Annotated in this window: 237 protein-coding genes, 1 tRNA gene and 1 other RNA gene (1 of these 239 running past the window's edge); 123 read left to right on the plus strand and 116 right to left on the minus strand. The window is 62.2% G+C overall.

Going from position 1 to position 221678, the window contains the following annotated elements; genetic code table 11:
• The first annotated feature begins 329 nt into the window (after window positions 1-329).
• Window positions 330-920 (plus strand): hypothetical protein, encoded by a 591-nt coding sequence (locus CCE89_RS00880; RefSeq protein ID WP_086436165.1) that lies wholly within the window; start codon window positions 330-332, stop codon window positions 918-920.
• A 106-nt stretch (window positions 921-1026) separates the two neighbouring features.
• Here the strand turns inward: CCE89_RS00880 and CCE89_RS00885 are convergent, their stop codons facing one another.
• Genes CCE89_RS00885 through CCE89_RS00895 form a run of 3 tightly spaced genes read right to left on the minus strand, consistent with a single transcriptional unit; the run spans window position 1027 to window position 3832 of the window.
• Window positions 1027-1677, minus strand: a complete 651-nt coding sequence (locus CCE89_RS00885) for a TadE/TadG family type IV pilus assembly protein (RefSeq protein ID WP_086436166.1) — start codon at window positions 1675-1677, stop codon at window positions 1027-1029.
• Window positions 1674-2303, minus strand: a complete 630-nt coding sequence (locus tag CCE89_RS00890) for a TadE/TadG family type IV pilus assembly protein (protein WP_086436167.1) — start codon at window positions 2301-2303, stop codon at window positions 1674-1676. The genes CCE89_RS00885 and CCE89_RS00890 overlap by 4 nt, the downstream gene beginning before the upstream one ends.
• A complete protein-coding gene (locus CCE89_RS00895) occupies window positions 2300-3832 on the minus strand; it encodes a TadE/TadG family type IV pilus assembly protein (RefSeq protein ID WP_086436168.1) in 1533 nt (510 codons plus the stop codon). The genes CCE89_RS00890 and CCE89_RS00895 overlap by 4 nt, the downstream gene beginning before the upstream one ends.
• Before the next feature lie 534 nt (window positions 3833-4366).
• On the opposite strand from CCE89_RS00895, the gene CCE89_RS00900 reads away from it, so the two are divergent.
• Entirely contained in the window at window positions 4367-5353 is a 987-nt protein-coding gene (locus CCE89_RS00900) for a transglutaminase-like cysteine peptidase (RefSeq protein WP_086436169.1), read from the plus strand.
• A gap of 104 nt (window positions 5354-5457) precedes the next feature.
• Here the strand turns inward: CCE89_RS00900 and CCE89_RS00905 are convergent, their stop codons facing one another.
• Both CCE89_RS00905 and CCE89_RS00910 read right to left on the minus strand, forming a co-directional pair.
• A complete protein-coding gene (locus tag CCE89_RS00905; RefSeq protein ID WP_086436170.1) occupies window positions 5458-6735 on the minus strand; it encodes an HlyD family type I secretion periplasmic adaptor subunit in 1278 nt (425 codons plus the stop codon).
• The gene (locus CCE89_RS00910) at window positions 6732-12836 is read right to left on the minus strand and encodes a VCBS domain-containing protein (RefSeq protein WP_086436171.1); all 6105 of its coding nucleotides are present in this window, start codon (window positions 12834-12836) and stop codon (window positions 6732-6734) included. Before CCE89_RS00910 ends, CCE89_RS00905 begins: the two co-directional genes overlap by 4 nt.
• 886 nt (window positions 12837-13722) lie before the next feature.
• Between CCE89_RS00910 and CCE89_RS00915 the strand changes: the two genes are divergently transcribed.
• From CCE89_RS00915 to CCE89_RS00980, 14 genes are all read left to right on the plus strand, one after another.
• Entirely contained in the window at window positions 13723-13941 is a 219-nt protein-coding gene (locus CCE89_RS00915; RefSeq protein ID WP_234989872.1) for a Flp family type IVb pilin, read from the plus strand.
• Between the two features lie 100 nt (window positions 13942-14041).
• Complete coding sequence (gene cpaB, locus CCE89_RS00920) at window positions 14042-14959, plus strand: Flp pilus assembly protein CpaB (protein WP_086436172.1); 918 nt, start codon at window positions 14042-14044, stop codon at window positions 14957-14959.
• Between the two features lies 1 nt (window position 14960).
• Entirely contained in the window at window positions 14961-16418 is a 1458-nt protein-coding gene (locus CCE89_RS00925) for a type II and III secretion system protein family protein (protein WP_086436173.1), read from the plus strand.
• Window positions 16408-16698 carry a hypothetical protein gene (locus tag CCE89_RS00930; protein ID WP_143255926.1) on the plus strand — a complete coding sequence of 97 codons (291 nt, stop codon included), beginning with the start codon at window positions 16408-16410 and terminating at the stop codon, window positions 16696-16698. Before CCE89_RS00925 ends, CCE89_RS00930 begins: the two co-directional genes overlap by 11 nt.
• 23 nt (window positions 16699-16721) lie before the next feature.
• Window positions 16722-18353, plus strand: a complete 1632-nt coding sequence (locus CCE89_RS00935; RefSeq protein ID WP_086436175.1) for a TadE/TadG family type IV pilus assembly protein — start codon at window positions 16722-16724, stop codon at window positions 18351-18353.
• Complete coding sequence (locus tag CCE89_RS00940; protein ID WP_086436176.1) at window positions 18350-18853, plus strand: TadE/TadG family type IV pilus assembly protein; 504 nt, start codon at window positions 18350-18352, stop codon at window positions 18851-18853. Before CCE89_RS00935 ends, CCE89_RS00940 begins: the two co-directional genes overlap by 4 nt.
• 2 nt (window positions 18854-18855) lie before the next feature.
• A complete protein-coding gene (locus CCE89_RS00945) occupies window positions 18856-19479 on the plus strand; it encodes a TadE/TadG family type IV pilus assembly protein (RefSeq protein WP_086436177.1) in 624 nt (207 codons plus the stop codon).
• A 9-nt stretch (window positions 19480-19488) separates the two neighbouring features.
• Complete coding sequence (locus CCE89_RS00950; protein WP_086436178.1) at window positions 19489-20667, plus strand: AAA family ATPase; 1179 nt, start codon at window positions 19489-19491, stop codon at window positions 20665-20667.
• A 148-nt stretch (window positions 20668-20815) separates the two neighbouring features.
• On the plus strand, window positions 20816-22066 hold the full coding sequence (locus CCE89_RS00955; RefSeq protein WP_407640388.1) for a CpaF family protein: 1251 nt from the start codon (window positions 20816-20818) through the stop codon (window positions 22064-22066).
• 3 nt (window positions 22067-22069) lie between these two features.
• Window positions 22070-23071, plus strand: a complete 1002-nt coding sequence (locus CCE89_RS00960) for a type II secretion system F family protein (RefSeq protein ID WP_086436180.1) — start codon at window positions 22070-22072, stop codon at window positions 23069-23071.
• A gap of 1 nt (window position 23072) precedes the next feature.
• Complete coding sequence (locus CCE89_RS00965; RefSeq protein WP_086436181.1) at window positions 23073-24047, plus strand: type II secretion system F family protein; 975 nt, start codon at window positions 23073-23075, stop codon at window positions 24045-24047.
• Between the two features lies 1 nt (window position 24048).
• Entirely contained in the window at window positions 24049-24924 is an 876-nt protein-coding gene (locus CCE89_RS00970) for a tetratricopeptide repeat protein (protein WP_086436182.1), read from the plus strand.
• 3 nt (window positions 24925-24927) lie between these two features.
• Entirely contained in the window at window positions 24928-25413 is a 486-nt protein-coding gene (locus CCE89_RS00975) for an A24 family peptidase (protein ID WP_086436183.1), read from the plus strand.
• A gap of 45 nt (window positions 25414-25458) precedes the next feature.
• On the plus strand, window positions 25459-26208 hold the full coding sequence (locus CCE89_RS00980) for a hypothetical protein (RefSeq protein WP_143255927.1): 750 nt from the start codon (window positions 25459-25461) through the stop codon (window positions 26206-26208).
• A gap of 28 nt (window positions 26209-26236) precedes the next feature.
• Here CCE89_RS00980 and CCE89_RS00985 read toward each other — a convergent pair whose 3' ends face one another.
• The 3 genes from CCE89_RS00985 to apaG form a co-directional block, all read right to left on the minus strand.
• Window positions 26237-26788, minus strand: a complete 552-nt coding sequence (locus tag CCE89_RS00985; protein ID WP_086436185.1) for a GNAT family N-acetyltransferase — start codon at window positions 26786-26788, stop codon at window positions 26237-26239.
• Window positions 26785-27576, minus strand: a complete 792-nt coding sequence (locus tag CCE89_RS00990; protein WP_086436186.1) for a LysR family transcriptional regulator — start codon at window positions 27574-27576, stop codon at window positions 26785-26787. Before CCE89_RS00990 ends, CCE89_RS00985 begins: the two co-directional genes overlap by 4 nt.
• 91 nt (window positions 27577-27667) lie before the next feature.
• Entirely contained in the window at window positions 27668-28075 is a 408-nt protein-coding gene (gene apaG, locus CCE89_RS00995; RefSeq protein ID WP_086436187.1) for a Co2+/Mg2+ efflux protein ApaG, read from the minus strand.
• 212 nt (window positions 28076-28287) lie between these two features.
• On the opposite strand from apaG, the gene CCE89_RS01000 reads away from it, so the two are divergent.
• Window positions 28288-30081, plus strand: coding sequence for a tetratricopeptide repeat protein (locus CCE89_RS01000; protein ID WP_086436923.1), 1794 nt, complete (start codon window positions 28288-28290; stop codon window positions 30079-30081).
• Between the two features lie 34 nt (window positions 30082-30115).
• Here the strand turns inward: CCE89_RS01000 and CCE89_RS01005 are convergent, their stop codons facing one another.
• On the minus strand, window positions 30116-30721 hold the full coding sequence (locus tag CCE89_RS01005; protein ID WP_086436924.1) for a 2-hydroxychromene-2-carboxylate isomerase: 606 nt from the start codon (window positions 30719-30721) through the stop codon (window positions 30116-30118).
• Between the two features lie 173 nt (window positions 30722-30894).
• On the opposite strand from CCE89_RS01005, the gene CCE89_RS01010 reads away from it, so the two are divergent.
• From CCE89_RS01010 to CCE89_RS01020, 3 genes are read left to right on the plus strand one after another with little or no spacing between them, the layout of a single operon-like run.
• Window positions 30895-32154, plus strand: a complete 1260-nt coding sequence (locus CCE89_RS01010) for a pilus assembly protein TadG-related protein (protein WP_086436188.1) — start codon at window positions 30895-30897, stop codon at window positions 32152-32154.
• A 14-nt stretch (window positions 32155-32168) separates the two neighbouring features.
• Entirely contained in the window at window positions 32169-32639 is a 471-nt protein-coding gene (locus tag CCE89_RS01015; protein WP_086436189.1) for a TadE/TadG family type IV pilus assembly protein, read from the plus strand.
• A 2-nt stretch (window positions 32640-32641) separates the two neighbouring features.
• Window positions 32642-33034 (plus strand): TadE/TadG family type IV pilus assembly protein, encoded by a 393-nt coding sequence (locus CCE89_RS01020; protein ID WP_234989873.1) that lies wholly within the window; start codon window positions 32642-32644, stop codon window positions 33032-33034.
• Between the two features lie 13 nt (window positions 33035-33047).
• Here CCE89_RS01020 and CCE89_RS01025 read toward each other — a convergent pair whose 3' ends face one another.
• Together CCE89_RS01025 and CCE89_RS01030 are read right to left on the minus strand one after the other, a co-directional pair.
• The gene (locus CCE89_RS01025) at window positions 33048-34253 is read right to left on the minus strand and encodes a trans-sulfuration enzyme family protein (RefSeq protein ID WP_086436191.1); all 1206 of its coding nucleotides are present in this window, start codon (window positions 34251-34253) and stop codon (window positions 33048-33050) included.
• 11 nt (window positions 34254-34264) lie between these two features.
• The gene (locus tag CCE89_RS01030; RefSeq protein ID WP_234989874.1) at window positions 34265-34774 is read right to left on the minus strand and encodes a TetR/AcrR family transcriptional regulator; all 510 of its coding nucleotides are present in this window, start codon (window positions 34772-34774) and stop codon (window positions 34265-34267) included.
• A gap of 126 nt (window positions 34775-34900) precedes the next feature.
• On the opposite strand from CCE89_RS01030, the gene CCE89_RS01035 reads away from it, so the two are divergent.
• Window positions 34901-35290, plus strand: a complete 390-nt coding sequence (locus CCE89_RS01035; protein ID WP_086436193.1) for a hypothetical protein — start codon at window positions 34901-34903, stop codon at window positions 35288-35290.
• Window positions 35291-35360: 70 nt separating this feature from the next.
• Here the strand turns inward: CCE89_RS01035 and CCE89_RS01040 are convergent, their stop codons facing one another.
• Window positions 35361-35585, minus strand: a complete 225-nt coding sequence (locus tag CCE89_RS01040; protein ID WP_086436194.1) for a hypothetical protein — start codon at window positions 35583-35585, stop codon at window positions 35361-35363.
• A gap of 310 nt (window positions 35586-35895) precedes the next feature.
• On the opposite strand from CCE89_RS01040, the gene CCE89_RS01045 reads away from it, so the two are divergent.
• Window positions 35896-37170, plus strand: a complete 1275-nt coding sequence (locus tag CCE89_RS01045) for a phospholipid carrier-dependent glycosyltransferase (RefSeq protein ID WP_086436195.1) — start codon at window positions 35896-35898, stop codon at window positions 37168-37170.
• Window positions 37171-37180: 10 nt separating this feature from the next.
• Here CCE89_RS01045 and CCE89_RS01050 read toward each other — a convergent pair whose 3' ends face one another.
• The 6 genes from CCE89_RS01050 to CCE89_RS01075 form a co-directional block, all read right to left on the minus strand.
• Entirely contained in the window at window positions 37181-38284 is a 1104-nt protein-coding gene (locus tag CCE89_RS01050; protein ID WP_086436196.1) for a glycosyltransferase, read from the minus strand.
• Between the two features lie 2 nt (window positions 38285-38286).
• Complete coding sequence (leuB, locus tag CCE89_RS01055) at window positions 38287-39345, minus strand: 3-isopropylmalate dehydrogenase (RefSeq protein WP_086436197.1); 1059 nt, start codon at window positions 39343-39345, stop codon at window positions 38287-38289.
• A gap of 11 nt (window positions 39346-39356) precedes the next feature.
• Window positions 39357-39959, minus strand: coding sequence for a DNA repair protein RecO (gene recO / locus CCE89_RS01060; RefSeq protein WP_086436198.1), 603 nt, complete (start codon window positions 39957-39959; stop codon window positions 39357-39359).
• A 12-nt stretch (window positions 39960-39971) separates the two neighbouring features.
• Entirely contained in the window at window positions 39972-40223 is a 252-nt protein-coding gene (locus CCE89_RS01065; RefSeq protein ID WP_086436925.1) for an accessory factor UbiK family protein, read from the minus strand.
• A gap of 202 nt (window positions 40224-40425) precedes the next feature.
• Window positions 40426-40974: a TspO/MBR family protein gene (locus tag CCE89_RS01070; RefSeq protein ID WP_086436199.1), complete on the minus strand. Its 549-nt coding sequence runs from the start codon at window positions 40972-40974 to the stop codon at window positions 40426-40428.
• A gap of 121 nt (window positions 40975-41095) precedes the next feature.
• Window positions 41096-41833 carry a TlyA family RNA methyltransferase gene (locus CCE89_RS01075; protein ID WP_086436200.1) on the minus strand — a complete coding sequence of 246 codons (738 nt, stop codon included), beginning with the start codon at window positions 41831-41833 and terminating at the stop codon, window positions 41096-41098.
• Window positions 41834-41867: 34 nt separating this feature from the next.
• On the opposite strand from CCE89_RS01075, the gene CCE89_RS01080 reads away from it, so the two are divergent.
• The 4 genes from CCE89_RS01080 (at window position 41868) to CCE89_RS01100 (ending at window position 46062) form a co-directional block, all read left to right on the plus strand.
• A complete protein-coding gene (locus CCE89_RS01080) occupies window positions 41868-42431 on the plus strand; it encodes a hypothetical protein (RefSeq protein WP_086436201.1) in 564 nt (187 codons plus the stop codon).
• A gap of 621 nt (window positions 42432-43052) precedes the next feature.
• A complete protein-coding gene (locus tag CCE89_RS01090; protein WP_086436203.1) occupies window positions 43053-44132 on the plus strand; it encodes a branched-chain amino acid aminotransferase in 1080 nt (359 codons plus the stop codon).
• Between the two features lie 346 nt (window positions 44133-44478).
• Entirely contained in the window at window positions 44479-45420 is a 942-nt protein-coding gene (trhO, locus tag CCE89_RS01095) for an oxygen-dependent tRNA uridine(34) hydroxylase TrhO (protein ID WP_086436926.1), read from the plus strand.
• Window positions 45421-45423: 3 nt separating this feature from the next.
• Complete coding sequence (locus tag CCE89_RS01100; protein ID WP_086436204.1) at window positions 45424-46062, plus strand: glutathione S-transferase; 639 nt, start codon at window positions 45424-45426, stop codon at window positions 46060-46062.
• Here CCE89_RS01100 and CCE89_RS01105 read toward each other — a convergent pair.
• Window positions 46059-46988 carry a LysR family transcriptional regulator gene (locus tag CCE89_RS01105; protein ID WP_086436205.1) on the minus strand — a complete coding sequence of 310 codons (930 nt, stop codon included), beginning with the start codon at window positions 46986-46988 and terminating at the stop codon, window positions 46059-46061. The two genes, CCE89_RS01100 and CCE89_RS01105, sit on opposite strands and share 4 nt — an antisense overlap.
• 105 nt (window positions 46989-47093) lie before the next feature.
• On the opposite strand from CCE89_RS01105, the gene CCE89_RS01110 reads away from it, so the two are divergent.
• Together CCE89_RS01110 and CCE89_RS01115 are read left to right on the plus strand one after the other, a co-directional pair.
• Complete coding sequence (locus tag CCE89_RS01110) at window positions 47094-47807, plus strand: pirin family protein (protein ID WP_086436927.1); 714 nt, start codon at window positions 47094-47096, stop codon at window positions 47805-47807.
• Window positions 47808-47892: 85 nt separating this feature from the next.
• Window positions 47893-48486: an FMN-dependent NADH-azoreductase gene (locus CCE89_RS01115; protein WP_086436206.1), complete on the plus strand. Its 594-nt coding sequence runs from the start codon at window positions 47893-47895 to the stop codon at window positions 48484-48486.
• A gap of 54 nt (window positions 48487-48540) precedes the next feature.
• Here CCE89_RS01115 and CCE89_RS01120 read toward each other — a convergent pair whose 3' ends face one another.
• From CCE89_RS01120 to CCE89_RS01135, 4 genes are all read right to left on the minus strand, one after another.
• Window positions 48541-49872 (minus strand): MFS transporter, encoded by a 1332-nt coding sequence (locus CCE89_RS01120; RefSeq protein WP_159456558.1) that lies wholly within the window; start codon window positions 49870-49872, stop codon window positions 48541-48543.
• A 124-nt stretch (window positions 49873-49996) separates the two neighbouring features.
• Complete coding sequence (locus CCE89_RS01125) at window positions 49997-52060, minus strand: NAD(+) synthase (RefSeq protein WP_086436928.1); 2064 nt, start codon at window positions 52058-52060, stop codon at window positions 49997-49999.
• Between the two features lie 299 nt (window positions 52061-52359).
• Window positions 52360-53361, minus strand: coding sequence for a sensor histidine kinase (locus CCE89_RS01130; RefSeq protein WP_086436208.1), 1002 nt, complete (start codon window positions 53359-53361; stop codon window positions 52360-52362).
• 127 nt (window positions 53362-53488) lie between these two features.
• On the minus strand, window positions 53489-54490 hold the full coding sequence (locus tag CCE89_RS01135) for a DNA topoisomerase IB (RefSeq protein WP_086436209.1): 1002 nt from the start codon (window positions 54488-54490) through the stop codon (window positions 53489-53491).
• Between the two features lie 107 nt (window positions 54491-54597).
• On the opposite strand from CCE89_RS01135, the gene yghU reads away from it, so the two are divergent.
• From yghU to CCE89_RS01150, 3 genes are all read left to right on the plus strand, one after another.
• A complete protein-coding gene (gene yghU, locus CCE89_RS01140; RefSeq protein ID WP_086436210.1) occupies window positions 54598-55449 on the plus strand; it encodes a glutathione-dependent disulfide-bond oxidoreductase in 852 nt (283 codons plus the stop codon).
• A gap of 65 nt (window positions 55450-55514) precedes the next feature.
• A complete protein-coding gene (locus CCE89_RS01145; RefSeq protein WP_086436211.1) occupies window positions 55515-56894 on the plus strand; it encodes an MFS transporter in 1380 nt (459 codons plus the stop codon).
• A 48-nt stretch (window positions 56895-56942) separates the two neighbouring features.
• Window positions 56943-57017 (plus strand) — tRNA-Gln (locus CCE89_RS01150).
• A 169-nt stretch (window positions 57018-57186) separates the two neighbouring features.
• On the opposite strand, the gene CCE89_RS01155 is transcribed toward CCE89_RS01150, so the two are convergent.
• From CCE89_RS01155 to CCE89_RS01190, 8 genes are all read right to left on the minus strand, one after another.
• Entirely contained in the window at window positions 57187-57951 is a 765-nt protein-coding gene (locus CCE89_RS01155) for an SDR family NAD(P)-dependent oxidoreductase (protein WP_086436212.1), read from the minus strand.
• A gap of 82 nt (window positions 57952-58033) precedes the next feature.
• Window positions 58034-58705, minus strand: coding sequence for a retropepsin-like aspartic protease family protein (locus CCE89_RS01160; protein WP_086436929.1), 672 nt, complete (start codon window positions 58703-58705; stop codon window positions 58034-58036).
• A gap of 50 nt (window positions 58706-58755) precedes the next feature.
• The gene (locus tag CCE89_RS01165; protein WP_143255928.1) at window positions 58756-59706 is read right to left on the minus strand and encodes an NAD(P)/FAD-dependent oxidoreductase; all 951 of its coding nucleotides are present in this window, start codon (window positions 59704-59706) and stop codon (window positions 58756-58758) included.
• 15 nt (window positions 59707-59721) lie between these two features.
• Window positions 59722-60708, minus strand: a complete 987-nt coding sequence (gene egtD, locus CCE89_RS01170; protein ID WP_086436214.1) for an L-histidine N(alpha)-methyltransferase — start codon at window positions 60706-60708, stop codon at window positions 59722-59724.
• A gap of 4 nt (window positions 60709-60712) precedes the next feature.
• The gene (gene egtB, locus CCE89_RS01175; protein ID WP_086436215.1) at window positions 60713-61984 is read right to left on the minus strand and encodes an ergothioneine biosynthesis protein EgtB; all 1272 of its coding nucleotides are present in this window, start codon (window positions 61982-61984) and stop codon (window positions 60713-60715) included.
• 93 nt (window positions 61985-62077) lie between these two features.
• On the minus strand, window positions 62078-63148 hold the full coding sequence (locus CCE89_RS01180) for a GGDEF domain-containing protein (protein ID WP_086436216.1): 1071 nt from the start codon (window positions 63146-63148) through the stop codon (window positions 62078-62080).
• Window positions 63149-63280: 132 nt separating this feature from the next.
• Window positions 63281-64654, minus strand: coding sequence for a class II 3-deoxy-7-phosphoheptulonate synthase (locus tag CCE89_RS01185; RefSeq protein WP_086436217.1), 1374 nt, complete (start codon window positions 64652-64654; stop codon window positions 63281-63283).
• Window positions 64655-64772: 118 nt separating this feature from the next.
• Window positions 64773-67745: a M16 family metallopeptidase gene (locus CCE89_RS01190; RefSeq protein WP_086436218.1), complete on the minus strand. Its 2973-nt coding sequence runs from the start codon at window positions 67743-67745 to the stop codon at window positions 64773-64775.
• Between the two features lie 98 nt (window positions 67746-67843).
• On the opposite strand from CCE89_RS01190, the gene CCE89_RS01195 reads away from it, so the two are divergent.
• The 7 genes from CCE89_RS01195 (at window position 67844) to CCE89_RS01225 (ending at window position 72131) form a co-directional block, all read left to right on the plus strand.
• Window positions 67844-68425: a NifU family protein gene (locus CCE89_RS01195; protein ID WP_086436219.1), complete on the plus strand. Its 582-nt coding sequence runs from the start codon at window positions 67844-67846 to the stop codon at window positions 68423-68425.
• A 23-nt stretch (window positions 68426-68448) separates the two neighbouring features.
• Window positions 68449-69057: a malonic semialdehyde reductase gene (locus CCE89_RS01200; RefSeq protein ID WP_086436220.1), complete on the plus strand. Its 609-nt coding sequence runs from the start codon at window positions 68449-68451 to the stop codon at window positions 69055-69057.
• A 37-nt stretch (window positions 69058-69094) separates the two neighbouring features.
• Window positions 69095-69709, plus strand: a complete 615-nt coding sequence (gene tsaB / locus CCE89_RS01205) for a tRNA (adenosine(37)-N6)-threonylcarbamoyltransferase complex dimerization subunit type 1 TsaB (RefSeq protein ID WP_086436221.1) — start codon at window positions 69095-69097, stop codon at window positions 69707-69709.
• The gene (locus CCE89_RS01210; RefSeq protein ID WP_234989876.1) at window positions 69706-70170 is read left to right on the plus strand and encodes a GNAT family N-acetyltransferase; all 465 of its coding nucleotides are present in this window, start codon (window positions 69706-69708) and stop codon (window positions 70168-70170) included. The genes tsaB and CCE89_RS01210 overlap by 4 nt, the downstream gene beginning before the upstream one ends.
• A gap of 115 nt (window positions 70171-70285) precedes the next feature.
• Window positions 70286-70726 carry a MucR family transcriptional regulator gene (locus CCE89_RS01215; RefSeq protein ID WP_086436222.1) on the plus strand — a complete coding sequence of 147 codons (441 nt, stop codon included), beginning with the start codon at window positions 70286-70288 and terminating at the stop codon, window positions 70724-70726.
• Between the two features lie 90 nt (window positions 70727-70816).
• Window positions 70817-71242, plus strand: a complete 426-nt coding sequence (locus tag CCE89_RS01220; RefSeq protein ID WP_086436223.1) for a Fur family transcriptional regulator — start codon at window positions 70817-70819, stop codon at window positions 71240-71242.
• Complete coding sequence (locus CCE89_RS01225) at window positions 71211-72131, plus strand: lysophospholipid acyltransferase family protein (protein ID WP_086436224.1); 921 nt, start codon at window positions 71211-71213, stop codon at window positions 72129-72131. The genes CCE89_RS01220 and CCE89_RS01225 overlap by 32 nt, the downstream gene beginning before the upstream one ends.
• Before the next feature lie 10 nt (window positions 72132-72141).
• On the opposite strand, the gene CCE89_RS01230 is transcribed toward CCE89_RS01225, so the two are convergent.
• From CCE89_RS01230 to ybeY, 3 genes are all read right to left on the minus strand, one after another.
• Entirely contained in the window at window positions 72142-73026 is an 885-nt protein-coding gene (locus CCE89_RS01230) for a LysR substrate-binding domain-containing protein (RefSeq protein WP_086436225.1), read from the minus strand.
• 75 nt (window positions 73027-73101) lie between these two features.
• Window positions 73102-74037 (minus strand): hemolysin family protein, encoded by a 936-nt coding sequence (locus CCE89_RS01235; RefSeq protein WP_086436226.1) that lies wholly within the window; start codon window positions 74035-74037, stop codon window positions 73102-73104.
• A gap of 18 nt (window positions 74038-74055) precedes the next feature.
• Window positions 74056-74544: an rRNA maturation RNase YbeY gene (gene ybeY, locus CCE89_RS01240; protein ID WP_200810267.1), complete on the minus strand. Its 489-nt coding sequence runs from the start codon at window positions 74542-74544 to the stop codon at window positions 74056-74058.
• 368 nt (window positions 74545-74912) lie between these two features.
• Between ybeY and CCE89_RS01245 the strand changes: the two genes are divergently transcribed.
• Together CCE89_RS01245 and CCE89_RS01250 are read left to right on the plus strand one after the other, a co-directional pair.
• Window positions 74913-75422 carry an energy transducer TonB gene (locus CCE89_RS01245; protein ID WP_086436228.1) on the plus strand — a complete coding sequence of 170 codons (510 nt, stop codon included), beginning with the start codon at window positions 74913-74915 and terminating at the stop codon, window positions 75420-75422.
• A 242-nt stretch (window positions 75423-75664) separates the two neighbouring features.
• Window positions 75665-76672 carry an amidohydrolase family protein gene (locus tag CCE89_RS01250; RefSeq protein ID WP_086436229.1) on the plus strand — a complete coding sequence of 336 codons (1008 nt, stop codon included), beginning with the start codon at window positions 75665-75667 and terminating at the stop codon, window positions 76670-76672.
• 504 nt (window positions 76673-77176) lie between these two features.
• Here CCE89_RS01250 and CCE89_RS01255 read toward each other — a convergent pair.
• Window positions 77177-78232, minus strand: a complete 1056-nt coding sequence (locus CCE89_RS01255) for a PhoH family protein (protein ID WP_200810268.1) — start codon at window positions 78230-78232, stop codon at window positions 77177-77179.
• Window positions 78233-78427: 195 nt separating this feature from the next.
• Between CCE89_RS01255 and CCE89_RS01260 the strand changes: the two genes are divergently transcribed.
• Complete coding sequence (locus CCE89_RS01260) at window positions 78428-79330, plus strand: hypothetical protein (protein ID WP_143255929.1); 903 nt, start codon at window positions 78428-78430, stop codon at window positions 79328-79330.
• Here the strand turns inward: CCE89_RS01260 and miaB are convergent.
• The 5 genes from miaB to CCE89_RS01285 all read right to left on the minus strand — a co-directional run bounded on the left by miaB (window position 79327) and on the right by CCE89_RS01285 (window position 83009).
• Entirely contained in the window at window positions 79327-80667 is a 1341-nt protein-coding gene (miaB, locus tag CCE89_RS01265) for a tRNA (N6-isopentenyl adenosine(37)-C2)-methylthiotransferase MiaB (RefSeq protein ID WP_086436231.1), read from the minus strand. The genes CCE89_RS01260 and miaB overlap by 4 nt on opposite strands.
• A gap of 55 nt (window positions 80668-80722) precedes the next feature.
• Window positions 80723-81310: a DUF1989 domain-containing protein gene (locus tag CCE89_RS01270; RefSeq protein ID WP_086436232.1), complete on the minus strand. Its 588-nt coding sequence runs from the start codon at window positions 81308-81310 to the stop codon at window positions 80723-80725.
• A complete protein-coding gene (gene gntA, locus CCE89_RS01275) occupies window positions 81307-81987 on the minus strand; it encodes a guanitoxin biosynthesis heme-dependent pre-guanitoxin N-hydroxylase GntA (protein ID WP_086436233.1) in 681 nt (226 codons plus the stop codon). The genes CCE89_RS01270 and gntA overlap by 4 nt, the downstream gene beginning before the upstream one ends.
• A 214-nt stretch (window positions 81988-82201) precedes the next feature.
• Entirely contained in the window at window positions 82202-82570 is a 369-nt protein-coding gene (locus CCE89_RS01280; protein ID WP_143255930.1) for a hypothetical protein, read from the minus strand.
• Window positions 82563-83009 (minus strand): peptidylprolyl isomerase, encoded by a 447-nt coding sequence (locus tag CCE89_RS01285; RefSeq protein WP_086436235.1) that lies wholly within the window; start codon window positions 83007-83009, stop codon window positions 82563-82565. Before CCE89_RS01285 ends, CCE89_RS01280 begins: the two co-directional genes overlap by 8 nt.
• 101 nt (window positions 83010-83110) lie before the next feature.
• On the opposite strand from CCE89_RS01285, the gene mgtE reads away from it, so the two are divergent.
• The 3 genes from mgtE (at window position 83111) to CCE89_RS01300 (ending at window position 85313) form a co-directional block, all read left to right on the plus strand.
• Window positions 83111-84562 (plus strand): magnesium transporter, encoded by a 1452-nt coding sequence (mgtE, locus tag CCE89_RS01290; RefSeq protein WP_086436236.1) that lies wholly within the window; start codon window positions 83111-83113, stop codon window positions 84560-84562.
• Between the two features lie 63 nt (window positions 84563-84625).
• Window positions 84626-85015, plus strand: a complete 390-nt coding sequence (locus CCE89_RS01295) for a DUF1489 family protein (protein ID WP_086436237.1) — start codon at window positions 84626-84628, stop codon at window positions 85013-85015.
• 52 nt (window positions 85016-85067) lie between these two features.
• Window positions 85068-85313 carry a hypothetical protein gene (locus CCE89_RS01300; protein WP_086436238.1) on the plus strand — a complete coding sequence of 82 codons (246 nt, stop codon included), beginning with the start codon at window positions 85068-85070 and terminating at the stop codon, window positions 85311-85313.
• Here CCE89_RS01300 and CCE89_RS01305 read toward each other — a convergent pair.
• From CCE89_RS01305 to CCE89_RS01320, 4 genes are all read right to left on the minus strand, one after another.
• Entirely contained in the window at window positions 85310-86116 is an 807-nt protein-coding gene (locus CCE89_RS01305) for an SDR family NAD(P)-dependent oxidoreductase (protein ID WP_086436239.1), read from the minus strand. The genes CCE89_RS01300 and CCE89_RS01305 overlap by 4 nt on opposite strands.
• Window positions 86113-86796 carry a DsbA family oxidoreductase gene (locus CCE89_RS01310; RefSeq protein ID WP_086436240.1) on the minus strand — a complete coding sequence of 228 codons (684 nt, stop codon included), beginning with the start codon at window positions 86794-86796 and terminating at the stop codon, window positions 86113-86115. The genes CCE89_RS01305 and CCE89_RS01310 overlap by 4 nt, the downstream gene beginning before the upstream one ends.
• Window positions 86793-87593, minus strand: coding sequence for an NAD(+) diphosphatase (gene nudC / locus CCE89_RS01315; RefSeq protein WP_234989947.1), 801 nt, complete (start codon window positions 87591-87593; stop codon window positions 86793-86795). The genes CCE89_RS01310 and nudC overlap by 4 nt, the downstream gene beginning before the upstream one ends.
• Window positions 87594-87684: 91 nt before the next feature.
• A complete protein-coding gene (locus tag CCE89_RS01320) occupies window positions 87685-89001 on the minus strand; it encodes a serine hydrolase domain-containing protein (protein ID WP_086436242.1) in 1317 nt (438 codons plus the stop codon).
• A gap of 105 nt (window positions 89002-89106) precedes the next feature.
• Here CCE89_RS01320 and CCE89_RS01325 point away from each other — a divergent pair, with 105 nt between their 5' ends.
• Complete coding sequence (locus CCE89_RS01325) at window positions 89107-89328, plus strand: hypothetical protein (RefSeq protein ID WP_086436243.1); 222 nt, start codon at window positions 89107-89109, stop codon at window positions 89326-89328.
• Here CCE89_RS01325 and mutY read toward each other — a convergent pair.
• Window positions 89325-90374, minus strand: a complete 1050-nt coding sequence (gene mutY, locus CCE89_RS01330) for an A/G-specific adenine glycosylase (RefSeq protein WP_234989877.1) — start codon at window positions 90372-90374, stop codon at window positions 89325-89327. The genes CCE89_RS01325 and mutY overlap by 4 nt on opposite strands.
• A 29-nt stretch (window positions 90375-90403) precedes the next feature.
• Here mutY and CCE89_RS01335 point away from each other — a divergent pair, with 29 nt between their 5' ends.
• From CCE89_RS01335 to CCE89_RS01350, 4 genes are all read left to right on the plus strand, one after another.
• Window positions 90404-90952, plus strand: coding sequence for a DUF721 domain-containing protein (locus CCE89_RS01335; protein ID WP_086436245.1), 549 nt, complete (start codon window positions 90404-90406; stop codon window positions 90950-90952).
• 3 nt (window positions 90953-90955) lie between these two features.
• Window positions 90956-91663, plus strand: coding sequence for a DsbA family protein (locus CCE89_RS01340; protein WP_086436246.1), 708 nt, complete (start codon window positions 90956-90958; stop codon window positions 91661-91663).
• 110 nt (window positions 91664-91773) lie between these two features.
• Window positions 91774-92523 carry a thioredoxin domain-containing protein gene (locus CCE89_RS01345; RefSeq protein WP_086436247.1) on the plus strand — a complete coding sequence of 250 codons (750 nt, stop codon included), beginning with the start codon at window positions 91774-91776 and terminating at the stop codon, window positions 92521-92523.
• Window positions 92524-92550: 27 nt separating this feature from the next.
• A complete protein-coding gene (locus tag CCE89_RS01350) occupies window positions 92551-95973 on the plus strand; it encodes a chromosome segregation SMC family protein (RefSeq protein WP_086436248.1) in 3423 nt (1140 codons plus the stop codon).
• Window positions 95974-96044: 71 nt separating this feature from the next.
• On the opposite strand, the gene CCE89_RS01355 is transcribed toward CCE89_RS01350, so the two are convergent.
• The 5 genes from CCE89_RS01355 to rpmF all read right to left on the minus strand — a co-directional run bounded on the left by CCE89_RS01355 (window position 96045) and on the right by rpmF (window position 99110).
• Window positions 96045-96458, minus strand: a complete 414-nt coding sequence (locus tag CCE89_RS01355) for a MerR family transcriptional regulator (protein ID WP_086436249.1) — start codon at window positions 96456-96458, stop codon at window positions 96045-96047.
• Window positions 96459-96462: 4 nt separating this feature from the next.
• Window positions 96463-96765, minus strand: a complete 303-nt coding sequence (locus CCE89_RS01360; protein WP_200810269.1) for an integration host factor subunit alpha — start codon at window positions 96763-96765, stop codon at window positions 96463-96465.
• Window positions 96766-96870: 105 nt separating this feature from the next.
• Window positions 96871-97836 (minus strand): beta-ketoacyl-ACP synthase III, encoded by a 966-nt coding sequence (locus CCE89_RS01365; protein WP_086436250.1) that lies wholly within the window; start codon window positions 97834-97836, stop codon window positions 96871-96873.
• Window positions 97833-98900: a phosphate acyltransferase PlsX gene (plsX, locus tag CCE89_RS01370; protein ID WP_086436251.1), complete on the minus strand. Its 1068-nt coding sequence runs from the start codon at window positions 98898-98900 to the stop codon at window positions 97833-97835. Before plsX ends, CCE89_RS01365 begins: the two co-directional genes overlap by 4 nt.
• Before the next feature lie 30 nt (window positions 98901-98930).
• Window positions 98931-99110: a 50S ribosomal protein L32 gene (gene rpmF / locus CCE89_RS01375; protein ID WP_086436252.1), complete on the minus strand. Its 180-nt coding sequence runs from the start codon at window positions 99108-99110 to the stop codon at window positions 98931-98933.
• 197 nt (window positions 99111-99307) lie between these two features.
• Between rpmF and CCE89_RS01380 the strand changes: the two genes are divergently transcribed.
• The gene (locus CCE89_RS01380) at window positions 99308-99706 is read left to right on the plus strand and encodes an MAPEG family protein (RefSeq protein WP_200810270.1); all 399 of its coding nucleotides are present in this window, start codon (window positions 99308-99310) and stop codon (window positions 99704-99706) included.
• Between the two features lie 54 nt (window positions 99707-99760).
• On the opposite strand, the gene CCE89_RS01385 is transcribed toward CCE89_RS01380, so the two are convergent.
• The 3 genes from CCE89_RS01385 to CCE89_RS01395 form a co-directional block, all read right to left on the minus strand.
• Window positions 99761-100402 carry an MBL fold metallo-hydrolase gene (locus CCE89_RS01385; RefSeq protein ID WP_086436253.1) on the minus strand — a complete coding sequence of 214 codons (642 nt, stop codon included), beginning with the start codon at window positions 100400-100402 and terminating at the stop codon, window positions 99761-99763.
• A gap of 78 nt (window positions 100403-100480) precedes the next feature.
• Window positions 100481-100759 carry a hypothetical protein gene (locus CCE89_RS01390; protein ID WP_143255931.1) on the minus strand — a complete coding sequence of 93 codons (279 nt, stop codon included), beginning with the start codon at window positions 100757-100759 and terminating at the stop codon, window positions 100481-100483.
• A gap of 34 nt (window positions 100760-100793) precedes the next feature.
• The gene (locus CCE89_RS01395) at window positions 100794-101465 is read right to left on the minus strand and encodes a S24 family peptidase (RefSeq protein WP_086436255.1); all 672 of its coding nucleotides are present in this window, start codon (window positions 101463-101465) and stop codon (window positions 100794-100796) included.
• Window positions 101466-101596: 131 nt separating this feature from the next.
• Here CCE89_RS01395 and CCE89_RS01400 point away from each other — a divergent pair, with 131 nt between their 5' ends.
• Complete coding sequence (locus CCE89_RS01400; protein ID WP_086436256.1) at window positions 101597-101842, plus strand: hypothetical protein; 246 nt, start codon at window positions 101597-101599, stop codon at window positions 101840-101842.
• Window positions 101832-102191 carry a hypothetical protein gene (locus CCE89_RS01405; protein ID WP_234989878.1) on the plus strand — a complete coding sequence of 120 codons (360 nt, stop codon included), beginning with the start codon at window positions 101832-101834 and terminating at the stop codon, window positions 102189-102191. The genes CCE89_RS01400 and CCE89_RS01405 overlap by 11 nt, the downstream gene beginning before the upstream one ends.
• 3 nt (window positions 102192-102194) lie before the next feature.
• Here the strand turns inward: CCE89_RS01405 and CCE89_RS01410 are convergent, their stop codons facing one another.
• The 9 genes from CCE89_RS01410 to CCE89_RS01445 all read right to left on the minus strand — a co-directional run bounded on the left by CCE89_RS01410 (window position 102195) and on the right by CCE89_RS01445 (window position 110990).
• The gene (locus CCE89_RS01410; protein ID WP_086436257.1) at window positions 102195-103640 is read right to left on the minus strand and encodes an aldehyde dehydrogenase family protein; all 1446 of its coding nucleotides are present in this window, start codon (window positions 103638-103640) and stop codon (window positions 102195-102197) included.
• A 51-nt stretch (window positions 103641-103691) separates the two neighbouring features.
• Window positions 103692-104630: a D-2-hydroxyacid dehydrogenase gene (locus CCE89_RS01415; RefSeq protein ID WP_086436258.1), complete on the minus strand. Its 939-nt coding sequence runs from the start codon at window positions 104628-104630 to the stop codon at window positions 103692-103694.
• A 9-nt stretch (window positions 104631-104639) separates the two neighbouring features.
• Complete coding sequence (locus CCE89_RS01420) at window positions 104640-104996, minus strand: hypothetical protein (RefSeq protein ID WP_086436259.1); 357 nt, start codon at window positions 104994-104996, stop codon at window positions 104640-104642.
• Window positions 104997-105032: 36 nt separating this feature from the next.
• Window positions 105033-106496 (minus strand): cysteine--tRNA ligase, encoded by a 1464-nt coding sequence (cysS, locus tag CCE89_RS01425; RefSeq protein ID WP_086436260.1) that lies wholly within the window; start codon window positions 106494-106496, stop codon window positions 105033-105035.
• Window positions 106497-106530: 34 nt separating this feature from the next.
• Window positions 106531-107205 carry a nitroreductase gene (locus tag CCE89_RS01430; RefSeq protein WP_086436261.1) on the minus strand — a complete coding sequence of 225 codons (675 nt, stop codon included), beginning with the start codon at window positions 107203-107205 and terminating at the stop codon, window positions 106531-106533.
• Entirely contained in the window at window positions 107206-107637 is a 432-nt protein-coding gene (locus tag CCE89_RS15055) for a hypothetical protein (protein WP_143255932.1), read from the minus strand. It abuts the gene before it with no gap.
• Between the two features lie 35 nt (window positions 107638-107672).
• Window positions 107673-109511: a cobaltochelatase subunit CobT gene (gene cobT, locus CCE89_RS01435; protein WP_086436262.1), complete on the minus strand. Its 1839-nt coding sequence runs from the start codon at window positions 109509-109511 to the stop codon at window positions 107673-107675.
• Window positions 109512-109531: 20 nt separating this feature from the next.
• Window positions 109532-110185 carry a fructose-6-phosphate aldolase gene (fsa, locus tag CCE89_RS01440; RefSeq protein ID WP_086436263.1) on the minus strand — a complete coding sequence of 218 codons (654 nt, stop codon included), beginning with the start codon at window positions 110183-110185 and terminating at the stop codon, window positions 109532-109534.
• Window positions 110186-110288: 103 nt separating this feature from the next.
• A complete protein-coding gene (locus CCE89_RS01445; protein ID WP_327078631.1) occupies window positions 110289-110990 on the minus strand; it encodes a DUF4197 domain-containing protein in 702 nt (233 codons plus the stop codon).
• 50 nt (window positions 110991-111040) lie between these two features.
• On the opposite strand from CCE89_RS01445, the gene CCE89_RS01450 reads away from it, so the two are divergent.
• From CCE89_RS01450 to CCE89_RS01470, 5 genes are all read left to right on the plus strand, one after another.
• Window positions 111041-113206 (plus strand): primosomal protein N', encoded by a 2166-nt coding sequence (locus tag CCE89_RS01450; protein ID WP_086436264.1) that lies wholly within the window; start codon window positions 111041-111043, stop codon window positions 113204-113206.
• 79 nt (window positions 113207-113285) lie between these two features.
• The gene (locus tag CCE89_RS01455) at window positions 113286-114842 is read left to right on the plus strand and encodes a tetratricopeptide repeat protein (RefSeq protein ID WP_086436265.1); all 1557 of its coding nucleotides are present in this window, start codon (window positions 113286-113288) and stop codon (window positions 114840-114842) included.
• Window positions 114843-114888: 46 nt separating this feature from the next.
• On the plus strand, window positions 114889-116463 hold the full coding sequence (locus CCE89_RS01460) for a cryptochrome/photolyase family protein (protein ID WP_086436266.1): 1575 nt from the start codon (window positions 114889-114891) through the stop codon (window positions 116461-116463).
• Window positions 116464-116478: 15 nt separating this feature from the next.
• Complete coding sequence (locus tag CCE89_RS01465) at window positions 116479-117114, plus strand: glutathione S-transferase family protein (RefSeq protein ID WP_086436267.1); 636 nt, start codon at window positions 116479-116481, stop codon at window positions 117112-117114.
• A 336-nt stretch (window positions 117115-117450) separates the two neighbouring features.
• Entirely contained in the window at window positions 117451-118353 is a 903-nt protein-coding gene (locus tag CCE89_RS01470) for an OmpA family protein (RefSeq protein WP_086436268.1), read from the plus strand.
• Between the two features lie 117 nt (window positions 118354-118470).
• On the opposite strand, the gene CCE89_RS01475 is transcribed toward CCE89_RS01470, so the two are convergent.
• The gene (locus CCE89_RS01475; RefSeq protein ID WP_086436269.1) at window positions 118471-119508 is read right to left on the minus strand and encodes a bifunctional transcriptional activator/DNA repair enzyme AdaA; all 1038 of its coding nucleotides are present in this window, start codon (window positions 119506-119508) and stop codon (window positions 118471-118473) included.
• Window positions 119509-119587: 79 nt separating this feature from the next.
• Here CCE89_RS01475 and CCE89_RS01480 point away from each other — a divergent pair, with 79 nt between their 5' ends.
• A complete protein-coding gene (locus tag CCE89_RS01480) occupies window positions 119588-121171 on the plus strand; it encodes a S1 family peptidase (RefSeq protein ID WP_086436936.1) in 1584 nt (527 codons plus the stop codon).
• Between the two features lie 6 nt (window positions 121172-121177).
• On the opposite strand, the gene CCE89_RS01485 is transcribed toward CCE89_RS01480, so the two are convergent.
• Complete coding sequence (locus CCE89_RS01485; protein WP_234989879.1) at window positions 121178-122005, minus strand: TauD/TfdA dioxygenase family protein; 828 nt, start codon at window positions 122003-122005, stop codon at window positions 121178-121180.
• 203 nt (window positions 122006-122208) lie between these two features.
• Here CCE89_RS01485 and CCE89_RS01490 point away from each other — a divergent pair, with 203 nt between their 5' ends.
• From CCE89_RS01490 to CCE89_RS01530, 9 genes are all read left to right on the plus strand, one after another.
• Entirely contained in the window at window positions 122209-122763 is a 555-nt protein-coding gene (locus CCE89_RS01490) for a F0F1 ATP synthase subunit delta (RefSeq protein ID WP_086436270.1), read from the plus strand.
• Window positions 122764-122800: 37 nt separating this feature from the next.
• The gene (gene atpA / locus CCE89_RS01495; RefSeq protein ID WP_086436938.1) at window positions 122801-124330 is read left to right on the plus strand and encodes a F0F1 ATP synthase subunit alpha; all 1530 of its coding nucleotides are present in this window, start codon (window positions 122801-122803) and stop codon (window positions 124328-124330) included.
• 29 nt (window positions 124331-124359) lie between these two features.
• Window positions 124360-125232, plus strand: a complete 873-nt coding sequence (locus CCE89_RS01500; RefSeq protein ID WP_086436271.1) for a F0F1 ATP synthase subunit gamma — start codon at window positions 124360-124362, stop codon at window positions 125230-125232.
• On the plus strand, window positions 125232-125459 hold the full coding sequence (locus CCE89_RS01505) for a hypothetical protein (protein WP_086436272.1): 228 nt from the start codon (window positions 125232-125234) through the stop codon (window positions 125457-125459). The genes CCE89_RS01500 and CCE89_RS01505 overlap by 1 nt, the downstream gene beginning before the upstream one ends.
• Window positions 125459-125806 (plus strand): hypothetical protein, encoded by a 348-nt coding sequence (locus CCE89_RS01510; RefSeq protein ID WP_234989880.1) that lies wholly within the window; start codon window positions 125459-125461, stop codon window positions 125804-125806. Before CCE89_RS01505 ends, CCE89_RS01510 begins: the two co-directional genes overlap by 1 nt.
• 26 nt (window positions 125807-125832) lie before the next feature.
• Entirely contained in the window at window positions 125833-127290 is a 1458-nt protein-coding gene (gene atpD / locus CCE89_RS01515) for a F0F1 ATP synthase subunit beta (RefSeq protein WP_086436274.1), read from the plus strand.
• Window positions 127291-127295: 5 nt separating this feature from the next.
• Entirely contained in the window at window positions 127296-127553 is a 258-nt protein-coding gene (locus CCE89_RS01520) for an ATP synthase F1 subunit epsilon (RefSeq protein ID WP_086436275.1), read from the plus strand.
• Between the two features lie 183 nt (window positions 127554-127736).
• Entirely contained in the window at window positions 127737-129851 is a 2115-nt protein-coding gene (locus CCE89_RS01525; protein WP_086436939.1) for a prolyl oligopeptidase family serine peptidase, read from the plus strand.
• Window positions 129852-130150: 299 nt separating this feature from the next.
• Complete coding sequence (locus CCE89_RS01530; RefSeq protein ID WP_086436276.1) at window positions 130151-130417, plus strand: DUF1153 domain-containing protein; 267 nt, start codon at window positions 130151-130153, stop codon at window positions 130415-130417.
• Window positions 130418-130460: 43 nt separating this feature from the next.
• Here CCE89_RS01530 and CCE89_RS01535 read toward each other — a convergent pair whose 3' ends face one another.
• Window positions 130461-130739 carry an HNH endonuclease gene (locus CCE89_RS01535; protein WP_086436277.1) on the minus strand — a complete coding sequence of 93 codons (279 nt, stop codon included), beginning with the start codon at window positions 130737-130739 and terminating at the stop codon, window positions 130461-130463.
• The gene (glmU, locus tag CCE89_RS01540) at window positions 130736-132094 is read right to left on the minus strand and encodes a bifunctional UDP-N-acetylglucosamine diphosphorylase/glucosamine-1-phosphate N-acetyltransferase GlmU (protein ID WP_086436278.1); all 1359 of its coding nucleotides are present in this window, start codon (window positions 132092-132094) and stop codon (window positions 130736-130738) included. Before glmU ends, CCE89_RS01535 begins: the two co-directional genes overlap by 4 nt.
• Before the next feature lie 74 nt (window positions 132095-132168).
• On the opposite strand from glmU, the gene CCE89_RS01545 reads away from it, so the two are divergent.
• The 3 genes from CCE89_RS01545 (at window position 132169) to CCE89_RS01555 (ending at window position 135063) form a co-directional block, all read left to right on the plus strand.
• Entirely contained in the window at window positions 132169-132864 is a 696-nt protein-coding gene (locus tag CCE89_RS01545) for an HAD hydrolase-like protein (RefSeq protein ID WP_086436279.1), read from the plus strand.
• Between the two features lie 114 nt (window positions 132865-132978).
• Window positions 132979-133908, plus strand: a complete 930-nt coding sequence (locus tag CCE89_RS01550) for an SDR family NAD(P)-dependent oxidoreductase (RefSeq protein WP_086436280.1) — start codon at window positions 132979-132981, stop codon at window positions 133906-133908.
• Between the two features lie 69 nt (window positions 133909-133977).
• Window positions 133978-135063, plus strand: coding sequence for a hypothetical protein (locus tag CCE89_RS01555; RefSeq protein ID WP_086436281.1), 1086 nt, complete (start codon window positions 133978-133980; stop codon window positions 135061-135063).
• Between the two features lie 74 nt (window positions 135064-135137).
• Here CCE89_RS01555 and CCE89_RS01560 read toward each other — a convergent pair whose 3' ends face one another.
• From CCE89_RS01560 to CCE89_RS01575, 4 genes are read right to left on the minus strand one after another with little or no spacing between them, the layout of a single operon-like run.
• Entirely contained in the window at window positions 135138-135500 is a 363-nt protein-coding gene (locus CCE89_RS01560; RefSeq protein WP_234989881.1) for a DUF2794 domain-containing protein, read from the minus strand.
• Window positions 135500-136207 carry a serine O-acetyltransferase EpsC gene (gene epsC / locus CCE89_RS01565; RefSeq protein WP_086436283.1) on the minus strand — a complete coding sequence of 236 codons (708 nt, stop codon included), beginning with the start codon at window positions 136205-136207 and terminating at the stop codon, window positions 135500-135502. Before epsC ends, CCE89_RS01560 begins: the two co-directional genes overlap by 1 nt.
• Window positions 136208-136233: 26 nt before the next feature.
• On the minus strand, window positions 136234-136842 hold the full coding sequence (locus CCE89_RS01570) for a P-loop NTPase family protein (protein ID WP_086436284.1): 609 nt from the start codon (window positions 136840-136842) through the stop codon (window positions 136234-136236).
• Between the two features lie 11 nt (window positions 136843-136853).
• Entirely contained in the window at window positions 136854-138143 is a 1290-nt protein-coding gene (locus CCE89_RS01575) for a heavy-metal-associated domain-containing protein (RefSeq protein WP_234989882.1), read from the minus strand.
• A gap of 69 nt (window positions 138144-138212) precedes the next feature.
• On the opposite strand from CCE89_RS01575, the gene purM reads away from it, so the two are divergent.
• From purM to CCE89_RS01590, 3 genes are read left to right on the plus strand one after another with little or no spacing between them, the layout of a single operon-like run.
• Window positions 138213-139310, plus strand: a complete 1098-nt coding sequence (gene purM / locus CCE89_RS01580; protein ID WP_086436285.1) for a phosphoribosylformylglycinamidine cyclo-ligase — start codon at window positions 138213-138215, stop codon at window positions 139308-139310.
• Entirely contained in the window at window positions 139303-140289 is a 987-nt protein-coding gene (gene purN, locus CCE89_RS01585) for a phosphoribosylglycinamide formyltransferase (RefSeq protein WP_268762203.1), read from the plus strand. Before purM ends, purN begins: the two co-directional genes overlap by 8 nt.
• 2 nt (window positions 140290-140291) lie before the next feature.
• Window positions 140292-141500 (plus strand): sulfotransferase family protein, encoded by a 1209-nt coding sequence (locus CCE89_RS01590; RefSeq protein WP_086436286.1) that lies wholly within the window; start codon window positions 140292-140294, stop codon window positions 141498-141500.
• Here CCE89_RS01590 and mddA read toward each other — a convergent pair.
• The 6 genes from mddA to CCE89_RS01620 all read right to left on the minus strand — a co-directional run bounded on the left by mddA (window position 141497) and on the right by CCE89_RS01620 (window position 145635).
• On the minus strand, window positions 141497-142234 hold the full coding sequence (gene mddA / locus CCE89_RS01595) for a methanethiol S-methyltransferase (RefSeq protein WP_234989883.1): 738 nt from the start codon (window positions 142232-142234) through the stop codon (window positions 141497-141499). The genes CCE89_RS01590 and mddA overlap by 4 nt on opposite strands.
• 191 nt (window positions 142235-142425) lie before the next feature.
• Window positions 142426-142848, minus strand: a complete 423-nt coding sequence (ndk, locus tag CCE89_RS01600; RefSeq protein ID WP_086436288.1) for a nucleoside-diphosphate kinase — start codon at window positions 142846-142848, stop codon at window positions 142426-142428.
• Window positions 142849-142938: 90 nt separating this feature from the next.
• Window positions 142939-143439, minus strand: coding sequence for a hypothetical protein (locus CCE89_RS01605; protein ID WP_086436289.1), 501 nt, complete (start codon window positions 143437-143439; stop codon window positions 142939-142941).
• 59 nt (window positions 143440-143498) lie between these two features.
• Window positions 143499-143933 carry a DNA polymerase III subunit chi gene (locus CCE89_RS01610; protein WP_086436290.1) on the minus strand — a complete coding sequence of 145 codons (435 nt, stop codon included), beginning with the start codon at window positions 143931-143933 and terminating at the stop codon, window positions 143499-143501.
• Window positions 143930-144091, minus strand: a complete 162-nt coding sequence (locus CCE89_RS01615) for a DUF2256 domain-containing protein (RefSeq protein ID WP_086436291.1) — start codon at window positions 144089-144091, stop codon at window positions 143930-143932. The genes CCE89_RS01610 and CCE89_RS01615 overlap by 4 nt, the downstream gene beginning before the upstream one ends.
• Before the next feature lie 77 nt (window positions 144092-144168).
• On the minus strand, window positions 144169-145635 hold the full coding sequence (locus CCE89_RS01620) for a leucyl aminopeptidase (protein WP_086436292.1): 1467 nt from the start codon (window positions 145633-145635) through the stop codon (window positions 144169-144171).
• Window positions 145636-145748: 113 nt separating this feature from the next.
• On the opposite strand from CCE89_RS01620, the gene CCE89_RS01625 reads away from it, so the two are divergent.
• The 5 genes from CCE89_RS01625 to CCE89_RS01645 all read left to right on the plus strand — a co-directional run bounded on the left by CCE89_RS01625 (window position 145749) and on the right by CCE89_RS01645 (window position 152061).
• Window positions 145749-148055 (plus strand): LPS-assembly protein LptD, encoded by a 2307-nt coding sequence (locus CCE89_RS01625; RefSeq protein WP_086436293.1) that lies wholly within the window; start codon window positions 145749-145751, stop codon window positions 148053-148055.
• Between the two features lie 142 nt (window positions 148056-148197).
• Complete coding sequence (locus tag CCE89_RS01630; RefSeq protein WP_086436942.1) at window positions 148198-149529, plus strand: peptidylprolyl isomerase; 1332 nt, start codon at window positions 148198-148200, stop codon at window positions 149527-149529.
• On the plus strand, window positions 149526-150554 hold the full coding sequence (gene pdxA / locus CCE89_RS01635; RefSeq protein WP_086436294.1) for a 4-hydroxythreonine-4-phosphate dehydrogenase PdxA: 1029 nt from the start codon (window positions 149526-149528) through the stop codon (window positions 150552-150554). The genes CCE89_RS01630 and pdxA overlap by 4 nt, the downstream gene beginning before the upstream one ends.
• Window positions 150547-151368, plus strand: a complete 822-nt coding sequence (gene rsmA / locus CCE89_RS01640; protein WP_086436295.1) for a 16S rRNA (adenine(1518)-N(6)/adenine(1519)-N(6))-dimethyltransferase RsmA — start codon at window positions 150547-150549, stop codon at window positions 151366-151368. The genes pdxA and rsmA overlap by 8 nt, the downstream gene beginning before the upstream one ends.
• 81 nt (window positions 151369-151449) lie before the next feature.
• Window positions 151450-152061 carry a PilZ domain-containing protein gene (locus tag CCE89_RS01645; protein ID WP_086436296.1) on the plus strand — a complete coding sequence of 204 codons (612 nt, stop codon included), beginning with the start codon at window positions 151450-151452 and terminating at the stop codon, window positions 152059-152061.
• Window positions 152062-152067: 6 nt separating this feature from the next.
• On the opposite strand, the gene CCE89_RS01650 is transcribed toward CCE89_RS01645, so the two are convergent.
• Window positions 152068-154164 (minus strand): malate synthase G, encoded by a 2097-nt coding sequence (locus tag CCE89_RS01650; protein WP_086436943.1) that lies wholly within the window; start codon window positions 154162-154164, stop codon window positions 152068-152070.
• Window positions 154165-154351: 187 nt separating this feature from the next.
• Between CCE89_RS01650 and CCE89_RS01655 the strand changes: the two genes are divergently transcribed.
• From CCE89_RS01655 to CCE89_RS01670, 4 genes are all read left to right on the plus strand, one after another.
• A complete protein-coding gene (locus tag CCE89_RS01655; RefSeq protein WP_086436297.1) occupies window positions 154352-155560 on the plus strand; it encodes a hydrolase in 1209 nt (402 codons plus the stop codon).
• Window positions 155557-156573, plus strand: a complete 1017-nt coding sequence (locus CCE89_RS01660) for an arginine N-succinyltransferase (protein WP_086436298.1) — start codon at window positions 155557-155559, stop codon at window positions 156571-156573. Before CCE89_RS01655 ends, CCE89_RS01660 begins: the two co-directional genes overlap by 4 nt.
• Window positions 156570-157820, plus strand: a complete 1251-nt coding sequence (locus CCE89_RS01665) for an N-succinylarginine dihydrolase (RefSeq protein WP_086436944.1) — start codon at window positions 156570-156572, stop codon at window positions 157818-157820. Before CCE89_RS01660 ends, CCE89_RS01665 begins: the two co-directional genes overlap by 4 nt.
• 117 nt (window positions 157821-157937) lie before the next feature.
• Window positions 157938-158186 (plus strand): hypothetical protein, encoded by a 249-nt coding sequence (locus CCE89_RS01670; RefSeq protein WP_086436299.1) that lies wholly within the window; start codon window positions 157938-157940, stop codon window positions 158184-158186.
• A gap of 19 nt (window positions 158187-158205) precedes the next feature.
• On the opposite strand, the gene CCE89_RS01675 is transcribed toward CCE89_RS01670, so the two are convergent.
• From CCE89_RS01675 to mscL, 3 genes are all read right to left on the minus strand, one after another.
• The gene (locus CCE89_RS01675; protein WP_086436300.1) at window positions 158206-158403 is read right to left on the minus strand and encodes a hypothetical protein; all 198 of its coding nucleotides are present in this window, start codon (window positions 158401-158403) and stop codon (window positions 158206-158208) included.
• 313 nt (window positions 158404-158716) lie between these two features.
• Window positions 158717-159060, minus strand: a transfer-messenger RNA (tmRNA) gene (ssrA, locus tag CCE89_RS01680).
• Between the two features lie 31 nt (window positions 159061-159091).
• Window positions 159092-159553 (minus strand): large conductance mechanosensitive channel protein MscL, encoded by a 462-nt coding sequence (gene mscL, locus CCE89_RS01685; RefSeq protein WP_086436301.1) that lies wholly within the window; start codon window positions 159551-159553, stop codon window positions 159092-159094.
• Window positions 159554-159754: 201 nt separating this feature from the next.
• Here mscL and CCE89_RS01690 point away from each other — a divergent pair, with 201 nt between their 5' ends.
• From CCE89_RS01690 to CCE89_RS01710, 5 genes are read left to right on the plus strand one after another with little or no spacing between them, the layout of a single operon-like run.
• Window positions 159755-160357, plus strand: a complete 603-nt coding sequence (locus tag CCE89_RS01690; protein WP_086436302.1) for a LemA family protein — start codon at window positions 159755-159757, stop codon at window positions 160355-160357.
• A 5-nt stretch (window positions 160358-160362) separates the two neighbouring features.
• A complete protein-coding gene (locus CCE89_RS01695) occupies window positions 160363-161187 on the plus strand; it encodes a TPM domain-containing protein (RefSeq protein WP_086436303.1) in 825 nt (274 codons plus the stop codon).
• Window positions 161187-161864 (plus strand): TPM domain-containing protein, encoded by a 678-nt coding sequence (locus CCE89_RS01700; protein WP_086436304.1) that lies wholly within the window; start codon window positions 161187-161189, stop codon window positions 161862-161864. Before CCE89_RS01695 ends, CCE89_RS01700 begins: the two co-directional genes overlap by 1 nt.
• A gap of 11 nt (window positions 161865-161875) precedes the next feature.
• Complete coding sequence (locus tag CCE89_RS01705; RefSeq protein WP_086436305.1) at window positions 161876-162418, plus strand: NUDIX hydrolase; 543 nt, start codon at window positions 161876-161878, stop codon at window positions 162416-162418.
• 1 nt (window position 162419) lies between these two features.
• Complete coding sequence (locus CCE89_RS01710) at window positions 162420-163214, plus strand: SDR family oxidoreductase (protein WP_086436306.1); 795 nt, start codon at window positions 162420-162422, stop codon at window positions 163212-163214.
• Between the two features lie 144 nt (window positions 163215-163358).
• Here the strand turns inward: CCE89_RS01710 and CCE89_RS01715 are convergent, their stop codons facing one another.
• From CCE89_RS01715 to CCE89_RS15320, 3 genes are read right to left on the minus strand one after another with little or no spacing between them, the layout of a single operon-like run.
• Window positions 163359-163574, minus strand: coding sequence for a PspC domain-containing protein (locus tag CCE89_RS01715; protein ID WP_086436307.1), 216 nt, complete (start codon window positions 163572-163574; stop codon window positions 163359-163361).
• Window positions 163571-163693: a recombination protein F gene (locus CCE89_RS15315; protein WP_200810272.1), complete on the minus strand. Its 123-nt coding sequence runs from the start codon at window positions 163691-163693 to the stop codon at window positions 163571-163573. The genes CCE89_RS01715 and CCE89_RS15315 overlap by 4 nt, the downstream gene beginning before the upstream one ends.
• Window positions 163694-163728: 35 nt before the next feature.
• Entirely contained in the window at window positions 163729-163845 is a 117-nt protein-coding gene (locus tag CCE89_RS15320) for an enoyl-CoA hydratase (RefSeq protein WP_200810273.1), read from the minus strand.
• A gap of 236 nt (window positions 163846-164081) precedes the next feature.
• Here CCE89_RS15320 and recF point away from each other — a divergent pair, with 236 nt between their 5' ends.
• Entirely contained in the window at window positions 164082-165155 is a 1074-nt protein-coding gene (gene recF, locus CCE89_RS01720) for a DNA replication/repair protein RecF (RefSeq protein ID WP_086436308.1), read from the plus strand.
• Here the strand turns inward: recF and CCE89_RS01725 are convergent, their stop codons facing one another.
• Complete coding sequence (locus CCE89_RS01725) at window positions 165156-165890, minus strand: arylesterase (protein WP_086436309.1); 735 nt, start codon at window positions 165888-165890, stop codon at window positions 165156-165158.
• A 59-nt stretch (window positions 165891-165949) separates the two neighbouring features.
• Between CCE89_RS01725 and CCE89_RS01730 the strand changes: the two genes are divergently transcribed.
• Window positions 165950-166654, plus strand: coding sequence for an ABC transporter ATP-binding protein (locus CCE89_RS01730; RefSeq protein ID WP_086436310.1), 705 nt, complete (start codon window positions 165950-165952; stop codon window positions 166652-166654).
• Window positions 166651-169179 carry an ABC transporter permease gene (locus CCE89_RS01735; protein WP_086436311.1) on the plus strand — a complete coding sequence of 843 codons (2529 nt, stop codon included), beginning with the start codon at window positions 166651-166653 and terminating at the stop codon, window positions 169177-169179. The genes CCE89_RS01730 and CCE89_RS01735 overlap by 4 nt, the downstream gene beginning before the upstream one ends.
• 5 nt (window positions 169180-169184) lie before the next feature.
• Here the strand turns inward: CCE89_RS01735 and CCE89_RS01740 are convergent, their stop codons facing one another.
• Both CCE89_RS01740 and CCE89_RS01745 read right to left on the minus strand, forming a co-directional pair.
• The gene (locus tag CCE89_RS01740) at window positions 169185-169907 is read right to left on the minus strand and encodes a hypothetical protein (protein ID WP_143255933.1); all 723 of its coding nucleotides are present in this window, start codon (window positions 169905-169907) and stop codon (window positions 169185-169187) included.
• A 240-nt stretch (window positions 169908-170147) separates the two neighbouring features.
• A complete protein-coding gene (locus tag CCE89_RS01745; RefSeq protein WP_234989884.1) occupies window positions 170148-170603 on the minus strand; it encodes a glycine zipper 2TM domain-containing protein in 456 nt (151 codons plus the stop codon).
• A gap of 199 nt (window positions 170604-170802) precedes the next feature.
• On the opposite strand from CCE89_RS01745, the gene rarD reads away from it, so the two are divergent.
• Window positions 170803-171711: an EamA family transporter RarD gene (gene rarD / locus CCE89_RS01750; protein WP_086436313.1), complete on the plus strand. Its 909-nt coding sequence runs from the start codon at window positions 170803-170805 to the stop codon at window positions 171709-171711.
• Here the strand turns inward: rarD and pyrC are convergent.
• The gene (gene pyrC / locus CCE89_RS01755) at window positions 171708-172751 is read right to left on the minus strand and encodes a dihydroorotase (protein WP_086436946.1); all 1044 of its coding nucleotides are present in this window, start codon (window positions 172749-172751) and stop codon (window positions 171708-171710) included. The two genes, rarD and pyrC, sit on opposite strands and share 4 nt — an antisense overlap.
• 68 nt (window positions 172752-172819) lie before the next feature.
• On the opposite strand from pyrC, the gene CCE89_RS01760 reads away from it, so the two are divergent.
• Entirely contained in the window at window positions 172820-173701 is an 882-nt protein-coding gene (locus CCE89_RS01760) for an ATP-grasp domain-containing protein (protein ID WP_086436314.1), read from the plus strand.
• Between the two features lie 6 nt (window positions 173702-173707).
• On the opposite strand, the gene CCE89_RS01765 is transcribed toward CCE89_RS01760, so the two are convergent.
• Complete coding sequence (locus CCE89_RS01765; RefSeq protein WP_086436315.1) at window positions 173708-174529, minus strand: patatin-like phospholipase family protein; 822 nt, start codon at window positions 174527-174529, stop codon at window positions 173708-173710.
• A 78-nt stretch (window positions 174530-174607) separates the two neighbouring features.
• On the opposite strand from CCE89_RS01765, the gene ygfZ reads away from it, so the two are divergent.
• Window positions 174608-175348 (plus strand): CAF17-like 4Fe-4S cluster assembly/insertion protein YgfZ, encoded by a 741-nt coding sequence (gene ygfZ / locus CCE89_RS01770; protein ID WP_086436947.1) that lies wholly within the window; start codon window positions 174608-174610, stop codon window positions 175346-175348.
• Here ygfZ and CCE89_RS01775 read toward each other — a convergent pair.
• On the minus strand, window positions 175332-175931 hold the full coding sequence (locus tag CCE89_RS01775) for a TetR/AcrR family transcriptional regulator (protein WP_086436316.1): 600 nt from the start codon (window positions 175929-175931) through the stop codon (window positions 175332-175334). The genes ygfZ and CCE89_RS01775 overlap by 17 nt on opposite strands.
• A 30-nt stretch (window positions 175932-175961) precedes the next feature.
• On the opposite strand from CCE89_RS01775, the gene CCE89_RS01780 reads away from it, so the two are divergent.
• From CCE89_RS01780 to CCE89_RS01790, 3 genes are all read left to right on the plus strand, one after another.
• Window positions 175962-176894, plus strand: a complete 933-nt coding sequence (locus tag CCE89_RS01780) for a metal-dependent hydrolase (RefSeq protein ID WP_234989885.1) — start codon at window positions 175962-175964, stop codon at window positions 176892-176894.
• A 109-nt stretch (window positions 176895-177003) separates the two neighbouring features.
• On the plus strand, window positions 177004-177867 hold the full coding sequence (locus tag CCE89_RS01785; RefSeq protein ID WP_086436317.1) for a diacylglycerol kinase family protein: 864 nt from the start codon (window positions 177004-177006) through the stop codon (window positions 177865-177867).
• Window positions 177868-177944: 77 nt separating this feature from the next.
• Window positions 177945-178826, plus strand: a complete 882-nt coding sequence (locus tag CCE89_RS01790; protein WP_234989886.1) for a metal-dependent hydrolase — start codon at window positions 177945-177947, stop codon at window positions 178824-178826.
• Between the two features lie 60 nt (window positions 178827-178886).
• On the opposite strand, the gene CCE89_RS01795 is transcribed toward CCE89_RS01790, so the two are convergent.
• The 3 genes from CCE89_RS01795 to rplU all read right to left on the minus strand — a co-directional run bounded on the left by CCE89_RS01795 (window position 178887) and on the right by rplU (window position 180428).
• Window positions 178887-179420, minus strand: a complete 534-nt coding sequence (locus CCE89_RS01795; RefSeq protein WP_086436319.1) for a GNAT family N-acetyltransferase — start codon at window positions 179418-179420, stop codon at window positions 178887-178889.
• Between the two features lie 213 nt (window positions 179421-179633).
• Window positions 179634-179903: a 50S ribosomal protein L27 gene (gene rpmA / locus CCE89_RS01800; RefSeq protein WP_086436320.1), complete on the minus strand. Its 270-nt coding sequence runs from the start codon at window positions 179901-179903 to the stop codon at window positions 179634-179636.
• A 12-nt stretch (window positions 179904-179915) separates the two neighbouring features.
• Window positions 179916-180428: a 50S ribosomal protein L21 gene (gene rplU, locus CCE89_RS01805; RefSeq protein WP_086436321.1), complete on the minus strand. Its 513-nt coding sequence runs from the start codon at window positions 180426-180428 to the stop codon at window positions 179916-179918.
• A gap of 198 nt (window positions 180429-180626) precedes the next feature.
• On the opposite strand from rplU, the gene CCE89_RS01810 reads away from it, so the two are divergent.
• Together CCE89_RS01810 and CCE89_RS01815 are read left to right on the plus strand one after the other, a co-directional pair.
• Window positions 180627-181139, plus strand: a complete 513-nt coding sequence (locus tag CCE89_RS01810) for a hypothetical protein (RefSeq protein ID WP_143255934.1) — start codon at window positions 180627-180629, stop codon at window positions 181137-181139.
• Window positions 181136-181834: a Crp/Fnr family transcriptional regulator gene (locus tag CCE89_RS01815; RefSeq protein ID WP_086436323.1), complete on the plus strand. Its 699-nt coding sequence runs from the start codon at window positions 181136-181138 to the stop codon at window positions 181832-181834. Before CCE89_RS01810 ends, CCE89_RS01815 begins: the two co-directional genes overlap by 4 nt.
• A gap of 10 nt (window positions 181835-181844) precedes the next feature.
• On the opposite strand, the gene CCE89_RS01820 is transcribed toward CCE89_RS01815, so the two are convergent.
• The 16 genes from CCE89_RS01820 to coxB form a co-directional block, all read right to left on the minus strand.
• Complete coding sequence (locus CCE89_RS01820) at window positions 181845-182267, minus strand: hypothetical protein (protein ID WP_086436324.1); 423 nt, start codon at window positions 182265-182267, stop codon at window positions 181845-181847.
• A 64-nt stretch (window positions 182268-182331) separates the two neighbouring features.
• Window positions 182332-182814 carry a molybdenum cofactor biosynthesis protein MoaE gene (locus tag CCE89_RS01825; protein ID WP_086436325.1) on the minus strand — a complete coding sequence of 161 codons (483 nt, stop codon included), beginning with the start codon at window positions 182812-182814 and terminating at the stop codon, window positions 182332-182334.
• On the minus strand, window positions 182807-183049 hold the full coding sequence (locus CCE89_RS01830; RefSeq protein ID WP_086436326.1) for a MoaD/ThiS family protein: 243 nt from the start codon (window positions 183047-183049) through the stop codon (window positions 182807-182809). The genes CCE89_RS01825 and CCE89_RS01830 overlap by 8 nt, the downstream gene beginning before the upstream one ends.
• Before the next feature lies 1 nt (window position 183050).
• A complete protein-coding gene (moaA, locus tag CCE89_RS01835) occupies window positions 183051-184097 on the minus strand; it encodes a GTP 3',8-cyclase MoaA (protein WP_234989887.1) in 1047 nt (348 codons plus the stop codon).
• The gene (locus CCE89_RS01840) at window positions 184090-184404 is read right to left on the minus strand and encodes a Rossmann fold domain-containing protein (RefSeq protein ID WP_143255935.1); all 315 of its coding nucleotides are present in this window, start codon (window positions 184402-184404) and stop codon (window positions 184090-184092) included. Before CCE89_RS01840 ends, moaA begins: the two co-directional genes overlap by 8 nt.
• A 6-nt stretch (window positions 184405-184410) precedes the next feature.
• The gene (locus CCE89_RS01845; protein ID WP_086436328.1) at window positions 184411-184782 is read right to left on the minus strand and encodes a dihydroneopterin aldolase; all 372 of its coding nucleotides are present in this window, start codon (window positions 184780-184782) and stop codon (window positions 184411-184413) included.
• A 9-nt stretch (window positions 184783-184791) separates the two neighbouring features.
• The gene (locus CCE89_RS01850) at window positions 184792-185682 is read right to left on the minus strand and encodes a class I SAM-dependent methyltransferase (protein WP_086436329.1); all 891 of its coding nucleotides are present in this window, start codon (window positions 185680-185682) and stop codon (window positions 184792-184794) included.
• Window positions 185682-187082 carry a threonine synthase gene (gene thrC, locus CCE89_RS01855; protein ID WP_086436330.1) on the minus strand — a complete coding sequence of 467 codons (1401 nt, stop codon included), beginning with the start codon at window positions 187080-187082 and terminating at the stop codon, window positions 185682-185684. The genes CCE89_RS01850 and thrC overlap by 1 nt, the downstream gene beginning before the upstream one ends.
• 58 nt (window positions 187083-187140) lie before the next feature.
• The gene (locus CCE89_RS01860; protein WP_234989888.1) at window positions 187141-187716 is read right to left on the minus strand and encodes an SURF1 family cytochrome oxidase biogenesis protein; all 576 of its coding nucleotides are present in this window, start codon (window positions 187714-187716) and stop codon (window positions 187141-187143) included.
• Window positions 187713-188120 (minus strand): DUF983 domain-containing protein, encoded by a 408-nt coding sequence (locus tag CCE89_RS01865; protein WP_086436331.1) that lies wholly within the window; start codon window positions 188118-188120, stop codon window positions 187713-187715. Before CCE89_RS01865 ends, CCE89_RS01860 begins: the two co-directional genes overlap by 4 nt.
• Complete coding sequence (locus CCE89_RS01870; RefSeq protein ID WP_086436332.1) at window positions 188120-188986, minus strand: cytochrome c oxidase subunit 3; 867 nt, start codon at window positions 188984-188986, stop codon at window positions 188120-188122. Before CCE89_RS01870 ends, CCE89_RS01865 begins: the two co-directional genes overlap by 1 nt.
• Before the next feature lie 62 nt (window positions 188987-189048).
• Window positions 189049-189621, minus strand: a complete 573-nt coding sequence (locus tag CCE89_RS01875) for a cytochrome c oxidase assembly protein (RefSeq protein WP_086436333.1) — start codon at window positions 189619-189621, stop codon at window positions 189049-189051.
• A gap of 4 nt (window positions 189622-189625) precedes the next feature.
• Window positions 189626-189751 carry a hypothetical protein gene (locus CCE89_RS15510; RefSeq protein ID WP_268762204.1) on the minus strand — a complete coding sequence of 42 codons (126 nt, stop codon included), beginning with the start codon at window positions 189749-189751 and terminating at the stop codon, window positions 189626-189628.
• Window positions 189751-190668 (minus strand): heme o synthase, encoded by a 918-nt coding sequence (locus CCE89_RS01880; RefSeq protein ID WP_086436334.1) that lies wholly within the window; start codon window positions 190666-190668, stop codon window positions 189751-189753. The genes CCE89_RS15510 and CCE89_RS01880 overlap by 1 nt, the downstream gene beginning before the upstream one ends.
• A 105-nt stretch (window positions 190669-190773) precedes the next feature.
• Window positions 190774-192477 carry a cytochrome c oxidase subunit I gene (ctaD, locus tag CCE89_RS01885; RefSeq protein WP_086436335.1) on the minus strand — a complete coding sequence of 568 codons (1704 nt, stop codon included), beginning with the start codon at window positions 192475-192477 and terminating at the stop codon, window positions 190774-190776.
• Between the two features lie 55 nt (window positions 192478-192532).
• Entirely contained in the window at window positions 192533-193516 is a 984-nt protein-coding gene (gene coxB, locus CCE89_RS01890) for a cytochrome c oxidase subunit II (protein ID WP_234989889.1), read from the minus strand.
• 286 nt (window positions 193517-193802) lie between these two features.
• Here coxB and pyrE point away from each other — a divergent pair, with 286 nt between their 5' ends.
• From pyrE to ruvX, 7 genes are read left to right on the plus strand one after another with little or no spacing between them, the layout of a single operon-like run.
• The gene (gene pyrE / locus CCE89_RS01895) at window positions 193803-194381 is read left to right on the plus strand and encodes an orotate phosphoribosyltransferase (RefSeq protein WP_086436337.1); all 579 of its coding nucleotides are present in this window, start codon (window positions 193803-193805) and stop codon (window positions 194379-194381) included.
• A 1-nt stretch (window position 194382) separates the two neighbouring features.
• Window positions 194383-195123: a pyridoxine 5'-phosphate synthase gene (locus CCE89_RS01900; protein WP_086436338.1), complete on the plus strand. Its 741-nt coding sequence runs from the start codon at window positions 194383-194385 to the stop codon at window positions 195121-195123.
• Entirely contained in the window at window positions 195120-195392 is a 273-nt protein-coding gene (locus CCE89_RS01905) for a hypothetical protein (RefSeq protein ID WP_086436339.1), read from the plus strand. Before CCE89_RS01900 ends, CCE89_RS01905 begins: the two co-directional genes overlap by 4 nt.
• Complete coding sequence (gene acpS / locus CCE89_RS01910) at window positions 195389-195790, plus strand: holo-ACP synthase (protein WP_086436340.1); 402 nt, start codon at window positions 195389-195391, stop codon at window positions 195788-195790. The genes CCE89_RS01905 and acpS overlap by 4 nt, the downstream gene beginning before the upstream one ends.
• On the plus strand, window positions 195787-196692 hold the full coding sequence (gene lepB, locus CCE89_RS01915; RefSeq protein WP_086436341.1) for a signal peptidase I: 906 nt from the start codon (window positions 195787-195789) through the stop codon (window positions 196690-196692). The genes acpS and lepB overlap by 4 nt, the downstream gene beginning before the upstream one ends.
• A 7-nt stretch (window positions 196693-196699) precedes the next feature.
• Window positions 196700-197839: a DUF3089 domain-containing protein gene (locus CCE89_RS01920; protein ID WP_086436342.1), complete on the plus strand. Its 1140-nt coding sequence runs from the start codon at window positions 196700-196702 to the stop codon at window positions 197837-197839.
• A complete protein-coding gene (gene ruvX, locus CCE89_RS01925) occupies window positions 197821-198306 on the plus strand; it encodes a Holliday junction resolvase RuvX (RefSeq protein WP_086436343.1) in 486 nt (161 codons plus the stop codon). The genes CCE89_RS01920 and ruvX overlap by 19 nt, the downstream gene beginning before the upstream one ends.
• A gap of 4 nt (window positions 198307-198310) precedes the next feature.
• On the opposite strand, the gene CCE89_RS01930 is transcribed toward ruvX, so the two are convergent.
• The 4 genes from CCE89_RS01930 to CCE89_RS15325 all read right to left on the minus strand — a co-directional run bounded on the left by CCE89_RS01930 (window position 198311) and on the right by CCE89_RS15325 (window position 200331).
• Window positions 198311-199213, minus strand: a complete 903-nt coding sequence (locus CCE89_RS01930; RefSeq protein ID WP_086436344.1) for a hypothetical protein — start codon at window positions 199211-199213, stop codon at window positions 198311-198313.
• Window positions 199201-199620 (minus strand): hypothetical protein, encoded by a 420-nt coding sequence (locus CCE89_RS01935; protein ID WP_143255936.1) that lies wholly within the window; start codon window positions 199618-199620, stop codon window positions 199201-199203. The genes CCE89_RS01930 and CCE89_RS01935 overlap by 13 nt, the downstream gene beginning before the upstream one ends.
• A 207-nt stretch (window positions 199621-199827) precedes the next feature.
• Window positions 199828-200064 (minus strand): hypothetical protein, encoded by a 237-nt coding sequence (locus CCE89_RS01940; protein WP_143255937.1) that lies wholly within the window; start codon window positions 200062-200064, stop codon window positions 199828-199830.
• A gap of 108 nt (window positions 200065-200172) precedes the next feature.
• On the minus strand, window positions 200173-200331 hold the full coding sequence (locus CCE89_RS15325) for a hypothetical protein (RefSeq protein ID WP_200810274.1): 159 nt from the start codon (window positions 200329-200331) through the stop codon (window positions 200173-200175).
• A 116-nt stretch (window positions 200332-200447) separates the two neighbouring features.
• On the opposite strand from CCE89_RS15325, the gene CCE89_RS01945 reads away from it, so the two are divergent.
• Both CCE89_RS01945 and CCE89_RS01950 read left to right on the plus strand, forming a co-directional pair.
• The gene (locus CCE89_RS01945) at window positions 200448-200915 is read left to right on the plus strand and encodes a PaaI family thioesterase (protein WP_086436347.1); all 468 of its coding nucleotides are present in this window, start codon (window positions 200448-200450) and stop codon (window positions 200913-200915) included.
• A complete protein-coding gene (locus CCE89_RS01950) occupies window positions 200905-201327 on the plus strand; it encodes a PaaI family thioesterase (protein WP_086436348.1) in 423 nt (140 codons plus the stop codon). The genes CCE89_RS01945 and CCE89_RS01950 overlap by 11 nt, the downstream gene beginning before the upstream one ends.
• Here the strand turns inward: CCE89_RS01950 and CCE89_RS01955 are convergent.
• Window positions 201324-203558 (minus strand): transglycosylase domain-containing protein, encoded by a 2235-nt coding sequence (locus CCE89_RS01955; protein WP_086436349.1) that lies wholly within the window; start codon window positions 203556-203558, stop codon window positions 201324-201326. The genes CCE89_RS01950 and CCE89_RS01955 overlap by 4 nt on opposite strands.
• 79 nt (window positions 203559-203637) lie before the next feature.
• Window positions 203638-204633, minus strand: coding sequence for an AAA family ATPase (locus CCE89_RS01960; RefSeq protein WP_234989890.1), 996 nt, complete (start codon window positions 204631-204633; stop codon window positions 203638-203640).
• Window positions 204634-204724: 91 nt separating this feature from the next.
• On the opposite strand from CCE89_RS01960, the gene CCE89_RS01965 reads away from it, so the two are divergent.
• The 4 genes from CCE89_RS01965 (at window position 204725) to CCE89_RS01980 (ending at window position 207300) form a co-directional block, all read left to right on the plus strand.
• Complete coding sequence (locus CCE89_RS01965; protein ID WP_086436350.1) at window positions 204725-205564, plus strand: oxygenase MpaB family protein; 840 nt, start codon at window positions 204725-204727, stop codon at window positions 205562-205564.
• Between the two features lie 61 nt (window positions 205565-205625).
• Window positions 205626-205985 (plus strand): DUF1428 domain-containing protein, encoded by a 360-nt coding sequence (locus CCE89_RS01970; RefSeq protein ID WP_086436351.1) that lies wholly within the window; start codon window positions 205626-205628, stop codon window positions 205983-205985.
• Between the two features lie 4 nt (window positions 205986-205989).
• Window positions 205990-206622: a glutathione S-transferase family protein gene (locus CCE89_RS01975; protein ID WP_086436352.1), complete on the plus strand. Its 633-nt coding sequence runs from the start codon at window positions 205990-205992 to the stop codon at window positions 206620-206622.
• Between the two features lie 3 nt (window positions 206623-206625).
• Window positions 206626-207300 carry a dihydrofolate reductase family protein gene (locus CCE89_RS01980; protein WP_086436353.1) on the plus strand — a complete coding sequence of 225 codons (675 nt, stop codon included), beginning with the start codon at window positions 206626-206628 and terminating at the stop codon, window positions 207298-207300.
• A gap of 10 nt (window positions 207301-207310) precedes the next feature.
• Here CCE89_RS01980 and CCE89_RS01985 read toward each other — a convergent pair whose 3' ends face one another.
• Complete coding sequence (locus tag CCE89_RS01985; protein WP_086436952.1) at window positions 207311-207904, minus strand: J domain-containing protein; 594 nt, start codon at window positions 207902-207904, stop codon at window positions 207311-207313.
• A 52-nt stretch (window positions 207905-207956) separates the two neighbouring features.
• Between CCE89_RS01985 and CCE89_RS01990 the strand changes: the two genes are divergently transcribed.
• From CCE89_RS01990 to CCE89_RS02010, 5 genes are read left to right on the plus strand one after another with little or no spacing between them, the layout of a single operon-like run.
• The gene (locus CCE89_RS01990; RefSeq protein WP_200810289.1) at window positions 207957-208229 is read left to right on the plus strand and encodes a BolA family protein; all 273 of its coding nucleotides are present in this window, start codon (window positions 207957-207959) and stop codon (window positions 208227-208229) included.
• Window positions 208226-208681, plus strand: a complete 456-nt coding sequence (locus tag CCE89_RS01995) for an NUDIX hydrolase (protein ID WP_086436354.1) — start codon at window positions 208226-208228, stop codon at window positions 208679-208681. The genes CCE89_RS01990 and CCE89_RS01995 overlap by 4 nt, the downstream gene beginning before the upstream one ends.
• The gene (locus CCE89_RS02000) at window positions 208678-209562 is read left to right on the plus strand and encodes a pirin family protein (RefSeq protein ID WP_086436355.1); all 885 of its coding nucleotides are present in this window, start codon (window positions 208678-208680) and stop codon (window positions 209560-209562) included. Before CCE89_RS01995 ends, CCE89_RS02000 begins: the two co-directional genes overlap by 4 nt.
• 22 nt (window positions 209563-209584) lie before the next feature.
• Window positions 209585-210397: an SDR family NAD(P)-dependent oxidoreductase gene (locus CCE89_RS02005; RefSeq protein WP_086436356.1), complete on the plus strand. Its 813-nt coding sequence runs from the start codon at window positions 209585-209587 to the stop codon at window positions 210395-210397.
• Window positions 210398-210403: 6 nt separating this feature from the next.
• Window positions 210404-211297 carry an alpha/beta fold hydrolase gene (locus tag CCE89_RS02010; protein ID WP_086436357.1) on the plus strand — a complete coding sequence of 298 codons (894 nt, stop codon included), beginning with the start codon at window positions 210404-210406 and terminating at the stop codon, window positions 211295-211297.
• Between the two features lie 9 nt (window positions 211298-211306).
• Here CCE89_RS02010 and CCE89_RS02015 read toward each other — a convergent pair whose 3' ends face one another.
• Window positions 211307-212374, minus strand: a complete 1068-nt coding sequence (locus tag CCE89_RS02015; RefSeq protein ID WP_200810275.1) for a DUF2332 domain-containing protein — start codon at window positions 212372-212374, stop codon at window positions 211307-211309.
• A 54-nt stretch (window positions 212375-212428) separates the two neighbouring features.
• Between CCE89_RS02015 and hisG the strand changes: the two genes are divergently transcribed.
• The 7 genes from hisG to CCE89_RS02050 form a co-directional block, all read left to right on the plus strand.
• Window positions 212429-213097, plus strand: coding sequence for an ATP phosphoribosyltransferase (gene hisG, locus CCE89_RS02020; RefSeq protein ID WP_086436358.1), 669 nt, complete (start codon window positions 212429-212431; stop codon window positions 213095-213097).
• Entirely contained in the window at window positions 213097-214386 is a 1290-nt protein-coding gene (hisD, locus tag CCE89_RS02025; RefSeq protein WP_086436359.1) for a histidinol dehydrogenase, read from the plus strand. The genes hisG and hisD overlap by 1 nt, the downstream gene beginning before the upstream one ends.
• Window positions 214383-214835, plus strand: a complete 453-nt coding sequence (gene nusB, locus CCE89_RS02030) for a transcription antitermination factor NusB (protein ID WP_086436360.1) — start codon at window positions 214383-214385, stop codon at window positions 214833-214835. Before hisD ends, nusB begins: the two co-directional genes overlap by 4 nt.
• A gap of 17 nt (window positions 214836-214852) precedes the next feature.
• Window positions 214853-215689, plus strand: coding sequence for a thiamine-phosphate kinase (gene thiL / locus CCE89_RS02035; RefSeq protein ID WP_327078638.1), 837 nt, complete (start codon window positions 214853-214855; stop codon window positions 215687-215689).
• 165 nt (window positions 215690-215854) lie between these two features.
• The gene (locus tag CCE89_RS02040) at window positions 215855-218011 is read left to right on the plus strand and encodes a sodium-translocating pyrophosphatase (RefSeq protein ID WP_086436362.1); all 2157 of its coding nucleotides are present in this window, start codon (window positions 215855-215857) and stop codon (window positions 218009-218011) included.
• Between the two features lie 219 nt (window positions 218012-218230).
• The gene (locus CCE89_RS02045; RefSeq protein ID WP_086436363.1) at window positions 218231-220324 is read left to right on the plus strand and encodes an alpha/beta hydrolase family protein; all 2094 of its coding nucleotides are present in this window, start codon (window positions 218231-218233) and stop codon (window positions 220322-220324) included.
• A gap of 175 nt (window positions 220325-220499) precedes the next feature.
• Window positions 220500-221678: the 5' portion of a GNAT family N-acetyltransferase gene (locus CCE89_RS02050; RefSeq protein ID WP_086436364.1), read on the plus strand. The gene runs 6 nt beyond the window's last position; 1179 of the gene's 1185 nt are visible here — the first part of the coding sequence; the start codon lies at window positions 220500-220502; its stop codon lies off the right edge, out of view.

A 221678-nucleotide genomic window follows, 5' to 3' on the forward strand; every position in this document is an offset into this window, starting at 1 on the left:
CAGGTCGTCGCTACGCTTCGCTTCTTTTCAGGCCTGACTGCACTGCCGAGAATCCATTTTCCTACTTGGCTTGATTCTGTTTGATTAGCCTCAAGCGCCGGCGGGGCCATCCGGCCCCTTAGGCTTCCGCGCCATTCGGCGCGACGGCCAGTCGGCCTTGCGGCTCGCTGGTCGCTCGCCGTTATCTCGCCAGATAGGAACCTTGCACCCTGTCTCCTCCCCCGAAAAACAAACGCGCAATCGCAAGGCAGGCGACCAGCGCCGTTGCCTTCGAATACGAACCACCCTCACCCGGCGACCCGATCCTCGACTTCACGCCGGTCCCTCACGTGCGTCCGCGCAAGAACTCCATCACCCCCGATCTCCAGCGCGCCTTCATCGCCCATCTTGCCGCCACAGGCATCGTCACCTCCGCCGCGCGGCACATCGGCCGTTCGATGGAGGCGCTCTACAAACTGCGCCAGCGCCCCGGTGCGGAAAGCTTCCGCGCGGCCTGGGATGCGGCGGTCGATCGCGGGGTCGCCCGGCTGGAGGATTGCGCGCTCGCCCGCGCGATCGAGGGGGAGGAGCGCATGGTCGTCTCCCAGGGCAACCTCATCGGCACCGAGCGTCGGCATAACGAGGGGCTGGTGATGTTCTTCCTGCGCCATCGCAGGCCCGAGCGCTATGGCCCGCAGTCGACCGCCCCCTCCCGCGAGGAGATCGAGGCGGAGCTCTATGCCGAGCTGGAGAAACGCGCGATGGCGGCAGCGCGCGACTACATTTCGCGCGAGCGTAGCCAGCAGGTGGGCGAGCTGATCGTGCTGCTCGAACACATGGTCGCCAACAAGCTGGACGGGCGACCCTTCATCGCCGGCATCGATACGAAGAAAACCATCCGCGAGAACGCTGAAATTCTTCGAACGAAGATTTCAGACTAATCGGCGCGCAGCGCCGCAAGCGTGACCACGCGCCCGCAGCGATGCGACCTTCAGGTCGCGTGAGCGAGGAAATCGCGCGCCGGATGGCGTGCGGAACACAAAACCCTCAATCGCAATCGAGAACGTCGAGGCCCTGGGTGTTCGTGATGTTGTTGTTGAGCCGGCCGCGCACGTTGAACGCGCTCTCGTACCGGATGCGCGGGGCTTCGAACCAGCCCGAGCCGATCAGCGGGACGTAGTCATAGGTCGCCTCGACGAACATCACCGCGGTGCCCTTCATCGCGCCGATCTTGTGCCCGGTGGCGCCGATGCCGTCGGCCAGGTCGCCATTGGTCGCGCCGTCGCCTTCCTCGGCATAGAGCGGGTCGAAGTCGAGGTCGCCCCAGCAGCGCTGCCAGGTGATCGTCTGCCCCGAATTGGTGCCGTTGCGGCCATTGTGCTCGACCGAGGAGAGGACCAGGCGGCCGTTCTCCTGAAAGCCGATGCTCTCGCCGATCGAGTCCGCTCCGGCGAAGACCTCGTAGACGTTCGCCTCGTCGATGCCCGAGGTCTTGCGCCCGGCGTTGTCGGCCACGGTCATGGCGATGTTGCTCACCTTCATGTGGGCGAGCGCGAAATTGGCGAGCTCCAGCCCGCCCATGACGAGCGCGAAGATGATCGGCGCGGCGAGCGCGAACTCGACCATGGCGACGCCGCTTTCATCCTTGCGGATCGTGCGGCGCAGGCGCTGGCGAAGAGAGCGGGCGCGCGTGATCATGCCGGCACTCCGCACAGCACGGGCGGGTTGCCCTGCCCGGCATAGGGCTGGTTGCGGATGGTCGTCTCGAGCGTCATGTCGATCGTGGCGGGCACGTCGATGAACTTGTGCAGCGGCAGGAGGCGCGGCATCTGGACGTTGGCGGTGTAGAACACGACGTCGCTGGCGCCGCCGATACCGTCGCTGCCCGCGTCGGTGTCGAACTCGCCATTGCGGTTGGTGTCCTCCCAGCAGTCGCCGTCTTCCTCGTCATAGGCGCCGTTGCCGTTGACGTCGGTCATCAGCGGTTCCGGATTGCCGATGTCGGAAAAGTCCTGGTAGCTGCGCTCCGTGACCTCGATCGTCGCATCGAGCGCGACCGTTCCGGCGATCTTCTTGACCAGGTTCTCGACCTGCTCGGATGTGTCCGCCCCCTCGGTCGAGAACGAAGGGTTTTCCACCGCCGCGATACGCGCCGCATCGTTGAGCGAACCCTGCATCAGTCCGCGGACATAGCCCTGGTAGCCGAGGTCGATCCCGCCCAGCATGAGGGTGAAGAGCGGGATGGCGAGCAGGCCGAATTCGACCGCGGTCACACCCCGCTCGTCGCGGTGCAAACGGTGGAGGAGAGTGCTTTTCAGGATCATCGGGTCAACCTCAGGTTTCCGATACCCTGGCCGATCTCGGTAAATTTATCCTCAAGATCGTCACCGTCGCTTTCGAAGAAGTGCGCCGAACTGGTCGCGCAAGCCTCGTTGACCGGGTCGTACGTCGTATCGAGCGCGACAACCCAGATCGTCATGCCCATCGACTTCGCCAGCGTGCAGACGTTGCTGAAGCGCTCCTTCAGCTTCGCCGTCACCTGCTGCCAGCTCGGGTTGCTGGGCGAGAAGGTTCCGTCACCTGTCAGGCGGTTCTGCCACCGCTCCACACCGTAGGCTGAATAATGATCCTTCGAACCGTAGATCATCCCGTCGGTGAAGAAGATGATGTGCACGTTGACCGGAACGTCGTTCTTGCGGTTCGGGTTGTTCGAGGCGAGGAAACCATCGCGCGAGGAAAGGCGCACGCCCCACAGCATGCCGATGTCCGAATAGGTGCCGCCCGAAACGCGCGCGGTCACTTCGCCGACGGCGGTTTCGAAAGCGCTTTCGCTGTCATATTCGGCAAAGCCTTTCGACTCCGAAACGCAAGCATCCCAGACATAGCCTTCCTGCGTTGGCGCTTCATAGCGACCGAACTGCAAGTCCTCATCGGTGGCATTGCGGGGTTTTTCGTTGATGTCTTCAATCGTGACGGTCGTCTTGATCACGAACTCGCCATCATTATAGCTTTCGCCGTAGCTCGGGCGTTCCTCGATGCACCCGTCACCCTGGGTCCGGAAACCCTGGATAATCGCGTTGGCATTGGCCGAGCCATTCTGGCCGTTGTTATAGTAGGAATCGCGCGGACCCACTTCCTTGCTTCCGACAAGCTGGGTGGCGCAGTTTCCGTTCGTGTCGCACACCCGCTCGACATCGACGAAGTGCTGCGGGCGGACGATATCCTGGTTGGTGAGCTGGCGCGCCACATTGACCGTCTGCGAGTACGGCACAAAGGCGAAGCGCGTTTCGGACAATGGATTGCCATCGTCCAGCGCGCGGTAAAGCCCCATCACACCCGTGCGCAGGCGGTCGATCTTGGGGTCACCACCAATCGTGGGCGGGTTGAGCATCGAGCTCGTCATGTCGAGCACGAGCATCACGTCGTTGTGACCGAGATCGCGCTTGGCATCGCAGGAGACAGAGAGGTCCATGGAATCGAAGCCGAAGATGAACATCAGCGTGGTCGGGACCGAGCCCGTCGCGGTGCCGATCACCTGCGCTGAATCGTCGGGATCCTGGTCGATCTCGAAACTAACGTCGTCGACGCCATTGGTGCCCGAGGGGAAGTTGAAGTCGAAGAACTTGCGCGCTTCTTCCTCTGTGTCATCAGTCCATTCATCGCCGATCATGGCGAGGCGCCCAGCCAATGCACCGGCATCGCAGGCGTTCTGCAATTGCGCACGCGTGGTGTAGGCGATCGACGCATCGACCCCGCTGCCGATCATCATGGTGATCGGGATAAGTCCGGCGGCGAGCAGCATCAGGGCATTGCCCTGCGTGTCGCGTCCGAGATTGGTCAGAAACTTCTTCATGGTTCTGGCTCCGAGAATTGCGCCTCGAATTAGGGCGCAAACCTTACCAGTGCGTAAAGGACCGGAAGCCTAGGGTTTCTGCGGGTTACAGCCGTTTTAGAGTTTTCTCATATTAACCCTTTTCGCGATGGATATGTTTACCAACTAAATGGGCCAAATAGCGTAATTTGCGCAGGATCATGTGCCTTGCGACAGCTGTGTCAGTCGCCGCAGCAGGCCAGTTCGGGGAAAATTGTAAAACTTTCATTCTGCGGCCAACCGGGTGCACAAGAGCCTGGTCTGCGATTCGCAGCAGCCTTCCGGAGCGGTTCAGGACGCGCCTTCAGCGCGAACCAGACCCATCCCGAATACCTAAGTATTTTGCGGGTAGTCCTGGTGGGCGGGGAAGATCGCATTAACCTTCGAATGGCGCGCATCAGCGCGGATGCCTCGGGTGGAAGGGAACCCGCAGCCTCGATCGGTCAAACTTCCTTAGGAGGAAAGTAACCCTTCCTTGGAACCTGAGAGTAGCGGTTGTGCCCGCATGGGTGCAGCATGTTCAGAAAGCCGCACTCCCTGCCGCTGTTTGCTGCCGGTCTCATGGCCGGGCTTTCGATCGCGCCGACGCAAGCCGCGGCCGCGCCGCTCGCCATAACCGTGCCGAGCGCCATGCCGCTCGCCGCAATCGCGACGACGCAGGCCGCTTGCCTGCCTGGCGCCGTCCAACGCGAAGCCAATGCAGTCCGTACCGTTTCGCCGACCGTCACGATCAGCAAGAGCAGCGCCATCCTCGGGGGACAGATGAGCGCTCTCGAGCGGATGCGGATGCAACAGGCAGGCGCCGCGACCGGGCAGAACGACACGGCGTCGCTCGCGGGGGCATTGCCCGCCGCCACCGCCGCTCTGCCCATCACCGCCCTCGGCTTCAACTGCCCCACCGCGACGCAGGACGATACATCACCGGTACTGTCCGCTGAGCCCCGCACCGCAGGCGCATTCCTCGGCACTGAGCGGGTGAAGATCGGCAAGACCCGTTTCGACCGCGATTGGAAACGCGTGGCGCGCAAGGGCCTGTCCCAACGTGATCTCACCGCCGCGATTGGCGCAGTGCCCGGCGAGCAGGACGCGCTCCTCGGCAAGGTCAACGCCTGGGTGAACAGGGAAATCGCCTATCGTAGCGACAAGGGCGGCGACAATTGGGCCGACGCCCGCTCGACGCTGTCGAAGCGCGCGGGAGATTGCGAAGACTACGCGATCCTCAAGATGCAGATGCTCGCCGCTGCCGGTGTCGAGAAGGATGACATGATGCTCACCCTCGCCCGCGACACGCTGCGCAGGATCGATCACGCCGTCCTGCTGGTTAAGAACGACAGCGACGTATGGGTGATGCTCGACATGCAGAGCGACCGGATCGCACCAGCTTCTGCCGATTATGGCTACAAGCCAGTGATGAGTTTCGCTGGCAACGATAGCTTCTTGCACGGCAGGAAGTACGGGGATCCGGAAAAACGTTCGCCGCGCCGTCTAGCCTTGGCTGACTGATTCTTGGCCTCAAGCGCTGGCTCTCGATTGAGCCGGCCCGGCCTTCCCATTTTCGCTTTCCGCCCGCCTGGATATCCCCGCTCACGCAGAACGGCGCACGGAAATCAACGCTCGGTCAGGCTTTCGTTGAGTGCGCGGCTGACCGGCTTCATCAGATAGCTCAGCACGGTTTTGGAGCCGGTGATGATCTCGACGTCGCAGATCATGCCCGGCACGATCGGCAGGCGTTGACCACCCTTCTCCAGGAACGCGCGATCGGTTTCGACCAGCACGGTGTAGTAAGCCTCGCGCTCCGCCTCGTCATAGACGCTGTCGGCGCTCACCTGTTGCACACGGCCTGAAAGCCCACCATAAGTCGCGAAATCATAGGCGGTGACCTTCACATTGGCGCGGTCGCCGACCTTGATGAAAGCGATGTCCTTGGGTGCGATACGCGCTTCTACCAGCAGCTTGTCGCCCACCGGCACGATCTGCATGATCTTCTCGCCCGCATTCACGAAACCGCCAACGGTGGTGATCTGGACATCGTTGACGATGCCATCGGCTGGCGAGCGCAATTCATTGCGGTCGCGCCGTGCCTCGGCCCCGCGGATCGTTTCCTCGTTCACGGCAATCCGGGTGTTGATTTCGCTGCGCTCGTTCAGCGCCTGCTGGCGAAACTCGTTGCGCGCAGCGGCAAGGTCAGCCTGCGCCTGCCGGATCGCGGCCTGCGATCGCGCCACGGCCTGCCGTGCTGCCGATAACCGCCCTTGCGTATCGACAAGGTCGCGCTGCGCGGTGAGCAGCTCGGTACGCGGCACGATCCCCTGCTGAGCCAGCGGCGTAAGCATGTTGACCTGGTCCTGCGCCAGACGGACGCTGTTCTGCAGTGTCGAGACGGTGGATTGCGCTTCGGCAAGGTCGCGGCGGCGCTGTTCGACTGCCGAGGCAAGCGATGCCTCACGGCTGCGTGCTGCCGCGAGCCGCGCCTGTTGAAGATTCCGTTCCTCCGCGCAAAGCGAGCCCGGCTCACATCCCCCCGCCCCGGCTCCTGTGCGGCCGGATGCTTCGCTCGCGAGGCGTCGGGCGCGGGCCGAAAGCCGCTCGTTCTCGGTTCTTAGCTGGCCGAGCTCGGACGAGGCCTGCGCATCGTCGAGGCGGACCAGCAATTGCCCCTGTTTGACGCTTTGTCCGCCGCGCACGAGGATTTCTGCCACGGTGGCGGGTTCGGCAGGCTGCACCAGCTGCGCCTTGGACGAAGGGATCACCTTGCCCATGCCGCGCGTGACTTCTTCGGTTTCGGCGACGCTCGCCCAGCCGATCAGGATGAAGAGCGCGGCCGCACAAATGGCGATCAGCTTGCGATTGGCATCCCAGTCGGAGATGCGATCGATAATCCTCACGAGGCTTCCTTCGCCTCCTGTTTGGGGGCTACGGCAGTGGTCGTGACAGGCGCGATCTTTGCAGGCTCTTCGACGATCGCTTCGCCCTGTCCGGCGCGGGTCGCATCATAGCTGCCGCTCGCCCTGGTCGGGTCCGGTATCGAGAGGCGCCATGTCTTGGTCGTGTCGAGCCGTCCGCCGACATCCTGCGGCGCATGGCGGTCCTTCACATCGGGAACAACGGTGGTGCCGGGCGTAAAAACGGGTGCTTCGGGCTCGATCTGCGCGGCGAGCAGCGTCCGCAGGCGGCTCTCGTCGAACGCAGGAATTCCCTCGCGCCCTGCCCATCGCCGGGTGAAGGCGCGCGTGCTGCCTGCGCTTCCGGGAAAACGGTAGAAGATATGTGCGCCGATCTTCTCGATCTTGGAAAGCGTATAAGCCCAGCGCGGCAGGACATAATCAGCATGGTAGTGGGTGGCCGAGCCGACGCTAGGCTCCACCGCACCAGCAAGTGCAGCCGCAGCCACTGCGCGCGATTGATTCCATTGTGCGGCCATCGGGCGGCGCAGCAGCGACCCGTCGCAGGTAAAGCTGAACTGGCAGACGGGGCGGTTCACGCCCTCGTAGACGACGCCGCACACGGTGTTGGGATAGGCAGGGTGGCGCAACCTGTTGAGCACGACTTGCGCAACGCCGCGCTTGCCCTGAAGCGGTTCATTCGCAGCCTCGTAATAGATGGCTTGCGTCAGACATTTAAGCGCGGTCGAATAGTTCGCGCTTCCTGCATCAATCGCGGCAAAGCCGCCCATCGTCTCGACCGGCAGCCCGCTTTCGGGGATGAGCGCGTTCTGCTGCTGCGCGGTGATCCCTTCATCGATGATCTCGGCCTGCTCACCGGTGTCGAGCGCTTTCAGTTGAGCGACTTCGCGCGCCTTTATCTGGATGCCGGTTTCGGCGTGACCCGGATCGGGGTTACCGATCATGAAGGAGACGGCGACCGCAACCAACGCGGCAACGCCGCCACCGAGCGCAATTCGCCCACGTGCAGCGCCGAGAGTTTCCCTAAGCGAACGCTTTTCACGCGCTGCGGGGATCGCATAATCGATACCGCCGATATTGACCGAGGTCATGGTTGCCCCGTCTGCGCCCAGCGTGTCGGCGCCCGAAGCGTCGGCATCGTCGGCCGCATCCGGATTGATGACATTGCCGTCGATCGCGGCTGCGCCTTCGACGACGCTCTGCGCATCGTCATTGCGGGCGGTCGGCACGTCATCGACGATGGTAACGTCGATCGAGCCGGTGCCGATGATGTTGCCCGCGCCGTCCTTGACGATGTAGCCGAAGCTTTCTTCGCCCGTGACCGGATTGGTATCGTTGTCGCCGCCGTCGCCGGTGAGGTCGCCATCGACCGGTGCGGTCAGCTCGTAGCTATATGCGCCGGTGTTGGCGTCGAGCGTCAACGTGCCATAGTTGCCGACATCCGAACCCGTCAGTTCGTAAGTGAACGGTCCGGTGGCGTTGGTCACGGTGATCTGGCCGGTTGTGAAGAACTCGCTGTTCGCGGTGCCGTCACTACCGATCGTGTCGAGACCAGCCTCGTTAACAAGCGCGTTGTTGTCGCTGACATTGCCCGCGACATTCGCAATGTCGATCACCAGCTCGGCGGTTGTCTGATCGCCGTCGCCATCCTCGACCGTGTAGGTGAAGGTCAGCGCGGTATCGGTATTGATCGTGTTCGCGTCCGAGGTGAAAGTGTAGGTGCCATCGGCAGCAACGACGAGCGTACCGACCGATGTCGTCAGCGTAACGGTGCCATCGGCGGCCACTGCCTTGTTGAGCAGCGTTACACCCGCCGGATTGCTGGACGAGAAGCCTGCATCGACGACCGGGCCGGCAGCCGCAAAATCGTCGGCGCCAGCGACGTCGGTGCCTGCGCCGTCATCATCGGTGACGACATTGCCGCCGGTCGTTTCACCCTCGCCGACCGAATTGCTGTTGTCGGTAGCGGTCGGGGCGTCGTCGTCGAAAGAAATACCGAGATTGGTCAGCGTCGTGTCGCCGTCGCTATCCTCGACCACGAAATCGATCGAGACGAAAGCGTCGTTCTCCGCATTGCCCGCATCCTGGAGAACATTGTCCACCAGCGTGACAAGATATTCGCCCGTCGCTGCATCGGTGATTTCGACCGTGAAGACCACGCCGCGCGGGCCGGTCGCGGTCAGTGTGTTCCCGCTGATCGAATAGGTGACGGTTTCCTGGCCCAGCGTCGCCGTCGCGCCGTCGAGCGCCGGATCGAAAGTGATCGAGGCCGGAGTATCGTTGCCAACGTCGAACGCCAGCACACCTGCGAAGGTCGCTTCGTTGCCGTCGGCCAGCAGATCGCCGGTGTTCGCGTCGAGATCGCCATCGGTCGAAAGCGGATTGCCGCCTGCGAGGCCATCGTCGTCTACCGTCGCACTCCGCTCACCACCGGTGGGCTCGCTGTCAGGCTGGAGCGTGATATCGACGCGTGCAGTGGATTCGTCTCCATCGGCATCGACAATCGTGTATTCGAAGAAGTCCGCGACATTGCCGCCCGATCCTGCGCCCGGAGCGGGCGTGTAGGTGAACTGGCCGGTCGCCGGGTCGTAAGTAACTGTGCCCTGCGTCGCGTCGGTGGAGACGAAGACCTTGGTCGCATCGCCGGTGTCGACGCCGTCGGCGCCGAAGATGTCGTTGGCCAGCGCGTCAATCGTGAAGGCAGTGTTTTCGGTCGCCTGGATCGCGCCGTCATTCACCGCGGTCGGGATGTCGTCGACGATCTGAATGTCGAGGCTCGCCATGTCGGTCGAACCGTCGGTATCGGTTGCGACCACTTCGAAGCTGTCGGTGAAGCTGTCTTCGCCCGACGCATCGTGGCGCAGCGAGTTGTCCTCGAGCGTGTAGCTGTAGCTCACCGTGGCAGCGACCACGTCGCCGTTGGCATCGGTGGTCGTGGCGACGCCGGTAATGGTAAGGATGCCGTAAGTCGGGTCAGCGATGGTGACCGGGAAAGTCACCGGATTTGCCGCATCGAATACGGTCGCGCCGCCCACGGTCAGCGTGGTGAGGCCGTCCTGGCTGTCCACGGTGAAAGTCCCGGTCTGGGTCAGCGGTTCGGGCGTGGTGTCCGAACCGTCTGCCAGGTCGTCCTCGTCGAGAACGACTTCGGGTGCCTGGAGATCGAGGCCGTTGATGACCACCGGATCGTCCACGCCGTTGATCGTGATCGTGACGGTGGTCGTGCTGGTGTCACCGTCGCCATCGGTGATGGTGTAGGTGAAGACTTCCGTCAGCGTTTCGGTCTGGTCGAGGCCCTGGACAAGCGGATTCGCATTGTCGAGCGTGTAGGCATAGTCGCCATTGGCATCGATGGTCAGCGAGCCATAATTGCCCGCAACGCCCGTTCCCACGTCGCCAACGACGTCATCGGCCGCAGCACCGAATGCCACGCCGGTGACGGTCGCGCCGTCGGCGCCGCTCACGTCGGCAACGCCGTCGGTTGCATTGGCGTCTGTGCCACCATTTGCGGTCAGGACATTGCCATCGGCGACCAGCGGGCCGTCTTCGGTGACGGAATCCGAGTCAGCATTGGCGGCCGCGACGTCATCAACAACCTCGACGTCGAGCGAAGCGATGTCGGTCGAGCCGTCCGTATCGGTCGCGATCACTTCGAAACTGTCGGTGAGCGAATCCTCGCCGTCTGCCGTGTGATCGAGCGTATTGTCGCTGAGCTCGTACTCGTAAGTGACGGTAGCCGAAACAACGTCGCCTTGGGCATCGGTCGTGGTGGTCACACCGGTTATGCGAGCTTCGCCATACTGGCCGGTCACGGTGACCGGATAGGTCACGCCTGCGCCGAAGACAGTCACGCCGCCAACGGTCAGCGTCTCGAGCCCGTCGACGCTGGTGATCGTGAAGCTGCCATCCTGCGTCAGCGCAGCGGCATCGGGCGAGGATCCGTCCGACAGATCGTCTTCATTGACGATTTCTTCGGCGCCTTCCCCGTCGAGGCCGGTGATGACCACCGGATCGTCCGTCCCGTTGACCGTGATGGTCAAAGTCGTGGTGCGCGTGTCGCCGTCGCCATCGGTGATGGTATAGGTGAAAACATCGATGACGCTTTCCGTGCCATCGAGCCCCTGGATGGCAGGGTTATCGTTGTCGAGCGTGTAAGTGTAGCTGCCGTCAGCTGCGATGGTGACGGTGCCGTAGGTCCCGGTGACGTCCACGCCGACCGAGCCCGTTACATCATCGCCCGTGTCGCCGGCGGCAACTCCGGTTACCGTCGCATCGTCCGCGCCAACTGTGTCGCTACCGTTGTCGCCATTGGCTTCGGTATCGGTGATGACGTTTCCACTTGCGCTGGTGGCTGTGTCTTCGGTGACGGTATCGGCATCGGGAGCCACTTCGGGCTCGTCATCAACGATGTCGATCGTCAATGTATCTTCGGCAACGTCGCCATCGAGATCGGTCACGACGACATCGAAATCGACCGAAGTATCGTCACCATTGGTGTTGTCGCCGAGGGTGAACTCGTAGGTGATCGTGCCGAGACCCGTCTCCGGATCGTAGCTATAGTCGGTAACGACGAATGCGCCCTCGTCCGTCTCGATCGAAATCGGCAACCCGCCATTGCTGACGACGACGCCGTTGATGGTGACGCTCTCGACGCCGTCGGGCGACGTGAAGGTGATGGTGGCTCCGGTCGTTTCTTCCGGATCGCTGTTGTTGTCAGGGATGCCGTCCGCGCCCTCACCCGTTCCGACCGGCTCGTCAGCGCGAGGCGGAAGCGCGTCTTCATCGACGATCGTACCTTCGCCAGAATCGGGAATGAAGTCGATCGTGTCGGGAGCGTCTTCGATCTCGATTACGAGCGTCGCCGTCGAGGTGCTGCCATCCTGGTCAACAATGTCGTAGGTGAAGGTGTCGGTCACGCCGCCTGGCGTGTTGAAATCGCGGGTATAGCTGTAGCTGCCGTCGGCATTGAGCGTCAGGACGCCATATTCGCCCTGAAGGCTCTCGCCCGGGCTGGCAGAGCCGCTGTCATTGGCAAAGCCGGTGACGCCGCCTTCTGCCGGATAGTCGTCCGCGCCAGACACGTCGTTGTCGAGCACGTTGCCCTCGATCGGGCCGAAAGTGGCTGCAGGCACGATGCCGATATCATCAGCCGCGATCGGGCTGTCGTCGACGACAATGATGCTGAGCGATGCGGAGGCCTGATCGCCATCGCTATCGATGACGGTCGCTTCGAAGAAACCATCGGCATCTTCGCCGAGCGTGTTGTCCTGCAGCGTATAGCTGAAGCCGATCTCGCCCGAGGCGAGGTCGATGCTGGTGATCGTGAGCGTGCCAACCGGCGAGGTGAAAGTCTGACCGACTTCGGTGATTTCGACGCCGTTGATCAGGATCGCAGAAAGCCCGTCGGGAGCGGCAAAGACGATCGTACCGCTGGTGGTTTCGCCATCGCCGGGCGCATTGGTGCCTTCCGGCTCGGTGACTTCGCCGTCGCCACGCTCGGGGAGGCCTTCTTCGAAGACCGTAGCAATCGCATTCTCGACGCCGACCGGATTGTCGGGCGTCTCGATGACGATGTCCGGATCCTCATCCGGCTCTTCGGGAAGAATTTCGCGCTCTTCAGGCTGCGGGAAGGAGAGTTCGGTATAGGGCAGAAGGTTACCAAGATCGAAGGCATCCTGGATCGCACCCTCGTCGGCAGCGAAGTTGCCGCCCGAGCTCGGAGCCTGCTGTGGCCCTGCTTCGGGATCGATGGCTTCGGCATTGAGCAGCGCGGCCAGAGTGGCCGGGTCGATCGCGACATCTTCGATCACGATCTGCGGCACGATGATCGCACCATCGGGGATGACGATGGTCGAACCATCCGCCAGGCTGATGACGAGATCGCGGCCCTGGACGGTGATATCCTCGGGCGATACGCCCGCGGGCAGAACGACAACGCCGTTCGCATCCGCCGAGCGGATTATCGTTCCGGGCGAATAGCTTGCGCCATTGTCCTGAAACTGGTTCGAAGCTCCTTCAACCATGTCATCGACACCGTTGTCCAGCTCGAAACCGCTGCGCTTGCCACCTTCGAAATCAACCATCTTCTAGCCCCTATCCGTGGATCGGGAAATCCGATCCAGCGTGCAGAACCGAGGCGATTACGGAGCGTACGAGCCGCCACTCGTGGTTAGACGAGTTAATCGTTCCCGGTTTTGCGGCCCATTTGTTTTCGCCCTCTCGAGCGCGAATCGAATCGCGGCCGGGGCGCTTATGACGACGATAGAAAACAGTGAAAGGTCATGGTTGCAAGTCCGGTAACCATATTGAATGACAAGTTAATCCGGGATTGCCTGCGCACCATGACCAGGCAGCCGAGGTCGTCCCGAAATTGGGCAGATTGGCGGCAATCCTTACTGAATCCGCCGCTGGAGAGGCTTTGACCGACTGTTCTGCGGACGCGTTTTGAGGACCCGTTTCCTTACCTTCTGGCCCTCATGTAAATTTATCTGTCAGCCGATCGCCAGGTTCGAAACCGGCATTGTCTGGCATCTCCTCGCATCATGAGCTGCAACCCGATCGGTCCGTATAACCGACTAACCGCCACGAATCGGATTCGCAGACGAATCAAAAACTTGTGCGCGATTCGGAGGGATCGGGCGATTCGCGAGTGGACGGTAGGGCAAAAATGTAACGCGTTAACCGTCTTTCTTACCGAAATTTACCTCTATCCAATTGTTTTTCAGAGATAAAAATCTTTGACACCATCACAATTGACCCTGGGAGGTTAATTATGGACCATCATGGCAGTTCCGAGGGGAACCAGTGTGACAGACCGGTGTGACAACCGGAAAACAAAAACGGGGTCGCGCCGGTTCCATACAATAACCCCTCTCGGGATATGGCTAAACGGAAATAGAAGCCGGAAGCCAGGAACTTGGACTGCAAAGGCATGGTGCCGGCGCAAAACTTGAAAATGGGGTAATGACAATGACCTTCGTGAAAACTTTCCTTCGTGACGAAAACGGTGCTTCGGCTGCTGAATACGCTCTGATCCTTGCTGTTGTTGGTGCTGGCATCGCTATCGCTGCCTTCAACCTCGGTGAAGCTGTTTCTGAGTCGATCGGGGCGGCAGAAACCACCATCGACAACTGCAAGTCGAATGGGACGGGCACCGGTACCGCCGGAACCTGCGGCACCACCGCATAAGTTGACCTTCGATGGCCTGCGGCACCTTTTTTGGGTGCCGCAGGTTTTCGATTCGTGGTAAGGTACTGCTTAGGACGGGCATTTTCAGGGGGGAAAGCACATGAGGGGACGTAACCTCCTCATCGTCGGACTGGCCATTTTCGTGGGCCTGATCGCGGTGTTTCTAGCTAATAACTATTTCAGCGGCGTCGAGCAGCGCCAAGCCCGCGAGGCCGAAGCCAACCGGATGGAACAGATCGTCGTTGCGACGCAGGATTTCCAGTTCGGAACGCAACTTGCCACAACCAATTTGAGGCTCGCCAACTGGCCGGCCAGTTCGGTGCCACAAGGCGCCTTTGTTTCGCTTGAGGAAGCGACCCGCGGAGGCCGCGTGGCCCTGCGTCCGATCGCTATCGGCGAACCCATTCTTGCCAGCAAGGTTAGCGGCGAAGGTGGCCGCGCCACGCTGAGTTCGATCCTGCCCGAAGAACTCCGGGCAGTCTCCATTCCCGTCAGCGCTATCGCTGGCGTCGGCGGTTTCGTACGCGCAGGAGACGTTGTCGATGTCATGCTGACGCGCCAGATTCCTGGCGACGGTGCAAATTCGACAGATAAGATGACTTCGGTTGTCCTTGAAAATGTTCTCGTCCTCGCCATCGACCAGGTGGCCGACGAGAATGCGACCGAGCCGCAGGTCGGCAGGACCGCGACCGTCCAGACCGATATGTATGGCGCGCAGAAGCTGACGCTGGCCCGGCAGATCGGCTCACTTAGCCTCGCGCTGCGCAATGTCGAAAACCAGGACGTCGGCGGAACGCAGGTCGTGACGCCGAGCGATCTCGCCGGTTCAGGTCTTTACATCGCCGCGCGTGAAACGCGCTCTGCAGCTCCGGCGCCCGCGCCAGCTCCCGCAGCGCCGCGCAGCGCACCCGCCTCGAGCGGGACCAGCGCGCCACGCCGGCCGAGCGGCCCGAGCATGTCGATCGTGCGCGGGACGGAATCAACGACCTATGAAGTCAATCGCCAGGGGGGGGTGTAAGATGCGTGGCAATCTCAAGCTGATGGGTGCCGCGATCGCACTGGCTACGGCGACTACCGTCGCTGCGCCAGTCGCGGCCCAGGATGGCAGCATGTCGATCCATGCCGGGTCGGTCGAAGTCCCGGTGAACAAGAGCCAGGTGATCAGCGCCGATCGTCCGATCGCGCGCGCGATGATCGGCAATGACGAGATCGCGGACATCTTCCCGATCTCCGACCGGTCGGTCTATGTGCTGGGCAAGCAGCTCGGCACCACCAGTCTGACGCTTTATGATCGCTCCAACCGCGTGATGGCGGTGATGGACGTCGCGGTCGGTCCCGACGTGATCGGCCTGCGCGAACAGATCGGCTCGTTGATGCCCGATGAAGGTATCGACGCGCGTATCTCCAACGAGTCCATCGTTCTCAGCGGGACCGTTTCGAGCGCTGGTGCAGCAGATCGCGCTGTCCAGCTCGCCCGTGCCTATGCTGGCGACAATGTCGTCAACTTGATGTCGCTCGGGGGTAGCCAGCAGGTCATGCTCGAAGTGCGCTTCGCCGAAGTCTCGCGCCAAATAGGCAAGGATTTGGGCGTGCGTTCGTTCTTCAACTCGCGCGGCGGCCGTCTGAGCGGCGTTACAGGCACCGGCTCATCGCTCACACCTGGAGTTGGCAACAGCAATTTCGGCAATGGTGATCTTTCAGTCGAAAGTGTCACCGGAGCCTTTGGCGTCGTAACGCGCTCCTTCACCGATGTTCTGGGCCTCGATATCGACTTTGCGCTTGATACCCTAGAACAGAAGGGTCTTTCGAAAACGCTTGCGGAACCAACGCTCATCTCGCTCTCCGGTGAAAAAGCGTCGTTCCTTGCAGGTGGTGAGTTTCCCATCCCGGTTGCTCAGTCATCTTCGGGGCAAGGCGGCGCTGGTGGCGGGACCGCAGCCATCACGGTCGAGTTCAAGCCGTTTGGCGTCAGCCTCGGTTTCACACCGACCGTATTGAGCGACAATACGATCAACCTGCTGGTCGAACCTGAAGTCAGTTCGATCGACCCCTCCGCGTCGGTCACCGTGGGTGGCCTAACGGTGCCCGGTCTGCAGACGCGCAGAGCGAGCACCGTGCTCGAACTGCGCGATGGCGAAAGCTTCGCCATTGCCGGGCTGATACAGCGCGACTTCCAAACCACGGTCAATCAGGTCCCGCTGCTCGGCTCGATCCCGATCATCGGCTCGCTGTTCCGCTCTTCGAGCTTCCAGAAGGGCGAAACCGAACTGCTGATCATCGTCACGCCGCGACTGGTCCAGCCAATCCGCCCGGACCAGGTACGCCTGCCGACCGACCGCGTGCGGGATCCGGTTCAGGCGGACGTGATGCTCAACGGCACCAATTATCGCACCGATCCGGTCGCGCCGAATGGCTCCGTGCCAACTTCCAGCGATGTGGCTGCGGAAGCCAATGAGGGGGATGACTATGACTATTAAGCGTAAAGCCATTGTGCTGGCCGGACTGGTCGTTACCTCTTCGGCCTGCACGCATGCAGACCGCGAGTTCGTGGGCGTTCAGGACCCCGGCTTCGGCGATGCCAATCGCGCGACCTTTGCCGCGATGGTGATCAATCCGGACCCGCAATATGCGGACCCGATTCCACCGACGAGCGCAGAGCATGCTGCCCAGGCTATCGAACGGTATCGCAACGATAAGGTGAAACAGCCTGAGCGGATCGACACGACCGAGATCAGCAGCGGTTCAGGCGGAAATTAACTTGTAACGTGAGATGACACATCATGCGCAGGAAAACCCATAAGGAGTTTGTCAGGGACAAAGGTGGCGCCGTTGCCGCGACCTATGCGCTCGCATTGATTCCTTTGGTTGCCTTCGCAGGGTTTGCTTACGACTATACCCGCATGGTCGGGATGGATACCGAGCTCCAGAACGCCGCAGACCAGGCCGCGCTGGCGGGTGCGACCCAGTTGGACCAGCGCGCGGATTCCATGACAAGGGCGATTGCCGCCATTCAGGGCGGGCTGGTTTCAAACACCACTTTCTTTTCGAATGATGGATCGGGTTCGACCGTCAGCATAACGGATGCGACGCAGATCGTCTTCTATCCGACCAAGGCGGATGCCGAGGCCGGAACCAACAGCTTCACCGATACGAGCAATTTTGCGAACGCACGTTTCGTTGGAGTGACGGTCGATACGCGGGACGCGAATTACGCTTTGACGCCGATTGTCGGCGCAATCACGGGCAGCCTGAACGCCGCAGCTGTTGCTGGAGTGGGCTCTGCCTTGTGCCGCGTGCCGCCGTTAATGATCTGCAACCCCTACGAATCGGACACGCCCGACACTTCGGAACCGTTTGATTTCGAAGACGCCGAAGGAAGGGGCCTCTTGGTAAAGCCCGGCGGCGGCAGCCAATGGTCTCCGGGTAACTACGGCTACCTGGACATCGGCACCAATGGCGCTGTTGGTATCCGCGAGGCGCTCGGGTGGAACAGCCCCGGAGAGAAATGCATCTCACAGGATGGCGCGGATACCGAAGAGCCTGGAACGGTCGATACGGAGACCGGAAACGTGGCAAGCGGTCCGCAGGCGATCAACACTCGTTTCGACATCTACTCGAACCAGGGATGTATCAACGGCGGGACATGCTCGCCTGCGTTCAATTCGCGCAAGGACCTCGTGCGCCAGGCTGGTTCTTCGCTCACAGGTAACAACTCCTGCGATATCCATGGCGATGGCTGGATGGAGCCGCCCAACGCGTATCATCCGACTTCCGTTACCCCTCTGCCACCGCAACCGAACATCGGTTCCATGGGTCATCCGCGCGATATTTGTCACGCGGTGGAGGAAACCACTGCGGGAAGTTGCCATGATGAGCGGCTCGGAGATGGGAAGTGGGATCGAGACGCGTATTTCTGGGTCCACTACGGTTGGCTGCCAGGGGAATATACGACCAAGCTAGGCGCCATCACGATGGAGAACTCTACCTCCGTTGCGGAGATCAGCCGATACGACGTCTATAAGTGGGAAGAAGAAAACGCTGCCGATCGGCTTGAGGACACACCGGTCGGCGCGACCGGCACCACTTTGACCACCCGGAACCAGCCGGTTTGCGGCGCCTTCCAGGGCACAGGCGGTTATCCGACTGCAACCGATCCGTTCGATCGGCGGCGCATGACCGTGGCCGTGATCAATTGTAATTTTCACGATGTGAAGGGTAATTCACCCGACGTCCCCGTTCTGACTTTCATCGACGTGTTTCTGGTGCAGCCTTCCTATGCGCGTGGCTCTGGCGGGAAGTTCTCGAAAAAGGACGAGATTTACGCGGAGATCATCGGGGAATCCGACATATCGCGCGCCGGAGCGCCGATCGGTCCCACGATCCGCCGTGATGTCCCGTATCTGGTGAGATGACGATGCTGCGCAAAGTCTTCAACGCAAATGGCGGGGCAGCCGCAGCAGAGTTCGCAATGATATTGCCTCTGTCGCTGCTGCTGCTGTTCACGGCGCTCGAGGCGGGCCACTACATGTATCAGCGGCACCAGGTCGTGAAGGGACTGAGGGACGGCGCACGTTTTGCGGCACGGCATAGTTTTGACGACATCAATTGTCGCGGCGGCAGCGGGACAATTGACGGAGACCTTAGGGATAATGTAATCAACCTGACCCGTACTGGCCAGATTTCGGGTGGCTCGCCAAGGGTCAAGAACTGGCAAATCGGCGACATCACGATCAACGTGACCTGCCCGACTGCAGCTGAATCCGAAACCGGAATCTTTGAGGCCGCGGAACCGGCACCGCAGGTGAATATTTCAACCTCATTCACCTATGACTCCTTCTTTAACGGGCTGGGAGTAGTCAATGACTCCTTCAGGCTTGGCGGCAGCCAGCAAGCGATAGTGATGGGGATCTGACGATGACCGTTCTGATCCGAAACTTACTCTCAGACCAGAAGGGAATGGCAGCCGAGTTTGCGCTCATCCTGCCGACGTTCCTGCTGCTCATGCTCGGCACGATCGACATCGGTTTTTACGCCTATCAGGTCAACGCAGCGGAAAAGGCCACGCAGATTGGCGCCCGGTGGGCTGCCGTGACCGATCCGGTAGCGCAAGAGCTCGCGACGGAAACCTATGTGAACCAGACTATCAATGGGGTAAATATCGGTCAGGGTGACCGGCTTCCTTTGGCTGACTTCACAATCGTCTGCACCGCAGCAGGCACGGGATGTGCTTGTACAGGCAACGACTGCTTGCGCGGCTCCTACACCCGCGACGGGGACGCCTTCAATCGGCTGGCCGGTCGCATAAGGCAGATCCACCCAGCAATTCAGGATAACAACATCCGGGTCGAATATTCGGGGTCGGGGCTTGGCTTTGCCGGTGATCCGAACGGACCCGAAGCAGCCCCGCTGATTACTGTACGCCTGACGAACATGAGCTACCGCTCGATAATTCTGTCCCCGCTAGGCTCTAGCGTGGGCCTTCCGGATTTTGCCTATTCGATGACCGCGGAAGATGGCGACGGAACGACATCCAATTGAGTAAAGATTATGGGAAGAATTGAAGATATCTATGAGGCACCGATGAGCCAGGCGATGGACTTGCCGCAGGGTGTGCACATTGTTGCACAGAGCAGCTATCTGTCCGGCGTCGAGGCTATCAAGGACGATATCACCGCGGTCGAGTGCGATATCGCCGACCCCCTTCCCCTCGCGAAGATCGCGGGTGCTTCGATCGTCGTGATCGAAGTCGATCCGACATCGCATAACTCGATCGAGCGGGTCGACCGGCTCAAGAACGAGTTGCCGAATGTCCCGATCATAGCCGGCCTTGCCAAGGTCGACATCGCAACTTCGCGTCAGATGCTGCGTCGCGGAGTGAGCGACATCGTCGCCCTCCCCTTCACGATCGACGAGTTGGTGACAGCGCTAGTCGATACTGCAGCACGCATCTCACCAGAAGAGAAGGTCGAGCTTGCACCGCTCATCGCCGTGATGAAGACGCTAGGCGGTTCTGGCGCGACAACGGTCGCAACTCACCTCGCGGCCGAACTTGCTTCGGGACTGGAAGGCGGTGGCCGCGCTTGCGTGATCGACCTCGATCTCCAGGCTGGCGATGTTTCGTCCTATCTCGGCTGCGCGCCGAAGCTGACCCTGACCGATCTACTCGAAGCCGGTGAACGCCTGGATGAAGAGTTGATTCAATCGGTCGCCTGCGAAGGCCATCGCAATGTTGATGTTATTGCAGCTCCGGCGGAGATCGTGCCGATCGAGTCGATCGATTTCGATGAGCTCGTACGCGTAATTACCCATGCGCGCCGTCGCTATGACTACGTCCTCATCGACCTTCCCGCCACGCTGACGAACTGGTCGCTATCGTCGATCTTTGCCGCCGACCTCACGGTCATGGTCGGCACGCTCACCGTGCCGAGCTTGCGTCATGCCAAGCGGCAGCTCAATTTCCTGATGTCGATGGGCATCGCACGCGATACCATCCACGTCGTACTCAACCGGATCGAGAAGAAGCTGTTCAAGGCCATCAGCACTTCCGACGCTGAGGAAGCCCTCAAGCATCCGGTACTCGCCCAGATTTCGGAGGAGACCACCTTGCTTCGCACTGCCCAGGACCAGGGGCAACTCATTGAGGAAGTGCAGAAGCGCAGCAGGTTCAGGAAGGATATCGTGAACCTGGCCGATCTTTTGTCGGATCGGTTGATGGAGGTACAGTAAAATGTGGAAGATTAAACGCTCCGATATGCCGGCGGGCGAACCCGAGCGCAGCGAAGTCGAGGCGCAGCCTTCGACCGACGCACCTGCCGATGTGGTGTCGCTCCACCCGCACCTTTCCGCTCGAGAGGAAGGCTTGCTGCAAATCCGCATGGCGATCCACCAGTCGTTGCTCGACCGGATCAACCTATCCATGCTCGACAAGTTGCCCGAAGAGCAGATCAAGGCGGAAATTGCCGCGATCGTTCCCGAGCTGCTCGTCACCTACGATCAGCCGCTCAACCGCGAAGAGCGCACCAACCTCGTTGACGAGGTTATGGACGAACTGCTCGGTCTGGGTCCGCTCGAACCGCTGATCAAGGACGAGAGCATCACCGATATTCTCGTCAACGGAGCGGAGACGGTGTTCGTCGAACGCGCCGGTCTGCTCGAGCGTGTTCCCACGCGATTCCAGGATGAAAAGCACCTGATGCGCATCATCCAGAAGATCGTCAGCAACGTCGGTCGCCGGATCGACGAAAGCTCGCCCTATGTCGATGCGCGCCTCAAGGACGGTAGCCGCGTCAATGCGATCATCTCGCCGCTCGCGCTTGATGGCTCGCTCCTCTCGATCCGTAAGTTCGCAAAGAAACCGATCAGCATGGATAAGCTGGTTGCGCTGGATTCCGTTCCGCAGGCGATGGCGGAAGTTCTCGCAGCCATCGTCCAGTCGCGGCGCAACGTGCTCATCTCAGGAGGTACGGGTTCAGGTAAGACGACGATGCTCAATGCCTTGTCGAGCTATATCGGCAAGAGAGAGCGCATCGTCACGATCGAGGACTCGGCCGAACTCCAGCTTCAGCAGGAACACGTCGCTCGCCTCGAAACGCGCCCACCCAACATCGAAGGGCGCGGCGAAGTGAACCAGCGCGACCTCGTCAAGAACGCGCTGCGCATGCGGCCTGACCGGATTATCGTCGGCGAGGTTCGCGCAGGTGAAGCGTTCGACATGTTGCAGGCGATGAACACCGGTCACGATGGCTCGATGACGACCGTGCACGCCAACAATCCGCGCGACTCGCTCAGCCGTGTCGAGCAGATGATCGGCATGAGCGGGATCGAAATGCCGCAACGCGCCGCACGCGCGCAGATATCTTCTGCGATCAACGTCGTCGTGCAGGTGTCCCGCCTTTCGGACGGTCGCCGCAAGGTCACCAGCGTATCCGAACTGACGGGCATGGAAGGCGAAACGATCACGATGCAGGAAATCTTCCGCTTCAAGAAGGAAGGTCTCGACGAAGACGGCAATGTGAAGGGTCATTTCGAGGCAACAGGCATCCGTCCGAAGTTCCTCGTCGAAGCGGAAGCCTACGGTATCAAGCTGCCGGCAGAACTGTTCCGCCCCGAGCTGAAGATTGGTTGATCGATGACTGCAGAAATCATCCGCGTCTTTGTCCTGATCGCGATTTTCGCTGGCGTCTTTCTCGTCGTTCAGGTTCTCGGCTCCAGCTACGCGCGCAGCCACACACACCGCGGCGCCGTCAACAAGCGCCTGCAGATGATCAGCTCGGGTCAGGACCGCGAAGCCGTGGTCGGTCAGCTCATCAAGAACCGGCCGAGCGATAGTTCTGATCTACCCGGCTTTTTGGGCGAATGGGTTCACAAGCTTGAGAAGGTGATATTTGCCGCCAACATTCCCCTCCGGCTCGGCCAGGTGCTGGTGATGATGGCCATCGGGCTGGTGGCGGTATTCCTCATCACCATGCTCTCGCTCACCGTGTTCGGCGGAACGATCAGTTTCGGTTCGATATTGGTCGTCGGGCTCGTCAGCATTTGCATCGCGGTCGGTTTACCGCTCCTTATTCTCGGCAAGATCGCCGAGCGGCGACGCAAGCGGATGGAGCATCAGTTCCCGATTGCCCTCGACATTTTCGTACGTGCGCTGCGCTCCGGCCACCCTATCGCATCGGCCATCGATCTGCTGACGGCCGAAATGGATGACCCGATCGGATCGGAGTTCGGCCTGATCAGCGACGAGGTCGCATATGGCGCCGACCTTATTGGCGCGCTGGAGAATATGGCCGAACGCTGGGAACTCGAAGACATGAAGATGTTTGTCGTCTCGCTTTCGGTGCAGAGCCAGACGGGCGGCAACCTGGCCGAAATCCTCGACAACATTTCCAAGGTGATCCGAGATCGCCACCAGATGTTCATGAAGGTGAAGGCGCTGAGTTCGGAAGGCCGGATGACAGCCTGGATGCTGACCGCGCTACCGATCTTCGGCTTTGTCTCGATTTTTCTCGTGACGCCGCAGTACTACATCGACTCTGCGGACGATCCCATATTTCTCTACGGCGCGATTTCCCTGATCATAATGTATGCGATCGGGGTCTACATCATTCGCCGACTGGTCGATCTGAAGGTCTGACATGATTGAACTCGTCTCAACCAACTGGGCATTTCGCGGACTTATCCTGCTCGGGATATTCGCCCTCGTCGCTCTTGGCGTTCTGATCGCCATGAACATTTTTTCGCGCCGGGTTCAGACGGCGCGCGAACTGGCAGCGATTGGCGGAGGCAATTCATCCGCGTCCAGCGAGACACTGACACGCCAGCGGACCGAGGGTGCCTGGGCCAAGATCGTCAAGGAAATCGAGCGGACCGGCCTCAGCCTGAGCGATTCCGCCGAAAGCGATGTTGCAAAGCAGCTGCGCGCTGCTGGCTATCAATCGCCTTCCGCACCGCGCGTCTACACGCTGATCCGGCTGATACTGATTTTCGTTCTCCCTGGTCTCTTCATTCTGTCATCGATGCTGCAATCGGAGCCGGTTTCGGTAGGTCAGCTGTATTTCACTTGCGCCCTCCTTGCCTTGCTTGGTCTTTACATTCCCACACTGTTCGTTCGTGCCAAGGCCGATCGTCGCCGTCAGGAAATCATCAACGGCTTTCCCGATTGTCTCGATCTGATGCTGGTTTGCGTCGAGGCAGGCCTCGGTCTCGAAGCGACCCTCGACCGGGTCGGTCGCGAAATGGCAACCACCCATCCTCGTATCTCGGGCATGCTGACCCAGACGACCCTCCTGATGCGCGCGGGTGCCAGCCGCGAGGATGCGCTTCGCAAGCTGGGCGAGACGTCTGGCGTCGATGAAATCCGCTCCTTCGCGACGCTTCTCATCCAATCGGACAAGCTCGGCACCAGCCTTGCCACGACATTGCGCGTTTACGCCGCCGAAATGCGCGAAGCACGCCGTCTCCGGGCCGAAGAGAAAGCACACCGCCTGCCGGTGCTGCTCTCTATTCCGCTCGTCGTTTTCATGCTCCCGACAATGATCGGGGTCATCGCCCTTCCCGCAATCGTCATGACGATCCGTGAAGTCATTCCTGCCATGCTAGGGGAATATTGATATGAGAAACCTGACCCGCATCGCCACTTGCGTCCTCGCTGCGACAGCCCTTTCCGGATGCCAGAGTTTCCTCAGCGCCCTCAATTTCGGTGGAGACAAGGTCCAGCGCGCCGATGCGCAATCAGGGCCGGTATTTGGCGCAGAAGAGCTTGAGAACGGCCGCATGGCGCTCAAGGCCGGCTACGCTGCCAACGCCATCCAGCAGTTCCGCATGGCCGCGCTCAACGAAGAAACCGCGCCCGACGCGTTCAACGGAATGGCGGTCGCCTATGCGCGCCTCGGTCGGGCAGATCTGGCAGAGCGCTATTTCAAGATGGCTCTCTCGCTAGATAGCTCCAATCCGAAATATGCCGCCAATCTCGACCGATTCTACAATTCACCGCTTGGCAATTCGGTACGCGCGCTCGCCATGCGCGAGAAGGAAGCGGCCGCAACGCTGGCTGCCGCCGAAAAGGCTGCCGAACAGGATGGTCTGCTCGATACACCCACGAGCAGCGAACGCCGTGGAGCAGTCGTGCTTGAAACGCCGCGTGTCCAGATGAGCCGCACGTCGAACCGCGAGATCACTCTCGCAACGCGCGGCGGTGATGAGCCGGGCAGCGGGTCCATGCCCGTGGTTGCAATCCGTAATCCTGCCAAGGCCAAGATGGTGGAAGCCGACGTGCAAGCTGACGAGCAGGACGAGGCGCAGAGCGGAGACAAGGTTGAAAAGTCCTCAGGCAAGCGCATCAGCATGATCGGCGCTTCCGGTGATGCTTCGAGTTATCCGGTGCGAATCAGCCTCGTCAGACCGAACAGCACTGCGATAAAGAGCACTCCGCGCAAATCGGGCTATCCGCTGCGTGTCGCGCTCGGTCCGGTCTCTTCCGGCGAATAAGACTTGGAAATTGCGCTGCTCTGGCCGCTCGGCCTGACCGTTCTGCTTGCCATCGGTGCGTACACCGATGTGACGGCCCGCAGGCTGCCCAACTGGCTTTCGCTCGCTTTGCTGGTGAGCGGACTTGTTTTTGCGGCGACACAGGGGGGATGGTCCGGTTTGGGCTGGCATGCTGCACATGCGGCAATCGCGCTGCTTGTCGGGATGGCACTGTTCGCCACCGGCGGTATCGGGGGTGGCGATGCCAAGTTCTATACTGGACTCGCGGCCTGGTTTGCGCTTGCGGATGGGCTCGACCTTCTCCTGTGGGTCTCGATAGCCGGCATCGTTCTTATTCTCGGATGGATCGTGCTCAAACGCACAGCGATGTCAGGGCGCGAGAAACCGGAAGGCGATTTTGCCAAGTTTCCGTATGGGCTTGCCATTGCGGTCGGTGGAATGATCACCGCGTGGTTGCCGCTCGTCGGCGCCGCACCGTCTGGTGCCTGAGTTAACGCACATGACAGCGCGGCAAGATCAAGGCATCATTGCTCCATGAACGATGACGAACCATTCACGGGTCGGCGAGAAAGATTCGTACGAGAGCGCGCGAGCATTGCCGTCGGAATGACGGTCGCTCTGCTCCTGTGTGCTTTCACAATCGGTATCTTGTTTCATCCCTGGTCGCCGAAAAATGTTTACTCGGCGAGCGCGACCAACACGATCAGCTATCCCTTGCGTGTGTCGCTTCCCCGCACGGTCGTCATCGCCCTGGATGAGCTTGAGGAACTGGCGGAAAGCGATGCCTCGCTAGCGGTCGTGGTCGAGCAACAGAAGGAGGCTCTCGCGAAGCAGGCCGATCAGGAAAGTGGGTCCGTGCCAGGCAATAGCGCGCAGTTCGCCAAGGCCTTCGGCGATCTCGATACGTCCGCTTCGGGTAAACCCGCTCCCCAAGCCAATGCGAGCGGATTTCTCGAGGTCGACTACGACCTTGCCACTCTTGAACCTGCGGCCGAGACTTACAACCGCAGCGACGGAAGTCTTACGGTCGAGAAACCGCTTTATGTGGACGGCAAGAGCAGTGGAGCTGCCACCATTCGCATCGAGGAAGGCGCCCAGATCCTGATCGCGACGTCTTCCGTCGCGCGCGCGCTCGGAGAGAAAGCCAATGCTCTGCCCCGCCGGATCACAGGCGCGCTTGCTACCGGCACGGGCTTCATACCGTTCTACGAATTGCGCGGCGCGGGGGTTGAAGTCGCCTACGACCCGGTCAACGACCGTGTGTCGCTTTCGCTACCAACCTGAGACCAATCCTTCCGCGAGCAGTGCCGCGTCAGCTATTCGCGCCCTTGGCATCCCGCCATTCGCGCGCGAGCATCGCCCAGTAATACTCGTCGCACCAGCCGATATGCGTTTCAATGCTCTCGATGCGGTGACCTTCAAGTCGAAAGCCAAGCTTTTCGAGCACACGGTTGGAGCCCACATTGCGCGGATCGGTGTCCGCAGTCAGGCGGTGGTGATTTTCTTCGGTGAAGAGATATTCGATTAGACGCGCGCTGCATTCCTGCGCGATGCGCTCTCCCCGCCGGTGAGAGACGGTGATATAGCCCAATTCCGAAGTCTGCTCGCCCGCGGGCACAGCAACGACGCGTGCAACCAGTTCTCCGTTCGCTCTGTCGATTGCGGCCCAGCTGCGCCCATCCCATTCAGGATCGCATAACCAGTCGCCCAGTTCTTCCTCGCTCTCGAAATGCGCACGCAGCAAGTAGCGGCACTGTTCCGGATCGCCCAGTGTCGGGAGGAGTGCGGCAGCATCCTCACACACCAGCTTGCGCAAGGTGAAACGCTCCGTTTCGAGCGTCGGAGAGGCAAGTTTGGAGGTCATTCGCCGGTCAGGTGCGCGACCAGCGCCTTGACCTTCTTCTGGCGCCACTGCGGCAAGGGTGCGACGAGCCAGTAGGCCCGGCGGCTTTCCTCAGGCCCTTCGAGTACCTCGAGCTTGCCTGAGGCAATGGCTTCGGCTGCGAGAGGATAAGGCAACACCGTGCAGCCCATTCCGGCCATCGCGGAGGACAAGGCTTGCCCGGGATTGCCCGTGGTGATGCATGGTTTGATATCATCGGCGAGTGATGCGCCCGGCCAATCGATCCATCGAGCTGGCGCGCCAGGCGCGGCCACGGTAACCTTTTGCGCCGGAGCCAGCTGCACACCCTCGAGATCGCCGGGTCCGTCGACCAGACGGATCGCCACATCGAGATTGGCTTCGGTGAAATCGGCGTTTTCGTCGGCGACGAGTTGATAGAGGATGCCATCGACATCGGCCTGGAACTTCGCAAGGCGCGGCGCGAGCCATTGCGCGTAGAATTCGCGCGGCGCGGCGATCGTATAGCGATCCGAAGCCTGACCCGCCTGCATCGCCTGCACGCTCTCTTCGAACTTGAGGAAGCCTTCGCGCAGCGCATCGAGCCCGGCCTCACCTTCCGCTGTCAGTTCCAGCCCCTTGCTGGTGCGGCGGAACAGCACGACACCCAGGTGATCCTCCAGCGCGCGAATCTGCTGGCCGACAGCCGCGGGCGTAACCGCGAGCTCGTCCGCAGCTCGCGTAAACGACAGGTGCCGTGCGGCGGCATCGTAAACGCGCAGGGCGTTCAAGGGGAGGTGTGTGCGCTTCATAGCGGCACGGCTTTAGTCAGGGAGACGCGCGCCCGCAATATGGCGCGGGCGACGAACAGTCGTTTGAGACAGGTTCGCGGGGTTGCGTGCCTTAACGCTCGCCTTCCGCCGGAGCAGGTGCTGCCAGCGGGAAAAAGGGGATGCGCACTTCGAGCGGAGAGCCATCTTCACGATAGAAGGTGTAGAAACCTTCCATCGAACCATGCGGTGTCGCGAGTGGACAGCCAGATACGTAATCATGGCTCTGCCCTGGGAGAAGCAGCGGCTGTTCACCCACCACGCCTTCGCCATCGACATGGTTGACCATGCCCCGTGCATCGGTGATCCGCCAGTGCCTGGTCTGAAGCTGCATGGCCTCGTGGCTGCCGTTCTCGATCCGTACATGGTATACCCAGAACCACTTGCCGGCTTCGGGGTGGGATTGTTCGGGCAGGAAGTTCACCGCCACTCTGACGGTGATGCCTTCGGTTATGGCGGCGTGCTGGAACAGCTCTTTCATGACACTTTTAAGGTAGCGATTCGTTACTAAGCTACAAGTGCAGGTTCAGAGTTAATCCCCCTTGAACTGTGCAAAACGGAACTCTGTTCGGTCGAGTGTTGCAGCCCTGCACCGGCTCTTTTGCGTCTATTGCAAGCCGGTGCTATTATGATGAATTCGACGTAATGTCATAACATGCTCGGGTCGCCTCTGACGTGTATCGGGAGGACGACATGCTTAAGGCCATTGGTTTCTTCGCCGCGCTGCTCAGCGCGATCGGACTGGGGTCGGAAACGGCCGAAGATCGCTCGGGAGAGCCGAGTGCTGCACAACTCGCCGCGCTTGACCCCACCCTGCCCGGTCGCAAGGCCTGCCGAGGAATAGACGCTCGCGGCAAGGCTCTCGAGGAACGGCTCGCGCTTGCAGCGGCAAAATCGCCTCTGCTCTTGCAATCGGCAGTGCAGGACCGCTTCCCGCTCTATTCTGAAATAGGCCCGTCGGATATCGATGTTACCGGTCTCACCGGCGAGGCGCGCAACTATTTCGATCAGGGCGTCGCCCTGCTCTACGGCTTCAACCATGCAGCTGCCGTCCGGTCATTCCGCAAGGCGCGCGCCTATGCCCCAGAATGCGCGATGTGCTGGTGGGGCGAAGCCTACGCCAACGGTCTCAACATCAATGCAGGGATGAGCGAGGAACAGAACCGTCAGGCGATCTTCGCCGTCAAGCAGGCACAGCGCCTTTCAGATAAATCCAGCCCGATGGAAAAGGCCCTGATCGCGGCTCAGGCGGCGCGCTTCCCCGACGACCTTGGCGCTGATCGGGCTGCTCTGGAGGCGAATTACTCCGAGAAGATGATGGCCATCGCGGCGAAATATCCCTCCAGCAACGATGTCGCCGTGCTGGCAGCGGAATCGGCCATGAACACCACGCCGTGGGACTATTGGGATCCGGAGACGTCCGAGGCCCGCCCGCAGATCGCCCAAGCGATCACCCTGATAGAGCGCGTCATGACGGACAATCCGCGCCATCCGCAGGCTTCCCACCTTTACATCCACCTGATGGAGAACAGCCCCGACCCGACCAAGGCGGAAGCTGCGGCTGATCGCTTGGTTGATAGCGCACCATCGGCGCTCGGCCATCTCGTCCACATGCCCGGCCACATCTACTACCGGATCGGACGCTACACCGACTCGATCGAGGCCAATATCAAGGCTGCGCGCGCCGATGAGGAGTACCTGGGCGTTGCGGGAGACGACGGCCTCTATCGCTTCGGATATTACCCGCACAACGTCCATTTCCTGCTGACTTCGGCGCAGATGGCGGGCGACATGTACCGCGTTGCGAACGAGACCGAGCGGCTCAAGCGGATCCTTAACGAGGATATCGCCAAGCAGCTGCCCTGGGTTCAGGCGATCCATGCCGCGCCGTCTTTTGCTCTGACGCAATATGCTTCCCCTGCCGCGACCCTGGCTCTCACCACCAAGTCGACCGAGCTCGCCTACGTCGAGGCAATGCGGCACTATGCGCGAGCCGTGGCTCACGCGCGAATGGGCGATAGCGCGGAATTCGACGCGGACATCGCCGCGATGAAGACGCTCAAGTCCGATCCACAGATGCAGGTGATGGTCGACAACGGCTTTCCTGCCCCAACAATCGTCGAACTCGCCATCCATGTCGCCGAAGGCCGCAAATCGCATGCGGACGGCGAGTACGAGACTGCAGCGGCGCATTATCGCGCGGCACAGGAACTCGAAAAGCAGGTCCCCTATAACGAGCCGCCCTACTGGTATTATCCGGTGGCGCAATCGCTCGGCGCGGCGCTCTATGCGGCGGGGGATTACGAGGGCGCACTGGCGGCTTTTCGAGAGGCCCTGTTCAAGGCACCCAATAGCGGCTGGGCGCTCTACGGTCTGGCGCAGACCGAAAGGAAGCTCGGCAACCTGCGCGAGGCCAGGGCTGCGGAAGAAGCACTGTCCAAGGCCTGGATCGGCGAGAACAACTGGCTACGGATGGACCGGATCTGAGAAAGGGGCGTGAGAAAACACAGGTAGCTGCAATTCAATTTGCGGCGAGCGCTTCCTCGATCTGGTCGAGCCGCTCCTTGCCGAAGAACATCTCTTCGCCGACGTAGACGGTGGGGATGCCGAAAGTGCCGCGTTCGACGGCATTCGTGGTGTTGTCGATCAGGCCCTGCTTGACCGCATCGGTCTGGGCGCGTTCGAACAGATCCTTTGCATCGAAACCGGCGGCTTCGACCGCCGCACCGAGCGCCTCGGGATCGGCCACGTCGAGTCCCTGCTCCCAAACGGCGGGCAGCATGGCTTCTGCAAATTGCACGCCGCGCCCGTCTTGATCGGCCGCGTAAAGCATACGCTGCAAGACGATGGAATTGAACGGGAACTTCGGGTTCATCCGGTAGCGTGACAGGCGGTGCTTGGCGATGAAACGCTGCATTTCCAGCATGGCGTATTCGTTCTTGCCCTTGATCCCCGCATCGCGAACGAAGGGTGGCTCGTTGCCGGTCAGCTTGTGCATTCCGCCGAGGAACACCGGAAAAACGTCCAATCCCGCGTCTTCGCGCCGAACAAGGTCCCTGAGCGGCCACCAGATCATGTAGGCGTTGGGGCTCACAAAATCGAAAACCAACTGTACCGTCTTGGACATCGCGTTCTCCATCTGCTGAGCGTAACGCCTCGCACGCCTGCCCCCTTGCAGCAAGGGCGCGCAGAAAAACGGTAATCATGGTTAATTCCGCGTGAACCCCGTTTCCTTCAAATTCCTTAGTCGTCTTGCTGGCAAGTGCACTCTCGAAGAAGTTTCGAAGGGGCAAGGTCGGTATGCTGAAATCGCTGAAAGCATTGGGCAAGAAGCTCGGTGGTGACCGTCGCGGTAACGTCCTCATCGTATCCGCCCTCGGTGCGGCATCGCTGGTGGGCGCGGCCGGCCTAGGGGTCGATACCGCGCAGTGGTATCTCGCGAAGCGCCAGCTGCAGCAGGCAACCGACTCGGGTGCCCTTGCGGCAGCGATGAACCTCTACCGCAGCGCAGCCTTCGTCGATGCGGCAGAGAACGAAGTCGATCGCAACTTCCCCGATGCCGTGAACGTCGAACGCGTGGTGAACCCGCCGCAAGAAGGCGACTACATCGGCGACAATGGCGCGATCGAAGTCGTTGCCAACGTAAATCGCCGCTTGCCCTTCTCCAGCATCTTCATGAGTTCGGCTTCCACCATCCGCACGCGTTCGGTCGCAACGATCGTCGGCGATGGGGAACATTGCGTCATCTCTCTTGCGCCTGACGGCACCGGCGTCGATGTCCAGGGTAACGCCAACGTGATCCTGGGCTGCGGGGTAGCCGCAAACTCGCCGAGCGGCATTTCGGTCGACCTGTCGGGTTCGAGCTATCTTTCGGCCACCCCGATCAGCTCGGTTGGCGGTATTGACTATAGCTCGAACAACATCGCCCCGAATACCACGCTGCAGGCTTATGGCCTGCCGGTCGACGATCCGCTCGCCGATCGCAATCTCGAAACGCCGACTTCGCCGGCCAACTGCACCTATCGAAACGTCTCGGTCAACTCGAACACGACCCAGACGCTCTATCCGGGTCGCTACTGCGGCGGCCTGGCGATCCGCGGCCGCGCCGAACTCGAACCGGGTGTCTACATCATCGACGGTGGCACGTTTTCTGCCAACGCACAGGCGGAGATAATTGGCGAAGGCGTGACCTTCATCCTCACCGGAAACAACACTGCGACCGTGGCCGATCTGCAGTTCAACGGTGGTGCCGAGCTCGACCTGCGCGCACCGACGCCTGACGAGGATCCCGTCTGGCACGGGATCCTGTTCTACCAGGATGAAATGGGCTCCGACACCGAGAGCATCATCAACGGCGGTTCGGACATGAACTTTGAAGGCATCGTTTACATGCCCAATGGCGATGTCCGCTTCAACGGCAATGCCGGCCAGCACGCCGACTGCCTGCTGCTGATCGCCAACCGGGTCAATTTCGCGGGCGAAAGCTCGCTCGACAATGATTGCCCGAGCCATATCGACGATGTCGATACGACCGCCAAGATCATCCGTGTCGTAGAGTAAGAGAGAGCCAGCCGATGAACCTATTCAATCGACTCCTCAACAACCGCGACGGCTTTGGCGCGATGGAACTGGGCCTCGCCCTGCCCTTTCTCCTGTTGCTGTGCCTCGGCATGATCGACGCCTCGCATATGATCAGCACCAAGATCGACTACGAGCAAGCTGCGCAGCGCACGACGGACTTCGCCCTCGCTCGCCGTCCGACCAACAGCAATACGACGAATTACGAAGCGGAAGCCCGCGCAGCATCGGGGCTTACCGCGGACAAGATCGATGTAGAACTGTTTCTGGAATGCGACGGCACGAAGCAGTCAAATTTCAACACGATATGCCCTTCGGGTCAGGCATCGGCGCGCTACATCAGCGTCGAAATCAGCAATGATGTTCCGACACGCTTCGACTGGTCCGCTTTCGGCAAGCTGATCGGGTACGAGGCCTTCGACAGCACGGTCACGGTGACCGGCGACAGCCTGGTGAGGTTCCAGTGATGATGTTCCGCAAGCTCCTCGCCGATCGTCGCGGATCGGGTTCGGTCGATTTCGCCTTTGCGATTCCGGTCGTCGTCACCCTCATGCTCGGCACCATTCAGCTCGGCGTCTACCTTCAGGCATCTGGCACTCTGCGCCATGCCTTGGGCGAAGGCATTCGCTATGCGAAGGTCGATCCCGATGCGACGCAGACGGAAGTTCTCAACGAAGTGAAGGACGAAATGCCGGCAATGGACCCGCAGAAGATCACGAGTCTGACCTTCGAACGCGGCACCACCAACGGTGCCGACTACGGCAAGATTGCGATCAGTTACCGGCTGGAGCCGATGATCCCGCTGGTGCCGCTGCCTGCGATCACGATCAACGAAGAAAAGACCGCTTACCTGCCGAGTTGAGGCAACGTCGGAGCTAAAGCCCCGCAGCCTTTAGCGCCTGGTCGAGGTCTTCGGTCAAATCCTCGATATCTTCCAGCCCGACATTGATGCGCAGGAGGCCCTCGCTCACACCCATCTCGGCACGCGCCTCTGCCTCCATTCCCGCATGCGTGGTCGAGGCAGGATGACACATAAGGCTGCGCGCATCGCCAATGTTGTTCGAGATGTCGATGAGTTGCAGCGCATCGAGTACGGCAAAGGCGCGCTCGCGGCTTTCGACATCGAACGCGAAGATCGGACCGGTTGCGTCCATCTGCTTCAACGCCAGTTCGTGACGCGGATGGCTCGCCAAACCAGGATGAAGCATACGCGGGACCCGGCTTTCGATCGCCATGCCGAGCGCCACCGCATTCTCGCTCTGCTTGTGCGCGCGCAATGAAAGCGTTTCCAGCCCTTTGAGAACGACCCATGCGTTGAAGGGGGAGATGTTCGGTCCGGTGTTGCGTTGAAACGGCAGAAGAACCTCGTTGATCCATTCCTCAGACCCGCAAATCGCGCCGGCCAGGACCCTGCCCTGCCCGTCCATCAGCTTGGTCGCGCTGTAGGCGACGATATCGGCGCCAAATTCCATCGGACGCTGCAAGGCGCTCGTCGCGAAGGCATTGTCGACCACCGTCGTGATACCGCGCGAACGTGCCAGCCCGCAGACAAACTCCAGATCGACCACGTCGAGGGTGGGATTGGCCGGCGTTTCGAAGAAGAAAACCTTGGTATTGGGGCGAATGGCCGCTTCCCACTGATCGTTGTCGGCGCTGTCGATGACGCTCGTTTCGATGCCGAAGCGCGGCAGCAGATTATCGACCAGCCAGCGGCACGAGCCAAACGCTGCGCGCGCCGACACCACGTGATCCCCGACGGACAATTGGCACAGCAAGGCCGCAGTCATGGCCGCCATCCCGCTCGCCTGCGCGCGGCACGCCTCAGCGCCTTCCATCAGCGCGATTCGCTCTTCCAGCATGGCGACCGTGGGATTCTGGAGGCGCGAATAGGTCATGCCCGCTGCATCGCCGGCAAATCGGTCCGCTACGGTCTGGGCATCGTCATAAGTATAGCCCGAGGTCAGGAAGAGCGCTTCGCTCGTTTCCCCATGCTCGCTGCGCCAGGTACCGCCCCGCACCGCGCGAGTCGCGGGTTTCCACTTGCGCGTGATCGCGCGGTCCATGCCGGTTGTTTTCTTCATCAAAGCGACGCTTAGGGGGCGAAAAGCTCGCTCGCAACCAGTCCTTCACGTGCCGTCTCGCCGTGACCAACGGTTCTCAGCATCAGCGTTCCTTCGAGGAGCGTCATGAGATATCGCGCGCCGCCCGCAGGATCGGGGTCATCCTCGGGCAACTGGCCCTCTAACCAGGCAAGTTGTTTGGCCATCATCGCCTCCGCCGCCGCCTTGTAACCCGGCATTTCCCGCGCGGATCCTGCTACGATCTCCCACCACAATTTCATGAATGGCTGCATCGCAGGCTGCTGGCCGAGATCGAGGATGCGCTCGAAACATTCGCGCCGCGTAGACGGCCGCTGCTCACCCATCGCCATATCGAGAGCGGCAGAATACACCCCGGCGATATATTCGAGCAGGTCGGCGACCAGCGTCTCCTTGTTGCCGAAGTGGTAGATCAGCATCCGGTCACTGGTACCTGCCGCTTTCGCAAGCGGACGCAGGCTCGCTCCACCCATCCCGTTTTCGAGAACATGAGCGGCTAGCATTGGAAGAAGCGCTTCCTTTGAAAGTTGAGGCTTTTGCATCGAACTTGCCACTCCCTCTTGTAGCGATCGCTACATCCGGCTACAAGGGCCTGTAGCACTCGCTACATTAGCCCTCGGAGACCGATCATGGACCCGTTACAATTCCTGTTCATCGCCATACTCGCCTTCGGGGGAGCAGGTATCGTCTATATAATTTTCGCCAGGCCGACTGCTGGAAACGCGACTCTGGCGGGCATGCTTTCGGCCGGCCTTGGAACCTACACCGCAGCTCAGATCTGGCACGAAGGCGTGATGATGTTCTGGACCAATCACACCGTGAACATGACAGGAATCCAAGTCTGGTGGGATTTGGTCATGTGCGTGGTTGTCGCGCTGTTCTTTATCGCGCCACGTGCACGAAAAGCCGGAATGAACGTCCCGGGCTGGGCCTTGCTCGTCGGCTTGACAGCCAGCATCGGATTGCTTGCGATGTGCGCACGGCTGTTCTGGCTCGAAAAACAGGTCGAAAACGCCTGAGATCTGCGCCACGCAATAAAAAAGCGGGGCACGAAGGCCCCGCTTTCAAACTCTTATCGAGCCAGCCTGATTACGGGCTGGTCGGCAGATCGTCATCATTGGCTGCGGTCAGCGCAATGAAGCCGGCCAGAATAGCGACGGCGACGATGGCATAGATGCCGTCCGAACCGCCACCGAGTTCCGAAGCGCCTTCAGCCGGAGCTGCGGTACGATCGGCGGCCTGGGCCTGGATGGCTACCGGTGCGGCAACCAGAGCAGCTGCCGCAGCAGCCATGGAAACAGTCTTCAAACGCATTACGAACCCTTCCTGAGTAGTAGAATTTCAGTCCTTCAATTGCGCACTTACTGGAAAAGTTTCACGCTTTTGTCAACCGAAGTCACGTTTGCGACGAAGCGCATTGTTGGCGCGGCGAACCGAGCAAAACTATTGAAACGCTTCAGAATTTGGGGCCGTGGGCAGCTCTGATCGGGCAAATTGCCCCACTGCTTCGCCCGATTGATGTTAAAGCGTTGCAAAACATCCACAATTGCTTCTCCGGAAGCAGTAAATAGTGGGCTGCTGGCCGCTTGTCGCGGGTTGCGACGACGATTAAGCGCTATGCCCGATGAGTCAGGCCCCAGCGCACCCCCGCGACCCGCTAGTCCCGAGTCTGCTGCTGACCCTGGCATTCATGGCACTCGTGGCACTGAATCTCGCGGTGCCCGCCCAGCCCTATTTCGACGAGATACACTATCTTCCCGCAGCTCGTGAACTGCTCGAACGCGGGCTCTATATGAACAGAGAGCATCCGCTTTTCGGCAAGCAGATGATCGCGCTCGGGATAGCGCTGTTCGGAGACAATTCGCTAGGCTGGCGACTGCCCGCCCTTCTGGCCGGTGGACTCGCGCTTTTCGCGAGCATGCGCGGCATGTGGTTCGCCAGCCAGTCCCGCTTTGCCGCCCTCGCATTTGGAATTCTTCTGGCAAGCGGGCTGATGCTCTTCGTGCAGTCGCGAATCGCCATGCTCGACATCTTTATGGCCAGCTTTCTCGCGCTTGCCGCGTGGCAATTCGCTGCCGCGATCAGGGAGCCCGAAACCGGCCGCTGGCGTCTCGCGCTGACCGGCATTGCCCTGGGCCTCGCCATGGCATCGAAATGGAACGCGATTCCCCTTGCCATATTACCTGGCCTTACCTTCTTTTTCGCAAGGCTTTCTGCCGGGCGACGGCGTCTTTTCACAAGCCGGAGGGGCGTTCCGATACCCGGCATGTCCTTGCTCGAAGCCGGGATGTGGCTCGGTGCATTGCCACTCGTCACCTACGCGCTGACCTTTGCTCCCGCCCATGAAATGAAGGACACGCCCTTCGCGACGCAGGGCCTGATCGCTTTCCACCGCGAAATGCTGGCGCTGCAAACGCAGGTGCTGGACCCGCATCCCTACCAGTCGAACTGGCCCGACTGGGTGCTCAACCTGCGGAGCGTCTGGTATCTTTACGAGAATGTCGATGGGGCGCAGCGCGGGGTGATCCTGCTCGGGAACCCCCTCACCATGCTCATTGGCCTGCCAGCGCTGATCTGGTGCGCGATTGCAGGGGTGGCGCAGCGTAACTGGGCGAAGATTGCGGTCGTCGCGGGATATCTGGCAAGTCTTGGCTTGTGGCTATTCGCCGCGAAATCGGTGCAATTCTACTATCACTATTTTCCGCCGCATTTTTTCCTGCTTGCGGCGCTGGCATTGGCGCTCGATGCGTTGCGACAAGCGGGCAGGCCAATCGTTGCATATGGCATCCTTGGCGCCAGCCTTGCGATTTTCGCTTTCTTTTATCCGGTGATCTCTGCGAGCGAATTGTCAGGTCCGGAGGCATTTCATCGCTGGACCTGGCTATCGGGCTGGATCTGATCGCGCGGCTCTAGAATCGGCCCCAGACAAAGCGGCTCGAAAGCGCGTAGTTCCAGACGGCGCCGACGAGTATTCCGGCCGCTGCGGCGAGGAACCAGACGAGGCCGCGCTCTTCGAGCAAGCTTGCGACCGCGACATTGGCAATCGCCCCCACCGCGCAGGTCAGGCAGAAACTGGCCCAGCCGCGCAGCAGAGCGCGCGCGCCTTTGAGACGCAGATCGCGATACGTCAGCCAGTTGTTGAGCCAGAAGTTGAAGCTCATCGCGACGAGCACCGCGACCGCCTGGCTGGCCGGGAAACTCGCGCCAAGTGTCGCGAAAAGGACCCACAATACCGCCATGTGGACCACGACGCCGGCTGCACCGACCGTACCGAACAGCGCAAAGCGCGTCGGGATGAACTTGCCCAGGGTCTTGTCGAACAGCCCCGCCAGAAACTCGAAGGCAATTGCCCGATCGAGCTTGCTTTCACCTGCGCGCCGCGCGGCAAACTTCAGCGGAAACTCACGCACCCGCAGCGGTTCGCGCGATGTCGCAAATAGGTCGAGCAAGAGTTTGAAACCTATGCCGGAAAGACGGGGAACGAGCGCTCTCGCGCTTTCGGTTCGCAGCATGAAATATCCGCTCATGGGGTCGCTCAGCTCGACCCCGGTCAGTCGGCGCGCCAACCGGTTGGCGAAGCCGGATAGCCGCTCTCGCTCTGGAGCATCCCAGCCCGACATGTCCGCCCCCTCGACGAAACGCGAGGCCACTGCAACGTCAGCATGACCTTCGCGCACAGCTGTCAGCATATCGGGAAGGAGCGCAGGATCGTGCTGGTGGTCTGCATCCATCACCGCGGCATAGGGGGCGGCGGTGGCGCAAAGGCCCTCTATCGCGGCACTCGCCAGCCCGCGCCTCCCGATCCGTTCGATAACTCTGATGCGTGGGTCCTTCAGAGCAAGAGCTCGTGCCTCTTCAGCCGTGCCATCGGTTGAATTGTCGTCGACCACAACGACTTCCCAGCCACCCTCGCCCAGCGCGGCTTCGATCCGGTCGACCAGCGGCGCGAGATTCCCGCGCTCGTTGAGCGTTGGAAGGATTATCGCCAGTTCGAGAGGCGCGCGCCCCGACATCGCTAGAGGCGCTGGCAGACCGCCGTTCCGATCGCCTCGCAATTGTCGCTGCCGCCCAGGTCTCCGCCGCGCAAGCCATCGGCCAGAGCGGCTGCAACGGCGCGCTCGATCCTTGCCGCGTCATCCTCGCGCCCGAAACTGTGGCGCAACATCATGGCTGCCGAAAGGATCGTAGCCATTGGATTGGCAATGCCCTTCCCGGCAATATCGGGCGCGCTTCCGTGAATCGGCTCGTATAGGCCGAAAGTGCCGTATTCGGTCTGGCGCTCACCCAGCGACGCGCTGGCAAGAAGCCCGATAGAACCGACGCACATGCTTGCCTGGTCGGATAGGATATCGCCGAAAAGATTGCCCGTCAGCACCACGTCGAACGCGCCGGGATCGCGCACCAGCTGCATCGCGGCATTGTCGACATACATATGTTCCAGCGAGATATCCGGGTATTCTGCGGCGACTTCCTCGACCACTTCGCGCCACAAGCGGCTCGTCTCGAGCACATTGGCCTTGTCCACGCTGGTCACCTTGCCTCGGCGCGTTCCGGCGGCGCGGAAGGCGGTGTGCGCGATGCGGCGCACCTCGTCCTCGGCATATGCCATGCGGTCCCAGCCTTCACGGCGACCGTCTTCGGTTTGCCCGCGGGCCTTTTCGCCGAAATAGACGTCTCCCGTGAGCTCGCGGACGATGACGAGGTCGATCGCACCAGCGATTTCCGGGCGGAGGGCGCTCAGGTCCTCAAGCCCTTCGAATGCCTTCGCCGGACGGAGATTGGCGAAGAGATCGAGATCTTTGCGCAGGCCGAGCACAGCCTGTTCGGGCCGAAGATGCGCCTCCAGCGTATCGCAGCTCGGGTCACCCACGGCGCCGAACAGCACAGCGTCTGCCTGACGCGCCATTGCGAGCGTTTCGTCGGGCAGGGGATGACCGTGGCGGCGATAGGCCACGCCGCCGACATCGCCTTCGAACAGGGTAAGGCCGGGAAGGCTCAGCGCATCGAGGACGCGCAAGGCCTCGCGCGTAACCTCCGGGCCGATCCCGTCACCGGGCAGAACTGCAATTTTCACCGCCTGATCCTCTAGCTCATGATCCGCGCGAGCCGTTCGCGCAGCAGATTTCGCGCCGCCATAACATCGCCGCGCTTGTCGGCAAGCAAGTAGCGCGCAAGAGGTGCTTCGAGACGGTCAAAGGCAGCTATCAGAACCGTCGGATCACCAGTCATGTCCGGGCGCGCGCCGCCATAGCCGAGTTCGCGCAGGAGCAGCGTCTCGTAAGCCACCAAAGCGGGCAGCCAGCCTCGAGCGGACGGCGCATGACAGACCGCATCGAGCAGCGCCGCGAGCGCTTCGTAAAGTGCAGGATAGGCATTTCGTTCCGGCAGCGCACTGGCGGTGAGCGCGCAGGTCCAGGCGATGGCGGCAGCGGGGAGCGGCTCGGTCAGCCAGGGGCCGCGGCTCTGCACCAGTTCGATCTTGGCAAAGGGAAGCTGGCTGTCCGACTTCGCGCGCAATTCGACTTCGACCAGATTGCCCGGGATCATGACCGGGCGCAGCTGGCGCCCTCGCCCGCCAGCGACATATCCGGCGACCAGACCATGCTCGCTGGTGAGCAGCCGCGCAATCGCTGCGGTCTCACCGTGCGGCCGGGATGCTATCAATATGGCGGGAGCGCGCAGCTGCATGGCGCGCCGGGTTTACTTGCCTGCGAGCTTGGCTTCCAGCTCGTCAATCCGCGCCTTCAGCGCTTCATTTTCTTCGCGCGCCTTGGTCGCCATCATCTTGACGGTGTCGAACTCTTCGCGGGTGACGAAATCGACCCCGCCAAGTGCCTCCTTAAGGCGCTCACGCGCGGATTCGCGAGCCTCGCGGGTCATCCCGGCGAAAGTGCCGGCAGCTCCGTTGGCAAGCTTGACGAAATCGGCGATCAAGGGGTTCTGGCTTTGCATCTCGCCCAAATGGGGCGAGATGCCTGTTTTGTCTAGCCTCAAGCGCCGGCGCTCACATCCGTTCGCTTGGCTTTCCTCGCTCACGCGACCTCGTTTGCCCTATCGCTTCGCTAGTTGAGGGCTGAAGTCGCATCGCTGCGGGCGGCCAGTCGGCCTTGCGGGCTGCGAATTGCAGCCCGGTCCCCGCTCTTTCGATACAAACTTAAATTTCGAACCGCTGGCTCGCCTCGGTCCTCGCGCCATGGCCGCCATCGGGGTTCATCCGCATGAACTCGTAATTGAGCACGGTGGCGAACAGCGCCCAGGCGAGATAGGGCAATAGCAGCAGTCCCGCCGAGCGGCGCACGCGCCAGAAAGCCCAGATCACTGCCAGCAGCGTGACGTCGACCAGCGCAATCACGATCAGGCCGCCCGAGATATTCTGCGTTCCGAAGAACACCGGCGACCAAGCCAGGTTCAAGAGAAAGTGGATGACGAATATGCCGATTGCCAGACCGCGCCCGCGCGCGCCCCAGGCGCTACAGATCAACGCCAGCGCGAAGCCGATCATGATGTAGAGGATCGTCCAGACGATGCCGAATGTGACCGGCGGCGGGAATATTGCTGGTTTGACCAGGCTCTGAAACCAGAAAGTGTTGGCGCTGCCGAGCCGGCCCGCGACAAAACCAAGCAGCACGATAAGCGGAACGGTGAAGAGCGACCAACGAATGAAACTTGCGCGAAGTTGCCCGCGCGACGCAATAACGGTCATGTCGTCTCCCGCTGGGTTGGCATAGTCGAATCGGCCAAGGGACAATCCCTAGGGGCGATACACTGAGTGATGGGGAGCGACAAATCCCCCTTTCGGGCACTCGGCAGCGCGAAAGGAGGGGTCAACCGCGCTTGGCCGAGATAAGGAATTCGACATTGCCCTCAGGCCCGGTGATCGGGCTGCGCGAGATACCTTGGACCTCCCACCCGCTCTCTTCGAGCCATTGCCGCACTTCACCGCATACCCTTTCGTGCAGGGCGGGATCGCTCACGACGCCTTTCTTGCCAACTTCTTCGCGCCCGACCTCGAACTGCGGCTTGATCAGCGCAACGAGCTGGCACTGCGGCGCAGCAAGCTCGAGCGGCCGTTCGAGCACCTTGGCAAGCCCGATGAAGCTGGCATCGCACACCACCCAATTGCACGCGCGATCGATCTGTTCGGGCGTGAGGATGCGCGCGCTCGTCTGCTCGAGAACGGTGACGCGCGGATCCTGGCGCAGTTTCCAGGCGAGCTGGTTGGTTCCGCTATCGACCGCGAAAACGTGTTCCGCCCCGCCTTGCAGCAAGACATCGGTGAAGCCCCCGGTCGAGCTGCCGATGTCCATCGCCACCGCGCCTGCCGGATCGAGACCGAAATGCTCGATCGCATGGGCGAGCTTGATACCGCCGCGACTGACCCAGGGATGATCGCGTCCGCGCACCTCCAGATGAGCATCCTCGGCGAGCTGCTGCCCGGGCTTCGCCAGCTTGGTCTCGCCCGAAAACACGAGTCCCGCCATTATCAGCGCCTGCGCGCGTGCGCGGCTCTCCACCAGCCCGCGCTCCACGAGCATTTGATCGATGCGACGTTTTTTACTCATTGGAAACTTGGGGCTTAGCGGGCATTGTTGACATATGAAAGCGATCTACATCCATCTCAGCGGCGCGCTGGCGCTCACCTTTACCATCGCTGCCTGTGTGCCTGCAGCAGCGCCGCCGCCTCCGCCCGCATCAACGACACCAACACCCAGCCCGACGCCTACGCCGACCCCGACATCTGCCCCGGTCACCGAACAGCCGGAATACGAGAATTACCTCAACGCTCCGCAGACACCGGGCGACTGGACCTATGTAAATAGCGGTTCGGGTGGCTACGCCAATTTCGGCACCTCGCCTGCCAACACGCGCTTCACGATCTGGTGCGACAGGCCGCAGCGCCGCGTCGATCTAATCCGCCCCGAAAGCTTCACCGACACGCGTACGATGCGAATCGTAACCGAAACGACCACGCGCATTCTCGAGGCCAATCCCAGTTCCTCACGCGGCAACCAGATTGTTGCCAGCCTGAGCGCAAACGATCCCTTGCTCGACGCCATGGCGATCACGCGCGGCCATTTCGGAATCGAGACCGAGGGTCTTCCGACGCTCTATCTGCCGGCCTGGCCGGAGATCAGCCGCGTCATCGAGGACTGCAGGTAAGAAAAAGGGCGCTCAGGAGCGCCCTACAACAGCTGCTTATTCTGACGTGGGAAAACTAATTTTCAAGCCTTGTTTTCATGCGAAGAACGACTCAAATTGACACCTGAGGTCGGCGGTGAACGCGGTCCTCGGCCCCCGGTGATACGGTGCGGGTCTTGGCTTACAAGCGCGAAAGGAGGTGATCCGATGTCTCATGGTTCAGCAGAGGGGTCGGCAAGTTTCCGCACGGAGCACTATCGGTAGCATCTTCTACCTTTAGAGGTTTCGTGGGCGGCACTTCCTGGCCGCTGACCATGAAAGGGCGGTTCCCCGACGGGCGGGAGCCGCCCTTTTCATTATTTTGCCTCAAGCGCCGGCGCGCGCATCCGCGCGCTTGGCTTTCCTCGCTCATACTCACTGCGTTCGCATCGCTGCGGGCGGCCGGTCGGCCTTGCGAGCCCAGTCGGGCTCGATCAACTCTACGCACTCGGCTTGGTCGCGGAGCTCGGTCGCGCCAGCGACCGCAAGCGCGACTGCGCGCCCGCAGGCCCGAAAGGGCCGAGGAGTTCGCAGGCCGGATGGCCTGCGGACAAAGAACACTCTCGCTTGCGCAAAGCGCAGTCGCATATTACCCGCACCGGCATGGAATTCGAGCACATCTCTCACCCTTCGCCGACCGCTGACAGCGCGCGCGAGGAAGCTATCGCCAACCCCGGTTTCGGTCAGGTGTTCACCGACCACATGGCGGTGATCGATTATGACGAGGCGAAGGGCGGGTGGCATTCGGCCACGCTCGGCCCGCGCCAGCCGATCAGCCTCGATCCGGCGGCAAGCGTGCTCCACTACGCGCAGGAAATCTTCGAAGGGATGAAGGCTTACCGCCTCGAAGACGGGTCGATGGCGCTGTTCCGTCCGCTCGAAAATGCGCGGCGGTACAATGCCTCGGCGCGGCGCATGGCGATGCCCGAATTGCCCGAGGACATGTTTCTCGAATCGGTCCGGCAAGTGGTCGAGGCGGACAAGGCATGGTTCCCGCCGGTCGAAGGCGGCTCGCTCTACATCCGCCCCTTCATGTTCGCGACCGAGGCATTTCTCGGCGTGCGTCCGGCCAAACAATACAAGCACTGCGTGATCCTGAGCCCCGCGGGCAATTATTTCAAATCGGGCTCTCCCGCTGTCAGCATCTGGGTCTCGGATTACAGCCGGGCCGCACCCGGCGGCACCGGTGCTGCCAAGACCGGCGGCAATTATGCGGCCAGCCTCGTCCCCACTGGTGAAGCCTTTGCCAAGGGGCACGACCAGGTGCTCTTCCTCGATGCGGTCGAGAAGAAGTGGATCGAAGAACTGGGCGGCATGAACCTGTTCTTCGTCATGGACGATGGCCGCGTGATCACGCCGCCGCTGACTGGCACGATCCTTCCCGGGATCACCCGTGACAGCCTCATCACCTTGCTGCGCGAAGAGGGCCTCGAGGTCTCCGAGGAAATGTATTCGCTCGACCAGTGGCGTGACGATGCGCAGTCGGGCAAGCTCGTCGAGACGATGGCGTGCGGCACTGCAGCGGTCGTCACCCCGGTCGGCACGGTCGAGGGCAAGGACGGCAAGTTCAACATCGGCAATGGCGGCCCGGGCGAGCTGACCAGCACAATCCGCGCAAAGCTCGTCGGCATCCAGCGCGGCACAGTCGAAGACACCCACGGCTGGGTGACGAAGCTGGATTGATGGGTGATCCACTATCGCCCACTCTTCGAGATCGACTGCTCAGGAGCCGAGCATTGATTCTGTGGATGGCGGCGATAGTGCTTCCTGCTGCCGCGGGATTCTACTTTCTCGCTCAAACACAAAACACTGAACCGACTATCGAATTTGCAACGGTCATCTCGTTCGGAGTGCGACCGCTCGAAGATGGATCACAGCCATTGATGAACGTGCGTTTAGCCAATGGACATGAACGCACTGTCGGGATCGCTCTTCATATCCTGCGAAGCTGCAGAAAAGGCGACAAGGTTCGACTTCGAAGGACAGGATTGAATCTGCGCGTCGCGCCCGAAGCATGTGGAAGACCACGATGACGGAAACATCGCCGATCACCGTCGCGGCACTCTACCAGTTCACGCCCTTTGACGATCCCGCCGCAATCCGCGGGCCGCTGCTCGCGCTGTGCGAGGAGGTGGGCATCAAGGGTACGCTGCTGCTCGCGAAAGAAGGCATCAACGGCACGATCGCGGGTGGCGAGAACGCGATTCAGCAGGTTCTCGAACACATCCGCGCCCTGCCCGGCTGCGCGACGCTCGACGTGAAGTTCTCGACTGCGGATGAAATGCCCTTCCACCGCATGAAGGTGCGGCTGAAGCGCGAGATCGTGACCATGGGCGAGCCTGACATCGATCCGCGCGCCAGCGTCGGGCGCTATGTCGATCCGCATGAGTGGAACGCGCTGATCACCGACCCCGACACGCTCGTGATCGACACCCGCAATGATTACGAGGTCGCGGTCGGCACATTCAAGGGCGCGGTCGATCCGCACACCGCCAGCTTCCGCGAGTTTCCCCAATGGTTCCGCGAACACCGCGAGGAACTGCTCGAAGGGAAAAAGAAGGTCGCGATGTTCTGCACCGGCGGGATTCGCTGCGAGAAATCAACCAGTTTCCTGCGCTCCGAAGGGATCGACGAAGTCTATCACCTCAAGGGCGGGATCCTGCGTTATCTCGAGGAAATCCCGCAAGAAGAGAGCACCTGGGACGGCGACTGCTTCGTTTTCGACGAGCGCGTGACGGTGCGCCACGGCCTCGAGCAAGGCGAATACGACCTGTGCCGCGCCTGCCGCCGCCCGGTCAGTGCTCAGGACAAGGCGTCCGATGCCTATGTCGAGGGCGTCTCGTGCCCGCGCTGCATCAACGAGCGCAGCGACGAACAGCGCGCCCGCTATGCCGAGCGCCAGCGTCAGGAAGAGCTCGCACGGCGGCGCGGCGATTTGCATGTCGGTGCCGCGCCCGATAGTGACGATTGAGGTTTGACCGCTCTACCGATCCTCTATTCCTTTCGCCGCTGCCCCTATGCCATGCGGGCGCGGATGGCGCTGTGGATCAGCGGCACGACCTGCGAACTGCGTGAAGTCAAACTCTCCGACAAGCCAGATGAATTGCGCGAGGTTTCCGAGAAGGCGACCGTCCCGGTGCTCGTACTTCCCGATGAGACGGTGATCGACGAGAGTATCGACATCATGCGCTGGGCGCTGACGCAGAGCGACCCCGAGAACTGGCTGTCCGGCGACACAGAGGCGCTGCTTGCGCGCATCGACGGACCGTTCAAGCATCATCTCGACCGCTACAAATACCACACGCGCTATGAGGACTGCGATCCGGCGGTCCATCGTGCGGCAGCGCTCGAAATCCTGCACATTCTGGAAGAGCGTTTGGCAGACAAGCCGCAACTATGCGGAGAGACGCGCACGCTGGCCGACATCGCCAGCTTCCCCTTCATCCGGCAATTCGCCAATCACGACCGCGAGTATTTCGACGGACAGGATCTGCCGCAGGTCCAGCGCTGGCTGAAAGGGCATCTCGAAAGCGAGCTTTTCAAGAGCATCATGGCGAAACATGATGTCTGGAAAGCGGGCGACGAGCCGGTGGTCTTCGGACCAGCCGGCTAGTCTGTCGCCCTCACAGAAGGGTCGACGTCCGTGCATTGCGCCAACCGATCGCGCAGCGCATCGATCAGCCAGCTGGTTGCCGGACCGGGCCGCGCATCGCGCCGCCACACCGCGCTGAGCGTATAGTCAGCCCCCGGCTTTTCGGGGAGATCGAGTTCCACCAACGCGCCGCGTTCCAGATCCTCGCGCACCATGTGGCGCGGCATATTGCCCCAGCCGATCCCCTCTTTCAGCAGAGCGTGCTTCGCGCCAAGATCGGCAAAGCGCCATGTCTCCGGGCTGAGCACGGAGAACTCGCGGCCCTGCGTCAGCGGCGAACGGTCGGACAGCACGATCTGGAGGTGCTTGCGGCTTTCGCCCGACGCGACGTTGGGTGCGGCCAGCGGATGATCGGGCGCCGCAACCGGCACCAGTTCCACCGCGCCGATCGCCTGCCGCTCCAGATCGGGATGATCACCGACGACCGGCCCGCAGACCGCCAATTGCGCCTCCTTCTCAATGAGGCATGCGGTGACCGCGCCCAGCGCCTCGATATTGAGCCGCAGCCCGACGGAGGGAAACATCCGGCGAAACTCGCGCAGCACCGCCGCCGACACTTCGCCCGGCACCATGACATCGAGCGCCAGCGCGACGTCACTCTCCAGGCCCGCCTGGAGGCTGCGCGTCTTTGCCAGCAGCGCATCGATATCGTCGGTGATTGTCCGCGCTTCGGGGAGCAGCCCCCTCCCCGCATCGGTGAGTTCCGGCTTGCGCGAGCCTTCGCGTGCGAACAGCGTAACGCCAAGCTGCGCTTCCATCTGCGCGATGCCGTAACTGATGGCGGAAACCGCACGGCCCATCCGGCGCGCGGCTCCTCCGAAGCTACCCTCCTCCTCCACCGCGAGGAAGATCCGCAATTGATCGAGTGTCGGTTCGCCCAGCTTCATTGTTCGGATTCTTTGAACATTGTGAGTGATTTTATCCCACTTATCGGAATGAACCACAAGGCCTATCTCTCGTTCACACAAGGAGCCCCCAACGGGAGACGACAGATGATCGAACTGAGACCCTTCAATAGCCTCGGCGCCGCCAATCACGGCTGGCTCGATGCGCATCACCACTTTTCCTTCGCCGGTTATCATGATCCTTCGCGGGTCAACTGGGGCGCCTTGCGCGTCTGGAACGACGACACGATTGCGCCCAAGTCCGGCTTTCCCACCCATCCGCACAGCGACATGGAAATCATTACCTATGTCCGCAAAGGTGCGATCACGCATCGCGACAGCATGGGCAATGAAGGCCGCACCGAAGCGGGCGACGTCCAGGTGATGAGCGCAGGCAACGGCGTGCAGCATTCCGAGTTCAACATGGAGGATGAGGAAACGACGCTGTTCCAGATCTGGATCATTCCTGATGAACGCGGCGGCGAGCCTGGCTGGGGCGCGCGCAAGTTCCCCAAGGATGACCGCGCCGGACAGTTCGTACCCCTCGCAAGCAATCCGGCGAATGATGACGATGCGGCCGCAGGCGCGCTTCCGATCCGCACCGATGCCCGCGTGCTCGGTGCGACAGTGAAGGCAGGCGAGAGCGTGACCTACACGCCCGCCGACGCCGGCCGTCACCTCTATCTCGTACCGGCTACCGGCAAGGTGCGGGTGGAAGATATCGAGGCCAACGCCCGCGACGGCGTTGCCATCACTCAGCAGGACAGCGTGACCATAACCGCGCTCGAAGACAGCGAACTCGTGCTGGTCGACGCGGCGTAATTCAAACCAACCCCTCGGACCCGGCTCGCCGCCCCTCCCCCTCCCCCCAGGCGGGCCGGGTCCACCCCTTCCAAGGAGAACAACAATGTCCACCATCCTTCATATTACCGCCAGCATCCGCGACGGCGAATCCGTCTCGCGCTCACTCAGTTCGAAGCTTGTCGACGGACTGCGCGAAAAGTCGGGCGCAGATGTCATCACCCGCGACCTGTCGAAGAACGACCTGCCGTACATGGACGCGGACCGCTTCGCGGCGAACCTTGCACCCTATGCGGAACGCGACGATGACCAGCATGAACTCGCAAAGATCGCGGACACGCTGATCGACGAACTCAAGCAGGCCGACACGATCGTGATCGGCACCCCGATCTACAATTTCACCATGCCGTCCACGCTCAAGGCATGGGCCGATCTGGTTGCCCGTGCAGGGACCACTTTCAAATATACCGAGACCGGGCCGCAAGGTCTTATGACCGGCAAGAAAGCCTATATCGCCATCGCCTCGGGCGGAACGCCGGTCGGCAGCGAGATCGACTTCCTGACTCCGTGGCTGAAGTTCTTCCTCGGCTTCCTCGGCATCACCGATGTCGAATTGGTCGCCGCTGACGGCATCATGGGCGAAGGCGGTGAAGAGAAGATCGCCGAAGCGCACGAACAGGTCGAGCGCATGGCCGCCTGACGAGCCCTTCTAAGTGATATTGGAGTCCCGGAGAGTCATGGCTCTCCGGGATTTTTATTGTGGTCGTGCCTGCACCGAAGCGAGCTTCGCAGACATCTTCTTGCTCCGCGGAAACTTGACGACGAGCATGGTGATGATCGCGCCAAGATGGACTGCGAAGACGATCAGGAACGTCGTCGGAATGCCGCCCCATCCTTCGCTGACGGCCAGGACCCAGGCCCCTATCGTGGTCCCGAGATTGCTCACCGCCATGTAGATCGCGAATTGCGTCGCCGCGACACGCGGATCGCTCAAGCGCATCGAGATCGGTATTCCGACAACTCTCAACAAGGTGTCGAGAATGGTCCATGCATAGACGAACCGCATGAAGTGATTGGCCGAGCTCCAGTTCTCCACGGTGAACCACATCCATGCGCACAGGATCAGATAGCCACTGAAAGTGAGGATCATCGACTTCTTGGCCCCCAGGATCTTTCCGCCCCAACCTCCGATGGTGAGCCCAACGATTCCTGCAACGAGCTGGGCCGTACCGACGAGGCGCGTAATCTCCTCCTCGTTCCAGCCGACCTCTCCTGTACCGATGAGCGGAGTGGTACCCGTAAAAATTCCGTAGTGGAGCCCCTGTGCCAGCAGCACGGGCGCCCAGAGCAGGCTTATCGGGCGCAACAACGCGCCCAGCGTGTTGCGCAGAATTGGCCACCATGCTCCGAGATAGGCCTCGACATTCCGGGGATGGCCGGTGCCCGCAGTCCACGGCAGCAGCTTCTCGTTTTCACGCTCGCGAATGAACAGGATAAAAACCGTGATCAGCCCGACGAAGGAAGCCGCAAGCAGATAGGCAGCCATCGGCCCCATGCGTGCAATCGCCATACCGGTAAGCGCGGTGGCCATCGCCATACCGATCGTCTGGCCGCCGAACATCATCCCGCCAGCCTGCGCCTGTTCGTCTTCCTCCATGATATCGACAGCGAGTCCGTCCACTGCAACATCCTGGAATGTCGTCGCCAGGTTTACGCTGAAACCGATGATACCGAGTACCAACACCTGGTCAACCTGCGGCTGGACCAGCGCGGCCATGATCAGCAATCCGATCATCACGATCTGCGCCCCGGCAATCCACGGCCTTCTCCGCCCCATCGGCAGGAAGGCATAGCGGTCCATGATGAAGCCGTTGACGAACTTGAGCGTCCACGGAAGCGTGGTCAGGCCGAGCACATAGCCGATATCGACGACATCAGCGCCATTGGCTGCCATCCAGGCAGGAATGGCGAACCAGAACAGTCCGATCGGGACGCCCTGCCCGATGTAAAGAATGAAAACGGTGAGCAGCCGCAGCGACCGGCTTCGTTCCAGAACCAGGCCCGATTGCCCAATCGTGCTTGCCATCAGAGTCCCCCATCGGATGCCGGAATAATCCAGCATGAGGCGACCCTTCTTCGATCAAGCTACAGCAATGGGCACCGGCAGCAAGGGGATCACCCTGAATCGCCAAACCTGCGTCCCCGATTGATTAGACGCTTGGCGGCAGGCCTTCCTTCAAGTCCTTCAGCCAGGCGTCCGCAACGGCATCGCTGGGTGCGCGCCAGTCGCCGCGCGGACTCAATGCACCGCCCGCCGATACCTTGGGTCCGTTGGGAATCGCGCTGCGCTTGAACTGGCTGAAGGCGAAGAAGCGCTTGATGAACTTCTCCAGCCATTCGGCAATGGTGGCGAGATCATATTCGTTCTTCTTCGCATCCGGAAAACCAGCGGGCCACTGGCCCGACGCGGCATCTTTCCACGCATGCCAGGCGAGGAATGCAATCTTGCTGGGTCGCTGGCCCCAGCGGATCGTGTGTTGAAGGAAGAAGTCGTTGAGCTCGTAAGGACCGATGATGCTCTCGGTGCTCTGGATCGCGCCGCCCGCATCTGCGGGAACCAGTTCGGGCGAAATCTCCGTATCGAGGATCGACAGCAACACTTCGTCGGTCGCGTGATCGAACTGCTCGGTGCCGACCGCCCAGCGGATGAGATACTGGATCAGTGTCTTGGGCACGCCGGAGTTCACCGCGTAATGGCTCATCTGGTCGCCCACGCCATAGGTGCACCAGCCGAGCGCCAATTCGCTCAGGTCGCCCGTCCCGATGACGAAGCCGGAGTGATGACCGGCAAGGCGGAAGAGATAATCGGTGCGCAGCCCCGCCTGCACATTCTCGAAGGTCACGTCATGCACCGGCTCGCCATCGGCAAAGGGGTGATCCATGTCTTCCAGCATGCGGTTGGCCGCCGGACGTATGTCGATTTCCTCGGCGGTGATACCGACCGCCTCTATCAGCTTCCACGCGTTCGACTTGGTGTGATCGGAGGTGCCGAAGCCCGGCATGGTATAGCCGCGGATCATGCTGCGCGGCAGGTCGAGCCGGTCGCAGCACTTGGCCGCCACGATCAACGCATGGGTGGAATCGAGGCCACCAGAGATGCCGATGACCATCGACTTCGCCTTGGTCGCCTCCAGACGCCGCATCAACCCGTCGACCTGGATATTGAAGGCCTCGTAGCAATCCTCGTCCAGCTTGTGCTGGCGGCCCGGCACGAAGGGGAACCGGCGGATGGGGCGGATCAAGCCGCGTGGGTTTTCGTGGTCGGCCAGCGCAAACTCGACCGTGCGGAACCAATCCTCCGGCCGACCTGCCGCCTCCGCCGCGTCGTTGAAGGTCTGCATGCGCTGACGCTCGGACAATATTCGCTCGCAATCCACGTCGACGATGGAAAGCTCGGCGTCGAGGCTGAAGCGCTCGCTTTCCGCCATCAGATCGCCCAGTTCGTAGGTCATGCCCTGCCCGTCCCAGGCGAGGTCGGTCGTGCTCTCGCCATGACCGCTGGCGGAATAGACATAGGCGCAGACGGCGCGCGATGATTGCGCGCGGGCGAGCAGGTGCCGCTCGTCCGACTTGCCAATTGTGATGTTGGAGGCCGAGAGGTTGGCGATCACCGTCGCCCCGGCGAGCGCGCCCATCGTGGATGGCGGCGTCGGCGCCCAGTAATCCTCGCAAATCTCCACGAACAGTTTGAAGTTCGGAAGATTCTCCGCAGCAAAGATCAGGTCCGTGCCAAAGGGAACCTCGCTCCCCGCAACCATGATGGTCTTGCCGACGATTTCGCGCCCATGCGCAAACCAGCGCTTCTCGTAATACTCGCGGTAGTTTGGCAGGAAGCTCTTGGGAATGACGCCCAGCAGAGCGCCTTTAGCCACCACCAGCGCGCAGTTGTAGATCCGTCCGTTGTGGCGCAGCGGCGCGCCGATCAGCAGGACCGGCGCGAGTTCGGCGCTGGCGGTGACGACATAGCTCACGCCCTTCTCCACCGCATCGAGCAGCGCATGCTGGAGGTGCAGATCGTCGATCGCATAGGATGACACGCACAGCTCCGGATAGACCACCAGATCGACGCCCGCGTCATGCGCGCGGCGCGCTTCCGCCACGATCCCTTCGACATTGTAGTCGATGTCGGCCGTGCGGACCTTTGGGGTCGAGGTCGCGACCCGGACCATGCCGTGTTGGCGAAGATCGTAGAAGGGGTGAGACTTTCCGCTCATTCGTGGTGCCTTTCGCGGCGATATTTCGTCTTCAGATGAGGATTGAGCTGGCGCAGGTTCGAGCCAGTCGCCCGGCTCGCATACGCCCATTCCTGCGAGGGTTTTCTGCACCTTGGCCCGCGCGATCTTGCCACGCCGCTCCCACCCATAGACGGTGCGGCTGGGCCAAGGATCGCCATAGCGCGCGCCGAACTCTTCCGCCGAAAGCGGAGGATCATGCGCTTCGCGCCACTGCCTGATCTTGATTCCGGCGAGGTGCATGGCCCGCGAAGTATCTTAAAAGGATACCTAAGGCAACACTACTCCTCCGAAGCCAGCTCCACACGATATCCGCGCGCCCGCACCGCCCGGCTGTGTTGAGCGCGAGCCTGCCCCGCGAATGCATCCATGAGGCTCGTCCCCAGGCCAGTTGAATTGCCCTTCAGCGACGCAGCACCAAGTCCATCATCTTCGATCGAAAGCACCCATCGATCTTCGAAAACGCTGAAAGAAACCGCGATCGTGCCCGGCCCACCCTCCGGGAAGGCGTATTTCGCGCAATTGGCTAAAGCCTCGTTGAGATAGAGACCGATCGCCACAGCCACCTCCCTGGGGAGGTGAATGTCCTCGATCTCGCGATGGAGTGTAACCGAGTTGCTCAGCGCCGCCCGCTCGATCCGGTCGAGCAGAAGCTCGAGATAGGGCTTCATCGCCACCTCGGTCCCCTCCTCCTGTTCCATCGCAAGATGGGAATAGGCGTCTGCAAAGGTGCGCACCCGATTCACCGCATCATCCAGCGGGGCGATAAGTTCGGGATGAGAAATCTGGCGTTTCTGGATTTCGAGCAGGCTGGCAACGAGCGAGAAATTGTTCTTCGTGCGGTGCTCCATCTCGTTGAGCAGGGTGAGACGGCGGTCGGCGGCAGCTCGTATTTCCTCCATGCTCCGGCTGGCAGCTTCGCGGAATGCCTCCGCAAAGAAAAGCAGGATGAGCGCGGCGAAGCCGTTTATCACGACGCGCAGGGGGTCGGTCGGGTCTTCGAAGGTGAAGGAATAGGGCGCCCGCAGGACGAAATACCACGCCCAGGCAAATGACAGGATGAAGGATGTGAGCCCTGCCCGCCAATGACCATACAGCGTAGCGAGAAGGACGGTGGGATAGACCAGCGCAAAAGGTCCTGAGACCGGCGCCCATACGTCGAGCACCGACCTTAAACCGACCATTGCCGCCGCACAGAAAACACCAAACCCGATCTGCGCTGCGATTTTCCCGGGACGGGTAAGAAACTGGCGACTGACGTCGAATTGAGCAAGCCGTTGCATAAGTGCGACCCTATGTGAACCAAGGGCACATTCACCAATGCGAGGCCCCGATCGGTAGTTCAAGATTCCATCAGGAATGCGCTGGCAGTTTCTTACGCTAAGTCTTTGGTTCGGTCGAATTTATTCGTCAGGCGGCCAGAATCTGCTCTGCCGTCGGAGCGTCTTCGAGAAACTTGAGAAGAGCCCGTTCGATGCGAGATTGATGCTTGGTGACGCGCGGGAGAGCCAGTTGCTCTCGCCAGGCATCCTGCCGCTCGACCAGATCGATAACCGCTGGGTGAATATAGCTTTTGCGCGTGACCGCAGGCGTATTGCCAAGCTTGGTAGCAACACAGTCGAGCAGGTCGCCAATCGTCATCCGCTGCTCTGCCTGGACAAGGCAATCGAGCGCCATCGCGCTGGCATGCCAGGTGCGGAAGTTCTTGGCAGAAAACTCCTCGCCCATGACTTCGTGAAGGTAGTCGTTCACATCGGAAGAGCCGATCGCGCGCGTTTCGCCCTCTTGATCCTCGTACTGGAACAGGTGCTGGCCGGGCAGGTCCTGCATCCGCCGCACCACTCGCGCGAGCGCATGGTCGCTAAGTTCGACCTCGCGCTGCTTTCCGCCCTTGCCTTTGTAGCGCAGGCGCAGGGTATCGCCTTCCAGCTCGGCATGGCGCGCGCGCAGGGTCGTCGCGCCGAAGCTTCCATTCTCGCGCGTGTAGCCCTCACTCCCGATCCGCAGCGCACCGAGATCGAGCAAGCGGATTATCGCCGCGACCGACTGACGCTGAGTCATTCTGCGTTCGGCGAGGTCTGTCTCGACGCGTGCGCGCAGGACCGGCAGCAGCTTTCCGAACTCGAATGCGCGATCGAATTTCTCGCTCTCCTGCATCCGGCGAAAATCGGGATGGTAACGATACTGCTTGCGTCCGCGCGCGTCATAGCCCGTCGCGAGTAGGTGGCCGTTGGGTTTGATGCAGAACCACGCATCGACATAGGCTGGCGGCAGGGCAATCGCGTTGAGGCGTCGCTTCTCCGCACGATCTCCGATCAGCTGGCCGTCGGGATAGTAATAGGCAAAGCCCCTTCCCGCTCCGCGCCGGGTAATCCCCGGCTTGCTGTCATCGGCATAGATCAACTTCGTCATCGCAAAGGCTAAATGCGCGGGGGGCTAACAGGTTTCCGCCTTGCGCGCGTAACCGTGATCGGCCACCTCTCGAACAGAGCAGAGAACAGTCACAAGGGAACCGAGCAATGGCAGACACCTATACCCCGCCCAAGGTCTGGACCTATGACAAGGAAAGCGGCGGCCGCTTCGCCGGTATAAACCGCCCGACCGCCGGCGCGCGCGAAGAAAAGGAGCTGCCGGTCGGGGAGCATCCCTTCCAGCTCTATTCGCTCGGCACGCCCAACGGGGTGAAGGTGACGATCATGCTCGAGGAACTGCTCGAGCTCGGCCATAGCGGCGCGGAATATGACGCCTGGCTGATCAACATCAGCGAAGGCCAGCAATTCACCAGCGGTTTTGTCGACATCAATCCCAACTCGAAAATCCCTGCGCTGGTCGACCGCAGCGGTGACAAGCCTTTCCGCATCTTCGAATCTGGTGCGATCCTGATCCACCTCGCGGAGAAGTTCGGCGAGTTTCTGCCCACCGATCCCGCCGAGCGCGCAGAAACCCTCAGCTGGGTCGCCTGGCAGATCGGCACCGGCCCCTTCATCGGCGGCGGCTTCGGCCATTTCTATGCCTATGCGCCGGAGAAGTGGGAGTATCCGATCAACCGCTATGCGATGGAGGCGAAGCGGATTTTCGACGTTGCGGACAAGCGCCTTGCAGAAACGCGTTTCCTGGCCGGTGACGAATACACCATCGCCGACATGATGAACTGGCCGTGGCTTGCCCCGTTCACCACCGGACACATCTACAACGATGCCAAGGAATTCCTCTCGATCGACGAGTACAAGAATGTCGGGCGCTGGGCGCAGGAGATCTTCGCGCGGCCCGGCGTGCAGCGTGGGCGGATCGTCAACAAGACCTGGGGTGATGAGGAAACCCAGCTCAAGGAACGCCATTCGGCAAAGGATTTCGAGGGCAAGAAGCTGTAGCCGGTCGAGGAAGCTCTTGACGCCGCTGCCTCGCTCCCGTTTTCTCCGGTCAAGAGGAGAACGGCTTGGCCAGCGCGGCAAATGAACGGATCAAGCTGAAGGAGAAGCTCGGCTACGGCGTGGCCGACCTGGCTTCCGGGCTTTACCTCAATTTCTTCAGCTTCTTCCTGCTGTATTTCTTCGTTGATCTTGGCGGCTTGGCTCCCGCTGCCATCGGGCTGATGCTGCTTCTCACCAAGCTGGTGGATGCAATCACCGATCCCATGATGGGAGCCATTTCGGACCGTACCCGCACCCGTTGGGGCCGGTATCGGCCCTATCTCCTGTGGGGAGCGATCCCGTTTGGCCTGCTGGGAACGCTGGTGTTTGCCGCGCCCGAGATGAGCAATGGAGCGACGCTCGCCTGGGCCTACGTTACATACTCGCTCGCCATGCTGGCGTACACGGTCGTCAATGTGCCCTATGGCGGGTTGCTCGGCGTCATTTCACCCAACGCCACCCAACGCGCGAGCGTCGCGGCGTATCGCATGGTCTTTTCGGCCACCTCCGGCATCCTCATTGGCATTCTCGGCACGACGATGGTCCGCGAGCTGGGTGGCGGCGACGAGGCGCGCGGTATCTTCCTCACCATGAGCTGCATCGCCGCGCTATCGGTCTTCTGCTTCCTGACCGCTTTCGCCACGACGAAGGAGCGTATTCCGCCCGCGGTAGAGAACGGCTCGATCAAGGGAGACCTGGCGGTCCTCATCCGTACGGGCCCATGGCTCGCGACTGCGGCAGCCGCCATCCTGGGCGTGACCGCGATCGCTTCGCGCGCGGGTAGCGCCTTGTTCTTTTTCAAATATGTGGCCGGCGATGACGGTACGCCCGTATTCCTGTTTCTGGACCGTACTGCGCTGTTCTTCACGGCGCTCGCGCTGGGTCAGGTGAGCGGTGTCGTCCTCGGCAATTTCCTCCAGCGCAGTATCGACAAGTCGCATCTGATCATTGCCGCCGGCACTCTCAAGGTGTCAGCAATCATGCTGTTCTATTTTCTCCCGCTCGATGCCGTCTGGCCGCAGACGATCGTCCAGTATTTCGTCGGCGTGGGCTTCGGCGTCCTCATGGTGATCGCCTATGCGATGTTCACCGACATTGCCGAATATGTCGATTGGCGCAGCAAGCTGCAGATGACGGGCTTGGTCATCGCGGCCTCCGTATTCGCAATCAAGACCGGCGTTGCCTTCGGGGCGGCCATTCCCGGTTTTGCCATGCAATGGACAGGCTTCGTTCCCGGCGAGAGTCAGGGCGAAGCCGCGCTTTGGGGAATCAATCTCGCCTTTGCCTTGATACCGGCTGCAGCGCTGGTCCCCGGCGCGGTCGCCATGCTGTTTTACCGCATCGACCGCCGCCTGTTGGCAAGGATCGAGAGCGATCTTGCAGCGCGCCGTGCATTACCCTCCTGAAGCCCCCTTCACATTGCGCAGCGAGCCGCTATAGAGCGCCACCATTGCTGGGGTGTAGCCAAGCGGTAAGGCACCGGTTTTTGGTACCGGCATGCGCAGGTTCGAATCCTGCCACCCCAGCCATATTGTCTCGTGAACCGGCATCCGCCGGTCCGTCCTCCCGGCGATTCCTTCACTTCGCTACGCTTCGTTACGGGCCGGTCCGGGCGCGCAGTCGCGCTTGCGGCCCTTCGGGCCGATAGCCTGCTATTTATGGATCGGTAGCCCTTGGACCCCGATGGGCCGCGCCAAATCAGACAGTGCCCGCCACGCAGAGGTTCTGGCCTGTGACCCACTCGCCCGAATCGCCGACGAGGTAGAGCACGCAAGCGGCGATATCCTGCGGCGTACCCAGGCGACCGGCGGGCAGATTGAGCTGTTCGAGCAGCGGCCCGAAATCCTCGTCCTTCATGTCGAGCGCCTTCTTCACCGTGTCGGTCGGCACGAAACCCGGCAGAATCGCGTTCACGCGGATTTTTTTCGGACCGAGCTCTAGCGCGAGCGTCTTGGTCAGCATGTTCACACCTGACTTTGCCGCGCTGTAATGGCCGCTACCCGGGAAGGGATCGCGCCCCGCCATGGACGACGTGTTCACGATCGAACCGCCCTCCTTCATGTGCTTCGCTGCGGCGCGCACACCCCAGAATACCGAGGTGAGATTTACGGCAAGGGTCTTTTCCCACTCCGCCGGATCAAGCTCGGTTATCGGCGCGGAGACGAGCGAGCCGCCCGCATTGTTGATCCAGATATCGAGCCGGCCGAACTCGTCGACCGCCCGCTGGGCGAGCGCCTCCATATCCTCCTCGCGCGAGACATCGGTCGCCTGGGCTATCGCGCGTCCGCCCGTGTTGGCTGCATTGATCGCCTCGGCGGTCTGTTCGATCTGGTCGGTAGAGCGCGCCGCGCAGACCACATCTGCGCCCGCTTCCGCAAGCAGCTTTGCAATACCCTCGCCGATGCCGCGCCCGGCACCCGTAACCACTGCCACTTTTCCGCTCAGGTCGAACAATTCGTGCATCCGGCTTCTCCCTCTTTTCGGGAAAAGCTAAGCAAGCGGACTTGCCCGGTCCACTAGCCCAATTGACGGTGCGCTTTTCGGACTAGCGGACTTCGAGCGGTTCCTGAGGATTGTTGGGCACGAGGATCATCGTGTTGTCCTCCACCCGCCATGACTTGAGCCGCGATAGGAGGTTCATCCCGATCACGTTGGTGCTGCCGAAGCTGGGAGATGTCACGACATCCAGTCCGCGCGCCGCCACATTGCCGAAGCGGATTTCATTCGCTGTCGCAATCTGCGCCGCGACCGGACCGTTGGCGGTGCCGATCTGGACGGGAAGCCCGCCACGGCGCGGTTCAAGCCCTGCCGCCTCGGCAACATCGCTCGAAACCGCGGTCAAAGTCGCGCCGGTATCGACGAGGAAATTCGCGGGCACGCCGTTTATCTCGACGCGGAGCCAGAAATGCCCGTCAGGCTGGAGCGGGATGCGCGTCTCGCCACCCTCCACCACCTGCTCTGGCAGGCCGAGCTGCGGCACGGCAATGTCGAACCGCGGATCGAAGCGGGAAAGTTGCAGCACCACCGTGACCAGCACCCCGACCAGCACAAGCGTGCTGCCGGTACGAATGAAACGACCGAGCGGCGCTCCTCGCCGGATCATGACCGAACCGATCCACCCCGCCAGCAGCGCGGCCAGTGCGATAATCAGCAGGTCGTTACGCGGGATCGCGCCGATCCCTGCGGCAAGATTATTCCAGATGTTCTGGATCGACATGCTGAGGATATAGGGAGTGTGCCCCTGCGGGTCCATGAACGGCCTGACGATTATTCGCTGGCTTGGCCCAGGATAGCGTGGGCGAGCGCGCCTCCGGAGAGATACGCACCCTCGACGCGGGGCGAATGAAGATAATCCCCGCAGATACCGATGCCTTGCTCCGCATCCCAATGACACGCCGCGCCGCCGCGCTCGACCTGCGGCCTTGCATAAAGCCAGCGATGCTCAGCGAGGTGGACCGGCCAGACCGGATCGATGCCGGTTTGCGAGAAGAAGTCCTCGAGCAGCAGTTTGGCAACTTCATCGCGCGGCCGGTCGAGCAATTCTCGCGTGCGTGCCGGCGATGCGTGGATCACCCAGTTTTCCTCGCCGGTGCGACCCGGCTTGGAGGAATTGCGCGCAGCCCATGCGACGGCATGGTTCTCGCTGCGCAGGCAGTCAGGCAGGTCAAGCGGTTTGGCGAAACTCGCCATCACCGCCCAGCATGGTTCGGACACCACGGTTCGGGCATGTTCTGCAAGCCCGGGGGCGGCTGCTGCAAGCAATTCGGCGGCCTGTTCTGCGGGCACGGCGCAGACGATGCCATCGCAGGCAAAGGTGGCGCCCTCGCCCTCGATCAGCCAGCCGTCACCATCCCTACGGATACGCTCGACCCGCGCGCCCCAATTCACGGTCAGGGCATCGGCCATCGCGCGGATCGGTGCGTTCATGGCCGGCGTGCCGACCCAGGCCTCGTCGCCCGCAGCAGGCCAGCGAGCGACCACGCCATCACTTTCCCACAGCGCGACCTGTTCCCGGAAATCCGGATCGCGCGCGGTGAAATATTGCGCACCGTGATCGAAGCGAGTGGTCTCACCCGAAACATCCGCGCGCCGGGCCGACATGCGTCCGCCCGGCCCGCGCCCCTTGTCAAACAGCGTGACCGAATACCCGGCTCGTACAAGCTCGCTCGCGCAGGCGAGACCGGCCATGCCCGCTCCGATAATTGCGATTGTCTGCATATCTCTCTGGCAGCCTTAGGGCGCGCCGCGCGGGACGGTCGCATCGGCAAGAATAAGCGAGAAGCGATCCTCGCTATCGAGCCAGCGCTGGACCGGCGTCCACCCTCCGGCGAGCAGCAAAGTATAGGAAGTCCGGCGGTCGAACTTGTGGCTGTTCTCGGTGTGGATCGATTCACCCTCATTCATCTCGAAGGTGTTGCCAGAAACGGTGAAGGAGAGTTCTCCGGACGCGACGAGGTGCATCTCGATGCGCGCATAGTCATCGACCCAGCGGGCCTCGTGAGCAAATTTCTCGAGCGGAATATCGCCGTCGAGCTCGCGATTGATCCGCCGCAAGAGGTTGAGATTGAACTCTGCCGTTACGCCCGCCGCATCGTCATAGGCGGCGCGCAAAACGTCTGCATCCTTGATGAGGTCCATGCCAATCAGCAGCTTTGACCCTTCGCCCAAAGTCTCGCGCATGGTGCGCAGCAGGTCGACCGATGTTCGCGCGACCATGTTCCCGATGGTCGAGCCGGGAAAAAAGCCCAGCTTTGGCATCTCCGCGACTTCCTGCGGCAGTTCGACCCGGCGCATGAAATCGGCCTCGACCGGATAGACCGGAAGGCCAGGAAACTTGGCCGAAAGCTGCTCAGCCGAAGCGCGCAGGAAATCACCCGCAATATCGAGCGGGACATAGGCCGCAGGCTCGATCGACGACAGCAACAGCGGAGTCTTGACCGAGCTGCCGGAGCCGAACTCGACGACCGCCCGGCCCGGGCCGATCTTGTCGGCAAACTCGCTGCCGCGCTCGGTCAGAATCTCCGTCTCTGCCCGCGTCGGGTAATATTCGGGGATCTGCGTAATATCCTCGAACAGCTGCGAGCCCGCATCATCGTAAAGCCAGCGCGCCGGGATCGCTTTTTGATCCTGCGCAAGACCGGACAGCACATCGGCGCGGAATGCGAGGTCCACACCGTCATCATCCCGGTCGACCAAGGCCATGCCCTTGTTTGTATTCATGAAATCATAAATCCTTCGCCAGCCTCAGGCCGGTGAATTGCCATTGCTGGTGGGGGTAGAAGAAGTTTCGATAGGAAGCGCGCGAATGACCGCGCACGGTGGCGCAGCTCGCGCCCTTGAGCACGAATTGCCCGCTCATGAACTTGCCATTGTACTCGCCGACAGCGCCAGCGGCAGGCTGGAAGCGCGGATAGGGCAGGTAGCCAGAGCGAGTGAACTGCCAGCAATCGCCGAACAGGCCATCGCTTCCGGCCGGCTGCGGCGGTTCAGCGCCATCGAGCTGGTTGCCGCCTGCCGGATCGTGCGCAGGCGCGTTGCCCTCGCCATGCTGCCCGCGGGCAATCGCCTCCCATTCGAACTCGGTAGGGAGCCGTTTTCCAGCCCAGCTGGCGTACGCATCGGCCTCGAAATACGAGATGTGCGTCACCGGCGCGTTTGGATCGCGCGTCTGCCAGCCCTGATGGGTGAAATGGTCGGCGCCTGACTCAGCACTACGCCAGTAGAGCGGTGCCTCCGCGCCCTGCTCCTTGACCCAGGCCCATCCGTCCGAAAGCCACAACCGCGCATTGCGGTAGCCGCCATCGTCGATGAACTCCTGCCATTCCGCATTGGTGACGAGCCGGTCTGCCAGCGCGAAGGGTTCAAGCAGTACACGGTGACGCGGCCCTTCGTTGTCGAAGGCAAAGCCCTCGCCATCATGCCCGATGAGCGCAACGCCGCCGGGATGCTCGTGCCAGCCCAGTTCGCGGCTCTCTGCCCTGGCCGGAGCGCCGCTCCACATCGCCGGGCCGAGCGGGTTCTGGAACAGCGCGTGCTTGATATCGGTGAGCAACAGCTCGATGTGTTGCTGTTCGTGCGCGATACCGAGCGTAACCAGTTCGGCATGCGCGGGATCGTCGAGGATCGGCTCCATCGCATCATCGACATGCGCACGCCATTCGCGGATTTCGTCCAGCGTCGGACGAGATAGCAAACCGCGCGAAAAACGCGCGATCCGCTCGCCTTCTGCCTCGTAGTAGGAGTTGAAGAGAAACGGCCAGTCGTCATCGAAAAGCGTGTAGTCGCGCGCAAAATCGCGCAGGAGGAACGTTTCCCAGAACCACGTGGTATGGGCGAGATGCCACTTTGCCGGCGATGCGTCCTCCATCGACTGGATCGTCGCATCGGCATCGGACAAGGGTTCGACCAAACTCTCGGTCAAATCGCGCGTTCTACGGTATTCTTGCGCCAGCGATTGGCCCGTTTCGGGCGCGGAGCTGGTGAGTGGTTCGGGCACGGATATCTCCTGTTACCTTCGAGACCACAACTGTCATGGCGCAATTCTGTTTCCGGATAAAGACTTGTGCCCCACCCTCTGCCGGTAAATCCGTCAGGCAGCCATGCGGACCGTGTTTCGTCCGGCATTCTTTGCATCATAAAGCGCTTCATCGGCTCTCCCGAACAGGGAAAGTCCGGTGTCTCCGCTCAGGGCGGAGGCGATGCCGATGCTTACCGTCACGGGCGGCACCTCCCCTGATGCACTGCCCGCTGCGATCGCAAGCCTCAGCCGGTCGGCGGCAACCCTCGCCAGTTCGAGATTGGCTCCGGGCAAGACCCACACGAACTCCTCTCCGCCCATGCGGCCGACGATGTCACCTTCGCGCACCTGCTCGCGCGTGATGGCTGCGATGCGCCGCAAGACCTCGTCACCCGCGAGGTGGCCGTAGGTGTCATTGACACGCTTGAAGTGATCGACGTCGAACGCGATCAGGCTGAGCGGTGTCCCCTCGCGGCGTGACTGCATGACCAGTCGGTCGAGCTGAACCATCACGCGCCGCCTGTTGGCGATCCCGGTCAGGGCATCGGTTTCCGCCATTTCCTTCGCCCGCTGCGCTTCGAGCAGGGCAATCTCGCGCGACTTGCGCAAGCTGCGTTCGCGCCGACGCTGGTCGGTGACATCCATCAGGACGGCCACGACGCGCGCCTCGCCTCCCTCCCTCGCAGGAAGGCGCAAGGCGTTCAGCGTCAGCTCGCGTTGCTGCCCGTCGAGCCGCAGAATCGAAAAATCGAGAACGCTGGGTTCTCCTGTACGCGCATCTTCGGACACGAGTTCGACCAAATCGACGTCATTGGCGGCAAGGAGCGTCTCGACATCGCCATCGACCAGAATTTCGCCCGGATCGACGCCGAAAAGGCGCTTCATTCCGTCGGACCATTCCTGGCGGTCTTCGTCCGGATAATATTGCCACACTCCCAGATCGGCGATCTGTTCGGCCATGCGGAACAAGCGCAATGTCTCGCTGAGGCGTCGCGCGCGTCGACGGGCAAGAGCGCTGGCCAGGTTGTGAACTCGCCTGTGACGCCCCAGCGCATGGAAAAGGCGCGCGGCGAGTATGGCGAAACCGAGCGCAAGCGCGCCCGCGATCACCAACAGCACTGAGGTATAAACGCCCTCGATCACGCGCCCCGTCCTTTTGCCTGGGAACGTGATCGAGTAGGTTCAATTAGTCAGGAACGTGCCCGCCCCACCCTTGGGATGAGCCCTGAGGCCCGCGTTAAACCGAACTTTGCCTTTCAGCTCAGCCGTTTTTTCTCAGGCAGCGTCGGCGCGGCGCTCGCCGATCTCATCATTGAGCATTTCTGCGATGAGGAATGCGAGTTCGAGCGACTGGGCCGCATTGAGGCGCGGATCGCAATGGGTGTGATAGCGATCGCCAAGCGCATCGTCGGTAATCGCAACAGCGCCACCGACGCACTCGGTCACATCCTGTCCGGTCATTTCGATATGGATACCGCCGGGATGAGTGCCCTCGGCGCGGTGAACGGCGAAGAAGCCCTTCACTTCCTTGAGGATGCGGTCGAACGGACGCGTCTTGTATCCGCTGTCCGACTTGACGACATTGCCGTGCATCGGATCGCAGCTCCACACCACCGGATGGCCCTCGCGCTCGACCGCACGGACGAGCGGCGGCAGGCCTTCCTCGACCTTGTCGTGGCCGAAGCGGCTGATCAGGGTCATGCGGCCGGGCTCGCGCCCCGGATTGAGCGTGTCGAGCATCCGCAGCAGATCGTCGGGCGCCAGCGAAGGTCCGCACTTCATGCCGAGCGGATTGCCGATACCGCGGGCGAACTCGACATGCGCCGAGCCGTCGAAACGGGTGCGGTCGCCGATCCACAGCATATGCGCGCTGGTGGCGTACCAATCGCCGGTGAGGCTGTCCTGCCGTGTGAGCGCCTGCTCGTAGGGCAGCAACAGGCCTTCGTGACTGGTGTAGAAGCTGGTGCCCTGCAGTTGCGGCACGGTTGCCGGATCGACCCCGCAGGCTTCCATGAAGTCGAGTGCTTCGCCGATACGATCGGCGGTCTCGGCGAACTTTTCGGCCCAGGGCGTGCGGCCCATGAAATCGAGCGTCCACTGGTGGACCTGACGCAGGTTGGCATAACCACCGCCGGCGAAGGCGCGCAGCAGGTTGAGCGTTGCCGCCGCCTGCGAATAGGCGCGCACCATGCGCATCGGATCGTTGCGGCGCTGTTCGGGATCGAAGTCGATGCCGTTGATGTTGTCGCCGAAATAGCTCGGCAAGGTCAGATCGCCCTGCGTTTCGGTTGGCGAGCTGCGCGGCTTGGCGAACTGGCCCGCCATGCGCCCGACCTTCACCACGGGACGCTTGCTGGCGAAGGTCATGACGACCGCCATCTGCAGCAGCACGCGGAAGGTGTCGCGAATATTGTTCGGGTGGAACTCGGCGAAGCTTTCGGCGCAATCGCCGCCTTGGAGCAGGAACGCATGCCCCGCAGCCACTTCGGCCAGATCGGCTTTCAGCGCACGCGCTTCTCCGGCGAACACCAGCGGCGGATAGCTGGCGAGCGTCTCTTCCGCCTGCGCCAGTTCGTCAGCGTCTTCATAATGCGGCAAGTGCCGCGCTTCGTGAGCCTTCCAGCCGTCGGGTGTCCAATTCTGTGCCACTGTAATCTCAATTCGGTCTTGTTGCAGCGCGCGCGCCTACACGCCCTCGATTAGAAAAGCAAAGCCTGCGCGGGGCAAGCGATAATATTATTTCAATCGTAACGATCGAACTGGCCGATCAGCGGCCAGACATCTCCGGAGCCTGTGCGCCGCCGCGTGGCAATTTGGTCGCCAGTTCCTGTCCTTCGGGAATGACGGCCAGCTTCCACCCGGACCGTGCACCAAGATAGCGCTGCGCGAGCAACTGCATGATTTCAGGCGTCGTTTGCGAATAATCGCCCAGCAGGGTGCGGATCAGCGCGACGCGGCGCGGGTCCGAAGTCGCCCCTTCGAGATGATACAGCCAGAAATTGTTGCCAGTGGAAGCGCGGCTGATCAGCTGGCGCAGCGGCTCGGTCACCCGGCCAAGCTCGTCGGTACCGGGCGGCGTGGTGGAAAGATCCTGCGCGATGCGCTCGGCCTCGGCAAAGAACACCGGCACATCCTCCGGCTTGAGCTGAGCGAGAGCGAGGATCGTGCCACCGCTCGACAGATCCTTCGGCCAATCGGAGACGACCTGCGGAGCGTAGCTGGCCCCGGCCTTCTCCCGCATGGCTTCCATCAGACGGTTGTTGAACAATTGCGTGAGAATCTCGAGCTGGCGCGATTCCCGCAGGCTTTCGACACCGCCACCGCTGGGCCAGGCGATCACGGCCGCGGCCTGGTTGGCATCCCCGCGATGCTCAAGAACGGTCGTGCCGCCGCCTGCATCCGGGAATGACGGGACGCGGGCCACGACTTGACTTGCGATCGGATCACGCGCGTCGAGCGCACCGAAAGTTTTCCGCAGCGCTTCGATCGTCGCTTCACGGTCGAACTCGCCGAATACGAGGACTTCGACCGGACCTTCGCTCAGCAAAGGCTCCCATACTTCGCGGAAACCCTCGGGCGTGACCTGCGCCATCATTTCCCGGTCAGGCGTAGCAAAGCGCGGGTCGCGATCCTTGATGAGGAAGTCGAGGTCGCGGTTGAGCACACCGTTCGGGCTGGTTGCAAAGGTGTCATAGGCAAGCTCGGCCGCCGCCTTGGCACGCAGCACCGGGTTCGGATCCCAGCGCGGCATGCCCAGCTTGGCCGCAAACAGGTAAACCTGGTCTGCAACATCGGCGGAGCGGGTCTGCGCGGTGAAGCTGAACACCGCATCTTCGATCGCGAAGTCGAAGCCCATCTTGCGGCCCGTAGCAAGCCGGTCGAGCTCTTCCTGACCAAGCTCGCCCAGCCCCGAACCGACCAGAGCCATTTCGCCGAGCGCGACATAGGGTGCATCTTCCGGCTCGAACGCGCGGTAGCCTGCGCCGAACCGAACCTTCACGGTCACGCGACCCGGTTCGGCATCGTTCGACCACAGGATCGCCTTGACCCCGTTGTCGAACTCGACCTCTTCGATCTCTGGAATACCGGTAAGGCCGAGCGATCCCTCGGACACGACCGTGCCGGGCTCGCCCACCGGCGGCAGGTCTTCGAAAGATACAGACTTGGCGGCAAGTCGCGCGCTGCCGTCGACCTGCGGCGCTTCATTCAACGCCAGCCGGAGAGCGGCTTCATCGCCGTCGCTCGCATCAGGCGTGACATAGACAGCGCGCAGGACGTCACCTTCGAACAACTGCTGCGTGTGCTCGAGCACTTCCTGAGGGGTAAAGCGCTCCTCCATCCCCCGGAACACGTTGAGCACCGTTTCAGGCGCTGCGACGGTTTCGCGAATGTCGACCGCCTGCACGATCTGGTCGGCCAGTTTCGATCCGGCGAGAACGGTCTTCTGTTCGAGCTCGCTGGCGAAGGCGATGTCGAACTCGGCCCGCTCGCGGTCGATTTCTTCCTGCGTCGGCGGATTGACCAGCGCATCGGCGATCACGCCGCGGACGTCGGCCAGCGCGGCCTGCCAGTCATCCGATAGCGGGGCAAAGCTGACGAAGGTCGCATCGGTGGAGCGGGACACGTCGTCCTGCTGGACCTGCGCGTAAAGATAGCTGCCGCCGCTGCGCGCGCGCGCTTCCAGCCGGCGGTTGATGATTGATTGGGCAAGCGCGTCGAGCAGCAGTCCCTCGTTGTAAACGATCGTGTCCTGTACCGGACGCCAGGGCCGCAGAATTGCATAGGTTACCGAGCGTGGCAGGTCGGGCTCGACCAGCACGGCGAGCTCGCCCACGGGATTTTCCGGATCGGCTCCGGCAGGGGCGACGGGATCGCCGAAGTCAGGCGCCGGGACGGTCGGGCCTTCCCCCTCCCAATCTCCGAAATATTCCTCGATCAGACGGGCAAGCTGGACCGGATCGACGTCACCGGCAATTGCGATGACCGTGTTTTCCGGCCGGTACCAGCGCTCGTGAAAGGCGTTCACCGCCTCTCCCGTGGCGGCCGAGAGCGTCGCTTCAGTACCGATCGGGAGACGATTGGCCAGCCGCTGTCCTGCAAAGAGCGTTTCGCGAGTCGCGTCATTGACCCGCTGGCCCGCCCCGCCCCGCTCGCGCTTTTCAGCAAGCACGATGGGAACTTCGGCATCGACATTGGCCTGGTTCAACACCGGCTCGCGGATCATGCCCGAAATCAGCTTGAAGCTTTCTTCCAGCTTGGCAGGCGTGATCGCGGGCAGGTCCAGCTTGTAGACGGTGTGAGTCGGGCTGGTTTCGGCATTGGTGTCGCTGCCGAAAGTCGCGCCAAGGCGCTGCCATGTCGGGATCGCCTGCGCCGGGCCGAGATATTTGCTTTCGCGGAACAGCAGGTGTTCGAGGAGGTGGGCATAGCCGCGCTCGCTCTCTTCCTCGTGCAGCGAGCCTGCATCGATACGGACGCGGATCGAAACCTGTCCTGGCGGAACGCGATTGTTGCGCACGGCATAGCGCAGCCCGTTGTCCATCTCGCCGAACAGCCAGTCCTTGTCCTGCGGTACGTCGCTCCCCTCATAGATCCACGGCGTTTCGTCGCCGGTCTGGAGCGACGCGGGAGGCGGTGCCTCGGCTTGCGGGACGGCATCCTGGGCGAGCGCGGGCGAAAGCGCGGCAGCAGGAATGGCGAGGACGGAAAGGGCGCTGATCGCGCGGAACAATGGCTTCATGGACGCCAATATAGGGATCGATGGTCTGAAGGGATAGTGAATGAGGCGAAAGCTTTGCTGCCTTGCCGCAAAGGCGCACCATCCCTACATCGTTCAACATGTTCATCGAAACCGAAACAACGCCCAATCCCGCCAGCCTCAAGTTCCTGCCCGGTCGGCAGGTCATGCCGTCCGGCACGCGCGAATTCGCAACGCCGGAGGCTGCCGAAGCGAGCCCGCTGGCACAGGCCATCTTCGACACGGGCGAAGTGGTCAATGTGTTCTTCGGAGCCGATTTCGTCAGCGTGACTGCGGCACCCGGCGTCAGCTGGTCGGAACTCAAGCCGATGGTCGTTTCCATCCTGCTCGACCATTTCGTTTCCGAAGCGCCGCTGTTCGCAGGCGGCGATGCGAGCGGGATTTCGGTACCGGCGGAAGACGAAGCGCTGCTGGTCGAGGAAAACCCCGAAAACGCCGATATCGTCGCGCAGATCAACGAATTGCTCGAAACCCGCGTTCGCCCGGCCGTGGCCGGCGACGGCGGCGACATTGCCTATCGCGGCTTCAAGGACGGGGTCGTCTATCTGACCTTGCAGGGCGCTTGCTCCGGCTGCCCTTCCTCCACCGCTACGCTCAAGAACGGCATCGAAGGCTTGCTGAAACATTATGTGCCGGAGGTCGTTGAAGTCCGCGCAGCCTGAATAATTTCGTTCAAGAGGACTCAATGACCACGCAATATCACGACCAGCACCTTTCCGCCGCAGCGCTCGACCAGATCTTTCGCGACGCGCGCAGCTACAACGACTGGCTCGACAAGCCTGTATCGGACGAGCAGCTCCACGCCATCTACGACCTGCTGAAGATGGCACCGACCTCGGCCAACATGCAGCCGGTGCGGATCGTCTGGGTGAAGTCGGACGAACAGAAGGCGAAGCTGCTTGAGTGCGTTTCCGAAGGCAATCACGACAAGGTGAAAGCCGCCCCGGTCACCGCGATCATCGGATACGACATCGATTTCCACGAGGAACTGCCCTGGCTGTTCCCGCACACCGATGCCAAAAGCTGGTTCGAAGGTGACGAAGAAGGGCGCAAGGAAGGCGCCTTTCGCAATTCCTCGCTCCAGGGAGCATATCTGATCATCGCGGCGCGCGCGATCGGCCTTGATTGCGGTCCGATGTCGGGCTTCGACGCGGACAAGGTCAACCAGACCTTCTTCGCCGATGCCCCGCGTCACCGAGTAAACTTCATCTGTTCGATCGGCTATGGCGACAAGGAAAGCATTTTCGAGCGCAGCCCGCGACCCGATTTCGACAAGTTCAATACTATAGTTTGACTTGATGCAGGCGCGCGCCTGAGGCATCGACGATGCCATGCGCACGCTTGCCATAGAAACCGCCACGGAGGCCTGTTCGGTCGCCCTGTTCGAGGACGGGCGGCTACTTGGGCATGATCACCGTGTGCTGGGGCGCGGTCATGCGGAACGGCTCGTTCCGATGATCGCTGCGCTTCCCGACAAGGGAAAGGCGCAGCGTATCCTGGTTTCGCGCGGCCCCGGCAGCTTTACCGGCGTGCGTATCGGCATCGCGACGGCGCGCGCGCTCGGTATTGCCTGGGGCGCAGAGGTGCTGGGCTATCCCACGCTTTCCCTTGTCGCAGCACGCTGCTTGCAACCCACGCCGCAACCCGTGACCGTGTGCATGAACGGCGGCCACGGCGAATGGTTCGTCCAGAACTTCGACGGCGGGAAACCGCAGGACGCGGTGCAGTCGCTGACGCCGGACGGGGCGGAGAAAGCCTGCCGGCATGAACGCATTGCCGGCAATCGCGCACAAGATCTTGCCGCTCGTTTTGCGGAAGGTACGAAGATCGCGATCGATATACTGCCCGATGCGAGCAAGCTGGACTTGCTCCACGAAAGCAACTGGACCAGCGACCTGTCTCCCATCTACGGTCGCCCTCCCGACGCAAAGCCCGCAGCTGCATGAGCCACGCCGACCTCATCGACCAGATCATGATGGTCATGGAACAGGCATTCGACCCGATCTGGGGCGAGGCATGGAACCGCAACCAGGTCGCAGGCGCGCTGGCGATGCCGACAACCTATGCCATTCTCGTAGATGCAGGCGGCAGGCACACCGGACCGATGGGGCCGCCCGCTGCAGGCTTCGTCCTGAGCCGCAATGCTCCGGGCGAGGAAGAACTGCTTCTGATCGCCGTAAGCCCCGACCACCGGCGCAAGGGTTTGGGAAAGATCCTGATTGAGGAACTGGCCAAGGCAGCGCGAAGCCGCGGGGCCGAACGCATCTTCCTAGAGATGCGCAGCAACAACCCGGCGGAAAGCCTTTACCGCCTTGCCGGATTCGAGCCGATCGGCAAGCGAAAGAATTACTATCTCAAGTCAGATGGTGAACGTCTTGATGCGATTACTTTCGGCCTGACAATATGATCAGTTTTATACAAAACTAACTACCATTCTACACGAAGCTTGCTTGCCAAGCCTATTAAGCTGCTTCATGGAATAGTGATCCGGAAAACCGGAGCTAAAAACAAACGAGGAACTCATGGAAAACATCGAACTGGATATGAAAGAGACGTTGATCACGCTCACGTCAGACATCGTCGCCGCTCACGTCAGCAATAATGACGTGGCCGTCGATGATGTCCCGAACCTGATCACCAGCGTCTTCAATGCGCTTTCCGGGCTTGGTGATGGCGGCGCTGCTGAAGAACCGCGTCCCGATCCTGCCGTGTCCATCCGGGCATCGGTCAAGAAAGACCACATCGTCTGTCTCGACTGCGGCAAGAAAATGAAGATGCTCAAGCGGCACCTTTCGACCGAGCACGATATGACACCGGAAGAATACAAGGCGCGCTGGGACCTTGGCCCCGACTACCCGCTGGTAGCGCCGAACTATGCCGAAACGCGCCGCGATCTTGCCAAGAAGATCGGTCTCGGTCGCAAGCCGGGTCAGAAGCGTGGTCGCAAGAAAAAGACTGCCTGAGCGGACAATTCAATTTCGAGCGGCCTCGCCGCTTGAGAAGCGCGCCCCGGGCCTCTAAGGTTCCGGGGCGTTCTTCTTTCGGAGCCTAACTTGCAGCAGAGAATCGACCTCGAACAATTGTGCGCCGATAAGGGCTTGCGGATCACCGAGCAGCGCCGCGTGATCGCGCGCGTGCTCTCCGAGAGTGACGACCACCCCGACGTCGAACTCGTCCACCAGCGCGCATCCGAGATCGATCCCAAGATTTCGATCGCGACAGTCTATCGTACCGTGCGCCTGTTCGAAGAGGCCGGGATCCTCGATCGCCACGATTTCGGTGACGGGCGCGCGCGTTATGAAGCCGCACCTGAGGCCCACCACGACCACCTGATCGACGTCGAAACGGGCAAGGTCGTCGAATTCGTCGACCCCGAGCTCGAGGCCCTACAACGGCAGATCGCCGAGAAGCTCGGCTATCGCCTGGTCGATCACCGCATGGAACTGTATGGCGTCCGCCTCGACCGGCCAGATAAGTGACCGCGCCCGCCGCCGGGCGGAAAAGTACGGCCGCAAGCGCATGGCGGCCATGCGTGGCGAAAAAGTCCCGCTGACAGTCATTGGCTGGGTCCGCTTCATCCTGCGGGCGCTTGGGATCCTGGCATTGCTCATAATCTTCGTGCCGCTGCACTATCTTTACCGCGCCTTTGCCTACGGCTCGCCCTTCCCGATGCTCTTCCTGCGCTACACGGCCCGCATTGTCGGAGCGCGGGTAAAGGTCGTCGGCACACCGCTGCGCCGCGACGTCTTCTTTATCTCAAACCACATATCCTGGATCGACATCCTCGGCATGGCGGGTGCGAGCGGCACAGCTTTCGTCGCGAAGCAGGAACTGGCAGAGGTGCCCGTCATCGGTTGGCTGTGCGGTCTCAACCGGACGGTGTTCGTCAAGCGCGAGAACCGGCTCGGTGTCGCCGAACAGATCAACGCCCTGCGCGAAGCGCTGGAGGACAATTGGTCGGTGACGGTATTTCCCGAAGGAACGGTGACCGACGGTCATTCGCTGCTGCCCTTCAAGAGCTCGATGCTGTCGGTACTGGAACCGCCGCCGCCCGGTGTGCTCGTCCAGCCGGTGATGCTCGACTATAACGATCATGCCGAGGACATCGGCTGGGTAGGCGAGGAATCCGGCCTGCACAACGCCATGCGCGTCATGGCGCGCAAGGGCACCTTCCCGCTCTATATTCATTACCTTGAGCCTTTCAGCCCCGAAGATCATCGCGGCCGCAAGGCGATTGCATACAAGGCGCGCGAGGAAATCGAGGCCGCCTTGACGCGGGCATTGGGAAAGCCGCTACGCGATTTCGCCCATACGGTGGAAGCGATCCGCTATGCCCCGCCGCCGGGTGAGAACTTCCCGGTAGAGTAGGACGCCCGCGCTAAAGGCCCGCGCTTACCAGCCAGTCGTGGAACAGCCGCACCGGGCGCAATTCCAGGGCATTGGGCTTGCACACGAACCAGTAGCTGTATGGGCTTTCTACATCGACTTTGTAGAGGTCCGTGACACGGCGATCATTGGCGCGCCGCATGTGATCGTCATGCATGATGGCGATGCCGAGGCCCTGCGCGGCTGCTTCGAGCATCAACTGTCCTGAATCGTAGTGATCGATGGCAGCCGGCTCCAGATCCTCGATATCGAGCGCCCGCTTCCATGCCTCGAAACTCGCCGGCAACTCGTTGTGAATGAGGAAAGTCTGCTTTGCGAGCTTGGCCGGATCGAGCTCTTCGCCCAGTTCGTCCGCGACTTCCTTGCTGCAAATTGCATGGACCATATTGTGATCGAGCCGCACCGCGTGAAGCCCGGATTCCGGACCGCGCGACAGGATGATCGCCGCATCGAGCGTGTCGCCAACCCGGTCCTCGAGATGCGGACCGGTGTCGATATCGATGTGGAGGAGCGGATGGCGTTTGCGCAGTTCGCCCAGCCGCGGAAACAGCCGCTGGCTACCGAACAGCGGCAAGACACCAAGGCGCAGGCGGAGTAGCGAGATATTGTCCGACTGGCTCTCCACCGCACGGGCAAGCGCTTCGAGATGCGGATTGACCGCCTCGTAGAAGGCCTGCCCTTCGTCGGTCAGTTGCATCGACTGGCGTGCGCGGGTGAAGAGTTTCTTGCCGACGAACTCTTCGAGATTGGTGATGCGCCGCGAAAGCGCCGAAGGGCTCAGACCAATCTCCTCGGCAGCAGCGCGGGCGGATCCAAGGCGCACGGTTCGCATGAACGCTTCGAGCGCGCGCAGAGGGGGAAGACGACGTGTCGGCATGGCAACTCCTTGCTTGGAGTAGCTACGTGTGTCGAGAGCAAAAGATGCAAAAAATCGAACGGAGCTGCGAAATGGCTAGGCTTCGTTCGCCAGCGCGACATCCTCGGGGGCATGGAGGCGCAGCCGCGTGACGTGGGTATCATCCCCGGCGATCACCTCGATGCGCCAGCCGCTCGGGTGCGCGACGATCGTACCGACCGGCGGCACTTGCTCGGCTAGCACGAATGCCAAACCGCCAAGCGTATCGACCGATTCCTCGACCTCGGCGAGCCGCGGATCGACCTGCTCGGCCACATCATCGAGTTCGGCGCGCGCATCGCAGTCCCACATCCCCTCGCCGATCGGCACGATCAGCTGCTCGGGCGTTTCGTCATGCTCGTCCTCGATCTCGCCGACGATTTCCTCGACCAGGTCCTCGATCGTGATGATGCCGTCGGTGCCGGAGAACTCGTCGAGCACCACGGCAAGGTGCACCCGCCGCGCGCGCATGTCGGCCAGCACGTCGAGCGCGCCGCGCACCTGCGGCACGAACAGCGGCTGCCGCATCAGCGTGGTCCAGTCGCGCGGTGGCTCCTTGCCGGTGGCAAGGAAGGGAAACACGTCCTTGATGTGAATCATGCCGATCACATCGTCGAGCGTGCCGCGATAGACGGGCATGCGCGAATGGCCATTCTCGCTGAAACTTTCGACCAGTTCTTCCCAGCTGATCGACGCATCGACCGCAATGATCTCGCCGCGCGGCACCGCGACATCGTCAGCGTCGTGTTCGCTGAAATGCAGCAAATTGCGCAGCATCTGCCGCTCGACGGGCGACAGGTCGCCATTGCCAGAGGTTTCGAGCTCTTCCTCGGGGTTTTCGTCCTCGTGCTCGTCGATCGCCTCTTCGAGCTGCGCGCGCAGGGACCTCTCGCCGTCTCCGACTCTGAGGATCTTGCGAAGCGCGGGCCCGATATTGGACAAAAGCCCGCTGCTACTGTCCGCGTCTCCGGCGGAGGATGGGGTGTCGGGCATGGCCCTGCAAAGCGCTCCTTATATCTCGCGATCCCCATATGGGTCCGCGATCCCCAGTTTTGCAAGAGCCGCAATTTCGAGCGCCTCCATCTTTTCCGCAAGTTCATCGCTGTCGACGTGATCGTGCCCGGCAAGATGAAGCAAGCCGTGGACGATCAGATGGGTCGCGTGATGTTCGAGGCTAATGCCCTTCTCTACCGCCTCGCGCGCGCAGGTTTCATGCGCCAGCGCGATGTCACCGAGCATTTCGGGAGGGCCATCGGGCGTCAGTTCGAGCAGGTCTCGACGCTCCAGCATGGGGAAGCTCAGCACATTCGTCGGCTTGTCGCGATCGCGCCATTCGCGGTTGAGCGTGTGTACTTCCGCGTCGGAAGTGAAGAGCACGCTGGTATGGAGCCGCGCATTTGCCAGCGCAGGCTCTACCTCCGCAGCCGCCCCTGCGGCGCGTTCGGCCAGAGCTTCCCACTCGCCCGCCGGCCAACCTTCGATGTCGATATCAAGCTGCATGTTCAGCCAACCTCACCCGAGGCTGAACCGATGGAACGCCTGGAACACAGCCCTGGAGATGAAAACCTGTCCGGACGAGCTCCACGCCCCAGGGTCCCGGACAAGCGGAAGTTGAACTGATCGATCATCCCGCCGCCATAGCGCGAGTTCCGCCCGGTAGGAAACTCAGGTCTCAATCCCACGATCATCCGTTAGTTTTCGGTCACACAATTGCCGCAAATATGCGCCATATGGCCACGCTGGTGGTTAGTTCCGCAGGCTAATCATCAGGATCGACCTGAATCTCCTCGCTTACATTATTGGGTCGCTTGAACACTGCGAAGGTCTTTTTGGCCGATCATCCAACCGTAAATCGAAAGGATGACGCCATGACACGACATATCAACATTTCCACCGGCTCCCTCCACGCGATCGCTCTTGCGATGTTGCTCGCTTTACCCACGGCTGCTTCGGCCGCGAGCGACCAGAACGACATCGTGGTGCGATCACAATCTCCCATGGAAGAGTGGACATCGCAGACGAGCGCCGAACTCAATCGCGCCTTGTCCCAAGGGCTCAACGCCCGCGAAGAACCGAACAATGCCATCGTACAGGTGACTTTCACCGTCGACGGGGATGGACGGGCAGAAGAGCTCGAGTTCCTCAAGGGAAACGGAAACCGGCAGGCCCGCGACATCACCCGTCGCGCAATCCGGCGTCTGAAAAACCTTGATCAGGTTCCAGTGGCAAATGCCCGCGACGCACAATTTCTCGCCAATATCATCTTCGCCAGCAACGAAAGGGTGCACACGGAACTCGCCTCGCGGCTCGAGAGAATGGAAACGGCCAGGCTCGCGTCCAGACAACGCGAAGCCACCTATATCGCTCTGGGTTACTGAGCAGCACTATTTCGCTGATCAAGACCTGACCCGATCATAGGATTGGCCCTCTCCAATTTGCTCGGACCCGATGCTCCAGTGCCGTGAAAGCCCCGTCTGCGGAAACGGGGGACGCGGCGCTGGAGCATTCCTTTGTGCCACGCAGCCACGGTAAAACGTTGCCCCCTTTCGAGGACTCGCATCCGTCAGCGCTACGGATATAGTGTTCTTCCGGAGATGGATGCGAAGGGGGCTGGCGACTGATGAAATTGATTGAATATCTTCTGGGCTTTGCCGCAGCTGTGACCTTGCCTTGCGTGGCTATCGCGCGATCCCCTGCGTATGACGGCCCGGTCATCGACATGCATCTCCACGCCTATCCGGCGGACGGTAACGGACCTCCCGGAACGCCGCTTTGCCCTAATATGGCGGAGTTCAATTACGACGGGAGCGTTCCCTGGCCGCAGTATCTGATGACCGACATTCTGAGCCGACCGTGCGAGAGTCCTATTGAAGGCCCTCTCACCGACGAAACACTTCGTGATCGAACCATTGCAGAGATGCGTTCGCGAAAAGTGCGCGGACTGCTGGGCGGTCCTGAGCAGCGGGTGAGCGATTGGATCGCTGCGGCACCCGATCTCTTCTGGCCAGCCCGACACTTGAACATTTCCCGCGACACCGAAGTCACGGCCGAAACGCTGAAGACGGATTTTGAAGCCGGACAGATCATGGCCATCTCGGAGATCACGAACCAGTACGCCGGGATAATGGCGGATGATCCGCGCATGGATCCATTCTGGGCGATGGCCGAAGAAACCGCCATGCCGGTCGGCCTCCATGTCGGCCTGGGCCCACCCGGTACTGCCAAGCTCTATCCGGATTTCCGCGTGCAGCGCCCGGCCCATCTCGAAAAAGTCCTGAACAGCTATCCGGACCTGCGGCTGTTCGTGATGCACGCCGGTTATCCGTTGGCAGATGAAATGAAGGCCCTGCTCTATGTCCATCCGCAGCTGATGGTCGAAACCGGTGTGCTGCAGTTCGCCATTCCCGAGGCGGAGTATCACGCGTTTCTCAAGGAGCTTGTGACGGCCGGTTTTGCCGATCGGATCATGTTCGGTTCCGACCAGATGAACTGGCCCGGGGCAATCGGACTGGGCATCGACGCGATCAACGAAGCCACGTATCTCTCAACCGAACAGAAACAGATGGTCCTGCACGACAACGCTGCACGATTCCTGCGACTGGATGAGGATGGTGAACCCTCTCGCTAGCTTGCTCGAGGTCGGGCAAAAAGAAGCCCCGCCGAAACGGGGCTTCTATAGTCATGAAACGGCGGTCACGGACTGACTGGCAAGTCCTGCAGGCGGCTGTTCGACCCGTCTGTCCTAGCCAGCGCCCGCATGATACCCGGCGCCAGCTTGGAAAGAGCCTTTTCCAATCCGGGCGGTGCTTTTGAAGAGCGTTGCGGCTCTCCATTGGCCTGAGCGGACACTGTCGTTGCCAACGCAAGGCCTGCTCCCGAAGCGATAATTCCTTTAACGATTGTGTTTTTCTTCACGGGGTTCTCCATCAAATGTGCCCCCAGACCGGACAATGCTCCGGATCACGACGTATGTCCGTGAAGATCGGCAGCCGGTGCCTTCGTCCGGACAGTCAGATGATGGAAAATGCTGGCCCGTGACGGTCCGTTTATGACGAGAGACGAAGCGGCAGAGCAGCTTGACCTGCTTGCAGAAAAGGCGCCGGGAATCGAGTCGCCAGCCGGCCCGTGCCGCCTACTCGGCCTTCCCTTCGTAAGCCTCGACGATCCGCCCCACGATCGGGTGGCGCACGACGTCGGCGGCGGTGAAGCGCGTCACCGCAATGCCCTCGACGCCTTCGAGACGGCCAACCGCATCGGCGAGACCGCTGACGCTGTCGCCGCCGGGAATGTCGACCTGGCGCGGGTCTCCGCAGATCACCATCCGGCTGTTCTGCCCGAAGCGGGTGAGGAACATCTTCATCTGCTCGCGCGTGGTGTTCTGCGCCTCGTCCAGAATGACGAAAGCATCGGCCAGCGTACGTCCGCGCATGAAGGCGATCGGCGCGATCTCGATTTCTCCGCTCGCGATGCGCCGCTCGACCTGTTCGGGCGGCATGCAATCGTAGAGCGCGTCGTAGATCGGGCGCAGGTAGGGATCGACCTTCTCCTTCATATCGCCGGGAAGGAAGCCGAGCTTCTCGCCCGCCTCGACCGCCGGACGCGAGAGGATCAGCCGCTGCACACTGCCGGTAATGAGCTGTGCCACCGCTTGCGCCACGGCGAGGTAGGTCTTGCCCGTGCCCGCCGGACCGAGCGCGAAGATCAGCTCGTCGCGCGCAAGCTGGCGCATGTAGGGGATCTGGTTGGCGCTGCGCGGCACGATGGTCTTGCGCCGCGTGCGGATCATGATCGGCGGCGCATCCTTCTCGCCGCTGATGATCCCCTCGAGCGTCGGCTCGTTCGACATGGCGATGAGCGATTCGATCGCGCCAGCGTCAAGGTCCTGTCCCTGCGCCAGCCGGTCATACATCGTCTGGATGACCTCGCGTGCACGCCCGACGCTGTCTTCGGGCCCTTCGATCACCAACTGGTCGCCGCGCGCCGATATGAACACGCCGAGGCGGTTCTCGACCTGCACGAGATTGGCGTCGAATTGTCCGAAAAGCGGGCCGAGGAGCGACTGGTCCTCGAAACTCATCTCCGCCTTGGCCCGGCGGATCTCGCGGTTGGGGACTGGATCTGGCGAAAGCACCGGTTCTCGCTGGGGCTTCCGCTTGGGATCGGCTGTCTTGGTCGGTCTGCGGCCCATAATCTCCTTGGCACTGCGGCCTTTCGAGTCGTGTTGGACTAAACTTAGGTCGGATCGCGCCGGAAGCAAGAAAGCCATCGCTACGAGACGGTGGAAAGTCATCGAACCGCAATGAATCGGCGCTTGGTCGATTGCCGAGTTTCCTTTTGCCAACATTGGCTTATGCGATGCCTCACGAAACCCAAAGGACTGATGATGACACGGCCTCTCCGCTTTTCTCTCGCCTTCGCACTTGCCCTGGGTGCCGCCCTGCCCGCCCAGGCGCAGGACGATGCGGAAGAGGATTTCGGCCGCGAAATCGTCGTCCAGGGACAGCGCACCACGGAACGCGCCGTGGTGACCGAAATGGCCCGCGAAGTGACCCGCCGACCTCGCATCGACAAGCCCATTTCACGCCGGTACGACGATGTGTGCCTCGGGATATTCGGACTGAAGGCAGGTGCCGCACTCACCTTGATAGGCCGGGTCGAAGACAATCTCTCGCAACTCGGCATCGGGACCGCCGGCGAAGGTTGCCGGGTCAATAGCCTGATCGCCTTCGTCGACGATGCCCCTGGAACCGTGAAAACGCTCCAGAAGGAAGAGCCGCAACTCTTCGAAGGACTGCTCGACTACGAGATAGACCGCATCTTTGCCGGATCGACTGGCGCTCAGGCCTGGCAGACCACCCGCAACAAGGGAGCAAATGGCCGCGAGTTCCAGACTATCGAGATCGGCAATCCACCGCGCGAGGTTCAGGCGAACCAGCAGACACTGACCGGTCGAACCACGCAACAGATACGCACGGACATCGTCGGCGCCATCGTTCTGTTCGATGTGGACCGTGTATCCGACAAGACGCTTCAGCAACTGGCCGACTACGCAACCATGCGGCTTATCGCGCCGACAGCCGATTTCTCCGCTGACGAAGGCGCTATCGATTCGATCCTAACCCTTTTCGTGAAGGATGCATTGCCGCCCGAAGGACTGACCACCTTCGATCGTGCCTATCTCGAAGCGCTCTACAAACTGCCCCCGACGGCGAAGGGATCGCAGATTCGCGATGCAACCTGGTCGGCCTATCGCAGCCTGCAACGGCAGGAAGAAACCGCAAACTAGGCGTTGGCCGCCTCGCGTACGAGGCCGCGCAGCGAGTTCGGCCCCGCTTCTGCCAGCTCGACCTCGACCAGATCGCCGAGTTGATAGTCCCCGTCGAACCAGACCGATTGCAGCCAGGGCGATTTGCCGAGCCATTGCCCCTCGTGCTTGCCCTTGCGCTCGATGAGAACCTTGCACGTCCGCCCGACGCTCGCCTCGTTAAACGCAAGCTGGTCGCGATTAAGCCGCGCCTGCAGGCGCTGGAGCCGGTCGTCCATCACCTCGGCTGCGATCTGATGGTCCATCGTCGCAGCTGGCGTGCCCGGACGCGGCGAATACTTGAAGCTGAACGCGGCAGCATAGCGCACCTCGTCGACGAGGCTCAGCGTTTCTTCGAACTCGGCCTCGGTCTCCCCCGGAAAGCCGACGATGAAATCGCCCGAGAGCGCGATGTCCGGGCGCGCAGCGCGGAACCGTTCGAGCAGCTGCAAATAGCTCTCTGCCGTGTGACTGCGGTTCATCGCCTTCAGCACACGGTCGGAACCGCTCTGCACCGGCAGGTGCAGGTACGGCATCAGCTTGTCGATCTCGCCATGGGCGGCGATCAGCGCGTCATCCATGTCGTTGGGATGCGACGTGGTGTAGCGGATGCGTTCAAGCCCATCTATATCGGCAAGCGCGTGAATCAGGCCCGCGAGGCCAACCGCACGGCCCTTGTCATCCTCGCCTGACCAAGCGTTGACGTTCTGCCCAAGCAGCGTGATCTCGCGCGCTCCAGCCTCGACCAGCCTGTGAGCCTCGGCGATCAAATCGCTGTAAGGGCGCGAGATTTCCGCACCGCGCGTATAGGGCACCACGCAATAGGTGCAGAACTTGTCGCAGCCTTCCTGAACGGTGAGGAACGCGGTCGGCGAGCGACGCTTGCGGGTCGGCAGGCTATCGAACTTCGCGATGGCCGGCATGTCGGTGTCGGTGCTGCGCTCGCCCTTCACCGCCTTGTCGAGCATTTCGGGCAGGCGGTGATAGGCCTGCGGGCCGACCACCATGGAGACGGCCGGCGCGCGCGCCATGATCTCCTCACCCTCGGCCTGCGCGACGCAGCCCGCAACCGCGATCATCGGCGCCTTCTTCTGGGTTTTGCCCTTGGTCAGCCGCCCGATGTCCGAATAGACCTTCTCTGCCGCCTTCTCGCGGATGTGGCAGGTGTTGAGCACGACGAGGTCTGCATCCTCGCCCTCGGGCGCAGGCACGATGCCGCGCTCGCCGAGCAGCTCGGCCATGCGCTCGCCGTCATAGACGTTCATCTGGCAGCCGAAGCTCTTGACGCGGAAGGTCTTTGGAGGATCGATCGGTTTCATGATTGGCGGCGCGTTTAGCGCCCCCACGCCCTCTTCGCAATGTTGCGCATGGCAGCTACTCGATGCGGTAGTCGATCGGCTTGAAACTGCCGCCGTTCGAGGCATAGGCCGAGCAGGCTGTCAGCCCGATAACGCAGTCCATCCTGGCCTTCAGAGCGATATGGTCTCCCGGTGCGCTTCGCGGAGTTTCGACCGACAGCCTCCCTGTCTCCCCATCGACCGGCACATTCATGAAAAGGTTGAAGGCGCAGGGGATATCGTCCTCGCCGATCCCATAGGGCCCGAGCGCCTCGGCAAGATTACCGAAGCAGCCACGATGCACCGGCTTGTCCGGGTAGAAATGGCGAAAGGTCGCCTTGCTACACGGCGTGAGAAGAAAATCGTGCAGCCCGGCTGTATCCTCGACGATCTCGAGCATGGGGTTAGAGCGGTTCGACCAGAGCGTGTTGCCTTTCGTCAGCCTCAAGGTCTCCTCGTAGTCGAAGGTCCGACCGTTGCTGATGACTTCTCGCACGTCGTCTTTCGCATAGGCAAGCAGGTCGGATACCTGTTGGCCTTCGGGATCGTAGACGCGCAGCACCTGCCCTTCGTTCAATTCGAAAGCCGTGCCGCTGCGGGGCTCGATACGGGTCATTTCGGTCATGCGCGCGGATCCTTGAACGGAGCTTTCCAATCCTCGTCGACCGCGCGCCCGCTGTACTGCCGCGCTTCGCTCTCCTCGCCATGCCGCGCGAGCATCGGATTGATGTCTCCTGCGAGCTGACGATCACGTTCGAGGATTGTCTCGCGCATGCGTTCATAGCGTCCTTCCGCGCGCAGCCATTCGAACTGGGCGTGGAGATTAAAGACGAGGATAGGCCGCGAGAACCGTCTCGCCGGGCGGGAAGCATTGGGGTGAAGGCCGACGACGAAAAATGCTTCCCCACCGAAACTGAGCGAGAAGTCAGGCTTCGTCGCGTCCGCGCCTACGTCAGCGTCGAGCTTCTGCCCGCGCCAGGCATCCTTGTCTGCCAGCGACTGCAGCCTTTCCCACATCGCCTGTTCGAACTCGGTCTCGCTCAAATCGCGAGGCGCTTCGAAGATCACCACCAGGCTGCGAAAGTCCTGGTCCGCGTAATCGCCGTCAGCCCATTCCAGAAGAGCATCATGGATTTCGAGGTCGTTCCATGCGCTGGTCAGATCGCGCGCATGCACGAAGCGGATGCGCTCATTTGCCAGCGCGGACTTCGCGCCCACGCACGGGAACTGGCTATCCCTGATCCGGTCGATGAAACTCGTCTCGGCGGCTTGCCGTGGATCGACTGCAACTGTTTCGTTCATACCGCTCGCAACGCGCAAGCGGCAGAAAAGAGCCGAGAATAGTCGAACTTCTGGCCGCGAGACGCTGGTTCAGGAGACCGTCGCCTTCACGGAGTCACCCTGCGTCGCAAGTTGCTGGTCGATGCTCCTGACGCGAAAGGTCTTGGGGGGATCGATAGATTTCATGACTAGCGGCGCGTTTGGCTTTCACAGTCCAACATTTCAATCCGAAGCGTCACGGACCAGTATGGCCGAAGACACCCCAAATCTCGGTTATCTTGCCCTGCTCCTCACGCCACCGAACCGACCAAAGCGTATGAACGGGAAATCGGTCGTTCCGATAGTCGAGCGTTCGAAACTTCTCTTTCTCAAACGTACTCTCTTCAAAGCCTTGCTTACGGAGCTCTGAGACCATCAAATCTACGGGTGAACCAATGGCAAACCGGTCCTTGATCCGCTCGTCAAACGCTTCCTGTCCTTCAAGCGCAGACTGGGTAAGATCCTCACCTATTTCAGGAATTTTCGGCTTCCCCTGACCGCAAGAGGCCAGCGCGACCGAAGCCGCGCTGGCCATCAATGCAAACGCTTTGCGAAGCTTAGCCAACAGTCGCCTTCACGATCTTGCCCGGATTTGCCGGCGGCTCGCCGGTCGGCAGTGCGTCGATGTGTTCCATGCCGCTCTCGACCTGGCCCCAGACGGTGTACTGCCCGTCGAGGAAATGGGCATCGTCGAAGCAGATGAAGAACTGGCTGTTGGCGCTGTCGGGCACCTGGGTCCGGGCCATCGAGCAGGTGCCGCGAACATGCGGCTCGCTGTTGAACTCCGCCTTGAGGTCGGGCTTGTCGCTGCCGCCCATGCCGGTACCCGTCGGGTCGCCGCCCTGCGCCATGAAGCCGGGGATCACGCGGTGGAACACCACGCCATCATAGAAGCCGTCCTTCGCCAGCTCGGTGATCCGTTCGACATGGCCGGGCGCCAGGTCGGGGCGCAGCTTGATGACGACGTCGCCGGATTCGAGGGTAAGCGTAAGGGTATCGGCCATGAATAGATCTCCGTGATTGGGTTTGCGCGCCCGTATAGAGACTTGTGCGCTGGAGTCACCCCGCACCTTGCTTTTCATGCGCCCCGCCCTAGACCGCAGACATGGTCGACAAAGTGCCCTTCGATGACGATGTGCTGACGGCAGACGCGCCGGAAGAAGAAGGCGCGCGCCCCGACGACCGGATCGATGATGAGCGCCACGACCACGAAAACCGCCTGAAACCCGAATATATCCGCTCCGTGCGCGAAGCGCTTGAGGAAGGCGACAACAACGCGGTCTATGACCTCGTCGAACCGCTTCATGCCGCCGACGTTGCCGACCTTCTGGAGCTGCTCGACCGGGACGAGCGTGCGCCGCTCGCCGCCGCGATCACCGACCAGATGACCTTCGAAGTCGTGGCCGAACTCAACGATCACGTCCGCGAAGACATGATGGAGGCGCTGCCGCCAGAAGCGGTCGCGCTGATTGTCGAACAGCTCGAAACCGACGATGCGGTCCAGCTGATCGAAGACCTCGACGAAGGCGACCAGCGAGCGATCCTGGCCGAAGTGGAGGCGGAAGACCGCGCGGCGATCGAAAGCGCGCTCGCCTATCCGGAAGAGACCGCCGGGCGACTGATGAACCGCCACGTGGTGGCGGTGCCCGAGCACATGAACGTCGGCAATCTGATCGACTATCTGCGCAGCGAGGCTGACCTAGCGCACGAGTTCTACGAGGTGTTCGTGGTAGATGAACGCCACCATCCGGTCGGCACCTGCGCGCTTTCATGGATCCTCACCACGCCGCGCAATATCTCGCTGACGGACGTGATGAAGCGCGACCAGACCCTGATCCCGGTCGATACCGATCAGGAAGAGGTCGCGCTGATGTTCCAGAAGTACGACCTGATCTCGGCCGCCGTGGTCGACGATACCGGTCGGCTGGTCGGCCAGATGACGGTGGACGACGTGGTCCACATCATCTCCGAAGAAGCGGGCGAGGACGTCCTGCTGCTTTCGGGTGCGGGCGATGGCGACATCAACGAACCGATCCGCGAAGCCTATGGCAGCCGCGTGCGCTGGCTCATCGCCAACCTCGGAACCGCAGTGGTCGGCAGCGCGATCATCGCCTTTTTCGGCGCGGCGATCGAAAAGCTCGTCGCGCTCGCCGTGCTGATGCCGATCGTTGCGAGTATCGGCGGAAACGCGGGCACGCAGACGATGGCGGTCGCCGTGCGCGCCATCGCGACCAACCAGTTGACCCGCGCCAACACCTGGCGGATCGTCGGGCGCGAGCTGCGCGTCGCGCTGCTCAATGGCGCAACCATTGCGGTGCTGATCGGAATAGCGACCGGTCTGCTCTTCGCTCCGCAGCTTGGCGTGGTGATCGCGGTTGCCATGGTGATCAACATCATCATCGCAGGCATGGCGGGCGTGCTTGTCCCCGTGATTTTCGAGCGCCTTAATCAGGACCCGGCGGTCGCCAGCAGCGTCTTCGTGACGATGATCACGGATTCGATGGGCTTCCTCGCCTTCCTCGGCCTGGCGGTGGCGAGCGGCCTTGTATCAATGTGAAGTCGCGATGTGAGGTCACCTTGTGCGCTTGAGCCGCGCGGCTGGCTCCCTATCTAGGCCCTCATGCCGCTCAACCTCACCAAGATCGCTTTCGGCGCGAAGAGTTTTGCCGATATCGAGGAGTGGTATGCCGGCCGGCGTAGCCCGCACCTCACCACTCGCTACCGCCCGACGCGGTGGGAGGAATGTATCGGTGGATCGCTGTTCTGGATCCACGAGCACAATCTCGTCGCACGATCACCGATCATCGGCTTCTCGCAGACCGACAACGGGCGCTGGCGGATCGAGCTCGAACCGCGGCTGATCAAGGTGTTCCCGAAGCCCAAGCGGGCGCATCAGGGCTGGCGCTATCTCAAGGGCGAACCGCCACGCGACCTCAAGGAAGGCGAGGATATCGGCGATGTCCTCCCCGGCAAGCTGGCGGGCAAGCTGCTGAAGCTCGGGCTGATCTGATTTCGGAACTTCCCTGCGCTCCCCTTCATTGGTTCAATGAAGGAGAATACACATGCCAGAACGCCAAAGCCGCCACCCCGACAATGACCTCATCGACCGAATGACCGAGAACCCGACGCCATCGCAACAGGGTAGCTCGGACGGCAATGTCAACGTGCGCGTCGGCAAACGCGGCGAACTCAACCGCGCAACCGATCCGGACAATCGCGAACCGGTCATCGGTTCGGACAATCCGCTGGAAGACGCCAAGAAGGGCCCGAAAACCCGTCAGGCTATCCAGGAAAGCCGCGAAGACTAATCCGAGCTGCGACGCATGGCGCCTATCACGTCTCTGACGTCGTAGGCGCCGTCGTCCTTTTCGCGCGGAGCGTTGCGCTCATAACTATCGAGCAGCGGCTCGACCCGCTCCCTGATGCGCCGCACATTCGAATAATGGCTGACCACGAAGCGTTCGCGGGCCAGCAATTGCGGCACGACGATGCTTGCATATTCGTTTGCGGCCATTCCGTAATGCATGAATTTTTCCGGCCCGATGTCGGTGAACACCCAGCCTGGGATGATCGCGCCTGCATGAACGTGCTCGGGCAAATCCTCGCGGATGCTCTCTGTCAGCCCGAGTACCGCATGCTTGGCCGCGATGTAGGTTCCCATTTGCGGCCCGGCGCAGAAAAAGCTGTTCTCGCTCGCGGTATTGTAGATCGCGCTTGGCGCGGACTGCTCTACCATGCGCTGGGCGAAGGCTTTGCAGCCATTCCACACCCCCCAATAGTTGGTGTCGAAGTGCGCGCGCGCGACGTCGGGATCGATTTCCCACAATTTGCCGCGCGGCCCGCCGACGCCGGCATTGTTCAGGAGGAGTTCGACTGTGCCGAGCGCATCGAAGGCGGCAACCGACAGCGCCTCGGCCTGTGAAAGATCCGAAACGTCGCAAGGCTGCGCCGTTGCACCGTCGATCGATCTGGCTGCCTCATCAAGCCGCTCGCCCGGAAGATCGGCGAGCATAATCTTCGTGCCGCGCGCCGCCAGTTCGCGCGCGATTGCCAGACCGATCCCGCTCGCGCCGCCGGTGATGACAGCACTTGCGGGGAGCCAGTCGCTCATGCCGCCGTTTTCTCCGCTACGCGGCGTAGAGCGTTGATATAAACCTCGGGAGCCTGCGCGCCGGGGATCAGGAACTTGCCCTCCACGATCATCGCCGGAACGCCCGAGATATTGAGATCCCAGGCCTGCTGCTCCTCTGCGACGACGCGCGCTTCGAGCGCTTCGTCATCGAGCGCAGCCTTGGCAGCTTCGCGGTGAATGCCGTTGTCGGCCGCGATATCGAGCAGCACCTCACGGTCGGACACATTGCGGCGCTCGTTGAAATGCGCGCGGAACATCGCGAGCTTGAGGTCGGTCTGGACCTTCGGCCCTGCTTCTTCGAGCGCGAAGGCAAGCAGCTTGTGGGCGTCGCGCGTGTTCCACATCATCGCGGGTGGGGCCTCGCCCTCCCCCTCATAGGCCAGCGAAACCCCAGCGCTATCGGCCACGGATTTCATCTGCCCGCGCACGTTTTCCGTTTCTTCGGCGCTCCGCTGATACTTGCGCTGGATGTGGGCAGCTTGCTCTTCGCCTTCTTCGGGCATGTTCGGATTGAGCTCGAAAGGCCGCCAGCGCAGTTGCGCCTCGATCTCGCCGTCGAGCTGCTCCAGCGCCTTCGACAATTGCCCGTAGCCGATCAGGCACCAGGGGCACATAACATCCGAATAGATGTCGATCGTAATCCGGCGCGGTTCACTCATTTCGTTTTCTCCAGCCACCAGCGCATCAGATTGCTGGCAATCGCATGGCGTGGCGGTGCCCGGAATGGCCCATCGCCATCGAGCGAGGATACCACCTCTTCGCGCGTGAAGAAAATGACCTCGGCCATTTCGGTATAGTCGATGGTGAGCTCGTCGCTGTCGGTATAGCTGTGGCAGCCGATCATCAGCTGGCTGGGGAACGGCCAGGGCTGGCTGGCGACATATTGCACGTCACGCGCCCGGATGCCGGATTCCTCGAAAACCTCGCGCTGAACGGCTTCCTCAATCGTCTCGCCCGGCTCGACGAAGCCCGCGAGCGCCGAGAACGCCCCTTCGGGCCACCCCTTGCCGCGACCAAGCATCAGCCGTCCCTCATGCTCGACAAGCATGATGGTGACCGGATCGGTGCGCGGGAAATGCTGGGTCGAACAGCTTTCGCAATTGCGCTGCCAGCCACCCTTGGTCGCCTTTGTGCCTTGCCCGCACTGCGCGCAAAAGCGGTGCCTTGCGTGCCAGTCGACGAGACTGCGCGCACCGCCATAGGTGGCGAGATCGCCCGGCTCCAGCGTCGCCATCAGCGCCCACAGCTGCGGGTTCGCCATGCGCGGGCTGGCATCCCCGCGATCGGGCACGGCGGCGAAACAGGCGCGCTCGCCGCCATCGCTCCGATCGAGGCCAAGGAATACCAGCTCGGCATCCTCGGACACGTCCGCCAGGGTACCCCATTCGAGCCGGTTCCGATCGTCCAGCGAGGGGATCAGCCCGTCGAGCTTCAGCACCCGGGCCTTCCAGTTCATCAGTCCGGCGAGTGCATCGGGATCGGCGCGAAGATTATCCGCCCGGTCGATCGGCGATCCGGCGAATGCGATAGGGAATGCAGAAGTCACTTTAGCGATTACCGCCGTTCATCGCCTGCAGGTCCTTGAGCACGATATCCGGGAACTCGCGCTGTATCGAGTAGCTCTCGCTCGGCATATATTGCGTGAAGAGGCCCGCTCGCAGGCCGCTGCCATAGTCGACGAAAGCAGCGGTTCCCGCCGCACCACCCCAGCCGAACGCTGTACCGGTGACGCGGCCGCCAGCACCGAAGCCCTGGCCTTCCATCCATGTTCCCTCGAGCGAGGCAGTCTTGGGCAGGAGGTTGGACGTACCGACGCGCACCGCCAGCTCGCCCATTACGCGCTTGCCGTCGATCACGCCGAAGCCGAGCAGCATCTTGAGGAAACGGTCATAGTCGCGCGGACTGCTGACGAGGCCCGCCCCGCCGAAGGGGAACGCCGGATCGTCGAGATAGATCGAGCTGCGCGCAGGATCGAGCGGCAGCGGAACACCGGCCATGATCCCGTAATTGTCGGTGAAGCGCCCGATTTCGCTGCGCGGCACGCGGAAATATGTGCTGTCCATTCCGCAGGGATCGAACAGCCGCTCCTTCAGCACCTGGTCGAAAGGCTTCTTCTCGACCACTTCGATTACGCGGCCGAGCAGGTCGAGACTGACCGAGTAGCTCCACTTCGTGCCAGGCTGGTAAACCAGCGGGAATTCGGCAAGTCCGTCGGCAAAGGCTTCCAGGCTCTCCACAGGGTTGCCGCGTCCCAGACCGGGGATCGGCAGGCGGCTGACCTGGCCGGGAACAAGCCCGGCACGCTCGTAGGCGGTCTTGATCGGACCGTTCTGGACGATGCCATAGCCGAGGCCGGCGGTGTGGGTGAGCAACTGGCGGATTGTGATCGGGCGCTTGGCCGGCTCCAGATTGTCGGGCGTGATCGCACCGTCATAGGTCTTCTGCACCATCATGTTGGAATAGGCGGGCAGGATATCGGCGAGCGGCTGGTCGAGGCCGAGCTTGCCTTCATCGACCAGCATCATGGCAGCCATGCCGGTGATCGGCTTGGTCATCGAATAGATGCGGTAGAGCGTATCGAGCCCGGCATCGACGCCGCTGTTGAAGGCTGTTTCGCCGCGAGCGACGGTATGCGGATCCTGTTTCTGCCAGCCGAAAGCTGCGACCATGTTGGCGACCTTGCCGCTCGAGACATATTCCTCGACCGCAGCTGCAATGTTGGGCCAGTTCGAACTGACATCATGCGCCAGCAGCGCGCGGCCGAATGGCAGAGTGGCGAGCGCGCCGCCCGCTGCGACATATGCGCTTGAACGGAAAAGTGCGCGGCGTGAAAGAACGGGTTCGGAAAAATCGCGAAATGCCATGGTTGGTCCTGCTCTCAAATCGAATTTCGGGTTTGATGGTCGAAGCATGCTGAACCGTCAATTGCACATCTTGAATAGCTGAGCTGTGTTACCTATATAAGACACATGCTCAACCTACTTTCGATTCTCATCGGCATCATCTCTCTCGTCATCGTCATTCCCGCGCAGATTCCGCTGCTCGGCTGGGCCAACTGGCTCGCCCTGCCGCTGATCGCGATCGGGGTAGTCGTCGGACAGCTTTCGTCCAGCCGCAACGGGCGCAATTTCTGCCTCGTAGTCGGCCTGATCGCGGTCGTGCGGCTGATGCTGGGGGGCGGTATCCTCTAAGCCCGCTGGGCGAGCGCCAAGCGCGCCGCCTTCGCAAAAAGCGTCGGCAAGCCAGCACTCTCGATGTCGCTGATGGGCCACCATTGGCCAGATCCCTCGGGTTGCCGAGAGCTTTCCAGCCGCAGCACTTCGAGGGTGAGCGAGGCATGGGTGAAGACATGACGCACCGCGCCGAGGCTTGCCCATTCTCCCTCGACCGGCGCATCGCCCGAGCCATCCTCGCGCGCAGACCAGCCGTCATCGGGCAGCGCCGCCATGCCGCCGAGCATGCCCTCCCCTTCCCGGCGGACGATCCACACGTGATCGTCACGCTCGATCCAGAACGCCCGGCCCTTGCGCTCGGGCTTTGCCTTCTTCGGAGGTTTGACCGGTAGCCGCGCCGGATCACCGCTGCGCCTGCCTTCGCAGGCATCGGACAGCGGGCAGAGCAGGCATTTCGGGTCGCGCGCGGTGCAGATACTCGATCCGAGGTCCATCATCGCCTGCGCGAAATCTCCAGCGCGCTCGTCCGGTGTTATCGTATCGGCAGCTGCCCGGATCGTTTTGCGCGTGGCGGGAAGCGGTTCGTCGATCGCGAAAAGCCGCGCCACCACTCTCTCGACATTGGCATCGACCACCACCGCGCGCTGACCGAAAGCGATCGCGGCGATTGCGGCTGCGGTATAGGCTCCGAGACCCGGCAGTTCGCGCAGCCCCGCCTCTTTGTCCGGAAAGCCCCCACGTGCCGCAACTTCGCGCGCGCATTTCACGAGGTTGCGGGCGCGTGAGTAATATCCCAACCCTGCCCAGGCGGCCATTATCTTGGCCTCCTCTGCCGCGGCGAGCGCCTCGACCGTGGGCCAGGTTTCGGTGAACTTCGCGAAATAGGGTTTCACCGCAGCAACCGTGGTTTGCTGCAGCATCACCTCCGACAGCCAGACGCGGTAAGGGTCAGGGGCTGGCGCACCGGGCCGAGCACGCCACGGCAGATCGCGCGCATGCTGGTCATACCAGTCGAGCAATGCCCGGGAAATGCTCGTATCGGTGGTTATGTCACTGGCAGTCACGGCCCGCCTATGGCATTGCGCGGGCACGAATGGAACGGGACAAACCCAAGACGCCGCCGGGCAAGAAAGCAGGCAAGGCAAAAAGCTGGCACCGCCCGCGCGGCGGCGCCCCGAAACCGATCGGCGAGCTCATGCCGCAGATCGGGCGCACCGCATTTCGCCGCTTCGGCTTCGTGCAGTCCAACGTGGTGACACGCTGGCCGGAGATCGTCGGACCGCATCACGCCCGTGTCTGCATGCCGGAGGCGATCCGCTTTCCACCCGGCGAAAAGGCGGAAGGGATACTCCAGCTCGTCGTCATCCCCGCCCATGCCCCGCTGATCCAGCAGGTGATCCCCGAAATCATGGAGCGGGTGAACCGCTTTTTCGGCTACAAGGCCGTGGCCCGGGTCAAGATCCGGCAAGGCGAGGTTAAGCCAATTCGTGCTGATACCCCCGCCAAAGCGCCGCCTTCGCTCAGGCCGATCCCGATGGAACTGGGTGACAGCCTGCGCGATATCGGCGATCCGGAACTGCGCACCGTGCTGGAATCGCTCGCGCGCAGCCTCGGGGGCACGGAAGAGAAGAAGGACGATTAACAGGTGAAACTGATCAAGACGGCGCTGCTGGCAGGCGCATTGGTGCTGGCAGGCGGAAATACCAAGGCGGACTGGAACACCACTGTCGCTGCGGAAAACCAGGGTCACAACATCGGCAACCCCAAGGCCGAAACGACCCTCACCGAATATATCAGCTACACCTGCCCGCACTGCGCGACCTTTGCCCAGCGCGGCGATCGTGCGCTCAAAATCGGTTATGTCCACACCGGCAAGATGAACCTGCAGATCCGCCACCTGATCCGTGATCCCGTCGACCTCACCGCCACAATGCTGACGCATTGCGGCGACACGCGGCGCTTCACCCTGAACCACAATGCCTTCATGTACAGCCAGGCGAAGTGGCTGCCGATCATGCAGTCGGCCACGCAGGCGCAGATCGCGCGCTGGACCAATTCCGACCGCAAGGCCGCACGCCGCGCCATCGCGCGTGATTTCGGCTTTTACGACATCATGGGCGCGCGCGGTTACGGTGTGACCGATGTCGACAAATGCCTCAACGATGACGCGAAGGCGCAGGCGCTGGTCGAAACTTCGGCAGCCGATGCGCGCCGTCTGGGCCTGCGCGGCACGCCCAGCTTCGTGCTCGACGGCGAGCTGCTTGGCGGCGTCCACAGCTGGGAAGCGCTCGAGCCGGTTCTCAACGGCCAGCCGGCGCCCGAGGCGTCCTCGCACGAGGGGCATAACCACTGATCCGATACGGATTCATCCGTGGACACGCTTGTGGATAGCTCCCCGGCGTGCTTCACCCCGCAGAATCCTTCGTATAGCCTTCCCTTCCTCGATTAAAAGACGGACAGACCATGACCTTTACCCGCCGCATTCTCTCGACCTCGCTCGTCGGCGCGCTCGCCCTGAGCCTTGTCGCCTGCAATTCATCGGAGGAAGGCGGCGATGCGCTGTCTGGCGAACCCATCGCCGAAATTCCAGCGCCCGACGGCACATCCTGGACCGAGGTGGTCAACGTGACCGAAGAAGGCGGCTATCTCGTCGGCAATCCGGAAGCACCGCTCAAGCTGGTCGAATATGCCTCGCACACCTGCGGGGCCTGCGCGAACTTCTCTCAGGAAGGGGCACCGGTGCTGAAGAAGGACTATGTCTCGACCGGCGTCGTCAGCATCGAATTGCGCAATCTCGTGCGCGATCCGCTCGATCTCACGATCGCCGCGCTGGTGCGCTGTGGACAGCCGCAGAACATGCAGCCGCTTTCCGATCAGGCGTGGGGTTCGCTGAACGATATCTTCGCCACGGTGCAGCAGAACAACGCCCAACTCGAAGCGGCCATGCAGGCCCCGCCGGAACAGCGCTTCGTCCAGATCGCCGAAGCAGCCGGCCTGATCGACTATTTTGCAGCGCGTGGGCTCAGTTCGGATCAGGCGCGCACTTGCCTGGCCGACAGCGCCAATATCGAAGCGATCGCCCAGCGCTCGCAGCAGCAGGCTCAGGAACTGGGCGTGAATGCGACGCCCACATTCTTCCTCAATGGCAGGAAGCTGGAAGAGAACCAGTGGCCGGGAATCGAACCGATCCTGCAAAAGGCCGGCGCCCGGTAACGGGCTGAGGGGGGGCAGGCAGACGCGATGGAAATCAGCAGGCTCAAGCTCAGTGGTTTCAAGAGCTTTGTCGAGCCTGCAGAATTGCGCGTCGAACGCGGGCTGACCGGTGTCGTCGGCCCCAATGGCTGCGGCAAATCCAACCTTCTCGAAGCGATCCGCTGGGTCATGGGCGAAAACTCGCCCAAATCCATGCGCTCGGGCGGGATGGAAGATGTCATCTTCGCCGGGACCGAAACGCGCCCACCGCGCGACTTCGCCGAAGTGGTGCTGCAGGCTAAGGACGACGAGGGCGAAGAGCTCGAAGTCACCCGCCGGATCGAGCGCGGCGCAGGCAGCGCCTATCGCGTGAACGGACGCGATGTGCGCGCGAAGGACGTCGCACTGACCTTTGCCGATGCAGCGACCGGCGCGCATAGCCCGGCGCTGGTGAGCCAGGGCAAGATCGCTCAGGTCATCGCGGCCAAGCCCGCCGAGCGGCGCCAGATGCTCGAAGAGGCGGCCGGAATCGCCGGTCTCCATGTTCGCCGGAAAGATGCCGAGAGCAAGTTGCGCTCGACAGAGAAGAACCTCGAACGGCTCGAAGATCTGATGGCGGGACTGGACTCGCAGATGGCATCGCTGCGCCGTCAGGCGAAGCAGGCCGAACGTTACAAGAAGCTTTCAGACGAGATCAAACTGGCCGAGGCGCGGCTCGTTTTCGCCCGCTGGCGCGATGCCGCGGCAGCTGCCAACGAGGCCCGCGCGCAGGCCAAGGCTGCCGACGAGCGTGTGGCACATGCCAAGCAGGCTGCGGACGAAGCGCAGAAGGCACAGCATACCGCCGCCGCTGCACTTTCCGAAGCGCGTGATGAACTGACCGACCGGCGTGACGATGCCAGCGCGCATGGGCACCGTATGGCGGCGCTGACCAGCCAGCTCGAAGCGGCCGAACAGCGCCTAGCCGACCTGGAACGGCAGAAGACGCGGCTCGAGGAAGATCGCGGTGATGCCGACCGGATGACGCGCGACGCCGCCGAAGCACTGGCCCGTCTCGAACGCGAACTAATGGCGAGCGCCGCTGCTCTGGAGAAAGACGAAGCGGCCCGCCCGGCCCTCGCCGAACGTGTCGAGAACGTCGAGCGAGCCAGCCGCCAGGCCGAACTCGCCCTGGCCAAAGCGACTGCCGACCAGGCTGGCGTCGAGGCCGAATGGCGCGTGGTTGAGGCGGAAATCGGTCAGGCCCAGAGCGCGCTCGATCGCCTGAAGCGCGAGCGCGAACGGCAGGAAAATCTGCGTGCGGAATTGAGCGAAGCGGGCGATCCGGAAAAAGCGGTGCAGGATGCACAGGCCGCAGTCGAGCGCGCTGGGGAAAAACTCGCCACGCTCCGCACGAAACTGGACGAAGCGCAGGCACGCAAAACCCAGCTTCAGACCGAGCGCGACGAAGCTTCCGCGGCGCTGTCCTCGGCGAAGGCTGAACTGGCCGGGGTCGAGCGCGAATATCAGGCGCTGGTCCGCGACCGCGATGCCCGCGCCCGTCAGGCCGAACAACGCAAGGGACAGCCCGCAGCACTCGACAAGCTGGGCGTGGCGCCCGGTTACGAACGCGCCGCCGCCGCGGTTCTCGGACGGGACGCGAAATCGCCGCTCGGCAAGCCGGGTGAGGGTGACGAAGGCCGCTATTGGACCGGCAGCGATGCTCCGGCAAAAGTCGCCGACAGCCTGCTCGATCACATCACCCAATGCCCCGAAGAACTGAAGGCACGCCTCGCGCTGGTCCATGTCGCTGAAAGCGACGACGGGCGCGAGCTCGCACCGGGCGAATGGCTGGTCACGCTTGGCGGCCATCTCCGCCGATGGGACGGGTTCGTCGCACGCGGCGAAGGCGCTGCCGAAGCGGCGCGGCTCGAAGCGGCAAACCGCCTGGAAGAGCTTGAAAAGCAGCTGCCTGCCCTGCGCGAGGCGGTCGAAAGCGCTTCCGGGAAGGAAGAACAGGCGCGCGAAGAGCTGAGCGCCCTGCAGGTGTCGCTGGTCGCGCAGGAACGCGCACTGGCAGGAGCTGCGGACGAAGAACGACAGGGCCTGCGCGCGCTTGATCAGGCGGAAGCGGCGCGAGAACGCCATGCCGCGCGGCTCGAGGAACTGGGTGAGAGCGAGCGCGAGCTTGCCGACCAGTTGGTGCAAGCCGAAGCGGAACTTGCCGCGGCGCGCGAGAAGCAAGCCGCCCTCCCCCCGCCCGATGCGGGGCGTGCGACACTCGAAGCGGCACAGGCAAAGAACGAAGCCGCACGCTCTGCCGTACAGGCGGCAGCTGCAGAGCTTGCCGCGCATGACCAGGGCCTCGCCGTGGCGCGCGAACGCACCGCCGCCCAGCGCGCCGAGAAATCAAGCTGGGAAGCTCGCTCGGGCGAAGCAGCCGCGCGCATGGCCGACACCGCCAATCGCCTCGAAGAGATCGAGCAGGAACGCGCGGTCGTCGCGGCGAAGCCTGCAGGTCTGATGAAGGAGATCGAACAGGGCGACGTCATGCGCGCCAAGCTGGGCGAGGAACTGGCCGCCGCAGAGGAAGTGATGGCCGGGGCGCAGGAGGCCGTGAACGCCGCCGATCGCGCGTTCGCCGAAGCGAACGAGGGACTGGCGACCGCTCGCGAATCGCGTGCCGGGCTTTCCGCCCGTGCCGAGAACGAGGAAGCTCGTCGCGCCGAGATGGGGCGCATTTCGGGCGAGCGTTTCCAGTGCCCGCCGCCGCTCCTCGCCGAACGCTTCGACTTCGACGCGGATGAGGTTAAGTCCGCCGCCCTCGAGGCCGAAGAGATGGACCGCCTGACCGCCAGCCGCGAGCGAATCGGGCCGGTGAACCTCGTCGCGGCCGAGGAATTGGCCAAGATCGAGGAAGAGCACGGCGCCAACGCGACCGAGCAGGCCGAACTGGCCGAGGCGGTCAACCGGTTGCGCGGATCGATCGGCAATCTCAATCGCGAAGGCCGCGAGCGGCTGCGCGCCGCATTCGAAGAGGTCAACGAACACTTCAAGAAGCTCTTCGTGCGGCTGTTTCAGGGCGGTCAGGCGCATCTCGCGCTGATCGACAGTGACGACCCGCTGGAAGCAGGGCTCGAAATCTTCGCCCAGCCGCCGGGCAAGCGGCTGCAATCGCTGAGCCTGCTGTCAGGCGGCGAACAGGCGCTGACCGCGACCGCTCTGATCTTCGCGCTGTTCCTGACCAATCCGGCGCCGATCTGCGTGCTCGACGAGGTCGACGCGCCGCTCGACGATGCCAATGTGGAGCGCTTCTGCGACCTGCTCGATTCAATGGTCCGCGAGACCAACACGCGCTACCTGATCGTCACGCATAATGCCGTCACGATGAGCCGCATGCACCGATTGTTCGGCGTGACGATGGCGGAAAAGGGCGTGTCGCGCCTCGTCAGCGTCGACCTGGGCGAAGCCGAACTGATGGCGGCAGAGTAGCTGCGCGCATTAATGCGGCGCGGCGGACCATCTGCCCCGCCCGAGCCGCTTCACCGCCTGTCTGCGAAAGTTTACGCTTCGAGGATTGCCGCGAGCCGCGAACGGATCGATTTCAGCTGGTCCAGAACTTCGGAAGGAACTGGCGCGCCTTCGGACGTCTCCGTCGTTCCGCCCTCGGACCGATCGGTTGCGCGCCGATCGCCACCACTGCCTCGCCGATCGAGCCCGGCATTGCCGGACTTGATCGCGGCGCTTGCGCCCTTGAGCGTATAGCCTTCCTGATTGACCAGCCGGTCGATCGTTTCGACCAGTTCGACATCGGCAGGGCGATAATATCGCCTGCCTCCGCTGCGCTTCAAAGGCTGAAGCATCGAGAATTGCTGCTCCCAATAGCGCAGCACATGCGGCTTGATGCCGAGACCTTCACTGACTTCGCCGATGGTTCGCAACGCATCCGCGTCCTTGCCATCGTCGAACCCGGACATGATGTCAGCCGCCCTTCATGACGCGTTCCTTGAGCAACTGGCTTGCCCTGAACGTCATCACGCGCCGCGGGGTAATCGGAACTTCGACCCCGGTCTTGGGATTGCGACCGATCCGTTCGCGCTTGTCACGCAGGATAAAGCTGCCGAACCCGGAAATTTTCACATTTTCGCCATTGGACAGAGCGTCGCACATCTTCTCGAGAATCGCTTCGACCATGTCGAGCGACTCCGCGCGAGAAAAACCCATTTTGCGATTGATTGTTTCTGCCAAATCAGCGCGGGTCAGCGTGCCCACCGAACGCATCATTCGCCCTCTCCCTCATTAGAGTTGCGATCCCGACTAACTCAGCTTGCGACTGTAATCTTATCCGGACTATTTCGCAACTTAGCCTGTGAATTTCGCTGAGATTGTTCACATGCGGACGAGACTGGCACCCCATGTGAAGCCGCCGCCCATCGCTTCGAACATGACGAGATCGCCCGGCTTGATGCGCCCGTCCTTGCGCGCGACATCGAACGCAAGCGGCACCGAAGCAGCCGAAGTATTGGCATGCCGGTCGACCGTTACCACCACCTTGTCTTCCGAGATTCCCAGCTTGCGGGCGGTCGCATCGAGAATGCGCTTGTTCGCCTGGTGCGGCACGACCCAGTCGAGATTGCCGGACGAAAGGCCAGCATCTTCAATCACTTCGTTCAGAACTTCGGCAAGATTGACAACGGCGTGGCGGAACACTTCGCGCCCCTTCATCCTGAGATGGCCGACGGTCTGCGTGGTCGAAGGACCGCCATCGACATAGAGCAGATCATGCTGCGCACCGTCGGCATGGAGCCGCGTCGCGAGGATACCCGGATCACTATCCCCGCACTCGCTCGCTTCCAGAACGACAGCGCCCGCACCATCGCCGAACAGCACGCAAGTGGTTCTATCTTCCCAGTCGAGGATACGGCTGAATGTCTCCGCTCCGATCACCAGCGCCCGAGTCGCCATGCCAGACCGCAACATCGAATCGGCTGTCGCGAGCGCATAGAGAAAGCCCGAGCAGACCGCCGCGACGTCGAACGCGATGCCGCCATGACAACCGAGCGCATGCTGCACCTTTGTTGCGGTCGCCGGGAAGGTGTTGTCGGGCGTGGCTGTGGCAAGAACGATCAGGTCGATATCGCCAGCACCCATTCCGGCGTCGTCGAGAGCCTTGCGTGCGGCGTCGGTGGCAAGCGTTGCGGTGGTCTCGCCCTCGCCCGCGATGTAGCGCTGGCGAATACCGGTGCGTTCGACAATCCACTCGTCGCTTGTGTCGACCTGAGCCGCAAGCTCCTCGTTGGTGACGCAACGCTTGGGGAGCGCCGAGCCGCTGCCTTTGATCTGGGAACGGATCACTTGCCGGTGCCTTCGCTGGCAGCGCCGCCATTGGTTTCACGCAGCCGCGCTTCGCCGAGTTCGGCGAGATCCTTGGCGATGCGGTTGGTTATGTCGTCTTCGAGCAACCGCGCCGCAACCTCGACCGCATTGGCGACCCCGGCTGCGTTGGCGCTGCCGTGGCTCTTCACCACGACGCCGTTGAGGCCGAGGAAAACCGCCCCGTTGTGGTTGTTCGGGTCGAGATGGTGCTTGAGCAATTCGGTCGCGGGGCGAGAGACGAGAAAGCCGATCTTCGACCGCAAGGAACTGGTGAATGCGCTACGCAGAAGATCGGTGACGAAGCGCGCCGTCCCCTCGATCGCCTTCAACGCGATGTTGCCGGAGAAGCCGTCGGTCACGACCACATCGACTTCGCCGCGGTTGATCTTGTCCGATTCGACGTAGCCGTCGAACTGCATATCGAGACCCTTCGCCGCCTGGAGGTCGGCCGCTGCATCGCGCAGCCGGTCGAAACCCTTGTTCTCTTCCGTGCCGATATTGAGCAGCCGTACGCGCGGCTTCCGACCCAGAAGGATGCGGGAATAGGCCGCGCCCATGATCGCAAATTGGACAAGGTTGCGGGCATCCGCCTCGGTGTTGGCACCGAGGTCGAGCATGATGACGTCTTCGTCCTCGAGCGTGGGCATGACGGCGGCGAGCGCCGGCCGGTCGATTCCCGGCATGGTGCGCAAGGCAATCTTGCTCATCGCCATCAGCGCGCCGGTATTGCCTGCACTGACGGCGGCACCTGCCTTGCCCTGCTTCACGGCGTTGACCGCGAGGCCCATCGATGTGGTCTTGGCGCGGCGCAGCGCCTTGCTTGGCTGCTCGTCGCCGCCAACCACGTCTTCGCAATGCAGGATTTCGGACGCACCCCGCATATTAGGGTGCGATTCGAGCGCAGACTTGATCTGCGTCTCGTCACCGACAAGCAGGAACTGGAACTGGTCATGCCGACGGCGGGCCAGGGCCGCGCCTTCGACCATCACACGCACGCCTTCATCACCGCCCATCGCATCAATGGCGATACGCGGCAGGCTCATGCTCGTCTCTCCAGCAAAATCAGCAGCGGCTTACAAGCCGACCGCTACGACCTCACGACCGTTATAAAAGCCGCAGTGCGGGCAAAGGTTGTGCGGGCGCTTCAATTCACCGCAGTTGTTGCACTCGTGGAAGGCCTCGACCTTCAGCGAATCATGCGCACGGCGATTGCCGCGGCGGTGGGGCGATACTTTTCTCTTAGGGACAGCCATTGCGGCACCTGTTCCTCAAATAAATCCGTGTCTTCGTGGGCCGCCCTAGGGCAAGGTTCGCTGACGCACAAGAGACTGTGCGGCGTTTTGGAACCCGGCACTGGCGGGAAGCCGCGCGCTATAGCGGAAAAATCATGCGTTGCAACCCATCGCGGCACCGCATAGCAGATCGGACCATAACAGGGAGGGACCTCGATATGAACATTTTGCTGCCGGTTACCTTGTCTTCGGCTGCCGCCGCCGCGATCCTCGCAATCTGGCTGATGATCCGCGTGGGGCAAGTCCGCACGTCGGAGAAAGTGAGCGTAGGCGATGGCGGGAACGAACGCGTCATTCGCCGCATGCGCGCCCATGCGAATTTCATCGAGAGCGCACCCTTCGTGGTGATCCTCATCGCAGTGATCGAGCTTGCCGGCAGAGGCACGCCGTGGCTGGCCTATGTCGCAGGCGCTTACTTCATCGGCCGCATTCTCCACGGATTCGGCATGGAAGGCGGCGGGATGCAGTGGGGCCGCATGGTCGGGACGATCGTGACGCTGCTCACCTTGCTGGGCCTCGCAGTGGTCGCCGCGCTGATCGGTATGGGGATTATGTAGATCTGTTTCGCTCGGGACACCCGTCCCGAGCCGAACCTCGCGCTTAGGGGATAATCAGGAAAGCGCGTAATCGCTCACGAACGCATTGGTCTTGCGCTCCTGGCCGAAGGTGCTGGTCGGACCGTGGCCGGGAATGAACAACACGTCATCGCCCAGCGGCCAGAGCTTCTGGGTGATCGCGTCGATCAGGTCCTGGTGATTGCCCATCGGGAAGTCCGTTCGGCCAATTGAGCCCTGGAACAGCACGTCCCCGACGATCGCGAACTTGCTCGGCTTGTGAAAGAACACGACATGGCCGGGCGTGTGGCCAGGGCAATGGATGACGTCGAGCGTGAGTTCGCCCACGGTTACCGTATCTCCGTCCTTCAGCCAGCGATCGGGCTCGAACACTTCGGCATTCATGCCATATTTCGCGCCATCCTCATCGAGACGCGCGATCCAGAAACGATCGTCTTCGTGCGGGCCTTCGATTGGCAGGCCCAACTCCTTGGCAAGCACACCCGCCTCGCCGCAGTGGTCCATATGCCCATGCGTGATGAGGATTTTCTCGAGCGTGACCCCCGATTTCTCGACCGCCGCCTTGAGCTTATCGAGGTCGCCGCCCGGATCGGTCAGCGCACCGCGCATCGTCTTCGTGCACCAGATCAGCGAGCAGTTCTGCTGCAGCGGCGTGACGGGCAGGATCGCTGCCTTCATGGGTGGAGTTGGCTTGGTGGCGGTGTCAGTCATGACAAGCGATGTGGCCGGAGGCGTCAGGGATTGCAAGACAGAGGGTCAGCCCCGTCGGATTTTGCGAAAGCGGCCCTTCTTGTCTCGCCGGTACTCGAGCCGCGGCGGGACGGAGTTTGCCCAGGACCAGAAGCGCGAGAGGAATGACCGCAGCTTGCCGCGTCGACGGCGCTTCTCCGGCTCTTCGCGCCCCTCGGAATCCGCAAGTGCCCAGGCGATGACGAACACCACCACGATTACCGTCACGACAAAAAGGAGAGACAAAGCGCCGATGATCCAAAAGGCCATCCGGGCATTGTTACAAATGGCGCGGCTGGCGAACACCCGCCGTAAGTCGTGGTGGGGGGACTATTTGGGGCTAAATCCGCCCGCCTTTCCACACCACGCGGCCGATAATCTCGAGGTCTTCCGCCGCGACATCGACCGGCGGGTAGGCGAGGTTCTGGCTGAGCAGCGCGAAGCGCCCCGCCCCTTGCGAGGCGACGCGCTTGACCATCACCGTGTCGCCGAGGCGCACCACATGCACCCCGTCGCGAAACGCACGCGGCGCACGGTCGACCAGGATCTCGTCGCCATCGCGCAGCAATGGCTCCATCGAGTCCCCCTCGACGGTGATCGCCGAAAGCTTTGCGCCCTCAAGCCCTTGCTCGCGCAGCCAGCGCGCCGAAAAGCGGAAAGCATCGAACGGCACCTCCGCATCGGGCAGCGCCCCCGGCCCTGCGGAGGCCCCGACATCGAGCCGCGGCACATCGACCCATTGGCCCCGTGACGTCGTGGCAGCAGGCGCGGCACCATAGGAAATATCCTTAATGCCGGCCTCGGAAGCGCCAAGCTCCGTTTCCGGAACACCAAAGAACTCGGCGAGCTTCCTTCGGTCCTGTTCCTCCAGCTTGCGCGGGCTTCCCTTGCGCACAAATTGCTGAAGATAGCTGGGGTTACGCCCGATCATCGCCGAGAGCGAAGCGAGGCTCGCTCCGTTCTGTTGCGACAATTCCATCAGCCTGGCGCGCTCGCCGCTCAGATCATCCATCGCTCATTCCTCAAGCCTCATTAAAATTTCCTATAGCATAGGATTTTTCCTAGACAAGTAGGAATTGGGATGGAACGAATCAGGAACACAAAGTTCGATTCGTCCTGCGAAACCACCATGAGGGAAGCCCAATGCTGATCCGTTCCATCGAGAAATTCCTTCGCCAGCACGATATGCCCGCGACAAAGTTCGGCCGTCTCGCCGCGCATGACCCGCGCTTCGTGCTCGACCTGCGCATGGGCCGCATTCCGCGCCCCGGCACGGAGGCGCGTATCCGCAAATGGATGGACAATTATCATCCCGAGCGCACCGATCTCGTCGCTGCCGCTCTCCAGTCCAAGCGCTTCGAAACGAAAGGATTCGCCCATGCATCCTGACGCCTATGAAACGAAGGCGCGTCGCATGCGCGCTCGCCGTACCGTGGGTGACCGCGTGCAGGAGGCGCTGCTGATGCTTGGCGAAGCGCAGGGGCAAATGCTGAGCCATAGCGAGAAGCCCTGGGCCTCGATCACCTTTTCAGGGTCACGGCACGAACTGATGTTCGACTTCGCCGGGCCAGAGGCCGTGGCAGCAGGCGAGCGCTTCATCGCCGCCCTGCCCGATTACGAGTTCGCCATTCCCGGACATCTGGTGGCCGAGGCAACTGTGAGCGAAGTGGATCACCTGATGCACCCGGCTCCCCGCCTGATCGTCACGGTGACACTGCTCTTGCTCGAAGACGCGTGACCCCTACCCCCTCCTGATAATCAAACTCCGGATCTCGGTCATGTCTTCCATGGCAAAGCGAATGCCCTCGCGGCCGAGACCGGAGTTCTTGACCCCGCCATAGGGCATGTTGTCGACGCGGTAGCTGGGGATCTCGTTGATGCAGATCCCGCCGTATTCAAGCCTGTCCCAGGCATTCATCACCTTGAAGAAATCGCGCGTGAACACGCCCGCCTGAAGGCCGAACTCGCTGCGGTTGACCTCGGCCAGCGCCTCGTCGAAGTCGGAAAACTTCATCAATACCGCTGCGGGGCCGAAGGCTTCCTCGTTGACGATCTTCGCACGCTTGTCGACATTCTCGAGCAGCGTCGCCTCGACCATCTGGCCGTCGCGACCACCACCGCAGAGCAGGTCCGCGCCGCCTTCGACCGCCTCGTCGATCCAGTTCTTGAGACGCTTCGCTTCGCCTTCGTCGATCATCGGGCCGATGAACGTATCGCGGTCCTTCGGGTCGCCCGACTTCAGCGCCTTCGCCTGTTTCACAAGCATGTCCTTGAAGGTGTCGTAGATGTCCTCGTGGATCAGGATGCGCTGAACGCTGATGCAGCTCTGGCCCGATTGGTAGAACGTGCCTTTGATCACGCGCCCTACCGCGTCTTCCAGATCGGCATCGTGATCGATCACCACCGCCGCATTGCCGCCGAGTTCGAGCGTGACCTTCTTCTTGCCCGCTCGCGCCTTGAGCGCCCAGCCGACCTCGTCCGAACCGGTGAAACTGAGCAGCTTGAGCCGCTCGTCCGTCGTGAACAGGTCAGCGCCCTCACGGCTCGCCGGCAGGATGGAGAATGCGCCTTCCGGCAGCACGTCACATTCGGCCAGCACCTCGCCGATGATCAGCGCGCCGAGCGGTGTCTTGCTGGCGGGCTTGAGCACGAAGGGGCAGCCGACCGCGATGGCCGGCGCGATCTTGTGCGCGGCGAGGTTGAGCGGAAAGTTGAAGGGCGAAATGAAGCTGCACGGCCCCACCGGGACACGCTTCCAGATCGCCTGATAGCCCTCTGCGCGCTCGGAGATATCGAGCGGCATGACCTCGCCGCCCATCCGCACCGATTCCTCGGCGGCAATCTCGAAAGTGTCGATCAGCCGGTCGACTTCGCCCTCGCTGTCGCCGATCGGTTTGCCCGCCTCGACGCAGAGCGAATAGGCAAGCTCGTCATAGCGTTCGCGGAAGCGCGACACGCAATGCTTGAGCACGTCCTTGCGCTGATAAGCCGCCAGCCGCGCCATCGGTTCTGCGGCGCGCGCTGCACCCGCAATCGCCTCGTCGATGATCTCAGGCGATGCCTGCGCGACGCGGAAAGCGACCTCGCCGGTAAACTTGTCCGTCACCGCAAGGTTGGTGTTGGGCTGCTCCGCCCTGTTGTTGAGATAGAGCGGGTAGGTGTCTTTGAGCTTGGGGGTTTTGGACATTCGAGGGAAACTCCTTTCCCTCTTAACGGCCTGTCCCCTTGCCCTGTTCCGCTAGTACCCGAGCTTCGGATCGAACACCGGGCTGACCGGCTCGCCCTTCAGATAATGATCTAGGTTCTCGAGGAAGCGGTCGGCCGAACGCTTGAACATCTTGTCCTGCGCGCGGCCCGAGAGGTGCATGGTGATATGCGCGTTTTCGAGCGACCACAGCCTGTGATCCTCAGGCAGCGGCTCGGGTGTCGTCACGTCGAGAAAGGCGCTGCCGATGCTCTTCGCTTCCAGCGCCTCGACCAGAGCCGGCTGATCGATCACCGCGCCGCGCGCGATGTTCACCAGCACAGCATCCGACTTCATCGCAGCAAGTTCGCTCGCGCCGATCATCCCGTCGGTTTCGGGCGTTGCCGGGACCGCCAGGATCACCCAGTCGAACTCGCCCAGCTTGCCGCGCCACTCGTCAGGCGTCAGCACGCCTTCCCCACCGCTGCGCCGCACCACGGTCACATCGACGTCGAACGCTTCGAGCCGCGGCTTGATCAGCTTTCCGATCGCGCCATAGCCCAGCAGCAGCGCCTTCGATCCGGCAAGCTCGCGCTTTCCAGGCGAATCCATCAGCCATTCGTGGCGGTCCTGCGCGCGCACGACCTCGCGATAGCCCTTGGCGATGTTGAGCATCCCCATCACGACATATTCGGCGATGGTGATCGCGTTGATTCCCGCACCATTGGTGACGGTAATCCCGCGCTCGATCAGCACGTCCATCGGCAGGAAGTCGAGCCCCGCATAGATCGAATTCAGCCATTTGAGCTTCGTCGCCGCGCGGAGCGTTTCGATCATCGGCTCCTTCTCGTTGAAGTCGAACCAGCCGATTTCAGCGAGTGGCGCGACTTCGAGAGCCTCTTCCCGGCTGGCGAACCAGTGCACGTCGAGCCCATCGGGCAAGCGCGGTTCGACCATCGGTCGGATCAGGGCGGACAGGGCGAGTGTTGTCATGGCACCTTACTAAGGCCGGAATGCCAGCCACGCTACCCCGGCGAGCACCGGCAAGCCTGCGAGATCGACCGTAGCGATGCGCCTCAGCGGCGCGGGGCTTCCAGCGCTCCAGTATAGCACGAGGAAACTTATCATGCTGATGCCGACAAGAAGGACGGCGAGGCGGCGCCCCTCGGGCATGATGGCCGCCCAGACACAGGCAACGAAGACCGCGAAAAACAGCGCCGCCCGGTGGTGCATAAGCAGGAAAAGCGGGCTGTCCGGCTCGATGTGATAGAGCGTTGTCAGCGTCGCCGGACGGAATAACGCGAGCGCCGGGGTGGCGTGGATCGCAGCGAGAACGAGCCAGAGAATCGGTTGCAACATGCAACTATTGTAGCGGTTGCTACACGGGTGGCAAGATCAAGAGAGCTTCCACTCCCAACCGAGCGGATCACCGTCCATCACCTCCACGCCCTTCGCCATAAGTTCGTCACGGATGGCGTCGCTGGTCGAGAAATCCTTCTCGGCCCGCGCTGCCTTGCGGCGGGCGAGCGCGTCCTCGATCTCTTCCTCGGAAATCTGCGCGTCCTTGGGGCGGATGCGCAGCGCTTCACGCGTCAGATCGAAAAGCCCGAGGCCGAGGACAGAGTCCATATCTTCGACGACCGCGCGTTTCGCGCCCGCATCGACCTTCTTGACTGACAGCGCCTCTTCCAAAGCCGTGAGCGCGATGGGCGTGTTGAGATCATCCGCCATCGCAGCATCGAATTTCTCGCGGATCGCTGCGAACTTCTGATGGGCGGGATCGCCCGCCGCAGCGTCTTTCAAACGCTCGACCGCCATCACCATCCGCTTGAGCCGCGTGAGCGCCGCCCCCAGCCCTTCCCAGCTGAACTCCAGCTCGCTGCGGTAATGCGCCTGCAGGCACATCATGCGGTAGGCGAGCGGGTGATAGCCCTTGTCGATCAGCAGCTGCAGACGCAGGAATTCGCCCGCGCTCTTGGACATCTTGCCGCTGCGCTCGACGAGAAAGTTGTTGTGCATCCAGATCTTAGCGCCCGAATGGGTCGCGACGTCTAAGCTCATGGATTTTCCGCCACATCCGCAGAACGCCTGGTTCTGCGCAATCTCGTTGGGATGGTGGATTTCGCGGTGGTCGATCCCCCCGGTGTGGATGTCGAAGGGGAAACCGAGCAGTTTCTCGCCCATGACCGAGCATTCGAGATGCCAGCCGGGCGCGCCCTTACCCCAAGGCGAGTCCCACTCCATCTGGCGGGATTCGCCCGGGGGCGTCTTGCGCCAGATCGCGAAGTCGGCGGCGTTGCGCTTGCCCTCGACCGTGTCGATACGGCCTTCCCCTTCTTCGGTGACGGCCCGTGCAAGCTTGCCATAATCCTCGACGGTAGAGACATCGAAGTAGAGACCGCTCTCGATTTCGTAGCAATGCTCGTCCGCGATGCTCTTCGCGAACTCCAGCATTTCGTCGATGTAGTCCGTCGCGACCGACCACTTTGCCGGCTCTCGGATGTTGAGCGCCTTTACGTCGGCCCAGTATGCCTCGGTATAATGCTTGGCGATGTCCCAGATCGACTGCGCTTTCTCCGCAGCCATTTTCTCCATCTTGTCCTCGCCCGCATCGGCATCGTCCGTCAGGTGGCCGACATCGGTGATGTTGATGATGTGGGTGAGTGCGTAGCCCTTCCAGCTCAGCGTCCGGCCAAGGATGTCCGCAAAGACATAGGCGCGCATGTTGCCGATATGCGGATAGTTATAGACCGTCGGGCCGCAGGTATAGACGCGTGCCTCGCCCGGATGGACGGGCTCGAAGGTCTCGAGCTGGCGGGTCAGCGAATTGAAAAGCTTGAGCGGTACGGCGTCGGTCATGATGCGCGCGCTTTGCGGCGGCGCGTCGGCAAAATCAATCCCAGCCTTCCCAGCGGATCGATTCGGAAATGTCGGCGCGCGGCACGTCGAAGCTGTTGATCGGCGCGTCGGGGTCACGGTGGCCGACAGCGATCCCGCAGAAGAAGGTATGATCCTCCGGGATTTCGACCACTTCGCGGATCTGCGGCGAATAGACCGCCCAGGCCTCCTGGTAGCAGGTGTCGAGCCCTTCCTCGCGCGCCAGCAGGCCGATGGTCTGCATCCACATGCCGATGTCCGACCACTGCGGCGGCCCCATATACTTGGGCGTGTGGATCAGCATCAGCACCGGCGCACCGAAGGCGCGGAAGTTCTCGGCAAACCACATCAGCCGCTTGGCCTTGTCCTCGCGCGGGATTTCGAGCGCAGCATACATCGCCTCACCCACTCCGAAGCGGCGCTCCTCGTAAGCCCCCTCAAGCTCGGGCGGATAGATGTGATATTCGGGCGCATGGGCGGCGCGACCCTTGGGAAACTCCTCGGCAATCCGTGCGAAGAGTGTCTGCATCGGCTCGCCCGTCAGCACCACCGCGTTCCACGGCTGGGTATTGCCGCCGCTGGGCGAACGCTGTGATTTCTCGAGAATGCGGGTGAGCACCGCGCGGTCGACCTTCTGGTCGGTGAACTTGCGGACGCTGCGGCGCGTCGCGACGGCTTCGGATACGTTCAACTAATCGTCCTCGTCTGTATAATCGCGTTTCCACATTTCTTCGGCGGCACGACGTTCATCGGATAACGTTCTGCCTACAGGCGGTGTCAAATAGGTGTTCGCTGGAGGCTCCAATGAGCCGCACCGTTCCACACGATCAGGTTCAGGAACCCGCAAGACATTGAATCCGCCGAGATTGTTACGGCGTAAAAGCCAGGTTCGAGTTTTGCTCACATATGATGAATGCAAAACCGCTAGTGTCTCGATTTTCCTTTGCTGCAATTCGCCGTCGATGACTTTTTTGACCTTGAGGTCTACAAACCAGGGCCAACCAATGACAATGTAACCGGGTTCATTCGGAATTGGCGTAGGTACCTGCGAGACTGCACGAGCCCTGACTTTAAGGTCGTAGCATTCCGAATCTTGAGCCACTGCCGCACCGTGGACCGACATGCCGAGGCAAGCCCACAAGATCGGCCAAACCGCCCTCAACGCCTGCCCCGCTTCTCATCCTCGAACAGTTCGGCGAGCTGTTCGATGATCGTGCCCCCAAGCTGTTCGACATCCATGATCGTCACCGCGCGGCGGTAATAGCGCGTCACATCGTGGCCGATGCCGATCGCCACCAGCTGCACCGGCGAGACGTTCTCGATCCACTCGATCACCTTGCGCAAATGCGCCTCGAGATAGCCCGCGCTGTTCACGCTGAGCGTCGAATCATCGACCGGTGCGCCGTCGGAAATCACCATCAGGATGCGGCGATCCTCGCGCCGGCCGATCAGCCGGTTGTGCGCCCACATCAGCGCTTCGCCGTCGATGTTTTCCTTGAGCAGTCCTTCGCGCATCATCAGGCCGAGATTGCGGCGCGCGCGGCGCCACGGCTCGTCGGCCTTCTTGTAGATGATATGGCGCAGATCGTTGAGGCGCCCCGGATTGCCCGGTTTACCATCGGCGAGCCAAGCCTCACGGCTCTGCCCGCCCTTCCACGCGCGGGTGGTGAAGCCGAGAATCTCGGTCTTCACGCCGCTGCGCTCCAGCGTGCGGGCGAGAATGTCCGCGCTGATCGCGGCGATGCTGATCGGCCGTCCGCGCATGGAGCCGGAGTTGTCGATCAGCAGGGTTACGATCGTGTCCTTGAACTCGACGTCCTTCTCGGTCTTGTAGGCGAGCGCGGTGCCGGGCGAGACGATCACGCGCGGCAGGCGCGAGGCATCGACGATCCCGTCTTCCTGGTCGAAATCCCAGCTGCGGTTCTGCTGCGCCATCAGGCGGCGCTGGAGACGGTTGGCGAGCCGCGTCACCACGCCCTGCAGGCCGGTCAGCTGGCTGTCGAGATAGGCGCGCAGTCGGTCGAGCTCTTCGGCATCACACAGCTCGGGCGCGGCAATTTCCTCATCGAAACGCTCGGTATAGGCATGATAGTCGAGGTCCATCGGGATCTCGCCCTGCGGCCGGTTGGGCCGCACCGGCATCATGCCTTCTTCGCCCTCGTCACCGGGCTCGCCTTCCGACATTTCCTGTTCGGAGGACTGTTCGGTCTCGCCTTCGCCCTCGGCCTCACCTTCGGCCATTTCGCCAGCGGCTTCGGAGCCTTGCGGCTCGCCCTGACCTTCGCTTTCGTCGTCGCCTTCCTGTTCCTGCTCGTCCTGCCCCTCTTCGTCCTCGCCCTGATCGTTGTCACCCTCATCGGGCGCATCGGTCGGATGGGTGAGGTCGAGATGCTGGAGCATGTCGAGGCTGAGCGACTGGAACGCCTCCTGATCATCGAGCGAAAGCGCGAGCGATTCGAAATCGTCGCCGACCTTCTCCTCGATGAAGTCGCGGACCATGTCGACGCCCGCCTGCGCGCGCTCGGGGATCGGCTCGCCCGTCAGCTTCTCGCGCACCATGAGCGAGAGCGCGGTCTGGATCGGCACGTCATTGGCGCTCTCGGCACGCGATATCGGATCGGACGCGGTGCGCATCTCGACCGCGCTTTCGAGGTTGGCGCGAATACCGCTGTAATTGTTCGCACCCAGCGCTTCATAGCGGGCCTGCTCGATCGCATCATAGCAGGCGCGCGCCACCGGTTCGGGCGGCGCGTGCTTGGAATGCAGCCCCTCGTTATGGTGGCGCAGCTTGAGCGCGAAACTGTCGGCGAAACCGCGCGCCTCGCTCACCTGTTCCTGCGGCAAATCGCGCGCTGGCAGGGGCACGCGAAAATGCTTGCCCGAAGCAGTGGGAGAATCAGCGCTCCAAGCGACTTCGACCTCGGCCTCCCGCGCAAGCGCGCGGCTGGCGCCGGTCAGCGCCTGCTTGAATTTGTCGAGAGGGGTTTCTTCAGCCATTCAGTCGGGGTGTTTCGCGGTCAGATGATGCTCTGGCCGGTCTTTTCCCAGTCGGCGAGGAAGCCTTCAATCCCCTTATCTGTGAGGACGTGGTTGAAGAGCTGCTTGATCACCTTGGGCGGCGCAGTCATCACGTCTGCGCCAATCTTGGCCGCCTGCAGCACGTGAGTGACGTGGCGGACCGAGGCGACGAGGATTTCGGTTTCGAAGCCGTAATTGCTGTAGATCAGGTTGATGTCGGCAATTAGCTCCATCCCGTCGAAGCCGTTGTCGTCATGCCGCCCGACGAAGGGGCTGACGAAAGTCGCGCCCGCCTTCGCTGCGAGCAACGCCTGGTTGGCCGAGAAGCACAGCGTGACGTTCACCATCGTGCCGTCTTCGGTCAACGCCTTGCAGGTCTTGAGTCCGTCGATCGTCAGCGGCACCTTGATGCAGACATTGTCCGCGATCTTCCGCAGGACTTCGGCCTCTTTCATCATGGTTTCGTGGTCGAGCGCGACGACCTCTGCAGAGACGGGACCATCCACGATGGCGCAGATTTCCCTGGTCACTTCCATGAAGTCGCGGCCCGACTTGTGGATCAGCGAGGGGTTGGTGGTGACCCCGTCGAGGAGGCCGGTGGCGGCCAGTTCCTTGATGTCGTCGAGTTCGGCGGTGTCGGCGAAGAATTTCATGTGCGATGCGCTCCGGCGTCAGGTTTGCGATTCTCGCACCGCTATAGCGCGCTCACGCCGCGAGGCCACCCTCGCGCTGGTGCTCATCCGCTGCGATTTTCAGCTATAACGCGCCCTCCGCACCGAATACGCCGATGATTACTGCGTCATTGGTGGAGCGCGGATCGCGGCGGATCGCCTCTTCCTCGAAGCCGATTTCCTGCCAGATCGCATCGTTGATATTGCCCGACAGGCGCTGCGCGATCGAGCCGACGTCGGCCCCTACTGCAGCACTGACCAATTGTCCGACCAGAGGATCGGAGGCGATCTCGATGGCGCGGCCAAGTTCGGGCACCATCGCCTCGATCAGCTGGCCGCCCATTTCGCCGCGCAGGAAGCTCGTCGCCGCGCGGGGGCCGCCTCGCACCAGAGCCACGGCGTTCTCGATGCCGACTACCCGCACCGCGTCAGCCACGATCGGCGCGGCGCGATAGGAACCTTCGATCGCGATGTCGGCAAATGCATCCTCCAGCCGGTTTTTGAACAGAGCGGAGGTGAGAATATCGGACAGGATATCGCCGCGCGTGCCGAGCAGATTGCCGAGACCGATGCGCGTCACCTGGTCGTCCCAGTAACCGCCGGGAGCAGTCAGACGTGCGAAGGCGCGTTCGCTCGACAGCAGCAACATGCGGCGGATCGCTTCGGTGAAGCTGAAGGCCGGCAAGGTTGAGCAGGCCGGCAATGCCAGCAGCGTCGCGCTCGCCATCGCTCCGCCCAGAAAGGCGCGTCGTGTCGGTACTCGTTCGTTCAAAGCGTTCATATCCATCGGCTATCTCCTTGCCGCCAGCCCCAGGCAATGCCCATATGCACGGACACATGAACCGCGTCCGACTTCTCGTATTCAATGCCGCAATTGGCGCGCTCGACTACAAAGTGCCCGAGGGCATGACGGTCGAGCCGGGCTCGGTCGTGCTTGCGCCGCTCGGCCCGCGTCAGATCACCGGCATTGTATGGGACGAGAAACGCCTGCCTGCGAACGACGTTCCGGCGAGCAAGCTGCGCGCGCTGGTCGAGGTCATGCCGGTGCCGCCGCTTTCGGCCCCCTTGCGGCGGCTGATCGAGTGGACGGCGGACTATTATTGCGCCCCGATGAGCGCGGTGGCGCGCATGGTGATTTCCAGCGGAGGCGCGCTCAACGGCCCCGCGACGATGACCGAATATCGCCTGTCGGGCGGCATGCCGGAACGGATGACCCCGCAGCGCGAAGTCGCGATGGAAGCGCTCGAAGGCGAGCAGGCGACGATCCGCGAACTGGCGGGGATCGCGGGCGTTTCGGAAGGCGTGCTGCGCGGGCTGGTCAACCAGGGCGTGATCGAGCCGGTCAGCGTTGCGATCGACCGCCCCTTCCCGCCTGCCGATCCCGACTACGACATCCCCGAGCTCGAACCGGAACAGCGCGAAGTCGCGGACCGTCTGAACGAGGCGGTGAAGGCGCGCACATTCGCGCCCTTCCTGCTCGATGGCGTCACCGGTTCGGGCAAGACCGAGACCTATTTCGAACCGATGGCCGAGGCGGTGCGGATGGGACGGCAAGTGCTGGTCCTCCTGCCCGAGATCGCGCTCACCGAGAACTTCCTCAAGCGCTTTGAGGCCCGCTTCGGTGCCTCTCCGGTGCTGTGGCATTCCTCGCTCAAATCCACCGAGCGGCGGCGGGCATGGCGCGCCATCGCGGATGGTACGGCGCAGGTGGTCGTCGGTGCGCGTTCGGCGCTGTTCCTGCCCTACAGGAACCTCGGCCTGATCGTCGTCGACGAGGCGCATGAGGTGAGCTTCAAGCAGGACGACGGCGTGCGCTACAACGCGCGTGACGTTTCGGTGATGCGCGCCCGGTTCGAGGGCTTTCCGGTGGTTCTGGCGAGCGCCACCCCCGCGCTCGAAAGCCTGCAGATGGCCGAAAGCGGCGTTTACGAAAAGCTCGACCTCCACAGCCGCTATGGCGGGGCGGAACTGCCGCATATCGAGCGGATCGACCTCACCGAAGAGAAACCCGGCGCGGGTCGCTGGCTCGCGCCGCGGCTGGTGGCCGCGCTGGAAGACCGGCTGGCGAAAGGCGAGCAGTCGCTGCTGTTTTTGAACCGCCGCGGGTTTGCGCCGCTGACGCTGTGCCGCAATTGCGGCTTTCGCTTCCAGTGCCCCAACTGCAGCGCCTGGCTGGTCGAACATCGCCTCTCGCGCCGCCTCGCCTGCCATCACTGCGGCCACGAAACGCAGCCGCCCGATGCCTGCCCCGAATGCGGCGAGCCCGATTGCCTTGTCGCCTGCGGCCCCGGCGTTGAACGCATCGCCGACGAGGTCGCGGAAATTCTTCCGGAGGCGCGCGTGGCCATCGCCACTTCCGACACGCTCAATTCGCCGGAGCGGGCGGCGCAGTTCATCGCCGAGGCGGAAAGCGGCGCGGTCGATATCATCGTCGGCACGCAGCTCGTCACCAAGGGTTTCCACTTCCCCGAACTGACGCTGGTGGGCGTAGTCGATGCCGATCTCGGTCTCGAAGGCGGGGACTTGCGCGCAGCCGAGCGGACCTACCAGCAGATCGCGCAGGTCGCAGGGCGCGCCGGGCGCGGCGCAAAACCGGGCGAAGTCTTTCTCCAGACTCGGCATCCCACCGCGCCGGTCATTGCCGCACTGGCGGACGGTGACCGCGAGGCCTTCTACGAGGCGGAAACCGAAGCGAGGCGCATGGTCGGCGCTCCACCGTTCGGTCGTTGGGCTGCGATCATCATTTCCTCCGAAGACGATGCCGAGGCGCGCGAAGCTGCCAACCGGCTGGGGGCGAGCCGGCCCAAGGTGGATGAGCTCATGATCCTCGGCCCCGCCCCCGCCCCGCTAGCTCTGCTGCGCGGGCGCTATCGCTACCGCTTTCTCGTCAACGCGCGCCGCTCGGTCGAATTGCAGCGGATCATCACCGGCTGGATTTCCGGCCAGAACTTCGCACCGGGCGTTCGCGTAGGCGTCGACATCGATCCTTACAGCTTTGTGTAGTAAGGATTTAATCCCCCTCGGCGGTTGAGTTTCAGCCCGGGCTTGATACTATCGATCGGTAGAATGGGGTCGGGGGATCATGAAAAAGCTTTCGAAATATTGGTTCGTATTTCTTGCAATGTTCATCGCCGCGCCGGGTCACGCTGAGACCTGGTATCGCGCTGATACGCATCATTTCACGATTTTCAGCGATGGCCAGGAGAAGCAGCTCGAGGAGTTTGCTCACGAGGCCGAGAAGTTCGACGCGCTGATGCGGCTGGCCTTTCAGGTGCGGCCGGAGGCCGATCCGGCAAAGCTCAACATCTACCTCGTCTCGAGCGCAGACGATGTGCAAAAGCTGGTCGATATGAACAATATCGCCGGTATATATTTCGCTCGCACGGATGGCAGCTTTGCCATTTCGAACCGGCAGAAGACCCGATCGCGGGACCGCCTGTCGGGCAAGAGAACCCTGTTCCATGAATATGCGCATCATTTCATGTTCAACAACTTGCATGTGCCTGCGCCTGCCTGGCTAGTCGAAGGTTTTGCAGAGTTCGTCGCCACGGCCGAGTTCAAGAAGAACGGGGAATGGTATTTCGGCAAACCCGCATTCCATCGCGCTGCAGAAATCGAATATGCGCCCCGGATCCCCATCGATCTCCTGCTGACCGTGAGGCCCAGTCAGATAAAGGGCGATGGCGCATCAGCATTCTACGGCTGGTCATGGGCGCTGACCCACATGCTTTATCTCGAATCTCCCGAGGCCGGAAAACAGGTCGACCGATATCTGCGCCGGATCAATCGCGGCGAGACGTCACTCGACGCGGCGCGTGCGGAGTTTGGCGACCTCGATGAATTGGAAAAGGAATTGAGAGGCTATGTGAAAGGCCGCATGACGTTCAAGAAATCCAATCTGGCTCTTCCCTATCGTGACGATGTCCAAGTCACACGTTTGAGCGAAGCGGAGTCCGCCACCCTCGCCCTCAAACTCAGGCGTCTTGGCGGAGCGGATCTCGCTGAAACGCGCGATGCACTTACGGCCGCAACGGCAAGCGGAGATGCCGAAGCCTGGTACCAGCTGGGCCGCGCAGAATACGATCTCGCTCTGTCTGCCGACAGTGCAGCCGATGCCGAAGAAACATCGCCGGATTTCTCGGCTGCCAGAGCGGCCCTGAAAAACGCGTTGGCCGCAGACGCCGAGCACGTACATGCGAATGTTCTCATGGGTGAGTTGGAGATCGCCCGCCTCGAAAGCATGGACCAACCCTATGTTGAGGAAGAGTGGAAGAATGCTCGCCGGTATATCAGCAAGGCTGCCGAACTCTCCCCTCGCGACCCCTATGCGCTGTTTGCCCTGGCGCAGAGCTATTCGCGCAGGGGGCATCGTGACGCGGTTGTCTCACCTTCCCTGAAGACCGCATTCGAGAGGGCTCCGGAATCACGTGAAATCCGGTTTGCCTATGCCATCGATCTCGCGAATAACGGTCAATTCGAAGCGGCCATCCAACTGCTCAGTATCCTCGCGAATGACCCGCACGGGGGCGACGCTGGCCGCGATGCGATCCGCAGGATTGAGGCAATGCGTGATGGATCTACGATACTCGCCACCGATATTGCGCCGGTTATCGGAGAGACTTCGGACGAAGCCGACTGATCGATCAATTGTCGGCACCGAAGTCTTCCTGTTGAGTTGATCGGTAATGTCCGACGGCGATTCCCAACCCATCCTCGTTCCCATTCTCGGCGACCAGCTGAGCCGTGACCTTGCCAGCCTGCGCGGGCGGACCAAGGACGACACCGTCATCCTGATGATGGAGGTCCGGGACGAGGCGACCTACGTCAAACACCACAAGCAGAAGATCACGCTGATCTTTTCCGCGATGCGCCATTTCGCTGCGGAGCTGGAGGATGCCGGCTGGACGGTCGACTACGTCAAGCTGACCGACGAGGATAACTCCGGCAGCTTCACCGGCGAGGTCGCCCGCGCGATCGAGCGGCACGATCCGCGCGCGATCCACGTGGTCGATGCGGGCGAATGGCGCGTCCAGCAAGCCATCCTGGAATGGCCCGACAAGTTCGCCTGCGAGATCGAAGTTCTCGATGACGATCGCTTCATCTGCCCGCTCTCGGAGTTCCGCGAGTGGGCGGAGGATCGCGATCACCTGACGATGGAGCACTTCTATCGCCAGATGCGCCGCAAGACCGGCCTGCTGATGACGCAGGATGGCAAGCCGACCGGCGGCGACTGGAACTACGACAAGCAGAACCGGGAAAGTCCGGATGATGAGATGGATCCGCCGGAGCGCCCGACCTTCGAACCCGACGCAATCACGCAGGAATGCATCGAGCTGGTCGAAGAGACATTCGGCGACCATTTCGGCAGCCTTGAAGGTTTCGGCTGGCCGGTGACCAGCGACCAGGCCGAGAAAGCCGCCGATGCGTTTTTCGCAGAGCGGATCGAGAAGTTCGGACCCTATCAGGACGCGATGGTCCACGGGCAGGATGACCTTTATCACTCGATGCTGTCGACGAGTATCAACCTCGGCCTGCTCGACCCGCTGGAGCTATGTCAGCGCGCACAGAAGGCCTACGAGGGCGGCAAGGCTCCGCTCAATTCCGTCGAAGGCTTCATCCGCCAGATCATTGGCTGGCGCGAATATGTCCGCGGTTTCTACTGGTATTTCATGCCCGATCTCGAAAGCCGCAACGCGCTGAATGCGCAGCGCGGTCTTCCGGAGTTCTACTGGACGGGCGAAACCGACATGCGCTGCCTTGCCGATTGCATTCGCTCGACGCGCGAAAACGCTCACGCCCACCATATCCAGCGGCTCATGGTGCTCGGCAATTTCGCGCTGCTGGCAGGGATCAATCCGCGCGAGGTGCAGGACTGGTATCTGGTGGTCTACGCAGACGCCTATGAATGGGTCGAACTGCCCAATGTCAGCGCGATGATCCTCTATGCCGACGGTGGTAAGCTCGCGACCAAGCCCTATGCAGCTTCCGGCAATTACATCAACAAGATGTCGGACTACTGCAAGGAGTGCCGCTATTCGGTTTCGAAGAAGACGGGCGAGGATGCCTGCCCGTTCAACCCGCTCTACTGGCATTTCATGGATCGGCATCGCGACAGGCTGGAAAGCAACCACCGCATCGGCCGCATCTATTCGACCTGGGACCGGATGGACGAGGCGAAGCGCCAGGATTACCTCGACAGCGCAGAGAAATTACTCGACTCGCTCAAGCCTGCCAGCCAAGACTGGGCTCGCAATAAATAAACGGGGAGAGAGCCAATGCTGACCGTCCACCATCTGCGCCTGTCGCAATCCGAGCGTATCGTCTGGCTCTGTGAAGAGATGGGCATTGATTACGAGGTCAAGCTCTACAATCGCCGCGAGGATAACAACCTCGCTCCCGACGAATACAAGGCGCTCCACCCGATGGGCATAGCGCCGGTCATTACCGATGGCGACTTCGTGCTGGGTGAAAGCGGCGCGATCATCGACTGGATCATCGCGCAATATGGCGATCGCGGTCTCGTTCCTTCAAAGGATCATGCCGACTTCGCCGACCACCTCTTCTTCTACCACTGGGCCAATGCGACCTTCATGACCAATGGCATGATGGCGCTCGTGGCAAGCCGCATGGTCGATGGCGGCGAGATCCCTCCCTTCGTCGCCGACCGCATGGCGAAAAGCTGGCAGATCATCGAGACGCGGCTGGGCGAGGCCGACTATTTCGGAGGTTCGCAGCTGACCACCGCCGACATCATGATGGGGTTCCAGTTGACGACCAGCCGCGCGATGAGCGGGATGGGAATCGATGGGATGCCCAACCTCCAGGCCTATCTCAAGCGCATCGGCGAGCGTGAGGCCTATCAGCGCGCCATGGCCAAGGCTGAACCGGGAATGCCGCCCAAGCTCGACTGAACTGCGCCCGAAAACGGATGAATCGGGCGATTCTTTGCCCTTTCTGGTAAGCGATTCCCCGTATTTCCCGCCTCCGTTACCTAACCTCTTGCAACGGTTCGCCGCATTAAGCGCTCTAACCGCCCCCCCATGGGCTTGCGCAGCGTGAATTGTTCATGTGTTAGACAGGAGCACCTGAACAACCGCACCTTCACTGACGTAGGCACACGTCAATTATGCCGCACAGCATTGAACAATTTTTGGGGGTTCTGTCAGCCGGAAACGCCTTCGGAAGGGGTGGTTCCATTAATACCGCGAGGTAGCGCGCCCGGCTGAATGGTTTGAAGGAGTAACGTAATGAGTATCGTATCGAAGAAACCGATCGCGATCTGTCTGCTTGCAGGGCTGGCCATGCCGGCGACTGCAAATCTTGCAGCGCAGGAAATGCAGCCGGAAGCGACCGAAGCCAACATCACCGTGCAGGGTCAGGTCCCGGCCGACCTCAGCGGCTATCCCGAAGGTCCCGAGATCGAAGGATTCATCTCGGCCCGCAACGGCAATGGCATGCAGGTAACCCGCGCCGACGGAAGCAACGCCGTCGTCGCCATCAGCGCCGGCACCGAAATCAAGTCGAGCGGCGGCTTCCTCGGTCTCGGTCGCAATACGCTGACCGCGGACTCGCTGCTCAATGGTCTGCCCGTGACCGTCGAGACCGTCCAGTGGGCCGGTAACCTCGTCGCCACGCAGGTCGATCTGAAGAGCAAGGATCTCAAGACCGCTGCGATGATCCGCAACGGCACAGAGCAGCGCTTTGGCGCCAACGAAGCTGCGATCAACCAGAACGCAGCGGCGACCGAAGCTCTGCGCGGCCGCATGGGTGACATCGACAAGTACAACATCAAGGGCACCACCAACGTCTATTTCGACACCGGCAAATGGGCTCTCAAGCCCGGCGCGATGGATGAACTCTGCCGCGCTGCTGCCGAAGCGGACTCGATGGAAAATGCTCTCCTGCTCGTCGTCGGATACACCGACAACGTGGGTGATGAAGACTACAACCAGGTGCTGAGCGAACGCCGCGCTGGCCGCGTCGTCAACACGCTGCAGCAGAAGTGCGGCTGGAAGCCCTGGCGCATGCTCACCCCGACCGGCATGGCCGAATCGGACCCGCTGGCGGACAACACGACCGAAGAGGGCCGTCGCCAGAACCGCCGTGTTTCGGTGAACATCCTCGTCAGCAAGGCCGTCGACGAAGGCTAAGGCTTTTCGAAGCGTTGAGATTGGAAGGGGCGGGCCATGGGTCCGCCCCTTTTCATTTGCGTGTGATCAGGCGCTTGGCAGGACCGTTCGGACCGATCGCGCGCCGCACATAAACGGTTACTCGCCTCTTTCCCGCCGCAGCAATTCGGCCTTGATTTCGGGACCGTAGGCATACCCGCCCAGTGATCCGTCCGCCTGAACCACACGGTGGCAGGGGATCAGTACAGCGATGTTGTTCGCGCCATTCGCGCTGCCGACTGCGCGGCTCGCCTTGGGATTGCCCAGCATTGCAGCCTGCTCGCCATAGCTGCGGGTCTCTCCGGCGGGGATCGACCGCAGCGCCTCCCAGCAGCGTTGCTGGAACACAGTGCCTTTCACGTCGAGCGGGATATGCGAACTGTCGAGTGACGGATCTTCCACCGCTGCGACAACCTGTTCGAGCAGCGCTGCAAATTCGCCTCCGCCTTCGACCAGTTCGGCCTTTGGAAACCGCGCGCGAAGCTCCCGCTCACCTTCACCGAAGGACAAGCAACACACGCCCTTGCCGGTTGCAGCGACCAGCATCTCGCCAAGGCTCGTCGCGACGACGGACCAGCGGATCACCCTGCCCTCGCCGCCATTTTTCCAGTCGCTTGGCGTCATGCCCAATCGCTCCTTCGTATCATCGTAGAAGCGGCTCGGCGCTTCGTAGCCGGCATCGTAGATCGCATCGGTCACGCGCCCTGCCTTGCCGAGGGCGTCCCTTGCGCGCTCCTCTCTCAGCGCGCGCGCGTAGGCGGCTGGCGAAAGCCCGGTCGCGCGTTTGAACACGCGCTGGAAGTGCGTCGGCGAATAGCCGGTGATCGCCGCCAACTCGTCGAGCGTCGGCCGTCCGTGCGCCTGCTTGATCTCCTCAATCGCGGCAAGCACCGCCGCCTCGTCACGTCCCACATCGTCTGGCAGGCAGCGCTTGCAGGCCCGCAATCCCGCAGCGCGCGCCTCGGCACCGTTGGCGAAGAAGCGGACGTTCTCCTTGGAAGGATGGCGCGCCGCACAGCTGGGACGGCAATAGATGCCCGTGGTCAGCACGCCCGTAACGAAACGCCCGTCAAAACTGCGGTCGCGGCGCTTGACGGCGGCCCAGGCCGTATCGGGAGAAATGGTCTGCTCAGTCATACCGCCGAATTAGGTTAATCCTCCATTCGCTGCATCCCGAAGCTTGCGATCAAAACATATGGTGGTCAAATACGCGCCCATGGATCGTATCATTCTCGCACTTGCGGCCCTCTTCGCGCTCGTCCTGCCGACATTTGCACAGGCTGACCCGGCGGACGTCGATGCAGCAGCGCGCGGCGTGGTGCGCGTCGTCCTGATCGGTACCGACGGAGAGGAAGTCTTCCCGATCAGCCATGGCAGCGGCTTTGCCGTCACCCCGCAAAAGATCGTCACCAATGCGCATGTCATCCGCGAGGCATTGCAAGACGATACCCTGCGAATCGGCATCGTCCCTTCCGAAGGGGAGGAGGCCGCCTATGGCCGTGCAATCGCGGTCAGTCCGCGCAACGATCTGGCGCTGGTCGAGATTACCGAAGGCAGCCTGCGCCTGCCACCGCTGACCATAGCTGGCACGATCGCGGGCGACATGGGCGAAGTTACATCGGTCGGCTATCCGATGAATGTCGATCGCGCACAGGGCCTCAATATCGGTGACATCTTTCGCGCCCAACCGCCTGTAAAGAGCCGCGGCTTCCTCTCTGGCGCACGGCCGAGCAGGGAGTTCGACACGATCCTCCACACCGCTCCAATCGCGCGTGGGAATTCGGGCGGTCCTTTGCTCGATGGCTGCGGCCGCGTGCTGGGCGTCAACAGCTTCGGCGCGGATTCGGAGGGGTCGGACGCAGAGTTCTACTTCGCCGTCTCGACCCGCGAATTGCTCCCCTTCCTGCGCGCCAACGATATAGAGCCGCGCACCAATGCCCTGCCCTGCACCAGTATCGACGAGCTAAACGCGGCCGAACGCGCCCGCCTCGACCAGCAACGCGAGGATGCGCGCGAGCGGATGGCGCGGCGCGAGGCAGAGCTTCAGGCGAAACGCGATCGTGCCCAGCTCGAGGCGCAGCTTGCCGTTTTCAACGAGCGCGACAATCTGCTGGCGCTCGCACTGATACTGCTGGCCGTTGGGGTCGGCGGCAGTTACCTCGCCCTTCGCGAGTTCCAGAAGGATGGGGAGCGCAAGAGAGCCACGATCGCAGGAGCGATAGCCGTGATCGGCATCATTGGCGCGATCGTGATCTGGTCTTCGCGCCCCGGCTTGGACGAAATCGACGAACGCGTCGCACAAGCGATGGACGGTGACGATGATCCCGACAATCCCGACATTGGCCAATCAAGCGAAGGCACGCTGTTGTGCACCATTGTGCCTGAACGCAGCCGCATTACCGGCGCGCGCACCGACGACGTCGAGTTCGACTGGGGCGCCGATGGCTGTGTCAACGGCCGCACCCAGTATGGCTTCGCCAATGGGGAATACACCCGTGTGCTGGTGCCAAACGATGAAGACGCTGTAGCGGTGAACACCTACGATCCGGAGACGCGCACTTTCCGCACCGACCGCTACCTGCTTGGTCACTCTGCAATGGAAGCGGCCCGCGAGATCCGGAGTCAGTACACTCCGCCAAGTTGCGGCGTGACCGAGGCCGCCCGAACATTGGGCGAGCAGCAATCGGCAATCCTGTCGAACCTGCCGAGCAGCCCGAACGAGAGGCTGGTTTACAACTGCGTGCCCCGTCCGGCAGGTGTAGGCGGATCGAGCACCAGCAGCGGCGGCGGTAGCGAGTAACCGCGCCTAGGCGGCCAGAGCCTCGCCCGACAGCGTAATCCGGTGCATCTCGCGCCGATGGCCCTGATAGTCGTTCATCGCGTTGTGCCAGGTCGTGCGGTTGTCCCAGATGGCGACCGTGCCCGGCTTCCACTGCAAGCGGCACTGGTTATCGGCCTTGAGCGCAGCATCCAGAAGTGTTTGCAGCAGCGGCAGGCTTTCCTCTCGCGTCTGCCCGACGAAATGAATCGTGAAACCGCCGTTTACATAAAGCAGCTTGCGACCGGTCTGCGGGTGCCGGATGACGACCGGATGGATCGCGCCGGTCTTGAGGTCCTGACCGCGCAGGTTCTTCCCCATGTCGGTCTGCGCATAGAGCCCGTCGGCTTTATATACGTGGTCCGCCGTGTGGAAGGCCTCCAGACCTTCGATCTGCTCCTTGATGTCGTCCGGCAGCGCGTCGTAGGCAGCTCCCATATGGGCCCACAAGGTGTCGCCACCATGAGGCGGCAGCTCGCGCGCCACCAGCACCGAACCCATCGCCGGTATCTGGTCATAGGAATGGTCGGTGTGCCATGCGCCGCCGATATTGGTCTGCTCGTCGGCCTCTTTCTTCACGACCGCAATTTCGTTGAACTCTTCCTGCAGCGGGAAATAGTTGTTCACGTCGATACCGCCCCAGCGTTTGCCGAAACGGATGTGATCTTCGGGCGAGAATTCCTGACCGCGGAATACGGCCACACCGTGTTCGTAGATCGCCTCCTTGATCGCAGCCATCTCTTCGTCGCTGCAATTCGCCAGTTGCACGCCTGAAATCTCGACCCCGCACTTTGGAGCCATCGGTGTCAGTTTCATGGTCACTCTCCCCGCGCTTCTTGCGCTGTGTGACAACAATCTACGCTTTCATTTGGACGAGTCCATAGAATCCGTCCTTCCAAGGTTGCATCGCAGCATAGCCGGTGCTAGGCGCGCGCCAGCCTTGCGGGGGTGGTTTATCGCCTCTCGATCACACAAGGCGATGCATCGTTATTTTCCGGATCCAAGAGGACCTCACGCGCGTGGATATTTCCGCCGGTATTCAGGCTAGCCTTGCAGGGCGTTATGCCTCCGCCTTGTTCGACCTCGCAGCCGAGGACGGCACCGTGACCGCTGTCGAATCGGACCTCGAGAAGCTCGAGGCCGCGCTCGCCGAATCGGCCGAGCTGCGGGGCGTCACGACCAATCCCGAGTTGAGCCGCGCCCAGCAGGGTGTCGCGATCGAAGGGGTTGCGGGCTATCTCGGCCTGTCGCAGCTGACGCAGAAGTTTCTCGCCGTGCTGGCGCAGAACCGCCGCCTCTCGGCCCTGCCCGACATGATCCGTGCTTTCCAGACGATCGCCGCTGCACAGCGCGGTGAAGTCACGGCAGAAGTGACCAGCGCCCACGCGCTCAGCGATGATCAGCTCGCCACGTTGAAGGACAAGCTGACCGCGCGCGAAGGCCGCACCGTCAAGATCAAGCCGAGTGTCGACCCGGAGCTTCTGGGCGGTCTCGTCGTAACTATTGGATCGCAGCGCATCGACGGCTCGATCCGCACCCGTTTGAACACCCTCGCGCAGGCAATGAAGGGCTGAAGGCCCGTATGCCAAAGGCTCGATGAAAGGCTAAATGATGGAAATCCGCGCCGCAGAAATCTCCAAGGTCATCAAGGATCAGATCGCCAATTTCGGCACCGAAGCCGAAGTCAGCGAAGTTGGCTCCGTTCTCTCGGTGGGTGACGGCATCGCCCGCATCCACGGCCTCGACAAGGTCCAGGCTGGCGAGATGGTCGAGTTCGCCAATGGCGTTCAGGGCATGGCCCTCAACCTCGAAGCCGACAACGTCGGCGTCGTGATCTTCGGCTCGGACGCCGAGATCAAGGAAGGCGACAGCGTCAAGCGGACCGGCACCATTGTGGACGTTCCCGTCGGCAAGGGCCTGCTCGGCCGCGTGGTCGACGCTCTCGGCAACCCGATCGACGGCAAGGGCCCGATCGAATCGACCGAACGCAAGCGCGTCGAAGTGAAGGCACCGGGCATCATCCCGCGTGAATCGGTTTCGGAGCCCGTGCAGTCGGGCCTCAAGGCCATCGACGCTCTCGTGCCCGTCGGCCGCGGCCAGCGCGAACTTATCATCGGTGACCGTCAGACGGGTAAAACTGCTGTCGCGATCGACACCTTCATCAACCAAAAGACCGTCAACGAAAGCGACGACGAAGGCAAGAAGCTCTACTGCATCTATGTCGCCGTCGGCCAGAAGCGTTCGACCGTGGCGCAGATCGTGAAGCAGCTCGAGGAAAACGGCGCGATGGAATATTCCATCGTTATCGCCGCGACCGCTTCTGAACCCGCTCCGCTGCAGTATCTCGCGCCCTACACCGGCTGCACCATGGGCGAGTTCTTCCGCGATAACGGCATGCACGCCGTGATCGTTTACGACGACCTTTCCAAGCAGGCCGTCGCCTATCGTCAGATGTCGCTCCTGCTGCGTCGTCCTCCGGGCCGCGAAGCCTATCCGGGTGACGTTTTCTACCTGCACAGCCGCCTGCTCGAGCGTGCGGCGAAGATGAATGCCGCAAACGGCCACGGCTCGCTCACCGCGCTGCCGATCATCGAAACGCAGGCGGGTGACGTGTCGGCCTATATTCCGACCAACGTGATCTCGATCACCGACGGCCAGATCTTCCTCGAAACCGACCTCTTCTTCCAGGGCATCCGTCCGGCGATTAACGTGGGTCTTTCGGTTTCGCGTGTGGGCGGTGCCGCCCAGACCAAGGCGATGAAGAAGGTCGCCGGCTCGATGAAGCTCGACCTCGCACAGTATCGAGAAATGGCTGCCTTCGCGCAGTTCGGCTCGGACCTCGACGCCGCGACGCAGAAGCTGCTCAACCGCGGTGCTCGCCTGACCGAGCTGCTCAAGCAGCCGCAGTTCTCGCCGATGCCGTTCGAAGAGCAGACCGTGTCGATCTTTGCCGGCACCAACGGCTACATCGACAGCGTTCCGGTGGACCGCGTGACCGAATACGAAGAGCAGATGCTCGCCTTCATGCGTGCCGAGCACGGCGATGTCCTCAAGGAAATCCGCGAAACCGGCAAGTTCGAAGACGACGTCAAGGACCGCACGGTCAAGGCCCTCGAAGCCTTTGCCAAGCAGTTCGCGTAAGCCCGAAGAGACACGAATAGGGAGCCGACATGGCTAGCCTCAAGGAACTCAAGGGCCGGATCAACTCGGTCAAGTCGACCCAGAAGATCACCAAGGCCAAGCAGATGGTCGCAGCCGCCAAGCTGCGCCGTGCGCAGGCGGCTGCCGAAGCGGCACGCCCGTACGCAGACCGGCTCGCTTCGGTCATGGCCTCGATCGCATCGAAAGTCGGCAAGAGCGATTCCGCGCCCAAGCTGCTCGCCGGGAACGGCAGCGATCAGCGTCACCTGCTGGTCGTCGTCAACACCGACAAGGGCCTGTGCGGCGGCCTCAACGCGAACATCGTGAAAGAGGCCAAGAAGCAGGCGCGCCAGCTGATTGCCGATGGCAAGTCGGTCGAGTTCTATCTCGTCGGCAAGAAAGGCCGTGCGCCGATCAAGCGCGATTATGCCAACAGCATTGCCAAGCACTTCGACACCTCGGACGTTCGCACGCCCGGCTTCGAAGAGGCAGACGCGGTTGCGAACGAGCTGATCGAGATGTTCGAAGACGGCAAGTTCGACGTCGCGCATCTGGTCTATCCGACCTTCCAGAGCGCGCTGGTCCAGGATCCGACCACGGTGCAGCTCATTCCGGTGCCTGCACCTGAAGAGGCCGCAAGCAGTGACGCCGTGGTAGAGTACGAGCCGGGCGAAGAGGAAATCCTCGAGGAACTGCTCCCCCGCTACGTCAAGACGCAGCTGTTCGGCGCGCTCCTCGAACGTGAAGCTTCCGAACAGGGCGCTTCGATGACCGCGATGGACAACGCGACGCGCAATGCGGGCGATCTCATCAACAAGCTCACGATCCAGTACAACCGCAGCCGCCAGGCCGCGATCACGACCGAACTGATCGAAATCATCGCGGGCGCGGAGGCATTGTGATGCGCGCAGCGATGATCGCTCTCGGCCTGCTGACCCTCTCGGCCTGCAACGAGCCGACCGATGGCGTCGACGAGAGCCAGGCGACGGAAATGGAGCAGCTTGCTCCTGTTGCAACGCCCGAAGAAATGCAGGCGGCCGACCAGCCCAATGCCAATGTCGAGCAAGCCCCCGATGCGCTCGACGCGAATATCCAGGCCGAAAAGTCGGCGAATTTGGAAAGCGAATGATGAAGAAGATCGCCCTCTCCCTCCTTCCGTTCACCGTGCTCATGGCAGCTTGCGGTGAAGAGCCCGCGCCCGAACCGGCACCGGCCGAAACGGTTGCGCCCGAACCGATCGAATCGCTCCCCGCGCCCGATCAGGAGCTTTTCGCGACGCTTCATGCCGCTGCGTGTCCGGAAGCAAAGCCGGTTAACACCGCCGTTTGCCGTCGCGCTGGCATGGGCAGCGAAGACGTGATCTGCGAATACGGCCTCGGCGACGACGAGTATCTCCGCAACACGGCAACCCTTACCGCCGGTGACGGCGAGTGGGTTCTGACCGACACCGAAACCGTTTGCGCCGCTGGCGCCTAATTTTCTGAGCAAGGCAGGACATAGAAATGGCCACCGCACCCGTACTCAATCAGACCACCAACGGCACTATCAGCCAGGTCATTGGCGCTGTCGTCGACGTGCAGTTCGAAGGTGAACTGCCCGCGATTCTCTCGGCGCTCGAAACCAAGAATGGCGATCAGACGCTCGTTCTCGAGGTTGCCCAGCACCTCGGTGAAAACACCGTTCGCACCATCGCGATGGACGGTACCGACGGTCTTACCCGCGGTCAGGAAGTGATTTCGACCGGCGCGCAGATCTCGGTTCCGGTCGGTCCGAAGACGCTTGGCCGCATCATGAACGTCGTCGGCGAGCCGATCGACGAACGCGGCCCGATCGGCGCGGAGCAGACCGCTCCGATCCACGCGGAAGCGCCCGAGTTCATCGACCAGTCGACCGAAGCCTCGATCCTCGTCACGGGCATCAAGGTCATCGACCTTCTCGCTCCCTACGCAAAGGGCGGCAAAATCGGCCTGTTCGGGGGCGCTGGCGTCGGCAAGACCGTTCTCATTCAGGAGCTCATCAACAACATTGCGAAGGGCCACGGCGGTGTTTCCGTGTTCGCCGGTGTTGGTGAGCGTACCCGCGAAGGTAACGACCTCTACCACGAGTTCCTCGACGCCGGCGTTATCGCCAAGGACGCCGAAGGCAACGCCACCTCGGAAGGTTCCAAGGTTGCTCTCGTCTTCGGTCAGATGAACGAACCTCCGGGCGCGCGTGCTCGCGTGGCTCTCTCGGGTCTGACCATGGCGGAATACTTCCGCGATCAGGAAGGCCAGGACGTCCTGTTCTTCGTCGACAACATCTTCCGCTTCACCCAGGCGGGTTCCGAAGTTTCGGCTCTGCTCGGCCGTATTCCTTCGGCCGTGGGCTATCAGCCGACCCTGTCGACCGACATGGGTAACCTGCAGGAACGCATTACCTCGACCACCAAGGGTTCGATTACCTCGGTCCAGGCCATCTACGTTCCCGCCGATGACCTTACCGACCCTGCGCCTGCCACCTCGTTCGCCCACCTTGACGCAACGACCACGCTGTCGCGCGCCATTTCGGAGCTCGGCATCTATCCGGCGGTTGACCCGCTCGACTCGACCAGCCGCGTTCTCGAACCGCGCGTCGTCGGCCAGGAGCACTACGAAACCGCTCGTAAGGTTCAGGAAACGCTGCAGAAGTACAAGAGCCTTCAGGACATCATCGCCATTCTCGGCATGGACGAACTGTCGGAAGAAGATAAGCTGACCGTTGCGCGCGCTCGCAAGATCCAGCGCTTCCTCTCGCAGCCGTTCCACGTGGCCGAAGTCTTCACCAATATCCCTGGCGTTTTCGTCCAGCTGGAAGACACGATCAAGTCGTTCAAGGCGGTCGTCGACGGTGAATACGATCACCTTCCCGAAGCAGCCTTCTACATGGTTGGCGGCATCGACCAGGCGGTCGAAAAGGCCAAGAAGCTCGCCGAGGACGCGTAATCGACATGGCTCTTCACTTCGAACTCGTCACGCCGGAGAAGCTGGTCCGGTCGGAAGATGTCCACATGGTGGTCGTCCCCGGCACCGAAGGCGAGTTCGGCGTGCTGGAGGGCCATGCGCCCTTCATGTCGACCATCCGCGACGGTGCAGTGCAGGTCTACAAGACCGAAGGCGCCCAGCCTGAAAGCATCGAAGTCCGCGGCGGTTTCGCCGAGGTTGGCGACAGCGGCCTGACCGTGCTTGCGGAGCATGTCGAAGGCTGAGGCCTGACATCAGTCTAGATTTCACAAGGGCGGTCCGTTTGGGCCGCCCTTTTGGTTTGCGCAACGCGCCAACACATTTAAAGCCGAATGATAGTCGGCTTCGCGTGAAGCCTTTGGTCGCACAATCTCCGGAGAGGACATTTGAACCTTGTATCGAAACTCGCCCTTGCAGGCGCGCTTGCCATGACTGCCACCACCGCTTCTGCCGATCATCACCAGGCTTCCGCAGGCGAAGCCACTGACACCGGCGTCCCCGGCCCCGAGCAAGACCCCAATATCTGGCTCGAAGAAGCGCGCTCGCCAGAAGCCCTCGACTGGGTTGAAGCGGAAAACGAGCGCACCATCGCCGCGCTGACACAGGATCCGCGCTTCGAACAACTCAAGAGCGAGGCGCTGGCCATCCTCGATAGCGAGGATCGCATTCCCTATGTCTCCTTCCGCCCCGACGGCCTCTACAATTTCTGGCAGGACAAGGAGAATCCGCGCGGTCTGGTGCGTCGCACCACGCTCGAAAGCTATCGCACCGACAATCCCGATTGGGAAATCGTGCTCGACGTGGACAAGCTTGCCGCCGAAGAGGGCCGCGAGTGGGTTTACAAGGGCTCGACATGTCTTCCACCAGACTTGCGCTACTGCATGATCGCGCTTTCCGATGGCGGCAAGGATGCGACGATCCTGCGCGAGTTCGACATGGAGACGAAGAGTTTCGTCGAAGGCGGGTTCGAACTGGAAGAGACCCAGGGTAACATCCAGTGGATCGACGAGGACACCATGCTCGTCACGCGTAACTTCAGCGATGAGCTGATGACGGAGAGCGAGTACCCCTACACCACACGCGTGTGGAAGCGCGGCCAGTCGATCGATGAGGCACAAGAAATCTTCCGCGGCGAAAAGACCGACGTCTGGTCTGGCGCGAGCCTGCTGCGCGACAGCAAAGCGGTCGTCCATGCGCGCACCGCCTTCCGCAGCGTGAGCTTCCACGAGACCGAATATTACGTCGAAAAGGACGGCGAGTGGCTGCGGCTCGACATTCCGCTCAAGGCATCGCCCTTCGGTATCGTCGACGGCCATCTGCTCTATTCGACCGATGTCGACTGGGAGGTCGAAGGCCAGACCTTCCCGGCAGACTCGCTGATTGCGGTCGACCTGGAGGAATGGAAAGCCGATCCGAACGGTGCCGCCAAGACGCTCGTCTGGGCACCCCAGGAAGGCCAGACCAGGCGCGGGGGGGCCATCACGGCACGCTCGCTGTTTGTGAATATGCTCGACAATGTCGTAGGCAAAGTTGTCCGCTTCGACTTCGAGGATGGCGAATGGCAGCAGTCCACCGTCGATCTGCCAGACAACGCGACCGTCGGCATCCAGACGTCCTCGAACGAAACCGACGAGCTGATGTTCACGGTCACCGACTTCCTCAATCCGACCACGCTCTATTATTCGGACGGTGGCACGCCCGTGGCGATCAAGCAGTCGCCCAGCCGCTTCAAGAAAGCTGGCATGGACGTCGAGCAGTATGAGGCCACCAGCAAGGACGGGACGAAAATCCCGTATTTCATCGTCAAGCCGGAAGGCATGGCGATGGATGGCACCACCGCGACGCTGTTGACGGGCTACGGCGGCTTCCAGGTTCCAAGCTTGCCTGCCTACCTTGCGACGACCGGCAAAATGTGGCTCGAGAGGGGCGGCGCCTATGTCCTTGGCAACATGCGTGGGGGCGGCGAGTTCGGTCCCAACTGGCATCAGAGCGCCATCCGCGAAAACAAGCAGCGGACCTGGGATGACTTCATCGCCATTGCCGACGATCTTGTGGCGCGTGGTTTCACTTCGCCCGAGCATCTCGGTATCCAGGGTGGCTCGCAAGGGGGCCTGCTGGTTGGCACGGCTTTCACGCAGCGCCCGGACCTGTTCAACGCGGCAATCGTCCAGATCCCGCTGTTCGACATGCTGCGCTATCACTTGATCGGTCGCGGCGCTTCCTGGATCGGCGAATATGGCGATCCGCGCATTCCCGAGCAGCGCGCCTGGATCGAAGGCTATTCGCCCTATCAGAAGATCGTGGAAGGGGTCGATTACCCCTCCCCGTTCCTGTGGGCGTCCACCGCCGATGACCGCACCCACCCGGCCCACGCGCGCAAGGGCGCGGCCAAGCTGAAGGCGCTCGGCCAGCCATATTACTATTACGAAGAGACGACCGGCGGGCATTCCGGCGGCGTTGATAATGAACAGCGCGCACAGTTGCAGGCGCTGCAGTATATCTACCTGATGCAGCGTCTGATGGACGATAGTTCAGGCGACTGACACACAAGCAATTCTCACATGAAGGGGCGGTCCGGCAGCGGATCGCCCCTTTTTGCAAGTTGTTCCGGTTGCCGCCGAATCGCATCTTCGGTGGCGAGACTTCGGACGGGCAGAGCGGATCTGCAGGCTGATACGTAAGCTAATCATGGCAACTACTTAGGAGAGGAAACGGCTCGTCTCGCATGAAAAACGGTTCGGGTGCTTAACCCGATCTCAACCATGGACGGTAAGTCGAAATTAACTCTCAGAACCCAGCTTTGAAGCCAACGGGGGGCCAAAAAACTGTTGGAGAACACACAATGCCATATGCCCCCCATGAAACCGTATCGGACGCGATCAAGCGTGCCGGCCTGCCCAAGGATCACGACATCCACTGGTCTGCGGCCCGCAAGGAAGAGGTCGTTCGCGCCGTCCGCGACAAGCTGATCTCATTCGACGAAGCGCGCTGGCGCTACCTCCTCAGCAAGAGCGAGTTCGAAAGCTGGGCCGAGCAGGTCGACCGTCGTGAACGGCGCAAGCAGGCCGTCCCGATGCGCAAGCGTCCGCTGGTCCTCGAAGACGCCTAGGTAATTTCAGGTACCCCTGAACCCTAAAGAAGCCGCCCGCTTCCTAACGCCGTGTCCTGGTCGGCGCATGGAAGTCGGGCGGTTTGTCTTTCACCCATTCGACGAATTTGGCGAGCGCTTCGTTCTCTAGTAGCGCTGCCCGATCTTCTCCCATCCGCATCAATTGCGCGTTGGTGAAGTTGGCGTGGATAGCGCGGTGGCAGATCGGGTGGACCGGCACGGTCTCGCGGCCTTTCTTGGCCTTCGGCACGGGATGATGCCGCTGAACCTTTCGCCCGAGCGGACGTTCGCACAGCCAGCAGGGGAGCGTTTCTTCGCTCAACCCTTCTTCTCTGCGGCCTTCTTCCTTTTCATCGTGTCATGGAAGCGGTCGGCCCAGCCGGGTTTGACGATCTGCTCGCCGCGCACCATGCGCAAATCTCCATCACCAACGTCGCGGCTCACCGCGCTACCTGCGGCGACGATCGCATCCTTGCCGATCTTTACCGGCGCGATCAGCGAACTGTTGGACCCGATGAAGGCGCGCTCACCGATCTCGGTCTTGTATTTGAAATAGCCGTCGTAATTGCAGGTAATCGTGCCCGCGCCGATATTCGCGCCAGCACCCACCGTCGCATCGCCCAGATAGGTAAGGTGGCTCGCCTTGGCTCCCGGACCGAGCGTCGCGTTCTTCATCTCGACGAAGTTACCGACGAAGCTGCCTTCCTTCATCACCGCACCGGGCCGCAGGCGCGCATAGGGGCCGGCCTGCGCGCCCTTGTGGAGCGTCGCGCCCTCCAGATGGCTGAAGCTCTTGATATGAACGCCGTCATCGACAGTCACGCCGGGGCCGAACACCACGTGCGGGTCGATCGTCACGTCGCGGCCCAGCTTGGTGTCGAAGCTGAAGAACACGGTTTCGGGCGCGCGCAAGGTCGCGCCCTCGGCCATGGCCTCTTCGCGGCGGAAGGCCTGCCATTGCGCCTCTGCCTGCGCGAGTTCGGCGCGAGAGTTGATGCCGGCGACCTCGTTCGGATCGTCGGTCGTGACGGCAGCGCAGACCCGACCGTCCTGGATCGCGATATTGACGATGTCCGGCAGGTAATACTCACCCTGCGCATTGTCGTTTCCGACCCGGTCGAGCAGCGCCCAAAGGTCCTTCGCCCTGGCCGCCATCAGCCCGGAATTGCACAGGCGGCAGGCGCGCTCTTCCTCGCTCGCGTCCTTGAATTCGACCATCTTGCTGATCGCGCCGTCGCCGTCCGCGATGACCCGGCCATATTGCAGCGCATCCTCCGGCTCGAAGCCGAGCACGACCGCTGCAGGCGCATCTTCCGCGTTCAAACGATCGAGCATCGCCTGCATGGTAGCCGCGCGGACGAAAGGCACATCGCCATAGAGGATCAGCACATCGCCATCGAAGCTGCCGAGCGGCGATTGCGCTTGTTGCACAGCATGGCCGGTGCCCAGCTGCGGTTCCTGCAGGCAAGTCTGCGCCCTGCCCTCGACCGCCGCCTCGATCTGCTCGCGTCCTGCGCCGACGACCACGACCTTGTGCGCGGGGGCGAGTTCATCGACGGAAGCCATCAGATGGTCGAGCATCGCGCGCCCGGCAATCGGGTGGAGCACCTTGTGCAGATCGCTCTTCATTCGTGTACCCTTGCCCGCGGCGAGGATGATGGCGGCAAAATCGGTCATGTCGTCTCCAGCTTTGATGGGGCAATGCCACCAAACGCTTGCGGTTTGAAGCACCATCGGCCACCTGATCCCCCATGTCCGATTTTCCTTTCGCCGGCGTAGGCTTCGACCTCGATGGCACTCTGCTCGACACCTATCGCGATCTTGGCGCAGCGGTGAACCATGCGCTCGAACTGGGCGGCTTCGATCCCGTACCGGTGGGCAGCAGCAAGGATCTCATCGGAGGCGGGGCCAAGATCATGCTCGCGCGGGCAGTCGATCAGCAAGGCGGCATGCCCGAAGACGAGTTTCGCAAACTCTACAAGGCCATGCTCGGCTATTATTCTGAGAACAACGCGGTTCACACCGAGCCGTACCCCCACGCCCGCGAGGTCATGGAAGAGCTTTCCAGTCGAGGCGTCCGGCTGGCGGTCGTCACCAACAAGTTCGAGGAGTTCGCGCGCTCGATCCTCGGCCAGCTCGATTTTCTCGGCCCCTTCGACACTGTCATAGGCGGCAATTCGCTCGGCAAGGGGCCGGACGGAAAATACCTCGCCAAGCCCGCGCCCGATCCGGTCCTGAAGGCACGCGAGGTATGCGGCGCCCACGAAGCAGGTCGCCGGTTCGTGTTCATCGGAGATAGTTCCTACGACGTCGCGGCGGCAAAGGGCGCGGAAGTGCCGGTCGTCGTCGCCGCCTACGGCTATTGCGACGCGCCGCCGCATGAATTGGGCGGCGATGCGGTAATCGATTCGCTCGATCGCCTGATTCCCGCCTTGGAATCACTGTAGGGACGGTTTTTGCCGCTACGACATCGCCACTCGCACAAGCGCCTGTTGCAACGCACAAGATAATTTGCCACGCAGCGCCCAGATTTACGCTTACGGAAAGTTTGGAGAGATCTCATGAGCATCGATTTCAAGGATAAGGTAGCCATCGTAACCGGCGCAGGCGGGGGCCTCGGCCGCGAGTATGCGCTCGAGCTTGCCCGCCGCGGCGCCAAGGTCGTGGTCAACGACCTCGGCGGATCGCGTGACGGCACCGGCCATTCGGACATGGCGCTCAAGGTGGTCGAGGAAATCGAGGCCATGGGCGGCGAGGCGATGTCGAACGGCGGCTCTGTCACCGAGTTCGAACAGATGGAAAAGATGGTTGCCGACGCCAAGCAGAAGTGGGGCGGTGTCCACATCGTCATCAACAATGCCGGCGTACTGCGCGACAAGACCTTCGCCAAGATGACGATGGAAGATTTCGAGTTCGTCGTCGACGTGCACCTCAACGGTTCGGCCAATGTGTCGAAGGCGGTGTGGGAAACCATGCGCGAGCAGGCCTATGGCCGCCTGCTGATGACCGCTTCGTCGACCGGCCTGTTCGGTAACTTCGGCCAGGCAAACTACGGCGCGGCCAAGCTCGGCCTCGCGGGCCTGACCAAGACGCTCCAGCTCGAAGGCGCGAAGTACAACATCAAGGTCAACACGATCTCGCCGGTTGCCGGTACGCGCATGACCGAAGACCTCTTCCCGGAAGAAGCCTTCAAGCTGTTCGACCCGGTAAACGTGGTCCCGGCTGCACTCTTCCTCGTCAGCGAAGACGCCCCGACCAATGCCATCGTCGGCGCGGGTGCAGGCGGCTTCCACAGCGCATGGACCGTGATGAACGATGCTGTCTGGCTGAAGGACGAAGATCGCACGGTCGAAGGTTTCGCGGCGAACTGGGACAAGATCAGCGAGTTCTCGAACCTCAGCGCGCCGCAGAGCGGCAGCGAGCAGAGCGCCAACATTCTCAAGGCAATGCAGAAGGTTACCGGCACCGGACCGTCCTCGGCTCGCGGCTAAATCCTCACTGTATTGACACAGTAACACACTGGGCGTAGCTTTCCCTCATCAACAGGGAGAGTTACGCCCATGTACACAGAAGACGACCTGCGCACTGCCGTCGCCAGTGGCGCGATAAGTGCCGATGCTGCCGACGCACTGCGCCAATCGGTCCGCGCGAGCCGGGAGGCTCCCGCCACCGACGAAGAGCATTTCCGGCTCATCAATAGCTTCAACGATATTTTCGTGACCATCGCCGCCGTGCTGCTGCTGGTCGCGATGGCCGGCATCGGCCAGGTGTTCACGCCCAACATCGACGGCCCGCCCCCCTTCTCCGGCCTGCTCGTCGCAGCGGCTGCCTGGGGCATGGCCGAATATTTCACCCGCAAACGCCGCATGGCGCTGCCAAGCATCGTGCTGCTCCTCGCCTTCGTCGGCGGGGTTTTCGTGACACTGATCGGGTTCGTCATCCTCGGGATCGGTAGCGACAATTTCAACGATGCGAACCAGACGCTTGCCGGATTGCTGATTTCAGGCTCGGCTCTGGCGACAGCGGTCGCAGCTTACGTCCACTGGAAGCGGTTCATGGTGCCCATCACCGTGGCCGCAGGCGCCGCGGCCGTTGCCGTGACAGCCATAGCGCTTATCGTCACGGCAATCGGCCCGGCGACCATCGGCAATCCGGAAGTGGTATTCATGCCGCTGGTCTTTGTCGCAGGCCTTGCGATCTTCGCTCTCGCCATGCGGTGGGACATCAGCGACATCGCAAGGCAGACGCGCCGCAGCGATGTGGCCTTCTGGCTGCACCTGCTTGCAGCCCCGATGATCGCACACCCGCTGTTCCACTGGCTCGGCGTAACCGAGGGTCAGAACATCGGCGTTGCCGCCGCCATCGGCGTGCTGGTGGTCTATGTCGCAATGGGTCTCGTCGCGCTGGCGATCGATCGCCGTGCGCTGCTGGTCTCGGCGCTCGCCTACGTCCTGTTCGCGCTCGGTTCGCTGTTCGAACGGTTTGGCGCGGTCGAGCTCAACGTGGCGTTGACGGCGCTCGTGATCGGCTCCGCCCTGCTCACGCTATCAGCCTTCTGGTCGCCGATCCGCCGCGTGGTTGTCGACCGGTTACCCGGCGACGTTCACACCCGACTGCCCACGACCATGGCGCTGCAGGCAAGCTGACACAATACTCTCCAGGACGGGAGTACGAAGGGCTCGCGCAGCACGCGCGGGCCCTTTTCAATTGCACGTTGCCGCTAGTCGATCGCCTTGACCAGGCGCCGTTCGACCGGTGCGAGAACGCCTGCGAGCTCGTGGCCACGCTTCAAGACCTGTCCGTGCTCGCCGAACAGCGTCCACATGCCCTGGCGGCCGCGCAAAGCGGGCCTCTTTTCAATTCGTGTCTGGGGACGCTCGGCTGTCCGGCGGAAGGCGGCGAAACTCGCGCAATCCTTGTCGAAGTTCATCGCGTAATCGCGCCATTCACCGGCCGCGACCATGCGGCCATAGAGATCGAGGATGCGCTGCAATTCCTCGCGCACGAAACCGACCTGATTTGGGCGGCGGCCCGGGAACGCAATAACCGAGCCTGCCTGGCCCGAGTTCATTCTACTCGACATCAATCGTCTGTCCCGCTGCGGCGCGGTGTGACATCGTTCTGGCCCGCTCGGGCTGATTTGAGCGCTTCGATCTCGGCCCGCAGACCCTTGAGCTCTCCTTCGAGCTTCTCGATACAGTCGATCCGATTGCCCTCGGCATCTTCGCAGGAAGGCGTGCCATAGGGGATGAACTCCTTCACCCACTCTTCAGCCGGAACCAGCGTGGAACGCGCCTTGAGGCCGACCATTGTCGCGCCTTCGGGCACATCCTCCATCACGACGGCATTGGCACCCACACGGGCCCGTTCGCCAACGGTGATGGGTCCGATTATCTGCGCGCCGGAACCGATGATGACATTGTCCTCTATCGTGGGATGACGCTTGCCGCCCTTGCCGCTGGTCGGGTTGGTGCCGCCCAGAGTGACACACTGATAGATCGTGACATTGTCGCCGATCTCGGCGGTTTCGCCAATGACGGTGAAGCCGTGGTCGATGAAGAAATTCTTCCCGATTTCAGCGCCGGGATGGATGTCGATCGCGGTCAGAAAACGAGAAATGTGATTGATGACCCGTGCGAGGAAATAGAGCTTCGCCTCGAACAGCCAGTGCGCAATCCGGTGGAAGAACAGCGCCCAGGCGCCTGGATACAAAAGGATTTCCCAGCGCGAACGCGGAGCCGGGTCGCGCGCCTGCACGGAGTCGAGATAGCTGGTCAGCTTCGCGAACATGTCACATTACTCCCACCAAAAGAGCGTCAAAGCAAGCGCGCCTGCTCCGGCCCCTGGACCTGATCCAATGCATCCCTCCAGATCGACATGGTGGGCGGAGCCTTTCGTTCAAGGCTGAGACGGTCGATCGTCGCGACAAGTTTTTCTATTCCCGCGAAACTGCGCTCTACGCGCGGGACGAGATAGCTGGTGGCCCCCTCGCCCAGCGCCAGCCCGTGCTGAAGCGCCAGGCTCTCGATCAATTGCGCAACCATTTCATCATCGGGCGTACCGATTTCCAGCTGGAGCGATCCGCCAAGTCGCGATCGCAAATCCGGCAGCGCAATCTCCCAAGGCTGGGCGTCAGAGATCAGCAAGAGCGGTTCACCGCTTTCCTGCGCAGCGTTCCAGCGATGGAACAGAGTATCCTCGGGCCGACTGTCCGCCCCGTCGATCACGGTTACACCCTGCCCTTGCGCCCACTTGCCGAGCAGGCTCTTGCCCGAACGCGGCGGCCCCGTGAGCACGGCCGTGTGGAACGGCCAGCGCGAAGGATCGGACAGCGCCTCGTACACAGCCAAATTGGCATTGCCGATGACGATCCGTTCGGGATCGGAACCGGCCCTGAGGTCAAGAGGGAGCGCGATCTGCGACATCGCCGCCGTCCTTAGCGTGAAATGGCGAGCGCGTTCGAGCCCTGCTGCACGGTGAAGCCGCGCTGGCGCAGCACGTCTGCCAACTGATCGAGTGTGCCGCCGAAGGTGACGCTCATCACCGAAGTGCCGCCGATCGCGAGGCTGGTGGTGACCGCTCCGCGAACGCCGGGGGTGCCGCGCACCGCCGCCAGCGTCGCATCGATGGCCGCCGCATCGGGGCTTGCGAATTGGACGACGTAATTGTTCGAGACCACGGGCGCCTGTGTCGGAGCGGCATCCGGAGTCTCGCTCGTCGATGTCTCGGCACCGTCATCACCTTCTGCAGCACCGGCGTCGCGCCGCTGGATCGCGCGTCCGATTTCAATCAGGCGTTGGAGCGCCGGATCGATGTCACCGCTGCCGAGCGAAAGCGTCGGGTCGGGCCGCAATTTGCCGTTGGCGAGTGCTTCTTCGTAGATGTCGTCGAAACGCCGGACGGCCTGATCGAGCATTCCAGGCAGCTCGCGCGCGTTGTCGGCTTCCATGGTGAAGCTCGCGAGATAGCGGCTGTCAGGGCCATATCGCGCGGTAAAATCACCTGTCACAGGCCCGCCCGGATATTGATAGTGGAGCCTTGCCACCGGCACGAGCACGTCTGCGGCCGAAAACTGATCGAGAACATTGCGCCACCAGATGCGGCTTCGGCGTCCGGTCTGGCCATAAGTCAGAAGCAGCGATTCGCCGCCTGCGCCCGATGGCCGCACATAATCGATCCGGCTGGTGCCCGGATTGAACTCTGCCCAGGCGCGCTGCCACGGGTTGCGAACCTCATACATGGTATAAGTACCGGCGGTCATGGTGACCGGCAGAAGCAGCATCGGGGCCGAGCGACTCGCCTGGTCGCCGCGCCCGAGATAGCCGCCTGCGCGCGTCCGGTCGAAGATCACGCCGAGCGTCGCAATATAGCGCTTGGGTCCGATCCGTTCGCGTTCGATGACGACTGCGGAGACAAGGCCGCTCAGCTGACCGTCGGAGATGTCCGGGCCGCCCAGCTTCTCCCACGCCTTGCGCTGTGCCTCTTCCCAGCCCTTCTGTCGCGCTTCTTCCGCGCTATCGGCGGTTACGTCGACTTCGATCCCGCCAACGTCGATATCGCTGCTCGAGACGACCGGCGCGATGCCTCGATCGCCCGCGACCTGCGCCAGCAGCGCGGCAACGCCGAGCGCCAGCGCGACGAACCCGGCGACCACCCACAAGAGGCGGAACGCTGGTCTTTCCAGCGGCAGTTGCGACAGGCGCGGGAGGTTTTGTGAAACAGGCATCGGGGAAAACAGCGCGCCTTTTGCCGAAAGCGACGTGCGATTCCAAGCGCTATTGCCTAAAGGACCGGCATGAGTGGCAAGAATTCACCATATACCTATGCGCAGGCGGGCGTTTCGATCGAAGCGGGAAATGCGCTGGTCAAGGCTATCGGCCCGTTGGTCAAGGCGACGGCGCGCCCCGGCGCAGACAGCGAAATTGGCGGTTTCGGCGGGTTTTTCGACCCCAAAGCGGCAGGTTACAACGATCCGCTGCTGGTAGCGGCGAATGACGGCGTGGGCACCAAGCTGAAGCTCGCGATAGATTATGACCGACATGACACTGTCGGAATCGATCTCGTCGCAATGTGCGTCAACGATCTGATCGTTCAGGGAGCAGAGCCGCTTTTCTTCCTCGACTACTTCGCCACCGGAAAGCTTGAGAACGGGATCGCCGAACGGGTGATCGCGGGCATCGCCGGTGGGTGTAAACAGGCCGGTTGCGCGCTGATTGGCGGAGAAACCGCGGAAATGCCCGGAATGTATGCGGCAGGTGACTACGATCTCGCCGGCTTTTGCGTCGGCGCGGTCGAGCGCGGCGAGCAATTGACCGGAGAGAGGGTCGCGCCCGGTCACGTCCTGATCGGACTTGCGTCCTCGGGCGTCCATTCCAACGGCTATTCGCTTGTGCGCCGCCTGGCGGAAGACAAGGGCTGGAAGCTCGACCGCCCGGCGTTGTTCGACGCCGACCGCCTGCTGATCGACGCACTGATAGAGCCGACGCGGATTTACGTCGCGAGCCTGATGCCGCTGATTCGCGAGGGGCTTATCGATGCTCTCGCGCATATCACCGGCGGCGGACTGCTCGAGAACATTCCACGCATTCTGCCCGAAGGTGCACATGCGAAAGTCGACGCCGATAGCTGGGATCAGCCGCGCCTGATGGCGTTCCTGCAGGCGCAAGGCGCGATCGAACCTGGCGAAATAGCCCGCACCTTCAACTGCGGTGTCGGCATGGTGCTGGCAGTCGAGCCGGGTAAGGTCGATGCCGTGCTCGCACGGCTTGGTGAGGCGGGCGAAACGGCCTTCACGGTCGGCGCAATCGAGGCGGGCGAGCGTGGCTGCACGGTCAGCGGCTCGCAGGGCACCTGGAGCGCGACCGAGGCTTGGGAGGCGCAGCATCTTGCCTGACGCCGCGCAGCAGCCGGACCAGCAAAGAGCCCGCGTCGCGGTCTTCATATCCGGCAGCGGCAGCAATATGGCCGCGCTGCTCTATGCCAGCCGCCAGCCGGGTGCCGCTTACGAGATCGTGCTGGTCGCCAGCAACGAACCGCATGCAGGCGGACTGGCGATTGCCGAGGCGGAAGGCGTGCCGACCTTCTCGCTATCGCATAAGGGAATGAAGCGCGCCGAGCACGATGCCGCGATGGAGAAAGCCGCCAAAGACGCAGGCGCCGACTATATCGCGCTAGCGGGCTATATGCGCATCCTCGACGAAGGTTTCGTCAATCGCTGGGCCGGAAGGATGCTCAACATCCACCCCTCCCTCCTGCCCAAGTACAAGGGTCTCGACACGCATAAGCGCGCGCTGGAGGCGGGTGACACGGTTGCGGGCGCATCGGTCCATGTCGTCACGCCCGAACTCGACGATGGCGAGATCCTCGGTCAGGCCGAAGTCGCGGTGATTCCCAATGACACGCCTGCAACGCTGGCTGGCCGCGTGCTTATCGCAGAGCACCAGCTCTATGGGCGCGTCCTGCAATCCTATGTTTCGCGACCTTTCCGCGCCGACTGGCTGCTGAAACGCGTCCGCAAGCTCGCCCTCGCTCTGCCGGAGGCCGAAGAGCGCGAGAGCCACGGCGCGCCCGGTTGGCGCACCGGCGGCAAGAGCGGCAAGTATTTCGCCTATTTCAGCGACCGCCATCATGGCGAACCACAGATAGCCCTTCTCGCCAAGACGAGCGGTCAGGACGAACTCGCCGATCTGATCGCTCGCGATCCGGACGTGTTTTTCCGCCCCGCCTATTACGGTGCGAGCGGCTGGGTCGGGATCACGCTCAACCGCGCCGATACCGATTGGGAGCAAGTCGAACACTGGCTGCGACGTAGCTGGCAGGCGGTTGCGCCCAAACGCCTCACCAAATCGCTGACTGCAGCCGAGGAATTCTGACGATGCTGTGGTCGCGCGCTCCTGAACGTCCTCATCCGCTGGCCCGCGCACCGATCGTCGATCGGCTCGCGCGCTTCCTCGACAATGGCTGGAACAAGGGGTGGATGCCTCCACCCCCGCTCGATCCCGCAGAGTTGATGCGGCGCGGCAGCAAGGGGTTCACCGAGGCCGATCTCACCTTTGGCCGTTCGGTCGAAGACTGCGAAGATTTCGCGCTGCGGCTCGAGAAACTGTGCAAGGCGATCGATGCCGAAGCGCAGCTCAACGCGGTTGGCCGCGCCTTCGCATATGGGCTCATCACCCGCGCGATCGCGCAACGCCATGCGCTTGGCGCTCTGTGGCGCAAGCAACCCGGACTGCTGGAAACACCCATCGCACCGCCGATCATCGTGCTCGGCCAGATGCGCAGCGGGACCACCCGCATTCATCGCCTGCTCGCTGCCGATCCCGCGCATAGCGCAACACGCTTCTGCGACAGCTGGCATCCGGTGCCGGAAAAGCCCGATTTCCGCCCGCTGCGCGGCAGCTTCAAACTGTTCATTGCACGCACGCTCGACCCATGGATCGACATGCTCCATCCCTTCGGAGCGGCGCGGGCCGACGAAGAGCTTGGCTGGCTCGCCAGCGCGCTCGACCACTCGGCCTACGAGGCGCAATGGCACATCCCCTCCTACACCGCCTTCAGCGAAGCGCGCGATGCAGCGCCTGTCTATCGCGAGTTCGAGCGCTTGTTGCGAACCGACGCCGGGCAGCACGCCCATCACGAGCGGCCGCGCGTCCTGAAAGTGCCGCAGTTTACCGAGGACCTGCCGTCGCTGCTCGATCGTTTTCCCGATGCGCGATTGGTGGTTTCGCGGCGCTGCAGCGATGAAACACACCGCAGCTCGGTCTCACTCGTAGCAAACCAGATGATCATCCAGTCCGATGCCGTGGACCTGCCCTGGATCGAGCAGGAGTGGCGGCGCAAGATCGCTTTGCGGCAAGCACGGCTGGAACAGTCTCTGGCTGGTTTTCCGGGCGCAGTCGCGGAGATCGACTTCGATCGGCTGGGCGAAGATTGGGAAGCCGAGATGTCTGCGGTTTATGACGCGCTCGGGCTCGAACTTACCGATAGCGCGCTCCACGCGATGCGCCGCGAGATGCAGGGCAGCGAGGGCGGCGCGCATGGCGCTCACGCCGCCCAGCTCGAACGGTTTGCCGCCGCGCGCTAGGCTTTCTTGCCGATACCCGGAATGAAAGCGCCGACCCGCTTGCGGTACTCGGCATATTCCTCACCGAAAACATCGAGCAGGTCGCGCTCCTCGTAAGCGATCCCGATCACGATATAGATCGTGAAACTTACCGCCGCGAGCAAGTGGCTATAGGTCATGTCCGGTGTTGCCCAGAAGGCGATGAAGAAGCCTGTATAGAGCGGGTGACGAACGGCCTTGTAGAACAGCGGCGTGCGCATGGTCGGCGCCGCTGCTCCCTGCCCCCGCATATGCAGCCAAGCCTGCTGCAGCCCGAACAGCTCGAAATGATTGAGCAGCCAGGTCGAGATGAACAATATGCCCCAGCCGATGAAGAACAGCGCCCAGATGGCAAGCCGCGCCGTCTCGTTCGCGACCGACCAGACGGTGCCTTCGATCGGGTGCCAGTATGCAAACATGATCGCGAGCACGGCGACAGTCGCAAGCAGGTAGAAACTGCGTTCGAGCGCCGGAGGAATGATCCGGGTCCATGCGCGCTTGAAGCCCTGGCGCGCCATCACCGAGTGTTGCACCCCGAACAGAGCGATCAGGCCGATGTCGATCAGTGCGGCGGTTAATGGCGCAGCGGACAGCCCGTCATCCACGCTGGTGGGCATGAATTCGAAGGCGCCGACCCATCCGACGAGGTAAAGAAAAGCGGCGAAAAAAGCGAAATAGCAGGCCACGGCGGCCAGCATTACGACAGCACGTCCCATAGCGTCTCTCCCACAAGACAGCGGTATGGCGACCCATGCGACTACGGCATCATACGATATTCGGAAGGAAAGACCGAATCAGGCGGTCAAATGTTTGGGAAGCAACGCTTTGAATGGTGCTGCGCGCAAAAGAAAAGGCCCCGCCGCGCCGTGCGGCAGGGCCCTTTGAACTCGCTGAGTCGCAAGAAACCTTAGCCGACGATTTCTTCGGGCTTGAAGAAGTAGTCGATCTCGATCTTCGCGTTTTCGTCGCTGTCCGAACCGTGGACCGAGTTGGCTTCGATCGATTCGGCGAAACACTTGCGGATCGTGCCTTCGTCGGCATCGGCCGGGTTGGTCGCGCCCATGATGTCACGGTTGCGCTTCACGGCGTCTTCGCCTTCGAGGACCTGCACGACGACCGGGCCGGAGATCATGAACTCGACGAGTTCACCGAAGAAGGGGCGTTCCTTGTGAACCGCGTAGAAGCCTTCGGCCTGTTCCTTGGTCATCTGGATACGCTTGGAAGCGACGACGCGCAGGCCGGCGTCTTCCAGCATCTTGGTGACCGCGCCGGTCAGGTTGCGGCGCGTGGCATCGGGCTTGATGATCGAAAAGGTGCGGGTAACCGCCATGATGATGTTCCTTGGATGTAGGGAGTATTGGGAATTGCGCGCGCCCCTAGCGCTGCTGGGGGCTTTGGGCAAGTCCCTCGCGCCGGGTGGCTAGCGTCCCAGCTTCTCGCCCACCATCAGCTGTGCGCTGGTCGTCTCTCCTTCGCGGCTGGCGTTGAGGGTAAAGGTTCGCCCGCTTTCACTCTCTCCGCCGAGCGTCTTGCCGCCATTGATCGACAATTCGACCTCGATCTCGATGCGGGCCGCCTCCGCCTGCTTGCGGTAGAAATCGGCGATGGCCTGAGGTTCTGCATCGCTCTGGAACATGATCATGGCACCGCGTGAATCGTCGAGCGAGAAGGTGGTGTTGTTGTTCACCTGCGCGCCCGGGAAAAGGGAGAAGCCCTCAGGCAAATCGACCGGTACGCTTTCGCCCGAGCGCATTGTGGCAACTCCATCTTCGGTGGTGATGGTGGCCGTGGTCTCGCCGCTTTTCTCGTCGATCGTGTAGCTCGACGTATCGAGATCCTCGGCTTCGGCGGTCTCGCTGGTCTCGGAGTTGCAGGCGGACAGGCAAAGAGCCGCGGTGAGGATTGCAATCGATCTGCGCATGATAATTGGCTCCCTGTTACTGTTCGCGCCACACGGCGAATAGCGTAGGCCGCGATCGATCAGGCGACCTTGACCCATTTGCCGCCGTCCTGGCGAAAGAACGCGCGTTCGAGGTCATCTTTCCCGTCGAGCGCGCGCCAGACATCCCGAGCCGCTTGGACCGTGTTGTCATCGAACAGCAGGAATGCGCGATCGAAACCTGCGGCATCGCGAAAAGTGCCGTCGGCATAGATCACATGGCTCGCGCCATTCGCCGCTTCGGTTTCACTGGAGAGCAGGATCGGCTGGCTGGCCGCGCCTTTGGCGCCGGCTTCGCCATTGGCGAGGAAGCTCTCGGGCCCGGCCTTCCACAATGCCCGCGAAATCGACCCGCGCTGTTCTTCATCGGCGCTGACGACCAGCAGGCGGTCGCCGGCGTCGAGCACGCGCTGGGCGATGAGCGCCACCACCTTCTCCGCCGGATCGCGGCTCAGTTGCCAGAAATCGATCTTCATGGTTTGGGCCTAGCGGACTTGCTTTCCCTCCGGCAACGCTCGGAACAGTATTTCACACTGTCCCAGTCACGCTCCCACTTCTTGCGCCAGGTGAAAGGCAAGCCGCATTGCGCACAAGTTTTGCTGGGCAGATCCGCCTTCTTGCGCATCCGTGGCATTGTTATCGTCCTACCGCTTCGCTGCTTGAGGACATGATTCTCGTCCTACCGCTTCGCTGCTTGGGGACGGAGAGAACCTACGCCCCGAGCGTGTTGCGCACGAAGCGGTCGAGCAGACGCACGCCGTAACCTGTCGCGCCCTTGCCCCAGGTCCGGCCCGGCTTGTCCGACCAGACCATGCCGGCGATGTCGAGGTGCGCCCAAGGCGTGTCGTTCTCGATAAATCGCTTGAGGAATTGTGCGGCGGTGATCGAACCGGCTTCGCGCGGTCCGATGTTCTTCATGTCCGAAATCGGCCCGTCGATCAGCTTGTCGTATTCCGGGCCGAGCGGCATGCGCCACAGCTTGTCGCCGACATTCTTACCCGCTTTCAGGAGGTCATCGGCAAGCATGTCGTCATTCGAGAACATGCCGCCGTGCTCGTGACCAAGAGCGATCAGCATCGCGCCGGTCAGGGTCGCAAGATCGACGATCCGCGAGGGCTTGAACTCGCGCTGGGTCCAGGTGAGCGCATCGCCCAGCACCAGTCGCCCCTCGGCATCGGTGTTGAGCACTTCAACCGTCTGGCCCGACATGGTGGTAACCACGTCACCGGGGCGCTGCGCCTTGCCATCGGGCATATTCTCGACAAGGCCGATCACGCCGACGATGTTGGCCTTGGCCTTGCGCTTGACGAGCGCGAGCATGGCGCCTGCAACGGCGCCGCCGCCGCCCATGTCCCATTTCATGTCCCACATGCCCGCGCCGGGCTTCAGCGAAATACCGCCGGTGTCGAAGGTCACTCCCTTGCCGACGAAGGCGATCGGAGCATCGCCATCCTTGCCGCCGCGCCACCGGATCGCGAGCAGGCGCGAAGGTTGCTCGCTGCCCTGCCCGACGCCGAGCAGCGCGCCCATGCCAAGCTCTTCCATCTGTGGTTCGTCGAGAATGATGAGCTCTGCGCCGGTGCCGGAGAAGCGCTCCTGACAACGGTGGACGAAGCTGACCGGATAGATCTTGTTGGCAGGCTCCGCGACCAGCTCGCGAGTGAACTCGACACCTTCCGCGACCGCTGACGTATCCGCCCAGGTCTCTTCGAGAACCTTGGGGTTTCCGACTACGGTAACCGTTTCAAGCGAGATCTTCTGATCGTCCTTCAGCTTGGTGCGATAGGCATCGTGGCGCCAGCAGCGCAGCCGCAGGCCGAGCAGCACGGCCGCCATCTCGTCGGAATCGAGCCCGCTGTCGGAGAAATCGACAACCAGCGATTTTTCGCCGGAGGTCATGTATTTCGCACCCAGAGCCGCGCCCGCTTTCTCGAGTCCCGCAGCGCGAACATCGTCGCTCGCCTTCGGGTCGCCGGCACCAGCCAGCGCGATGCGCATAACGTTCCCGCCCTTCGCGACGAAGGTTTCGAACAGTTGGCCTGCACCGCCCTTGAAGCGTGCCGCCCTGGCCCCTTCCCTTGTCGTGGCGTCGAGCCCGTCAGGAAGCCCTCCCTCGCTCACGATATGCGCAGTGATGCGCGTGTCGGAAGGAATGGCGTCGCTGAACTGGATCTGCATGGGAACTCCGGAATTCATCTATCTGGGTGTCTCGCGGGCGGTTTGCCGATGATGACGGCCCACACGCTGGAATGGCGATTGCGATTAGGCGCGAGCGGTGCGATAGGCAAGCCATGTCCCCGATCTCGCAGCCCTGCCTGCAAGCAATGCCCGGCCGCTTGTCCCGTTCCGCTGTAACAGCGCTTGTGCTGGGTGGGTCGCTGTGCATCGCGCCGTTTGCCGTGGCGCAGGATACCGCCCGCCAGCCCGAGGCCGAGGCGCAGCAAATTCCGGAAATTGAGCCGCAGGATACGCTTGAGACGGCTCAGGACCAGCCGAGCCGCCAGATCGATTTCGAAGCGCGCACGCTTTCCTACGACAACGAGAACGACGTGGTCACCGCAAGCGGCGACGTCGTCTTGCGGAGCGACGATCGCTCGGTCCGTGCCGACCAGGTTACCTGGGATCGCCGCAGCGGCGTCATCATGGCGAACGGCAACGTCCGCTTCGTCGATGAGGCGGGCAACCAGCTTTATACCGAAAGTGTCGAGCTGACCGACGAGTTCGAAGCAGGTGCGATGGACGACTTGCTGGTCGCCCTGCGCGCCGGGGGGCGGCTCGCGGCCCGCTCTGGCGAACGCGGGGAGGACGGCACGGTCATCCTTGCCGATGCGGCCTATAGCGCCTGTGCGGTGGTCGGGGCGGACGGCTGCCCCAAGAACCCGAGCTGGCGAATTACCGCGGACCGCGTGACTTACGATCCGGAGAACGACCGGATCAGCTTCAACGGCGCAGTGCTGGAACTGTTCGGCGCGCGCATCCTGCCGCTGCCCGGTCTGGCCGTGAGGACAGACGGCGCGGCTGTTTCCGGCTTCCTCGTCCCCGATTTGCGGGTTTCCGAAAGCAACGGCGTCGAAGTGTCGGGCGAATATTACTGGCGCATCGACGACAACAAGGACCTGACGCTCGGCACCTATCTCTATACCGAGGCCAATCCGATGGTGTCGGCGGAATGGCGCCACCTTACATCTCGCGGAGCCTATCAGATCACCGGCTATGCAACCCACAGCCGGCGCATCTCCGACTTTACCGGCGTTCCGACCAGCGAAGCCGATGCGCGCGGATACCTCTTTGCCAACGGTCGATTCCAGTTCACGCCCGAATGGAGCTTCACCGGTTCGGTGCGACTGGCGAGCGACCGCACTTTCCTGCGCCGCTATGACATCAGCCGGGATGACCGCTTGCGCTCGACCTTCGATCTCGAGCGGATCGACGACAACAGCTATTTCTCGCTGGCCGGTTGGGCGACACAGACCTTGCGGCTAGGCGCGCCGCAGGGCGAGGTGCCGGTCGCATTGCCCGCGATCGATTACCGCCTGCGGCTCGACGATCCGGTTCTGGGTGGAAAGATCCAGTTGCAGGCCAATTCGCTCAGCCTGGTGCGCAAGGATGGGCAGGACACACAACGCGCCTTCGTCGGGGCACAATGGGATCTGAAACGCCTGACGGGCATGGGACAGGTCGTCACGCTAACCAGTCTGGTGCGCGGCGATCTCTATCACTCCGATGGGAACTCTCTCACTTCGACCGCGATCTATCGCGGCAATCCGGGCTGGGAAACACGCGGCGTGGCGCTGGGAGCGATCGACGTCGAGTGGCCGTTCGTCGGCGAAGCCTTCGGCGGCACACAGGTGTTGAAACCGCGGCTGCAACTGGTCGCCACTCCTCCGATCAAAAATCTCGCGATTCCCAACGAAGATGCGCGCGCGATCGACCTGGAAGATTCGAACCTGTTCGCGCTCAATCGCTTCCCCGGTTACGACCGCGTCGAAGACGGCGTGCGGTTGACCTACGGCCTCGACTGGGAGCTGTTGCGACCCGGCTGGCGCGTGAAGACCACGGTCGGACAATCCTATCGCTTTGACCGCGATCCGGTGATCCTGCCCGATGGCACCGGGCTTTCAGAGCGCGTTTCGGACGTCGTCGGCAGGACCGAAGTGCGTTTCCGCGACCAGGTGAAGCTCACCCACCGCTTCCGGCTCGACAAGGACAATCTCGCCATTCGCCGCAACGAGTTCGATGCGACGCTCGGCAATGAGCGGACCTATGCGGAAATCGGCTATCTGCGGCTCAATCGAGATATCGATACGCTGGAGGACTTACAGGACCGCGAGGAATTGCGGGCCGCCGTGCGTGTCGCTTTCGCAGATTACTGGTCCGTCTTCGGCTCTGGGGTCTTCAATCTTACCGACCGGAATGAAGACCCGACCTTCGGTTCCGACGGGTTCGAACCGATCCGTACGCGGCTGGGCATTGCCTATCAGGACGACTGCCTCGAGTTCGGCCTCACATGGCGCCGCGACTATGTGACTGCGGGCGATGCCGAGCGCGGCGATACCTTCCAGTTGTTCTTCGCTCTGAGAAATCTGGGATTCCGCTGATCACCGGGCGTTGGCAGCGGCGTTTAAACGCGCTATCCGGCGCTCCGAAACTCAGCTTGCGTTAAGCCGGATCCAGCCAGTTCACTCGGCAATCCCGGCGCAAGGACCGCGCTGCAAACGGAATAATCGTGTGACTTTGAAGATGCTTTCGAAACTGTTCGTTCCTGCCACGGTGCTGGCTGCAGCCATGATGCCGGCCACCGTTTCGGCGCAGGCGTCTGCGGCGATCGAAGATCCGCTCGGCATTCCGCAGAACATCACTATCCTGGGCGAAGACGATCCCAACATTCGCACCGCGACCGCGATCGTCAACGGAACCGTGATCACGGGTACCGACGTCGATCACCGCGTGGCGCTCGTCACAGCGGCTTCGCAGAACGAGATCGCTGGCGAAGAGCTCCAGCGGCTGCGCATGCAGGTATTGCGCAACCTGATCGATGAGACGCTGCAGATACAGGCAGCGCAATCGCAGGAAGTGAATATTACTCAAGCGGATGTGGACGAAACCTACGCCCGCGTGGCAGCTCAGAACTTCGGCCAGAATACCGAAGCGATGGACGAGTACCTCAACAGTATCGGCTCCTCACCAGCCTCGCTCAAGCGACAGATTCAGGGGGAGCTTGCATGGCAGCGCCTCCTGCGCCGCAATATCGCGCCCTTCGTCAATGTTTCGGAGGAAGAGGTCAACGAACTGCTCAAGCGGCTCGAGGCATCGCGCGGCACGGACGAATATCGACTCGGCGAAATCTTCCTGTCGGCAACGCCTGAAAATCGCGAAACCGTGATGCGCAATGCTCAGCAGATCGTCGAACAGCTGCGTCAGGGCGGCAGTTTCGTCGCCTATGCGCGGCAGTATTCGGAAGCATCGACCGCCGCTGTCGGCGGTGACACGGGCTTCCTGCGTCTGGCCCAGCTGCCGGCGGAAATGAGTACCGCCATTCGCGAGATGCAAGCCGGACAGCTCGTAGGTCCGCTGGAGATTCCGGGCGGCTTCACGATCCTCTACCTGATCGACAAACGCCAGATCCTGATGGCCGATCCGCGCGATGCGATCCTCAGCCTCAAGCAGATTTCGCTGAACTTTCCCGCTGGCATCTCGGAAGCGGAAGCGGGCGCCCGTGTCGAGAGCTTCACCCAGGGCGTTCGCAGCATGCGCGGCTGCGGTGACGCCGATGCGGTGGCCGCCCAGCTCGGAGCGGATGTCGTCACCAACGACCAGATCCGCGCTCGCTCGCTGCCCGAACAGCTCCAGCCGCTCGTACTCAACCTGCAGGTCGGGCAGAGCACTCCGCCCTTCGGTTCGATCGAGGAGGGTGTTCGCGTCCTGATGCTGTGCGGCCGTGACGATCCGCAGGCAGAAGGTGGTCCGGATTTCGAGACGCTGATGGCTCAGCTCGAGGATGAGCGGGTCAACAAGCGCGCACAGCGCTACCTGCGCGACCTGCGCAACGACGCCTATATCGAGTACAATTGAGCGCGCAGCCCCATGCCCGGCCGCTCGCGGTCTCGCTCGGCGATCCAGCGGGTATCGGGCCCGAACTGATCGTCGAAGCCTGGGCGCGGCGCGATAAACACACGCTGGCACCGTTTGCCGTTGTCGGCGGCGCGAAGGTTCTGTCGAGCGCTGCCGAAAAGCGCGGGGTCGACTGCCCTATCGTCCCGATAGGCGATCTCGGAGAAGCGCATAGCGCGTTTGTCCAAGGGCTCCCCGTTTTGAGCGGCGGCGACAGCGAATATCGGCCCGGACATTGCGACGAGGCGGGTGCACAACTGGCGCTTGCCTCGCTCGAAGAGGGAACGCGGCTAGCGCGCGATGGAATCGCAAGCGCGCTCGTCACCGCGCCGATTGCGAAGTCACAGCTGGCGAAGGTCGGCTTCGTCCATCCCGGCCAGACCGAATATCTCGCTCATACCTGCGCGATGCCAGCGCGCGATGCCGTGATGATGCTGGCAGGGCCCAGCCTGCGCACGGTACCGCTCACCGTTCATTGTGCGCTCGCCGAAGTGCCCGGTCTGCTCAGCACCGACCTGATCGTCCACAAGGCGCGCATCGTGGCGCGGGCATTGGCAAGCGATTTCGGGATCGTGCGTCCGCGCCTCGCGCTTGCGGGGCTTAATCCGCATGCGGGTGAAGGAGGAAAGTTCGGCGACGAGGAAGAGCGGATCATCGAACCTGCCATCGCGCAGTTGCGCAGCGAGGATACCGACGCGACCGGTCCTCATCCCGCAGACGCGCTGTTCACGCCGCGCGCTCGCGCCAATTATCACGCGGCTCTCTGCATGTATCACGATCAGGCGCTGATCCCCTTGAAGGCGCTGGAGTTCGACGAGGGCGTCAATGTGACGCTCGGCCTGCCGATCGTGCGAACTTCACCCGATCACGGCACGGCATTCGACATTGCGGGAAAGGGCCTCGCCGATCCGGGCGCCATGATCGCCGCGATCCGCATGGCGGGCGAATGTGCCGCACGCCGCGCCATGAACAGCAGCAATGGCTGACCTGCCGCCCCTTCGCGAAGTGATCGCGCGCCACGGGCTGAGTGCATCGAAGGCGCTGGGCCAGAACTTCCTTTTCGACGAGCAATTGCTGGATCGCATCGCCGCGATCCCCGGCGATCTGTCAGGCAAAGCGGTGCTGGAGGTCGGCCCCGGCCCCGGCGGCCTCACTCGCGCCTTGCTGCGCGCCGGTGCCCGCGTCACCGCGATCGAGATGGACACGCGCTGCCTTCCGGCGCTCGAAGAACTGGGTGAGGCTTTTCCCGGCCAGCTCAAGGTTATCCAGGGTGATGCACTCAAAATGGATCACGCCGAGATCATGGGCGGCGAACCCTTCGCGGTGCTATCCAACCTGCCTTATAATGTCGGCACGGCGCTGTTCACCCGTTGGCTCGGCGGAGAAGAATGGCCTCCGCTCTGGACCTCGCTGACGCTGATGTTTCAGCAGGAAGTCGCGCAGCGGATCGTAGCTTCGCATGGCGGTTCAGCCTATGGGCGGCTTGCCGTCCTGGCGCAGTGGCGCGCGCGCGCCAAGCTCGCGATGAAGGTGCATCGCAGCGCCTTCACCCCGCCGCCCAAGGTGATGAGCGCCATCGTCCACGTCACGCCCACGGCCATGCCGAATGGGGTATCGGCGCGCACCCTCGAGCGCGTTACCGAAGCCGCCTTCGGACAGCGCCGCAAGATGCTGCGCCAGAGCCTCAAGTCGCTGCCCGGCGCGCTCGAAGCGCTTGATTCGCTTGGGATAGATCCGCAGCGGCGCGCCGAAACACTCTCGGTGGAAGAGTTCGTTTCGGTGGCGCGGGCACTTGGTTAATTTCAGCTAACTCTACATCCAAATCAAATCGGCAGGATCGGGCGCCACAGGTAGCTGATAACCAACAGGAACGAGGTCCCGATGAGCTTTCTCGAAGCGCGCCGCCAAGCAGCCCAGCAAGAGCGTCGCCGCTCGGCACGTTTCACGATCGACATCCCGGTGACCCTGCGAACCATCAGCGGCAATCGCGAATGCCGCATGGCCAATATTTCGGACAATGGCGCCAAGCTCGAAACGGATACGCCGCCGCGCGAAGGCGTGTCGGGCTGGCTGATCATGGGCGGCGAGGAAATCTACTGCACCGTGATCTGGTCGAAAGATGGTGCCTGCGGGATCGAGTTCGAGCGCTCGCTAAGCGAAGACAAGCTCGTCGAGATCGCTGGCGAGCAGGTTACGGAAACCGTGCCCGTCGCCAATCGCGGCAATATCCAGATGGGCCGCAAGCGCGGCAGCTTGCTCGGCAAGGGTCTTGCGAAAAAGCCGGAGCCTCAGAGTGAGCCGCCGGCACAAACGCAATTCGAACCCGCACCAGAGCCTGAGCCGCAGAAGCTTCCGGAGTTACAGTCCGAACCCGAAATCCAGGTCAGGCCCGAGCCCCAGCCCGAACCGAAACCCGAACCCAAACCCAAACCCAAACCCGGGATCAATAATCCGCTCTTCATTTCGAGGCTTCAGGCGATCAGCGCAGGCTGACCGGTTTCAGCCCGCCTTCTTCACCTGCCTCCAGTGATGCAGCAGCGGTTCGGTATAGCCCGAAGGCTGCTCGACACCCTTGAACACGAGATCCTTCGCTGCCTGGAAGGCCGGGTGATCCTCATTGCCGACAAGCGGCTCGTAGAAGGGATCGCCAGCATTCTGCGCATCGACCTTCGCCGCCATGCGGCGCAGGCTGTCCATCACCTGATCTTCAGTAACAACGCCGTGCAGCAGCCAGTTGGCCATATGCTGCGAGGAGATACGCAGCGTCGCGCGGTCTTCCATCAGCCCGACATCGTTGATGTCCGGCACCTTGGAGCAGCCGACGCCCTGGTCGATCCAGCGCACAACATAGCCGAGTAGCCCCTGCGCATTGTTGTCGAGCTCTTCACGCAATTCGTCTTCCGACCAGTTCGTGCCCTGAGCCAGCGGGATCGTGAGCAGATCGTCGAGCGGCGGAATCTCGCCAAGTCCCTTCTGCTCGTGAAACACATCGCATTCATGGTAATGCAGCGCGTGGAGCGTCGCGGCAGTGGGTGACGGCACCCAGGCGGTGTTCGCGCCCGCTTTCAGGTGCCCGATCTTCTCGATCATCATCTGGCCCATGAGGTCGGGCGCGGCCCACATCCCCTTGCCGATCTGCGCTCTACCCGCGAGCCCATGCTTGAGGCCTATCGCGACATTACGCTTCTCGTAGGCCTGCAGCCAGGCAGAGCTTTTCATCTCGCCCTTGCGGACCATCGGTCCCGCCTGCATCGAGGTATGGATCTCGTCGCCAGTGCGGTCGAGGAAGCCGGTGTTGATGAACACCACGCGATCCTTCACCGCTTCGATACAGGCGCCGAGGTTCGCGCTGGTGCGGCGTTCCTCGTCCATCACACCGACCTTGATCGTGTTGCGCGGCAGGCCGAGCAGGTCCTCGACGGCATCGAACAGATCATTGGTGAAGGCGCATTCTTCCGGCCCATGCATCTTGGGCTTCACGATGTAGATGCTGCCGTGCCCGGAGTTGCCGTATTTGGCATGACCTTCGACATCGAGCGCGCCGATCGCGCTGGTGAAGACCGCGTCCATGATCCCTTCCGGAATCTCGGACCTATCTTCGAGCAGAATGGCAGGATTGGTCATCAAGTGACCGACATTGCGTACAAAAAGCAGGCTGCGTCCGGGCAGACTGTGTGACTGCCCTTCGCCATCCGTGTAGGTCTTGTTCCCGGCCAGCTTGCGGGTGAGCGTCTTGCCGCCCTTCTCGAAACTCTCTTCCAGATCGCCGCGGATCAGGCCAAGCCAGTTGGTGTAGGCGAGATGTTTGTCCTCGGCATCGACCGCCGCGACCGAATCCTCGCAGTCGCAGATAGTCGTCAGCGCCGCTTCGCAGATGACATCGGCGATACCCGCCTTGTCGTCACGGCCGATCGGGCTTTCAGGATCGAACACAACTTCGATGTGCAGCCCATTGTTTTTGAACAGCAAGCCCTTCTCGGTTTCGCCGATATACTGGCTCTCGTCCTTCAGCTTCACGGCATCCTTGCCGCTAAGATCCGACCAGCTGCCACTCGCCAGGGGCACGGTTTCATCGAGGAAGGTCCGTGCCCGCGCTATAACGGCATCGCCGCGGTCCTTGTCATAGCCGCCCGGTTTCGCCGGCGGTGCATCGACCGCATCGGTGCCGTAGAATGCATCGTAGAGGCTGCCCCAGCGCGCATTGGCGGCATTGAGCAGGAAGCGCGCATTGAGGATCGGCACAACGAGTTGCGGCCCCGCCATCGTCGCGATTTCGGAATCGACGTTCTCTGTGCCGATGGTGAAGTCGGCAGGCTCAGGCACCAGATAGCCGATCTCGCGCAGGAAAGCCTGATATTCGCTCTGGTCGATCGGCTTGCCGCGTCGCTGTGTGTGCCATGCGTCGATCTGTGCCTGAAGCTCGTCCCGCTTCGCCAGCAGAGCACGATTGCGCGGGGCATAATCGGCGAGAAGGGCTGCAAAACCGTCCCAGAACGCGGATACGTCGCGTCCCAGAGGCGTCAGGACCTGCGTTTCGACAAGATCGGCCAGACGGGCATCGACGGTAAGACCGGAACGGTTGACAGTATCGCTCACATTTTCCTCGCACATTGGGCTCACGCACGCGCCCATCGGGCCAGCACGCAAGCGAATGAATTGTCAATTCTATCCGGGGAGGAACGCGCCGGATATGGCCAAGCCTCTCGCCAATTGCAACCACCCTTCCCCAGCGATGCAAGGCGCGCCTTGGCCTTGGCCTCTGCCACCGCTAAGGCGGTTTCACATGATACCTCAGACTGAACACGACAAACTGATCGAAGCGATCGACCAGGACGCAATGCTCGCCGACGCGCGAAGCTGGAGCGCGGTCAACACCGGCACTGCCAATCTCGAAGGGCTGAGCAAAATGGCGGGCATGCTCGCCGACGCATTCTCCACCCTGCCGGGCGAGATCGAACTGATCGACCCCGCCCCGGTCACCGCCATCTCGCCGGAGGGCAAGGAAGTCGAACAGAAATTCGGCCAGCACATGGTCTTGCGCGTGCGCCCCGATGCCGAGCGGCGACTGCTTTTCACCGGCCATATGGACACGGTTTTCCCGAAAGATCACCCGTTTCAGGAGCAGGAGTGGCTCGACGACGAAACGCTGAACGGTCCCGGCCTTGCGGACATGAAGGGCGGCATAGCGGTAATCCTCCACGCCCTGCGCGCGTTCGAGCAAAGCGAGCACGCCAGCCGCATCGGCTATGACGTGATGATCAATGCGGACGAGGAAACGGGCTCGCTTTCGTCCGCCCCGCTGATCGACCAGCTGGCCAGGGGCAAATATGCCGCGCTGACCTATGAACCTTCTGCGCTGCCCGATGGGACGCTCGCCCATGCGCGCGGCGGAAGCGGCAATTACTCGCTCACCATCACCGGACAATCCGCCCATGCCGGGCGCAATCCGCAGGACGGTCGCAATGCGATTGTCGCCGCAGCGGCGCTGACCATGGGGCTGAAAGAGCTTCAGAACGAGGAATGTCCGGTCAATCCGGCCAAGATCGAGGGCGGCTCCGCCAACAATGTCGTACCCGATCACGCCGTGCTGCGCTTCAACATCAGGCCCAAGAGCCCTGATGCGGCCGATGCATTCGAGGCCGGCCTCGCGCGGCTGATCGGTGACGTCCAGCAGGGCCACGAAGTGTCGATCCATCGCCACGGCGGCATCACCCGTCCGCCCAAGCCGGTCGACCGCAAGGCGCAGCGACTGTTCGATCTCGTGCGCGATTGCGGCGCGACGCTCGGCCAGGAGATCGGCTGGAAATCGACCGGCGGCGTGTGCGACGGCAACAATATCGCGGCTTGCGGCATCCCCGTGGTCGACACGATGGGCGTGCGCGGCGGCGCCATCCATAGCCCGCAAGAATTCATGATCGTATCATCGCTGAAGGAACGCGCGGCGCTTTCCGCCCTCGTCCTTCACAAGCTATCCTCGGAGAACCTGCTTTGACATTCCGCCTGCGCGCGGCCCGCGCCGACGACCTCGAACCGCTTTACGAGATGGCCAAGCTGACCGGCGGCGGCTTCACCAATCTGCCGCCCGATCGCGCGGCGCTCGGCGCGAAGCTCGGCCGCGCGAGCGATGCTTTCGCCAATGAAGGTGAGGAACTGGCCGACGAACAATTCGTGCTGGTGCTCGAAAACGCGGAAACCGGCGCAATCCGCGGCACCTGCCAGCTGATGACCAATGTCGGCCAGCACTGGCCGTTCTATTCCTATCGCCTCAACACGCTGACGCAGTATTCGAACGAGCTCGACCGGACCGTGCGCGCCGAACTGCTGAGCCTCGTCACCGACCTCGAAGGATCGAGCGAAGTCGGCGGGCTGTTCCTCCATCCCAACGAACGGGCTGGCGGGCTTGGCCTGCTGCTCGCGCGCAGCCGCTATCTCTTCATCGCTATGCACCGAGCACGCTTTGCCGACCGCACGATCGCGGAACTGCGCGGTATCATCGACGAGCGCGGCGGCTCGCCCTTCTGGGACGGGGTCGCGGGGCGCTTCTTCGGGATGAGCTTCCAGGACGCGGACTATTTCAATGCGATCAACGGCAACCAGTTCATCGCCGACCTGATGCCCAAGCATCCGGTCTATGTCGCGATGCTCGACGACGATGCGCGCAGCGTGATCGGCGTGCCCCATCCCACAGGGCGCGCGGCAATGCGCATGCTCGAGAACGAAGGTTTTCACTACGAGAACTATGTCGACATTTTCGACGGCGGCCCGACCATGATCGCCCGCACCGACGATATCGTCAGCGTGAAGAGCGCCGACCAGCGCAAAATCTCCAGCGTCGATAACGCAGAGGGCGAGCGCGCGATCATCGCCACCGGTCGTCTCAGCACCTTCCGCGCCTGCTATGGCGCAAGGACCGTCAATGAGGATGGCACGATCTCGATCGATTCGCAGGCGGCCGACGTTCTAGACGTGAAGGTCGGCGACAGCGTGTGGAGCGTGACGCGGTGAGCCTCAAGGAAATCAATTTCGACGGGATCGTCGGTCCGAGCCACAATTACGCAGGGCTGAGCCTCGGAAATATCGCGAGCGCGAGTCACAAGGGTGATCCGTCCTACCCCCGTGCCGCCGCCTTGCAGGGCGTTGCCAAGATGCGCGGTAATCTCGAAAGGTTCGGCGCGCAGGGTTTCCTGCTGCCGTTGCCACGGCCGAACGATGCATTGCTCGATCGGCTTGGCCCTGGCGCTGCCGATAATCCCGCACTGCTCGCCGCGGCATGGTCGGCCAGCTCGATGTGGACAGCCAATGCCGCGACCGTCAGCCCCGCCCCCGATACCGCCGATGGCAAGTGTCACCTGACGCCCGCCAACCTCGTCACCATGCTGCACCGCGCGCAGGAGTGGCCCGATACCAAGCGCATGCTCGATGTGGCATTCGGCAATCGCGATCACTTCGTGGTGCACGATGCCGTGCCTCCGACGTTCGGCGACGAAGGCGCAGCCAATCACATGCGGCTTTGCGCCGGTCACAGCGAACAGGGCGTCGAAGTTTTCGTTTATGGCAGGCCGGGCGGAAAATTTCCCGCTCGCCAGCACGAACAGGCCAGCCGCGCGGTCGCACGCCTCCACGGGCTCGATCCCGAGCGCGCGGTCTTCATCGAGCAGAACCCGGTCGCGATCGAGGCGGGCGCGTTTCACAATGACGTGGTCGCCGTCGCCAATGAAGATGTGGTGTTCGCGCACGAGCTTGCCTTTGCCGATCGGCAGGGCGCCTATGACGCCATGCGCAAGGCCTTCCCCGCGCTGCAGGTGGTCGAAGTGCCCGACAGCGCGGTGAGCCTTGCCGAAGCGATCAAAACCTATCTCTTCAATGCGCAGCTCGTGACCCGTCCCGAAGGCGGCATGGCGCTGGTCGTGCCGGAGGAATGCCGCGAAAGCGCGCCTGTTTGGAGCTGGCTCGAAAGCATGCTCGCCACCAACGGCCCGATCCGCGAGGTCGTGCCGGTCGACGTTCGCCAGTCTATGGCCAACGGCGGCGGTCCGGCCTGCCTGCGCCTGCGCGTCGTCGCCGATCCGGCGACAGTCGATCCCCGCTTCACGCTGAGCGAAGAAAAAGCCGATACTCTCGAGCAGGTCATCGCGCAGAACTGGCCCGAGCAGATCGATCCGCAAGACCTTGGTTCCGAAGCACTTTCGAACAGTGTCAAATCGGCACGGGCATCACTTCTGGCGGCACTGAACCTGCCCGAACTGGGTTAACGCACTGGACACTTTGTCGGGCTGATTTACAATTGGCTCTGCGTTAACCAGCGCCTTCCGCAGTAAACCGCCATTGGCATGGTGCTTGCTGTGAAAGGTCTTAACGGAAGGAAGAGAATGCTTCGCAAGATTGGCCGGCTGTTCGTGATCAAGACGCGCTTCGAAGCGTATCTGATCATCTACGCCCTGGCCCTTGGCGCGATGACCCGCGGAGCGCACTACACGCTCGAATATCCGGGATGGGGCGGCTACCTTCTTTTTGCAGCCACCGCGGGCGCGGTTTTCCTCGGCGGAGCGAAAATCCTCGATGCGATCCGTTACGAGCAGGACGCCAAAGTGCGTGAGGAAACCGAAAGGGCCGACTGAGCCCTTTCGTTCGGCCCTGTCAGCCCTCCTGCCCGTCCGCGTTTTTCACGGCGTAGGAAAGCAGTTCAATCTCTCGCTTGGCGACGATGTAGGAATAGACCAGCGCCGCGACAAAGATCATGCCGCTGCCGCCGCGCAGGAATGGCACATCCAAAAGCACCGAGACTATGATCAGCGCGATGGTGATGAACAGGAATGCGATCGTGATTCTGGACATGATTGGCTGGCCTGAAAGGGTTTAACGTTTGTGACCGTGTTAATAACGGTTTCCCCGTAAGAATGCCTTGCGCTTCACTCCTAATGGCGGCTTGTCCGGTAACCTTACCGCGGGGTTACGCGCAGCCATCTACGCTCACGAACCTCGGGTGATCGTGATGGCTTCGATCGTCTGAAAAAGAAGGTGGGGGTTTCTGTTGCTAGCTACCCGCGTTTTCGTTTGCGGGGGCAGGACCGTCGCGCATCGGCGATGTCACTTCTGTCGAGCTATCGTGAAGGTGGGGGTTTCTGTTGCTAGCTACCCCCGGAGCCCCGGAATCCGCTTCTGTTGCCCGGTGGGTCCAACCGCGCTTTAGCTTTGTAAGATCAGGCCGTTAGGCCGTCAGATTACGCAGCAAGAGCGAGTGCTTCATTGTCATTGGCACTTGTGTGTTGTGAACAGTTTTACGGGTTACTCAGCCCGGGCGAAAACGAAGTCTTTCAACACACGTCGATCCTGGTTCGGCCCCGTCAGAATGCCCTGAGATCAGGGCCTTATGGTGGAGCCGCCGGGTACTGCCCCCGGGTCCGTTGTGCCTATTGCACAGCGCAATTTATCGCCATAGCCCGCAAAAACGGGCAGGACCTATATAGGCCCCGCCCGCTTAATGTGAAGTGTATGTGTTTTATAGTAGTTCAGGTGCCGGCGTTCAGCCCATCGGGCCGTTTTGCGGCGCACCGGGAGCCCCACCCTTCAGCGCGTCACGAATTTCCGTCAGCAGCTCGATCTCGGTCGGACCGGCAGGTGCTTCCTCCTCCGCAGGCTTCTCGAAACGTGCCTTCACCTTGTTGGTATAGCGGACCAGCAGGAAGATGATGAACGCCAGGATCAGGAAGTTGATGATCGAGGTGACGAATGCACCCCAGGCGAGGACATTGGCGCCCGCTTCGCGCGCAGCCTCGAGGCTCATGCCCGTCACATCGCTATCGGTGCTCAGTACCAGGTACTTGTCGCTGAAATCGACATCGCCGAAGATCATGCCCACGATCGGCATGATGATATCCGAAGTCATCGATGCGACGATTACGGCAAAGGCACCGGCGATTATCACCGCAACCGCCAGCTCCATCACATTGCCCTTTGCAATAAACTCCTTGAATTCCGAAAGCATTCCACCCTCCAATATCGACCCGTTGAAGTTGCAAAGGGTTTTGCAAAAGTGGTCGCGTTTGCCAAGGGGCCCGAATTGTAAAATCAGGTAGCGAAGTGAGGCCTGTTCGGACGCGGCGAATCCTTGAATCTCCACAAGGGTGTGCTAACTATGTAATACAGACCTGCGGGCGCCCCCCGCCCGCCTCCTGGGGAGATATCGATGAACGTTTCCACTTTCGGCCGCCTCGCGTTTGCGGCGGTTGCTTCACTTGCCCTTGCAGCCTGCGGGATTAACTCGGTTCCGCGCGCCGAAGAAAACGCCAAGGCCAAATGGGCAGATGTCGAGGCGCAGTTTCAGCGTCGCGCCAACCTCATTCCCAACCTCGTCGAAGTGGCGCAGGGCGCGGCAGAGAACGAGCGTTCGATCCTGACCGAAGTGACCGAGGCGCGTGCCCGTGCCACCAGCATCAACGTCGATGCCGCCGATCTGGACGATCCGGCGAAGATGCAGGAGTTCGCTGCGGCACAGGGCCAGTTGGGACAGGGCATCGGGCGCCTGCTCGCCAGCTTCGAAGCCTATCCGCAGATCCAGTCCAACCAGAACTATCTCGCGCTGCAAAGCCAGCTCGAAGGGACGGAAAACCGCATTGCCGTCGCCATCCGCGATTATAATGAGGCGGTGCGCCAGTATAACACCACGATCCGCACCTTCCCCGATACGATCGGTGCGAACATCATCCACGGCGCGGAACCGCTGGTGCCTTATGAGGCTGCGACCGAGGGGGCCGAAGTCGCTCCTGAAATTGACATGACGTCGAACTGAGCGCCATGTTGCGCCGCCTCCTCCTGATCCTCGCTGCAGCGGGGGCGCTCATCGCGTCTCCGCTGGCCGCGCAGCCGCAATTTCCCGAGCTGACCGGGCGTGTGGTCGACAATGCCGACCTCCTCTCGCCCGAAGAGGAAGCTGCGCTGACGCAAAAGCTGGAGGCGCTCGAAACGCAGTCGGAACGTCAGCTGGTCGTCGCGACCATTCCTGATCTCCAGGGCTATGACATCGCCGACTACGGCTATCAGCTGGGCCGCGAGTGGGGGATCGGGGATGCCGAGCGCAATGACGGGGCGCTGCTGCTTGTCGCGCCGAATGATCGCAACGTGCGGATCGAGGTCGGTTACGGGCTCGAAGGCATCATGACCGATGCCCTGTCCTCGATCATCATCCAGAACGCCATCCTCCCGCGTTTCCGCGAGGGTGACTTCCCCGGCGGAATCGCGGCAGGAACGGACGCGATCGTCCAGCAACTCGTCCTGCCCGAAGACCAGGCGCGGCAGGTCGCTCAGCAGGCAAGCGAGCGCCGCCAGAGCGACGGCGGCGGCGGTTTCGGCTTCCTCATCTGGATTGCCATCATCTTCTTTTTCTTCATCCTGCCGATGATGCGCGGGCGCGGAAGGCGCAGGCGCTTCGGCACCGGCAGCATGGTTGGCGACATCATCCTGTGGGAGGTCGGCTCGGCCATTGCGCGCGGTGCGATGAGCGGCGGCGATGACTGGGGCGGCGGTGGATCGGGTGGTTTCGGCGGTGGCTTCGGCGGCGGCGGAGGCTTTTCCGGCGGTGGTGGCAGTTTCGGGGGCGGCGGCGCCTCCGGGGGTTGGTAATGGGACGCTATCTGACACCTGATGAGCACAAGATCGTCTCGGATGCCGTCGGCGCGGCAGAGCAGACGACTTCGGGAGAGATCGTCACCGTACTGGCAGATCGCAGCGATGGGTATAGCGACGTCGCGCTGGTCTGGGCGGTGGCGGTATCGTTCACCGCAATGAGCCTGTTCGCGATCCTGCCCAAGCCATTCATGGATCTGTGGGATCGCCTGATCGGCGGCTGGATGCACGAATGGACCACCGGCGAGCTTGCGGGGATGACTATCGCGCTTGGCCTGATCGCTTTCGTAGCGGCATGGGCGGTGCAGCTGTGGCAACCGCTCAAGTTCCTACTGATCCCCGGCCCGGTGAAGCTGTCTCGCGTCCATGATGCGGCAGTGAAGCATTTCAAGGTCGGTGCCGAGCGGCGCACGCATGGCCGCACCGGCGTTCTGATTTACCTATCGATGCGCGAACACCGCGCAGAAATCGTGGCCGACGAGCCGATTGCGGCCAAGGTTCCGGCCGAAGTCTGGGGCGAGGCGATGGCCGACATGCTTGCCGAGATCAGGAAAGGCTGCGTCGCCGAGGGCATGGCCGCCGGCGTGCGCGACGTAGGTGCCGTTCTGGCCGAGCACTTTCCGCGCGGAGATCATGACGAGAATGAGCTTCCCGACAGGCTTATCGAAGTCTAACGCTTCGCCGCATGACAGATCCCGACGCTGACAAGCCCGAAGAAATCGTCTGGCAAGGCAAGTTCATCACCGCCAAGCGCCGCGGACGCTGGGAATATGCCGGGCGCGCGCGGGGTATCCGCGCCGCCGCCATCATCGCGATCGATGACGGGCACGTCCTGCTGGTCGAGCAATACCGCGTGCCGCTGAGCCGGATCTGCCTCGAAATCCCCGCTGGCCTGATCGGCGACCACGAAGGGCTCGAGGACGAGGACGCCACCACCGCCGCGATCCGCGAGCTGGAGGAAGAGACCGGCTACCGTGCAGAGCGCATGGAGAACCTGGGCGAGTTCTATTCCTCGCCCGGTATGGTCTCGGAAAGCTTTTCGCTGCTACGCGCGCACGGACTGACAAAGGTCGGTCCGGGCGGCGGCACGGAAAGTGAAGACATAACGGTACACCGGGTCAAGCTGGCAGACCTGCCCGCTTTTGTTGCAGACTGGCGCGAGAGCGGCCATGCAGTCGACGTACGCATAGCCATGCTGATGGCGGCGGGATTTATTGGGAAGGATTGAAATGGGCGGCGAGAGAAAAGGACGCGTAGAAGGCAAGCTGGCGCTGGTTACAGGCGCAGCGCAGGGACTGGGCCGCGCGCATTGTCGCCGCCTCGCAGAGGAAGGCGCCAAGGTCCTGTGCACCGACATCAACGGTGAAGGGGCCGAGGAAACCGCCGCACTCATCAACGAAACGCTTGGCAACGGCACCGCCTTCTCGATCCAGCATGACGTGACCGATCCAGCCGCGTGGGAAGCTGCTGTTGCCGCTGCGAAGGAGCGGATGGGCGGCCTCAACGTGCTGGTCAACAATGCCGGGATCGGGGTGCCGGGCAATATCGAGACCTGTGACTTCGCCGACTGGCAGCGTTGCTTCTCGATCAATGTCGATTCGATTTTCCACGGCTGCCAGAAGGCGCTGCCGCTGATGCGTGAGCATGCGCCGGGATCTATCATCAACATCTCCTCGATTGCCGGTCTGATCGCCAGCGACACCATGCCCGCCTACAACTCGTCCAAGGCGGCGGTGTGGATGCTGTCGAAGTCGATTGCGCTGCATTGTGCGAAGAACAACATGCAGATCCGTTGCAACTCGGTGCATCCGACCTTTGTCGACACACCGATCCTCGACGGGACGGCGCGCGCGCATTCGCTCGACAAAGATGTGCTGCTGGAAAAGCTGGCGCGGCAGATCCCGCTCAAGTTCGTCGGTGAGCCCGACGATATCGCCAATGCGGTGCTTTATCTCGCCAGCGACGAGAGCCGCTTCATGACCGGTGCGGAGCTGAAGCTCGATGGCGGTATTTCGGCGATGTGAAGATGGGTCGTCGCAACTAGCAACGAAAGAGGGGCCGAAAAGGCCCCTCCCGGTTTGTCAGATAGTGTCTCTTGAAGGTCCCCTTGCGAGACTGGGGGGCGCGGCTGCCCCATAAACCGGGAACAGCTGTCAGGTGCCGCGCCTTCAGTCAGCGATCAGGGCGATCGCGAGGTAGATCAGGATCAGCGATCCGAAGCCGATGATCGTGCCGGCAACAAAGCCTATGCGAACCATCATGGGATCGATGCCGAAGTAGTTGGCGATACCGCCGCATACGCCGAAGATCTTGCCGTCGCGCTTGTCGAGGTGAAAACCTTCTTCGCGGATCGGCCCGCCATTGCTGCGTTCTACGTTGTTCATGCCAGGATTCCCATTGTCGGCGTCGCAGGGACGATGGCGGTGGCCATGAAGACCGCCGAGATCGCGAGAGCGGCTACGGCAGCGGCGAAACGGTTGCCGGTGTCGGAAAGAGTGAACATTGAATTGGTCCTTTCTGGTGTTTGGTATTTCGTGTTCAGGCGAACAGCGAGGGGCTGGCCGGAACGATTGCAGTCGCCATGAAGAAGGCGGAGATTGCGAGCGAGAAGACAGCGGCGAAGGCGCGGCTGCTGTTGTCATTGCTTGAGAACATGGGGGTATTCCTTTTTACATTTGCTCCGAAAGGCCCATCCTTTCGAACACCCCAGACACTGCAGGAGGTGTGCCAAACTCGAAAAACGGGAGAATTCCGCGGTTCTCTGAACAGGCATTCAGAAACTCGGCGTTAATCAAAGCGAAAGATTGGTAAAATTTCCCACATATTGGGATCGGGGATTTTGGTTGCGGAATTCGTGGCGTGCCTCGGGTGATTTGCTAGGGCTTCTTGCAATGGCTCTCGACCGCATCGCCCTTGAAAACTTCCGCAATCATGCGCGTAGCGAGCTTCGCGAAACTCGTGGCTTCAACCTCCTTTTCGGTGAGAACGGCGCGGGAAAGACCAATGTGCTTGAGGCCATTTCGCTACTCGCCCCCGGACGTGGGTTGCGGCGCGCAGCGTTGGACCAGATGGTCGGGCCTGCCGGAGCAGGCTTCGCCATTGGAGCCAGCCTCAGGGAACAGGGCCATGAGAGCGCGCGCATCGGCACCTTCGTCGAAGGAGAGCGCCCGGGCCGCCGCCAAGTGCGCGTCAACGGGGCCGAGGCAAGCGCGGCCTCGCTCGGCGAATGGGTGGCGATGAGCTGGCTGATCCCCTCGATGGACGGCCTGTTCATGGATAGCGCCGGCGCGCGCCGCCGCTTCATCGACCGGCTGGCCCTCGCGATCGAGCCGGGCCACGCGCGCAATGTCTCGCGCTATGAAGCGGCGCTGCGCGAACGCAACAAGCTGCTGGAGAAAGGCGCCGACACCACATGGCTCGATGCGATCGAGGCGCAGGCGGCCGAACATGGCGAGCAGGTGGCGGTCACCCGATCGGCGCTGGTCACGACCCTATCGGACGAGCTGACCGCCCTCCCCGACGAACCATTTGCCCGTCCGCTGCTGACCTATCGCGCCGGTGGACCGTTGGAGCGCCCCGCCCTGCGCGAGGAGTTCGCCCGCCAACGGCCACGCGACCGCGCGGCAGGACGCGCGCTGACCGGTCCCCACCGGGACGAGTTGGAGGTCGTCATGGCAGGCAGCGGCCAGCCGGCGGCGAGTTGTTCAACCGGCGAGCAGAAGGCCATGCTGATCGCGATCATCCTCGCCCATTCCGCGCTCGCCGCGGCAGGCCGTCCGAGCGTGCTGCTGCTCGACGAAGTGGCAGCCCATCTCGATCCGGTCCGGCGTAGCGCCCTGTTCGATAGGCTAAGGCAGGGCCGCGCGCAGGTCTGGCTGACCGGCACCGAGCGTGCACCCTTTGAAGAAATCACCGAGGAAGCCGCGGTGTGGCGCGTTTCGGGCGGATCGCTCGAAAAACTCTAGCTACTCGGCGGGCTCGTCCGGCGCGTCATCTTCGGGCAGAGCACCCACGACCGTTTCGACCGTCGCGCCGACCAGTTCCTCGATCCCCTCTTCGGTCGGATGGATCCGGTCGGACTGGAACAGCTCCGGCCGTTGATAGATCGATTCGAGGAAGAAGGGCACGAGCGCCGCATCATATTTCTCCGCAAGGTCGCCATAGAGCTGGTCGAACTCGCGCTGAAACTCCGGCCCGTAGTTGGGCGGTGCGCGCATGCCCATCAGCAGGGCGGGGATGTCGCGCTCCTGCAATTCGGCGAGCATAGCGTCGAGATTGCTGCGCGTTTCCTGCGGAGAAAGCCCGCGGAGCAAATCGTTTCCTCCGAGCTCGACGATCACCAGGTCGGGCTTTTCCTCCTGCGCATCGAGCGTGAACTCGAAGCGCTGGAGACCAGCCGCGGTCGTATCGCCCGATACGCCGGCATTGGCAACGTCCGCGTTCACGCCTCTCGCCCGCAGTGCCGCCTGCAAGCGCGAGGGATAGGATGCATCCTCGTCCACGCCATAGCCTGCGAAAAGGCTGTTACCGAAAGCGACGATGTGCCGCTCTGGTCCCGAAACCGGGATTGTCGCCTCGACAATGTCGCCGCCGCTTTCCGCCGCCCCGGAGGGCGCGTCAGCGGGCGCATCCGCTCCACATGCCGCGAGCACGAGCGCCAGCGCGGGAATTAATAGTTTCGACGAAGTGCTGATGTGCATCTACCGGGCTCCTACGCGCGTATCTTGCCTAAGCCATAGCCCTATGCCATCGGATTCCCGTGACCAACCCCCCTCTCGCAATTTCAGCCCGCAATCTCACCCTTACCCTTGGTAGCGACGCCGCGCCGGTCGATATCCTGCGTGGTATCGACCTCGATGTCGCCGATGGCGAGGTGGTTGCGCTGCTCGGCCCGTCCGGTTCCGGCAAGAGTTCGCTCATGGCCGTGCTCTCGGGTCTTGAACGCGCGACGTCGGGCAGCCTGACCGTCGCAGGACAGGATTTCACCGCGCTCGACGAGGATGCGCTGGCAGAAGCGCGCCGTGGCCGCGTCGGCATTGTGCTGCAGGCGTTTCACCTCCTGCCGACCATGACCGCGGCGGAAAACGTCGCGACGCCGATGGAGCTTTCCGGCGCATCCGATGTTCGCGCCCGCGCCGAGGAAGAACTGCGCGCCGTCGGCCTCGGCCACAGGCTCGACCATTATCCGACGCAGCTTTCGGGCGGCGAACAACAGCGCGTCGCCATCGCGCGTGCCACGGCGCCGCGTCCGCAGCTGATCTTCGCCGACGAGCCGACCGGCAATCTCGACGCGGCGACCGGACACGAGATCATCGACATGCTTTTCGCTCGTCGCAAGGAAACCGGCGCAACCCTCCTGATCATCACCCATGATCCCGAATTGGCCGAACGCTGCGAGCGCGTCATCACCATGGGTGACGGCGTGATCGCGTCGGACACCAAGTCCGAGACGGCCGCACAATGAGCGAACCGACAAGCGGTCTCGGCTGGGGGCAAGCCTGGCGCATAGCCCGGCGCGACCTCAACGCGCGCTTCAAGGGGCTGCGCCTGTTGCTGGTCTGTATCTTTCTCGGCACCGCAGCGCTTGCCGCGATCGGCACGCTCAGTTCGGCAATCGAGCGCGAACTGGCTTCGCGCGGGCAGGAACTGCTCGGCGGCGACCTCGAGATCGAGGTTTGGCAGCGTGATCTGAATGCAGAAGAACAGGCGGCGCTTTCCGAATACGGCGCCATATCGGGCGGCACCCGGCTGCAGGCGATGGCGACGACCGAAGAATCCGCCGCTCCGGTCGAGCTGAAGGCCGTCGACGACAAATGGCCGCTCTACGGGATCCTGACGCTGGCGGACGGGCGCGAGACGGGCGCACCCAGCGGCAATGATGCCTGGGTCGCGCAGGGCGCGATGGACCGGCTCGATCTGGCTGTGGGCGAGACGTTCAACATCGGCACGGTGGAGCTGGTCGCAGCGGGCGTGATCGATAACGAGCCGGATCGGCTCTCCGAAGGATTCCAGCTTGGCCCCACGATCATCGTGGCCGAAAACGTGCCGCAGCGCGCAGGGCTGCTCGCGCCGGGCTCGATGTACCAGAGCAAGTATCGCGTTGCCTTCGACCAGAACCGGGACCCCTCTGATGTCGAAGACACGCTGACCGAACGCTATCCCGAAGCAGGCTTTGATTTCCGCACCCGCGACCGTGCCTCGCCCGGCGCCGACCGTTTCGTGGAGCAAATGGGCGATTTCCTCACACTGGTCGGGCTCGCCGCGCTGGTGATTGCAGGCATCGGTATTGGCGGCGGGGTGACGTCCTATCTGGAGGCGCGGCGCGGCAGCATCGCGACGCTCAAAGTGCTTGGCGCGACGAGCGGCGACATCCTCAGGATCTATGCCCTGCAGATCGGCGTCGCTGCGCTGATCGGCAGCCTTGCGGGAATCGCGGTTGGCATTCTCGTTACGCCGGTTCTCGGTTCTGCACTGCAGGGCCTGCTTCCGGTCGAGGGCGGCTTCGTGATCGAGCCTGCGCCGCTAATCCTCGCCGGGGCATATGGTCTGCTAGTGGCCTTCGCCTTTGCTGCTACGCCATTGCTGAGGGCACGCAGCTTCCCGGCCATGGCGCTGATGCGTTCGCGCATCACGCCGCTATCGCGCGACCGCCGCGCACTGGTCTGGACCGCAGCTGGCGTAATTGCGATCTGTGCGCTGGCAATCTTCACCACCGCCCAGCCCTTGCTCTCGGCGGGTTTCCTTGGTGGAGCCGCCTTTGCCCTCGTGCTGCTGGCTGCCATCGGTTTCGGCATCCGCGCCCTTGCCCGCCGGGCTCCACGCGCCTCGAACCCGCTGCTGCGCGGCGCGCTCGCCAATCTGCATCGCCCCGGCGCTCCGACCGGCTCGCTCGTAACCGCACTCGGCTTCGGCCTTGCGAGCTTCGTCCTGCTCGCCGCCGTACAGAGCGCGATCGACGGCAATATCGACCGCCGCGTGCCGCAGCAGGCTCCCGATTACTTCGTGCTCGACATCCCGCGAGACCGGGTGGACGATTTCGAAGCGCTGGTGCGCCAGACTTCGCCCGAAGCCGACATTCGCACCGTCCCCGCGCTGCGCGGCGCCGTCCTCGAATACGGGCCGGAGAGCAATATGCAGCGCGTGTCCGAGCTCGAGGAAATTCCCGAGGGCGGCTGGGCGCTGCGCGGTGAGCGCGGGCTGACCTATTCGGAAACCCTGCCCGACGGAAACGTCCTGACCGAAGGCGAATGGTGGCCGGCAGACTACAACGGAGAGCCGCTTGTCTCGCTCGATGCCGAGTTCGCCGAAGCGGTCGATCTGGAGATTGGCGACTACATTACCGTGGGCGTGCTGGGAGTCGAGCGCACTGCGCGGGTGGCAAACCTGCGCCAGCTCGACTGGGAGAGCATGGGCTTCAACTATGTCTATGTCTTCTCGTCCAATGCGCTCGAAAGCGCACCGCACAATCTCGCGGCGACAATCGAATTGCCAGAGGATGCCGCAAGCGGCGCACTGCTGCGCGATCTGGTCCGCGAATTTCCGTCGACCTCGGTGATCGAGGTGGGGCAGGTCCTGACCGAAGCGCGCACCATCCTCGAACAGGTGGGCCTCGCGACTCTGGCTGCGGCCTCGGTCGCGGTGCTTGCCGGTCTTGCGGTGCTGATGGGAGCTATCGCGGCGGCGCGCGCCTCCCGCACTTACGACACGGTCGTCCTGCGCGTGCTTGGCGCCAGCCGCAGGCAGGTCCTGCTGATGCAGCTCGCCGAATATGGTGTTCTCGCGCTGCTGCTCGCGGTGGTCGCGCTGGGACTGGGATCGACGCTCGCCTGGGTCGTGATAACCCAGCTGTTCGAGTTCGACTGGCTGCCCGATTGGGGCGAGATATTCGCCGTTCTCGGTCTTGGTCTCGCACTGGTAGTGGTGTTCGCGGTGGCGGGATCGCTGCCGCTATTGAAGGCCAAACCCGCACAGGCCCTGCGCGAGCTGTAGAGCGCTCAGCTCCGCTCCAATGTAACGATATCGACTTCGGTGAGGCCGCCTGCGATCACACGCGCGTGGATTCTCGCCTGAGCGCCCTGCCTGTCACCAAGAAGCGCGTTCTCCGTCTCGCTCAGCGCAAGGTGGCGCGGCTTCAGCCCGGCACGGTCGAACAGCGTGAAGTGGAATTGCAGCGCTTCTTCTGGCGGAAGCGGTGTTCGATAGGTCACCACCCGCAGGCGACATTGCGCTCTATCCGTTCCTGCCCCCTCGACCACCGCGCCACGTGGAACGATCTCGGCAAAGGCAGGTAGCCGCGCCGCCCAGATGGCCGAATTGGCCAGCGAACCGGCACAGCCTCGGGCCGCTGGTAGTAGCGCAGCGCGTTCTTTCGCTGTCATTTCCTTCGCCAACGACGCCGGACGGGCAGCTTTTATGCCCGCAGGCAAATCCAGCACATCTCCCCCTTCGAGCATGCGGATGCGCGCTTCTTCCCGCACCAACGCCAAAGCTTCAGGCCCAGCGTCGATCGGCGGGATCGAATGGTCGAAGCTGACAGTCAGCGCGGCATTGGCCTCGTTCGTGAAAGCGAGATCGGGATCGGTCATCAGCCGGTCGTTGAGCGCCTGCTGAACCATCGGATCCGGCTCGGTCGCCGCGACCGGCTCGCGCACCTCCCCGTCGCAAGCAGCGACCATCAGCGCCAGGACGGCGCAATCTAGGGTACGACTGCCGGTCATGATCGCGCGCTTCGAGACCTCATCATCGGTTCAGGGCAAAATGCCCCGATCATCGCCCCTCCATCGTCGATCAGGGTTAATTTTGCCTTCACGCTTCGCGCGCTCCAACACAGCCCCAACGAAGAAAGCGCCCCTCGCCCGAAGGCACAGGAGCGCTTTCCGTGACCTGGTGGTGGTCACGCAAGGACCAATGGTGGGTTGGCCCAAGTCGTTGATTTGGTTGAGCGACCCGAGTGCCGCTTAGCGGCAGCGCGAGTCCGACCGGTCGATCGCACGGCCGAGGATCGCCCCGCCCGCAGCGCCGAGAATGGCACCCAGCGTCCGATCTCCGCCGCGACCGGCGACTTCGTGGCCGATCAGGCCGCCGACGCCGGCACCGATCAGCAGACCGGTGGTTCCGTCACGCTTGCGGCAATAGTAGCGGCCGTCATTGGCGCGCCAGATGCGCGTATCACGATAGACCGGTTCGTCGTAATAGCGCGCGCGGTGACCGCGGTCGCTGTAACGATAATCGTCGCGGTAGTGACGCTTGTGACGCTTGCGCTTGTGCTCGAAGCTCATGTCGCCGAGCGTGCTCGCGGTCTGCGTGTGCGAGACCTGCGGTGCGATATCGGCGGCGGCGGCGGGGCTCGCAAAAGCGAGGCCGAGGCCGGTGAAGGTGCTTACAAGAGCGGTCTTGGTGAGAATGCGCGTCATGGGGTTTATCCTTAGTGTTTTGGAGACGGTCACCACCTGCCTCCGATTGGGTGTGTTCAGCTATACGCACGGAAACCTGAACGGCATGCAACATGCCAGTCAGGAAAATAAAGCTGCGACGAGAAGAGTGGTTTTCATCGACGAGCCGTGAAAAATCACCGCGCTTGCCCGCGATTATCGCTCGGCCTAGGGGCAGGCGATGAGCGCACAGCCAGACGAATCGCAACCATCGGGACTACCGGCCGCTATCGGGGCCTACCTGATCTGGGGCTTCATGCCGCTCTACCTGATCCTGGTGGCAGCCGTCCCCCCATTCGAGTTCGTCGGCTGGCGCATCATCTGGACGCTGCCGATCTGCCTCGTCATCGTCCTGTTCCGCAAGCAGATGCCCGATCTGCTCAGCGCCATGAGCGACGTGAGGTCGCTCAAGGTGCTTACGGCGAGCGCATTGCTCGTCGGGACCAACTGGCTGGTCTATATCTGGGCGATCCAGAACGGCCATGTCTATGCGGCGAGCCTGGGCTATTACATCAACCCGCTGGTCAACGTCTTGCTCGGCACACTGGTGCTGGGAGAGCGTTTGTCGCGGCGTCAATGGCTCGCCGTCGCGCTCGCGATGTGCGGTATTGCCGTCCTGGCGGCCGGGGCTGTGACGACGCTGTGGATCAGCCTCACCCTCGCCTTCTCCTTCGGCACATACGGCCTGTTGCGGAAGCAGGTTGCGGTGGGATCACTCCCCGGCCTGACGATCGAAAGCGCCATCTTGCTGCTTCCGGCGGCGGGCGTGGCCTGGTGGTATGCCGCAAGTCCTGCCGGTTCGTCCTTCTTCGTCTCGCCGAGCCTCAGCCTGCTGATCGTGCTGGGCGGCTTCGTCACCGCGATCCCGCTGCTGATGTTTGCCGTGGCGGCGCGCCGCATGGACTATTCGACGCTCGGCTTCACGCAGTTCCTCGCGCCGACGATCGTCTTCGTTCTGGGGCTCACCGTGTTCGGGGAAGAGCTCAAGCCCGCGCAAGCGATCTGCTTCGCCCTGATCTGGTGCGCGGTGGCTATCTTTGCCTGGGATTTGCTGGCGCAGCGCCGCGCGCGCCTAGCCGCTGCAGGCTAGCTCGCGATCCGCCAGCCGAGCGTCTGCCCGGCGTGGAAGGGCACGATGACGTCCTGCGATGCGGACAGGTCGAGCGTTTCGGGAACCGTGACCTCCGCCTTCTCGAGCGTAATCGTCTCGTCATTGACCGGCAGACCGTAGAACGCCGGACCGTGGAGCGAGGCGAAGCCTTCGAAACGGTCGAGCGCGCCCTCTTCCTCGAACACGGCAAGATAGCTCTCGAGCGCATAAGGCGCGTTAAATATGCCCGCGCAGCCGCAGGCCTGCTCCTTCGCACCGCGCGTGTGCGGCGCGCTGTCGGTGCCGAGGAAGAACTTCGGAGAGCCAGAAGTCGCAGCCTTGCGCAGGGCAAGCCGATGCGTCTCTCGCTTGGCCACAGGCAGGCAATAATTATGCGGCTGGATACCGCCGACCAGCATGGCGTTGCGATTGATATGAAGGTGCTGCGGCGTGATCGTCGCTGCAACCTTGTCGCCCGAAGCCTTGACGAATTCCACCGCATCGCTGGTGGTGATGTGTTCGAACACCACCTTCAATCCCGGGAAAGTCTGCGTGATCGGCTTCAGGTGCCGCTCGATGAACTCGGCCTCGCGGTCGAATACGTCGATATCGCTGTCGGTCACTTCGCCGTGCACGCACAGCACGATGCCGTCCTCGGCCATGCGCTCGAACACGGGATAAATCCGTTCCACATCGCTTACGCCGTGCGCCGAATTGGTGGTCGCGTTGGCGGGGTAGAGTTTGACCGCGGTGAACACGCCTTCTGCCGCGCCGCGCGCCAGATCTTCGGGATCGGTGTCGTCGGTGAGGTAGCAGGTCATCAGTGGCGTGAAGTCGAGACCTGCAGGAACCGCAGCCAGAATACGCTCACGATAGGCGCGCGCTGCATCCGCGGTGGTTACGGGCGGCGAGAGGTTGGGCATGACGATGGCGCGGGCAAACTGCCGCGCGGTATAACCGACCACGTCGCGCAACATGGCTTCGTCGCGCAAATGGAGGTGCCAATCATCGGGGCGGCGGATCGTCAGCGTCTGTGTCATCGCGGCTTCCTGTAAGCCTGCGCGCGGCATCTTTCCAGTCGGCATTCGCGGCTCTAGAGGCTCACCCCATGCAAATCGGTTTCCTCACATGCCCCGGCACGCATCCAGGTTCGGATCGCAGACGCGAAGACGCTTATGAGCACGACATGCAGGTGGCAGCGCTGCGTCCTGCAATGGAGGAGCGCGGCATGGCTCTGACGGAGATCGACTGGCGCGCACCGATCGAGGCGTTTGTCGATTTCCCGCTCGTGCTGGTCGGTACGCCGTGGGACTACCAGGATGCCGAGGCGGAATTTCTTGGGAAGCTCGACGCGCTGGAGGGTTCCGGGCGTCAGGTCTGCAATCCTGCCGCTCTGGTGCGCTGGAATGCGCGCAAGACTTATTTGAAGGATCTGGCTACGCGCGGCGCGGCGACGATTCCGACGATCTGGCTCGAACGCGCCACTGCGGAAGATATCGTCCGCGCGCTCGATGCGTTCGGTAGCGAAGCCGTAGTCGCGAAACGGCAGGTAGGCGCAGGCGCTGAAGGACAGTCGATCCACCATGCGGGGGCGCTCGATCCGGCATGGAAAATGGAGCAGCCCATGATGCTGCAGCCCTATCTCGACCAGATCACTCGCGAGGGGGAATATTCCTTCCTCTTCGTAGATGGCGCATTTTCGCATGCCTTGCTGAAGCGCGCTGCCGACGGAGATTACCGCGTCCAATCGATCTATGGCGGCACGGAGGAGGCTCTCACCCCCTCGACCGCCGACCTTGCCGCAGCGCAGCGAATCTTCGCCGCGGTCCCCTTCGACACGCCGCTCTATGCACGGATCGACATGGTGCGCGGCGATGACGGCGCGCTTATGCTGATGGAAGCCGAGATGATCGAGCCCTATCTCTATCCCGAACAAGGACCGCAGCTTGGCGTAATGATGGCCGAAGCGATCGAGCGACGGCTCGGCTAGGGAGGCCTAGTCCAGTTCCAACCAGCCGCGCGCGTCGGCCTGGCCCTGCTCCCAGGTCTTGTCGATCTTGTCTGCATCGGTGAAGTCGATCTTGTCCGCCGCCACTTCACAACTCGGCTGGAAATACGCCCGGTCGGGATGCTGCGGCAAGTGGCGATAGCGGCGGGTCAGCAGCACCATCGTGCGACCCTCGCCCTCGCTCGGTAAAGGCGCCTTGTCGGTCATTCCGCCGTCGAGCACGCGGTCTCCTTCCCACTCGGGCACATCGAATACCGGCGGTATTGTCGCCGCCGCGCAGATAAGGTCGACCAAGTGGCCTTCGCGCGCTGCCCGGCGCGCATCGACGCGCAATTGCTCAAGGCCGAGCGCGCGGGGCCATTCGAGGTGCGGCGTCGACCGGATCGCCTGCTCAGCTTGGTAGGCGAACCCGTAGAGCACCGCGGAGATACGTGGCGGAACGGATTGTGGCGGGCAGCTCAAGGCCACTTCAAAGGCCGGACCGTTGGCGATCGCCTCCATCGCCTCGGCATCGAGCGTTTCCTCGACCACGGCACGATACATCTCCTGATGCGGCGTGAAATTGGACTTGTCCCTCGCGAGATTGCGCTCGTTCTCTTCGAAGGCATCGCGCATCACTTCGCGCAAGGTTTCCTCACGCCCGCCGATCCAGGCAGCCCCCGATAGCGCGCCGCCCGAAACGCCGCTGACCCTCTCGGGTTCGATCCTGAATTCCTTCTCCATTTCGCACAGAAATCCGCCGTGCCAGAAGCAGCGAATACCTCCACCGGAGAAGGTGAGCTGGTCGAAATCGAGACGTTCCAATGCCATGCGCCCCTATTGCGCGGCATGGGAGAGGCTTGCAATCGCAACTTGTAAACACCGGCCGCCACACCCACTGTGACAGACATGACCGCAACACGCCTATTTGATCGCGCCGTCATCCGGCTCTCGCCTCTCGACGAAAGCGAGAGCGTCATCGAGTTCCTCCAGGGTCTCGTCACCAACGACGTCACGCAGGATCTGCCGTGCTACGCCGGGCTGTTGACGGCGCAGGGCAAGGCGCTTTTCGATTTCATCGTCTGGCCTTCCGGCAAGGACACCTTGCTGATCGATTGCGAGGCAGACCTGGCCGAAGAGCTGGTCAAGCGACTGTCGCTTTACCGCCTGCGGCGCAAGATCGAGATCGCAGTGGACCCGGATGTGGCGGTGCACTGGCAGGGGCACCTCGGAGATGGCGCTCCGCCCGACCCGCGCCTTGGCGCACTTGGACAGCGCTGGCTTGCACCGGTCAGCGACACCGACGAGCCCGCCGACGCCGAATGGCGCGCGCACCGCCTGTCGCTGGGAGTGCCCGAAGGCCGCGCCGAACTCGGCGATATCCTCTGGCTGGAGACCAATGCGGTCGAACTCCACGGCGTCAGCTTCGGCAAGGGCTGCTACATCGGACAGGAGAACACCGCGCGGATGAACTGGCGGCAAAAGGCCAACCGCCGCCTGCTGGTGGTGCCGCTCGACAAGTCCGAGGAGAAACGCCGCAAGATCGCCTACGAGGATCTTGGGCTAGCCGTGGATCATCTGCGCGTAAGCGACATCGATCCCGATCTCGCGCCCGAATGGCTGCGCGCCTCGCTTACTGCGCCGGAGTGAACGTCGCGATCGAGTTTTCGAGCATCCGCTGAGCGCGCTCGCGCGCCGCAGTTTCCGGCAGGCCGAGCGAACGGGCCAGCGCCGATCCGATCAACGCATCGCCCATCGCCATCAGCACCAGTGCGAGCGTATCCTCGTGAACGCGCATCAGGTCCGCGTGCGTCTCCGCCTCTTCGGGCGCGATCTCGTCCACCAGTTCGTGGATCGTTTCGACGATCGGGCTGAGCGCATCCTCATTGCCGGTCAGGATCATCCAGCTGGCGAGCGCGCCTGCCCCTTCCTTGTCGAACGCATCGAAAGCGAGGTCGACCACTTCGCGCGGGCTCCCGAGCCCCGCCCGGCTCGCCCGAACCGCATCCTTGATCGATTCGCACACCGTTTCGGCGAGGTGCCGTGCGAGTTCTTTCTGCAATCCGGACGCTGACCCAAAATGGTGCAACAAGTTCGCATGGGTGCGTCCAATTCGCGCCGCCACCGCCTTCAAAGTGACCGACTGCGGCCCTGTTTCTATCAACAGTGCACGGGCCGCCTGCAATGCAGAACTGCGCGATTCTTCGGGCGTTAACCTCTTGCGACTTGCCATTATTATTTATGCCTAATAGTTTCTTAAGCCGTGACTGATCAAACTTCTTCGGACGTAGAGCGCAACACGACGCTCGACAAGGTTGCGGACCGCGGCCTTGATGCCCCTGCGACAGGCTATAGCAGCGCCACGCCGGAAGAACACGAGCTGATCGTGCGCGACCGGCGTTTCGACCGCAAGGCCATGGTACCGCGCCACTGGCACTCCGGCGATCCGGTTGCCACCGCCTGGTATAATTCGGTATCCGCCAGCCTGCCACGCGGCGAGGCCTTCTTCATCGATACCCTGCGCATGTTCCGCGATGATATCCCGCCCAAGCTGGCGCGCGAGATCAAGGCGTTCACCACGCAGGAAATCAACCACACGCGCGAACACGTCGCCTTCAATCGCCTCGTCAGCGACCACGGCTACAATGTCGAAAGCATCGACCAGGGCATCCAGGCGATGCTCGACCTGACCGCGGGGCGGCCCAAGGAATTCAACCTCGCGATCACCATCGCGCTCGAACATTTCGCCGCGATCATCAGCCGCCAACTGCTGGCGAAGCCCGAATATCTGGAAGGCGCCGATCCGGTCGCTGCAGAGGTGTGGCGCTGGCACGCGACCGAAGAGATCGAGCACAAGGGCCTCGTCTATGACGTGTGGCTTCACGCGACGCGCGACTGGTCGGCGTGGAAACGCTACAAGACCCGCGCGCTGATCGCCGCACTCATCACCAAGAAATACTTCGGCAACCGCATTCGCGATGCCATCGGCCTGCTCGAACAGGACGGTTACAGCCGCCGCCAGGCCAAGTGGAAGCTCTACGCTTTCCTGTGGTGGAAACCGGGCATGATGCGCCGCATGTTCTTCGAATGGGCAACCATCCTCACTCCGAACTTCCACCCGTGGAAGCATGATGACCGCGCGCTGATCGGGAAGCTCGACAGCCCCTATGCCGATGCGGTGATGCCGGCGGAATAGGCTTAGACGGGTTGCCGAAAGCGCAATCCGTTTGAAATCATTCCATTGGCCGAGCGTTCTGCCGAGGCTGCGACCTGAAACGTAGCGGCGCGTGAAGCGTTTGTCGGATATGATCGAATACGAATGCCCTTGGCTGATCGTTAACAGCGCGAGCGGAAGCTATTCTGAAAAGGCAGTGGCAGACGTTCGCGCGGCGCTATGTTCTGGCTCCTCACTGGACGTAAAGACGCTTGATTGCAGTAGCGTCGACTTGCCTGGTGCAAAGGAGCTGGATCAGGCTGGTGTCCGCCGACTGGTTGTTTTTTCGGGCGACGGCACGATGTCGAACTACCTTGGCAGGTTGGAAAAAGAGGGCTGGGAAGGCGCTGCACTCCCCCTCCCCGGCGGGACCAAGAATCTGCTTTGCACCGATATGCATGGGACATCCTCGGCGGCCGATTTGGCCGCTATGTATGCCCGCGGCGAGCTTTCCGAGACCACCCGCGACTGTATGCGCTGCGGATCCCTGACCGCACTTGCCGAGATCCTCGCTGGCCCTGGCGCGCGCTGGGCCGACGTGCGGGAAGAAATGCGGGACCATGAGATCGGCGCCGCGCTGAAAGATGGCATCGACATCGCGGAGGAGGCCGCGCAAGGCGTGCTGGTGCAGCTTGTCGACCCTCCTACCGAGAAGGGATATCCGGGTCTGCATTTCTCCCTTCAGGAGGGCGCCATCGAGGCGCGCGGATATCCCCTGGAGACGGTACGCGACTGGATCGGGCAAGGCTGGGCGATGGCGACACGCGACTTTCGCGAAGGGCCCTTTGACGAGCTCGGAAAAATGCAAATCGCGCGTTGCGAGGTGATCGGAGGTGACGGTTCAGCGAAGGGTATGGACCTGATGGTGGACGGAGAGCGTGAAACCGCCGGGCACAGGGTCGAGATCGGACGCGAAGTCTTCGGCCTCGCTTTTCTGCATCGGGACGAGAGATAGCTTGCGCATCACTATTGACATCAATGTCAGTAAGCGCTACTTACAACGATGTCAGTAACGCGCAATGGAGTCCCCCAGTGAACGCCCCTGCAAAAATCGATCTCGATACCGCGACGACGAACGGTCCCACTCCCGCCGATCTCGAAATCACGATTCGTGACGAACGGTTCAATCGCGAATCGACCCCCAGCCGCTGGTGGGCCGGTGAGCCCTTCGGCACCGCCTGGCACAATGCGCTCTCCGCCACTTTCCCGCGTGGCGAAGCATTCTTCATCGAAGCTGTAAAGGCACATCGCGAAGGCGCTCCGCCCAAGCTGGAGGCCGAAATCCGCGCCTTCGTGCGGCAGGAAATCAACCACACGCGCGAACACATCGCCTTCAACAAGCTGGCCGAGAACGCCGGTTACGATATCAAGGCGATCGACGAGCGTGTGCGCGAGATGCTTGAACTGACCAAGGATCGTCCCGCGATCGCCAATCTCGCAGTCACCATGGCGCTCGAACATTACACCGCGATGATGGCGCATGAGTTTCTCGCCAATCCCGAACATTTCAAGGACGCGGATCCCGAAGTCCGCGACATGTGGCGCTGGCACGCCGTCGAGGAAGTCGAGCACAAGGGCGTCGCCTACGACACATGGATCCATGCCACCAAGGACTGGTCGGCCTGGCAGCGCTGGAAAGTCCGCAGCCTCGTGATGGTCTCGGTCACCGGTCGCTTCTTCAAGAACCGCTGGGTCGATTCGATGAACCTGCTCGCTCAGGACGGCATCACCGGCTGGAAGGCGCGCTGGGGTCTGTTCAAGTATCTTACGGTTAGCCCGGGCGTGGTGCGCCGCATCTTCCCGGCCTGGCTCGCCTACTTCAAGCCCGGCTTCCACCCTTGGGATCACGACGATCGGGAACTGATCAATCTCTACGAAGGCGAGTTCGAAGACGCGCTGATGCCGGCCGAGTAGGCCCAGACAACATTCCTCCAAAAAAAGGCCCCGTGAGCGTATCGCGGGGCCTTTCTCTTGTCAGGCAGCTTGTGGGACCGCGCCCGGCATCGACACGAGGTCAAACTCGTATTCGGCGCATGGCGCTTCCTCCCCGCGCCCGCAGCTATGGCGCTTTACGACCCGTCCAGTTGCCTCGAAGCCGAGCTTTGCGAGAACCCGGCCCGAGGCGGGATTGTCGAGGAAATGGCTTGCCACGATCCGCTCGTGACCCAGCATTCTTGCGACATCCAGAACGGCGCGTCCGGCCTCGGTGGCGTAGCCCTGTCCCCAGTATGGCCGCGCGATCCAGTAACCGAGCTCCACCTCGCCCTCCGTCAGATCGATTCCGATACAGCCGATGAGCGCCGCGTCACGGGCCCGCGTGATGAGGAAACGCGGGTACATCGGATCGACAGGAAGTTTGACGAACTGGCGCGCATCTTCGGCGCTGTAGGGCCACGGCGCGCGCGCAAGATTGCGCACCACGCCTTCATCGGCGATTCCGCCGAGCACCTGGCTCCAATCCTCGGGCCAGGGGGGTCTCAACAGCAGTCTTTCGCTGCGATGGAACATCGTCATTCTCCTCATCGCCACGCCCCCAGTGGGATTGATGCCGCGATAGGCATCATGCGTGACAGTTGCATTGCGGCGAAAGCGGATTTCGCCAGCTTGTGAGGGAGAAACGACAAGAGGGAGACGGGTCGGCCCCATCTCCCTCTAAGTCTGCCGGTGGTTATTCCGGCTGGGACCGTCCCGTCTGGACAGTCCCGTCATCGAACCGTCCGGTTATTCGGCTGCTTCCATAATCGCATCCACGGATACGTATTTGCGGCCGAGTTTGCCCGAGTGGAATCGCACCACGCCGTCTTCGAGAGCGAAGAGCGTGTGATCCTTGCCCATGCCGACATTGCTGCCCGGATAGAACTTGGTGCCGCGCTGGCGCACGATGATGTTGCCGGCGACCACACCCTGGCTGCCGAACTTCTTCACACCGAGGCGACGGCCAGCTGAGTCGCGACCGTTGCGCGATGAACCGCCTGCTTTCTTATGTGCCATCGTCCGTAATCCTTACTTCTTGTCTTCCGCCTTCTTGGCGGTCTTCTTGGCCGGAGCCTTCTTCTCTGCGGGCTTCTTGGTCGCAGCGGTCTTCTTCGGCGCAGCCTTCTTGGCTTCGGCTTCGCCCTTGGTCGCGCCCTTCGCAGGTGCTTCCTTCTTGGCCGCTTCCTTCTTCGGAGCCTCGTCCTTCTTGGCTTCAGCCTTCTTCGGCGCAGCCTTGGCCTTGCCTTCGCCCACGTCGGTGATCCGCAGCAGCGTCATCTGCTGGCGGTGACCGGCCTTGCGACGATAGTTGTGACGGCGACGCTTCTTGAAAACGACAACCTTTTCGCTCTTGGCCTGTGCGATGATCTCCGCCGAAACGGTGACCTTCGAGGCATCGGCGATGCTGTCACCTTCACCGGCGAGCAGAACGTCGCCCAGGGTCACGGTGTCGCCGGCTTCTCCGGCGAGCTTTTCGACTGCGATCTTGTCTCCGGCGGCAACCCGATATTGTTTGCCGCCCGTGCGCACTACTGCGAACATGGTGGTAATACTCTCAATCTATTGCTGTGCCCCATCCTCTTGAACAGGGCGCGTCCGACGCACCGCCTTTTGGCGGGCTACCGGAAAGATGGGTGCCGTTAAGGGAAGACTGCCGCCAAGTCAACGGCTCAATGCCGCGATTTTGCAGTCTGCAGACTCTGGCACCCGGCACACTCTCTGCTATGTGGCATGGAGATTATGCGTTGCAAGCCCCTCTCGCTCGTCGCTTCGCTGGTCGCATTCGCCTGTCTTGGCGGATGCGCGGCGAATGCTGACCGTTATCCGTCACTCGCCATCCGCGATATCGAGCGGGTTTCGGGTACGTTCGATGTGGACCCGGCCACGGCGGAGCCTCCGCCCACCTTGCCTGCATCCGAGCTCGAAACCATCCCGTCACTGGTCGCGGCCGCGCAAAGCGCGCATCAGCGATTCATTGCTGCGGCCCCTTCCGCCCGCAGACAGGTCGCCGCAGCAATTGGCGCCAACGTGAACGACAATAGCTGGGCGAGCGCGCAGGTCGCGCTGGCCGACCTCGAATCGCTTCGCAGCCAGGCGGCGATCCCGCTGGGCGACCTCGACAGACTCAATGCCGAAGCAGCGATTACCTTTGCCGATAGCGAGGCGGTCGACCAGGCGCGCGCGGAAGTTCTGGCGATGATCGAGGAGGAGGATCAGGTGCTGGCCGAACTTCGCGGGAGATTGACGCGATGAACCTCGCCTGCGCCAGTTGCCCTGTTCGCGACAGCGCCGCCTGCTCGGTATTGAGCGAGGACGAGCGCAACACCCTGGCCTCGCTCGGACGCACGCGCACTCTCAAGCGCGGAGAGATGCTCTTCGCTGCAGGTGACGAGGACGCCGCATGCGCCACGCTCGTAAGCGGCGCGCTCAAGGTCTGCGCGACGAATCGCGACGGTGACGAGCAGATCCTCGCCCTCGTCCATCCATCGGGGTTCACCGGTGAGATGTTCGCGCCCTTCGCTCACCACGACGTGGTGGCCCTGACCGAGAGCAAACTGTGCACGTTCGCGCGGCGCGACATGGAACGCGCGGTGGAAGATTACCCTGCGCTAGCCCGCGCCTTGCTGCGCCGCAGCCAGGAAGATCTCCACAATACGCGCAGCATGCTCGAGCTGACCGCGCATGGCAGCGCCGAAGCGCGACTCGCAGCGTTGCTCTATGACTTTGCGCGGGCGGCAAGCGATTCGCCCTGCCATCCGGCGCAGCACTTCGAATTGCCGCTGACGCGGGGCGAGATGGCCAACATGCTTGGCCTCACGATCGAGACCGTCAGCCGCAAGCTCGGAGAGTTCGAAAAGCTCGGGATCGTAAACCGCACAGGCAAGCGCGGGATCGAACTGGTCGACCCCGCGCACCTGCAGGTCCTGTCTGGGAAGGACGGGGAGTAGTCGGCCCCTCTCAGACCGTCGCGGCTATCGTCACCACCGCAAATCCCCAAAGCAGAACCAGGACCGGCAGGATCAGAACCTGAATGGTTGCATCTTTCGCGGCCAGTCGTCCGGTGTGGGTCATGATCCCTTCGCTCGCGAAGCGCGTCCAGCTCTTGGCCGATTTATCGTTGTCCGGGCGCATCCGCGTCCAGATGGTCGGGAGCCCGAAACCGGCGACGATAAAGAAGGTGAAAATCACCATCGGAATGATCAGGCCGGGTGTCGAAAACGCCAGCGCCGTCACGCCGAGGAACCCGAGGTAGGCCCCCACGGTTGCCCCATAGAGCGCGCGGGGAAGCTCGAAACTGCGATCAACCTTGGTCGGCGTGCGCGGAGCCTCGACGATGCGGGCTCTTTCGAGGACGACTTCCTGAGTAATGCGTTTCGACATGACGATATCTCCTTGTTTCGGAGATTGTCATGCTCGCAGACCGATTCGCCTGCCTTGATGCAGATCAAACCCTGGACGTTTTGTCCCAGCGCGCGCGATCGGAATAGTCTTCGCCGCGCGGCTCGATCCAGTGCCACTGTCCCTGCCGCTTCTCGCGCTTCCAGAACCAGGCGGCGCTCTTGAGATGATCCATGGCGAAATCCACCGCTTCGATAGCAGCGCGGCGATGCCGGGCTGCAGCCGCGACCAGCACGATCCCCTCGCCCGGCTGGAGATAGCCGACCCGGTGCCACATGAGCAGCCCGTCGAGCGTAAACCGGTCTAGCGCGCTGGCAGCCAGTTCCTCCATCCCCGGTAGGGTCAGCGGTTGGTAGTGCTGCAGTTCCAGCCCCTCGACTCCGCCACCCGGGCGGACTTTCCCGACGAAGCTCGCGACACCTCCCGCCTCTTCATGTGCGGCGTTGAAAGCCGCAAGCCCCTCGCCGAAGCTCAAGCCCCTGGTGAGGACGCGAACGTCCGAAGGTCTTGAGATCGAGAGCCTAGCCACCGCTGACTGGGGGAAGCAGCGCGACCTCGTCGCCGTCCTGAGCCAGCAATGCCGCCTTGTCCGCGAGCACCTTGCCCGCGCAAGCGACGTTCACGCGCTCGTTGCGCAATTGCCCGGCTATTTCGTCGCCCACCGCAGCCAGCAGGCCCTCCCAATCGAGCGGAGCGGCGACTTCGCGAGAATCCTCGCCTGCCATATCGCGCAAGGGGCCAAGGAAAACGACCGTCACCGCCATGTCAGCCGCCCGTCATGGACATGTGGCGCGGCTGGGCAGGTTCGGCGCCGCGTTCCGAGATGTCAAAGTGATGCTTCTCCGGCTTGATCGTCATCGCCTCTACCAGCGCGCGCTCGAGATTGGCTTCCGGATTCTCGGAGCGCAGTGCGGCGCGCAGATCGACCCGCTCACCGCCGCCAAGGCAAGGATAAAGCTGGCCCGTCGCAGTCACGCGCAGGCGATTGCACCCGGCGCAGAAATTGTTGGTCAGCGGCGTGATCATGCCGAGCTTGCCGCCGGTCTCCGCAATCCGCTCATAACGCGCCGGACCTCCGGTGCTTTCGGACAGCGGTTCGAGCGTCCAGCGCTGTTCGAGCCGTGCCCGCACGTCCGAAAGCGGCAGGAAGTGATCGACGCGGTCCTCATCCACGTCACCCAGCGGCATGACTTCGATCAGCGTGAGATCGTGTCCTTCGCCATGGGCCCATGCGATGAGATCGGGCAATTCATCCTCATTCACGCCCTTGAGCGCGACGGTGTTGATCTTGACCTTGAGGCCTGCCTCCTTCGCCGCCGCAAGGCCGACCAGCACATCCTTGAGCTTGTCCCGGCGGGAGAGTCGCGCGAACTTGCCCTCGTCGAGCGTGTCGAGCGAGACATTCACCCGCCGCACTCCAGCGCGATGAAGATCGGTAGCGTAGCGGGCCAGCTGCGTGCCATTGGTCGTGAGAGTCAGCTCTTCCAGCCCGCCATGTCCCGCGGGGCCTAGCTTGCGCCCCAGCGCCCGGAATAACTCGAGAATGTCGCGCCGGACCAGAGGTTCGCCGCCGGTAATACGGATCTTGGTCACGCCGCGCGCGATGAAGCCGAGCGATAGCTTGTAGAGCTCTTCCAGGCTCAGCACTTCCTTGCGCGGGAGAAACTGCATCCGTTCGGGCATGCAATAGGTGCAGCGCAGGTCGCAGCGATCGGTGACCGACAGACGCAGGTATGTGATACGGCGCTGGAAAGTATCGACCAGCGGCTTGGCCTCGCTTGCGGGCATCAAGACATCGCGCACTCTACTCATGACCGGGAAGATACTGTCCCGTGACGCCCGGCGCATCCATCAAATAGGATAGCATCGCATCGCGCGTGGCAGAATCGGGGGCGCTGATGATATTGACCAGCTTAGGGGCATGCGCCCGGGCGAGGTCGCGCGCCAATGCCCTGCGCCAGTCATCATGCGATGTGGGAGCGGAAGGAAGCGCGAGCACGAGCGAATCGGCCTCATCCGACAGAGCCTCTCGCGCAGCCTCAAGCCAATGCGCATGGAAGCTCGCCGCAGCTTCGATCTCGCATTCCGGCAATCGGTCTATGGTGAGGACCGCCTGCACCTCCGGTTATTTCCGCTCGCGGTGCAGGGTAATGCCGATCTTCTCGCCCGCCTCGGCAATCGCCAGCTTGACGATCTTGACCGTTACCGCCTCGACCCGGGCGTCCTGCACGAACAGCGTTTCGCAAATGTGGTCGGCAACCGCTTCGATCAGCTTGAAATGCACACCTTCGGGAAGCGCGCCGGAGGCCGCGAATTTTAGGTCCATGTAGTTCTTGCTCGCTTCGAGCGGCGTGTCAGGCTCGTAACGTGCTTCGGGTGTCAGCCGCGCCTGGATTGTGATGCGGAGCGGTTGCGGCTTGCCTGTCTCCTCCGAATAAATGCCGGTCAGGACATCGTGTTCGAAATCGGCGACTTCCAGGATGAGCGAATCGTTCATGGCGCGGGCTTAGCCTGAATTGCTCCAGCGTGCGAAAATCGCGGTCGGCAAAAGGCGTCTACCCTCCCCCTGTTCCTGCACGGCCAGATCGCCGTGCTCGATTGTACCGGGCAGATCGGCGAAGAGATCGTCAACCAACCCCGCCAGCGCAAGGCTGCTCATTCGCACGGCATAGACCGTAAGGAACAGGAACCGGCTTTCACTATCGAGCAGATGGCGGCAATCGGCGAGCAGCCCGGGGAGGCTTTCCTCGAGCCGCCAGGTCTCGTTCTTGGGTCCGCGGCCGAACTTGGGCGGATCGAGGATGATCCCGTCATAGCGGTTTTCCCGGCGCACCTCGCGCGCGGCGAACTTGGCGGCATCGTCGACCAGCCAGCGGATCGGCCGGTCCTCCATCCCCGACAGCGCGGCATTCTCGCGGGCCTGGGCCACGGACTTTTTCGACGCATCGACATGGGTGACCCGGCCGTGGCGGCTGAGCGCAAGCGAGCCGACGCCGGTGTAGCCGAACAGGTTGAGCGTTTCCGCGTCATCCCGGCCTTCGAGCTGCGCGCGCATCCAGTTCCACACCGGCGCCATGTCGGGGAAGAACTGCAGGTGGCGAAAGGGTGTCGGTAGCGCCGTGAAGCGCGCCTCGTCCCACGAAAGCTCCCAGCCCTCCTCAGGGACTTCTGGCGAGAGGTTCCAGCGTCCCCCGCCATCCTCATCCGAACCGGGAAGGAACTCGCCATCGGCATCCCAATCGCCAAGGCGCGGGCTCCACATGGCCTGCGGTTCGGGGCGGATGAAACTGTAGGGACCGAAACTCTCGAGCTTCCTGCCATGCCCACTATCGAGCAGGCGATAGGCGTCCCAGCCTTCGCCGACCATCAATATTGGATTGCGAACCAGTTCGGCCATCAGTTTGCCGGTGTTGCACGCTCGGCGATGAAGTCGCGCACGGTGTCGTATTCGCCCGGCAGCTCTGTGTAAGCCTCTTCGCGCGCAAACAGATCGCCGACGCGAGTGGGCAGGTCCGGCCTCAGACCGATCGCGCGCTCGACCGCATCGCGGAACTTCGCCGGATGCGCGGTCGCCAGCGTTACAATCGGAGTGCTCGTTGCGATGTCGGCCTGCTGCGCGGCGTGCAACCCGATGGCTGTATGCGGGTCTATGACCTGGCAGGAATGATCGTGCGCCCAGCGAATCGCGCGCGCCATATCGTCTGCATCTGCGCGCGCGCTGGTGAAGAGTTGCGCTGCCCCTTCGCGCTGCGAGTTCGTCAGCTGCATCGCCTTGGTGGTTTCAAAACCGCGCATCTGCTCGGCCATGGCCGACCCATCGCGGCCGCCGCAATCGAACAGGAGCCGTTCGAAATTGGAGCTGACCTGAATATCCATGCTTGGCGCAGCCGTCGGCGTGACGGTCCCGGCCGAGTAATCTCCGTCGGTCAGCGCGCGGTGGAGGATGTCGTTGACGTTGGTCGCCACGATCAGCTGCGAGATCGGCAGGCCCATTTTCGCCGCGACGTAACCTGCAAAGACGTCACCGAAATTGCCGGTCGGCACGCTGAACGCGACTTCGCGATGCGGCGCACCCAGTTGCAGTGCGCTGGCGAAGTAATAGACCACCTGCGCCATGAGCCGCGCCCAGTTGATCGAGTTGACCGCACCGATGTGGAAGCGGCTGGTGAGGCTCTCGTCGGAGAACATGCGCTTCACCATCGCCTGCGCGTCGTCGAAGCTGCCCTCGATAGCGATATTGTGGACGTTGGGTGCGCGAACGGTCGTCATCTGGCGGCGCTGGACGTCGCTGACCCGGCCATTCGGGTGCAGCATGAAAATGTCGACGCCTTCACGCCCCGCGACCGCGTCAATCGCCGCAGAACCAGTATCGCCGCTCGTGGCGCCGACGATGGTCAGGTTCGACTTGCGGCGGCTGAGGAAGGTTTCGAACAGCAGGCCGAGGAGCTGCAGCGCAACGTCCTTGAACGCCAGCGTGGGGCCGTGGAACAACTCGAGCAGCCATTGCCGCTCGTCGAGCTGGACCAGCGGGGTCACCGCATCATGCGCGAAGCGGCCATAGGCCTGCTGGCATAGGCTCAGCAGTTCTTCCTCACTCAGGCTGTCGCCAACAAACGGCGCCATGATCCGCGCGGCAAGTTCTGCATAAGGCAAGCCAGCCATATCGGCGATCTCGGCTTCGCTGAACTGCGGCCACTCGCGCGGCAGGTAAAGCCCGCCGTCGCTCGCGAGACCCGCCAGCGTGACGCCTTCGAAATCGAGCGCGAGCGCGCTCCCTCTGGTCGAGATATATTCCATCGCCGTGCCGGTTAGCCGCGCTGGGACCGCTGGGCAAGAAAGGAGCGCTTTGCGCCCTTCAAGCTTCCTCGCGCAGCTTCTTTCTGATCGCGAGGAAATAGATCACCAGAGCCGTCAGCGCGAAGAAGAACCACTGGCCGGCATAGGCAAGGTGATTGTTGGGCAGGTCGCTCGGATCGGGCTTGGCAAGAGGTTGGAGACCGGCGACCGGGGGATCGGCCACTAGACGCGGTCCGGGAGCTATCGTGCCTTGAACTTCGCCGCCCGACCAATCGCCCTCGAGCGGTTGCCTTGTGAAGCCGAGCGCGACCTCCGCTTCCTCGCCATTGGCAAATCGACACGTGGCAATCTGCGCAAGGCCCTTCGCGCCATTGGCGGCCGTGGCAGCGCTGGTCCTGCGTCCGATAACCTCGCGGCAATCGACGGCGCTACGACGGTAGAGGCGCTGTTCAACTTCGGCAGCACTGGTCGGCCATGCGACGAGACCCACCACCTCGCCAGCATCGCTATATCGCGCAATCAGCGCTTCCTTCTCGTCGGCCCGGCCCAACTGCCAGAAGCCGAGCGCGACCATGACACCGGCTGCAGCAAGGACGATGATCGTCGGAATGATGGGCAGCTTGCGGAGATTCACCGCTCACCTTCCTCGCCTGACGAGGAAACCGCCTCAGCCGCCTTGTTGCGATATTCGGCGATCAGCAGCCATGCCTTTGCCACCCGAAGGCCGAGCAGCACCGCGCCCGTGGTTATCGGAATCCAGATCAGCGCGTGCACCCAGAAAGGCGGCGCCAGCGCCACTTCGAGCCACAGCGCAAGGCCAACGATCAGTGCGCCGATCATCAGCGTCAGGAATGCCGCTGGCCCGTCACCGACATTAAAGCGCGAAAGATCCAGCCCGCATACACGGCAACGCGGCGCGAACTGCACGACGCCGTCAAACAGCGTCCGCGAGCCGCATTTGGGGCACAAACCGAAAAGGGCAGCCTGAGCGAACTCCGGCTGCCCCTGTTCGTTTGCAGGACTTTCGTCCGCGTCCATCAATGGATCGGCGCGCCCCAACCGCCCCAGATGTAGACGGCGATGAAGAGGAACAGCCACACGACGTCGACGAAGTGCCAGTACCATGCTGCCGCTTCGAAACCGAAGTGCTGGCGCGGAGTGAAGTGGCCCTTGTAAGCGCGCAGCAGGCACACGATCAGGAAGATCGTGCCGACCAGGACGTGGAACCCGTGGAACCCGGTCGCCATGTAGAAGCCCGAGCTATAGGTGTTTCCGCCGAAGCCGAACGGCGCGACGGCATATTCATATGCCTGAATCGAGGTGAACAACACGCCGAGCAGGATGGTCGCCCACAGGCCCTTCTTGAGACCATCGCGATCGCCATGGATCAGCGCATGGTGCGCCCAGGTGACCGTGGTACCCGAACACAGCAGGATCAGCGTGTTGAGCAGCGGGAGCGAGAACGGATCGAGGACTTCCATGCCCTCGGGCACCAGCGTAGCGCGAGCAAGCGCGCCTTCCTGGCCGAAGAGCGTGGTCGTCAGGCCCGTTTCGGGATCGTAGGTGAGCGGCTCGGGGAACAGGGCGAAGTCGAAGAATGCCCAGAACCAGCCAACGAAGAACATCACTTCGGACGCGATGAACAGGATCATGCCGTAGCGCATGTGGAGCTGGACGACCGGCGTGTGGTCGCCGCCTTGTGCTTCCTTCACGACATTGCCGAACCAGCTGAAGAAAGTCGCGATCAGGCCCATGATGCCGAGCCCCAGCACGATCTGCCAGCTGGCCATGTCGTGCATCATCAGCACCATGCCACTGGTGAATGTCAGAGCCGAAAAGGCGCCGATCAGCGGCCAGATATCGGGTTCGAGAATGTGATAATCGTGGTTCTTGGTGCCAGCCATGAATCAATCCTGTCGTATGGGTGACCCGCCCTTAAAGCGCCACGGCGCGCGGGTCCAGAGGCTTAGGAGCCTTGATCCTTCGCCTTGTGAAAAGTGTAGCTCAACGTGATCTGTTCGACGCCCTGCATATTCTCGTCCTCCAGCGCCGCCGGATCGACGTAATAGAGGACCGGCATATGGACTTCTTCGCCGGGCTGCAGCGTCTGCTCGGTGAAGCAGAAACACTGAATCTTGTTGAAATATTTGCCAGCCTGCTCCGGCTCGACGTTGAAGGTTGCGGTACCGGTGATCGGAATCGAAGAGTTGTTCCTGGCAACATAGGTCGCCATGTCGCGCACCCCGATCTGCACCGTGTCGGTCGGCTGCGAAGGACGGAAAGTCCAGGGAACATCGCGCGCGGTCGAAGCATCGAAGCGGACCGAAATGGTCTTGCCGCCTGCACTCTGCGCGAGGCGTTCGGCAATCGCCGCATCGCTCTCGCTCGCGCGCTGGGTCGTGCCACCGAAGCCGGTCACCCGGCAGAACAGGTCGTAAAGCGGGACGGCCGCATAGCCCATGCCAAGCATGGCGAGTGCACCGATCAAGGCATAGATGCCGGTACGAAGATTCTTCTGCTCGAGCGTCGCCGTCGTCACCGCCTCAGTCTCCCATCCGTACAATGGTGATAGCGTAGAAAAGCACCACGAAGAACAGCAGCACGCCGCCGAGCACGAGATTCCGGCTCTTCTGGCGCTTGCGGATTTCGGTTTCTTCTTCAGGGGTCATTAGATCCATCCTTGCGCCGCTGCCACACGGTCGACGACCAGTGCGCCGAACAGCGCGAACAAATAAAGGATGCTGAATGCGAACAGCCGCTTTTCGGGACGCATTGCATCGCCTTCCGGTTCAGAATTGCGCAAGGCAACGGGTAGCGAAAGCGCAAAGAATGCAAGCGAGAGCGCGAGCGCGGCAACACCGTAGATCGCGCCCGTTCCGCCGATGAACCACGGCGTTGCAGCGAGAGGTACGAGGAGGCCGGCATAAGCAAGGATTTGTCGACGCGTGGCGCGCTCACCTGCGACGACCGGCATCATCGGGATACCAACCTTGGCGTAATCGGTCTTCACGAACAGCGCGAGCGCCCAGAAATGTGGCGGCGTCCACATGAAGATGATCGCGAACAGCAGCAGCGGCATGGCGGTAATCTCGCCCGAAACGGCGACCCATCCGATCAGCGGAGGGAATGCCCCCGCTCCGCCACCTATCACGATGTTCTGCGGCGTGCGCGGCTTCAGCCAGATCGTGTAGATCACGGCGTAATAAACGACCGCGGCCGCGAGGCAGATCGCCGCCAGCCAGTTCACCGCAATTCCCATTACTCCGACCGAGAAGAGCGACAGGAAAATACCGAAATCGCGCGCATCGGTACGTTGAAGACGCCCACTAGGGAGAGGGCGCGCCGACGTCCGCTTCATCCCCGCGTCGAGATCCGCTTCCCACCACTGGTTGAGGGCTGCCGAACCGCCAGCGCCAAGCGCAATGCAAAGGATGGCGGTAAAGCCAATGATCGAGTGGATGCTGCCTGGAGCAGCGAGAAGACCGCAGATCCCGGTGAAGATCACCAGGGTCATCACGCGCGGCTTCGTCAGCGCGAAAAAATCGCGCCAATCGGCCGGGAGGGTCTGAACGCTAGCCTGGGTCATCTCGAGCAGTTTCGGTCGGTTTCATAAAGGGAAGGCGCACCTTGCGGCGCGCCCCCCCGGTTTTTGTTTGTCTTACCCTCAATCTACCGGGAGGGCGAATGCCAATCAGGCAGTTGCCGGACGGTGATCGTGGTAGTCGTGATGGTCCTCGATCACCGGCAGCGTTTCGAACTGGTGATAGGGCGGCGGGCTCGGCAGGGTCCATTCGAGCGTCGTCGCGCCTTCGCCCCACGGGTTTGCCCCCACTTTCTTGCCGGCCATGAAGGCGTAGGCAAGGTTGGCGAAGAACACCAGCATGGACGCAGCCATGATGTAGTAGCCCATCGAACTGATCTCGTTCCAGTAGCTATAGGCCGGGGTGTAGTCCGGATAGCGACGCGGCATGCCCTGCATTCCGAGGAAGTGCTGCGGAAAGAAGATCACGTTCACGCCGATGAAGAAGCCCCAGAAGTGCAGGTGCGAGAGGAACTCGCTGTGCATCCGGCCACTCATCTTCGGGAACCAGTAATAGAACCCGGCGAAGAGCGAGAAGACCGCGCCCATCGACAGCACGTAGTGGAAGTGAGCAACGACGTAATAGGTGTCGTGCAGGTTGTCGTCGATGCCGCCATTGGCAAGCACGACGCCGGTCACACCACCGACGGTGAAGAGGAAGATGAAACCCATCGCCCAGACCATCGGTGACTTGAACTCGAGGCTGCCGCCCCACATCGTCGCCACCCAGCTGAAGATTTTCACGCCGGTCGGGACCGCGATGACCATGGTCGCTGCGGTGAAGTACATCTTCGTGTTCACGTCGAGACCGACGGTGTACATGTGGTGCGCCCACACGATGAAGCCGACGACGCCGATAGCGACCATGGCATAGGCCATACCGAGGTAACCGAACACCGGCTTGCGGCTGAAGGTCGCGACGATCTGCGAGACCATGCCGAAGCCCGGCAGGATCATGATGTAGACCTCGGGGTGACCGAAGAACCAGAACAGGTGCTGGTAGAGGATCGGGTCGCCGCCGCCGGCAGGATCGAAGAAGGTCGTGCCGAAGTTACGGTCGGTCAGCAGCATGGTGATCGCGGCGGCAAGCACCGGAAGCGCCAGCAGCAGCAGGAATGCGGTGACCAGCACCGACCACACGAACAGCGGCATCTTGTGCAGGGTCATGCCCGGCGCACGCATGTTGAAGATGGTGGTGATGAAGTTCGTCGCACCCAGGATCGAGCCTGCGCCTGCAAGGTGCAGCGAGAAGATCGCGAAATCGACCGCCGGACCCGTGGAGCCGGTCGTCGAGAGCGGCGCATAGACCGTCCAGCCGACGCCTGCGCCAATACCCGTACCTCCAGGTACGAACAGCGAGAAGCAGAGGCTCAGGAAGCCCACGACGGTCAGCCAGAACGAAATATTGTTCATGCGCGGGAACGCCATGTCCGGCGCGCCGATCATCAGCGGCACGAACCAGTTGCCGAAGCCGCCGATCATGGCCGGCATGACCATGAAGAAGACCATGATAAGGCCGTGGGCGGTGATGAACACGTTCCACATGTGGAGATTGGCATCGAAGCTCGGCTCGCCGCCGAAAAACTCGACCCACCAGCCCAGGACCTGGATGCCCGGACTTGCGAGCTCGGCGCGCATGACGCCCGACATCGCGCCGCCAATGATCCCCGCGATGATCGCGAAGATCAGGTAAAGCGTGCCGATATCCTTGTGGTTGGTCGACATGAACCAGCGGGCAAAGAAGCCCGGCTTGTGATCGGCATCATGGGCATGATCGTCATGATGCGTGTCGAAACCGTCTGCGGTGGTGGCCATCGTTCAAATACTCTCGGACTGATTCTGTCTGTTCAATTCGGTGTTCGCCAGGCGATCAGGTCGTCGGCGAGGTATCTTCGGTCGGCGGAGGACCCGCCGTCGGCGCATCGGGTAGGACGCTGTCCGGAACTTCGAGCTCGGCCGGCTCGAATGCCGGCTGGTCGCTGCCTTCATCGCCGCCGACAGTGCCGCCCGGCTGCTGACGCACCCAGGCTTCCCACTGATCGCGCGGCAGTGCTTCGACCGCGATCGGCATGTAGCCGTGGCGCGCGCCACAAAGCTCCGAGCACTGGCCGTAGTAAACGCCGGGTTCGTCGATCACGAGCATCTTCTCGTTAAGACGGCCTGGCACGGCGTCGAGCTTGAACCACAGCGAAGGCACAGCGAAAGAGTGGATCACGTCGGCTGCGGTGGTCTGCAGGCGGATCGGCGTATTGGCCGGAAGGACAAGGCGATTGTCCACAGCAAGCTGCGGCGGCTCACCGCTTGCAAGCGCGTCAGCTTCGTCCAACATGTTGGAGATGATCTCGAACCCGCCGTTGTCGGGATATTCGTAACCCCAGTACCACTGGTAACCGATCGCCTTGACCGTCACCGCATCTTCGGGTGGTGTTTCGTACTGCTTCGCGAGCAGCGAGATCGACGGAACTGCGATCCCGACGAGGATCAGGACCGGAACGAGCGTCCACACGACTTCGATCAGCGTGTTGTGCGTCGTCTTCGACGGCGTCGGATTGGCACCACGACGATACCGCGCCACGACCCACAAGAGCAGGCCAAGCACGAAGAGGCTGATGATCGTGATCACCGGAAGCAGAATGGAGTTGTGCATCCACAAGGCATAATCGCCATTGGCGGAGAACTGGTCCTGGAAGGTGATCCCACCCTGCACCGGCATGCCCTTGCCCTCTGTCGGAGCCATCGGCGTATAGCTGCCGGCGGTTTCCGTGACCGCCGCATCGGCAGCCTCGGCACCATCGACGGTGGTTTCGGCTGCAGTGGCCTCTGCCGCGTCCTGCGCAACTGCGACACGAGGCATCAAAGCCACGAGCACAGCCGCCATAAGCGCTGCAAGGAAGAAGTAAGCCTGCTTTTGAATATGACCCCGGATCATCAGTCTCGCGCTTTCCGCTTTTTCGAGTCTCTGCACCCGCTGCACTCGGTCTGAGTACCGGACAGGCGCCGTCAATTACCCTGCTGTGACACAGGTTTGCCGCGCCCTATAGGCCCGCTTGCCCCCTGCCTCAAGCGCTTCTAGGGAGAAAAATACGCAAGCCGGCATGTTCGCCGCGCAACCATCAGTGAAAGAGCGAGATAAAAACACGATGACCGATGAAGAGGTGCTGGCCGAATTCCGTAGCTGCGACGCGCTGCTCGAAGGGCATTTCAAACTCTCCTCGGGACGGCACAGCGGGCATTATCTGCAATGCGCAAGGGTGTTGATGAATGCCGAACGCGCCGGAAATCTGGCTCGCGCTCTCGCTCAGAAAATCCCGCGTGAGATTCGCAACAAGGTGGACGTCGTCATTTCTCCGGCCATGGGCGGACTCATCATCGGGCATGAAATGGGCCGTGCGTTAGGCAAGGACGCCATGTTCCTCGAACGGCCCGAGGGTACGTTTCACCTGCGGCGCGGATTCGCGATCGAGCCGGGCGCCAGGGTCCTGATGGTCGAGGACGTGGTGACCACCGGCCTCTCCAGTCGCGAGGCGATCGAGGCGGTCGGCCGGGAAGGCGGCGAAGTGATCGCCGAGGTCGCTCTTGTCGATCGCTCGGCCGGCGAAGTCGATCTGGGCGTGCCCTTCTTCCCGCTGATCGATATCAGCTTCCCGAGCTATGCCGAGGACGAAGTACCCGACGAGCTCGCCGCTATTCCGGTGACCAAGCCCGGCAGCCGGAGTTGATATGAGCAATCGACTCAGACTTGGAGTGAACATCGATCACGTTGCGACCATTCGCAACGCGCGCGGGGGCGATCATCCCGATCCGGTCCGCGCGGCCGAGATCGTCGCGAGCGTCGGCGGGGACGGCATCACGGCTCACCTGCGCGAGGACCGTCGTCATATTCGCGACGAAGACCTCGCACGCATCCAGGCCGCGACCGACCTGCCATTGAACCTGGAGATGGCCGCGACGGAGGAAATGCTCGAGATCGCTCTGCGGCATAAGCCGCACGCCGCCTGCATCGTCCCCGAGAAGCGCGAGGAGCGCACGACCGAGGGCGGCCTCGACGCCGCAGGACTGCACAACCAGATCGCACCGATCGTTGCACGGCTCAAGGATGCCGGTATCCGCGTATCGCTTTTTATCGAGGCGACCGAACGCCAGCTCGACGCCGCACTGCGGCTCGGCGCGCCCGTGGTGGAATTTCACACGGGCGAATACGCGCACGCGCATCTCGATGGGGACAGCGAGAGGACGGCCGGCGAATTGAAGCGGATTGCCGACATGGCCGCGCTCGCCGCCAAGAACGGGATCGAGCCACACGCCGGTCATGGTCTGACCTATGAAAACGTCCAGCCGATTGCTGCCATCCCGCAACTCGCTGAGCTCAACATCGGACATTATCTGATCGGCGAGGCAGTATTCACCGGGCTCGAACCGGCGGTGCGCAAGATGCGCGAGCTGATGGACGAAGCGCGATGAGCCAAGATACGCTCACCCGCCAACAGACGGTCTGGGCTGCGATTGCGGCAGCGATATTCCTGATGAGCCTCGGCTGGCTGGGCATCGCCATCACCAATGGAGCCATGCTGGCATTCGCGATCGGCTGGCCGGTCCTGCAGGTGGTCGGCTATGCCGGCTCGTTGAAGCGTGCCCGCGGCGACACAGCGCACTACCTTTTCAAGGCGCAGGTGATGCTCAACATCATCGTTGTCGCGCTACTGATCGCGCTGATAGTGAGAGCATCATGATCATCGGAATGGGCAGCGACCTGTGCAACATCGAGCGAATTCAGAACTCGCTCGACCGCTTCGGCGAACGCTTCGAAATGCGCGTTTTTACCGAGATCGAGCGGGCGAAGGCGCAGCGCCGCCCCTTCACCATCGCCGGCACCTACGCCAAGCGATTCGCCGCCAAGGAAGCCTTCAGCAAGGCGGTCGGTACCGGTTTCCGGCGCGGCGTCTTCATGAAAGATATCGGTGTGGTCAATGCGCCATCGGGTGCACCAACGCTGGCGCTCGAGGGAGGCGCTGCAATCCGGCTTGCGGAATTGACGCCGGACGGCCATGAGGCCGCCATTCATCTCACCCTAACCGACGATCACCCATGGGCTCAGGCTTTCGTGATCATCGAAGCGCACCCCCTATGAGCACCCTGATCGGCACTACCCGAGTGAACAAACGCAAAGACAAGAAGGACAGCGAGAAGGTCAACTGGCTCGCCGAAATACGCGGGCTGGCGCTGATGCTGCTGGCTGTGCTGGCGTTTCACAGCCTGGTCGCCAAGCCCTTCTACATTCCCTCCACCTCGATGATGCCGACGCTCTACGTCGGGGACCGGCTGGTGGTGAGCAAATATCCCTATGGCTGGTCTTGGGCCTCTGCGAGCTTCCATCTGTTGCCACGCGGGGACTGGCGCGTCCTGCCCGACACGCCCGAATATGGCGACATCGTCATTCCCGTGCATCCGGTGCGTGACGAGGACTACATCAAGCGCGTGGTCGCGCTGCCGGGTGACCGGATCGCCGTACGCGGCGGTCAGATCATCCTCAATGGCAAGCCCGTCCCGCAAGAGGTCGTGCCGCCGGTCAGGATCCCGGTCGAACCGCTGCTGATGTGCAATTTCGCGCCATGCCTTGCCGATTTCGATCAGTATCGCGTGCGCGATGCCAATGGTGACGTCTTCTACGAACCGCCGACCTATCGCGAGACGCTGCCCAATGGCGCGACTTATCTGATCATCGATCACTACGAGCAGCCGCTCGACGAGTTCGAGGAAATCACCATTCCTGAAGGTCATGTCTTCGTGATGGGCGACAATCGCGACCATTCAGCGGACAGCCGGGCGACGACCGGCGAGCGCGGGCTCGACGGCGCGATCCCGCTCGAAAACGTCGGTGGACGCGCGGAGTTCATCACCTTCTCGCTCGACGGTTCCACGACCATCAATCCGGTCAGCTGGTTCACCAGCCTCAGGCCGGATCGAGCCTGGACCACGCTTCGCCCGGTGAAGGCCGAGACTGGTCAGGACGAGACTGCACAGGCGGAGTAAAACAGCGATGGCGCGCAAATTCCTCTATATCGTCGCCGTCATCATCGTGCTGGTGATCGTGGGACTTATCGCACTGCGCGTCTGGTCGCGCGAACTGACCGAGTTGGCGCTGGTGCCGACTACGGAGTTCGTCGAACAAAGCCCGCTCGAAGCGAACGCCTATCAGGATCCCGACCTGTGGTTCTCCCGCCCGGGTATCGGGCTGGACGATCCGGCGCGCTGGCAGCCCGCCTATCGCGACGAAGGCCGCGCCATCCCCGCCCCGGACGAAGAAGCTCCGGGCGATTTCGCCGTCTTCTTCGTCCACCCGACGAGCTATTACAGCCGTGCCCAATGGAACGCGCCGCGCGAAGATGAAGAGGCGAACAATACGGCGCGCCTGTTCATCCGCGGTCTCGCCAGCCCCTTCAACCAGGCATCGGAGATCTGGGCGCCGCGCTACCGCCAGGCCGCGATCGGTGCCTTCCTTACCGACAAGCCGGAAGCGCAGCAGGCGCTCGACGCGGCCTATGCCGACGTGGCGCAGGCCTTCGCCTTCTTCCGGCAGACGGTCGACGAGGACACGCCGATCGTGCTGGTCGGTCACAGCCAGGGTGCGCTGCATATGCTGCGACTCATCCGCGAAGAACTGGATGACGCGGCGCTGCGTGAGCGGCTGGTCGCAGCCTATATCATCGGCTGGCCGATCTCGGTCGAACGTGACCTTCCCGCGCTTGGCCTTCCGGCCTGCGCAACACAACAGCAGACCGGTTGCATCCTGAGTTGGTCGACATTTGCCGAACCCGCCGATCCGTCCGACCTGCTGGAAACCTACGCCAATTCGACAGGCTTCGACGGTGAGAAGCGCGGCACGACAGACATTGTCTGCACCAACCCGCTGACAGGGCGATTCGGCGGCGAAGCAAGCGCCGATCGCAACCTCGGTACGCTGGTTCCAGATGGCGACATGAGCAGTGGCGAACTCGTGCCCGGCTCTGTGCCCGCGCGCTGCGATGAGCGCGGCCTGCTGCTGATCGGTGATCCGCCCGAAATGGGCAGCTACGTCCTGCCGGGCAACAATTACCACGTTTACGACATCCCGCTGTTCTGGGCGAATACGCAAGCCGATGTCGCTGCAAGGGTCGAAGCGTGGAAAGCGCAGCCCTGATCTGCGACAACCCCCGCGATTTCGGCGCGGCGCTCGATGACGGCGGAACACTGCTGGGGCTGGACCTCGGGACCAGGACGATAGGCGTTGCGACCTGCGATGCCGGTTGGCGCTTTGCCACCGCGGGCAAGACCCTCCCGCGCGGCAAGTGGGGCCGAGACCGCGAAGCCCTGGCCAAAACGATCGCGGAGCGCAGCATCAAGGGTATCGTGATCGGCCTGCCCCGCAACATGGACGGCAGCGAAGGGCCGCGCGCGCAATCCTCGCGTGCCTATGCGCGCAATCTCGCCGAAGCCTTTGGCCTGCCCGTGCTCTTGTGGGACGAGCGGCTTTCCACAGCGAGTGCAGAGCGCGACATGATCGCGCAGGACACCAGCCGTGCGAAGCGCGCCGTTCGCATCGACAGCCATGCTGCTGCAGTCATCCTGCAAGGCGCAATCGACGCCATGGCCGGTAGCGCCTTCTGAAAGTTCAGGCCGCGGCGAGTTCGGCGCGCTTCACCTTTGCGCACTCGCCCAACATCCGGCAGCCGGACAATTCGGCCTCGCGCCAGACGTCATCCCGAGTTTGACTGTCACCTTTTAGCAAGGCTCGCGCCTCATAACTTGCCAGTCGCAAGCGGTCGCTGGGATGGCTGCGGCCGAACCGCTCGGCAAGATCGAGCGCCTCTTCCTGCCCGGTCGCCACTGCCGTGCGCAGGAAGACTTCGGTCGCGTTGGGGCTGAGCACGCGCGTGATCGACCCGTCATTCAAATCGAAGCCATATTGGTCGAACCACGACTGGACCGGATCGACATGCATGACGTTGAGCGAGACCGAAAGGCTTTCGGGCGGGATCTGGTTATGGATGTCGAGATGTGCGCGGTAGAGCATCAACTTGTCCTGATGAAGCGTCCCGCGCTCGATGAACTTCAGTCCCGGCCGCTCGCCCGCATAACCTGACGCTGCGCCATAATCATATTCAAAATAGTCGCTTCGGTAACCCGGCCCGAGATAGCCGCTGGTGAGAAATGAGAAATTGTGATCATGCGTCACATCATAGACGAAGGTCTTCGCCCCACTCGATTTGAAGCAATGGTCGCGCTCCGATGGCCAGATATTGGCGCGGAGAAACACGCCATCGCGCAAGGGACTGAGCACGATCGCCTGCGGACCGTAGCCGCTATCGATCCCGGTATCGCGGAACTGCGTCTTGAGTCGCTCGATCAGAAGATCGCCGAGAAAACTGCGATTGTTGTTGAGGCGGCGCAGCCACAGGGCCGCTTCCTGGAGGCTATCTTCGCATCCCGGGTCGAACTGGCTCTGTGCGATGCCTTCGATGGCCTCTTCAAGCGAGCAGCTTTGCGTGTCGAACGCTTCGATCAGGCGGGGCATGGTTCGGTTTCCTTGGCGAAGAGTTGCGGGTGCGTTTGCTTCAACTGGTCGCGCAAACGGCTGGCTGCGTGATGCAATTGATCGTCAGCGTGCCGGATCATCCCGGTTAGAATGTCGATGCCGGCTAGCGGATCGAGTGCGAGCGCATGGCGAAGGGCTTCCCAACGCAAATGGTCGGGACCATCATCCGCCAGATCTGCCATCACAGCGACACCGTCGGCACGTCCTATTTGACCCAGAACGGCAAGCGCCATCTCGGCCTGGCTCGCCCGGATGTCTGCACAAGCACGATGCAGCAATGCACCGTCCTCGAGCGAGTATTCGCAGGTCGGCTGTGGGTTGGCGGCAGCGCGCACCAATTGGAGAACGACGAAGCGCCCTTCAACGCGGCATATCTCGCGGCTCATCATTCCGTTCGTGAGTTCTATCCGGTGGCCTCGGCTCCAGGTGTAGTCCCTGCTCCCGATCGATCCATCCGATGGGTGGCGATCATGGATATATCCCTGTGCTGCGCCAGCTATCACGATCTCGTGCTGGGACCAATCTGCAAAGATTGCGGTTGGCGCTGGCTGGACGAAGGCTTTCTCCTCGTAAGTCAGCAGCGAAAGCGAAGCCTACCCCATCGCGATCAGTTGAAGCGTCGAAAGTCCTGGAGAATAACTGTGACGAAAGGGTATCAGGCCAAGTTCCTCGGTAGCGAGAGCGCGGCTGAAATGCCCCGCCCATTCATCGATAAACTCTCGCGCTGTTTCGGCATCGCTCAGCAGGCCCGCAAGCGGTGCGCATCTCTCAAGCACGCCGCATTGCGCATAGACCTTCATCGCAGTGCTGATTTCCGCGACGGCTTCCAAGCTGCTCCATTCCCTGAAGCCTTGTTTCATCGCTTCCCGCGTGCGGCGCTGCGAGGCAGGATCGCCCCGCAGCGCCTCCAATTTCGCATCAATTCGCATTGCGATGCGTCAAACGATCGCAGACGGGGGCACGACGTCGTACACATAGACCATGATCGCGACGACGCCGTCGTCATAAGCCGCGCCAGCCTGCGCAGTGCTTCCGAAAATACCGGTTACTGTGTCGAGGCCGGGCAGCGATGCGAGGTCGATCTTTGGTGTGTTCATGTTAAGGGTCTCCGTCAAACGTGCCGGCACCATTGCCGTCCACGCGGTCAGGAACTGAACGAGGAAAGTCAGTTGTTTAAGTTAACTCTTCTAAACGTTTTCAAGGCGTTAGCATCATGAAAGAACTCGATTCTTCGTTCGATCCGGCAGCTGCCAGCAAGTTCTTCCTATCGCATGGACATTCCGGCTGGCTCGGGCTGCAGTACCGCGATCATGGCGAAACTTGGGTCGAGCTGGAATTGCCCTGGCGGGCAGACTTGCTGGGCGAGGAAGACCGCCACGTGCTCGCATCGGGCCCGATCGTCAGCATGCTCGACATGGCTTCGGGCATGAGCATATGGGTGACGCGGCAGGTCTTCGCCCCTGTCGCAACCCTGGACTTACGCGTCGATTACCAGCGCCCGGCCAAGGAACGCAGCTCGGTAATCGGGCGGGTCGAATGCTATCGCACCACGCGATCTGCCGCATTCGTGCGCGGGATCGCGCATGACGGCGATGCGGACGATCCGGTTGCGACCATGGCGGGTGTGTTCATGACGATCGCCATGGACCCCCGAAAGATGGGAGGCGGCAATGTCGAATAGTGCCGAACACGCCCACAAGTTGACCCCCTATGCACGCTCGCTTGGCATCGAGATCGAGCGTCTCGACGATGGAGCCCCGGTAGTCGTGATCGACTTCTCCTCGATCATAGAAGGACGTCCCGGCGCCTTCCACGGCGGTGCAACCAGCGGCCTGCTCGAGACTGCCGGATATGCGGCGCTGAGAGCGCGTCTCGACGAGGAAGGACGCTCCCCGCAGCTCAAGCCGATCAATATCACGGTGCAATTCCTGAGCGCTGGCAAGCAGAAGCGCACCTATGCGCACGGTCGCATTACCCGGCTTGGGCGGCGTAATGCCAACCTGACGGTAGAGGCGTGGCAGGATGACCGCGATCGGCCGATCGCAAGCGCGGTGATGAATATCCTGATGGCTGACAGGGAAGAAAGTACCTAGCGCGCCTCAAGCCGCTCGAGTTCGCGCTCACGCGTCTGCGCCTCGCGCTCGATAAGCTCTTCGAGGCGGCCCGGATCGATCCTGACGCCGTCTTCGTTCAGGATCACGTCGAGCGGAATTCCGCCTTCCCCGCCCGACACTACCAGCTCGCCATCGCGAATAGTGATGTCGAGGTCCCCCGTATCAAGCGGAATATCATCGATCTCGGGCACGTCCATCGGCTGGACCGGTCCGCGCGGATCGGGCGGAGCATCGGGCCGGACGGCGTCGGTACCTGCGAGCGCTGCACGCATGAAATCACGCCAGATCCGTGCCGGGAGCCCGCCGCCGCTGACTCCGTCGAGCGGTGAGTTGTCGTCATTGCCGACCCATACGCCGACCACCAGATCACCGGCGTAGCCGACGAAAAGAGCATCGCGGTTGTCCTGTGTCGTGCCGGTCTTGCCGAAATTGGGACCGGAGAGCATCGCTGCCCTGCCCGTTCCCTTGTTTATGGCCGAACGCAGCAATTGCTCCATGGCAGCATGCTTGCGCGACGACATGGAACGATCACCGCTGATCATGCTCTGCCACCAGCTTTCCTCCTCGCGGGGAAAGGCATGCGGTTCGACCGGGAAGCGATTGCCCGCGACGCCGGCATAGGCGCTGGTCAATTCCAGAAGCGTGACCGTGGATGTGCCAAGCGCGAGGCTCGGATCGCCGCGAGGAAGGTCAGATTCGATGCCGAAATCGCGCGCGGTCTCTATCACCCTATCGCTGCCGACCTGGTTGAAGAGACGCACTGTGGCGACATTGCTAGATCTCGCGAAGGCGTCTTCGAGCGTGATGGCCTGAGAGTAATTCTCCCGCGCATTCTTGGGGCGATAGCTGCCCTGGGTAATCGCGCTGTTGTCGAGCAAATCGTCTGGCTCCATCCCGGCATCGATCGCCGCGAGATAGGTGAAGAGCTTGAAGGTCGAACCCGGCTGACGTTTTGCCTGCGTCGCGCGGTTGAAGGGCGAGGTGGCATAATCCTTGCCGCCGACCATGGCGACGATCTCGCCGCTCGGCCGCATCGCAACCAGCGCAACCTGAGCATTCCCGAGCGGCGCGCGCTTGATCACTCGCCCCGCGATTCCCTGCAGCCGCGCGTCGAGCGTCGTCGTGATGGTCTGTTTGGCGTAGCCGCTTTCCATGTCCTGCCGCGCGATCGGCAGCGCCCAATCGGCAAAATAGGTACCGGTCGGCACCGTGTTGCGGGTGCGGACATCGAGCCTCGGGTTCGGCAGGCTCCGGGCGCGGGCTTCTGTCAGATAGCCCTCCTCCACCATGGCGCCGATCACCAGTTGCATGCGCTCGCGCGCCAATTCGTAATTCTTGGTCGGGGCGAGCCGTGAAGGCGCTTTGAGCAAACCGGCCAACATCGCAGCCTGTTCGGGGCGCAGTTTCTCCGGCTGTCGGTAGAAGTAATGCAGACTGGCCGCGCGCAAGCCATACTGGTTGTCACCGAAATAGGCGTTCGAAAGATACCGTTCGAGAATCTCGTCCTTGGTCAGCCAGCTTTCGAGCCAGAACGCGATCAGCATTTCGCGCGCCTTGCGCGTCAGCGTCTGGTCGGGCGTGAGAAAGGTGAACTTGGCAAGCTGCTGGGTGATCGTGCTGCCGCCCTGCGTCGGCCCGCCCGTCGCATTGGACCACGCCGCACGAGCAAGTCCTCGCGGATCGACGCCCCAGTGATCGTAGAAACGCCTGTCCTCGATCGCGAGAAATGCGCCGACCACGTGATCGGGCAGTTTGGCCACTTCGACAGGGTCGGCCACCATCGCCCCGCTCCGTGCGATAGGAGTACCATCGCTGGCGAGCAGAGTTACCTGTGGGGCGGCAATCGGCTCGAGCGACTTGTTGAGGGGCGCAGTCAGTGCCAGCCAACCGACGAGCAAGATAAAAGCGAAGACAAGTCCGGCAACGATGCGAACCGCCCACCAGCGCTTGCGGCGTCCGCGCCAGAACGACGGACGCCACCAGCCCTTGCGGCGGCGCTCCTCATGACCAACGTGGCGCTCGATGCGGTCGAGCCGTTCGTCCCAATCGTCATAAGCCGGCCCGAACCGGTGTCGACGAGGAAGCTCCTCGTCGAAGTCCCAGCCGTCGCCCGGGGCATCATCGATCGGAAAGAACCGCGCGGAATTACGCTGCCGTTCATCGGCACCGCTTGAATTCGGGTCGCGTGATGATTTCAACCAGGCAAACATCGAGACTGTGTTATCCGATTAACACAGTAAAGGCGAGTGCTTTTACCGATGCTGAACGAAAGTGGGCTGTTCGAGCCGCCTAACTGGCTGTCTTTGCCACGCCGCTGGGCAGGTCTTCACCGAAGACGCGCTGGTAATATTCGCTCACCAGCACGCGCTCTGCCTCGTCGCACTTGTTGAGGAAGCTGAGGCGGAAACCGAAACCGATCGAGTTGAAGATCTCGGTATTCTGCGCCCAAGTCATCACGGTACGCGGGCTCATCACGGTCGAGATGTCGCCATTCATGAAACCCTGGCGGGTCAATTCCGCCACCTTGACCATGTTGGCGATGGTCTCCTCGTCCGTCTCCGGGCTCTTGGTCTTGACGATCTTCACCTCGACCTCGGGCGCGAGGTAGTTGAGCTGCGTCACGATGTTCCAGCGGTCCATCTGCGCCTGGTTGATTGCCTGCGTGCCATGATAGAGCCCGCTCGTGTCGCCAAGGCCGACAGTGTTCGAGGTCGCGAACAGACGGAAGTGCGGATCGGGCGTGATGACCTTGTTCTGGTCGAGCAGCGTCAGCGCACCCTGCGCTTCGAGCACACGCTGGATCACGAACATCACGTCCGGCCGGCCCGCGTCATATTCGTCGAATGTCAGCGCGATCGGGTGCTGCAGCGCCCAGGGAAGGATGCCTTCCTTGAACTCGGTAACCTGCAACCCGTCTTTCAGGACGATGGCATCGCGCCCGACGAGGTCGATACGGCTGATATGCGCATCGAGGTTGACGCGAACGCTGGGCCATTTGAGTCGCGCTGCGACCTGTTCGATATGGGTCGACTTACCCGTACCATGATATCCCTGCACCATCACGCGGCGGTTATGGGCAAAGCCTGCAAGGATCGCGAGAGTCGTTTCCGGATCGAAGACGTAGTCCTTGTCCAGTTCGGGCACGCGTTCGTCGGCGAGACTGAAGGCCGGAACCTGCCAGTCGATATCGATGCCGAACGTGTCGCGCACGTCGATCGTGGTGTCGGGAGCGGGAAACAGCGTTTTCGCTGTGCCGTCGTAATCGGTTGCCATCAAGTCTTGCATGTCGAAAGCACGGTTAGCCGCGTGTCAGGGCAGCCGCAAGCGGGCATGGCCAAACATTTTCAATAGCGCCTGCATAACTATATAGGGCGCTATGCCCGATCCGATCGAAAGCCTGCGCATCAAACTCGTCGATCAGGTGCGGGGCGTTTTCAACGATGTCGAGGGCGGACAGCAGCCGGTGCCACCTTCCGACGAGGCGCTGTTCGAGCGCGATTCGCCGATCCGCATGGTCCATGCCGATATCGTGGGCATGATGGTCGGCGGGATTCGCGGCCTGCTGCTGCAGATGCTCCACCCGCATGCGCTGCAGGGCGTGCTCGATCATTCGAACTTTCGTGCGGACATGCATGGGCGCCTGCGACGCACCGCGCGTTTCATAGCCGTCACGACCTTCGGGCACAGAGACGACGCACACAAGGCCATAGAGCGGGTCAACCGTATCCATGCCAAGGTGAGCGGCACCCTGCCCGACGGGACCGCCTATTCCGCGAGCAATCCGCGCACGCTTGCCTGGGTTCACGTAGTCGAAGCGACCAGTTTCCTTGCCGCCTACAAGCGCCATGTCCGGCCCGACATGCCGGGCCATGAGCAGGACGAATATTTCCGGCAATTCGCGCTGATCGCGCGCGCGCTTGGCGCCGATCCCGTCCCTGAAAACCGCAACGAAGCCGAGGCGCTGCTGCGCGAGCTACGCCGCGATCTTCGCACATCGCCCGAAGCGCGGGAGATCGCACAACTCGTGCTGACCCAGCGACCAGAGGGCGCGCCGCCCGCCGTCCAGGCAATGCTCGGCGCAGAGGCGGTCGCAATGCTGCCAAGCTTTGCGCGTTCCATGCTGGGTCTGGAGCGTCCCGGTCTCGCCGCACTTCCAGCGCGCGCCGCCACCTGGGGTGTCGGCAAGACACTGCGATGGGCGTTCCGCCAAAATTGACTGCATGCAACCAGGCGAAATGTAGTATATCCCCGCCGTCGGACGATGGGAGGGATTGCCAATGTATATCGCGGTAGCTGCGCTTTCGGTGCCGGAATCCAACAGGCAGGCATATCTCGAAGCGGCCGAGTTCATGGCGAATTGGTCGATGAGTCACGGCGCTCTGGAAGTGATGGAGGCGTGGGAAGCATATGTTCCCGACGGCAAGAATACCGACCTTCGCAAGGCCGTAGCCGCGCCCGACGGCGAGAAGATCGTTACCGGATGGGTGATCTGGCCCGACAAGGAAACGCTGGAGAAAGCCAAGGAAGCCATGGGACGGGGTGAAGGATTTGAAGGCTATCCTGCCGGCGATCCGCCCTTCGACCCATCGCGCCTGATCTTCGGAGAGTTCGAACCGCTATTGACGAAAGGGCGATGAACCCATGGCCGATTTCACATTCTACACCGTCGCGATGAGCCGGGGGCAGATCGCGCGCTGGGCGCTGCACGAAGCGGGTGCCGACTACGATCAGGTCGTGTTCGACTGGGCGACGCGCCCCGACAGCTTCAAGCAGATCAACCCCATGAACAAGGTGCCGACGCTCGTCCACCACCATGGCGATCACGACCACGTCGTGACCGAGGCGGCGGCGATCTGCCATTATCTCGCCGAAACCCATCCCGATGCCGGCTTGCTGCCCGACGCCCACGAGAAGGCATCCTATTTCCGCTGGCTTTTCTTCGCCGCGGGACCGCTCGAACAGGCGGTCGTTGCCAAGGCGATGGATTGGGAAGTGCCGGAGGAACGGCGCGGCATGGCCGGGTTCGGCTCGCTCGATCTCACGCTGGACGCGTGCGCCGACTGGCTCGAGAACAACGATTACGCTGCCGGCAGCCGCTTCACGATGGCCGACGTTTACTTCGGCAGTCAATTCATCTGGGGACTGCGCTTTGGCTCGATTCCCGAGCGCCCCGGCTTCAAGTCCTATGTCGATCGGCTTTCGGCACGCGAGAAATATCAGGACGCACTCGCGGTCGACCAGAAGTTGATCGAGGAAGCCGCCGAAGGTCAATGAACAGTGTCTCGCAAGATCAAGGGTGCCGTGTTCGTTTCCCTCGACGGGGTCATTCAGGCCCCGGGAGGTCCGGCCGAAGACATCACCGGCGGTTTCAGCGAAGGCGGCTGGGTGTTCAAGGTCGGCGACGAGGGACTCGATGAGACGCTCGGCCCCCTGTTCTCTGGCGATTTCAGCTTGCTACTCGGTCGGCGGACCTATGACATTTTCGCAGCCTATTGGCGCTATGTCGGCGACGCCGATGGCGGCATGGGCGAATTGTTCACGAGGATCGACAAGTTCGTCCTGACGAGAGGTGACCGGCCGCTCGAATGGGAGAACAGTCACCGGCTAGACGGGATCGATGGTTTCGCGACGCTGAAAGAGACCGATGGCCCCGACCTGCTTATCCAGGGATCGAGCACGCTTTATCCAGCTTTGCTTGCAGACGGCTTGATCGATGAACTGACAGTCATGACTTTCCCCGTGGTCCTCGGCCAAGGCAAACGCCTCTTCGGTGATGGCACGCCTGCCGCCATGCTGGAGGTGACCGATCACCGCGTGACCGACAAGGGGACGGTGATCACCACCTATCGCCCCAACGGGCCTTTGCCGCCCTACCCCGAAGATGCGCCGGGGCAGAGCACGAGCAAGCGCGAGGCTGAACGTCAGCGGAAAATGGCAGAGGGAAGCTGGTAAGGCCGCGAAGTCAGCCGATGGCGTTCGACTTGCGCAGCAGCTGATAGGCTTCGACCACACGGGTGAGCCGTTTTTCGTACTTGCGGTCGCCGCCGTTGCGGTCCGGGTGATAGCGCCGGACCAACTCCGAGTAGCGCCTGCGCAAGCGTCGCCGGTCGGTGTCGAGACCCAACCCCATCGTTTCGAGCGCCTGTGCCTCGTCGCGGTTGAACCTGCCGTCCATCGCCATCTCGGCCTCGCGCCGCGCGCGGCTCTTGATGCCATTGGCACGCGCGCCGATTGCATCGAGCGGATCGTGGAAGTCGGCCCAGCGCGGCATCCCGTCGACACCGGCAGTGGCGCGGAAGGCGGGGCTTTCGGTCTGCCAGCCCGATGAGGGAGACTGCGCGGTGAGGATTTCCTCGGCGCTCATTCCCTCGAACCAGTCGTATCCGGAATTGAACTCGCGCACATGGTCGAGGCAGAACCAGCGATATTCGCCCGGCCCGTCGAAACTGCTCCCGCGATAACCCGGAGCGCGAAACTCGCCCGCCTCGGTGCAAGTCGGATGCTCGCATTCGCGGCCACTATCTTCGAACCGCCCATGAAATCTCGACTGCGCCATCGCCATTAGGATGGGCATGGACAAGCCATCTGTGAACCCCCAAATGATCCGCATGACCGGAACAATGGCACAGGAAATCGAAGCGCGGCTGCGCGAGGCGTTCATCCCTTCGCGGCTCGACGTGATCAACGACAGCGCGAAACACGCGGGCCATTCGGGCGACGATGGCAGCGGCGAATCCCACTTCACCGTGGTGATCGAGGCGGCCGCCTTCGCCGATATGAACCGGCTGCAGCGCCAGCGAGCCGTGATCGCTGCGCTTGGAGACATTCCCGGCGAGCGCGTTCACGCCCTTGCGATCAAGGCCAGCGCACCACCAGCGTGAGTATCGGCGCGCCAGCGAAGCGCATCAGGCGCGCAGCGAGGATCATCGTCATCGATCAGCATGACCGCTTGCTGATGTTCCGCTTCGACGTAGAGGGGCGCGATCCCTTCTGGGTGACGGCGGGTGGCGAATGCGATCCGGACGAAAGCTTCATCGACGCGGCCCGCCGCGAACTCTTCGAGGAAACCGGCATCGATGCCGATCCCGGCGAGCAGATTGCACGCATCTGTCCGGAGTTCGTCACCGTCGAAGGGGAACCGGTTAAGGCCGACGAGCGCTATTTCCGTGTGCATGTCCGGGAAACCAGAATCGATACGTCGAACCATACCGAGCTCGAACAGCGCGTCATGCAGGAACACCGTTGGTTTACGCAGGAAGAATTGCGCGCTTGGCCTGAGGCCATCTTTCCCGAGAACATCGCCGAGTTGATGAAGGAGGATCAGGTGCAATGATCACGCAGACGATAACCCCGACGACCCATGATCTGGGGCAATTCGAAGTGCGCCGCGCCTTGCCATCGAAAGCGCGCACCATGGTCGGCCCCTTCATCTTCGTCGACGAGTTCGGTCCCGCGCAGCTCGATCAGGGCGGTGGCATGGATGTGCGCCCGCACCCGCATATCAATCTCGCCACGGTCACCTGGCTGTTCGAAGGAGCGATCGACCATCGCGACAGTCTCGGCAGCTATTCCACCATCCGTCCGGGTCAGGTGAACCTGATGACCGCTGGCAAGGGCATCGTCCATTCCGAGCGCAGCCCGGAGAGCGAGCGCGAAGGCGGCCCCAAGCTGTTCGGCATGCAGACATGGCTCGCATTGCCCGACGGACAGGAAGAAATCGATCCCGCCTTCGAGGCAATCTCCGACCTGCCCATCGTCGAGGACCAATGCGCCAAGGCCATCGTCATCATGGGCAAACTTTGGGGCAAGCGCGCAGCGACCACGACACATGCCGAGACGATTTATGCCGAGATTCACCTCGCTCCATCGGGAAGCCTGCCGATCGATGCCGAGGCGGAAGAACGCGCGGTGATGCTGGTCGATGGCGAAGCGAGCGTGGATGGCGAGGCGCTGCAGCTGTATCAATTGGCCGTGCTGAAGCCGGGTCAGGCGATGACGCTGGCTTCGGAAAAGGGTGCGCGCGTCATGCTGCTGGGCGGCGAAGCATTTGCCACCCAGCGTCACGTCTGGTGGAACTTCATCAGTTCAAACCGTGACCGCATCCGCCAGGCGCGAGAGGACTGGGTCAATCAGCGCTTCCCCGAAGTACCGGGTGACTCGGAGGAAAGAATTCCGCTACCCGAAGGTGAACCGAAAACGGTCAGCTACCCCTAGAACACCGGCTGGAGAGGATTGCATGGATTTCAAGGATAAGGTCGTCTGGATCACGGGCGCATCGTCAGGGATCGGCGCGGCGCTTGCACGCGAATGGGCCAGCCGCGGCGCGCATCTGGTGCTGTCGGGGCGTGACGAGGCGCGCCTGTCCGAAGTGGCCAAGGACTGCGGCGAAACGCTGATTCTTCCATTCGACGTTCGTGACGATGATGCGCTGGCCGAGGCGACGCGAAAAGCGATCGACTGGAAGGGCGGCGTCGATTTCGCGGTTGCCAATGCCGGTGTGTCGCAGCGCAGCCAGGCGCTCAAGACCGACATGCAGGTCTATCGCGATATCATCGAGATCGATCTCACGGCGCAGATTGCCTTTGCCCAGGGCCTGATCGGCCACATGGCAGAGCGCGGCTCGGGCGGCCTGGCCTTCATCTCCTCGATCGCAGGCAAGGTCGGCGTGCCGATGCGAACCGCCTATTCCGCGGCGAAATTCGGCCTTGCCGGCTATGCCGACGCGCTGCGCGCCGAACTCAGCCAGAAAGGCGTTTCGGTTCACGTCATTTACCCCGGCTCGATCGCGACCGACGTCAGCCGCAATGCGCTGACCGCCGACGGCAGCAAGCGCGGGCGGAGTGACAAGGTAATCGACGAAGGCATTCGCCCGGATGACGCGGCCAAGAAGATGATAGATGCCATCGTGCTCGCCCAGCGCGAGATCATCGTGGCCGAGGGTATGGAGGAGGCGATGGGCGAACTCCGCCGAACGCCCGACCAGCTGCTCGATCAGGTCGCGGGCATGGTCGCCAACGGCTACATGGAAAAGATGGAAGCGGAAGGCTGACGCGCGATGAAGCAGACCCGCGTCAAACTCGCCAATGGCATCGAGCTCGATGTTGTCGATGAGGGCCCGCGTGATGCACCCGCGCTGATCTTCCTCCACGGCTTTCCCGAAAGCCATCGCACCTGGCGCCACCAGATCGCGCATTACGCCGACCAATACCGCTGCATCGCGCCCGACCAGCGCGGCTATCGCGGCTCGTCGAAGCCGCAGGAGGTCGAAGCCTACACGCCCGACAAGCTGATCGGTGACATCTTCCTGCTCGCCGATGCGCTGGGCATCGACACATTCACTATCGTCGGTCACGACTGGGGCGGAGCGATCGCCTGGGGCGTTGCCGTCACCGGCCAGCACGCCCGCGTCACCCGCGCCGTGATCGCCAATGCGCCGCATCCCCTTGTTTTCCAGCGCCTGCTCTACACCAATCGCGAGCAGCGTGAGGCGAGCCAGTACATCCGCGCTTTTCGCGATCCTGCGAATGACGCGCTGGTTCGCGAGCATGGGCTGACAGGTCTGCTTCAGCACGCAGTCAATTGGGACAAGCCGTCAGCCATGGAGCCTTCAGAGCGCGAAGCATTGCTCGAGGACTGGAAAGATACCGACGCGGCTTTCGGAATGCTCAATTATTATCGCGCAAGTCCGATGACGGTTCCGAGGATGGGCGAACCCTTTGAATTGCCTGCGGCCTACACCCCTCCGTCCTTGCCGGAACTGACCATACCCACGCTTGTCATCTGGGCGCTGGACGACATGGCTTTGCCGCCCGAGAATCTCGACGGGCTGGACGAAGTGATCGAACCTCTCGAAATCGTGAAGGTGCCGGATTGCGGGCACTTCGTCCCTTGGGAAGCGCCGACAGAGTTCAACTCCGCAATGGACGCGTTTCTAGAGCGGACAGCCTAGGCCGAGAGCCTACTCCGCGCCGGTCCATTCGACCCAGGCACCATGCGGATGGGCATGCGCGAGCATGACTTCCTCCGCGCCGCCGGGCCAATAGCGCAGGCGCAATTCGTGGCGGAACGTCTCGCGGTTGGTCTCCAGCTTCATCCACGCAAGCGGGCGGTCCGTAGTCGCATTCTCAGCAGCCGAAGCCATCGCTTTTTCGATCCGGCCCTGACTTGCTTCGGGAATATATTGCCACACGATCGAGTGGAATAGCACGCGGGTAGTGCCCTCCTCCTGCGGCTCGGCCAGGGCAGCCTCGACGAAATCGGCGGCATCGGCAGCGACCACATCGGGCTTGCGCTCGCCAGCCAATTCGGCGGCGGCATCGATCCGGTGCATGCGCAAGGACGCCTCAGGCCAGACATAGCTCTTGAGACGCAGGACCGCGTCCTCGTCGGTCAGATCGACCGGAGAAATATCGCAGCCCCTGATCGAGACGATCTCCAGCTGATTGTCCGGCGGCGCTTCCCCGCGCCATTCGGGGGCGATACTCATGGGGCTCGCATCCGGCCCGACCGCCACACCGCCCAACTCGTAATGATAGCGATCCATCATGGTGTTGATGCCCGCACTTGCGCCCAGTTCGAGCATTTCGAAGCGCGGCGGCACACGCCCTGCCAGCCACAGCAGTCCCGCCATGAGAGACGCGGAGCGCCCCGCTTCGTTGGTCTGAGGCGGTCCGTCGAGCCAGGGCATCAGCTCTGCATCATGCGCGCTCACCAGTTCACACACCAGCGCATCCACGCTCGGCTGGGCCGTCATGCGCCCGGCATAGACATCGGCGAGGCGCGTATCCGCGCCGCGCAATACGAGGTTATGCAGGCCCCCGGCGATCCTCAGCGGCATGGCATCCTTGAGCGAAAGGCCCTGCCAGTTCGCGATGCGGCGACCAACAGCAGTCTCGCCATCGAGCAGGGCCAGCAGCGCCCGAATGACCTTGGCCGTGCCCGGTGCGCCGCCCTCTTCTGCATGGCGCGCCTGCCATTCGATCGCATCCTCGATCGAAGTGATGTCCATTACCGCGCCATCCACCATATGGCCTCCTTTTGATTGCCCTTTTGCTGCCCAATGCCTAAGTGCCGCGGCGCGATGACCGACCAAGCAACCCAGCAACTGACCTTTGCCATTCCAAAGGGCCGCATTCTCGACGAAGCGCTGCCAGTCATGGCGCGCGCAGGCGTGGTGCCGGAAGATGCGTTCCACGACAAGGGCAACCGTTCATTGAGCTTTGCCACCACACGCGAGGACATGCGCCTGATCCGCGTGCGCGCATTCGATGTGGCAACCTTCGTCGCACATGGCGCAGCGCAGATCGGGATCGTCGGATCGGACGTGATCGAGGAGTTCGACTATGCCGATCTCTATGCGCCCGTCGATCTCGACATCGGTCACTGCCGCCTTTCGGTGGCGCGCGTTGCGGGAGCAGATGCCCCGCACGTGCATTCGAGCCATATGCGCGTCGCCACCAAATATCCGAACCTCACCCGCCGTCATTTCGAAGCGCGAGGCATCCAGGCCGAATGCGTGAAGCTGAACGGCGCGATGGAGCTTGCTCCCTCGCTCGGCCTAGCCAGCCAGATCGTCGATCTCGTCTCGACCGGACGCACGCTGAAAGAAAACGGGCTGGTCGAGAGCGATCCGATCATGGATGTCTCGGCGCGCCTGATCGTCAACCGCGCCGCGCTCAAGACCGATCCGCGCGTGGGCGAACTCGTCGACGCGTTCCGTAGCATCGCGCAAGAACGCGAGGCGGCCTGATGCGCAGCCTCAACATCAACGATCCCGATTTTGCGAAGCGGTTCCGTCGCATTGTCGACGACCGCCGCGAAAGCGACAGCGACGTCGCAATTCAGGTCCGCGATATCCTCAGGGAAGTGCGCCAGCGTGGCGACAAGGCGCTGGCCGAATATTCGATGCGCTTCGACAGTCACCGGCTTTCGACCGACGAAGACTGGGTGATCTCTACCGAACAGTGCCGCGCAGCTTATGATGAGCTGCAACCCGATCTGCGCGATGCGCTGGAACTCGCGGCGACGCGCATCCGTGTATATCACGAGGCGCAATTGCCCGCAGACCGCGACTTCACCGACGATGCAGGCGTGCGCCAGGGTGCGCTCTGGCGCGCGGTCGACGCGGCCGGGCTCTATGTTCCGGGTGGCCGGGCTGCCTACCCATCCTCATTGCTGATGAACGCCATTCCGGCCAAGGTCGCCGGTGTCGAGCGCCTGGTCGTTGTCACCCCGACCCCCAAGGGCGAGAGCAACCCGCTGGTGCTCGCCGCGGCCCATGTTGCCGGAGTCGACGAGATCTGGCGTGTCGGCGGAGCGCAAGCCGTAGCCGCGCTCGCTTACGGGACCGAGCGGATCCGCAAGGTCGACGTCATCACCGGCCCCGGCAATGCCTATGTCGCTGAGGCCAAGCGCCAGCTCTTCGGTGTTGTCGGGATCGACATGGTTGCAGGACCAAGCGAGATCCTCGTTATTGCCGACAAGGACAACAATCCCGAATGGATCGCCGCCGACCTGCTCAGCCAGGCCGAACACGATCCATCCGCGCAATCGATCCTGATCACCGACGACGAAACCTTTGCCGCCCAGGTCGAAGATTGCGTCGATTTGCAACTGGCGACGCTCGCGACCCACAAGGTCGCCAATGAGAGCTGGACAAGCCACGGCGTGATGATCGTGGTGGACGAACTTTCGCAGGCCGTCGAACTGGCCGATGCACTCGCCGCCGAGCATATCGAACTCGCCGTTGCCGAACCCGAACCGCTGCTCAGGGCCATCCGCCATGCCGGCAGCGTTTTCCTCGGCCGGATGACCCCCGAAGCCGTGGGCGATTACGTCGCCGGACCCAATCACGTCCTTCCGACCGGGCGCCGCGCGCGCTTCGCCAGCGGGCTATCGGTGCTCGACTTCATGAAGCGCACCAGCTTCATCGAACTGGGCGATGGCGCGCTTGACAAGATCGGCCCGGCGGCCGTCGCGCTCGCCCATGCCGAAGGACTGCCCGCGCACGCAAAATCCGTAGAATTGAGGCTCAAATGAACTCCCCTGCCCGTTCGCAGGCCCGCTCGACCGCAAGGCTCGCCGCCGTCCAGGCGCTCTATCAGCAGCAGATGGAGGGCACCGCGCTCGCCCGCCTGCTCGACGAGTTTCACCAGCACCGGCTGGGCAAGGAAATCGACGAGGACCACTATGGCGAAGCCGAGGTGGATTTCTTCGACGACATCGTATCCGGCGTTGATGCGCGGCGCGAGGAGATCGATGAGCTGGTCATCGGCAAGCTCTCGACCGGCTGGACGCTCGCACGGCTCGACAAGACCATGCTGCAGATCCTGCGCAGTGGCGCTTACGAACTGGTTGCGCGCAAGGACGTGCCGACAGCCGCGGTGATCAACGAATATGTCGATGTGGCGAAGGCCTTCTTCGACGATCGCGAAGCGAAGTTCGTCAACGGTATCCTCGATGCGATTGCCAGGGACGTGAGACACTGAGCGGCGAGCTCGACTTTATCGAGGCCCTGCGCGGCCTGTCGCTCCATCGGGGCGCAAGAAATCTCGAAGACGACTGCGCGGTGCTGGAGTTCGGTTCCGAAACGCTGGTCATCACGCATGACAGCATGGCCGAAGGCACGCATTGGCCCGAAAGCGCCGATCCCTTCGATGTTGCGTGGAAGCTTGTCGCGGTGAACCTGTCCGACCTCGCGGCCGCAGGCGCCGAGCCCATCGGTGTGATGCTCGCGTATTCGCTTGGTGATAGCGATGGCGACGGGCGGTTCATCGAGGGCCTGCGCGCCGTACTCGATACATACGATGCGCCGCTGCTTGGCGGCGATACGATCCGCGCCGACGGTCCTCGCACGCTCGGCCTGACCGCAATCGGCCGCGCCACCCATACCCCGGTGCCGTCGCGCAGCGGGGCGAAGGTGGGCGACGGCGTTTTCGTGACCGGAGACCTCGGCCAGGCGATGCTCGGTCATGAAGGCATCGAGGCGCACCGCGAAGCCTTCGTCCGTCCCATCCCTCTGCTTGAGACGGGCCGAGCCCTTGCAGCCGTCGCCACGGCGATGATGGATATTTCCGACGGCCTGCTGCTCGATGCGACGCGACTGGCAAAGGCAAGCGAGGTTACCCTTTCGCTCGAGAACGCGGCCATACCCGTTGCCGACAGAGCGCGCTTTGACGACTGCATTCGCTGGGGCGATGACTACCAGTTGCTCTTCACGGCGCCCTCGGGAGCCAATTTGCCCATCAGGGCGCACCGGATCGGCGAAGTCACGGCCCGCTCGGACGCTCCGATCCTGCTCGACGGCGCGCCCGTTGTCGGATCGCTCGGCTACCAGCACTAGGCGCAACCTCTCTCAGCAAAAGTGATGAAACGGGGGCCAAAGCACGGGCTCTGGGCAATGAGGCCTTGTCAGCACCACGGCATCGCTATAGCCCTCCCGCCCACGTGCCTCCACACAACGAGAGGCCGGATAAAAATCATCCACGTTTGTAAGAGGGGATTTTTCGTGGACCTTGTTCTCATTTCAATTCTGTTGGGCTTGCTCGCCGTCGTCTACGGCGCTTTCACCAGCCGTCAGGTTCTGGGCGCCGATGCAGGCAATGCGCGCATGCAGGAGATCGCAGGAGCGATCCAGGAAGGCGCTCAGGCCTATCTCAAGCGTCAGTACACCACCATCGGCTTCGTCGGTGTGGTCGTTGCCGCAATCGTCTTGCTGTTCCTCGGCCTGGTTCCGGCGATCGGCTTCGTCATCGGCGCGATCCTGTCGGGCGTTGCCGGCTTCATCGGGATGAACATCTCGGTGCGCTCGAACGTCCGCACTGCGGCCGCAGCGCAGACAGGCTTGCAGCAGGGTCTCACCCTCGCATTCCGCGCCGGCGCAATCACCGGCATGCTGGTGGCAGGTCTCGCCCTGCTCTCGATTGCCGTGTTCTACTGGTATCTCACCAATATCGCGAATTACGCGGCTGACAGCGACCAGGTAGTCTACGGCCTCGTGGGCCTTGCCTTCGGCGCCTCGCTCATTTCGATCTTCGCGCGTCTTGGCGGCGGTATCTTCACCAAGGCTGCCGACGTCGGCGCCGACCTCGTCGGCAAGGTCGAAGCCGGCATTCCCGAAGATGACCCTCGCAACCCGGCCGTGATCGCCGACAACGTGGGCGACAACGTAGGCGACTGCGCAGGCATGGCAGCCGACCTTTTCGAAACCTATGTCGTGACCGTTGGCGTCACCATGGTGCTGACCGCACTGCTGTTCGGCGACCTGCTCGGCGATCTGCTGGCACCGATGATGGCGCTTCCGCTGCTGATCGGGGGTGCCTGCATCCTCACCAGCATCATCGGCACCTATTTCGTGAAGCTCGGCAAGGGCGGCACGAAAGTGATGGGCGCGATGTACAAGGGCTTCATCATCTCCGCCGTGCTCGCGGTTCCGCTGATCTGGTTCGTGATCGATTATGCTCTCGGCGGCATCGGCACGGAAATCGGCGGTGCTGTTTCGGGCATCGATGCGGGCGCGCCGCTGGCTGAAGAAGGCACTGCGGAGCAGGTCACCGGCTTTACCGGATGGGACCTGTTCTGGTGCTCGGTCATCGGCCTTGCCATCACCGGCCTCATCATCTGGATCACCGAATACTACACCGGCACGAACTATCGTCCGGTGAAGTCGATCGCCAAGGCTTCGGAAACGGGCCACGGCACCAACGTGATCCAGGGTCTCGCCATCAGCCTTGAATCGACCGCTCTCCCCACGATCGTGATCGTGGCGGGCATCATCGCAACCTTCCAGCTCGCCGGCCTCATGGGCATCGCCTATGCAGCCACCGCGATGCTGGCGCTGGCCGGCATGGTCGTTGCTCTGGACGCATATGGTCCGGTGACCGACAACGCTGGCGGCATCGCCGAGATGGCCGGTCTCGACGAAAGCGTGCGTGAGAAGACCGACATGCTCGATGCGGTCGGCAACACGACGAAAGCCGTGACCAAGGGCTACGCCATCGGTTCGGCCGGTCTCGGTGCACTGGTGCTGTTTGCCGCCTACACGACCGACCTTGCGAAGCTGTTCCCGGATGCTGACGTCGATTTCAGCCTCGAGAACCCTTACGTCATTGTCGGCCTGCTGCTCGGCGCACTGCTGCCGTACCTGTTCGGTGCGATGGGCATGACCGCCGTCGGCCGCGCTGCCGGCGACGTGGTTGTGGACGTTCGTGACCAGTTCAAGAACGACCCGGGCATCATGGAAGGCACCAGCAAGCCGAACTATGCGAAGACGGTGGATCTGGTGACGAAGGCCGCGATCAAGGAAATGATCGTTCCCTCGATGCTGCCGCTGCTTGCACCGATCGTGGTCTACTTCGCGATCCTGTTCCTCGCCGGACAGGAGAATGCGTTTGCTGCGGTTGGCGCCCTTCTGCTGGGCGTGATCGTCGGCGGTATCTTCGTCGCGCTTTCCATGACCGCCGGTGGCGGCGCATGGGACAATGCGAAGAAGTACATCGAGGACGGCAATCACGGCGGCAAGGGCTCTGACGCTCACCACGCGGCCGTGACCGGCGACACGGTCGGCGATCCTTACAAGGATACCGCCGGTCCTGCCGTGAACCCGATGATCAAGATCACCAACATCGTCGCGCTGCTGCTGCTCGCGGCACTTGCGGCGGTCTGATCGCACTCACCCGGAAACGGGACTGGTAGGCCCCGCCCGGAGCGATCCGGGCGGGGTTTTCACTTGCAGTTCAGAGATAAACAGGCAAAACAATTGGTCATGGGGCGTCTTTGAAGATCTACTTCGCTGCGGGACTGGGCTTCTGCGTCTGAAGTAATTGCTTGGAAATTTCTGCGCCCCGACTTTTTCGGGATTCAATTGGGACGCAGGACAAATTTCATGACATTCAAATCTTTCGCGGTTCGCAGCGTGAGCGCTGTCGCACTTGGTATTGCCACCCTGACCGTCGCACCGGTGGCGGCGCAATCTACAGCGGCGGCTGAACAGACGAACCAGCGGGTGCCGATTTCAGAGATCGGCACAATACCGAATACGCAGCAGGTTCGTATCTCGCCCGAAGGCAATCGTTTGGCGATGACAGTCAACAACGATGGCCAGGAGGTCTACGCTGTCCTTGATCTCGATGACCCCAACCCGACGCCGAGAATCTTTGCCTCGTCGGGCGAATTCATGGAGGCGGGAGACCGCACCGTTGGTTTCTACCGCTGGATCGGCAACGATCACGTGGTATTTCAGCTTCTTAGCCGTGAGAATATTTTCGGACAGCGCGGCGACCTCGCTCGTCTCGTCTCATTCAATGTCAACACGGGCAAGATGGAGCCGCTGGTCTGGCGCGACTCCGGTGGCAATGCGAGCCGCATCCTGCACGTCAATCACGACACTGGTGAGTTCCTGCTCGAAAGACAGAACCTTGGTTATGAAAGCGGTGCGGACCAGAGGCGACCCGAAGTGGTCAAGGTCGATGTCGCGACCGGCAAGTTCGAACGGTTTCAGCGCCCCAATCTGATCGTCAATTCCTGGTATGCGGACGGCGATGGCGTTGTTCGTATGGGAACGTCCTATGATCCCGACAACGGGGAGTCGCGCATCCTCTACCGCTCTGGCGATTCAGGTAACTTTCGCACCGTGCAAAAAGTGGTCGACGAGAACTTCGTCGGTGAAGGTCTCCAGCCGCAAATATTCCTCGACGAGCCCGATATGGCGATTGCAACCAGCAATCACGATGGCTTTTCCAAGGTTTACAAGGTCAATCTGACGACGGGTGATATTGTAGAGGAACTCTTCGCAGTCGAAGGCTACGATGTCGGAGGCGCAATCTCCAACCGCGATAACAATGAACTTATCGGGGTGAACTACACGACGGATCGCAGCCGGGTGAAATATTTCGACCCGACGATGAAGACGATTCAGGAGCAAATCCTCGACGCCTCTTTCGGGAAAGATAACGGGCGTATCATCAGTATGAGCGAAGATCGGACCAAGCTCGTGCTGTATGTCGCCAAGCCCAATCAGCCCGGCGGATTCTATTATTACAACACGCAAAACGGTGATTTCAAACAGGTCGGCTGGATAAACAATGCCCTGAAGGATGCGGAACTCCATCCGGTCAAGATGATCCGCTACCCGGCAAGCGATGGCGAAACGATCGAAGCCGCCGTCACGATGCCGCGCCATCGTTTGGGGCAGAAGAACCTCCCGGTTGTCATGATCACCCACGGCGGACCTTTCGGTCCGCGCGACAACGCAGAATATGAACCCTGGGCCCAGAGCATGGCGGAACAGGGCTATGTCGTGGTGCAGCCGAACTATCGTGGTTCGGGGGGATATGGCACGGAATGGATCAAGAAAGGCCGTGACGATGGCTTCGGCATGCGCATGCAGGACGATCTCAACGACGCGATCGATTATCTGGCGAGCCAGGGTATCGTCGATGCGAACCGCGCCTGCATGATGGGCTGGTCTTATGGCGGTTATGCTTCGGCCCGCGCCGCACAGCGCGATCCCAACCGCTGGCAGTGCACCGTCGCTGGTGCCGGCGTCTATGATCTCGGCCTGATGCGTCGCTATGACGTCGGCTATCTCGGCAAGTTCGGCTCGAACTATCTCGCCAAGGGCGCGGCCGATCTCGACAGCGTCAGCCCGGCCGCAAACACCGATGGCGACTGGGCTCCGATCATGATCGTTCACGGCGTTCGCGATGCCCGCGTTCCGGTCGAACAGGCCCGCGTTCTGGTGAGTAACCTCAAGAGCTCCGGCAAGGTCGAAGGCAAGGACTTCATCTACCTCGAGCAGGAGAAGAACACGCATAACCTGCCTTACGATTATACGCGCATCGAATGGCTTGGCGGTGCGGCGGCCTGGCTTGAAAAGCACAATCCGGCCTATGTTTCCTCGGACCCGGACTATGCCAGCAAGCCTCCGCTGGACCCATCGACAATCAAGATGGCGAAGGAACTGAATATCGATCTTTGATCGTCTTTCAGCCGGTTGATTCAGAAGACCCCGCTCGGAGCGATCCGGGCGGGGTTTTCCTTGCCCCCATGGTTAATTCAGGCCTGCTAACGCCTTAAGAATTCCGCAGTGCCGCGCTGCTATTGCGCTCTTCACAGTGCCAGATCCGGCACAACAGGAAGAGTTAACGCGTCAGATGGCAACCGCCGCGCAGGATATCTACGAAACGTCCCCTGCTCAGGAGCTCTACGAGACTTCTGTCGAGCAGGCCATTCGTGCGCGCGGTAACGGGCTCCACTGGCTCAGTTACGACGAGCTGTTCTGCGAGGCTTTTCGCGAGGACTGGCGGGCGCTGGCATGCAGCGCGAGCGAGCCCAATCCGTTCTTCGAGGAGTGGTTCCTACTGCCGTCGCTCGCCCAGTTCGACCTGTCGGACAGGGTGCAGGTTGCCGCGCTATACGCCAACGGTCAACTCCGGGGCTTGCTGCCTGTCGGACATAGCCATGCCTATTATGGCTATCTGATGCCGCATGCCTCCACTTGGCTCCATGCCAATGCCTTCTGCGGCTCTCCCTTGATCGCCAGGGGTTTCGAACGTGCTTTCCTGCGGGAATTACTGCGTTCGCTCGACGACCATCCCAATGGAGCGCTGTTCCTTCACCTGCCCGCCATTCCCGAGGGAAGCCAGGTCGAGCGCGCTCTCGAAGCGGTCCTGGCAGAGAAAGATCGCCCGGCCGGCGTCGTGGCGCAGGAAGAGCGCGCCCTGCTGCGTTCAGAGCTGTCCTCAAGCGCATATTACGAGGACTCGCTCACCAAAAAGCGCCGCAAGGAGCTCGCCCGCCTGCGCAAGCGGCTGGGCGAAGAAGGCGAGCTGACCTTCGAACGACAGTCGGGCAAACGTGCTCTCGGTGACTGGATCGACGAGTTCCTCTCGCTGGAAGCTGCTGGCTGGAAGGGTCAGGCGGGTTCGGCCATCGCGTCTGCCCGGGACACCGAATACATGTTTCGCGGCGCGCTTCACGGGGCTGCCCGCGCCGGCAAGCTGGAACGGCTGGCCTTGCGGATCGACGGCAAGCCTGTGGCGATGCTGGTCAATTTCATAACCCCGCCCGGAGCCTTCAGCTTCAAGACCGCTTATGATGAGCGCTTCGGACGCTATTCCCCCGGTTTCCTGTTGCAGCAGGAAAATCTCGAACTGCTCGATCGCGGAGACATCGCCTGGTGCGACAGCTGCGCTGCCGAAGGGCATCCGATGATCGAACGTATCTGGCGACAAAAAAGAACCATGCTGGGTCGCAATATCGCCATCGGCGGCGGAATCCGTCGCCGCATCTTCGAGCGCCTCTTGCGCGCCGAAACGAAGAAGGACCCCCAA

It is taken from the genome of Altererythrobacter xiamenensis (genome assembly GCF_900177715.1).
In the GTDB taxonomy this organism is placed as follows: Bacteria; Pseudomonadota; Alphaproteobacteria; order Sphingomonadales; family Sphingomonadaceae; genus Erythrobacter; species Erythrobacter xiamenensis.

Bases quoted from the DNA above. Each gene is read 5' to 3' on its own strand.
- CCE89_RS01765 (WP_086436315.1), bottom strand. From the start codon at position 174,529: ATGGCATTGGAACGTCTCGATTTCGACCAGCTCACCTTCTCCGGTGGA.
- nusB (WP_086436360.1), top strand. From the start codon at position 214,383: ATGAACTCCCCTGCCCGTTCGCAGGCCCGCTCGACCGCAAGGCTCGCC.
- CCE89_RS01355 (WP_086436249.1), bottom strand. From the start codon at position 96,458: ATGTCCGGGTTCGACGATGGCAAGGACGCGGATGCGTTGCGAACCATC.
- CCE89_RS00925 (WP_086436173.1), top strand. From the start codon at position 14,961: ATGCGTGGCAATCTCAAGCTGATGGGTGCCGCGATCGCACTGGCTACG.
- CCE89_RS01080 (WP_086436201.1), top strand. From the start codon at position 41,868: ATGAAAGCGATCTACATCCATCTCAGCGGCGCGCTGGCGCTCACCTTT.
- CCE89_RS15320 (WP_200810273.1), bottom strand. From the start codon at position 163,845: ATGTTCTCAAGCAATGACAACAGCAGCCGCGCCTTCGCCGCTGTCTTC.
- CCE89_RS15315 (WP_200810272.1), bottom strand. From the start codon at position 163,693: ATGTTCACTCTTTCCGACACCGGCAACCGTTTCGCCGCTGCCGTAGCC.
- CCE89_RS01935 (WP_143255936.1), bottom strand. From the start codon at position 199,620: ATGAGCCGCGAGATATGCCGCGTTGAAGGGCGCTTCGTCGTTCTCCAA.
- egtD (WP_086436214.1), bottom strand. From the start codon at position 60,708: ATGAATACAAACAAGGGCATGGCCTTGGTCGACCGGGATGATGACGGT.
- CCE89_RS01705 (WP_086436305.1), top strand. From the start codon at position 161,876: ATGACAGATCCCGACGCTGACAAGCCCGAAGAAATCGTCTGGCAAGGC.
- CCE89_RS01830 (WP_086436326.1), bottom strand. From the start codon at position 183,049: ATGGCGGTGACGGTCGTTTTCCTTGGCCCCTTGCGCGATATGGCAGGC.
- CCE89_RS01520 (WP_086436275.1), top strand. From the start codon at position 127,296: ATGGCTCTTCACTTCGAACTCGTCACGCCGGAGAAGCTGGTCCGGTCG.
- CCE89_RS01420 (WP_086436259.1), bottom strand. From the start codon at position 104,996: ATGTTGCAACCGATTCTCTGGCTCGTTCTCGCTGCGATCCACGCCACC.
- CCE89_RS01065 (WP_086436925.1), bottom strand. From the start codon at position 40,223: ATGCAAAGCCAGAACCCCTTGATCGCCGATTTCGTCAAGCTTGCCAAC.
- cysS (WP_086436260.1), bottom strand. From the start codon at position 106,496: ATGACCGACGCCGTACCGCTCAAGCTTTTCAATTCGCTGACCCGCCAG.
- CCE89_RS01675 (WP_086436300.1), bottom strand. From the start codon at position 158,403: ATGTCCAGAATCACGATCGCATTCCTGTTCATCACCATCGCGCTGATC.
- CCE89_RS01345 (WP_086436247.1), top strand. From the start codon at position 91,774: ATGACCTTTACCCGCCGCATTCTCTCGACCTCGCTCGTCGGCGCGCTC.
- CCE89_RS00960 (WP_086436180.1), top strand. From the start codon at position 22,070: ATGACTGCAGAAATCATCCGCGTCTTTGTCCTGATCGCGATTTTCGCT.
- CCE89_RS01605 (WP_086436289.1), bottom strand. From the start codon at position 143,439: ATGCGCAGATCGATTGCAATCCTCACCGCGGCTCTTTGCCTGTCCGCC.
- CCE89_RS01450 (WP_086436264.1), top strand. From the start codon at position 111,041: ATGAACCGCGTCCGACTTCTCGTATTCAATGCCGCAATTGGCGCGCTC.
- CCE89_RS01415 (WP_086436258.1), bottom strand. From the start codon at position 104,630: ATGACAACACTCGCCCTGTCCGCCCTGATCCGACCGATGGTCGAACCG.
- CCE89_RS01550 (WP_086436280.1), top strand. From the start codon at position 132,979: ATGAGCATCGATTTCAAGGATAAGGTAGCCATCGTAACCGGCGCAGGC.
- CCE89_RS01155 (WP_086436212.1), bottom strand. From the start codon at position 57,951: ATGCACGAATTGTTCGACCTGAGCGGAAAAGTGGCAGTGGTTACGGGT.
- CCE89_RS01700 (WP_086436304.1), top strand. From the start codon at position 161,187: ATGGGACGCTATCTGACACCTGATGAGCACAAGATCGTCTCGGATGCC.
- CCE89_RS01865 (WP_086436331.1), bottom strand. From the start codon at position 188,120: ATGGACGCGGACGAAAGTCCTGCAAACGAACAGGGGCAGCCGGAGTTC.
- CCE89_RS01445 (WP_327078631.1), bottom strand. From the start codon at position 110,990: ATGGATATGAACGCTTTGAACGAACGAGTACCGACACGACGCGCCTTT.
- CCE89_RS01360 (WP_200810269.1), bottom strand. From the start codon at position 96,765: ATGATGCGTTCGGTGGGCACGCTGACCCGCGCTGATTTGGCAGAAACA.
- CCE89_RS01655 (WP_086436297.1), top strand. From the start codon at position 154,352: ATGATACCTCAGACTGAACACGACAAACTGATCGAAGCGATCGACCAG.
- CCE89_RS01945 (WP_086436347.1), top strand. From the start codon at position 200,448: ATGAAAGAACTCGATTCTTCGTTCGATCCGGCAGCTGCCAGCAAGTTC.
- CCE89_RS01405 (WP_234989878.1), top strand. From the start codon at position 101,832: ATGCATCCTGACGCCTATGAAACGAAGGCGCGTCGCATGCGCGCTCGC.
- CCE89_RS01190 (WP_086436218.1), bottom strand. From the start codon at position 67,745: ATGAAGCCATTGTTCCGCGCGATCAGCGCCCTTTCCGTCCTCGCCATT.
- CCE89_RS01235 (WP_086436226.1), bottom strand. From the start codon at position 74,037: ATGCCCGACACCCCATCCTCCGCCGGAGACGCGGACAGTAGCAGCGGG.
- CCE89_RS01030 (WP_234989874.1), bottom strand. From the start codon at position 34,774: ATGCTAGCCGCTCATGTTCTCGAAAACGGGATGGGTGGAGCGAGCCTG.
- CCE89_RS00945 (WP_086436177.1), top strand. From the start codon at position 18,856: ATGACCGTTCTGATCCGAAACTTACTCTCAGACCAGAAGGGAATGGCA.
- CCE89_RS02010 (WP_086436357.1), top strand. From the start codon at position 210,404: ATGAAGCAGACCCGCGTCAAACTCGCCAATGGCATCGAGCTCGATGTT.
- CCE89_RS01255 (WP_200810268.1), bottom strand. From the start codon at position 78,232: ATGGGCCGCAGACCGACCAAGACAGCCGATCCCAAGCGGAAGCCCCAG.
- CCE89_RS01120 (WP_159456558.1), bottom strand. From the start codon at position 49,872: ATGGCAAGCACGATTGGGCAATCGGGCCTGGTTCTGGAACGAAGCCGG.
- CCE89_RS01075 (WP_086436200.1), bottom strand. From the start codon at position 41,833: ATGAGTAAAAAACGTCGCATCGATCAAATGCTCGTGGAGCGCGGGCTG.
- CCE89_RS00890 (WP_086436167.1), bottom strand. From the start codon at position 2,303: ATGATCCTGAAAAGCACTCTCCTCCACCGTTTGCACCGCGACGAGCGG.
- CCE89_RS00930 (WP_143255926.1), top strand. From the start codon at position 16,408: ATGACTATTAAGCGTAAAGCCATTGTGCTGGCCGGACTGGTCGTTACC.
- CCE89_RS01135 (WP_086436209.1), bottom strand. From the start codon at position 54,490: ATGACGAAGTTGATCTATGCCGATGACAGCAAGCCGGGGATTACCCGG.
- CCE89_RS01465 (WP_086436267.1), top strand. From the start codon at position 116,479: ATGCTGACCGTCCACCATCTGCGCCTGTCGCAATCCGAGCGTATCGTC.
- rpmA (WP_086436320.1), bottom strand. From the start codon at position 179,903: ATGGCACATAAGAAAGCAGGCGGTTCATCGCGCAACGGTCGCGACTCA.
- CCE89_RS01125 (WP_086436928.1), bottom strand. From the start codon at position 52,060: ATGAGCGGAAAGTCTCACCCCTTCTACGATCTTCGCCAACACGGCATG.
- CCE89_RS01165 (WP_143255928.1), bottom strand. From the start codon at position 59,706: ATGCAGACAATCGCAATTATCGGAGCGGGCATGGCCGGTCTCGCCTGC.
- apaG (WP_086436187.1), bottom strand. From the start codon at position 28,075: ATGAAAGAGCTGTTCCAGCACGCCGCCATAACCGAAGGCATCACCGTC.
- CCE89_RS01525 (WP_086436939.1), top strand. From the start codon at position 127,737: ATGACTGCCACCACCGCTTCTGCCGATCATCACCAGGCTTCCGCAGGC.
- mscL (WP_086436301.1), bottom strand. From the start codon at position 159,553: ATGCTTTCGGAATTCAAGGAGTTTATTGCAAAGGGCAATGTGATGGAG.
- CCE89_RS01970 (WP_086436351.1), top strand. From the start codon at position 205,626: ATGTATATCGCGGTAGCTGCGCTTTCGGTGCCGGAATCCAACAGGCAG.
- miaB (WP_086436231.1), bottom strand. From the start codon at position 80,667: ATGAAACCGATCGATCCTCCAAAGACCTTCCGCGTCAAGAGCTTCGGC.
- CCE89_RS01960 (WP_234989890.1), bottom strand. From the start codon at position 204,633: ATGCAAGACTTGATGGCAACCGATTACGACGGCACAGCGAAAACGCTG.
- moaA (WP_234989887.1), bottom strand. From the start codon at position 184,097: ATGAGTAGAGTGCGCGATGTCTTGATGCCCGCAAGCGAGGCCAAGCCG.
- yghU (WP_086436210.1), top strand. From the start codon at position 54,598: ATGGCAGACACCTATACCCCGCCCAAGGTCTGGACCTATGACAAGGAA.
- CCE89_RS01620 (WP_086436292.1), bottom strand. From the start codon at position 145,635: ATGCAGATCCAGTTCAGCGACGCCATTCCTTCCGACACGCGCATCACT.
- CCE89_RS01225 (WP_086436224.1), top strand. From the start codon at position 71,211: ATGGCGTCCGCCTCGACCGGCCAGATAAGTGACCGCGCCCGCCGCCGG.
- CCE89_RS01460 (WP_086436266.1), top strand. From the start codon at position 114,889: ATGTCCGACGGCGATTCCCAACCCATCCTCGTTCCCATTCTCGGCGAC.
- CCE89_RS01410 (WP_086436257.1), bottom strand. From the start codon at position 103,640: ATGTCCAAAACCCCCAAGCTCAAAGACACCTACCCGCTCTATCTCAAC.
- ndk (WP_086436288.1), bottom strand. From the start codon at position 142,848: ATGGCGGTTACCCGCACCTTTTCGATCATCAAGCCCGATGCCACGCGC.
- CCE89_RS01325 (WP_086436243.1), top strand. From the start codon at position 89,107: ATGCTCAACCTACTTTCGATTCTCATCGGCATCATCTCTCTCGTCATC.
- CCE89_RS01305 (WP_086436239.1), bottom strand. From the start codon at position 86,116: ATGAGCGACTGGCTCCCCGCAAGTGCTGTCATCACCGGCGGCGCGAGC.
- ybeY (WP_200810267.1), bottom strand. From the start codon at position 74,544: ATGCAGCTTGATATCGACATCGAAGGTTGGCCGGCGGGCGAGTGGGAA.
- CCE89_RS00915 (WP_234989872.1), top strand. From the start codon at position 13,723: ATGACCTTCGTGAAAACTTTCCTTCGTGACGAAAACGGTGCTTCGGCT.
- CCE89_RS01560 (WP_234989881.1), bottom strand. From the start codon at position 135,500: ATGTCGAGTAGAATGAACTCGGGCCAGGCAGGCTCGGTTATTGCGTTC.
- CCE89_RS01015 (WP_086436189.1), top strand. From the start codon at position 32,169: ATGAACCTATTCAATCGACTCCTCAACAACCGCGACGGCTTTGGCGCG.
- CCE89_RS01470 (WP_086436268.1), top strand. From the start codon at position 117,451: ATGAGTATCGTATCGAAGAAACCGATCGCGATCTGTCTGCTTGCAGGG.
- CCE89_RS01070 (WP_086436199.1), bottom strand. From the start codon at position 40,974: ATGACCGTTATTGCGTCGCGCGGGCAACTTCGCGCAAGTTTCATTCGT.
- CCE89_RS01725 (WP_086436309.1), bottom strand. From the start codon at position 165,890: ATGCACATCAGCACTTCGTCGAAACTATTAATTCCCGCGCTGGCGCTC.
- CCE89_RS01500 (WP_086436271.1), top strand. From the start codon at position 124,360: ATGGCTAGCCTCAAGGAACTCAAGGGCCGGATCAACTCGGTCAAGTCG.
- CCE89_RS01045 (WP_086436195.1), top strand. From the start codon at position 35,896: ATGAGTCAGGCCCCAGCGCACCCCCGCGACCCGCTAGTCCCGAGTCTG.
- atpD (WP_086436274.1), top strand. From the start codon at position 125,833: ATGGCCACCGCACCCGTACTCAATCAGACCACCAACGGCACTATCAGC.
- pyrC (WP_086436946.1), bottom strand. From the start codon at position 172,751: ATGACACAGACGCTGACGATCCGCCGCCCCGATGATTGGCACCTCCAT.
- CCE89_RS01160 (WP_086436929.1), bottom strand. From the start codon at position 58,705: ATGTCGATCCAGAACATCTGGAATAATCTTGCCGCAGGGATCGGCGCG.
- CCE89_RS01950 (WP_086436348.1), top strand. From the start codon at position 200,905: ATGTCGAATAGTGCCGAACACGCCCACAAGTTGACCCCCTATGCACGC.
- CCE89_RS01880 (WP_086436334.1), bottom strand. From the start codon at position 190,668: ATGACCCAGGCTAGCGTTCAGACCCTCCCGGCCGATTGGCGCGATTTT.
- CCE89_RS01320 (WP_086436242.1), bottom strand. From the start codon at position 89,001: ATGGCATTTCGCGATTTTTCCGAACCCGTTCTTTCACGCCGCGCACTT.
- CCE89_RS00990 (WP_086436186.1), bottom strand. From the start codon at position 27,576: ATGAAGCGCACACACCTCCCCTTGAACGCCCTGCGCGTTTACGATGCC.
- hisD (WP_086436359.1), top strand. From the start codon at position 213,097: ATGCGCAGCCTCAACATCAACGATCCCGATTTTGCGAAGCGGTTCCGT.
- CCE89_RS01300 (WP_086436238.1), top strand. From the start codon at position 85,068: ATGCCAGAACGCCAAAGCCGCCACCCCGACAATGACCTCATCGACCGA.
- trhO (WP_086436926.1), top strand. From the start codon at position 44,479: ATGACGGAAACATCGCCGATCACCGTCGCGGCACTCTACCAGTTCACG.
- CCE89_RS01690 (WP_086436302.1), top strand. From the start codon at position 159,755: ATGAACGTTTCCACTTTCGGCCGCCTCGCGTTTGCGGCGGTTGCTTCA.
- CCE89_RS01245 (WP_086436228.1), top strand. From the start codon at position 74,913: ATGACACGACATATCAACATTTCCACCGGCTCCCTCCACGCGATCGCT.
- CCE89_RS00980 (WP_143255927.1), top strand. From the start codon at position 25,459: ATGAACGATGACGAACCATTCACGGGTCGGCGAGAAAGATTCGTACGA.
- CCE89_RS01740 (WP_143255933.1), bottom strand. From the start codon at position 169,907: ATGACCGGCAGTCGTACCCTAGATTGCGCCGTCCTGGCGCTGATGGTC.
- CCE89_RS02045 (WP_086436363.1), top strand. From the start codon at position 218,231: ATGACATTCAAATCTTTCGCGGTTCGCAGCGTGAGCGCTGTCGCACTT.
- ygfZ (WP_086436947.1), top strand. From the start codon at position 174,608: ATGACCGCAACACGCCTATTTGATCGCGCCGTCATCCGGCTCTCGCCT.
- CCE89_RS01480 (WP_086436936.1), top strand. From the start codon at position 119,588: ATGGATCGTATCATTCTCGCACTTGCGGCCCTCTTCGCGCTCGTCCTG.
- tsaB (WP_086436221.1), top strand. From the start codon at position 69,095: ATGCGCACGCTTGCCATAGAAACCGCCACGGAGGCCTGTTCGGTCGCC.
- CCE89_RS01570 (WP_086436284.1), bottom strand. From the start codon at position 136,842: ATGTCGCAGATCGCGCTCCCTCTTGACCTCAGGGCCGGTTCCGATCCC.
- CCE89_RS15325 (WP_200810274.1), bottom strand. From the start codon at position 200,331: ATGAACACACCAAAGATCGACCTCGCATCGCTGCCCGGCCTCGACACA.
- lepB (WP_086436341.1), top strand. From the start codon at position 195,787: ATGAGCACCCTGATCGGCACTACCCGAGTGAACAAACGCAAAGACAAG.
- rsmA (WP_086436295.1), top strand. From the start codon at position 150,547: ATGGCTGACCTGCCGCCCCTTCGCGAAGTGATCGCGCGCCACGGGCTG.
- CCE89_RS01385 (WP_086436253.1), bottom strand. From the start codon at position 100,402: ATGAAGGCAGCGATCCTGCCCGTCACGCCGCTGCAGCAGAACTGCTCG.
- CCE89_RS01200 (WP_086436220.1), top strand. From the start codon at position 68,449: ATGACCACGCAATATCACGACCAGCACCTTTCCGCCGCAGCGCTCGAC.
- CCE89_RS00885 (WP_086436166.1), bottom strand. From the start codon at position 1,677: ATGATCACGCGCGCCCGCTCTCTTCGCCAGCGCCTGCGCCGCACGATC.
- hisG (WP_086436358.1), top strand. From the start codon at position 212,429: ATGACCGACCAAGCAACCCAGCAACTGACCTTTGCCATTCCAAAGGGC.
- acpS (WP_086436340.1), top strand. From the start codon at position 195,389: ATGATCATCGGAATGGGCAGCGACCTGTGCAACATCGAGCGAATTCAG.
- CCE89_RS01285 (WP_086436235.1), bottom strand. From the start codon at position 83,009: ATGGCCGATACCCTTACGCTTACCCTCGAATCCGGCGACGTCGTCATC.
- CCE89_RS01335 (WP_086436245.1), top strand. From the start codon at position 90,404: ATGGAACGGGACAAACCCAAGACGCCGCCGGGCAAGAAAGCAGGCAAG.
- plsX (WP_086436251.1), bottom strand. From the start codon at position 98,900: ATGAGCCTGCCGCGTATCGCCATTGATGCGATGGGCGGTGATGAAGGC.
- CCE89_RS00940 (WP_086436176.1), top strand. From the start codon at position 18,350: ATGACGATGCTGCGCAAAGTCTTCAACGCAAATGGCGGGGCAGCCGCA.
- CCE89_RS01820 (WP_086436324.1), bottom strand. From the start codon at position 182,267: ATGTCGAAACGCATTACTCAGGAAGTCGTCCTCGAAAGAGCCCGCATC.
- CCE89_RS00895 (WP_086436168.1), bottom strand. From the start codon at position 3,832: ATGAAGAAGTTTCTGACCAATCTCGGACGCGACACGCAGGGCAATGCC.
- CCE89_RS01000 (WP_086436923.1), top strand. From the start codon at position 28,288: ATGCTTAAGGCCATTGGTTTCTTCGCCGCGCTGCTCAGCGCGATCGGA.
- rpmF (WP_086436252.1), bottom strand. From the start codon at position 99,110: ATGGCTGTCCCTAAGAGAAAAGTATCGCCCCACCGCCGCGGCAATCGC.
- purM (WP_086436285.1), top strand. From the start codon at position 138,213: ATGAGTGGCAAGAATTCACCATATACCTATGCGCAGGCGGGCGTTTCG.
- CCE89_RS01815 (WP_086436323.1), top strand. From the start codon at position 181,136: ATGAACCTCGCCTGCGCCAGTTGCCCTGTTCGCGACAGCGCCGCCTGC.
- CCE89_RS01510 (WP_234989880.1), top strand. From the start codon at position 125,459: ATGAAGAAGATCGCCCTCTCCCTCCTTCCGTTCACCGTGCTCATGGCA.
- CCE89_RS01645 (WP_086436296.1), top strand. From the start codon at position 151,450: ATGAGCTTTCTCGAAGCGCGCCGCCAAGCAGCCCAGCAAGAGCGTCGC.
- CCE89_RS01505 (WP_086436272.1), top strand. From the start codon at position 125,232: ATGCGCGCAGCGATGATCGCTCTCGGCCTGCTGACCCTCTCGGCCTGC.
- CCE89_RS01555 (WP_086436281.1), top strand. From the start codon at position 133,978: ATGTACACAGAAGACGACCTGCGCACTGCCGTCGCCAGTGGCGCGATA.
- CCE89_RS01625 (WP_086436293.1), top strand. From the start codon at position 145,749: ATGTCCCCGATCTCGCAGCCCTGCCTGCAAGCAATGCCCGGCCGCTTG.
- CCE89_RS01035 (WP_086436193.1), top strand. From the start codon at position 34,901: ATGGACCCGTTACAATTCCTGTTCATCGCCATACTCGCCTTCGGGGGA.
- CCE89_RS01195 (WP_086436219.1), top strand. From the start codon at position 67,844: ATGTTCATCGAAACCGAAACAACGCCCAATCCCGCCAGCCTCAAGTTC.
- CCE89_RS01715 (WP_086436307.1), bottom strand. From the start codon at position 163,574: ATGAACAACGTAGAACGCAGCAATGGCGGGCCGATCCGCGAAGAAGGT.
- CCE89_RS01020 (WP_234989873.1), top strand. From the start codon at position 32,642: ATGTTCCGCAAGCTCCTCGCCGATCGTCGCGGATCGGGTTCGGTCGAT.
- CCE89_RS01310 (WP_086436240.1), bottom strand. From the start codon at position 86,796: ATGAGTGAACCGCGCCGGATTACGATCGACATCTATTCGGATGTTATG.
- fsa (WP_086436263.1), bottom strand. From the start codon at position 110,185: ATGAAATTCTTCGCCGACACCGCCGAACTCGACGACATCAAGGAACTG.
- glmU (WP_086436278.1), bottom strand. From the start codon at position 132,094: ATGACCGATTTTGCCGCCATCATCCTCGCCGCGGGCAAGGGTACACGA.
- CCE89_RS01785 (WP_086436317.1), top strand. From the start codon at position 177,004: ATGATCGAATACGAATGCCCTTGGCTGATCGTTAACAGCGCGAGCGGA.
- mddA (WP_234989883.1), bottom strand. From the start codon at position 142,234: ATGGGACGTGCTGTCGTAATGCTGGCCGCCGTGGCCTGCTATTTCGCT.
- CCE89_RS02005 (WP_086436356.1), top strand. From the start codon at position 209,585: ATGGATTTCAAGGATAAGGTCGTCTGGATCACGGGCGCATCGTCAGGG.
- CCE89_RS01250 (WP_086436229.1), top strand. From the start codon at position 75,665: ATGAAATTGATTGAATATCTTCTGGGCTTTGCCGCAGCTGTGACCTTG.
- atpA (WP_086436938.1), top strand. From the start codon at position 122,801: ATGGAAATCCGCGCCGCAGAAATCTCCAAGGTCATCAAGGATCAGATC.
- CCE89_RS01530 (WP_086436276.1), top strand. From the start codon at position 130,151: ATGCCATATGCCCCCCATGAAACCGTATCGGACGCGATCAAGCGTGCC.
- CCE89_RS01350 (WP_086436248.1), top strand. From the start codon at position 92,551: ATGGAAATCAGCAGGCTCAAGCTCAGTGGTTTCAAGAGCTTTGTCGAG.
- ctaD (WP_086436335.1), bottom strand. From the start codon at position 192,477: ATGGCCACCACCGCAGACGGTTTCGACACGCATCATGACGATCATGCC.
- CCE89_RS01230 (WP_086436225.1), bottom strand. From the start codon at position 73,026: ATGCCGACACGTCGTCTTCCCCCTCTGCGCGCGCTCGAAGCGTTCATG.
- CCE89_RS01795 (WP_086436319.1), bottom strand. From the start codon at position 179,420: ATGTTCCATCGCAGCGAAAGACTGCTGTTGAGACCCCCCTGGCCCGAG.
- CCE89_RS01110 (WP_086436927.1), top strand. From the start codon at position 47,094: ATGATCGAACTGAGACCCTTCAATAGCCTCGGCGCCGCCAATCACGGC.
- rplU (WP_086436321.1), bottom strand. From the start codon at position 180,428: ATGTTCGCAGTAGTGCGCACGGGCGGCAAACAATATCGGGTTGCCGCC.
- CCE89_RS01695 (WP_086436303.1), top strand. From the start codon at position 160,363: ATGTTGCGCCGCCTCCTCCTGATCCTCGCTGCAGCGGGGGCGCTCATC.
- CCE89_RS01105 (WP_086436205.1), bottom strand. From the start codon at position 46,988: ATGAAGCTGGGCGAACCGACACTCGATCAATTGCGGATCTTCCTCGCG.
- CCE89_RS01090 (WP_086436203.1), top strand. From the start codon at position 43,053: ATGGAATTCGAGCACATCTCTCACCCTTCGCCGACCGCTGACAGCGCG.
- CCE89_RS01025 (WP_086436191.1), bottom strand. From the start codon at position 34,253: ATGAAGAAAACAACCGGCATGGACCGCGCGATCACGCGCAAGTGGAAA.
- CCE89_RS01295 (WP_086436237.1), top strand. From the start codon at position 84,626: ATGCCGCTCAACCTCACCAAGATCGCTTTCGGCGCGAAGAGTTTTGCC.
- rarD (WP_086436313.1), top strand. From the start codon at position 170,803: ATGAGCGCACAGCCAGACGAATCGCAACCATCGGGACTACCGGCCGCT.
- CCE89_RS00955 (WP_407640388.1), top strand. From the start codon at position 20,816: ATGGCGATCCACCAGTCGTTGCTCGACCGGATCAACCTATCCATGCTC.
- CCE89_RS01400 (WP_086436256.1), top strand. From the start codon at position 101,597: ATGCTGATCCGTTCCATCGAGAAATTCCTTCGCCAGCACGATATGCCC.
- CCE89_RS01745 (WP_234989884.1), bottom strand. From the start codon at position 170,603: ATGACGCGCATTCTCACCAAGACCGCTCTTGTAAGCACCTTCACCGGC.
- cpaB (WP_086436172.1), top strand. From the start codon at position 14,042: ATGAGGGGACGTAACCTCCTCATCGTCGGACTGGCCATTTTCGTGGGC.
- CCE89_RS01380 (WP_200810270.1), top strand. From the start codon at position 99,308: ATGAACATTTTGCTGCCGGTTACCTTGTCTTCGGCTGCCGCCGCCGCG.
- CCE89_RS01485 (WP_234989879.1), bottom strand. From the start codon at position 122,005: ATGAAACTGACACCGATGGCTCCAAAGTGCGGGGTCGAGATTTCAGGC.
- CCE89_RS01615 (WP_086436291.1), bottom strand. From the start codon at position 144,091: ATGCCACGGATGCGCAAGAAGGCGGATCTGCCCAGCAAAACTTGTGCG.
- CCE89_RS02015 (WP_200810275.1), bottom strand. From the start codon at position 212,374: ATGGTGGATGGCGCGGTAATGGACATCACTTCGATCGAGGATGCGATC.
- CCE89_RS01005 (WP_086436924.1), bottom strand. From the start codon at position 30,721: ATGTCCAAGACGGTACAGTTGGTTTTCGATTTTGTGAGCCCCAACGCC.
- CCE89_RS01760 (WP_086436314.1), top strand. From the start codon at position 172,820: ATGCAAATCGGTTTCCTCACATGCCCCGGCACGCATCCAGGTTCGGAT.
- CCE89_RS00900 (WP_086436169.1), top strand. From the start codon at position 4,367: ATGTTCAGAAAGCCGCACTCCCTGCCGCTGTTTGCTGCCGGTCTCATG.
- CCE89_RS01270 (WP_086436232.1), bottom strand. From the start codon at position 81,310: ATGACCGAAATGACCCGTATCGAGCCCCGCAGCGGCACGGCTTTCGAA.
- CCE89_RS01260 (WP_143255929.1), top strand. From the start codon at position 78,428: ATGACACGGCCTCTCCGCTTTTCTCTCGCCTTCGCACTTGCCCTGGGT.
- CCE89_RS15510 (WP_268762204.1), bottom strand. From the start codon at position 189,751: ATGACCCCTGAAGAAGAAACCGAAATCCGCAAGCGCCAGAAGAGCCGG.
- CCE89_RS01845 (WP_086436328.1), bottom strand. From the start codon at position 184,782: ATGAACGATTCGCTCATCCTGGAAGTCGCCGATTTCGAACACGATGTC.
- epsC (WP_086436283.1), bottom strand. From the start codon at position 136,207: ATGTTCGCGAAGCTGACCAGCTATCTCGACTCCGTGCAGGCGCGCGAC.
- CCE89_RS01630 (WP_086436942.1), top strand. From the start codon at position 148,198: ATGCTTTCGAAACTGTTCGTTCCTGCCACGGTGCTGGCTGCAGCCATG.
- CCE89_RS01610 (WP_086436290.1), bottom strand. From the start codon at position 143,933: ATGAAGATCGATTTCTGGCAACTGAGCCGCGATCCGGCGGAGAAGGTG.
- recF (WP_086436308.1), top strand. From the start codon at position 164,082: ATGGCTCTCGACCGCATCGCCCTTGAAAACTTCCGCAATCATGCGCGT.
- CCE89_RS01010 (WP_086436188.1), top strand. From the start codon at position 30,895: ATGCTGAAATCGCTGAAAGCATTGGGCAAGAAGCTCGGTGGTGACCGT.
- CCE89_RS01545 (WP_086436279.1), top strand. From the start codon at position 132,169: ATGTCCGATTTTCCTTTCGCCGGCGTAGGCTTCGACCTCGATGGCACT.
- CCE89_RS00985 (WP_086436185.1), bottom strand. From the start codon at position 26,788: ATGACCTCCAAACTTGCCTCTCCGACGCTCGAAACGGAGCGTTTCACC.
- CCE89_RS01575 (WP_234989882.1), bottom strand. From the start codon at position 138,143: ATGCCTGTTTCACAAAACCTCCCGCGCCTGTCGCAACTGCCGCTGGAA.
- CCE89_RS01870 (WP_086436332.1), bottom strand. From the start codon at position 188,986: ATGGCTGGCACCAAGAACCACGATTATCACATTCTCGAACCCGATATC.
- CCE89_RS00950 (WP_086436178.1), top strand. From the start codon at position 19,489: ATGGGAAGAATTGAAGATATCTATGAGGCACCGATGAGCCAGGCGATG.
- CCE89_RS01210 (WP_234989876.1), top strand. From the start codon at position 69,706: ATGAGCCACGCCGACCTCATCGACCAGATCATGATGGTCATGGAACAG.
- CCE89_RS01985 (WP_086436952.1), bottom strand. From the start codon at position 207,904: ATGGCGCAGTCGAGATTTCATGGGCGGTTCGAAGATAGTGGCCGCGAA.
- CCE89_RS01215 (WP_086436222.1), top strand. From the start codon at position 70,286: ATGGAAAACATCGAACTGGATATGAAAGAGACGTTGATCACGCTCACG.
- CCE89_RS01050 (WP_086436196.1), bottom strand. From the start codon at position 38,284: ATGTCGGGGCGCGCGCCTCTCGAACTGGCGATAATCCTTCCAACGCTC.
- CCE89_RS00910 (WP_086436171.1), bottom strand. From the start codon at position 12,836: ATGGTTGATTTCGAAGGTGGCAAGCGCAGCGGTTTCGAGCTGGACAAC.
- pyrE (WP_086436337.1), top strand. From the start codon at position 193,803: ATGACCGATGAAGAGGTGCTGGCCGAATTCCGTAGCTGCGACGCGCTG.
- CCE89_RS01115 (WP_086436206.1), top strand. From the start codon at position 47,893: ATGTCCACCATCCTTCATATTACCGCCAGCATCCGCGACGGCGAATCC.
- recO (WP_086436198.1), bottom strand. From the start codon at position 39,959: ATGCAGCTGCGCGCTCCCGCCATATTGATAGCATCCCGGCCGCACGGT.
- CCE89_RS01590 (WP_086436286.1), top strand. From the start codon at position 140,292: ATGCTGTGGTCGCGCGCTCCTGAACGTCCTCATCCGCTGGCCCGCGCA.
- CCE89_RS01975 (WP_086436352.1), top strand. From the start codon at position 205,990: ATGGCCGATTTCACATTCTACACCGTCGCGATGAGCCGGGGGCAGATC.
- CCE89_RS01395 (WP_086436255.1), bottom strand. From the start codon at position 101,465: ATGGATGATCTGAGCGGCGAGCGCGCCAGGCTGATGGAATTGTCGCAA.
- CCE89_RS15055 (WP_143255932.1), bottom strand. From the start codon at position 107,637: ATGTCGGTCCACGGTGCGGCAGTGGCTCAAGATTCGGAATGCTACGAC.
- CCE89_RS01990 (WP_200810289.1), top strand. From the start codon at position 207,957: ATGACCGGAACAATGGCACAGGAAATCGAAGCGCGGCTGCGCGAGGCG.
- nudC (WP_234989947.1), bottom strand. From the start codon at position 87,593: ATGAACTGGAAGGCCCGGGTGCTGAAGCTCGACGGGCTGATCCCCTCG.
- gntA (WP_086436233.1), bottom strand. From the start codon at position 81,987: ATGAACGAAACAGTTGCAGTCGATCCACGGCAAGCCGCCGAGACGAGT.
- CCE89_RS01670 (WP_086436299.1), top strand. From the start codon at position 157,938: ATGCTTCGCAAGATTGGCCGGCTGTTCGTGATCAAGACGCGCTTCGAA.
- CCE89_RS01905 (WP_086436339.1), top strand. From the start codon at position 195,120: ATGAGCCAAGATACGCTCACCCGCCAACAGACGGTCTGGGCTGCGATT.
- CCE89_RS01130 (WP_086436208.1), bottom strand. From the start codon at position 53,361: ATGCAACGGCTTGCTCAATTCGACGTCAGTCGCCAGTTTCTTACCCGT.
- CCE89_RS00965 (WP_086436181.1), top strand. From the start codon at position 23,073: ATGATTGAACTCGTCTCAACCAACTGGGCATTTCGCGGACTTATCCTG.
- CCE89_RS01475 (WP_086436269.1), bottom strand. From the start codon at position 119,508: ATGACTGAGCAGACCATTTCTCCCGATACGGCCTGGGCCGCCGTCAAG.
- CCE89_RS01455 (WP_086436265.1), top strand. From the start codon at position 113,286: ATGAAAAAGCTTTCGAAATATTGGTTCGTATTTCTTGCAATGTTCATC.
- CCE89_RS01955 (WP_086436349.1), bottom strand. From the start codon at position 203,558: ATGTTTGCCTGGTTGAAATCATCACGCGACCCGAATTCAAGCGGTGCC.
- CCE89_RS02000 (WP_086436355.1), top strand. From the start codon at position 208,678: ATGATCACGCAGACGATAACCCCGACGACCCATGATCTGGGGCAATTC.
- CCE89_RS01775 (WP_086436316.1), bottom strand. From the start codon at position 175,931: ATGGCAAGTCGCAAGAGGTTAACGCCCGAAGAATCGCGCAGTTCTGCA.
- CCE89_RS01900 (WP_086436338.1), top strand. From the start codon at position 194,383: ATGAGCAATCGACTCAGACTTGGAGTGAACATCGATCACGTTGCGACC.
- CCE89_RS01965 (WP_086436350.1), top strand. From the start codon at position 204,725: ATGCCCGATCCGATCGAAAGCCTGCGCATCAAACTCGTCGATCAGGTG.
- CCE89_RS01920 (WP_086436342.1), top strand. From the start codon at position 196,700: ATGGCGCGCAAATTCCTCTATATCGTCGCCGTCATCATCGTGCTGGTG.
- coxB (WP_234989889.1), bottom strand. From the start codon at position 193,516: ATGCCTCGTGTCGCAGTTGCGCAGGACGCGGCAGAGGCCACTGCAGCC.
- CCE89_RS01930 (WP_086436344.1), bottom strand. From the start codon at position 199,213: ATGCCCCGCCTGATCGAAGCGTTCGACACGCAAAGCTGCTCGCTTGAA.
- CCE89_RS01810 (WP_143255934.1), top strand. From the start codon at position 180,627: ATGCGTTGCAAGCCCCTCTCGCTCGTCGCTTCGCTGGTCGCATTCGCC.
- CCE89_RS00935 (WP_086436175.1), top strand. From the start codon at position 16,722: ATGCGCAGGAAAACCCATAAGGAGTTTGTCAGGGACAAAGGTGGCGCC.
- CCE89_RS01710 (WP_086436306.1), top strand. From the start codon at position 162,420: ATGGGCGGCGAGAGAAAAGGACGCGTAGAAGGCAAGCTGGCGCTGGTT.
- thrC (WP_086436330.1), bottom strand. From the start codon at position 187,082: ATGGAATATATCTCGACCAGAGGGAGCGCGCTCGCGCTCGATTTCGAA.
- CCE89_RS01850 (WP_086436329.1), bottom strand. From the start codon at position 185,682: ATGGCCGAACTGGTTCGCAATCCAATATTGATGGTCGGCGAAGGCTGG.
- cobT (WP_086436262.1), bottom strand. From the start codon at position 109,511: ATGGCTGAAGAAACCCCTCTCGACAAATTCAAGCAGGCGCTGACCGGC.
- CCE89_RS01735 (WP_086436311.1), top strand. From the start codon at position 166,651: ATGAGCGAACCGACAAGCGGTCTCGGCTGGGGGCAAGCCTGGCGCATA.
- CCE89_RS00970 (WP_086436182.1), top strand. From the start codon at position 24,049: ATGAGAAACCTGACCCGCATCGCCACTTGCGTCCTCGCTGCGACAGCC.
- mgtE (WP_086436236.1), top strand. From the start codon at position 83,111: ATGGTCGACAAAGTGCCCTTCGATGACGATGTGCTGACGGCAGACGCG.
- CCE89_RS01040 (WP_086436194.1), bottom strand. From the start codon at position 35,585: ATGCGTTTGAAGACTGTTTCCATGGCTGCTGCGGCAGCTGCTCTGGTT.